Genomic DNA, 230686 nt, shown 5'->3' with positions numbered 1-230686 from the left:
ATTTTACGATGGCTATTAAATAAAGGACGAGCACGTAAACTTGAATCAGTTAAATGACCGACTCGTATAGCCACATCCACTTTACGCTCAATTAAATTAACAAAGGTTTCAGAAGAGACTAATGACAAAATAATATCAGGATATTGTTGGCGAAAAACAGAAATAAAAGGGATCAAAAGATGCAATACCACAGGTGTAGCAGCGTCAATACGCAATAAGCCTTTAGGGGAACGTTGTGTACCATATAACTCATTTTCAGCAGCTTGCATCTCTTGCAATATCACTTTCATCCGCTGAAAATAAAGTTCACCTTCTGCAGTAAGATCAATTTGGCGAGTTGTTCTATTCAGCAAATTAACGCCTAATTTATCTTCTAATTTTTTTACAGTACGACTTACCGCTGAATTAGCGAGATTCAGTTTATCTGCAGCTTTTGTAAAACTTTTATGCTCAACAACTTCAACAAATACTCTCGCTTCTTCTGATGTTGCTTTCATATCATAAACCTCGGTAGTATTAAGTAACGTACTGAAATTTAAGAATACGAGTATCTTTTTATTATTGCAATTAAGTTAATAATAGAGAGGTATAGTGAGTTATTAGCCATAACCCACTATAAGCAATGTATATATCCCAAAAAATAAGCAGATAACCCTTAATGAGATACCTGCTTAACTCACTCACTGTGGAAAAAATAGCATTAAGCTAATTTCTCAATAAATTTAATCTCTAGTGAATCAGTTTTATCCTTTAAATTTTCGATAAATGCTTTCATATGTGCCGTTTCATTATGTTTATCAATGGCACTTTGGTTTTCCCATATTTCAAAGAAAATAAAGGTTCTTGGTTGAGTCGTATCCTTATGAAGTTCATACTGGATACAACCTTCGTCTTGATGACTTGGCTTTATCATCGCCCGACAAGCAGACAATACATCACTCTCATGATTTTCTTTTGCCACAATAGTGGCTATTAATCTGATATTGTTCATATAAAAATCCTATCGCTCGGCTATGAGATTGTTAAGTACATTGCTTCATAAACTCAAATTACTCTAACACAATTCTTATCTCATTCTTCATTCCAATTCTTCACATTTAAGCAAAAGTATTTTGCAGTGGAGCAACTGGATTTGCCTCAAGGAAATGGTGATTAACCGTTATCTCTAAGTAAAATTTTTCAATCAAAGTGGTAAACAAATAATCCCTACTCTGTCACGGGTGTGATTGCCATAGCTTCTATAATGGCATTCGATTTATACATTAATGCGCATTCACCCCAATGAAAAAAACAACCTAGTTCACACTTTTGTTCTTTTTTTTATGTGTAACAACATCGCCAATGAAATGTAAACAATTTTACCAATATCAGACAAACTGTTTGTATTTGCAAAGTTATTTTGACGGTGATGGATAGCGTCAAATGTTAAATCCTAAAACATCGCTAACATAATCACTGGTCTCTGTTATCAAAATAGGGCTATTTAATGATGAGAATAATCTTTTCACTATTAATACTTCCATAATAATCTCAAGATAATGTCACTTATTGTAAGAGAAGCTTATAGCGCTAAAAAATATCCTTCCCCCCCTCTCTCATGCTAAAGAAAACATTTCGCGAGAAATTATTACGTAGTTAAAACAAGAATAATTATCTGCAAACTTACTTTTCAATCATTTTTTTACTTTCAATATTTGTATGACAATTTTCTGGGTAAAATGAATATCTCATCTAAAAATGAGATATTACATCAAAAATATTTCATATCTTATCTTTGCTCTATAACAGTTAACTTAAACACTTCAAATAATGTATAGAAAAACGATTAAATAAATATTTTTCTCTTATTATATAGGATTTTTTTTATGCTTTTTCAGTCATAAAAAATAAGAAAAATAAACTTTTTACTTTTGCCAATACGATCAAGATCACTTTAAACATATCTTTAACTGAAAACAATTAGGAAGAACCATTCTCATTTTATATTTATTTCACTCTTCAACCCTCCATTATCTTCATGATTTGTATTACAATTAAACCCAACATCAAAACCAGTGGTTGCGCGCGTTAAGAGACAAAAAGAAGTCAATCATTGATGAGGAAATCATATTAACATCGACTTAAACAGTTAATATGAAAATATTATTTTTGTATAATTAACATTGTTAAATTTAAAAAAAAAGAAAAAACAAACCATAATAAATTATATTCTTACAATAAAACAAAAATTTCTATAATTAGAATAAAAAAACATCGTAATTTAAAAATAAAAAACAACAAAAAAAACAAACAAGAAATAAAAACAATGTAAAGAAAATAATCAATATAAAAAAACAAAATAAAAAAATAAAAACAAAAAAAAAAAAATAAGAAACCAAAAAAATAAATACAACAATAAAAGCAACCATTGAAAAATAAAATTAACGAAAATTTAAATAATAAAAAAATAAAAACTCATAATAATAAAAAATTAAAATATATAACATTAAAGCTATTTGTTAATAAAATAGTCCCCACAAACAATACATTAATTTAATTTATGATTATTTGCGACATAGATAGCCATTCCTATCCTAAAAAAGAGCATTTTAGACTTAAATTCATCTTTTTATTACATAGCTAAAACCATCAATATCGTTCTTTTTTTCATCAAAAACCAATTTGATAACAACATTAGCAATCCAATTACATTGATGAACATCAAAAAACAAGACAACTAACAAGCAAATAATGAGAAAAAAGGAATTTTTTTATATTTGTCACACAATTGATTTTATTCTATTACATCTCAATAAATATTCCCTACAATAGCCAACCAATCTAACCTAACAATTTCCTAAGTGATAATGTTTTTCATTGTTTAGGTTAGTAACTATCTTTTTTTATTTATGATTTATCGTTTCAGCAAAGTAGAGCATTAATAAAACCTAGTACCCTACACAATTATATGATGACCAATTTATAGGTTTGCCAACGCAGTTATAAACGATAAAAATTGCAAACTTAAGGATAAAAATAATCATGTCCGACTATCTATCATTCTTATTAGGCATTGTGCCTTTAGCGGTTTTGATTTTTATGATCTTAAAAATGAAATCAGCCGTTCACCATGCCGTGCTCGTGTCTTTAGTGATAACTGTTGCGCTGGCTATTTTCCATTGGAACAACACCATTCAATTTGCGTCAGTCTCTGTCCTTTATGGAGCAGTGAAAGGATTATGGCCAATTATCATCGTCATTCTTGCGGCTATTTATAGTTATAACTTGATGCTAAAAACAGGTGGCATGGATGTACTTAAAGATGTACTTGCGGGTATAAGTGATGATAAACGCGTGCAAGTTCTGCTTATCTCATGGTGTTTTGGTGGCTTCCTTGAAGCAGTTGCGGGTTATGGTACTGCGGTTGCCATTCCTATCGGTATTTTAATTGCACTTGGATTTGATCCTTTTAAAGCAGCTGTTGCCTCTTTAGTTGCTAATACTGTTCCTACAGCTTTTGGTGCGGTCGGTATCCCAGTTTCAATTTTGGCACAAAACACTGGGCTTGATGTATTAGTGCTGAGTAAAACAATTATTATTCAGTTGGGATTATTTAATATCGTCTTGCCTTTTGTCATCGTTGCTATTGCTGGTGGCGGAATTAAAGCGATTAAAGGTGTCGGATTTATTACCTTAATGTGTGGTATCAGTACACTGATCCCTCAATATATCGTTGCTGCTAATTTAGGTGCTGAATTACCGGCGTTTGCAGGTAGCTTAATCAGCTTAATTGTGGTTATTTTCCTTGCTAAACGCATGAAAAACGGCGGTGATAAACAAAAAAATATCAAAAAGCACACGGGTAAAGAGTTGTTAGTAGCAAGTTCTATTTATCTGTTTACCTTTATTTTTATTTTAGCGTGCTCACCTTTATTCCCTACGCTTCAAAGCATGGCAGGTTCAATATCCACAAAGATCCCATTTGTATTAAGTGAAACACAAACGGAATATCAAACCATTGCTTGGTTAAGTACTCCGGGTGTATTAATTATTCTCGCCAGCTTTGTAGGGGGCACCATTCAAGGTGCAAGTGTTTCAACACTTATCTCTGTTCTGGTTAAGACAACGATCCAACTGAAAAACTCGATTATTGCCATCACAGCAATTGTAGCGATGGCAACGGTCATGGATTTCAGTGGCATGATTGGCAGTATCGCCGAAACCTTAGTCGATTTCACAGGTGCAGGATTTATCTTTATTGCGCCAGTAATCGGTGCGTTGGGAACCTTCGTAACCGGTAGTGACACCAACTCTAACGTACTGTTTGGTAAGTTACAAACCAGTGCAGCAGCCAAACTCAATATCGATCCATTTATTCTGGCAGCAGCCAATACCTCTGGTGCAACGGGCGGTAAAATGATTTCACCACAAAGTATCGCCATTGCTGTTTCAGCGACCAAAATGGATGGTCAAAGCAGTGCCATCATGCGTGAAACCTTAAAATACTGTATCGCCTATATCATTATTCTTGGGGCGAAGATCGGCATTATTTATCATCTAATGAACTAATTAATAAGGAAAAGGGAGTGTGTTCACCCCGCTCCCTTCTCCTCTTATAACGAAGCAATAAAAGAATTTTATCTTTAGTAAAAATGACAACATCTGAGCGATGTTTTTGGAGTTCGATTAATGAAAGTTAATTTTTATGCGACCTGTCTTGGTGATGTGCTGAAAGCAGATTCAGCTCGAGACACCGTCCTGTTACTTGAAAAATTAGGCTGCGAAGTCTTATTTCAAGAACGCCAAGGTTGCTGTGGTCAGCCAGCGCTTAATAGCGGTTATGTAAATAACGCAAAACCTGCCATGAAATCGTTAATTGAAACATTGGAAGTGAACGACTATCCCATTATTTCACCCGCAGGCTCCTGTACTTATGCCATTAAAGGCTATCCAACTTATCTTGCTGATGAGCCTCAATGGGCATTACGGGCGCAAGGTGTTGCCGATCGCCTGATTGATTTAACCAGCTTTATTGTTAATACGCTTGGTGTTGTTGATGTTGGCGCTCGTCTGCCAGGTAAAGCGGTTTATCACCCATCTTGCAGTTTAACTCGAAAATTAGGTGTCGTAAGTGAGCCTTTAACGTTGTTAAAACATGTTGAAGGTCTTGAAATGTTGCCATTTGCAAACTCAGAAACCTGCTGTGGCTTTGGTGGAACATTCTCCGTGAAGATGTCTGAAATTTCAGGTGAGATGGTGACCGAAAAAGTAAAACATATCATGGATGTGAGCCCTGATTATGTCATTGGTGCCGATACAAGTTGCTTAATCAACATTCAAGGTCGTTTAAGTCGTGAAAAACGTCCGGTAAAAGTGTTGCATATTGCACAAGTTTTAATGAGTCAATAAGGGAGCTTGCTTATGTCTATCAAAACCAGTGATATAGATTTCAGACCTCGCCTCGAACATGAAATGAAAGACACAATCATGCGTAATGCGGTTGTTATGGCGCAAGAACGTATTGGGGCTAACCGTCAAATCATGGTGAAGGAGCTCGGTAATTGGGAAGAGTGGCGTGATCGCGCAGAACAAATCCGTAACCATGTGCTTGAAAATTTAGATGCTTATCTCTATCAATTATCCGAAAAAGTGACTGAAAACGGAGGCCATGTTTATTTTGCTAAAACAGCAGAAGATGCCTCTCGTTATATTTGTGAAGTTGCCAAAAAGAAAAACGCGAAGAAGATTGTAAAATCTAAATCAATGGTCACCGAAGAAATTGGGATGAATAAAGCCTTACAAAATGAAGGCATTGAGATCATCGAAACTGACCTTGGTGAATATATTCTTCAATTAGATAACGATCCACCGTCTCATATCGTGGTTCCAGCGATCCACAAAGATCGCTATCAAATTCGCAAAGTCTTAAATGAAAAACTCAATTATGAAGGCAGTGAAACGCCAGAAGATATGACGCTTTTCATTAGACAACGTATAAGACAAGATTTCCTTTCTGCTGATATTGGTGTCACCGGCTGTAACTTTGCCGTGGCTGAAACAGGTACTGTCTGTTTAGTCACCAATGAAGGTAATGCAAGGATGACCACTACATTACCTAAAACCCATATAGCAGTTATGGGTATGGAACGTGTGGCTCCCACCTTTGAAGAAGTTGATCCGTTGATAACCATGTTATGTCGTAGTGCTGTTGGCTCACGTTTAACCAGTTATAACACTTGGGTGACAGGCCCTCGTGAAGCAGGCAATGTTGATGGTCCTGAAGAATTCCATTTAGTGATTGTGGACAATGGTCGTTCTGAAATTTTAGGCTCACAATTTAAAGATATTTTACGTTGTATTCGTTGTGGTGCTTGCCTCAATACATGTCCGGCTTATCGTAATATTGGTGGTCATGCCTATGGCTCAATTTATCCGGGTCCAATTGGTGCTGTAATTTCCCCGCTATTAGGAGGTTATAAAGATTTCCACGATCTCCCTTATGCATGTTCATTATGTAACGCTTGTAATGTGGTTTGCCCAGTTAAAATTCCTTTAGCACAACTCATTTTAAAACATCGCCGTGTGATGGCAGAAACAGGCCTTACACCAAAAGCTGAACGTCGAGTCACCGGTATGTTTAACTACCTCAATTCACACCCTGCTCTTTGGAAAGTGGGTATGAATGTTGGTGCGAAAATGGCAGGGTTAATGATCAAAAATGGTTCTACACCAATCAAAATCAGTGTTCTTAACGATTGGATGGAATCGCGTGATCTCCCTAAACCGGATGGTTATAGCTTCCGTAGTTGGTTTAAACGCCATAAAGCAGAAGGAAAAAAATAATATGTTAAACGAACAAAACCGTAATGAATTTCTGCAAACTATTGCTGAAAAATTAGGGCGTCCTATCGCTCATAAACCACAGCCACAACCTACACCGGTAAACGATTTAGCGAAAACACGGTTAACTAATTTGACTCAAGATGAACTGTGCAAAGAGTTTACTGACTTTGCACAGACTCAAATGGTGAAATGTGTTGTTAGCAAACCTGATGAAGTTATTAATAGCCTAATTGAGCTCTGTGAAAGTTATGATTGTAAAGGCTCAGTGGTAATAAGTGGTGATGAGCGTTTAGATGCACTTGGCATCACAAAAGCGGTTAGCGAAAAATACGAAACTTATATTTGGGATCCTGCACTTGGACGTGAAAATATCGTTTATGCTGAACGCTCTCAAATCGGGATTGTTTTTGCTGAAGCGGGCTTAACTGAATCTGGTGGGATTGTTTTATTTTCGTCTCCAGAAAAAGGACGTGCCGTTAGCTTACTACCCGAAACCTCAATTGTTATCCTACGTAAAAGCGATATTTTGCCTCGTGTGGCTCAAATTGCTGAGCGTTTGCATAAAATGGCTCAAGAAGGTGTGAGAATGCCGTCTTGTATCAATTTAATTGGTGGTGCAAGTTCTACTGCTGATATTGAGTTGATTAAAGTGTGGGGGGTTCATGGCCCTGTTCATGCGGCTTATTTAATTATTGAAGATTGCTAATTCAAGATAAAATAACGTTAAAACGATAACAAAATAACTAACAGTCTGAGTCAATCATTGACGCCTAAATCAAACCCAAAAGATAAGTTAATGGCTTTTGGGTTTTCTCTATAATTTACCAATTAATTATTCAATAAAGTTTTTGCTCTCCATTGATTCAATTTTATTTCACATGCGAGTAAAACATCTCCTGCCCCCGTTCCCCCCATTAATAATGCGGATTGTCGTTGGCACTCAGCGCTTCTAAATTGAATAAAATGCTGTTGAGAACTCGCTAATGCATCGATAGCACTTTTCGCAGCAACAGAATCACTATCTTCAAGATCACTCTTACTTTTGTCATAAATGACATTCATTTGCTGTTCTGCCAGTTTTAACTCATCCAATAAACAAGCTTGCACTGCTGTTCTCGGCTCGTTCGCAGTCACTTCATAACATTTTGCTAAAGGATCGTATTTGTTTTGTGCCGAAGAAAAAAAACTAACTGTCAGTAAGCTACAAAAGATCATAAATAAACTTATCTTCACACGAACTCCTTATAGATATTTATAATAAAATTTATGCTCAACATAATGTATAAAATAGCCAGTATCACATCTATTCGTGCGAACAGCTTGATTTTAAGATATATCGCATATTACCCGATAACTTTAAACGCCAATCAAGTAATAATAAAAAAACATTATTAATGTCTTTTAAATTTAAACCTGTTTTTTATTCTTTATTAAATAAATATTATTTAACATACAATTGATAGATTAAAAACCAATCAATAATTTAAAAAATAGCCATTTACTGCTTTAACTTTGCTTTTTACTGATAAAATAACAAATTTTCTTATACTGAAAAAATCTGCTATTTCAATTTTCACTATTTTTTTCTTAGTATAGCAATAGAAAATCCACTTTTTTTGCAGTAATCTCATACCACTCTTATTGGCAATTTTTACCTAAAAACGACCAGTGGTATCACCAATATGCTTTATAAATTCACCCCCATTATTCTTCTCATAATTTCCAACGTTTTTATGACATTTGCTTGGTATGGACACCTAAAATATGGCAATAAACCCCTTATTGTTGTCATTGTTTTAAGCTGGTTGATTGCCTTTGTTGAATACTGTTTTGCTGTACCTGCAAATCGCATTGGTCATAATTACTACAGTGCGGCAGAATTAAAAACCATACAAGAAGTGATTACTTTAACTATTTTCGCTATTTTTTCTGTCACTTATTTAGGAGAAAATTTTACATTAAATCACTTTATTGGTTTTCTTTTAATTGGTGCAGGCGCTTTATTTATCTTTAAAGGACCTTTTTAGAAAAACCGAGTAATAGATATTGTTAGCTCATTTTTTCAGCACATTTTCTACGCTTATTTTATTATCGCCTTATCAAAAACTGATAAGGCTTTTTTATTCGAAACTTAACTTTTTGATTACTTTTAATACTATTTATAGTGTGGCTTTTATGGAGGATAAAATAACACCATCACTTACCATTAAGTTATATAGTCTATTTAGATGATTTTTCCAAAACAATAGTCTGTTTTGTAATAAATATCTTCTATATATAGAAACATTTCTCTTGAAAAATATTTTTCATTCAGCGCATAATGATTGCTCTAAGAGAAGCATCGTTTCTCTGTCTTTTTTTTGCCTCTCTTAAACTACCGCACACTTAAAAGGTGCGTTTTGTCACTTTAACGTCAGATAAAATGGTATCTGGTATGAGCAAACATTCTAACGATTTTATTTATATGCAGGATAATCCCTGTATGCATTGTGGTGCTTGTTGCGCCTATTTTAGAGTTTCATTCTATTGGGCTGAAATGGTAAGTGGTGGAGGTGTGGTTCCTGATGAATTAACAGAGCCGTTAACACCTTTTCTCTCTTGCATGAAAGGAACAAACTCTAAAAAACCACGCTGTGACAAACTGATTGGTGAGGTGGGAGAGTGTGTAAGCTGTTCTATCTACGAACAACGCCCTTCTCCTTGCCGTGAATTCCAACAATCTTGGGTAAATGGCATCCATAATGAAGCTTGCGATCGTGCGAGAGCTGCTTATGGTTTACCACCATTAACTCATATCACATTGCCTCACACCGCGTAAGACATCAGAGGGGTTAATCCCCTCCTGATCATTCAATACCATCCAATATGCATTTTTATAAAAAAATAAAATAATACAACAAAAAATCATTATTAAATAACACGTTAGTTTGACTTTATTTTTAAATAACCTAGTATATAAGGTAATTAACTAATAACTCTTATTTAGTGAGGTTTTTTATTTAAAAAAAGTAACAAAATTGGGGGGTATTATGATCAGTAGCTCTTTTTTTATCCTTTTCCTTTCTTTTATCTGTTCTACTGCTGTCGTTAGTATGTTACTCGGTGGCTTAGAGGAATAATTATGAATATTTCTGATGAGAATATTCTTTCCCAGAAATAATGCCCATACTTTACATAAAATTAGTATGGGCATTATTTTTCTTATTGTTTAATTTTTATATTTGTTTTTACTGTTGTTATTTTTATTCTATTTTTTATAAAAAACTAAACATCTCAAATTTTCCTTGCTTACTTATTTAGTAGTTAGTAGGTAAAGTGTCCGGTTATTCTCCATGAAAATAAGACATCCTCGGCAACTTGCCCAAATCCAATATTATGCATAACTAGATAGCGTTGGTTATCCCAGCTTTTCTTATTTACTACAATACCAATATGAGGCCGCCCATTATCTAGGCGCCAACTAATAATATCGCCTGGTACATAATCTTCTGCATTTTTTGTAATCGGCTTTACTTTTCCTTTTCGTGTAAAAAAGACTTCTAAATTGGGAACTCTACGATGATCAATGTTCGTATCAGGCTTATTCAATCCCCACATTCGTTTACTTGGGTAAGCCGAAAAATGTGCTTTAATGTCTTCATGCAATAGTTTTTGTAAATCAATATCAATCCCACGATAACTACGAATGATCACATCACTACATACTCCTTTATAAGCAGGTACGTCCCCCATTGGGTAATCTATTTTACGATAATCAGAATCATAAAATACGGCTCTTGGTAAGTTAGCTGCATACTCCACCAGCTTTTTATTTTGTTCTGAAGTTATCGCTTGTGCACTTGAAAGAGGAATAATGAGTAAGAGTAATACGCTAATTTTCACTGTATGTTCTCCATGAAAACGTTAAATCCATTATTTAAGAAAGAAGTTGCGTTATCTGTTTATACTGATAAAGCACAACATAAAAACATAAGGGAAGTCTTAATTCGTTTTGATAATAGATATAAAAAGCCGAGCCACCTTTACGGTAAGCTCGGCTGATAAATAAGAGAAAAAATAAGAAAGAGAACAGGTAAAAGAAAGTAGTTTAGTTCAGCACAATATGACTTTTACGGCGTAAACTTGCAAAAAGCATATAAATTGCCGTCACTAATAACACCACAAAGAAAAAATTCATAATGCCATTATTGGCTTGAGCCATAAACATCCCCGCCCCTAAAGGTCCAATAGCAGAGCCAATGCTATAACTTAATAGCATCACTTGTGTGATAGCGACAATGTAATTCACATTCACATGATCACACGCCAATGTAATAGCGATAGGATAAAGTGCAAAAGAAGACATTCCCAATAGCGCTAGTGCAATAATAAGCACCATATAATCGCTAGAAAGATAAGTCAGCCCCATGGCAAAAACGCCCACTAAACACATCATCGCTAATAACAGTGTTTTGCTTATCATCACAGACAATTTGCTAATAATAGGCTGAACCACCATTCCACCTAAAATAATTGCTGCCATCAACACACCTATTTGGTCTGTTGTAAATTGCCCTTGATTTAAAGCTAATGGCATCATGCCATAAATACTGCCCATGACAACACCAGACACCATACAGCCCACTAAAGCAGCTTTATTTAATCGACTCATCTGCTTGAGTGACAAACTTTTATGATCATGTCCTTGTGGTTGCCCTTGTTTAAAAAGCAGAGGCGGTAACACGGCGATTAATAACAAAACTAATATCGCCATAAACGGGATAGCGCCTTGTGTACCAATTGCACCAATTGCCAATTGTCCTAATGTCGTGCCACCATAAAGCGAGGTCATATAAAAACCTAAGCGTTTAGCTCGCTCTTTAGGATTATCACCAATTAATAGCCATGACTCGACAACAACAAATATACCTGCGACCGCCATACCACCAATAAAACGGAAAACTATCCATGCTGATAAATAAGGCATGAAAGGCAACACACCGACAGTCACTGCCAGTAATAATAAAAATACAACGAAAGAAAGACGATGCCCTATTCTTGCAATAATAGGTTCTATCATGACGGAACCTATTAACAATCCAATAAAATAAATACTTGCTAACCAACTGGCATAGAGTGTATCCATTCCAAAACTGCTCATAGACAGCGGAATTAAACTCATTAAATAGCCCGATGCAATAGCAAATACCGTTAACCCAGCCACAGGTACTAATGTACTGTCGCCTTTGCGTACCAAAGTAGTGTGCTGTTTCACTACCCTCGTCTCCACAATCAAAACGGTTGATGATGCGCTGTTTTCTCGATGCCAGATAGAGGCGGTTCTTTTATCTAGGAAAGATAAAAGAAACAAAGGTGAAAACAGTGGATGGCGTCCCTAAAATTAGGAGACGCGAATATAACGTTTAAATGATGATAAATAAAATTATAAAATCTAATGTCAGAAGACAATTTTATTTATATCAATCGTAATTATCGCCTTTTCTAGCCAAAATAAATAGCGCTAATCTGATCTTTATTTTTATTAAAAGATAAGTATTTTTACATACATAGTGGCAAGTAAATACGTACCCAATTAAATAGAAATAATAAGAAGATACTGTTGTTTATTCAACAATCTTTTCTAAAGCAATATTAATCGCATCAGGAATTGAACCACCATGACCTTTGCCTTCAAACAGATAAAATTCACACTGTTTTCCTGCTTCTGACAAATATTCACATAACTGACGTTGCGTTAACCAACTACTACGCTCTTGATAATTTTTCTGTTGCTCTTCACTTAATCGGCTTAAGTCTGGTTTTTCTTCTTTTTCACCTAAGGTTATTGTAATAGAAATATCATTAGGAATAGCTTGCCATTGCTCTTTTGTTACCCATTCACCTTTCCCCCACCATAATGATGGACTTGCTGCAATATAATGTTGAAATGTTTCTGGATGATTGAATAAAACATAGAGAGTAAATACACCACCAAAAGAGTGACCAAACAGAGATTGCTGAGTAATCGATATTTTTTCTTCAGCAAGTTGCTCTAACACATAAGGTCTTACTTGCGTTAAAAAGAATTGATAAAAATTCTCTGCATTTCCGCCTCGACTAAATGCATCGCCTTTTACACTCGGCGTATAGTCATGCGTTCTCTCTGTAATAAAATAAGCTTTATCCCCCACATAACCCACACTGATAATTGCGGGTAACGATTTATTTTTCTGCTTTATAGCTTCGTTTATCATCAACGGAAACTGAGCATTTCCATCAACACTATAAATTAATGCTGTCTTTGTGGTGTTTTTAGGGATCGCCAGAAAAAGGCGATACTGTTTTCCTTCATATGCCACTTCTTTATCTGTAATTTGGTAAAAAGAGTGAGCCTGAGACTCAATATCAGGAACCTCTTGGTTAGGTCTAGCTTGAGCAATCGCAGATAACATAATCATTCCACATAACATTAGTATTCGCATAAATCAGATACTCTGTCGGTAATTTAAAAATGAAACCTTAAAATAATAAAGGGACATAAAAAATAAACCCCATATTTAATACGGGGTTTATTCTAATTTAGGCTAGATTAGAAGCTATATTTAATATTCGCCCAATAACGACGACCTTCATCGACAACCCAGTTACCGCCTTTATCATTTACAGCGGGGCCTGTTTCATCTGTAATATTTAATACCGCAAAATTAAACATTGTGTTTTTATTAAAGTTATAGGTCATCCCTAAATCAAAAGTTGTGTACCCACTACGATAACGTGCACCAGTGTAACCATTCCGCTGTGCAGCCCAGATTTGTTTCCCTGTATAGGCGGTATTGGCATAAAAACTGGTTGCTTCATCAAACTGCCAATCAACTCGTGCATTAGCGCTATGCTTTGGTGTCATATCAAGTGGATAGCCTTTTAAAGATTCACCAGATGCTAATTTCTCATCATCACTTCTACGTTCTGAATCAATATAGGTGTAGTTTGCATTCACGTGCCAACTTTCAGCAATAGGGAATCCCACTGCTGTTTCGATCCCTTTAATATTTGCTTTACCCACATTATCGAATTGATACAGTTTTAAACCTGTAATGGGATCTTTTTCACCCGTATCATAGTTTGTTAGCTTATCTTTAAAATCAGTATTAAAGAAAGTCACACTTGCGGTAATACCATCCCCATTATCATAGCCGATACCAATTTCTTGGCTAACTGATGTTTCAGGTTTTAAATCACGATTACCGTACATAATCGCACGGCCTTTTTCAGTTGAAGTACCGTATTGAGGACTGATTTCACGTAAACTTGGCGCTTTAAAGGCTTTCGCTACACCACCTTTTAAAGTCAATTCATCAGTTAAATGATAAACGGCATACGCTCTTGGGCTCCAGTGATTACCGTAATATTCGTGATCATCAAGGCGCACACCACCCGTTAACGCCAAGTTGTCTGTTACACTATATTCATCTTCAAGGAATAACGCTTTTTGATCAGCGGTAATCGTGGATTGCTGAATACCAGAACCCGTGGATGATTCATCTTTTAAACGCGAATATTGATATTGACCACCAAAAGTCATTACGTTATCCGGTAAGAATGCGGTAAATTTCGCATCAAAAACAGTATTGGTAATTTCAGGGCGACGATCTTCGTAATACTCTTCACGCTCCTTCGTCGTTTTATCAATCATTTCTGTTTTGGTAATACGCTTAGTTTGTTCTTGATACACACTTAATTCTGAATGCAGAATATCAAACTGATTTTTATAGGTTAATGCCCAGTGGTTACGGTCATTATTGGTTTCTAACATTTTATTTTCATCAAGACGCCCACCTCGATTGGTAAACTGACTCATGGATTTACCTGGTGTCGTTGTACGCTGTAACGTATTGCGACCCGCTTCTAATAAAATAGTTTGGTTATCAGTTGGTGTGAATGCCAATTTTGCCGTAATATTTTTGTTGTCATTACGACCTTGACCATAAGTAATTTTATCTTCAGCACGTAAATAGGTATTGCCGTAAAGTTGTAAGCCTAATTTATCTTCAATTAGAGGTCCTGAAAGATAAAAATCACCATTAATGGAATCACCAGCATCACGGTTATGTTGCAATGTACCACCAAGTGCAACAGAGCCATGCCACTCTTTTGTTACTGGTTTAGTGATAATATTGATAACACCACCCATCGCATCAGAGCCATACAGAGATGACATTGGTCCACGGATCACTTCTATTCGTTCAATCGCATCTGCTGGTGGAATAAAACCACCTTCATACCCCCCACTTCCATTAGGACGTGACTCACGGCTATTTTGGCGGCGACCATCAACAAGAATAAGAGTGTATTCGCCCGGTAAACCACGCATCGTAATTTCTTGTTTATTAGCATTTCCATTAATGCTAACGCCTTCAACGCCTTTTACAGCGTCAGCTAAATCATGAACGGGTTTCTTGGCGAGTTGTTCTTTGCTGATGACAGTAATACTTGCTGGTGCATTTGTAATTTGTTGAGCAAATCCAGATGCTGATACAACAAGTTTTTCTTCTTTATTTTCTTGTGCATACAGCGGGTAAGAGGCAGATAGAATACAGGCTGTTAAAACGCCCATTTTAAAGTTCATTAGAGATCCCCTGAATATATAACAATTATAATAATGAGAATGATTGATATTATCTTAACCAAATAGTTATGAGAATGATTTTCTTTTCGTATTTATTGTTTTTTTTTAATCTATATCAAAGAAAATTAGTGCCTTTCCTATTAGGTACAAAAAGAACGGATTTTTGAACACAACAAAAAAAAGCAGATGGCATAACCATCTGCTTTGTATCGTTTTGTAGAATATTTTTAGATTTAGAGAATTAGCAAATTACAATCTTGTTATTACCAGAATACGGCATAAAGCACACATAAAATGATCATAATGGTGTAGGAAGCAATATTGAACCCACTTTGTGTTTTAAAGGTTTTATCTGTTAATGCTATCGCCCCTATACTGTCATCAGTTTTAGTCGAACTTAAACTAACTAAAGCAATCACAACAGTAGTAAATATAAAGGTGTACATCATTTGATCAAGGAATGGCATACCTAATGGCATTAATTTTAGGAACAACGCAAACGGTATAGATAAAACCACACCAATGATTGCACCTTTTGCATTCGTTTTTTTCCAGAATAAACCTAATAGGAATACTGCTAAAATTCCTGGGCTCACTAAGCCTGTATATTCCTGAATATATTGGAATGCCTGATCGATACCACCTAATAATGGCGCAATAAAGCAAGCAATAATTAAAGCAACAACGGCACTAATACGCCCCACATTCACTAAACGTGTTTCAGAAGCTTTTGGTCCAATATATTCTTTATAAATATCCATCGTGAAAATAGTCGCGATAGAGTTAAGCATAGAGGCCAAGGATGAAACTATTGCAGCGGCAAGTGCAGCAAAAACAACGCCTTTTGCACCTACTGGTAAGAACTGAGTTAACCAAGGATAAGCTTTATCTGCTTGTGACAACGTTGGAATATGCGCTTGTGCCATTGTCCCTAACCCCGCCATTAATTCAGGGTTAGTTGTAATAACAAATGCAGCAATACCAGGCACAACAACAAGGACAGGCACGATAAGTTTCAAGAATGCAGCAAACACTAGCCCTTTTTGTGCTTCGTTAATAGATTTAGCGGCTAAAGCGCGCTGAATAATATATTGGTTAAAGCCCCAATAATAGAGATTAGCAACCCATAAACCACCAATCAGTACCGCGATACCAGGTAAATTCATAAATTGCGGATTATCTTTCTCTAAGATCATTTTAAAGTGATCAGGTGCGGCTTGTGTCATTTTGCTCAAACCTTCCATGATCCCACCATCTCCACCGATATAGCTGACTGCTAATACAGTGGTAAATAAGCCACCAAGGATAAGGAAGAACACTTGTACTACGTCTGTCCATGCAACAGCAGAAAGTCCACCATAAAGTGAATAGATAACAGCAAATAATGCTAAACCAATGATGGCATACATCATCGGTACACCTAGTATGGTTTCTAGTGCCAATGAACCTAAATAAAGAACCGAGGTTAAGTTAACAAAGATAAATAATGCCAACCAGAATACGGCAAGAATGGTTTTTAAATTACGGCTTTTAAAACGATTCTCAACAAATTCTGGAATGGTATAAATACCTTTTTCGATAAAGACAGGTAAAAAGTATTTAGCAACAATAATTAATGTCAGTGCGGCCATCCATTCATAAGAGGCGATAGCAAGACCAATGGAGAAACCAGATCCTGACATACCAATAAATTGTTCTGCTGAAATATTAGCAGCAATAAGCGAAGAACCAATTGCCCACCAAGGAAGGGTTTTACCTGCTAAAAAATAGTCCTTTGTTCCTTTTTTCTCACCATCCTTTGAACGAGAAACCCATAATCCTAGACTAATAATGATAACAACATAGAGGGCAAAAATTGCATAGTCTATTGTGCTTAACCCAACACCTTCTGTATGCATAATATTTTCCTTTCAGACCCATAGAGAGAATAGGGCTTCAATGTAAACGTTTTCACAATCTTTTTCCGTTACTCTGTTCACAAATTTATCGCTCATGTTACGTAAATGGATCATAAAATAGGAAAACAAACGATTAGCATGATGAGTAAAGTAAGATCTAAGCTTAAAATACGATAATAATTTTATTTAAAAAATCTCAGATAGTTAAATAACCGTTGAAAAAAGATCTAAAAATGATAACGATTACACTAACTGATTAAATATGACCTCTTAATGTTGAAAACCATTAAGAGGATCAGCTAAATAAAAAGTAAATAAGGTAATTAAGCGAGGTGGCTAAGATTAAAAACGGAATTACGTTGAACTAATGTTGGCGAGAAAATACGTTGTTTCTGTTCAAGTATTTCACCTTTAGAAAGCTTGATAGCAAGTGTTGCAGCTTGCTCTGCCATCATTTGTACAGGATAACGTACCGTAGTTAAACGAGGGTGAATATAACGTGCAATTAAGACATCATCAAAACCAATAACTGAGATTTTTTCAGGTACAGGGATTTCATTTTCATCAAGAACAGATAAAGCCCCTGCGGCCATAAAGTCGTTGTAAGTCACTACGGCTGTAAAATCAATTGATTTTGTTAGCAAATGCATCATGGCTTTTTCCCCGCCTTCACCTTCCGGCTCACCATATTCAATATAGCTTTCGGACAATGAGATATTATTAGCTTCTAATGCAGCTTTATAACCAGCAAGGCGCTGAGTTGTATCTTCAATATGATGAGTTGATGAAATATACGCAATTTTAGTATGGCCTTGGCGGATAAGATGCTCTGTTGCCATCCATGCCCCTTTATAATTATCTAAAGCAACACAACGTTCAGCAATTTCAGGAATAAAACGGTTAATCAATACCATGCTTTTAACTTCATGCGCATAAGCCAGCAACTCTTCATCAGAAAGTGCTTTTGAATGGATCACAAGGCCATCACAGCGGCTATTAATCAATAACTCAATAGATTGTCGCTCATCTTGAGCATCATGATAACCATTACAGACCAAGATGTGTTTCCCTGATTGTCTTGCAACGTTATCAACCGCTTTAACGAGTGTGCCAAAAAAGGGATCAGAAACATCATGCACTAAAACCCCCAAAGTTTGCGTACTTTGACTAACCAAAGCCCTTGCTGCCGCATTAGGTCGATAGCCCAGCTTTTGCATCGCTGCATTAACGGTTTCGATAGATGTTTGACTTGCTTTCGGCGAGTTATTTATGACTCTAGATACAGTCGCGACAGAAACACCCGCTTCTTTCGCTACATCTTTGATAGTCGCCATATCCACTCCTTATGGATCACCTTTATTCATGGTTAAGAAATAACGAACCGTTAATCTACAAACAAAGAAAAAAGAGAGTAATAGAATTTAAGTGGCTTGATTATCAGCGAAGAAGTGAAATTTAAAAAGTAAAAAGATCAAATAAATAGTGAAAAGGAAAGCGTTTACACTTTCCTTTTATTATTACGAGTAAAACTTATAGATTGTTTGGCTATTCCACGCTGTATTTGCAGGTAAAATACCTTGATTTTCATGCCATTCAGGATGATTAGGGCCATCTGGAAAATATTGTGTTTCTAATGCCAATCCTGAGTAATTGCCGTAATGGCGGCTCTTTCCTTTTGTTCCTGCCAGAAAGTTACCTGTATAGAACTGGACAGAAGGCATGGTTGTAAAAACATCCATTTTAAGTTCACCTTCGGGGGCAACAACAGTCGCAACGGGCGTTTTATCCTCGTTTGCTTTCTTATCTAAAATAAACGCATGATCATAACCATTCGCGGCTTTTTGGCATTCATCTACCATAAAATCGAGACCAACACGTTTTAATTTACGAAAATCAAACCCCGTTCCTATTACACTTACAAATTCACCCGTAGGAATATTACCTTGACCATTTTTTAAATAATGAGACGCACAAATTTTTAAATCATGCTCAAGTGCAGTACGCTCAGTATGTTCACCTGCAAGATTGAAATAAGCATGATTAGTTAAACTTAGTGGTGTGGCTTTATCACTTATCGCCTGATAATCAATACATACTTCATTATTATCTGTCAGAGTATAGGTCACATTAACTTTCACAGTACCAGGAAAACCTTGATCACCATCTTTTGATATCAGTGAAAAAGTAACAGATTGAGAAGATTGTGCGGTGATCTCCCAGCGAAGATGACTGAAGTTTTGCTTACCACCATGTAAGGTATTTTTACCTTCATTCGCACTAATTTTATATTCTTGCCCGGCTAATACAAACTTAGCCCCAGCAATACGATTAGCAAAACGACCAACCGTTGCACCTAAATACGCTGTTTGTTGTTTATGGGCATTCATATCCGCAGAGCCTAATAACACATCTCGACGATATCCATTAACGGGTACAATACAGGTTAACCAAGTTGCACCAATATCCATTAAAGAAATGGACATACCAAAACGATTTTTAAGCACCACTATTTGCGCAGGTTTTCCATCTGATGCAGGTTGTGCTGTCATTTGTTCAGGTTCAAGAAAGCGAAGCTCATTAGTCGCCATTATTTTGCCTCCGAATAGCCCGCTCCTTGGCTTGCAGAGCAGACATAGATAGTTTCTTTTAATCCCGTTTTAGCTTCGTATTGCGCCTTAACAGAGTCAACGACTTTATCAACTAAATCTGGTGTCACTAATGCTACGACACAACCGCCAAATCCACCACCAGTCATTCTTACACCACCACGATCACCAATCACCGATTTCACGATTTCAACCAATGAATCAACCTCTTTGACTGTGATTTCAAAATCATCGCGCATTGAGTGATGTGATTGCATCATTAACTGGCTCAATGTGGTTAAATCACCATGGCGTAAAGCTTCTGCTGCATCTAATGTACGACCATTTTCAGTGATAACATGACGTGCCCGACGATAAACCACTTCGCTCATTAATGCTTTTTTTGCCACTAAATCCTCTAATGTGGCATCTCTTAATGCAGTCACATTTAGAATACGAGCAGCTTCTTCACACTGTTGACGACGGGTATTGTACTCACTATCCACTAAACCACGCTTTTTATTGGTATTGATAATCATCACGATCATATTTTCGGGCATGGTTACCGCCGACGTTTCTAATGAACGACAATCGATTAATAGTGCATGATTTTCTTCACCACAAGCCGAAATAAGTTGATCCATAATGCCACAATTACAACCGACAAATTGGTTTTCTGCTTTTTGGCCATTTAATGCAATCTCTTTTTGGCTAATAGGTAATTGATAAAGTGTTTTAAGCGTTTGACCAATGGCAACTTCTAACGCAGCAGAAGAACTTAACCCTGCACCTTGAGGAACATTTCCGGATATCGCAATATCCATACCATGAAAAGAGTAGTTATCTTTTTGTAGAAAATGAATAACACCACGAACGTAATTAGCCCACATTTTATTAGGTAAAAATTCAATGGTATTATCGAGGCTAAATTCATCAACATCATTTTGGTAATCAACCGCAATGACACGAATAGTATTATCATCTCGTTTTGCTGCTGCAACGACCATTTGATAATTAATTGCACAAGGTAAAACAAAACCATCATTATAATCAGTATGTTCACCAATAAGGTTTACCCTACCTGGCGCTTGAATAAAATGTGTAGGTGCGTAACCAAATATAGTTGAAAATGAACGAGTCACATTATTAATAAGTGCCTGCATAATAAATCCTTAGCTTAAAATTAAGTAACAGAAACCCCATCACATCATTATGTAAATAATGAGATGTTTGATTTAATTTATTTCGTGCTCAATAAAAAGCAGATTAATTAAAATACCTAGCCATATCGCAGGTCGTTAACGTTGCTCTTTATAATGAATATCACTTACTTGACGTAAATTATTCGCGGCTTGTTCTGGCGTTAGATCTCTTTGCGATTCTGCCAACATTTCATATCCCACCATAAATTTACGCACAGTGGCTGAACGTAATAATGGCGGATAGTAAAGTGCATGTAATTGCCAGTGATCGATATTTCTCTCATCTTTAAAAGAAGGTGCAAAATGCCATCCCATTGAATAAGGGAAAGAACAATGGAATAAATTATCATAACGGCTTGTTAATTTTTTCATTGCAATAGCGAGATCATCTCGCTGAGCACTATTTAATTCACTCATTCTTCGAATGTGCACTTTAGGTAACAACATCGTTTCATAGGGCCAAGAAGCCCAATAAGGAACGACTGCCAGCCAATGTTCTGTTTCAACTACAGTACGAGTTGCATCTTTACATTCAGCATCAACATAATCGATTAATAGATTGCGCCCGTATTTTTCAAAGTAAGCTTTTAATTGCGTATCTTTTCGTGCTAATTCATTAGGCAAGAAATCACTTGCCCAAATTTGCCCATGAGGATGAGGTTGAGAGCATCCCATCGTTTCGCCTTTATTCTCGAAGACTTGAACCCAAAGATATTCTTTGCTGAGTGATTCTATTTGGTTATCCCAAGTATCAACAATTTTACGTAAGCTACTGACGGGCAATTCTGGGATCGTTTTTCCATGATCAGGCGAGAAACAGACAACTCGACTAATTCCTCTTACTGTTTGAGTCTGAAATAACGGGTTTGATGAAGGCTCAACATGATATTCATCTTGCAACAATGCAGAATGATCATTATTAAAGACATACGTTCCTGTGTAATCGGGGTTTTTATCGCCGGAAACACGGGTATTATTGGGACACAAATAGCAGTGGGGATCATAAGAGGGAAGTGTCGCAATCTGAGGCTTTTCATCTTTGCCATTCCAAGGTCGTTTCGCTCTATGTGGTGAAACTAAAATCCACTGACCAGTTAACGGATTGTAACGACGATGAGGATGTTCAACAGGATCAAAAATCAGTTTCGACATAACCTTCTCTCTTATTTATTTAAGATTATCTAAAAACTTTAAATCTTATTTCAGATAACCATTTGGGTTTTGTAACTGCCAACGCCAAGCATCCGCAGCCATATCATCAATTGAACGAATGGCTTTCCAGTGTAAATCTTTCTCTGCTTTTGCAGGGCTTGACCAACATTCTGCAATATCACCAGGTCGGCGAGCTTGTAATTGATAAGGAATAGGCTTACCGCTAGCTTTACGAAATGCTTCAATCATTTCAATCACGCTAGTACCATTACCTGTTCCCAAATTATAAATATGTAAGCCCGCTTTTTTACCTAGTACATTTAATGCTGCGATATGACCATCAGCCAGATCCATAACGTGAATATAATCACGAACACCTGTACCGTCTTTTGTTGGATAATCATTACCAAAAACAGCTACTTGTTCACGACGACCAATTGCCACTTGAGAAATATAAGGAGTTAAGTTATTTGGAATACCTTTAGGATCTTCGCCCATCGTACCTGATGGATGCGCCCCTACTGGATTAAAATAACGTAACAAACTAATAGACCAACTTTCATCAGCAATAAATAAGTCAGATAAAATACGCTCAACCATATATTTACTGGTGCCATAAGGGTTAGTTGTCCCCCCTACTGGCGAATCTTCAGTAATAGGAACCGTTTGAGGATCACCATAAACAGTTGCAGATGAGCTAAAAATAATGCTTTTTACACCCGCATCACGCATACAACGCACTAGCACCAATGTGCCATTAACATTGTTATCGTAATACTCAATTGGCTTCTGAACAGATTCACCGACCGCTTTCAATCCTGCGAAATGAATAACAGACTGAATAGAATGCTTAGCAAAAATTGATGCTAATAGCTGGTCATCACGAATATCACCGTTATAAAACAGAGGGCGTTTACCTGTTAAAGCTTCAACACGATTAAGTACTTCTTCATTCGCATTGCTAAGGTTATCTAAAATAATCGGTGTCATTCCCGCTTCGATCATTTGTACGCAAGTATGACTACCGATATATCCCATACCACCTGTTACTAATATTTCCACATTCACCTCTTTTGATTCAATTCAAAGGAAAAGCGCAAGACGGTTTCTGTTCACTGACACAGAGTTTAACAAGATCAACAAAATCATTTCGTGATCAAACCGACATTTAGTGTAAACGTTTACACACTTTTCGCACATATAACATTTAATAAAAGTATGAGTTTAAAATTGTATTACAGTAAGTTAATGCAATACGTAACACATCCACCTCTTTATCTATAAAAAATGACACCCATTTAAAGTAAACGGTTACATCTGAATTAATCCGTTAATTACATGATAAAACTGACATTCAATACGTTTTATCATACCTTATTAACTTCCCCGCTAATATGTTTAAGCGGAGTAAGAACACTCCCCTCTAAATAATTCGAGGAAAAAACAATCAACAACTATATACAATAAGCACCACCAATAAGTACCCAATAAGCACGTTGAATATATAAGGAAAATGTAATGAAACCGATTGTCGTGCTATATCAAGATCTTCCCGAAAAACTGTACAACAAACTATCTGACTTTGCTGATATCAAACAATTTAAAACACTCTCTTTAGACTCTAATGACTTCCGTTTAGCGCTTGCTAATGCCTCTGGATTACTAGGTGCTGGTGGCAATATCGATGAAAACTTTATTAACCAAGCACCTCATTTAAAAGCCGTTTCAACGGTATCTGTAGGCTATGACAATATTGACGTTAATGCACTCACCAAACGTAATATTAAACTAATGCATACTCCAACGGTATTAACAGATACTGTCGCCGATACCATGATGGGATTAGTCCTTGCCGTAGCAAGACGTATCCCTGAACTTGCTGATAATGTTAAACAAGGTTTATGGGTTAAAGGTATCACAGCTGATTGGTACGGTACTGATGTTCATCATAAAACCATGGGTATTATTGGCATGGGGAGAATAGGTAAAGCCTTAGCACAGCGCGCACACTTTGGTTTTAATATGAATATTCTTTATCACTCACGAACAGAATATACAGAAGTAAACAATAAATTTGCAGCAAAGCATTGCTCTTTAGATACCTTATTACAGCAATCTGATTTCGTCTGTATCACGTTGCCATTAACACCAGAAACATATCATTTAATGGGGAAAAAACAATTTTTAATGATGAAACCTGATGCTTATTTAATTAATGCAGGACGCGGAGCTGTAGTGGACGAATTAGCATTAATCAAAGCATTAGAACAAAAAGAGATCGCGGGCGCTGGACTGGATGTTTTTGAAAAAGAGCCTCTATCTTCATCTTCACCTTTATTAACGATGAAGAATGTCGTTGCTGTTCCACATATCGGCTCTGCAACAAAAGAGACTCGCTATGCAATGGCGGAATGTGCTGTAGATAATCTGATTGCGGCGCTAAGTAATCACGTAAAAGAAAACTGCGTCAATTTCTAAAGCCCTAATTTAAAATATAAAAAAGGTAATGAAAATCTATCATTACCTTTTTTATTAGCTGTTCAATTAAATTTAAGCGGGATCAACGTGAGCCATGACACTCAAGATCTGTTTATTTTGCAAAACATTATTACGTGCATTAACAACAATCTCGTGACTTTCATTGACGGTGAGATCACCTTTGATTTCAAGATGTACATCTACAAGTAAATAATCACCAGAACGACGCGTCTTTAAATCATGAACACCTTGTACACCCGGTGTTGAAACCAGTACCTGTTTGATCTCTTCCAGCGTTTCTTCATCAGCACCTCTGTCCATTAAATCTTGTAGAGCTTGATAAGTAAAACGCCATCCCATTCGCCCAACAAATAATCCGACAATTAATGCGGCTAATGGGTCAAAAAATTTAAATCCAGCCAAACTTCCGATAATACCAATTGCAACAACTAATGAAGAAGCGGCATCAGAGCGTGCATGCCAAGCATTTGCGACTAACATATTTGAGTCGACTTTTTTTGCGACAGCAAGCATATAGCGGAATAAACCTTCTTTAGCCGCTAATGCTAGTAAAGCCACATATAAAGCAACACTATGAACTTCAGGAATAGTAGATGGATCTAAAATTTTATGAATGGCTGAAAACACCATCCCTAAACCCACAATTAATAAAATAACCCCAAGAATAAGTGACGCCACATTTTCATAACGAAAATGCCCATAAGGGTGGTCTGCATCAGGTTTTTTCTGACTCCCTTTATTGGCAATTAAAACAACAAAGTCAGCAATAAGATCAGAAAGTGAGTGAATACCATCAGCAATTAAACCTTGAGAATGTGAGAAAAAGCCCACTGTAATTTGCCAAATGGATAAAATGATATTGACAAAAACACTCACTAAGGTGCTTTTTTTAGCTGCCTTAAATTTTTCAGACTGCTTATTATCAGCCCGATCCAACTCAATATCATCAATGTGATTATGTGTCATAATAATAATCTTATTTGGTTTTAAATAGCCTACTCTATTGCCATAGATAAATAGAGTTCCACAGGTTATTTCAGGTTCCATAACTCATTGGTGAGAATAAAGGACGACTCTGAATAACAATCCAGTTTAGGGACTAAGATTGCTGTCCAGACATCATATTGAGATGTCATTACCTATTAATATGCCATATTTAAATCTTTCTGTCTCTTATTTTTATCAATAAAATCTTATAGATACAAAACAATAATATAATTGATAATCATTCTTTTATGCATTTTCTATTTTTAATGAAAAAAAGAAAATTTAGTTTTTAATACAACATTATTTATTGCTTCCCTGTCAACAAGTTAAGGTGTATAACTTATTTCCATTATATTTCTAATATTATTTTAGACTGTTTTTAATTTTTAATGCTTAATAATATAAAGTAGTAAATAATCATTCTCACTCTTATTTAAAACACAGATCACAGCTATTTTTTACTATTAGGAGATAATAGTAATTATTTTAAACTAACGCTAAGTGAGGTTTGTAATGTATAAGAAAATCCTAGTTCCCATTGATATTTTAGAAGATGAACTTTCTCAGGAACTAATCACTCACATTGAACAAATAGCAAAGGTGGGTAAACCTGAGATCCACTTCCTCACCGTTATACCTAATGCTGAACTTTTCTTTGGTATCGAATTTGCCGCTATTCCTGAAAAATTCAAAGATTCGTCAGAACGTACTCGTCTTGCTTTTGTTGCACTACAAGAAATGATCAAAGATGCAAAAATCCCTGATGAGCAGATTATATGTAATGTTGGTGTTGGTAATGCAAAAGATGAAATTTTAGAATATGCTCGCCACATTGATGCTGATTTAATTGCGATTGCCTCACATAGACCTAATGTTTCCTCTTATCTATTAGGCTCAACAGCATCATCAATTGTACGCCATGCCAAAATGTCAGTTTTAGTTATACGTTAATATTTCGCTTTTAAATCGTAACAAAGCCCTTTGTCTCACCAACAAAGGGCTTTTTAGTAAACTATCATCTATCCTAAATAGGGCTGACTATTATTTTTTAACTGAATCTTGAGTAGTCTCAGCTGCTGACCAAATACGATATTTTACATCAACATCTTTTGGCGCATAAACAACAATAGGTAATTTGCTGTTATAACGGATGAAAGCATCTGATCCTATATTTGCCTGTACAAAGGCATCTTTTTTCGTATTGTCAGCGCATCCCATCATTGTAGACATTGGGCCATTTAAATCACCAACAACATAATAGCTATAACCCCAACCTTCTAAATTCTTTTCATCTAAATCCGCACCAAACCACTGATGATTGCAATCTACTTTAAGTTCTTTACCGATAATTAATTCAACCTGATAATTGCTTTCATTATCTTTTTTCTCTAACTCAATGACATGACGAACTTGATTTTCTTGAGCCTTAGGATAAGGCGCAACTTTATCTAAACTGTCAGTAGCTTGTGCACACGCAGATAAAGACATTGCTGCTACTAAAGATAATATTACTTTGTTCATCACTCTCTCCATTTTTACAGCGAACTCTTCGCCGTTAATAAAATTAGTCAGATGTTTTTATTGCTCGTTATCTGAATACTAATATTTTTAGTGCTTGAATGCTAACATCTTAGTAAATAGTACTATGAGCGGATAATTCTGAATGTTTTAAAAAGAAAAATCACGTTTTTTCATGAAATGTAAATTTGTGATACATCGCCGTGCAGATAAGCTATCTATGATTATACTGAAATAGAGACCCAATTTCTTTTCATAGGAGGTTATATGTTCTCAGATCAGCAATCCCTTGTTTCTCAATTAAGAAATAGTGATCCCCGCTTTGAAGCTCTCTACGATAAACATCATCGACTCGACCAAGAAATTGCTAAATTAGAAGGCCCTAACGGAGCTGGCTATAATGATGAAGTTGCCAAACTAAAAAAAGAAAAGCTTCATCTCAAAGATGAAATGCAAAAAATACTTCAACGAAGTGAAAAATAAGGCTCTTTTTAAGCGATGATTTATTATCATCGCTTTTTATGATTAAAAACAAAGATACCACACCATAAAGATGCATAATTAATATATCTTTTGTTTTTTTAAAGGGCTTAATATGTCATCAATACATGGTCATAAAGTTTTGCAAATGATCCTTTCATCAGAAAATGCATTTACTAAAACAACACTCATTGATGCTATCCATAAACAATTCGGTAATGACTCACGTTTTCATACTTGTTCAGCTGAAAATATGACAGCAGCTGAATTAGTTGATTTCTTAGAAAGGAAAGGTAAATTTATTCCAGCTGAGGGTGGATTTACAACAAGTGAAAATAAGATTTGTCATCATTAATGGATATATCGTGTTAAAGCTCGATTGCCAGTGATTTCCTTTTCTATATCATTGGCTTTTTATATAAACAAATAAAAAGCCAACTCGTTCTGACAATCGTAATTGTTTTACTGCTTTACTTCATTTATTCATCGTCTGTTTGTAACCAACTATCATCTTCCCAAACGCTTTGAATAAGTTCCATTATGTGTTCATGCTTAGTTTCATCTTTTATGCCCGTAACTTGAATCGAGTTCATGCTACTAAAGGCAATACGAAACTGCATATCTGGATATTCTGGAATGATCTTTTTTCTCAGTTCGTGTTCTAAGAGCGGAAATAATGAGTCAGTTACCTTAGATTGTTTATTAAATAAAATTTCCACACGCATTGGTTTCACCATTTAAAGGCAAATAAACTGTATATAAATACAGTAGTATATTCTAAGAAAAAAGAAAAGTCTTTTTGATAAAATTTTTTATCATTATGCATTACATAATATTTTAGCGTCTCTATCGGCTTAATTATAAGATGTATAATAAATACAATATATTACCAAGAGAGAAAGGCATGTCAGGAAAAAGAATAAATCGTGAGAAAAAAACCATTCAAAAAATGATTCACCTCTATGCTCATTCCCATCCTGAAGCTGACGCAGATTATTATCAACAATTAATCAATTATTCCTATAACCGATTAGATAAATGTCGTTATGGTGAAGATAAACCGGCCTGTAAACAATGCCCTATTCATTGCTATCAACCTGCTAAGCGAGAAACAATGAAACAAATCATGCGCTGGGCTGGTCCACGAATGTTAATTTATCATCCAATTTTAGCAATACGTCACCTTATTGACGATAAAAAACCAGTACCTCCACTTCCTGAAAAAAAGCGTACTATTCGTTCAACTGAAAAATAAAATCAGATTTCTTCAAACGGTATAAAACATGCTCGGCTAGAGGATGTGTTTTATCTAATAATGGATGAAAGAAATTATCAGATTGATGCATACCGAGTTTCTTCATTACACCTTGAGATGGAAGGTTTGAAACTGCAGTAAAAGCAACAACCTCTTCTAATCCTAACGTCTCAAAAGCAAATTTAAATACAGCTAAAGCCGCTTCATAGGTATAACCTTTTCGCCAAAACTTTTTTGCTATCCGCCAACCAATTTCTACACAGGGATAAAATGGTAAAGATGCTGATGGTATATTTAACCCAACAAAACCAATAAACTCTTGAGTCTCTTTTAACTCAACCGCCCACATTCCCCATCCATTTTGTTGAATAAATTTTTCACGAATAGTCTCAACCATATTATCACTTTCTAATTGAGATAAAGTGCAAGGGAAATAGCGCATCACTTCAGATGAAGAGTTGATTTTAGAAAAAAATGGCGCTTTATCGCTTTCACGCCATTCTCTTAGATGTAGTCTGGGCGTCTCTAAATTCATCGTTATTCTCTGTTTATATAAAATTAAGACAATAGCGATAAAATAGGATAAGCAACGAACAATGGAAAGAAAAATGGTACTTTATTTTTTGTTTTCTTTTAGTTGATTTTCTACTGAAGCAACAACTTTATCTTTATTTGCATTAGAGCTTTCTTTTATTGAAACAACCCGTTGTTGAGCAACTGATTTTGCTTGATGTTCAACTTGCTCTGATTGCCCAGTAAAAATACCACCACGTTTAATGGACATACTGCCACAACGGCTAGTACCTCGTAATTCACCATGCTCTAAAATATCTAAATTATTTGCAGCGCAGATACCTTTTACAAAACCATCGATAATAATATCAGGTGCTGTTAATTCACCTTCAACTTGTCCCGCATGCATAACACGAATAACGCCATCTTTAACATTAATATTACCGGTTACTTTACCCCAAATTTGGATATCGCCTTCAACATTAATATCACCTTGGAATACCGTTCCTTTTGCAATAATTGTGTATAATTTTTGCTCTGGCATCGGTTTTTTCTCTTCTGTTATTACTGGTGCAACAGGCTCTGCTGCTTTTGGTGTTTCTGTTTTACGACTAAACATAGTGGCTTTTTTTAACCTCAACGTCATAGAATAAATAATAATGCTAAAAATTAGGATTAGAATAATCAAAAATTCGCCAGCTACCTCATAACGCCAAAAAGCAATTAAGGCAAGAGTCCAAATTATCCATATCCCGCTCAATATAATATTTCGCAGTGTTCGCTTATTATCCATAATTAGCTATATCCTTACCTCCCATCCCTGACAATAAATATACTTACACATTCACCATTCTAATAAACAAACGGTAAGCATAATGCCAGCAATAAGCCTATTATTACCTTTTAGTTTTTTGCATTGTTCTTTGATCAAAATAAAATTTAATTTAATTTGATTAAAGAAAAAACTCATTATTTAAATAACCTGCATTTAATGTGAATAAATCGTGATAATTATCAGTTTATTTAGATAAATATTTTTCATTAAAAATTAACATTTTTTTGCTTATCTCAATATACTTACAAAAACTTACTCAAAAAAATTCAGCATATAGAATTGAATTCATCTAAATTTTAGCAAAAAGAAATATGAGAACATTGTCACAATAACAATGAAAATTAAAGGCAAAAACGAGATAAATAGGTAAGTAATAAATTTTTCATGCACTATTTTATGATTTAAAACTTATATCATGTCATATATAAATGGTATATAGTAACATTGGTTAATATAACCAATGGCAACTAAATTTTCTTTTTCAATTTTAATCTTCTTTATATTTATATATAACACTTAATTTCTTTAAATTATCCACAACATCTTATTATCAAGTTTATTACAAAATGGCATTTATAATAAAATTTGTATTTTAAATGCATTTATTATTTTTTTACACTGTAAAGAAAAAAATAAAATCAACTGATTGTTATATATGAGTTTTATCCTCCCCAACATAAAACGTAAATTATTAATTACATTAACACTCATATTATTACTGAACACCTTACAGAAAAAATTTATCCATATTTAATTTCTTTTTGCAATTTATAAAGAATGTCATTAAATTAACAAAATTACTTATCTTAAATTATCAAAACAAAGAACAATGCCTAATATCTAAAAAAAAACCGCATCAAATTAAAGAAAATAGTCTCTTTTTTATTTTTAATAACACTCAATAATAAAGAAGTGTTTTTATAAATATTCAGATATTTACCTTTATAAAAATACAGTGATACTTATATAGTAATTTTGGGCGAAAAATGAATACAATACAGTGTGACAAAACCGATCTATATGATTGTAATATTCAAAAAAGATCTTATTTTTATCCGCAATACCAAATACTCGAAAATGAACAAAAAGCGCTCTTTCTTATCCAAAAGAATGCACTTACATTGCAAAACTGTACTGACACAGTGACAATTAACGAAAACCAAGTTCTTTTTCTACAGCAAGGTAGCTATACAATAAAAACACAAGGTGCAGAACCTACCGATATTATTTATATCCCTCTTTCTGATGACTTCTTAAGAGACTTCATGTCTAAGCACAACGATATCTTGTGCCAAATAGAAAGAGATGACGAATTTTCTAGTGCTTTTATTTGCTTTCAAAACTCCCCTCTTATTCAGTTTTGTAGTAATGGCTTTGAATACCTGACTGCTCAATCTTGCCCTAAAGCTTTCACTCAATTACGTATTGAAGAACTTTTAATTCTATTGCTTTCAACTGAAAATGGCTCTGACTTAATGGCATTATTGCGTCAACTTAGCCATCGTCAAGTCGACCGCTTAAAGATTTTTATGGAAAAAAATCATTTAAAAAATTGGAAGCTCAAACAATTTGCCCGAGAGTTTGGGATGGGATTAACAACGTTCAAAGAACTTTTTAATCATGTTTATGGTACTTCACCAAGAACATGGATCTGTGAAAGACGAATTATTTACGCACATCAACTGCTACTGACCACTGAAATGAGCATTGTCGATATCTCAATGGAATCAGGCTTTTCAAGCCAATCATACTTTACACAAAGTTATCACCGTCGTTTTAATATGACGCCAAGTAAAGCGAGAAATATCAGATCAAAATTATAAAAAATCCAACCGAATATCACAATATAAAAGCCCAATTCACATATAGAATACTCGAAATGTATTTTTAAGAGTGAGTTGTATATCGTGATAATTGAAAATAACTTTAATCCTCAAATCCATTACTACGATTATTTGGATTTATTAAGAAAGATGTTAGCTACTCAAGATAAAGAAACTGTAGATAACTTATTCAATTTACAGTTTTCTTTATTTTTTAATAAAGATATTGTTAGTAAGTATCAAGAAACTAACAATCATCAAATAAAAATTCTTTCACGCTTTATCTATCGTGAGAGCTTAGATAATTTATTACGCTCGACTTGGTTTTTACGTAAAAAGCATTGTTTTGTCCCTATCAGCAAAGAAGATATACGTCATATTATTACGTTAAAGCATATTTCTAATTTAGAAACACCAAATGCTATTTTTAGCGTAAACGACTGGGATGAAAAATTAAAGGCAAAGGTAATACTTTCCTTGCATTTTCGCCTAATTCAAGTTGTCATAAAACCATTATTTATTTGGTGGGTTAAACAGGTGACACCTCAGATATTTCCTCTTTATGAAACAAAAAGGATCTTAGAATTACAAATTAAACAATTTAATAATATTAAGTTATTTGAGAAAAAACAACCATCATATAGTGATGATTCTTTTTTATCTTTAGAACAAATAGACGCAAAGTTAGAATCTGACAAATCTAAACTCTTAGCTATCAATGAGTTATTACAAAAAGAAGGTCAGCTATTGATCGAACACTGGAAAAATGAACCTATCTTTAACGTTGAAATCAATAATACTTTAGATTACATCAGAAAAACGACACCAAATTCTGAATTAATAAAACCGCTATGGAATATTTTAAATAGTATTCCGGAACATCCTGAAAACTGCAAAAAATTAAAGGATTGGCTACTAGAAAGAGAACTTTGCTTAAAGAACGATGAATATTTATGGCAATAATAAAAACACTACTCCTTTCTACATAAAAAAGAAGAGCTAATGTTAGTTTTTATTATTCTATTTAATATCTAAAACCTCAATTGTCACGATAGACATGGATTCTGGTGGTACCTGTCCTGGTACACCATTTTTCCCATAACCGCCACCTGGTTTTATATAAATTTTGGCTTTACCATTGATACCCGCTTTTGCAATAAAGGTATTCAGTGGTAATGGCAGTTGACGGTAAGGTAAGATAAGCGGCTTAGCTTTATCATAATTAATAGTTACAGTACCGTCTGTCAACTCTTCATGCATTGTAAATACAACGGCTTTACCTGCAATTGAAGCCACAGGCTTACCCTGTTTTAATATTTTAAAATAGGTATTATCATCATATTGTACGTAATTTTGTTTTTGGATCTCAGATAAAATGGATTTATTGCGTTGAGCATTATCTTTTCCAATAATCGAATAAGCATAAGCAAGTTGCCCTGCAATCATCTGCCCTTCGCCTGCCATTTTTCCCAGTTGCTCTTTTAGCGTTTTATTCTCTTTTAAAATATTACTAGTATCTGTGTTAACTTTCGCTAACTCAGCATCTTTTGCTTTAATTTGCTCATTTAATTTAGTAATAGATTCTGTTTGCTGTTGCTTTAATTTACTAATTTGTTGGGTGTTTTCTGTGTTTTGTTTTTCTAATTGTGTTTTCGCTTCAGCTAATTGAGCAATCAATTTATCCGTTGTATTTTGCTTTTCAGTAAGTTGTTTTTCTAGCAATACTAAAGCTTTCTCGCTCTCTGTCTTGCTCGTGGTAACTTGAGCTAACGCAATATTATTCTCTTTAAATTGTGTATCTAATGTTTGATATTTATTCGATAACTCATTTTGTGCTTTCTCTAACTTAGCTATCAAATTATTTTTATCAGTAATTAAATTCTCAAATGCTTTTTCACCAGCAGATAAACTTTTCTTCAAGTCCGCTAATTCAGTGACTTTATTATCTAACTGTGATTTTAATTCTGGGATCGCTTTTAATTTCTCATCCACTTGCTCTTTTTGCTGTTGAACAGCTAAAAGCGATTTATTAAGTTGAATTTGCTCCTGATTACTTTTTTCAACTTGTGTTTTTAGTTGTGCTATTTCTTTTCGTTGTTCTTCAACAAGTTTGCTATGAGCGTCTTGCTGCTTTTCTGCATCTGCTACTTTTAATGCAAGTTCTTTAGATAAATCTTCACGCTCTGATGTAATTTTCAATAATGTACTTTGTAATCTATCTATCTATCTCTTTTTTCGCAGAGTCATCTTTCAACAATAGTTGAGCCTGTGTAAGTTGAGTCTGCACATCTTCTTTTTCTTTCTTTATTGTTGCTAATTGATTTTGTACATTGGTGAGTTGGTTAGTTAATTTTTCTTGCTCTGTCGTGATTGTTGACAACGAATTTTCTAATGTTGCTATCTCTTTATTTTTTTCTGTTTCTAAATTAGCTAATTCTTGTTCTTTTTGCTTATTGTTACTGTTTAGCAATTGCTGAGATTCGACATACTGAGCCTGTATTGTTTCTTTTTCTTGTTTAATTTTAGCGAGTAATGCCTGCTTGTCATTTAATTGGCTAATTAACTTCTCTTGCTCTACTTTAATGCTTTCAAGTGAACTTTGTAATTTATCAATCTCTTTTTTGGCGCTGTCATCTTTTAACAGAGCCTGAGCCTGCTGATACTGAGATTGTAATTGCTCTTTTTCTTGCTCAAGCTGAGTATATTTTTCCTCTAAGGCTTTAAGTATTCCCGCTTGTTTTTCAAAATCTTGTTGCTGTTTTGCTAACTCTGTATTTTTTACTGTTGTTGTCTGTAATACGTTCTCTTTTTCAGCTAATTGTTTAACTAATAAGTCTCGCTCTTTTTGTATTGTTTCTAAATCACTTTGTAGCTTGGCAACCGCCTGTTTTAACGTGTCATCAGTAAGTAAGTTGTTCGCTGTAGCTAACTTTTCTTCTGTTTCAGCCAGCGCCAATTCAAGTTGTTTAATTTGGTTATTTGCATTTTGAAGCTTTTCTAAATGCTCTTTTGTTATCGATGCCTGCTCTGTGTATTTTTGATACAGCGATTGGTATTTATTTCTCGTATCTGCTAAACGATTTAATAGCTCTTTATTAAAAAGAGGCTGTTTATGGTCGAGTACAGAACGATTGAACTGATATGCAAAGTGAAAAGGAATGGCCGTTACAGAATAAAATGTTCCTGGAATAATATCTAACAAGAAATTGTCATTACGTTGAGGCTTTGTATAACTCTCTTTTGAATAAAGAGCTAACGGATTATAAACCGTTGCATTATTTCGGTAACTATAACGATTAAGATCCTCTGGTGTAAATTGTGGTTTTATCGGAACAAATGAAAGTAACGGTGTTAAATAACGAGTGTAATCACTCTTTAATTCGGAATAATTAACAGGTAACACAGGGCAATCTTCTGCCAGCGTGATATCAGGGGTCTTAACAGACTCAATTGTCTGATTATCATTTTTAGCTGGCGTAGAAGGTTTGACTCGTTGCTCTGGTTTTGTTTGTTGAGCCACTGTTGTAGTGCGGTTCACGCCACGATTAGCCTGACCAGTTCTCGTTGAAGATGAAATTGTAGCAGATGTTTTTGGCTCAATTTTAATTGGCTCTTGCGTTTCAAAATAACGGTCAAAATCTTCAATAACAGAATTAAACTCATTATTGGCAAACGATAGTGTTGGAAACAGCATAAAAGCGAGACAAACACTCTGCTTTAATTTCATAGTAATTATTCACCTAATTTTTTTAATGTCGAATTAACTGACATAATCGACAAATAGCGAACTTTTGCACATAAAACTTCTGTTTTTGATTCAATACTCATTTTTAATAAATCTAAGCTATCTTTACTTGCTGTACCTTGAACACTACGGTACATCGCATTGATTTCGCTAATTTCTTTAAATGAGCTCATCATAGATTTATAGTCAGATGGAGAAAAAGTTTTCAAAGAATCAAGTTGTTTGATACAAGCACTTTGTGGTGCTAACCCCAATTTCCCTGTATCTACACCACCATCTACAGACTCTGATGTTGGTGCCATAGAAAGTGGTTGTGCAACTGCCACTGGTTGATTTATTGCTACTGGTTGAGTTTGTGCTACTGGCTGTGTAGTTTGTGCTGGAGCAGGCGTTTCAACTGGACGAGAATTATCAGTCCACGCACACCCAGATAATGCGAAGACGCTGGTTGCCATAAAGACAGCGAGGACATTCTTTTTATTTTGTAATAAGGACATCATTTTTCCTTAATTCCGATCAGACTTAAATAAGAGCATATGAGTTGTCGCATTTTAAGCCATTTTATTATAATTTTCTATTACCTACTGCATAACTGCATACTAAATAAATAAACTAGCACCCTTGTTTTCAATGAGTGCTCCTTTCATTTCATTTTTTTTCTTAAAATACTACTTACATCACACTAAATGCATCAATTTTTGAATATCGGATTTATTTAGCAAAAACGTTGTCATATAAACTGTTCGTTTTTATATTAATAAGATAATACCAGATAATTATAAAAATAATAATACGAATTTTATCATTTAGTTACACAATTTACGTGTAAAAATACACTTATATTCTGTTGCCGTTTTTTAATACAAAGATAGAATCAAAAAATGAATATCTAATATAAGAATTGATATTCATTTTATCCTTCCAAATAGGAGAACTAAGATGAGCCATTTTAAAATTGGTATCGTTGTCGGTAGTTTAAGAAACGATTCGTTTAATAAACAAACAGCACATGCCTTAATTAAATTATTTCCTCAAGAATTTACCTGTCAGTTTATTGATATTAGTACTCTTCCTCTCTATAACCAAGATGATGACAGCAATACCCCCTCCTCTGTTATTGATTTCAAACAGCAAATAAAAGCGTGCCAAGGTATCATATTTATCACACCGGAATATAACCGCTCGATACCTGGTGCGCTTAAAAATGCGATTGACCAAGCCTCTCGCCCTTATGGAACAAATGCTTGGAATAAAATTCCAGCTGGTATTATTGGTGTTTCAACGGGTAATATTGGTACCGCAATAGCTCAACAGCATTTACGTAATTCGTTAGCCTTCTTGAATATGCCAACACTAAATCAGCCAGAATGTTATCTAAAATGGTATGACGGAATGGTTGAGAATGGGAAGTTTTCAGAGAAAACAGCAAGTTTTATACAAAACTGGGTTGATGCCTATGTTGTTTTTGTGAAACAAAATAATCAATAATCCCCCCCAAAAGAGCTTTATATAAAAATATAAGCTCTTTTCTTTTTTATCACCAGAGCTAATGTAATTTATTGGATTATAATATCCCTACTGACAAATAAAAAATCTCATCCTTCATTGGCAACAAGTAACTATTCCCTTTGTTCACTTCAATATAAAATAACATAAGACAAAAATAGATTATCTTTAAAAGATATATTCTTATTATTACAACTAAGAATTGTTTACTATACAGCCAACAATAAAGCCATTTAAAGAGAACTGGATTTGAGATCAAATTTAATCATTTATCTGATTCATTATAACGTTAGAGAATATCAATAAAGCTTCAATCTACAGCTACATATAAAATTTACAATTTGATAATTATTTTTAATATTTTATATTAGGTTAAAATATTAGCCATAATGTGCGATATATCTCTAAATAATACGTTTCTATAATTGTGATAAACAAAAAAATTACCTATATTACTCACCCATTAAATACTGGCAGGTAAATCATGGATAAAAATTTAAAAGAAATTGAATGCGAAATTGCCGCTCTAAAAATTGTTATCAAATCTTTACTTTCCACGCTAAGTGATAAACAACGAAGAGATATGTTGGGCAATATATCTGTAGTGCTTGAGGACACATCGAACAAATACCCTCAGCTCAATGAAGTTATTAACTTAACTGAACAATACGTGAAGAAACTTACTCAGCCCTAATGAAAATGATATTTACTATAGCTATAAAATTTACCCCCTAATTTTGTAGGGTATTAATAGCATCCTATTGATTATTTTATATAGGATATTCCGTGATCCCCCCCTATTAATACAATGCTAAGTTAAATTTACTGAACATCTATTTTTCAAATTCCAAATATCCTCACATTTACTGTTTTAATATAAAACGCGATAAAAATGTATATTTTTTTATCAATTTATTTTTTTCTTGGATTTTATTAACTAATTAATTAATATGAGAAATAATTTATCAAACAGCAATAAATTGTCGTTCTTTTGAGGTTCTTATGGAAAAAAAAGTTGTCAATATCGCGTATGAAATTGCGGCAATGAAAGTAATTTTAAAAGCCTTGTTATTGACTTTGACAGATAAACAAAAAGAATTAGTAATCCATGATATAAATAAGACCGTCAATGATGCTTATCTCGAACATCCTCAATATCAAGATGTTATAAGCAAGACAGAACAATATATAAAAAAAATGCTCTAAACATTGATTCTGTGTTCTTTAACAACCTATCTTATTATTTATAATAGAGAGGATTTGATCTGAATATTTAAAAAATTAAATCGCCTCAAGCTATAACATAATCACTGATTGATTATAAGAATTAAAATAGAAAGTACTTTTTTATTAATTGAGTATAAATAAAATAACATTATTATTTATAACTCACTTAATTTGGGCATAACTTTCTGTTTCTCATAAAAGAAATCATAAACTATGCTGTTTTAACACTCAATCAATGATTAATTTAAACTTTATATTTATTATGTTATGCGTCTAACGAGTAAAAACTTACCACCTTAGACACATATTTATACATTTTTTATATCAACGATGAGCAAGATTGAATTTTTGTACCGATAACTGTAATTCTTCAGTTTGCCTTTCTAATGAAATGGCCGCTGCGGAAACTTGTTCAACTAAAGAGGCATTCTGTTGCGTTACACCATCCATTTGGGTAATAGCCACGCTCACTTGACCAATACCTTTACTTTGCTCTTCAGATGCATTCGTGATTTCTTTCATTATTGACGTTACCTGTTTAACTCCCGTCAAAATGTCTTCCATCATTTTTTCCATATCACTCACTAATCTTGCACCTTTTGTTACCCGTGTTGTAGAATCAGCAATAAGGGCTTCAATCTCTTTCGCTGCTTTAGCACTATCTCCTGCTAAATTACGCACTTCATTGGCGACAACCATAAATCCTCGACCATGAGCTCCCGCTCTTGCCGCTTCTACTGACGCATTTAAAGCTAATATATTCGTTTGAAAGGCAATGTTATTAATAACATTGATGATATCAGCAATCTTACTTGAACTATTAGAGATCCCATCCATTGTTGTTACAACAGATTCAGCTAATTCATTACCTTTTTCAACAGTCACTGATGCAACTTCAGCCAATTCTCTCGCTTGATAAGCATGTTCCATATTCTGGTTAACAGCAGCTGTTATCTCTTCCATACTTGCTGCTGTTTGCTCTAATGCCGTTGCTTGCTCTTCAGTACGAGAAGCTAAATCGTTATTCCCTCTTGCAATTTCAGATGCACCACGATAAATATTATCACTTCCCACTCTGATCGTACTTACCGCGTCATGTAAGCTATTTTGCATATCATTTAATAACGGTATTAATCGCCCTGCACAGTTATTACCAAAAGGCTCTAGTGGTTGACTCAGATCACCTGCTGTAATTTTCACAAAATGTTGACGAATGCTTTCGAGTGGTTTTTGTAGCATTAACACTAAATAACGATCAGTGAGAATAAGGATCCCGCCCCCTAAAATAGCGCTAATAATAATAACAATTTGTGTCACTTCAATAAGTCCATCCACCTCTTTAATCGTATTATCAATTTTTATATTTGCGACATTATTAAAGTTTTCACTCACGTTACCTAATTCACGACTCAATACCGGCGTTACATTTTTTGCATGATGTTCATATTGCTCTATGGTGCCATTGAGAGCTAATTCCATCTGCTTTTTTACACCTTGCTCAAAAAGCGCTTGCCATACATCCATTAACTCTTTTGATACTTTTGCATCCATCGGACCAGGAGAAACAGATTTCATATATGCAATCTGTTTTTCCATATTTTCCATCGCCAGCTGTGCTTGCGTAAAATCGACGTCTTTGCCTTTTGCTTTTTCCTCAACGAGGCGGTTTAATCGAGAAGTAAACCGAAAATACTGATCATTTCCCAGGCTGAGCGCAGCCATTTGCTTAATTATTTGATTATCAGATTGATTACCTTCAGATATTTGCGATAGTGACCAAGCGCTATAAAAACTAACACTGCCAAATAACACACATAAAGTCCCCAGTATGATTATCATCATTAGACGAATAGTAATGTTACGAAGTTTCTGCATCGAATTTCTCAACTAACAAGATAAAGTAATCCCAATAGGGTGTAATGTACTCTTATCGACACTTTTTCAATTTATTTTAATTTTTTACTAAAGTTTTTTATAAATTGGTTTTTTATTTTATATACATAAAAAGAGTTAGGTGTGGGAAGCAAAAATGTTACTTATATATCATTTTTTATAATTCTATATGAAAAACAAAAAATCATTTAAAATCATAATGTTGATATAATGATTGCGATAAGAACAAATAAGAATAGTTAAAGAAAAAATATTTGAAGAGAAAATAAATTTTAAGGGGCTATTAGTCTTTTAAAGCAAACTATTTATACACGTAACAGGGGACTTAATGATCCCCAACCATTTATTTCTATACCCAAAAGATCATTGCCAATAGCAACATTCGGCTCTCTTGCAGTGTCATCTTTTTATAGCAATACCTTGATTGTCATTCGTCACTAGGTTGTTTTATTTTAAATCCACCACCAAATTGCATTGATGTCGAGGTTGATACAAAATCAAGCTCTGCATATGAATAGAGTTAAGCAATGCTATATTTTATATGAAAATAATCTGAAACGCTGAAAACTGATACCCTCTAAACAAATCTCCCCATCAGGTTTAAATCCATAACGAGAAACTGTTTTTGCTACCTTTCTTGAATGCGGAAGTAAAATCGTGATACTTTCAATATTCATTTCATCAAATGCTCTACGAATAATTTCAGCATAAATTATTTTACCGACGCCCCAAAATTTGGGATGAAGCACTAATGCAAGATCTGCATCATCATTTTCTTTTTGAAGCCCGCCCCATCCGGCAAACACCCCATCAATAACAAATGCCCAAGGACCATACCCATTATCATGCCATTGAGAGTCTTTATCTTTTGCCCATAGAATACTTTTTTCAATATCAAAATCAGGGCTCCCCAAAGGCATTTGTCGTAAAACCGCAGGATGATTATTGAGTTCTACAATATGTGAGGGATCTATCTGGGAGAGTTTTTTGAACTCTAAATGCATATGATTTCCTAAGTTATATAATATATTAAGTAAAAAACGGCAATACTCTAACCTTATACTTATAAAAATACACTAAATCATATCATCTTGTTATAATTTCTATCCCATTGATAAAAATAAATCGATTTAATTCAATCTATTACATAGATTGAATAAATTTCTAATATAGTCATAATTTGGGGAAATGGTGTATTAACAAACGGGTTGAACTATAAAAAGTTGAGGAGTGAGTTTGCAGATTATTTGGAGCGGGCGAAGGGAATCGAACCCTCGTATAGAGCTTGGGAAGCTCTCGTTCTACCATTGAACTACGCCCGCATTGGATTTTCTTGATTATACGCCTCCTTGATTGAACGACAATCCCTCTTCTTATTCAAATGACTATTTAATCATCAATAAAAATATAACCATTTGTTTTTAAAAATAATAAAGCCACCTTTTGGTGGCTTTATTACTATATTGTCATTCATTGTCATTCGTTAATTAAGAATTAGTTTAGAATAACAATTATTTATTTGGACGCATTGCAGGGAATAAAATAACATCGCGAATAGTATGGCTGTCAGTAAATAACATCACCATACGGTCAATACCAATACCTAAACCTGCGGTTGGCGGCAAGCCATGCTCTAATGCCGTAATATAGTCATGGTCGAAGAACATTGCTTCTGCATCACCGGCTTCTTTTTGGCGAACTTGCTCTTCAAAACGCTCAGCTTGGTCTTGTGCATCATTGAGTTCTGAGAAGCCATTACCAATTTCACGACCACCAATAAAGAATTCGAAGCGATCAGTGATAAATGGATTATCATCGTTACGGCGGGCTAATGGAGAAACTTCAGCAGGATATTCAATGATGAAAGTTGGTTGAATTAAGTGGCTTTCTGCAACCTCCTCAAAAATTTCACACTGAACACGGCCTAAACCCCAGCTTTTTTCAATCTTAATACCAATAGATTGAGCAATAGCAACCGCTTTATCCATATCATCAAGATCAGCCATTACAGTTTCTGGACGATATTTGCAGATAGCCTCTTTCATAGTTAATTTGGCAAATGGTTTACCAAAATCAAACTCTTGATCACCATATTTCACTAATGAAGAACCAAGTACTTTTTCTGTTAATGTACGGAATAATTCTTCAGTTAATTCAATCAGGTCACGATAATCCGCATACGCCATATAGAGTTCCATCATGGTGAACTCAGGATTATGACGTGGTGATACACCTTCGTTACGGAAGTTACGGTTGATTTCGAATACGCGATCAAACCCTCCCACAACTAAACGTTTTAAATATAACTCAGGTGCAATACGCAGATACATATCGATATCTAACGCATTATGATGAGTAATAAACGGACGCGCACTCGCACCACCTGGAATGGTTTGCATCATCGGCGTTTCAACTTCCATAAAGCCTTTGTCCACCATAAATTGACGGATACCCGCCATAACTTGCGAACGAATTTGGAAAGTTTTACGCGATTCTTCATTAGAGATCAGATCTAAATAACGCTGACGATAACGCATTTCTTGGTCAGCTAAACCGTGAAATTTATCTGGTAACGGGCGCAATGCTTTAGTCAATAAGCGCACTTCTGTACAGTGAACACTTAGTTCACCCGTTTTCGTTTTAAAAACACGACCACGAGCACCTAAGATATCGCCCAGATCCCATTTCTTAAATTGCTCGTTATAGATACCTTCTGGTAAATCATCACGAGAAACATAAAGCTGAATACGGCCACCCATGTCTTGCAATGTAGCGAAAGATGCCTTGCCCATAATACGGCGAGTCATCATACGACCTGCAATAGAAACTTCCACATTCGCTGCTTCTAACTCTTCTGCACTCATTGCATCATACTTTTGATGTAATTCGTTAGACAGAGAATCTCTGCGGAAATCATTTGGGAATGCGTTACCATTATCACGTAAAGCGGATAATTTTTCGCGGCGTGTTTGCAGTTCGTTATTTAAATCAGGTGCCTGCTCCGCACCTTGTTGCTGTTGCGACATGTTTTTCCTCACAGGCCCGCTTTTAAGCTAGCTTCAATAAATTTATCAAGATCACCGTCTAATACTGCTTGTGTATTACGCGTTTCCACACCAGTACGTAAATCTTTAATACGTGAATCATCAAGAACATAAGAACGAATTTGACTACCCCAGCCAATATCGGACTTGTTATCTTCCATTACTTGCTTGTCTGCATTTTTTTTCTGCATTTCTAGCTCGTATAACTTCGCTTTCATCTGCTTCATTGCCTGATCTTTGTTCTTATGCTGAGAGCGATCATTTTGGCATTGAGTGACAAGACCTGTTGGAACGTGAGTAATACGAACCGCAGATTCTGTTTTGTTAACGTGCTGTCCACCCGCACCTGAAGCACGATAAACGTCAATACGTAAATCAGCTGGGTTGATTTCAATATCGATATTGTCATCAACTTCAGGATAAATAAAGGCAGAGCTAAATGAGGTATGGCGACGGCCACCTGAGTCAAATGGACTTTTACGAACTAGGCGATGCACACCTGTTTCTGTTCGTAACCAACCATAAGCGTACTCACCAATAATTTTGATAGTCGCTGATTTTAATCCGGCAACATCACCGTCAGATTCTTCAATAATTTCTGTTTTAAAGCCTCTTGATTCAGCCCAACGTAAATACATACGCATCAGCATACTTGCCCAATCTTGCGCTTCTGTACCACCGGAACCGGCTTGTAAATCAAGATAGCAATCCGCACTGTCATATTCACCAGAGAACATACGACGGAATTCTAATTGCTCAAGTTTTTTATTTAAACCATCTAATTCAGCAATAGCTTCGTTAAATGTTTCTTCGTCATCAGCTTCAACTGCTAATTCAAGTAAACCAGAAACGTCTTCTAGTCCTTGCTCTAACTGATCGATTGTTTCTACGATAGCCTCAAGAGATGAACGCTCTTTGCCTAATGCTTGTGCCCTTTCTGGCTCATTCCATACATCAGGTTGCTCTAATTCAGCGTTAACTTCTTCTAAACGCTCTTTCTTGGCATCATAGTCAAAGATACCCCCTGAGAACATTTGTTCTTTCAGAGACTTCTTCTATTTGGTGTTTTACTGGGTTGATTTCAAACATACTTTTTCATCTTTATGTTGTTTTCAAAAAACAATTGGAATAAATTTTGAACCGCATATTGTAACGGATATATCAGCGGGTTTATAGCATTTATATACAATTGCCTATCAGATAGTTGTTACCATAACAACGTTACTCTTTAGATCACAAAAAATTATCTAATTATTCGAGTTAACAAGGCCAAATGTGTTCAACAAGCAGTTGCGCATTACGTTGCCCCCTAAACTCATTTACATCTAATCGATAAGCCAACTCAACCGTTTTAATACTGTTATCAGGCCAAATATTGATATCAACATTAAATGCAATAGCATCAATCATAAGGTGACTATTTACTGGCTGAAGCATCATTTTTAAATGCTTACTGCCCACAATGCGTTGTTGTAACAGCGTAAACTTACCGTCAAATAAAGGTTCAGGAAAAGCTTGTCCCCAAGGACCCGCTTCTCTTAGCATTTCTGCGATAGGCAATGAAAGTTGATTATCGGTTAGTTCACCATCCGATAAAATAACACCTTGCAACTGTTCATCAGAAACCAATTCTGACATTAAAGATGAAAAATGACGTTGAAATAACAGAAATTTATCTTCTTCAAGTGAAAGACCCGCCGCCATTGCGTGTCCACCAAATTTCACCATCAATCCTGGGTTTAATGTATTTAATCGTTCTAAAGCATCACGAAGATGAACGCCACTAATTGAACGACCAGAGCCTTTTAACAGGCCATCACCACTAGGAGCAAAAGCAATAACAGGACGATGTAATTTTTCTTTAATGCGAGAAGCTAAAATACCTACAACACCTTGGTGCCACTCAGGATGATAAATCGCTAAACCATTAGGTAAATCATGTTGTGTTCCCATAAATTGGCGGAAAATAGTTGAAGCTTCTTCTTGCATACCCGCTTCAATTTCACGCCGAGTTTGATTTAATCCGTCAAGTTCATTAGCAATTTCACGTGCAGAGCCAATATTATCAGTTAAAAGTAAAGCGACGCCCACAGACATATCATCAAGACGACCAGCGGCATTTAAGCGAGGCCCTAAAGAGAAACCTAAGTCACTACTAACCAATTGAGATAGCTCTTTACGAGAAACTTCTGTAAGTGCTTTAATCCCGACACAACAACGACCTGCTCTAATTCGACGTAATCCTTCATAAACAAAAATACGGTTATTTTCATCCAGAGGAACAACATCGGCTACAGTACCTAGCGCAACTAAATCAAGAAAATCGGCCATATTGGGGCGAGTCAAGTTTTGTTGCTCAAACCAACCTTGTTTTTCTAATTCAGCTCTTAATGCCGTCATTAAATAAAAAGTAACCCCAACTCCCGCTAATGCTTTAGATAAAAAAGGACAATCCGAAAGATTAGGGTTAATAATCGCATCAGCAGCAGGTAATGTCTGACCAGGTAAATGGTGATCTGTCACTAGGACTCGAATACCATATTCATGAGCGGTGTCCACACCTTCAAAAGAAGAAATTCCATTATCAACAGTGATAATGAGATCAACCCCTTTTTTAGCAACATCATGAACAACTTGGGGACTTAAACCATAACCATCATCAAAGCGATTAGGAATATGATAGCTAACCTGCTTAAAGCCCATTTGACGTAATGCTTTAATTGCAAGTGCTGTACTCGTTGCACCATCAGCATCAAAATCACCGACAATAACAATACGAGACTGCTCTTTTAACGCCTCAATCAATAATGAGATTGCCGTTTCTATTCCAGTTAATGCGTGATAATGAAGTAAGCCTTTTAACGAGCGTTCTAGTTGAACTTCAGATGTTATCCCACGATTAGCATAAATCTGTCTTAATAAAGGATCTAAGTTATCCGGTAGTTGAGTTTCCTGAGCCTTTCGGCGACGCAATGTCGGTTCAATAGTGACCATAAAACGTAATTACTTCTCTTTTTTATTTAATAGTTCAATAAGGTTTTGGGCTGATATATATCCACCATAAATACTAGCGTTAGGCAACACGATAGCGGGAGTTCCTTGAATGCCCATCATTGTGCCTAATTTAAAATGTTCATTTATATTGATTTTTTTGCAATCATCAATCGCAATAATTTTGTCACCTTTAAATGCACTATCTAATGATTTATTAGGGAAACCACTACACCACACCGCATTCATTTCTTTACTCACAATATTATTGCTAACACCGTTACGAGGGAACGCTAAATAACGTACCGTTACCCCTTGTTTATTCAGCTCTGGGACTTCTTGATGAAGTTTTTGGCAATAAGGACAACTAATATCTGTAAAGATAGTGATCACATGGCGTTCATTACGTGCCTTATAGACAATCATTTCATTTTTAAGTGAATCAACTTTTTTCATAATGACTTGATTAGCAATACTAACAGGCTCACCGCTACTGATATTATAAATAGGCCCTGCGGTCAGATATTTACCATCATCTGTAATATAAAAAATGCCCTTATCTGATAATACCGCATTTAATCCAACAATCGGTGTTGGTTGAATGCTTTCTGCTTTAATCTGCATTTTAGCCAATTGCGCTTCAATAGAAGCATTGTCAGCCAGCACTGGCATTGACACCATACTTAATAATATTGGCAACCAAAATAATTTCTTTTTCATTTGAATTCCTATTTAACGCCGGCTTTTTAGCGACTATCCCCTTGGATGATGTTGCTGATGAAGCGCTTTCAAGCGTTCTGTTGCAACATGGGTATAAATCTGTGTTGTAGAGAGGTCACTGTGCCCCAATAACATCTGTACAACACGCAAGTCTGCTCCATGATTTAAGAGATGTGTCGCAAATGCGTGACGCAACACGTGGGGGGATAGTTTTTCAGTATCGATCCCTGCTATCACGGCATAATGCTTTATCCGATGCCAAAACGTTTGTCGTGTCATTTTTTGTCCTCTTAAGCTAGGAAAAACAATATCATCCGTTTTACCTTGCATTAAAGTAGGTCTTCCATATTGCAGATATTGCTCTAGCCAGTAAATAGCTTCTTCACCTAAAGGAACTAACCGTTCTTTATCGCCCTTACCAATAATACGTAACACACCTTGCCGTAAGCTAATATCAGAAAGAGATAATCCCACTAACTCAGAAACACGAAGTCCACATGCATAAAGAACTTCAAGCATTGCTTTATCACGTAATTCAAGCGGCTCATCAATACAAGGGGCATTGAGTAAATCATCAACTTGCTGCTCACTTAAATCTTTTGGTAAACGTTTAGGAAGCTTAGGCGTTGAAAGTAATGCGCTAGGATCATCTAAACGTAATTTTTCACGATATAAATATTGGAATAAACGACGCATTGTACTGAGTAATCGGGCTGCACTGCTGGCTTTATAACCTTCATCTAAACGCGTCGCGAGAAAAGATTGCAAATCCAAAGTAGTGACTGATAACCAATCTAACTGATGATGAGCAAGCCATTGCCCTAATGCTTGTAAGTCTAAGCGATAAGAGCTAAGCGTATTTGCGGATAAGCCTTGCTCTAACCAAATATTGTCGAGAAATTGTTCAATGATAATATCAGTACCTTCATTGATATGAGTTGTCTTTTTTGTCGATAATTTGGTTTGTGACACAGTCTGACTCTCCCTCTCTTTAGCTTATCGCCTTTACATTATGCCTTATAAAAAAATTTTTCTGGTACAATAGTGACCTTTATTAGCAAAAATATCCTAAAAACATTTATGAAAATTGGTCTATTTTACGGTTCCAGCACCTGTTACACCGAAATGGCAGCAGAAAAAATTCGTGATATTCTCGGTGAAGAGTTCGTTGATCTTCATAATGTTCAAGAGTGTGATATCACGCTTATGGAGCAATATGACATCCTTATTTTAGGTATTCCAACTTGGGATTTTGGTGAGATCCAAGAAGATTGGCTCAATATTTGGGATACATTGCCGACATTAAATTTAAAAAATAAACTTATTGCAATGTATGGAATGGGTGATCAAATTGATTACAGCGAATGGTTTCTTGATGCGCTAGGTATGCTCTATCATCACTTATTACCAAGTGGTGTTAAATTTATTGGCTTCTGGCCTATTGATGGATATGAATTTATCAGCCCAAAACCTTTATCAGATGATGGTAAACATTTTGTTGGTCTTGCATTAGATGACGTTAACCAGTTTGAAGAAACTGATGAACGTTTATCACAATGGTGTATGCAAATTCTACGTGAAATAGAAGAAAACTTATAAATTTAATATCCAGATATTAAATATCTGGATATTGCATTAATAACTGAGAGAAGTTGCGCCACTCATTTTCAGTCATACTATCAAATGCAACCCATAACGTGATTTGCTTTTTATTTAGAATAGAAGTCAATGTTATTCGAGTACCAAAACGGCTGATCCAAGGACGTTTTGTTATTTGCCATTCATGTAGTTTCCATTGAATTCGATTGCCATTGAGTAAAATAAAATCCCCTTTGATACGGCTAATACTCTTTTGTGTAAAATACCAACTACTTATCAGGAAAAGTAACAATGGAACCCAAACATAAATAAAATCAGGTGGCCATGGATACAACAGTAAAGCTATCACAAAGGCAACATAAGCAACCGTTGAGAAGAGTTGAGTGAACCATGATACGGTGAGATGCGATTTCCATAAAATCACGAGTTATATTAACTCCTGCTATAATTCTATATAGATAGTAATAAGTTAAAGATAATAAAAATGAACCTATTTATAATGTAACTTCTTCCTTAATCTTGCAAATAGTTTATCTTATATTTTAGCTTGATTATTTATTGTTAATTTTTCTATTTAATATATGTTAAAAAACATAATTTAATAGCAAATAAGCAATTTCTATTATTGCTTAATCGTTGTTTTAATAAAGTCAGCATACCTGATTTATTAAGTATAAAGTGAAATAGATCGAAAAAAGGCGATTTAAGCAAGCATTTTTAGAGGTAGCGCTCAAAATTAACGCAACTATATTTTTTATTTCAGTAAATTTTAGAGTACCATTAATATTATTAATTTTTTATATAAAAAATAAAAACGCCTTTATTTGGTGAGAAAATAAAAGCGTCATTTTTAATCAATCTTAATTATTATTTAATCTATCGCTGATTTGATAATCTATTTTATTAATATTTATCAACGATCTCCGCCATTCTCGCTTTATTGCGATCTTGAATTAATTTCACCATATAATAGAGCTCATCATCATCAGGGCGTCCATGATTCATTAACCAGTTAAATAAATCAGGATCTGCACACTCTAGTAAACGAACAAAAAGTGCTTTATCGTTATCAGATAGCGTATCGTACTCATTCTCGAAAAAAGGCATGATAGAAATATCTAGCTCACGCATTCCACGACGACATGCCCAGTTAATTCGTGCTTTATTCTCTATATCGATAGTCATACTCTGCTCTTTACATTGTTCAAATCAAGAAATACCACTATTTCTTCCTAGCATTGATGATAGTCTTATCACAAAAATTTTAACATCAAAATGATCACAGTTTGCTGGTTTAGTCTCATAGACAACTTATTGAACACGCTTTCATTTGTTATTTATCAAGTTCATTTTCTGTGCGTTAAAAATAATAATGACTTGCATTGTCTTGTCACTCTTTTACCATAACTGATGTATCTGATTAATTTAATAGCTGGTGACATCATGACTCAAAATTCTACTCAGGCTAAACGCCCTCATGCAGCAATCAATTTGCCATTAACACTGGTTTCTTTAGATGAATGGTCACTGATAACAGCAACAGGTGCTGACAGTGAAAAGTATCTACAAGGTCAACTAACAACGGATATTGCAGCACTTCCAACAACAACACATACATTGGCTGCACACTGTGAAGCAAAAGGTAAAATGTGGAGTACACTTCGCTTATTCCACCAGCAAGAAGGTTTTGCTTATATTCTGCGTAAAAATGTCGCACAAAAACAACTTGCCGAATTAAAAAAATATGCCGTATTTTCAAAAGTAACCCTAGCTGAAAATACAGATAGCGTTTTATTAGGATTAGCAGGGCAAGGTGCAGCGCTTGCATTAGCTGATTACTTTCCAAATATCCCTCGTAAAGCGAACGAAGTCGTTAATCACAATAATACTTATATTCTTCAACTGCCTTTACCTACTGAACGCTTTTTAATCGTAACAGATGAAGAAACAGCAAAAAATCTTGTAGCAACATTAAAAGCAGAAATCAGTAATAGTGAGCAATGGTTAGCTTTAGATATTGAAGCGGGATACCCTATTATTGATACTCCAAATATTGAGCAATTCTTACCTCAAGCAACAAATCTGCAAGCATTGCCACTAAGTATCTGCTTTAAGAAAGGCTGTTATACCGGACAAGAGATGGTATCTCGTGCGAAATTTAGAGGCGCCAATAAACGTGCAATGTATCTGTTATCAGGTGGTGGTACTGAATTACCTGAGATCGGAGGTAGCATTGAATGGCAATTAGGTGAAGATAAATGGCGTAAAACAGGAACAGTATTAAGCGCTGTACGTATGGCTGATAATACTATTTTGGCTGAAGTTGTTATGAATAACGATATGGAATTCGATAGTGTATTTCGAGTTCAAGGCGATAACACCAGTCGTTTATCCATTAAACCACTGCCTTATTCTTTAGAAGAAGAGTAATTCTTATTTATCATAACCAATACGGACTTTTATGACACAATTACCTAAAGGCGCATTTGGCCCCTTCTCTGATACGATTAACTTTATTATGGAGTTAGATAAACTAAAACGTGTTTATCGTAAAAATAATGTATTAGACAATAGCCGTTCCGAAAATACCGCAGAACATAGCTGGCATTTTGCCGTTGCAGCAATGAGTTTTCAGCCCTATGCAGGTGACATTGATATGGGACGAGCTATTCAGTTAGCCCTTGTTCACGATATCGTTGAAATAGATGCTGGCGATGTGATGGTTTATGATGTTGCGGCTCGCGAAGCAATTAAAGAACACGAGCAAAAAGCTGCAAAACGCATTTTCTCTTTATTACCTTCCCCACAAAGTGAATATTTCCTCAATTTATGGCTGGAATATGATGCAGCTGAAACACCAGAGTCTCAGTTTGCCAATATTCTTGATCGCACTATGCCAATGCTGATGAATTTACATAATGAAGGTCAAAGCTGGGTTGAAAATAATATCCGCTTAGAGCAAGTATTAGCACGTAATCTGTTTATTGAAAAACAGTGGCCTGAATTTTGGCAATATCTCTACCCTCAATTATTAGAGGCACAGAAAAAAGGCTGGCTGAAGTAATACATTCAGAATTTTTTAAATAAAAAATACCGATGGCTAACTTAACCATCGGTATTAAATTTAAGAATAATATGGTTATATTAAAACTTATTCATAATCACTAATTGGCGCGCATGAACAATGTAAATGACGGTCGCCATATACATCATCTAAACGTTTAACCGCTGGCCAATATTTATTTTGTTTCGTTGCTTCACTTGGGAATACCGCACATTCACGGCTATAACCATGTGTCCACTCTTGCACTAATTCATATTGTGTATGAGGTGCATTAACTAATGGATTATCATCAATTGGCCATATACCTTTATCTACCTGTGCAATTTCAGCACGAATAGAAAGTAGCGCTTCAATAAAGCGATCAATTTCAACTTTACTTTCAGACTCTGTTGGCTCAATCATTAATGTACCCGCAACAGGGAATGACATGGTTGGAGCGTGAAATCCATAATCAATTAAACGCTTCGCCACATCCATTTCACTGATACCGTAATTCGCTTTTAATGGACGGATATCGATAATACATTCATGTGCGACATAACCATCAGCGCCAGCATAAAGAATGTCATAATCATTTTTCAGACGTTGTGCAATATAGTTCGCATTTAGGATTGCCACTTGGCTTGCTTGTTTAAGCCCTTGTGAGCCCATCATACGAATATACATCCAACTAATAGGGAGTATTGAAGCGCTACCAAATTGAGCGGCAGAAACAGCGCCTTGTGTCGTGACATTTTCCATTTCAACAACAGAATGCCCCGGTACAAATGGTGCTAAGTGTGATTTCACACCAATAGGCCCCATTCCTGGGCCACCACCGCCATGAGGAATACAGAAAGTTTTATGTAAGTTTAAGTGAGAAACATCCGAACCAATAAAGCCCGGTGTCGTGATCCCCACTTGCGCATTCATATTGGCACCATCAAGATAAACTTGTCCGCCGTATTGATGAATGATTTCGCAAACTTCACGAATACCTTCTTCATAAACGCCATGTGTTGATGGATATGTCACCATTACACAAGAGAGTTCTGCTTTATGCTTTTCTGCTTTGGCTTTTAAGTCTGCAATATCAATATTGCCATTATCATCACAACCGACAACCACTACTGTCATACCGGCCATATGAGCAGAAGCTGGGTTAGTACCATGTGCTGAACTAGGGATCAAACAGATATGTCGCGCACCTTCACCACGGCTTTGATGATAACGACGAATAGCTAATAAGCCTGCATATTCACCTTGAGCACCCGAATTTGGTTGCATACACATCGCATCATAACCCGTTAATGCAGCAAGCCAATTCGATAGCTGCCCAATCATCACTTGATAGCCTTTCGCTTGATAGGCTGGGCAGAATGGATGTAGCTCTGTAAACTCAGGCCATGTAATCGGGATCATTTCAGCAGCAGCATTAAGTTTCATCGTACATGATCCTAATGGGATCATCGCTTGATTCAATGCCAAGTCTTTATTTTCCAAACGATGCATATAGCGCATCATTTCTGTTTCACTGTGATACTGATGAAAGTTTTCATGTGTCAGCACAGTGTCTTTACGTTGCATAGATGCAGGTATTGATACTGACGAGGAGGCAACTTGTTTATCAAGTGCATCAAGATCACCAGCGAATGCTTTACCGCTGATAATTTCAACAAGCTTTAACACATCTTCACGCGTTGTAATTTCACTTAGCGTTACCCCTACGGCACCCACAATATCAGTGCGCAAGTTAATTTCAGCGTCTTTTGCACGTTGTAATACAGCCGCTTTATCTGCTGTTTCGACTGTTAATGTATCAAACCAAGTTTTGTGGCGTAATGCCATACCATTTTGTTGTAAACCTGCTGCTAAAATATCCGTTAAACGATGAATACGTTGAGCGATGGTTCTTAACCCTTCTGGCCCATGATAAACCGCATACATCGCCGCGATATTGGCAAGTAACACTTGGGATGTACAAATATTAGAGTTCGCTTTTTCGCGACGAATATGTTGTTCACGTGTTTGCATCGCCATACGTAATGCACGATTACCTGCTGCATCTCGAGACACACCAATAATCCGTCCTGGCATCGCACGTTTATATTCATCACGACAAGCAAAGAATGCTGCATGAGGGCCACCATACCCCATAGGAACACCAAAACGTTGTGCAGAACCTAATACGATATCGGCACCTTGGTGACCCGGAGCTGTGAGCACCACTAGCGCCATTAAATCAGCGGCAACACTAGTAATAATTTTACGCTCTTTTAGTGTTGCTAATAACTTACTGTAGTCATGAACTTCACCCGTTGTGCCGACTTGTTGTAATAGCACACCAAAGACACCTTCAAGCTCTAATACTTTTTCAGCTTTATCAACAACAACATCAAAACCGAAGGTATCTGCGCGAGTTCTGACAACATCTAAGGTTTGTGGGTGAATATCATCAGCGACAAAGAAACGATCCGCATTTTTTAATTTGCTTACACGTTTCGCCATTGCCATTGCTTCGGCTGCGGCCGTTGCTTCATCTAGCAACGATGCAGAGGCGAGATCCATTCCGGTGTAATCAATTGTCACCTGTTGGAAATTTAGTAATGATTCTAGACGACCTTGAGATACTTCTGGCTGATAAGGTGTATAAGCAGTATACCAACCCGGATTTTCTAATAAATTACGCAAAATCACCGGAGGTAATACAGAAGGCGCGTACCCCATTCCAATATAAGAAGTAAAGCGTTTATTTTGGCTGGCGATCGCTTTCAATTCAGCTAAGGCTTCTTGCTCTGTTGCCCCTGCACCCACATTCGGTGGTGTTTCTAATTGAATATTATCTGGAACAATTTTTTGAGTTAATTCATTTAATGAGGAGACGCCAACAGCACTGAGCATCTCTTTAATCTGTTCTGGTGATGAACCAATATGGCGACGAATAAACTCATCGCGATACTCTAACTGATTTAAAGTCTGTGTCATTGCAAGTAATTTCCTGAATTCACTATGAATGGATAGGTAAATAGCACTCGGCTTAAAGCACGTTGAGATAGCATTACGATAACCAGCTAACAAATAAAAACGCCCCGACATTGATTTTGACGGGGCGCTTCGTTTTACTCTTCGCTATCTACCAGTTCTTGATAACCAGCAGCATCAAGTAAGTCATCTAATTCGCTTTCATTATTTGCTTTAATGCGAAATAACCAACCTTCTTCGTAAGGTGCACTGTTCACAAGTTCTGGAGAACCATCTAATTCTTCATTTACGGCGATAATTTCACCTGATAATGGTGCATAAATATCTGATGCAGCTTTTACTGATTCCGCTACCGCACAATCATCACCGACGGTAACTTCTCTACCCACTTCTGGTAGATCAACAAACACCATGTCACCTAATAATTCCTGTGCATGTTCAGTAATACCGATAGTGTATTCACCATTGCCTTCTGAACGGACCCACTCATGAGATTGTGCGTATTTTAATTCACTAGGTATTTGACTCATTGACCTTACTCTCCATTTAAAATAATTATGCGTGTTATACCAATGCTTTACCTGAACGAACAAAGCCAGGCTTTACCACTTCTACTGGCATCTCACGATTACGCATTAATACAATTGCGCTATCTTTTATACCTGCAGGAACTCTTGCTAATGCAATACTAAAGCCTAATGTAGGTGAAAAAGTACCACTAGTAATAATACCTTCTCTTAATTCGCCTAAATCATCAGTGAAGTGTACGGCAGTGCCTGCACGCAACACACCTTTCTCTCGCATAACAAGGCCGACAAGTTTATCTGTGCCTGTTGCGCGTAATTTTTCTAATGCTTCACGACCAATAAATTGACGATCTTCCGGTGCCCATGCAATCGTCCATCCCATATTCGCTTCAAGTGGATTAATAGTTTCATCCATCTCTTGGCTATATAAGTTCATTCCCGCTTCTAAACGTAATGTGTCTCTTGCACCTAATCCTGCGGGTTTGACTCCCACAGCTAATAATTTTTTCCAAAAATCGACAGCTTGCTCTTTTGGCATTGCGATTTCATAGCCGGCTTCACCGGTATAGCCCGTTGTTGCAATAAACAAGTCGCCTAGCTCTACACCATAGAAAGGCTTCATGGCAGAAACAACTTGACGTTGCGCTTCGCTTAATAAGCTTTGTACTTTCTCTTGTGCATGAGGGCCTTGAACAGCAATTAATGCTAAGTCGTCACGAACAGTGATATCAACAACATAATCTGAAGCATGTTGTTCAATCCATGCCAGATCTTTTTCACGAGTAGCGGAGTTCACCACAAGGCGATAGAAAGAATCATCAAAGTAATAGACGATAAGATCATCAATTACACCACCTGATGCATTAAGCATACCAGTATAAAGCGCCTTACCTTTTTCGGTGAGTTTAGCGACATCATTCGCTAACAAATAACGTAGAAAATCTTTAACTTGCGAGCCATGTAAGTCAACAATGGTCATATGAGAAACATCAAACATACCTGCATCACGGCGTACATTGTGATGTTCATCTATTTGAGAGCCATAATGCAGTGGCATCATCCAACCATGAAAATCGACCATACGAGCACCGCAGGCTACGTGCTCATCATACAACGGAGTCTGTTTTGCCATTCTTCCCTCTTTCTACTTTTACTTTAGATTATTCAGAGAACGCAATTTGTTAAATATAAAATTAAACTTGATTTGAAATCATAGTGTTAATCTCAAGACTAAGTTTGTTTTTAAACATTGATTTAACAAATACGAGCAATTAACGTACAACGCAAACGATACCATCCCCTTGAACTTAGCATTGTGAGAAAAAATAAACCATAAGTTAAAATAGGGTATTGTGTCTCTTAATCATAATGTAGACATATGGGTATGCAGAACTAATGATTGCAATTATGCGTATCAGCGCTCATTTTTAGCGAAGAATGACTAAAAAAAAGGAATTAGTGCAAAGAATAGACTGAAAAAATAGATTTTTTTAGTTCTATTTCTTCAGTCAGATATAAATAAAAGTAATGTGAAATTATAGAGGAATTAGATTTTTTCAACTGAAGTGAAATTTTTATCACTTAACCATTCAGGTAAATCAGAAAGTCCCATTGCTTGCTCAAGTAACTTAGGTTTTACCCCCGGTAAACTATCTGCTAACGAAAGACCGATATCTCTAACCAGTTTTTTAACCGGGTTGTTGCCGGCAAAAAGTTCACGAAATCCTTGCATGCTTGCCAACATGACAGCTGCAGCATGTTTACGACGACGCTCAAATCGTCTCAAATAGAGATATTCACCAAAATCTTTACCTTCCGCTTTTAAGCGACGGATCTCACCAATTAACTCAGCAACATCCATAAAACCAAGGTTAACACCCTGTCCTGCTAAAGGATGAATAGTATGAGCAGCATCGCCTAATAGCGCTAAGCGAGGAGCTGCAAATTGACGGGCGTAACGACCTGTTAATGGTATGGTCATGCGATCACTTATTAATTCACATTGGCCTAAACGCATATCAAAGGTCACACCTAATGTGCGCTCAAATAGTTTTTTTTCTGCGTTTTTATAACTTTCAGCGAGATTGTTTGGTAAAGACCAAACAATAGAACAAGTATGAGGATCAGAAAGAGGCAGGAATGCCAAAATACCTTCTCCATGAAAGACTTGGCGCGCAACATTCTCATGAGGTTGTTCAGTACGAATAGTCGCAACTAAAGCATGATGTTCATAATCCCAAAAAGTCAGGGGAATATCTGCATGTTTACGTAGCCATGAATTAGCACCATCAGCTCCGACAACTAATCTTGCTGTCAACATATCACCATCATTAAGGGTAATAAATGCATCATTTTCCCCCCACACCACGCGCTCAATCTGCGTTGATGAATAGAAAGTAATATCACTATGGCTTTCACATTTTTGCCAAAGCACTTCACGAATAAGGTTATTTTCGATAATAGACCCTAAGTGACTGAACCCTTCTTTTTGTGCTGAAAACGCAATACGACCAAAACTATCTTGATCCCAAACTTCCATGCCTTGATAAGGTGCAGTTCGTAATGCTTGTAGACTTTCCCAAACACCTAACTTTTTCAGTAACATTTCACTGGCTGTATTAATAGCAGATACCCGTAATGAAAAATCATCTTGTGGGTGAGAAAGTTTCGTTACAGGGTGATTTTCTATTATCGCTATACGTAATCCACACCCGTGTAATCCACTGGCTAATGCAAGCCCAACCATTCCACCACCAGCAATAACAACATCAAATGATTTCATAATAAAAGTATCCTAAAAAGCGACTATATTTCGTCTATCCAGCCAAGTGTTTGGTGTGCCAATTTATCTCTCATCATTGGAAGCAACTCCATCGTCATTAGCCCTAAGTTGCGAGAAACAATCAATGGCACACAACGATTTGCAAACACTTTCACCAACCCATCAGTAATAGAGATAGTTTTTTCTCTATCTTGTTGGCGAAGTTGTTGATATTGAGAGAGCACTCGATAACTACCAATATCAGTATTAGCATTAATCGCTTGGGTGAGCGTATTGGCAAGAGCCATAACATCACGTAAACCGAGGTTAAAACCTTGCCCTGCAATAGGATGAAGCGTTTGCGAGGCATTGCCAACTAACGCTAAACGATGACCAATAATTTGATTGGCTTTTTGTAGTGCTAAAGGGTAGCAATTGCGCTTGCCAATATGCTCTATTTTTCCTAAACGCCAGCCAAAATCACGCTGTAAATGCGCAATCGTTGTTTTATCATCCCACTGTAAAATTTCATCCAATTTTTCAATAGGATGACACCATACTAATGAGCTACGCCCTTCACTCATCGGTAACATGGCTAATGGCCCAAACTCGGTAAAACGCTCAAAAGCTTTACCTTGAGGGTCGATTTGCGTTTTGACATTAGCGATCACTGCAACTTGATGATAAGGCTCTCGTTGCCATTGAATATGGCACTGGCGACCAATAGGTGAATTAGTGCCATCTGCGGCAATCAGTAAATCACCAGATAATCGTGTACCATTATCAAGTGTTACCTCAACAAAATCGATATTACGTTGAACCTGTTCAACTTTGGCTGGGCAATAGAGCGTGATATTAGATTGTTTTTTTAACTTAGTAAAAAGTTGACGCCCTGCATCATGTAATTCAATAACATAACCCAGAGCTGAGATATCATAATCTTGTGCATGAATATTAACAAAACCACAATGACCTTTATCAGAAACATGAACATGATTAATGGGAGTAACAAAAGGTTTTAATGTTGACCAAAGCCCGATTTGCTCTAACCTCTTCGCTGTTCCATGAGCCAATGCGATCGCTCTTGCATCAAACCCTGGGTGCCCATTTTCAGGCTCTTTTGCTTCAATTAACGAAATTGAAATCTTACCTTTATTTAATGCAGAGAGTGCAAGTGCTAATGTCGCACCGGCCATTCCACCACCCACAATAATCACATTCATGCTGATTTTAGCCTTAAATTTTTCCTGCCATCAGAGCTTCAATTTCATCAGGATCTTTAACGACAGATGCCGTTAAATTCTCATTGCCGGTTTCCGTAATAACAATGTCATCTTCAATGCGAATACCTATACCACGATACTCTTGTGGTACATCTGCATCTGGCGCAATATAAAGTCCCGGTTCAATAGTCAGTACCATGCCCGGCTCTAAAATACGGTCACGCTCCGTGCCATAATGCCCAACATCATGAACATCAAGACCTAGCCAATGACTTAAGCTATGCATAAAGAAACGCTGATAGGCTTTTGTCTCAATAAGATGCTCGATTTCACCGTGCATAATGCCCAGTTTAACCAGTCCTTCGACCATGATATACACGACATGCTCTGTGACTTCTTTGATACTTGTGCCAGGTTTGTACAATTCCAAAGAAACATTGATGGATTTTAAGACGATGTCATAAATTTCGCGCTGTTGACGGCTAAATTTACCATTAACTGGGAAAGTTCGGGTGATATCACCTGCATAACCTTCATATTCACATCCTGCATCAATAAGAACTAAATCCCCATCACGCATTTTGGTTTCGTTTTCGGTGTAGTGCAAAATACAACCATTTTCACCGCTGCCGACAATACTGTTATAGGAAGGGAAACGCGCACCATGAGAGACAAACTCATGTTCAATCTCGCCTTGAAGTTGATATTCATACATACCTGGCTGACATTTTTGCATCGCACGTGTATGTGCTAATGCAGTAATTTTTCCAGCTTTACGCAGTAATTCAAGTTCAAAATCGGATTTAAATAGGCGTTGCTCATGAACAATTGGACGCCAATCAATAATAATTTGTGGTGCTTTTAAATTACGACGAGAACCTTTTCTTAAGGTTTCTAATGCATTAAAAACTATCTCATCAGCAAACGCGTATTCACCTTGAGCATGATAAACAACATCTAGCCCGTTTAATAATTGGTAAAGTTGTTCATTAACATCTTCATAAGGTAGCGCCTTATCAACGCCCAATTTTTCAGGTGCAGCTTCTTGCCCAAGGCGACGACCAAACCAAATTTCAGCGGTTAAGTCTCTAACACGATTAAAAAGCACACTATGATTATGTGTTTCATCACTTTTAATCAGCACCAGAATAGCTTCAGGCTCACTGAAACCGGTTAGATAAAGGAAATCACTATGTTGACGATAAGGATACTCACTATCGGCATTACGTTGCGCTGGTGGTGCGGCAAAAAAGATAGCTGCACTCGCAGGCTTCATTTGAGCTAATAAAGCCTGACGACGGGATAAAAATTCTTGCTTATTCATACCCACTCCTGTCTTTCATTTATCTTTATGGTTATCTAATTAATGATGAAATTAATGTAGTACACGTTGCTCATTTTGTTCGTTATTTTCTTTGTCTTTTGGTGCGACAAAAGTGATATAACAAAGTTGAACAGATACTTTTACATATTCACTGACTTCTTCAAGTGCATCTTCAAGTTCTTCTTGGTTTTCGTCTTCTTCGTAACCTAGCGCACCAATATTACGTAAATCCGTAATCACTTCGGTCAATTCTTTATGATCAGACAACTTAGGTTGAGCAACTCCCAGCCCTAAAAGAAAATGATTAACCCAACCCGCAAGCGCATCAGCTCTTGAAAAAACCGATTCAGACTCGTCAGGCACTAGCATAAAGAAGTTGAACACACTGTCATCGAGCTGTTCATAGGTGATGTGATAAAGCTCTTCAAGTGGCTCAGATAGCGTTTTAGGAAAAGCTAAACCTTCATTAGTCAGATCGTGCAATAAGGTTTTCCAACTGCTATCGCGCACTGCACCGCAAATAAATCCTGTAATCAAACCATGCATTTCAGCCGCGGTTAAAGGTACTGTATGTTGCTGTAATAATGCATCAATAGTTTGATAATTCGGTAATGTGTTCTGTTTTGACATAAGAATAAACGTCGCATTTAGGGGAATAGTTCAAGATATGCTACCATCAATAGAAGTCGCTGTACCAGTTAAGCCATGTTAATCATTGGAATTTTTGCAGTAATAGCGTTTAATACAGCGTTATAACCGTATACACTACTAAACACGTAGCACAGATTTTATGTCAGGAAGGAATCATGTCCGCACAACCCGTTGATCTTCAAATTTTTGGGCGTTCATTACGTGTCAATTGCCCACCAGAACAAAGAGATGCTTTACTGGCTTCTGCTGCTGAACTGGAACAACGATTACAAGATCTCAAAGAACGTAGTGGTGTTTCCAATACAGAGCACTTAATTTTTATCGTGGCATTAAATATGAGTCATGAGTTGGCAGAAGAAAAGTTAAAAACCAGAGACTATGCCTACAACATGGAAGAGAAGATAAAAATGCTACAACAATCCATTGAACAAGCTTTACACGATCAAGGCAAGCACCATGATCGCACTTTTTCAACAGCGAAGTAGATTTGTTCAGAAAGCATGCGTACACCACGAAATTCACAGATAATAGGTTGCTTTCTACAATTAAAATAATACAATAGTTCATAGATAAGGTGCTTAACGCACCCACCAAATTTCTCTGAGATGTTTGCCAGCGGGCCAGTCCCCTGAGCCGATATTCGAAACACATAGAACGTGGTGATCTGTTGCTTGTGAGCATACCCGATTCGTTCAGGCAGCCTAATGGTAGCAACACTATGTTCACCTTGGACCATGGGTTCAAGGGTTACAGCTTGCGGCGGCATCTTGGAGACCCCTACTAAAGTTCTAAACATTAGGTATTTTATAACTACTTAGTGTTTAGAACTTTTTTTATGCTTCTATTCTCATATCTTCAACTTCTTCGCTTTCTTACCTCTAAAGTGTGATAAATTGATTAGAATGATGGTTTCAGCTTAATACCAAGCACTTATTGATGGATTAATGAATGACGCATACTTCACTTTTTCAACAAAGAGATGAAATCCGCAAAACTATTCGCCAAAAACGACGTTTACTGACATTAGACGAACAACAACAGGCAGCTGAACAATTATGTAAGCAAGTTCTTTCTCACCCAAAAATCAAACATGCACAAACTATCGCACTGTTTCTTTCTTTTGATGGTGAAATTGATACATCTCCTTTGATCTCTCAGCTATGGGCATTAAATAAACAGATTTGCTTACCTGTATTACATCCATTTCATCGTCATCACCTCCTTTTTTTACGCTACACACCTTCTACTGTATTAGTTAAAAATCGCTTTAATATTTCTGAGCCTCCTTTAAATGTGAATATGGTTATTCCTATCTCTGATATTGATATTATTTTTACGCCGTTAGTGGCTTTTGATGCACTAGGCCAACGATTAGGTATGGGAGGCGGTTTTTACGATAGAACATTAGAAAACTGGCAACAAAAAACATTTTACCCAATGGGGCTTGCTCATACTTGCCAACAAGTTGAATATCTCCCGACCGCTACTTGGGATGTTCCATTGCCTGAAATTATTACACCAACAAAAGTATGGCACTTTTAATTTAAGTTTATATTAATACGTAGTTATATCATCTTTGTTTTTTTATATTTTTTTAAATTGAATTAATATCTAATAACTCTTTTATATAAAATAATTATAAAGGAGTTTAGACGAGAGATGAAATCTAATATAGAAAAAATAATAATAAGCATTAATATAATTCTAGAAATAATGGGAAAAGAAAAAAATACATCAAGCAATCAAAACACTATCAAATCATTAGAAGATAACTATAATTTCAAGTTAAAATCAAAAAAAATAGATGTCTTAATTAACACCCCATTATTACAGCCTGTTATTTTCTTTGATGAAAAAAACGAGCCATTCATTTTATTAAAGAGCAATCAACAAGAATTTCTTATTTTTTCCATAGAAAGAAAGGAAACCGAAATTTTAACTAAAGAAGATTTTATTAAAGTTTGCACGGGTGCAATATATCATCTTGAATTTAAAAACAAAAGTTACTTTAATATTTCTTGGTTTTTCCCTGTTTTTATGAAATATAAAAAAACATTTTATAGTATTTTATTCTATGCATTTACACTTCAACTATTAGCACTATCCTCTCCTCTAGTGATCCAAGTTATTATGGATAAAGTTATTATTCATAAAGCGCTATCTACTTTAGACGTATTAATTATAGGTTTAATTTTCATTGCTATTTCAGAAGGTGTGTTAAAGGGAATAAGAGAATATATATATCAACACATTGCAAATAAGATTGATATATTATTAAGTCTAAAACTGACATCTCATTTATTTAAATTACCACTCAGTTATTTTAAATCTCGTCCAACGGGAACCATTGTTTCTAGAGTTAAAGAGTTAGATATTATTAGAGATTTTATTACAAATATATTATTAATGGCTTTAGTTGATTTTTCGTTTATGTTTATTTTTATTGGTGTTATGGCGATATTATCTCTAAAGTTGACAATTATATTTCTTCTCACTATTCCTCTCTATTTTATTTTTGCAAAACTGCTATCACCAAAAATAGAAAAAAATGTTCAAGAATTATATGAAAAATCAGCGAGTAATGTGTCTTTTTTGACCGAAAGTTTAGGTGGAATAGAAACCATTAAAAGCCTTTCTCTTGAGCCAAGGTTTACCCAGCAATGGCACGAACAAATTCATCAATTAACCAATAAGGGATTAAAATTACAGAACATTGATAATTTCTCCCATTACATTATTTCAATTTTACATAAAATAACCGTAGCCACTATTTTATGGTTAGGTGCTTATGAAGTTATTTCACTATCAATGACTATCGGCCAGCTTATTGCATTTAACATGTTACTTAGTCAATGTTTACAGCCACTAGGAAAATCAATAGATATCTGGGGAAAATATATAAGAACAAAAGCAGCAATTTATAATTTACAAGATATTCTTAACCTTCCCCAAGAACAAGAAAAGGCAACGGTAAAAAATAAACTAAAAGGTGAAATCACGTTCAATCAGGTAAATTTTTACTATAAAGATAAAACTGCGCCTATTTTAAATGATCTCTCAATTCATATTAAACCTAATGAGATCATTGGAATTGTTGGTACATCAGGTTCAGGAAAAAGTACGTTAGCAAAAATGATTGTGGGACTTTATACACCGCAAACAGGTTTAATTACTCTCGATGGGATCCCTATTTCTCAAATTAACCCTATATCATTACGCCAGCAAGTAGGTTACATCCTACAAGATAATTATCTCTTTCATTTAAGTGTATTTAATAACATTCGATTATCTGTTCCAGATGCCTCTTTAGATCAAGTTATCTCCGTCGCTAAATTAGCAGGTGCGCATGATTTTATACTTAAACTTCCTCTTGGTTATGACACCATAATTACTGAAGGTGGAACCTCATTATCTGGTGGGCAACGTCAACGCATTGCTATTGCAAGAGCTCTTTTACCAGAACCAAAAATATTAATCTTCGATGAAGCAACAAGTGCACTTGATGATGAATCTCAGGCAATTATACAACGTCATTTACCTTATATCGCTAGAAATAAAACGGTTATTATTATTGCTCATAGATTATCAACAACAAAAATATGTAATCGTATTTTATTTTTAGAAAAAGGTCATATTGTAGAACAAGGAAGTCATGAAACTCTTATAAAAAAAGAGGGGCACTATAAAAAACTTTTAGCATTTCAACAGGGTAATAAATAATGAAATTTAATCTTAAATCACTTAATCTTTTTTCTTTTAAAAAATTTTTTATAAAAAAAGAAAAAATTAATTATGATTTTTATCCAAACCATATTGCATTAATTGAAAAACCACATACACCTTATAGCCATTATATTGCAATGTTACTTTCATTGAGTGTAGTAATATTACTATTTTGGTCTTATATTGGAAAGCTCGATATTCAAGCACCTGCAATAGGAAAATTAATCGTTTCAGGACATTCTCAGCGCATTCAAGTCTATGAACATAGTCGCTTAATGGAGATCCATGTTGAAAATGGTCAATTTGTTAATCAAGGTGATCCATTATTAACACTTGATGTTTTAGGGGTTGACGAAGAAATTAAAAAACTTCAGAGTCAGATAAAAATAACCTCATTATTAAAAACTCGCTATCAAGCATTAAACCAGAATGTTATACCTCAATCACTTAATCACTATAACTTACTGGATAGTAAAACACAGCAGTCTGTCGTTTTAAGTTATCAAAAAGAAAAAGAAGAGTTTGATTCTATTCTAAAAGGTATCGATACAGAAATAGAAATTTTGCATAAAAACAAAGCATTAATTAAAAAAGATCTTAATTCATTAATTATATTAAAAAATAATATTGAACATCGTTTTAATATTATTAAATCACTTTATGATAAAAAAATAATCAGCAAAATGGAATATTTAGAGAATGAAAAAGAACTTATTGATATTAATAGCAAAATAGCAACAAAAACTTCAGAGTCATCAATTTTATTAAGTCAAGAAAAACACCTTCAAGATAGCCTTGCTCAAACCAAAAAGAAGAAAGCGTTAGAGTGGTATGATAAATACAAACAATATGAAAATGAATTAGTTACTTATACACAAAGTTTAAATCATTTACAAAAAAGACAGCAATTAAAAATCATCAAAGCGCCTGTTTCTGGTACTGTTCAGCAACGAGAAGTTCATACGCTTGGTGCAGTTTTACAACCTTCTCAAAATCTTATGGTAATTGTACCTGAAACCCAAAGGAATATTGCTGAAGTTAATATTTTAAATAAAGATATTGGTTTCATCCGTAAAGATCAAAAAGCAATTGTAAAAATTGATGCCTTTCCTTATACACGATATGGCACCATTAATGGAAAAATTATTAATATTGCGAAAGATTCAGTCCAACATGAGCAATTAGGATTAGTTTATCCTGCTTTTATTGAATTAGATGAACAATTTATCAAAACGGAAAATGAAGAATACCCATTAACTGCAGGAATGTCTTTAGTTGCTGAAATTATTATCGATAAAAGACGAGTCATTGATTATTTATTAACACCAATAGATATTTATCGACATGAAGCATTAAGAGAAAAATAATAACACCATAATCAAAGAAAATACATATGAAAAATAAAACACAATATGATTCATCTATTATTGATAGTCTACTCTATATATCTAAAATAAATCAAAATGATTTAAAAAAAGAACAAATACTTCATTTTTTAGGTGATAGTAAAAAATTAACAAAGTGGAATATTATTGAAGTAGCAAACCTACTCAATTTAAAGTGTAATTTTGATATTATTGATATCAATCACAACAATAATATTGTCGGCGATATATTAATAGAAATAGATAATTTTTGGTTTATTTTAAAAGATAAGAAGAATGATGATTTATTTATTTTCAACCCTAAAGATAACACTTACAAAAAATACACTTTGTGTGTTGATAAAAAAATAAAAATATTGCGTGTCATTCAGTTTGAAAAAACATCTTTACTTGAAAAGTTTAGTTTAAAATGGTTCTTTCCTTCACTATTAAGGCAAAAAAAAATATTATGGTTCATTTTTATTCTCTCTTTTTGTACTCAATTATTCTCTTTAGCTAGCCCTATTATTTTTGAAAACTTTATTGATAAAGTATTAACGGGCAGAAGCTTATCTAATTTACATGTATTTGCATCTATTTTAGTTCTTATTGCGCTTATTGAACCCACTTATCTTTTTTTAAGAGATAAATTATATTCATTTGTCTCTTGTAAATTAGGTGCTGAATTTTCAGGTAAAACGTATCAACATCTAATTCGGCTACCAACTCAATTCTTTAATCAGCGCCAAGCAGGACAAATCATTTCTCGTCTACAAGAGCTCTCTAATATTCGTCAATTTATAGCGGGTTCTGCTTTTATGATGGTACTTGATCTTATCTTTATTACCTTGTTTATCTCTATAATGTTTTATTATTCAACATTATTAACATGGATAACATTAGGTGCGCTTACACTCTATTTTCTAACTTGGATTATTTTAGGCCCCATTATTCGTCATTGGGTTGAAGTGGAATATAAAGCCAATGCGGAAAACACAAGCTTACTAACAGAATCAATCAATGGTATTGATACAATAAAAATTACAGCAACAGAAATTTATTTTCTTAAAAAATGGCAACATAAGCTAACTTATCATATTCTTGCCCGTTTTTCTGGCGCTAAAAAAGCATTATTAGCGCAACAGATAATCATGACGATACACAAAATAGCGACCGCGATTATTTTATGGTATGGCGTGAAACGAGTCATGGACATGCAAATGACAATAGGCGAGCTAATTGCATTTAATATGTTCGCGGCACATATTACTCAACCTATTTTACGCTTAGCACAAATATGGCAAGACTTTCAGCAAACCACCGTGTCATTACAGCGCATTGGTGAAATTTTAAATACACAAACAGAACTCCAGCACCAAGGATTAACCTCTTTACCAAGTATTAGTGGTGAAATTACGTTTTCTCATGTTAATTTTCGCTATGCTGATAATACACCTGAAGTGATTAAAAATATTTCATTATCGATTCCTGCGGGAAAATTCATTGGCATTACAGGGCCTTCAGGCTCAGGAAAAAGTACCTTAACCCGTTTAATTCAACGCTTTTATACACCACAACAAGGACAAATTTATATTGATGGAATGGATATAGCCATTGCAGATCCACTTTCTTTAAGACAGAGTATGGGCATTGTTTTACAAGATAGTTTTTTGTTTAGTGGCACTATTGCAGAAAATATTCGTTTATCAAAACCTTATTGTCATGAAGATGAAATATATGAGGCAGCAAAACTTGCTGGGGCCTTTGATTTCATACAGCAATTACCACAAAAATTTAATACTCAAGTTGGAGAAAGAGGTAGTCATTTATCTGGCGGACAGCGTCAGCGCATTGCATTAGCAAGAGCGCTATTGCCAAATCCACGTATTCTTCTTTTAGATGAGGCGACATCTGCTCTAGATTATGAATCTGAAGCAGAGATTTTAGCCAATTTACCTTTAATTTGTAAGAATAGAACGGTGATCAGTATTGCCCATCGACTTAATACACTGGCTAATTCAGATTATATTTATGTCATTGATAAAGGTAGAATTACAGAAGAAGGCACCCATTCTAATTTATTAGAAAATGGCTCGCTCTATTACCATCTGTGGAAACAACAAACTCAATAATGGACAATTAAATAAAAAGGCTCGATTACCGAGCCTTTGATACATTAATTAATATTATCAGAAAAATTAATACAGCATACGAGCACGAATTGTGCCTGGTAATGCTTTGATTTTTTGTAACACTAATTCAGCTTGAGCCTTAGTTTGAGTTGTAATATCAATCACAACATAACCGACGTTACCTGATGTACGTAAATACTGTGCAGCTACATTGATATTTTCTTCAGTAAACACTTTGTTGATACTATTCATCATACCCGGACGGTTTTCATGAATATGCAGTAAACGGTTTACATCATCACCATGGCTTGGCAGAGAGACTTCAGGGAAGTTAACAGCAGATAGCGTAGAGCCATTATCTGAATATTTCGCTAATTTACCTGCAACTTCATAGCCAATATTTTCTTGAGCTTCTTGAGTTGAACCACCAATATGTGGAGTTAAGATCACATTATCAAATTTGATAAGTTCAGAAACAAACGGATCGTTCGGATCGTTATTTGCTCCCGGCTCCGTAGGGAATACGTCAACTGCAGCACCAGATAAATGCTTTGATTCTAGAGCTTGTGATAACGCAGGAATATCAACCACAGTACCACGAGAAGCATTGATCAGAATTGAGCCTGGTTTCATACGCTGAATTTCTTCATGCCCAATCATATTTTTTGTTGACGGTGTTTCTGGCACATGTAAGCTGACGATGTCACTCATATTCAACAGTTCAGAGAGATGACGAATTTGAGTTGCATTACCTAATGGCAGTTTGTTTTCGATATCATAGAAATAGACATCTAGACCCACACTTTCAGCCAAAATACCTAACTGTGTACCAATGTGACCATAGCCAATAATACCCAGTTTTTTACCGCGAGCTTCAAAACAGCCTTTGGCTTGTTTATCCCAAATTCCACGATGCGCTTTCGCGCTTGCTTCAGGGATACGACGCAATAATAACAGTAATTCACCAAGCACCATCTCAGCCACGGAACGAGTGTTTGAGAAAGGCGCGTTAAAAACAGGAATACCGCGACGAGCAGCAGCATCTAAATCAACTTGATTAGTACCGATACAGAAGCATCCCACAGCGACTAATTTTTCAGCCGCGGCAAAAATTTCTTCTGTTAAATGAGTGCGGGAACGAAGCCCCACAAAACGAGCATCGCGGATAGCTTCTTTTAATTCTTCGTCCGATAATGCGCCTTTGTGATATTCAATATTGGTGTAACCCGCAGCTCTTAAATTTTCTACTGCACTTTGATGCACCCCTTCAAGGAGTAGAAACTTTATCTTTTCTTTTTCCAAAGATACTTTGACCATTTACCCTGCCCTATCGTTATTACATTTAATGAAAACAAAATCCTGTCTCATCAACATAACAAAAATAGATTTTGTGGCAATACAACCGATTGCCATGATGACAGAATAAGCGGTAAATAAAGTGATTTTCTACCGAGTAAAATGATTTTGACTTCGAAAATGGCAGGATTTTAAAGAGAGATATAACTATCGTGTGATATATATCACTGAATTTGCAGTTTCTAAAATAATTTAAAAAAATAGGTAGCCATCGCTACCTATCTTAAAAAAATTACTTAATAGTTTTCACACCTTCAGATGTGCCCATTAAAACAATGTTTGCGCCACGGTTAGCAAATAATCCTACGGTTACAACCCCTGGAATACTGTTAATTTTGTTTTCCAGTTCAATAGGGTTAAGGATCGTTAAGTTATGAACGTCTAAAATAACGTTACCGTTATCTGTTACTACGTTTTCGCGATATTCAGGCAAACCACCCAATTTAACCAATTCACGAGCTACATAAGAGCGCGCCATTGGAATAACTTCAACAGGTAGAGGGAATTTACCTAATACATCAACTTGTTTAGATTCATCAACGATACAGATAAATGTTTTCGCTACACCAGCAATGATTTTTTCACGTGTTAATGCAGCCCCACCACCTTTGATCATTTGCATCTGGTGGTTAATTTCATCAGCACCATCAACATAGATATCTAAAGAATCGACTTCATTACAGTCGAAAACAGGAATGCCGTAACTTTTTAATTTTGCAGTTGATGCCTCTGAACTTGAAACGGTGCCTTCAATTTGACCTTTCATTGTTGCTAATGCATCAATAAAGTGAGAAGCCGTAGAGCCAGTACCAACACCCACAATCGTGCCTGGTTTTACATATTCAAGCGCCGCCCAACCTACTGCTTTTTTCAATTCATCCTGAGTCATTTAAAAAAACCTTATTTATCACATTAATGGATTAAGAATAGCATATTGCATTCAAAACTAGCACGAGACACATCAAAAACTGAGAAGCAACATTTTAACTCATTACAACGAAAAATATGGCATAGTAAGCGATAGAATATAAAATCGAAGAGAGTCTGTTAATGAAACGCCCTGATTATCGAGCATTACAAGCCCTTGATGCCGTCATTCGAGAACGTGGTTTTGAAAGAGCCGCGCAAAAGTTATGTATTACACAATCTGCCGTTTCTCAGCGTATCAAACAGTTAGAAAATTTATTTGGACAACCGCTATTAGTTAGAACTGTTCCACCTCAACCCACAGAGCAAGGACAAAAATTATTAGCGCTATTGCATCAAGTAGAATTACTTGAAGAGCAATGGTTAGGTGATGAAAACAGCGGTTCTACACCTCTTTTACTCTCTTTGGCTGTGAATGCTGACAGTTTAGCGACATGGTTATTACCCGCTTTACATCCAGTCTTAACGCAACTGCCTATTCGTCTCAATATTCAAGTGGAAGATGAAACTCGCACTCAAGAACGATTAAGACGAGGCGAAGTCGTTGGTGCAATCAGTATTCAGCCACAAGCACTACCAAGTTGTCTTGTCGATCAACTAGGCGCGCTCGATTACCTATTCGTTGCTTCTCCTGACTTTGCTCAACGCTACTTTACCAACGGTGTAACAAAATCTTCGTTATTAAAAGCGCCGGCAGTCGCATTTGATCATCTTGATGATATGCATCAGGCATTTTTACAACAGAATTTCGGTTTATCTCCTGGTAGTGTGCCGTGTCATATCGTGAACTCCTCTGAAGCCTTCGTGCAATTAGCTAAACAAGGTTCAACCTGCTGTATGATCCCACATCTACAAATTGCGAATGAACTAAAAAGTGGAGAACTGGTTGATTTAACACCGGGGCTTTGCCAACGACGTATGCTCTATTGGCACCGATTTGCGCCAGAAAGTAGAACCATGAGAAAAGTGACAGATGCACTGATTGATTTTGGTCGTAAAGTTTTAAAACAGGACGAAGAGTAATACACTATTTTATCTTGTTACCATAAAGAATAGGCTTCATATTGAAGCCTATTCTGTTTTATCGTAGTACAATTATTTAGTGCGTTTTAATTCAAAAACCACATCCACATAATCTTTAAATTCAATACTTTGTTGTTGATAAGTTTCTTGTACAGCGGCAGGTGCTTGAGCTTTCAGTGCCATTGCATCCATACGCACCTGTGCAATTGGATAAGGCGTTGCCTCTGGTGCTCGATAACTTACACTATAAACTGCACCTAAATCAGCGCCAAAACCTTTTGCAACTGAACTTGCTTGATCAATCGCATTTTTAATCGCCACTTCACGTGCTTTCGCTTTATATTGCTCTGGATTATTTACACCAAATTCAACGTTATTAATCTCATTTAAACCCGCCGCTAATGCACCATCAAGCAACGTATTAAGCTGTTCTAATTTCTTGATTTTCACATTAACAGTACGTGTTGCGGTATAGCCATTAATCACTGAACGTTCTGCTTTTTTATCATACTCATAGTTTGGTTGAGTACGGATATTTGCAGCATCAATATCTTCCTTTACAACACCATTTTCTTTTAAGAAGGCAAAATATTTCGCAACACGCTCATCAACTTGTTTCTTAGCTTGGGCAGCATCTTTTGCTCTTTCATTAACCTGAATATTTAATGTTGCCATATCAGGAGCGGCTTTAATTGTCGCATTGCCCGATGTTGTAATATGTGGTCCTTCTGGCTCCGATGCTGCGAGTGCAATGGAAGGTAATCCCAGTGTAAACACGGATGCTAATACAATCGCTTTTAATTTCACAAAAACCCCCTGACAAAATAAATTTTAATGTCCTGTTTTTAGGACTAAGAAGAACATTAGCATATATGATGTAAAGTTCTTTAAGATTAAAAGAGAGTTTTCAATCCTTGTGCTGCTAATTGAGCAGCAATAAACCACATGACACATCCTACAAACAGATTAATAATACGCTGAGCGCGTGCTTTGCTTAATATTGGAGAAAACCAAGCAGCGAGTAGTGATAACGCAAAAAACCAGCTTATAGAGGCAAGTATTGCACCACATGTAAACCAAGGACGTAGTTCTGCGGTTAATTGCCCACCAATACTGCCTATCACAACAAAAGTATCTAAATAAACATGAGGATTAAGCCAAGTTACGGCAATTAATGTCACAATCACACGCCAACGGTTTTTTATCTGATTTTCACTTTGTGATAATTCAATATCTTTTGAAAAAGCCGTTTTAAATGCATTCCAACCATACCATAATAAAAACGCCACGCCTCCCCAAGTGATCAGTAGTAAAAGGATTTCTGATTGGCTGAGCAGAGCACTTCCACCAAAGACACCTGCAGTGATCAAAATCACATCACTTAAAGCGCATAATAATGCACTCATTAAATGAAACTGCTTTTTACTTCCTTGTTGTAAAACAAAGGCATTCTGAGCACCTATTGGCAAAATCATTGCTGCACTTAATAAAAACCCCTGAAAAAAAGTTGTGAACATGCAATATATCCTAATAATTATTCGTTTAATATTGGATAAATAATAGGGGGATTTTGATATTAGAGGAAATGAATCATTCTTATTGTTAATAAGAAAAACTAATAGTAATAAAGAAAAAAAGCCACGTTAATCACGTGGCTCTGTGTCATCTATTTATGGTAAAACTACTCGGTTTTAGCCGTTGTATTTTGTGTTTGATGCATATAAACATCCATTTGTGGGAATGGAATACCAATATTATTTGCATCTAATGCACGTTTAAAATCTTCCATTAAATCCCAATAAACCGGCCATGCATCAGCATTCGTTGTCCAAACCCGTACCACAAAATTTAATGAAGACGGAGCCATTTCATGTAAACGGATCGTCACACCTTGTTCATGTTGAATACGTTTGTCTTTTGCAACAACATCACCCAGTACTTGTTTTACTTTATCAATATCAGCATCATAAGCTACACCAACAATAATTTGTGTACGGCGATTAGGCTCACGGCTTAAGTTAATCACATCACTACTGATAATTTTACTATTTGGGATAACGATTATTCTGTCATCAGCAGAACGTAATGTTGTAGAAAAAATTTGCACATCTTTCACTGTACCTTCAACAGCACCAATTATCACATATTCATCTGTACGGATTGGGCGGAAAATAACAATCAGTACACCAGCAGCAAAGTTAGACAGTGAACCTTGTAATGCTAAACCGACGGCTAAACCGGCAGCACCTAGCACAGCGATAACAGACGCTGTTTGAACGCCTAATCGTCCTAATACTGCAATTAAGGTAAAAGCAACAACGGTATAACGAACTAGGACAGACAGAAATGTCACAACAGTAGCATCAATATGGCGCAACGTTAAAACTCTCGCAACGCCTTTACCAATCATTTTTGCCACAAAAAGACCAACAAATAGTATCAAAAATGCTGCAATAATATTCACCGCATACTGAATAAAGAGATCCTGATTTGCGACAAACCAACCTGTTGCTTCATCTAAACTAGCGGGTAATTCATTCATTAGACCACCTTTTAAACTTAAAAACGTAATGAAAAGAATAGTAATTCAATAGTATATTGTGGCAGATTTATTCAAGAAATATATAGGATTTGTTAATTTCTTCTATTTTCCAGAATAAATAACCGATATTTTTGTAGCATGGTAGCAAAATCATCTAAACCACAAAAAGAGATACTCTCATTATCGTAATAGCTCATACCCTCTTCCATTTCATCTGTTTCAAAATGCAAGGTATTCGCTCTTACCATCACCTCTTCGTCATCAATAGAAAGACTGTATTCTTTACCGATAAGTTCCCACTGTCTTTCACTGCCTTTAATACCTTCCATTTCTTCAAGAATTTGATCTATAAGACTAATATCGCCTTGAATTTCATCATTCAACCAATAACCTATTGCTTCATGATCCATCGAAAAACGGGCTAGTATACCGCCAGTGAGATCTCGCTGAAATTCATAATCCATGGTGTACGCCCCTTATAAAGCTCTCGCTTTTTTAATAAAAAATATCTTATTCTTATTATGACAAAAATAACAAAAAACGGGAGGCATTTGCCTCCCGTTTGTTCATATAAAATACTTTAAAGCAATAAATTAACCATTATACCGTTGTTTGGAAAATAACTTGGTCTGCTTTATCTGTATATTGCTCTAGTTGGTCGAAGTTTAAATAACGATAAGTATCTTCTGCGGTTTCATCCACTTTATTTATGAAATCCAGATACTCTTGTGGCTCTGGTAAACGACCGAGTAATGAAGCAACTGCCGCAAGCTCCGCAGAAGCAAGATACACATTTGCACCTGTACCTAAACGATTAGGGAAGTTTCGTGTTGATGTTGAAACAACAGTTGCACCATCAGCAACTCGTGCTTGGTTACCCATACATAGTGAACAACCTGGCACTTCGATACGAGCTCCACTCTTACCAAAAACGCTATAATAGCCTTCTTCCGTTAATTGTGCCGCATCCATTTTTGTTGGTGGAGCAACCCATAAACGTGTTGGTAATTGACCTTTGTGTTGATCAAGCAGTTTACCTGCAGCACGGAAGTGCCCAATGTTGGTCATACAAGAACCAATGAATACTTCATCAATTTTGCTGTTTGCCACTTCGGATAACAGGCGAGCATCATCAGGATCATTCGGCGCACATAAAATTGGCTCTTTGATCTCATTTAAATCAATTTCGATCACTGCCGCATATTCTGCATCGGCATCGGCTTCAAGTAATTGCGGATCTTTCAACCAGCTTTCCATTGAAGTGATACGACGTTCAATGGTACGACGATCACCATAACCTTCAGCAATCATCCATTTCAGTAAGATGATGTTAGATTGTAAATACTCAATAATAGGCGCTTTATCCAGTTTAATGGTACAACCCGCAGCTGAACGTTCTGCTGATGCATCAGCAAGTTCAAATGCTTGTTCTACTTTCAGTTCTGGTAAACCTTCAATCTCAAGAATACGACCAGAGAAAATGTTCTTCTTACCTTTTTTCTCAACTGTCAGTAAACCCTCTTGGATCGCGTAGTAAGGAATAGCATGAACTAAATCACGCAGTGTCACACCCGGTTGCATTTCACCTTTAAAACGTACCAGAACAGATTCTGGCATATCTAATGGCATAACCCCTGTTGCTGCAGCAAAAGCCACGAGGCCAGAACCTGCAGGGAATGAAATACCAATAGGGAAACGAGTATGTGAGTCACCACCTGTCCCTACCGTATCAGGTAATAACATACGGTTTAACCATGAGTGGATAATACCATCACCTGGGCGCAGTGAAACACCACCACGGTTCATAATAAAATCAGGTAAGGTGTGATGCGTTGTAACATCGACTGGCTTTGGATAAGCTGCGGTATGACAGAATGATTGCATCACTAAATCCGCAGAGAAACCAAGACATGCTAAGTCTTTTAACTCATCACGAGTCATTGGACCGGTTGTATCTTGTGAACCTACTGAGGTCATTTTGGGTTCACAATATTCGCCAGGGCGAATACCTGCACGACCACAAGCGCGACCTACCATTTTCTGGGCGAGTGAGAAACCGCGGTTACTTTCTTCAACAGGTTTAGCATGACGGAACAATGTGCTAGCTGGTAAACCTAGTGATTCGCGCGCTTTTGACGTTAATCCACGACCAATAATCAATGGAATACGACCACCAGCGCGAACTTCATCAATTAATACTTCTGTTTTCAGCTCAAAGGTTTCCAGTAACTCATTCGTTTCATGGTTACGAATTTCACCTTTGTATGGGTAAATATCAATGACATCACCCATATTTAATTTAGAAACATCAACTTCAATAGGGAGTGCACCTGCATCTTCCATAGTATTAAAGAAGATAGGCGCAATTTTTCCACCAAGAACAACCCCTCCACCACGTTTATTAGGGACAAACGGAATATCGTCTCCCATAAACCAAAGTACAGAGTTAGTTGCTGATTTACGTGATGAGCCGGTTCCTACAACATCACCAACATAAGCCAGTGGGAAGCCTTTCTTATTTAACGTTTCGATTTGCTTAATTGGACCTACGCTACCCGGCTGATCAGGTTCAATACCTTCGCGTGCATTTTTCAGCATTGCTAAAGCATGTAATGGGATATCAGGACGAGACCAAGCATCTGGTGCAGGTGATAAGTCATCGGTATTGGTTTCACCAGTGACTTTAAATACGGTAACAGTAATTTTTTCTGCTAATTCAGGGCGCTCAGTAAACCACTGTGCATCAGCCCAAGATTGCATAATTTGCTTAGCATAAACATTGCCTGCTTTCGCTTTTTCCTCAACATCATAGAAGTTATCAAACATCAGTAATGTGTGAGAAAGTGCTTTGGCTGCAATTGGGGCTAACTTATCATTTTCCAGAGATTCAATTAAAGCATGGATATTATAGCCACCTTGCATAGTACCTAATAATTCAACAGCTTTTTCTGGTGAGATAAGGGGTGATGTAGTTTCGCCTTTCGCGAGGGCAGTTAAAAAACCCGCCTTAACATAGGCAGCTTCATCAACTCCGGGTGGAACACGGTTAACAATTAAATCAAGAAGAAATTCTTCTTCACCTTTAGGGGGATTTTTTAATAGCTCAACAAGTGCGGCTGTTTGTGTGGCATCGAGAGGTTTTGGAACGACACCTTCAGCTGCACGCTCTGCTACGTGCTTACGGTATTCTTCTAGCACGACTGTCTCCTCGCTTCTTTGTCATTTTGTATAACCCGGCTGTCTGCACCCCGTCTGTTGAAGGATGCCAGGTCAGAGGATCTTTTGCTCGCATAAAACATAAGAGGTTGTAAAATTATGCCCAGCTAAGGGCTATCAGCATAGCAAATCTTCAACACTATGTTAATTCGTTCACATAAAAGTAACATTAATCAGATTCAAATATCCACTTATTCAGATTAAAACACTTAAACAAAATATATAACAGGGACTTTTAACCAAGATTTTGGTTAATAACCACACTTTTTATAGTTTTTTTTATCCTCAAATTAGCACCAAAGCGAAATCATCGATTAAATAAACAACAGAAAGCATAAAAAAAGAGCCAAGTTCTATAAAGAACTTAGCCCTTATCATTTAAACTACTTTAGTAAACTGTTCTCAGCAAAACTATTTTAAGTAAAGCTGGTGCTCAGTAAACAAGTCGCTTATTTTTTCTTTTTCGCTTTTGGATTTGGCAGGTCAGTGATACTACCTTCAAATACTTCCGCAGCCATACCGATTGACTCGTATAACGTTGGGTGAGCGTGGATAGTTAATGCGATATCTTCAGCATCACAACCCATTTCAATTGCAAGACCGATTTCACCTAACAGTTCACCACCGTTAGAACCGACAATAGCACCACCGATAACACGGTTAGTTTCTTTGTCAAAAATCAGTTTAGTCATACCATCAGCACAATCTGATGCGATTGCACGGCCTGATGCGGCCCAAGGGAAAGAAGCCACTTCATAGCTAACACCCTTCTCTTTCGCTTCTTTTTCAGTCATACCAACCCATGCAACTTCTGGTTCAGTATAAGCGATAGATGGAATAACTTTAGGATCGAAGTAATGTTTTTTACCAGAGATAACTTCTGCTGCAACGTGACCTTCATGGACACCTTTGTGAGCCAGCATTGGTTGACCAACGATGTCACCGATAGCAAAGATGTGAGGTACATTAGTACGCATTTGTTTATCAACATGGATAAAGCCACGATCATCAACTTCGATACCAGCTTTACCTGCGTCTAACAGTTTACCGTTAGGCACACGACCGATAGCAACTAATACTGCATCGTAACGTTGTGGTTCTGCTGGGGCTTTTTTGCCTTCCATTGTTACATAGATGCCATCTTCTTTTGCTTCAACAGCAGTGACTTTAGTTTCTAGCATCAGGTTAAATTTCTTGCTGATACGTTTGGTAAATACTTTAACCACGTCTTTATCAGCAGCAGGAATAACCTGATCAAACATTTCAACTACGTCAATCTGAGAACCCAGAGAGTGATAAACCGTTCCCATTTCCAGACCGATGATACCACCACCCATAACCAGTAAACGCTCTGGTACGGTTTTCAGTTGCAGTGCATCTGTTGAGTCCCACACACGTGGATCTTCATGTGGAATGAACGGTAATTCAATTGGACGTGAGCCGGCAGCAACGATTGCATTGTCAAAAGTGATGGTAGTTGTACCTTCAGCACCTTCAACAGACAATGTGTGAGAACCAGTGAATCGAGCTTCGCCATTAACGACGGTCACTTTACGGCCTTTAGCCATGCCCGCTAAGCCACCCGTTAACTGAGAGATAACTTTATCTTTCCAGATGCGAATTTTGTCGATATCTGTTTTTGGTGCATCAAATACAACACCGTGTTCAGATAATGCTTTCGCTTCTTCGATAACTTTAGCAACGTGGAGTAACGCTTTAGAAGGGATACAACCCACGTTCAGACAAACACCACCTAAAGTAGAGTGACGTTCCACTAAAACTGTTTCTAAACCTAAGTCAGCGCAACGGAACGCCGCGGAATAACCCGCAGGGCCTGCACCGAGAACCACTACCTGTGCTTTAATTTCAGTACTCATCGTGACCTCATTATTTATTTGTCCGGCGAGTCAGACGATAATCCATATTTAACACCGAGACTTACATACCGCATGCAGTTTACAGAAATGTTAATAAACTGAAAAGCGCTCTAACATGACGGATCTCACAACCTAAGATGTATGACTGTAAAATCCATCACTGTAATCAGAGAAACCGGTGCTTAGCACCGGTTTTACAATTACATTACCAAACGACGTAAATCACTCATGTACTGATTAATCAGAGTGATGAATCGAGCACCATCAGCACCATCGATCACACGGTGATCGAAAGATAGTGACATTGGTAAAATCAAGCGTGGTACGAATTCTTTACCATTCCATACTGGTTTCATAGAAGAACGGGAAAGTCCCATAATCGCAACTTCTGGTGCGTTAACGATTGGTGCAAAACCGGTAGTACCGATACCACCAAGGCTAGAAATAGTGAAACATCCGCCTTGCATATCTGCAGCTGTCAGTTTACCTGCTCGTGCTTTCTTAGAAACTTCAGCTAACTCATAAGACAGTTCGATAATGCCTTTTTTGTTAACATCTTTGAAAACAGGAACAACAAGACCGTTAGGTGTATCTACTGCAATACCGATATTGATGTATTTTTTCAGGATCAGTTTCTGTCCATCTTCAGAGATAGAGCTGTTAAAGCGAGGCATATCTGCCAGTGCTTTCGCAGCAGCTTTCATGACGAAAACTAACGGAGTGATCTTAACATCCAGTTTTTTCTTCTCAGCTTCTTTATTTTGCTGCTTACGGAATTCTTCAACCTCAGTGATATCTGCTTCATCAAACAGATTAACGTGAGGGATCATCACCCAGTTGCGGCTTAAGTTAGCACCAGAGATTTTCTGGATACGGCTTAATTCAACTTCTTCAATTTCACCAAACTTGCTGAAGTCAACTTTAGGCCAAGGTAACATGCCTGGTAATCCGCCACCTGCATTCGCTGGTGCAGATTCAGCACGTTTAATTAACTCTTTCACATAAGACTGAACGTCTTCACGTAAGATACGACCTTTACGACCAGTACCTTTTACTTTCGCTAAATTCACACCAAATTCGCGAGCTAAACGACGAATGACTGGCGTTGCATGAACGTAAGCGTCGTTTTCAACAAATTCTTCTTTCGCCGCTGGCGCAGTCGCTTGTGCTTTAGCGGGTGCTGCTGGTGCAGAACTTGCTGGAGCTGGCGCAGCTGCCGCTGGTGCTTGAGCAACAGGCGCTGCTCCGGCAACTTCAAAAGTCATGATCAGTGAGCCAGTTTTCACTTTATCGCCCACAGCAATTTTGATCTCTTTAACCACACCGGCAAATGGTGCTGGAACTTCCATTGAAGCTTTATCACCTTCAACAGTGATCAGAGATTGCTCTTCAGAGATGGTATCACCCACTTTCACCATCACTTCAGTCACTTCAACTTCGTCACCACCAATATCTGGAACATTCACGTCTTTCACAGCAGATGCTGCTGGTGCAGATGCGGCAGGAGCTGGCGCTGCTTGAGCAACAGGTGCACTACCTGCAACTTCAAATACCATGATAAGAGAGCCTGTGCTCACTTTATCACCTGTTGCAATTTTAATTTCTTTCACTACGCCAGCAAAAGGTGCTGGAACTTCCATTGAAGCTTTATCACCTTCAACAGTAATCAGTGATTGCTCTTCAGCAATGCTATCACCCACTTTAACCATTACTTCAGTAACTTCAACTTCGTCACCGCCGATATCTGGAACGTGAACTTCTTTTAATTCAGCTGTCGCAGGTGCAGCAGCTGGTGCAGGCGCAACAGCTTGAGCAGGTGCTGCTTGCGCGGCACCTTCTGCTTCGAAAATCATGATAAGAGAACCTGTTTGGACTTTATCGCCCACAGCAATTTTGATCTCTTTAACCACACCCGCTTGTGGTGATGGAACTTCCATAGAAGCTTTATCACCTTCTACGGTAATCAAGGATTGTTCTTCCTCAATACGGTCGCCCACTTTCACCATCACTTCGGTGACTTCAACTTCATCAGCACCGATATCTGGGACTTTAATTTCAATAGACATTCACTTTACCTCTTACGCCAGACGTGGGTTTACTTTTTCAGGGTTGATGTTGTATTTTTTGATTGCTTCTTCAACAACCTTCACATCAATCTCACCACGTTTAGCTAATTCACCTAATGCAGCAACAATCACATAAGAAGTATCAACTTCGAAGTGGTGACGCAGGTTTTCACGGCTATCAGAACGACCGAAACCATCTGTACCTAATACGCGATAATCATCTGCTGGTACATAAGTGCGAACTTGTTCTGCGAACAGTTTCATATAGTCAGTAGATGCAACAGCTGGCGCATCATTCATAATTTGAGCAATGTAAGGTACACGTGGTGCTTCAGATGGGTGTAGCATGTTCCAACGTTCACAATCTTGACCATCACGAGCCAGTTCAGTGAATGAAGTTACGCTATAAACATCAGAACCGATGCCGTATTCAGCAGACAGGATTTGTGCTGCTTCACGAACGTGACGCAGAATAGAACCTGAACCCAGTAACTGAACTTTACCTTTCGCGCCTTCCAGTGATTCCAGTTTGTAGATACCTTTACGGATACCTTCTTCAACACCGGCTGGCATTGCTGGCATATGGTAGTTTTCGTTCAGTGTAGTGATGTAGTAATAAACGTTTTCTTGTTTATCACCATACATACGCTCTAAACCATCTTGCATGATAACAGCAACTTCATAAGCGAATGCTGGATCATAAGAGATACAGTTAGGGATAGTCAGCGATTGAATATGGCTATGACCATCTTCGTGTTGTAGGCCTTCACCGTTAAGTGTTGTACGGCCTGAAGTACCACCCACTAAGAAACCACGAGCTTGTTGGTCACCTGCTGCCCAGCATAGGTCGCCAATACGTTGGAAACCAAACATTGAGTAGTAGATATAGAATGGGATCATTGGCAGATTGTTAGTGCTGTAAGATGTTGCAGCTGCTAACCAAGATGCGCCAGCACCCAGTTCGTTAATACCTTCTTGCAGAATTTGGCCTTTAACGTCTTCTTTATAGTAAGCAACTTGCTCACGATCTTGAGGCGTATATTGTTGGCCATTCGGGCTGTAGATACCGATTTGACGGAACAGACCTTCCATACCGAAAGTACGTGCTTCGTCAGCAATAATTGGAACTAAACGATCTTTGATAGATTTATTTTTCAACATCACGTTCAGTGCACGAACGAATGCGATAGTTGTAGAAATCTCTTTAGATTGTTCTTCCAGTAATTGGCTGAAATCTTCCAGTGTAGGAATATCCAGTTTTTCTTCAAAACGAGGACGACGTGCTGGCAGGTAACCACCTAAATCCTGACGACGTGCGTGCAGGTATTTGTATTCTTCTGACTCTTTGTCAAAAGTAATATAAGGCAGGTCTTTGATTTGCTCATCAGCAACTGGAATATTGAAACGATCACGGAAATGGTGAACGCCATCCATGTTCATTTTTTTAACTTGGTGAGCAATATTTTTACCTTCTGCAGTTTCACCCATACCATAACCTTTAATGGTTTGAGCTAAAATAACAGTTGGTTTGTTTTGAGTGTCTTTTGCTTTTTGGAATGCAGCAAAAACTTTCTTCGGATCGTGACCACCACGGTTTAATGCCCAGATTTCATCATCAGTCATATCTTTAACTAATGCAGCAGTTTCTGGGTAACGATTGAAGAAGTGCTCGCGAACATAAGCGCCATCACGAGATTTAAATGTCTGGTAGTCACCATCCAGAGTTTCATTCATTAATTGAATGAGTTTACCAGAGGTGTCTTTACGCAGAAGCTCATCCCAACGATCGCCCCACATTACTTTGATAACGTTCCAGCCAGCACCTGCGAAGATACCTTCTAATTCGTTAACAATTTTGCCGTTACCAGTAACTGGGCCATCAAGACGTTGTAAGTTACAGTTAACAACGAAGCACAGGTTATCTAATTTTTCGCGAACTGCGATGGTGATAGCACCTTTAGATTCTGGCTCGTCCATCTCACCATCGCCTAAGAACGCATAAACGGTTTGTTTAGTCGTATCTTTTAAGCCACGGTGATTCAAATATTTCAGGAACTTAGCTTGGTAAATTGCAGATAGTGGTCCCAGACCCATAGAAACTGTAGGGAACTGCCAGAACTCAGGCATTAATTTAGGGTGTGGATAAGAAGATAAACCTTTACCACCAATTTCTTGACGGAAGTTGTTTAATTGCTCTTCAGTTAAACGACCTTCTAAGAATGCACGAGCGTAGATACCTGGGGAGATATGACCTTGGAAGTAAACCAAGTCGCCACCATCAGTTTCATTTTGCGCGCGGAAGAAATGGTTAAAGCACACTTCATATAAAGTTGCAGAAGATTGGAATGACGCCATGTGTCCGCCGAGTTCCAAATCTTTTTTGGATGCACGCAGAACCATCATTACTGCGTTCCAGCGAATAGCAGAACGAATACGACGCTCTAATTCCAGATTGCCAGGGTAAGCGGGTTCATCTTCAGCAGGAATGGTATTGATATAATCACTGTGTACAGCACCGCCTAAAGCGATATTAAGACCACCATTACGGGCTTGTTTTAATACCTGATCAATCAGGAACTGTGCACGCTCAACACCTTCTTCACGGATGACCGAGTCGATCGCTTGTAACCAGTCGCGAGTTTCGATCGGATCCACGTCATTTTTCAGCATATCTGACATGGTGTATTCCTTATCTGTTATCTGTTTTTAATGGTTATGGGAGCCTATCTTCCCGTTATACCCATCTGATATGACGGGAAGATAGGCCCTGCTGTTATTACCGCTTCCCCTGAAAATTACAGGGCGATAGGTAGTACAGACTCAGCGGTCAGGATCTGTGCTACTAAAATAAATCAGGATGTTGTTGTAGCCGGCGCAAAGAGCGCTCACGGCGAGTATGTTCACGGCTCATATCCAACAAAACATCTTCAATAAAGGCCAAATGGCGATGTGATGCTTCACGAGCAACTTCTGGCTCTCTATTAATAATAGCCTGATAAATTTGACTACGATGTTCACTTACTGCAGTTAACATCTCTTTACGAGTGTAAAGAAACTCAAAATTCTGGCGGATATTCTGCTCAAGCATTGGCACCATGCATCGTAATAAATGCAATAAAACAACATTATGAGCAGCTTCCGTAACAATTAATTGATATTGCAATACAGCTTCTGACTCAGCGGCTAAATCACCCTTTTCGTGAGCTTTCAAGATGCAATCATGACTAGCTTTGATACGTTCAAGATCTTCATCAGTGCCACGTAATGCCGCATAATATGCAGCAATACCTTCAAGTGCATGACGAGTTTCTAAAAGATCAAATTGAGATTCGGGATGTCCGCTAAGCAGTTGAGCTAAAGGATCACTAAAACTTTGCCAGAGATTGTGCTGAACAAAAGTCCCCCCGCCTTGGCGACGGAGTAAAAAACCTTTAGCTTCTAATTTTTGAATTGCTTCACGCAATGAAGGACGAGATACATCAAATTGCTTCGCCAGTTCACGCTCAGGCAAGAGTTTTTCTCCCGGACGCAGAGTACCTTCTAAAATCAGATGTTCAAGCTGTTGCTCAATAACATCAGAAAGCTTAGGTTGGCGGATTTTTGTATAAGCCATATTGCTGGAAGCCATTATTGGATAACTATTACCTTAGTGATTGAGTTGTCAATTGGTAATACCAATTTAATATAACGGATAATAAAGTAACAAAGTATTCACTAACTGTCCATACAGTTGTTGAGCGAAATCATAAAAACCTGCAAATTTTAACAAATTATTTTAAAAATTCATCAAAAGTGATAACCAGTTCGCATTATTCAGAAACGTCAAAAATAAATTTTTTAACGTTTTTTAAACACATAAACAGTCAAACTGAAGCGTGACAGCAGTATTATCTTGAATTTAAATTCAATAAAAATGACTTTAAATTCATTCGAGTCGGTTATTTTGTTAACAAACTGCGGAAATAAGCCCAATCAAAGTGGGGCCCCGGATCGGTTTTTCTATTTGGTGCAACATCACTATGCCCAGTAATGTTTTCTTCAATGGCAGGATAAAGCGCAATAAGAGATTGAGTTATTTTCACTAATTGTTGGTATTGTTGCTGAGTAAAGTCGCACTCATCAGTGCCTTCAAGCTCAATACCAATTGAGAAATCATTACATTTTTCTCTGCCTTTATATAAAGAAATACCAGCATGCCAAGCTCTCTCGGTAAAAGGCACATATTGCACAATTTCACCATCACGACGAATAAGACAATGAGCTGATACTCTCAACCCCGCTATTTCACTAAAAAAAGGATCATCTTGTTCTGATAATGTATTAGTAAAAAGTTGATCGATATAAGGACCACCAAATTTTCCAGGTGGTAGGCTTATGTTATGAACAATCAATAAAGAGGGAACTTCCCCTTCAGGTCTTTTATCTTGATTAGGCGAAGGAACATGTCTCGCACTAGTAAGCCAACCTTGTTTAATTTCCATATCAACTCTCTTTCAATCAGTTTTCATCATTATCAATAAATTCATTTACTAATATTCGTCAATAAATGCGAATTCTCTCTCAATAATAAAGGCTAATTTTGTATATCACCTTTTTCTTTTCGATATTTTACTCAAACTTTATTTTATCTATTCGCCAATAAAGTCCTTTTTTTTCATACTACTAGCGTCTATTACTCAAGGAGGACGCTAGATGAATGTACTTAATTATCACTCTAATGAAAATGGTTTTACTCTTATGGAGCTTATGATTGTGATTGCTATCATCTCGATTTTAAGTTCTGTTGCTATTCCAGCCTATCAAGGTTATATCCAAAAGGCCGCATTAACCGATGTATTGCAAACACTGTCGCCCTATCGTTCTGCGATAGAATTATGTCGTTATGAAAATGACCCTCAACACTGTAATTCTGATTCAACCTTTATGCCGCAACAATTTCGTAGTCGATATTTGTCCGATATTAATGTGTTAAATGGCGTAATCAGCGCAAGCGGGAAATCACAACTTGATGGTCTAACGATCATAATGTCTTCAGAGAAAGGAGTTAACGACCTTCTTCCTGTATGGAAAACACAATGTTCAACAACAAATCTTGCATTGCAAAAACAGTGTAGTGAGATTCTAAAATCATATTAGTACGTTAGATATAAAGGACACTCATATTGAGTGTTCCTATTGCATGCTTTAAATATTGAAGACAACGTAGGTAAATCAAAAAGTATAAAGAGGTGAAGAATGGATATCACACACTCTGCAACAGAATTTATTGAATATCTATTACGTGAAAGTATTTTAAAACGCGTCTCTGATTTACATATAGAGCCTCAACAAACCAATGTAAGAATTCGTGCCAGAATAGATAATCATTTATATCTATTATCTTCTCCACCAGATGAATTTTCTGAAGAAATAGTAACTCGCTTAAAAGTACTTGCTAACTTAAATATTGCAGAAAAACGGTTACCTCAAGATGGACAATTTAGTTGGTCCTATCATGATAAAAACTATTCTATACGAATCGCGACACTCCCTACACTGTATGGTGAAAAAGTTGTTTTACGACTTATAAATAATTTACAACAACCAGAATTAAATCATCTAGGCTTTCAACTTTCCCATTTAACGCTATTAAAAAAATATTTAAATTTACCTCAGGGAATGATTTTAGTCACAGGGCCAACGGGAAGTGGAAAAACACTCACTTTATATAGTTGTTTACATTATTTAAATAAAGAGAACCTAAATATAAATAGTGTTGAAGATCCAATTGAATTACCTCTGAAGGGGATTAATCAAATTCAAATTTCTGAAAAATCAGGGATCTCATTCACAACAATATTACGAGCATTACTACGTCAAGATCCTGACATTATTATGGTAGGTGAAATACGTGATCAATCTACTGCTGAAATAGCAATAAAAGCAGCACAAACAGGACACCTTGTATTATCAACCTTACATACTAATTCGGCTTCATCTACAATAATGCGTCTACATAACTTAGGGATTGAAAAAGATCTTATCCATTCCTGTGTTAGTTTAATTATTTCACAACGATTAGTTCGTTGTTTATGCCCACACTGTAAAATATGCTTATCCAATAAACAGCATATTAATATAAATAAAGAAATCATCGAATTACCCAATTGGCAAGCTGTTGGTTGTCAACAATGCTGCTCAGGCTATAATGGAAGAACGGCTATCTATGACTGTTTTGAGCCCTCAAAACAAACTCACTCATCCCTTTATCATTTATTCTATTCCGGTTTTTTATTAATAAGACAAGGGATCACAACACTTGAGGAGGTTTATCAAACGCTTGGAGATATTGAATGAAATTACAGCTAATTTATTGCTATGATGCGTTAACTTATCAAGGGGAATTGTGCACAGGGAAAATACTCGCCTCTTCAAATAACGAAGTATTTATTAACTTAACTCAACAACAAAAAATCCCCATAAAGATCCGTTTATATAAGATCGTTTTATTTCAAGATGCTGATAAACAATATCGAATTCAATTATTCGAACAATTAGCTTTATTACTACATTCTGGTTTAGCACTTCTTCCTGCATTAACACTATTAAAAAATGAATGTCGTTATTCACATTGGCAATGTGTATTAGAAGATATTATTTTTAACTTAATGCAAGGAGGTTCTCTTTCTAAACAATTAAATCGCTATCCACTTTATTTTCCTACTTCACTAAATCGTTTTGTTCTTATTGGTGAAGAGAGTGGAAAATTAGATGAAGTGATTACACTACAAATAATACAGTTAAAAAAACAGCGAGAGATTGTAAAAAAAATCAAAAAATCGTTTAAATATCCTCTCTTTTTGCTGACTGTATTAGTTTTTATTACTAGTATTATGTTGCTTTATGTTTTACCTGAATATCAATCCTTATACAGCTCCTTTAATACAGAACTTCCTCATTTAACACTCGTTCTCATTAATTTTTCACAATGGCTTACTGATTATATCAGTATGATAGCGCTTATCTTTATCGGATTAATATTTTTTTATCGTTTAATTCGTTACTCTTTATCACCCTTTTATCTCGCTGAACAAGCTTTTTTTCTTCATATTCCCTATTTAGGTAAACTTTTAAAATATCAACAATTGCATCTTATTTTTCAGATAATCAGTATTACACAACAAGCAGGATTACCTTTATTACAAAGCTTAAAAATAGGAACAGAACAACTTTCACATCCTATTTATAAACAACTCCTTTCTAAAATGAGTGATCACATTATACAAGGTAAATCGTTGAGCTTATTTATGAAAAATGAGCCACTCTTTACGCCTATTTGTTATCAGTTTATTATTTGTGCAGAAAATTCAGGACAATTGCTCTATTTTTGCCAGCAATTAAGTGATTGGTTTTATCATCAACTCGATGAGCAATTAAATACCATTAGTACTTGGTTAGAACCAATACTCATGACAGTCATCGCCTTGATTATTGGTACATTAATCATTGCTATGTATCTTCCTATATTACAGTTAGGTGATACTATACAGTGAATCACAATTTTTATGAGTGAGATGCTGTTATTATGTGTTGCACTAACTTATTGATTGATGGTAATTCTATTACATATTATCAGGTAGAATGTTAGGGTAGCAGAAAATCGCCTATCATAATAACCGAATAAAACCCAAATATTGCGGTTATTATCTTGTGATAAAAACAAAATTAGGCTTTAGAATACCTAGACTAATAGTAAATTTTAATTCATTAAAAACAGATAAACACAAATGGCTTATACGGTTGCTCTTACAGGTGGAATAGGTAGCGGTAAAACTACCGTTGCTAATGCTTTTGCCTCATTAGGTGTACCTCTTGTTGATGCTGATATTATTGCTCGATTAGTGGTAGAGCCACACTCCTTAGGACTAAATGCATTACATCAGCATTTTGGTGACTGCATTTTACTACCCGATGGCTCATTAAACCGAGCGCAGTTGCGCCAGATTATTTTTGAAAATAATGAAGAAAAAGATTGGGTTAACAATCTTCTCCATCCATTGATACAGCAAGAGACTCAAAAACAGATACAGCAAATTAAAGCGCCCTATTTTATTTGGGTTGTTCCATTATTAATTGAAAATAAATTAACGCATCTCGCCTCTCGTGTTCTTGTTGTTGATGTGACACAAGAAGAGCAAATAGAAAGAACAATGAAACGAGATGGCGTAAGTCGGGAGCACGTTCTCAATATTTTAAAAGCTCAAGCTCAAAGACAGGAACGATTAGCCGTCGCTGATGATATTATTGAAAATCACGATAATAGCCAAAATATGATTGAAAAAGTTAAGCAACTCCATCAGCATTACTTAGAATTAGCTCAACAAGCGTTACAGGACAATTGCCATGAGTGATGACATCACAACAATCATCTTCGAACATCCCCTCAATGAAAAAATGCGTTCATGGCTTAGAATTGAAAACTCATTGATTCAAATTAACAGTTTTAGTGCTATTGATTCATTACCCACGGCTCTCTCATTTTTCCGTGCGATATCAGAATTTATTGAAGTACTTGATCGTGGCGAAATCCGCGCTGAATTACTTAAAGAATTAGAAAAAAGACAAAAAAAATTACAGCAATGGCTTTCATTTCCTAATGTTGATAAAGCGATTGTCACTCAAATTATTGATGAATTAGCTGAAAATGCATCTGTATTAAGTAAAGCTCCTCGCATTGGTCAACATTTAAAACAAGATAAAGTCATCAGTTTAGTTAAACAGCGCCTAAGTATTCCTGGTGGATGCTGTAACTTTGATGTGCCGGCATTACATTTATGGTTAAGCCTACCTCAAGCAACTCGTGATGAAAGATTACAAAGCTGGCTGACGGGGTTATTGCCATTACAAAATGCATTAAATAGTTTACTTATGCTTATTCGCCAATCAGATACCTTTAAGCCCGTTCTCAGTCACCGTGGTTTTTATCAAGACAGTGCTGAAGAAGCTGAATTGCTACGTGTGAAGATAGCCATCGATCAGCAAATCTATCCCCAAGTCTCTGGGCATAAAAATCGCTATGCGATCCGCTTTTTACCACTTGATAGTGAGAATGGAACAGTCCCTCTAGATCTACCTTTTGAGATCGCTTGTTGCTAACATTATGTTTATTGATATGAGCATAAATCGCACCAATGAAATCTAGGAGAGATAATGAGCGAAGAATTAGTTGTAAAATGTCCAACCTGTCAAACAGAAGTTGTTTGGAATGAAAGTAGCCCTTATCGCCCTTTTTGTAGTAAGCGTTGCCAACTTATTGATTTAGGTGAATGGGCCGATGAATCAAAGCGTATTCCAAGCCAAAGCGATATTAATGATAGTGATGATTGGAGTGAAGCCCCACTACATGAGCCTAAAGACGTTTAATTTTCTAATCCTAAACATAAAAAATAGCCACTCAATCGAGTGGCTATTTTATTTATAAACGCTTATTTAACACTATTCTACTTTTGCAATAATGCCACGATGGTACGGTTTGCAGGCGGAAAATCATCAGCATTTAACGCTCCAATAGATGTCCATTTAAATTCTTGCCCTTCTTTACCATAGGGCTCGTTATTCCATTGCGTGACTAAGAAAAAGGATAAAGTAATATGTCTATCTGGAAAATCATGCTCTACCGTTTCAAAAAGTGAGCATTGCGTTACATCAATACCAATTTCTTCTTGTAATTCACGGAATAGCGCCTGTTCTGGAGTCTCTTTATCTTCTAATTTTCCGCCCGGAAATTCCCAAAATCCTCCCATATGTGATTTTAGAGGACGTTGGGTGATAAAGACATTATTGTGTTGATCACAAATAATCCCCGCAGCAATATGTAGCTTCTTCTTATCCATTATAGACAACCTATTGAATATTCACGTTATTATAACAACTTACTGTTATTATAACGCATATCCAACGGTGCTACTCTGGTTTTCTTTCCCTGACTATCTCGATTAATTAACGATAAATAGGCAACAAACCAAACTGTGCTAGTGTTTGGCAAATAATTCCTACGGCACCAAAAGCGATAACAGAATAAATTAATCCTTTTCCTCCCCACACTTTAAAGCCTGAATTGGGAAATTCTTCGCGGGCCTTCAGCGCCATAACTGCTGGACAAATAATTGCCCATACACATGCTGCGGTTCCTGCGTAAGCAATCGCAATTAAGAAGCCATTAGGGAAAAGTAAACATAATAGTAAAGGCGGAGTGAAGCATAAAACGCCAGATTTTAAGCGCCCTGTTTTGTTATCTTCGAATTTTAGTGATGCTAAAATATAGTCAAATAGACCAATCGCTACCCCTAAAAATGAACAAAATACAGCACTAATAGAAAACCATAATAAAAAGCCTTCAATATATTTACTATTTAATACGGTGTATAAAGAATCAATAAAGGCATCTAAGTTACCGCCCTTTTGGATTATGGTAATAAATTGATCACGAGGTAAATTCCCCATGGTACCAATCATCCAAAGTAAATAAATCACCAGTGCTAATACACAACCAATAATACAACTTTTTACAACTTTTCTTTCATTTTCATGATAAAGCTTATACAAACTACAGACATTACCATGATAACCAAAAGAAGTTATAGCATAAGGAATGATGATAAAAATAAAAGGATAAAGATATAATTGGCTTTTACCTTCAAAGGTTGCAGTAAATAATAAATCACCTCTCGCTTTAAAGAATAAACCCGAGAATGCTAATACGAATAGAATAATCTTAATAAATAAAAATATAGAGGTTAAACGGCTAGCACAAGCCCCTCCCCACCATATTGTTGCTCCAAGTGCTATGGTAAATACAAAGAATATCACTCTAAGGTTTAGATTTAGCCCATATAATGATGACGCTTCATAAATAACTGAACCCGCAGCAGAAATATAAGCATAAATTAATATATACAATACAAATATCAAAGAGGCATTCGCGAGATAACACGCCCATTTAGGTAATAACTCTTTCGATATATGGAAGTAGTTTGTTCCTGCTCCATATTTAGATATACATTCAAGAATATAAATTCCAGAATGAAACATAAAGAAACAGACAATAAATAATATAAAGAGTGAGTTAATAAACCAAGCACCAGACATTATTGTTGGTAGGCTAAACATTCCTGCGCCAATCATGGCGCCACCCAACACAAATCCCCCTACAATAATTGAGGGTTCTTTCTTTACCGACTTATTTTCCATTTTTTAGTCCTTACTGAAATAAGGATAGGGCTCTCGCATTGCACGAGAGCCATTATTATTGTGGAGTATTATTTATTTGATTGGTTTTAATCTAGCAGTAAAGTGTCTTAATACAGGTGGTTCATATTCGAACTCAAGACCTTTAAGCGTTTTAAACTTCTCTTTTAAGCCGATAAGTGCATCAGCTATATAATCCATATGGTCGTTGGTATAGACGCGACGCGCAATGGTTAGGCGCATAAATTCCATATCTGCATGTTTTTGTTCACCCGTTGCAGGATCACGACCTAATAAGAACGAACCGATTTCAACGGCACGGACACCAGATTCTAAGTAAAGTGCGTTAATTACAGCTTGAGCTGGGAATTGATCACCAGGAATATGTGGCACTAGTTTTTTACAGTCAACGAAAACAGCATGCCCGCCAGTAGGATATTGAATTGGAATACCAGCTTCACGTAAACGATCACCCAGATATTGAACCTGACCAATACGATAGTGTAGATATTCTTCTTCAGTACCTTCCTCTAAACCTTGTACCATTGCAGCCATATCACGACCAGCTAAACCACCATAGGTAACAAAGCCTTCCATTGGCACACAGCGCTGTCTTGCTAATGTGAATACTTCTTCATTATCACGAATAGAGACTAAACCACCGATATTTAACAATGGATCTTTCTTCGCTGACATTGTTAATGCGTCAGCATATTTATACATATCTAAAATAATTTCTTTTATGGTCGCATTTTTATATTTAGGATCACGCTGTTTGATGAAATACGCATTTTCACAATAACGCGCTGAATCCATAACAACAAAAATACCGTGTTGTTTTGCAATTTCGTAAACTTCTCTTAAATTATCCATTGAAACAGGCTGACCACCAGCACTATTACAGGTCACTGTTGAAACAATGGCAACAACATTATCAGCACCATGTTTAGCAATATTTTCTTTTAATTTAGCAATATCAAAATTGCCTTTCCAATCATCATAGGTTTCTGAATCAAATGCTTTTTCAGTCACAATATTAATGGCTTTACAGCCATTTAATTCAACGTGTGCTGCTGTTGTGTCAAAATGGAAATTAGAAATAAATACAGGATTTTTCGCTTTTCCATCTTTTTGTTTATATTTTAATAATACAGGGAAAAGAATATTTTCAGCACCACGCCCTTGGTGAGCTGGAATAATATAATCGTAATTAAATAACTCTTTGGCTTTATCTTTTAAATCATAATAATTTCTTGAACCGGCATAAGCTTCATCACCTGTTAGCATTGCTGCCCATTGGTGATCACTCATTGCATTCGTGCCAGAGTCTGTTAATAAATCGATATAAACAGCATGACTTGGTAATAAAAATGGGTTATATCCAGCTTCTTTTAATGCCGCTTCACGTTCTTCTCTTGAAGGAACTCGGATTTTTTCTACCATTTTAATACGGAATGGTTCTACGATTCTTTTAGCCATGATAATACCTTTAATATAAATTAAATAATAAAATTAGAATAAATAAAATAGTCTTCCCATTTGAATAAAATGGAAAAAGAGAACTAAATTATTTTGGATGGATATAAAAAAGGATTATTTTTCAGGGAAGAAGAAGGCGAGTTCAGAATCAATATTAAACCATTTCTTCAATCTGAAGAAACCTCTTAATATTATCAAAACATTAAATGATGAGAACATACTTAACCCTTATCGTCAGGAAATAGTACAATTTACACCCTAATTTATATAACAGTTAAACGCAATGAGTAATATAACAATCATATATTTTGGATAACAATCACACTATTTATAATAAATTATATATTAACGTGATCACTATCACTTATTTAAATTCTTAATAAACTATTTTTTATAATTTAAACTTTCATTGATAAAACTAAGTGGCAATACATGTATTTATATTTCATTTTTACAGAATAAAAGCGATACTAAAATAACCATAACTTTTATCATGATTAATAATTTAACAATAAAACCCTAACCTTTTAACCCTCCATTTTATTCATTAAAATGAAATAATAGTTTATGAAATATTCATTCCAAAATAAAACATTAATAAACTTATAAACAACAAATGAAAAGCTAATTAGCACTTTGCTTTTTTATATCTTCGAATCTCCTCTCATTATTGATCTTCTCCTCATAAAAAATGGAAAAACTTTAATTAACATAGCTGAATTGATGATAGTTTAAGCAACAAGGAAAATAACACAGAAGATTATAACTATGAAAATCAATACACTAGGTACCATTTAAATGAATCATTTGTTTAAGTAATGTTATTCTGGGTATCAATCATTTTAGTTATGTCGCTATTTAATATCGAAAGAGATAAAAATTTATCTTTATTTCATCTATTTTTAATTTCTTTTCATATTGAGAGTACCCAGTATTTATTATTCTAAAATTAACGATAATATAAAAATATTAATTATTATCTTTCTATATTTAAGCAATATTATTTACATTTGAATTAATACCTTTATATTGAGGTAAAATGAGAAAAAAAGTTATTTTATTAACACTATTAAGTGGATTTTCAACCAGTGGATTAGCTGCAAATGATACCGGTTATTTAGGCTCGATGGGAGAATCGCGGCGCGCATTACAAGATAGCCAGCGTGAAATAAATCAACTTATTGAACAAAATCGCTATCAACAACTTCAAGAAAATACATTAGAGGTTTCACCTTCCCCCACACTTATTACTGAATCAGAACATTGTTTACCTATTAATGGAGTTTATATTCAAGGAATTACTTTACTTGATGGAAAAGATCTTGATTCCTTAACACCATTACCAGAGCAATGTATAAAAAGTGCTGACATTAATCGTTTAGTCAAAGAGTTAACTCAACGTTATCTTCAACATGGTTATATCACTGCCAGAATTCAATTTTTACGCCCGAATCAAGAACAACAACTTGGGTTGTATGTTATTGAAGGTTTTATTGAAAAAATAGAAGGTGGCGATCGAGGCGTTAACACCGCTTTACTTTTTCCTCATGTTGAAGGAGAGCCTCTTAAACTTTCAATATTGGATCAAGGGCTTGATCAAGCAAACCGCTTACAGTCGAATAAAGTTAAACTAGATATATTGCCTGGTACGCTATTAGGCGGCTCCATTATTCAACTCACCAATCAGCGACAAGAACCATGGCACCTAAATATTTCGAGTGATAATTATGGACAAAAAAATTCAGGACGCTGGTTAGTTCGAACGAATGCAAGCTTAGACAGCCCATTAGGGTTATCTGATTTTGTTAGCTTAAACGCTAGCATTACTACGGATAATCCCAATACACGTTTTAATCGTGCTTACACCCTACTCTATTCTTTACCTTACGGCGCATTAACATTCAGTTCTTTTGGTAGCTATTCCGAGTATGAGTTTCATCAAGCATTACAAACACGTACCGTACGTCTATCTGGTGATACCACACAAGTTGGTTTAAGGGGAGATTACGCTTTTTATCGTAGTCAAAAACAGATTGATACCTTAAATATGCAGGTAACACATAAGCGGATACGTAACTATTTCAGCCAGATCCGCCTTGATCTAAGTAGCCCTGCACTTACAACCGTAGAGCTAGGTATCAACCATTTACATATTATTCCAAATGGTGTCATCAGCGTTAATTTAAGTGCTGAGAAAGCTATTAGTTGGTTTGGTGCAGATGAATCACCTCGTGTTGCTAATAGCAATGGTAATGACTATCGCTTTACAAAAGTGAAGCTTTTTGCCAATTGGCAACATCGTTTTGCTATATCGAATTCTACATTTTTATTTAATAGCACCTTCTTTGGTCAATATAGCCCTGACACCTTACCCGGTGTGGAATGGCTTAGTTTAACAGACAAAAATGCAATTCGAGGCTTTGACCAAAGCACACTTTCTGGTGATAACGGTGGCTATTTGCGCAATACACTTTCTTATCCTTATCGGATAAACACATTCTCAATCACCCCTCGAATTGGTCTTGATGCTGGCCGTGTTCAACAACATGGTAACTATGAAGGATGGCATAGTGGCTATGGCCTAAGTTCGGGCTTAAACCTCCAATATAAAAAAGCACAGTTCGATATTGAAATCGCCAAAGGGCATTTTCTTTACAACCAACCGAATTCCAATAAAACCAAAGACCCTACTCAAGTATTAGTTAGATTTTCGTATTTATTTTGATTCAAACTCATAGCAATAAACGGAGAAAACTCTATGAAATCAAAAAACTTTAAGCTATCTCCTTCGGGTAGGCTTGCTGCATCTTTAGCGATTATTTTCGTATCACTAAATGCATATGCTGGCGGTATTGTTCCTGATGCGGGCAATCAAGGACCAAATGTTTCATCAGTTAATGGTGGTACTCAAGTCATTAATATCGTTACACCAAATAACGAAGGTATCTCTCATAACCAATATCAAGACTTTAATGTAGGTAAACCAGGCGCTGTTTTTAACAACGCTTTAGAGGCTGGACAATCACAACTTGCTGGACAGCTAAATGCTAACAGTAACTTAAATGGACAAGCAGCTTCTTTGATTTTAAACGAAGTTGTTAGTCGTAACCCTTCATTCTTATTAGGTCAGCAAGAAGTTTTTGGTATAGCTGCTGAATATGTACTTTCTAACCCAAATGGTATTACCTGTGATGGATGCGGTTTTATCAATACCAGTCGCTCTTCTTTGGTTGTAGGTAATCCACTGTTTGAAAATGGTGAATTAAAAGGTTATAGCACGCTTAATAATACAAATTTACTTTCTATTGGTAAAAATGGATTACATGCCCCTAGTCTTTTAGATTTAATTGCACCTCGCATTGATAGCCGAGGTAAAATAACCGCAGCTGAGATTTCTGCATTAACAGGTCAAAATACGTTCTCTCAACGTTTTGATATTCTTTCATCACAAAAACCCACGTCTGCTTTAGATAGTTATTTCTTTGGAAGTATGCAATCTGGTCGTATCCGTATTATTAATACCGCAGAAGGGAGTGGGGTTAAATTAACAGGTAAATTTGTTGCTGATAACGAATTAAGTGTTAGAGCGGATAATATTCAAACGGATAGCCAAGTTCGTTATGACAGTTACGACAAAGATGGTAGTGAAAACTATCAAAATTACCGTGGCGGTATTGCTGTTAATAACAGTGGTTCTAGCCAGACTCTGACAAAAACAGAGTTAAAAGGTAAAAATATCACTTTGGTCGCTGATAATAAAAACCAAATCAAAGCCTCTGATTTAATGGGTGATGATATTTTATTACAAGGTGCACATTTAACAGTTGATGGCAAACAGTTACAGCAAAAAGAGACAGATACTGACAATCGTTGGTTCTATTCTTGGCAATATGATGTCACTAAAGAAAAAGAACTAGTACAACAAGTTGGTAGCCATATTGATGCCAAAAATAGTGCAACATTAACGGCAACCAAAGGTGATGTAACACTTGAAGGTTCCAAAGTTAATGCAGGTAACACACTAGCAATTAATGCCAATAAAGATATCAATATCAATGGGTTGATTGAGAAAGAAAGTCGCAGTGAAAATGGCTATAAACGTAATCATACCTCTCGTTTAGAGACAGGTAGCTGGAACAATAGTCATCAAACAGAAACTTTAAAAGCGAGTGAATTGACCGCAGGTAAAACGCTGGGATTAAATGCTGAAGGTTCTGTTACTACTCAAGGTGCAAACTTACATTCCAATGAAAATGTTGTCATTAATGCTAAAGAGAATATCAATCTTAATGTGCAAAATACCAACAATGATAAAACCGTCACCGACAATCATGTTGTTTGGGGTGGTATCGGCGGGGGTAATAATAAGAACAATAACAACAAACAAGAAGTCAGCCATTCAACACAATTAACGGCCGATGGACAACTGTTACTTGCAGCAGATAACAGTGTCAAAGTCACAGGTAGCCAAGTCAAAGGCAGCCAAGGTGCTTTTGTTAAAACGACTCAAGGTGATGTTGTTATTGATAATGCGATTAGCGAAACCATCACTAAAACAGATGAACGTACAGGCACTGCATTTAACATCACTAAAAATTCCCACAAGAATGAAACTAATCAACAGCATTCAACTGGTAGTGAATTGGTTTCTGATGCAACGTTAACTGTGGTCAGTGGCAAAGATGTTAATGTAATTGGTAGCTTAATAAAAAGTGCCAACGAGTTAGGTATTGAGTCTTTAGGTGACATCAACGTTAAATCTGCACAACAAACCACAAAAATCAATGATGAAAAAACATCATTAGAGATCACCGGTCACGCTAAAGAAGTTGAAGACAAACAATATAGCGCAGGTTTTCATATTACTCATACATCCAATAAAAATAATAGCACTGAAACTGAACAAGTAGGATCTGCTATTAGTGGTAGTAGTGTTAAAGTTCAAGCGGATAAAGATGTCACTTTTGCCGGCTCTGATTTAAAAACAACCGCAGGTAATGCCACTGTCTCTGGTGACAATGTTGCTTTTGTTTCAACAGAAAACAAAAAAGAAACAGAGAGTACAGATAGAACCATTTCAGGTGGTTTTAGCTATACTGGTGGTGTTGATAAAATCGGTAGTAAAGCTGATTTCCAGTATGACAAACAACATACAACAACTGAGATCACCAAAAATAAAGGTAGCGAAACTCAAGTTGCAGGTGATTTAACCATTACTGCAAACAATGATGTGACGCATCAAGGTGCATCACACAAAGTTGACGGTGCATATAAAGAATCAGGTGAAAATATCAATCACCTTGCTGCAAATGATAGTGCAACATCGAAAACAGATACCTTAAACATCGGTGTCGATGTGGGTGTTAATCTTGATTACAGTGGTGTAACTCAACCAATTAAGAAAGCTGTAGAAGGCGGAATTGATACCACAAAACCAGAGAATAATACGGATTTAGATAAAAAAATCACCGCTAAAGATGCCATTAGTAATCTTGCTAATTTAAGTAACTTAGAATCACCTAATGTAGGTGTTGAGGTTGGTATCAAAGGTGGCGGTAGCCAGAAATCACAAAGCGATAGCCAAGCGGTTTCAACATCAATTACTGCGGGTAAAATTAATACTGACAGTAATAAAACGTTACATGACCAAGGTACGCATTATCAATCGACTCAAGGTGATATTGCACTAACGGCTAACACTCACCGCAGTGAAGCGGCACAAAATAAACACCAAGAGTCCTTCCATGAAACAACGGGGGGTGGTCAAGTTGGAGTCAGCACAAAAACTGGCAACGACATTACTGTTGCAATTAAAGGTGAAGGTAAAACCTCTGATACAAGTCTAACCACAACAAAAGCTAATGGTAGCCAATTTAACTCCACCGGCAATATCAATATTAATGTACATGAAGATGCACATTATGAAGGCACTAAGTTTGATGCACAAGATGGTAAAACTGTCATTAATGCTGGCGGGGATCTAACGCTTGCACAAGCAACAGATACTCATTCTGAAAATCAACATAATGTAAATGGCAGTGCAAACCTGAAAGTAGGTACAACACCAGACAGTAAAGATTATGGTGGTGGCTTTAACGCAGGTGGTGCAAATCATCAAAAAGATCAGACAACAGCGAAAGCTGGTTCAGTAAATGGCTCTCAAGGTATTGAGTTAAATTCAGGTCATAATCTGAGTTTACAAGGAACTCATTTAACCAGTGAAAATGATGTTGTTCTGACTGCAACTAATAAAGTTGATTTCCAAGCAGCAGAATCTCAACGTACTGAAACAGGTAAGAACTTATCCGGTGGATTACAAGCGGGATTCGGTCAAAAAACGGAAGATAAATCATCTTCTATCAATGGGTTAGGTGGCGCTGAGTTTGCTATTGGTAAACAAGATGAGAAAACAGTCTCTCGTGACGGTGGAACCATTGCTAATCAAGGCAATTTAACCATTAACGGTAGCTCAGTTAATCTTCAAGGGACTAAAGTTAATAGCAAAGATACGCAATTAACTTCTCAATCTGGTGACACCACACTGACATCAGCACAATCCACGGATTACAAAAATAATTGGGGTACAGATATCTCTTTAAATGGCAAACAAACTAATACGACGCCAAAAGAAGTGACTGAAGAAAACCCAACGACCTCTATCCATGATATTGGTGGCAAAGTTTTAGTCAACGTTGAAGATCAACAGAAATCCACACACCAAAATGCTTCAGTAAAAACTGGCTCACTAGCAATAAATAGTGACAAAAATCTCGATCTTTCTGGTGCAAATGTTTCTGCAGATAATATAACGGGTAATGTGGGCGGTGACTTTACCGTAACAAGTCAAAAAGACAGCGATCGTCACGTTAATGTTGATGTAAATATTGGTTACAACCACAACAATGATCCTAAATCTAGCCAAGTTAATAAAACAGCCGAAGCAGGTGGATCACTATTAGAAGACACTATCAAAGAAACTATTGATTCAGGTATTAAATCTGCAACTGATGTTATCTCTGATAAATACAATTCACTTTCTTCCACTATCGCAGATAAAACCGGTATCAGTGGAGAAACAAAAGCTAAAATTGATAAAGGCGTTGGTACTGTAGGCAATAGTATCAAAAATATCGTAACAGGCGCTGAAGGCCATACGGCGAACGCGGATATTAAAGTTTCTCATATTGATAATGATGCGGTTAACCAAACCACAACCTTAACAAGCAAAAATGATATTTCATTGAATGTAAATGGTACAACCAAACTGACAGGTTCTGAAATTAAAAGTGAGCAAGGTCAGGTTGATTTAGGCGGTAGCAACGTTCAATTAAACAATATTGAAGGCCATCAATATGAAGCAGGCGCAGATCTTGATCTGAAATCATCTGCGGTTGATTTAGTGAAACAACTTGCAGGTGGTGACCTATCATTAAAATCACCTGTTAAAGTTAATGAAACAGTAAATACAAAATCGTCTATTTCTGAAAAATAATAGCCTCCCATAAAAGAGTAATGCCTATTCTTTTGTAAACCAAACCCGCTTATTATCACAATAAGCGGGTTTTATAGATCAATTTCAAAATGAAAAACAGAATACGTTCTGTAAAACAAAAAAGACCCACTTATGACTAAGTGGATCTTTTTAATCGGTGCATTACACACTTGTTATCAGGATAAATAAATTAACCTAACTGACCATGACAATGCTTAAATTTCTTACCTGATCCACAAGGGCATGGTTCATTACGACCAACTTTTTTACCTGCAGCAACTTGACCATCTACTGCTGACATTTGAGACTCTTTTGTCACTTCATGGCTTAATTGTTGCTGTTTAGCTAAACGCTCTGCTTCTTCACGACGACGGCGTTCTAACTCTTCAACTTCTTCAGGTAAACGAACTTGTACTTTGCTTAATGTGCTAATCACTTCATATTTCAGTGATTCTAACATATTAGCAAACATAGCGAACGATTCACGTTTGTACTCTTGTTTTGGATCTTTTTGTGCGTAACCACGTAAATGGATACCTTGACGTAAATAATCCATTGCTGCTAAGTGCTCTTTCCACAGTGAATCCAGCGTTTGTAACATCACGCCTTTTTCAAAGTTACGCATCATTTCAGCACTGACGATCTCTTCTTTCGCTTTATAGACTTCAATAGATTTTTCTAAAATACGCTCACGTAATGTTTCTTCGTGTAATTCAGGCTCTTTATCTAACCACTCTTTGATTGGTAGATTTAAATCAAAGTCTTTTTGTAGACATGCCGTTAAACCTTCAATATCCCACATTTCTTCCAGTGATTGAGGTGGAATATAGTTATCAATCATTGAAGTGAAGACATCTTGACGAATGCTATCGATAGTTTCGCTTACATCTGCAACATCCAATAATTCATTACGCTGAGTATAAATTGCACGACGTTGGTCATTGGCCACATCATCATATTCGAGTAGTTGTTTACGAATATCAAAGTTGCGGTTTTCTACTTTACGCTGTGCGTTTGCAATTGCTTTGGTTACCCATGGGTGCTCAATCGCTTCTGTTTCATTCATACCTAATTTACGCATCATGCCAGACACTTTATCTGAAGCAAAAATACGCATTAGGGAGTCTTCCATAGATAAATAGAAACGAGATGAACCTTCATCCCCTTGACGCCCCGCACGTCCACGTAACTGGTTATCAATACGACGAGATTCGTGACGTTCAGTACCAATAATATGTAAACCACCTGATGCTAATACTGCATCATGGCGCTCTTTCCATTTAGCTTTGATTTCTTCGATTTGCTCTTCAGTTGGCTCTTCAAGTTTAGCTACTTCAGTTTGCCAACTCCCTCCTAACACGATATCAGTACCACGACCCGCCATGTTAGTTGCGATAGTTACCGCTGAAGGTAAACCTGCATTAGCAATAATATCCGCTTCCATTGCGTGGAATTTCGCATTCAGCACGTTATGGTGAACATTCGCTTTAGTCAGTGCTTTAGAAATCTCTTCTGATTTTTCAATTGAAATAGTACCGACAAGAACAGGTTGACCATTTTTAGTACGTTCACGAATATCTTCAATAATGGCCGCAAATTTACCTTGCTCATTCATATAAACTAAGTCAGGGAGATCTTTACGCACCATTGGACGGTTAGTTGGGATAACAATTGTTTCTAAGCGATAGATAGAGTTAAATTCAAACGCTTCAGTGTCCGCAGTACCCGTCATCCCTGCTAATTTTTCGTATAAGCGGAAATAGTTTTGGAATGTGATTGACGCTAATGTCTGGTTCTCATTTTGGATCTTCACACCTTCTTTAGCTTCAACTGCTTGGTGTAAACCATCAGACCAACGACGGCCTTGCATTGTACGACCCGTATGTTCGTCAACAATGATCACTTCGCCATCTTTAACGATGTAGTCAACATCTTTAGTAAACAGTGCATGAGCACGCAATGCGGCTGTCACATGGTGCATGAGCATAATATTAGCTGGTGAGTATAAAGACTCCCCTTCTTTCATCATACCTGCATCTGCTAATAACCCTTCGATTTTAACCAGGCCGCGTTCAGTGATATTCACTTGACGTGTTTTTTCATCAACAGAATAATCACCTTCACCTTGGAAAGTATCTGAATCTTCTTTTTCTTGAGGAATCAAGTGAGGGATCACTTTATTCATTTGGATATAAAGTTCAGAACTGTCTTCTGCTGGACCTGATATGATCAGTGGTGTACGTGCTTCATCGATTAAGATTGAGTCAACCTCATCCACTAATGCATAGTGTAATTTACGTTGAACACGCTCTTGAGGACTAAATGCCATGTTGTCACGTAGGTAGTCGAAACCGAATTCATTGTTCGTACCATAAGTAATATCAGCATTATAAGCTTCACGTTTTACTGGTGGCGCCATATTTGGCAAGTTGATACCGACGCTTAAACCTAAGAATTCAAACAGAGGACGGTTATTTTCGGCGTCACGCTGTGCCAGATAGTCATTGACGGTAACAACGTGAACCCCTTTACCTGATAGTGCATTTAAGTATGCAGGTAATGTTGCAGTTAATGTTTTACCTTCACCTGTACGCATTTCTGCGATACAACGCTCATTTAGAACCATACCACCAATTAACTGCACATCGAAATGGCGCATACCAAAGACGCGCTTACTTGCTTCACGAACAGTGGCAAATGCTTCAGGTAAAATATCTTCTTCTTTTTCACCGTTTTTTAAACGCTCACGAAATTCATTTGTTTTTGCTTTTAGTTCAACGTCAGTCAGTTTTTCAAACTCAGGCTCTAGTTTATTAATTTCATTAACAACTTTTCGCATACGACGGATTGTACGATCATTACGACTACCAAAAATTTTGGTTACAATTTTACCTAACATAAATCTTTATTCTCATTTATGGCGTGAAACGCCGAAAAAAGCCTCTGTATCTATATAAACAGAGATAATCATAATCTTATTAGATTAAGTGACCCAATTAAGCTGTTAGGTAAGGCCCTGCACGAATACCGCGGATTTGTGCAAGCCATAAGCCGGTATGATAGGAATTTGTATTCTGTACTAAAACATAGCCAGAAAGAGGAAGGTTACTTAATGCAGATGATGGAGTCTCTGTTAATAAGGCATACAGCGTATCAAGCATAACCGCTGCAACATTAGAAACAGGTAACGGTTCATCTTTGGCTTTCACCATCAATTCCGGCGAATTAATGGTGAATGCAAAAGAGAGCTGTTTAATTACATTTTTTACAGCGTGTTGTTGCCAGTAATTAAAGGTGAATGATGATGCAGGATTCTGTACACTTTGGCGTAAGAATAAGTTATCAAACGCAATAAGCGCCTGACTTTGACGGTTTTGAGATGAAGGGGTATCAGTTTGCTGTGGATTCTCGGCATGAGCAGACAACAGCGAAGGTATTCCAATACCTGCTGCTACCATCCCTAAAAGCAGATGCGACCAAAAATATCGCCTGCCAAACTGTCGCCAAAAACTTATAATGCTCATTAACCTTCGTTGCTCATTAATCTTTATTTTGTGGAGTCAAAATCTATGCGGGATAGTTACCCACAATCATTGGAAAAAATCTTCATTGAACTTGAAGGTTCCAACAAGAGTACATTACAACTTATACAACAGCGTGCAACGATTTTACTAAAATTAAATCGCGCCGTCATGGCTCTTTTACCTATTCCTTTACGAGATAAATGCCGTGTCGCCAATTACCGCAATGCTATTTTAATTATTGAAGTTGCAAACGCAAGTTGGTTAACTCGCTTACGTTATGAAAGCCCTTCATTACTTTCCGCATTGAGACAAGAAATTTTACCATCCTTATCTTCAATAGACATCAAAATAAATCCTTCTTTAGGCATAAAACCAGAAAAAAGATCTTTAATATCATCATTAAAAGAGCAAGAGCCGACCAAAAGACGTCACTTAAGTTTAGAAAGCGCGCAATCATTAAAGTATTTAGCAGAGAAAAGCCCGAAGAAATTAAGAGAGAAATTAGAACGGTTGGCTGCACTTGCCGGAGAGAGTACAAGTACAGCCAAAGATGAACATTAATTAGAGATAATTAATGTGCTTTCCTTCACAGGAATTAAGCAAAGACCATTGAGGGAGCTTTGAAGGCTACTGGCATTTGCGCTTCGTCTTCAAATGTAACAAATTCCCATGCAGATTCTTTTGCTAATACAGCTTGAAGCAATTTATTGTTTAGTGCGTGACCTGATTTAAACGCGGTGAATTCACCGATAATGTTATAGCCACACATAAATAAATCACCGATTGCATCCAACATTTTGTGACGAACGAACTCATCTTCAAAACGCAGACCATCATCGTTGAGAACTCGATAGTCATCAACTACGATTGCACAATCGAAGCTTCCGCCTAAACACAATCCTTTAGATTGTAAATATTCGATATCACGCATAAATCCAAAAGTACGAGCACGGCTAATTTGGCTCATAAAAGATTCAGCGGAGAAATCTAATTTATAACGCTGTGTACTTGAATCAATGGCTGGGTGATTAAAATCGATAGTAAAATCTAGTTTAAACCCATTGTATGGGCGCATTTCTGCCCATTTATCACCATCTTCTACACGTACAGTTTCTTTGATGCGAATGAATTTCTTCGCCGTACGAAGTTCTTCGATACCTGCATCAAGTAACAAGAAAACAAAAGGTGCCGCACTTCCATCCATAATTGGGATTTCAGGTGCATTCACTTCAATTACAATATTATCAATGCCTAAACCAGCCAGTGCTGCGTTTAAATGCTCAACGGTTGATATACGCACATCGTCTTCGTTAACTAAGCAAGTACATAACATAGTGTCACGAACTGATTTTGCGTCTGCTGGAAAATCCACCGGTGGATTTAAGTCAGTACGACGGTAGATGACCCCAGTGTTTGCTGGCGCCGGACGCATTGTAAGCGTAACTTTTTTACCCGTGTGAAGTCCCACACCAGTTGCTTGTACAATTCGTTTTAATGTCCGTTGTTTGATCATCATTTTATCTCGCAATGTTATCCGTCCTACCAATCATTATACTTATAATTGGCAGGACAGTTTAGCACAAAAAGCGGAGATGCCAATCTTTTTGGCGATTAATCAGCCTGTTTTCTCAAGAACGCAGGGATATCTAAATAATCCGGTTCTTTGTTTGACTGAGTAGATTGTTCGTTAACGGCTTTAGCAGCAGGCTTACTTTCTTCTACGGAAGAGAAAGAAGACATGCTGTTTTGCATTTGCTGGTAACGATTCTCCATTGCGCTTTGCTGATTCTGTTTATTAGTTACCAAGGTAATTTCTGGACGTTTATCCATGCCAATACCTGTTGCAACAACAGTAACACGCAATTCATCATTCATTTCTGGGTCAAGGGATGTACCGATAACCACAGTCGCATTATCTGATGCAAATGCACGAATGGTATTACCCACTGTTTCAAATTCATCAAGACGTAAATCAAAACCTGCTGTGATGTTGACTAATACACCACGTGCGCCAGATAAGTCGATATCTTCCAATAATGGGCTTGAAATCGCCATCTCTGCGGCTTCTTCAGCACGATCTTCACCTTTCGCAGCACCCGAGCCCATCATGGCATAACCCATTTCAGACATCACAGTTCTTACGTCAGCAAAGTCAACGTTCATTAAACCAGGGCGAGTAATTAGCTCAGCGATACCTTGAACGGCGCCTTTTAATACATCATTAGCTGCGCCGAACGCATCTAATAATGAAATTCCACGACCAAGTACTTTTAATAATTTGTCATTTGGAATAGTGATTAATGAGTCAACGTGTTTTGATAACTCAGTAATACCTTGCTCAGCAAATGCCATGCGTTTTTTGCCTTCAAAATTAAAAGGCTTAGTCACCACAGCAACCGTCAAAATACCTAATTCTTTAGCCACTTCTGCAACAACAGGCGCAGCACCAGTACCAGTACCACCGCCCATACCCGCTGCGATAAAGACCATATCGGCACCTTCAAGTGCTGCACGCAACCCTTCGCGATCTTCCTCAGCAGCATTACGGCCTACTTCAGGATTTGCACCTGCACCTAAGCCTTTCGTAATGGCATTACCAATTTGAATAGTCTGTCCGACCGCTGTTTTACGTAGCGCTTGAGCATCCGTATTGACTGCAAAGAAATCTACGCCTTCAATACGTTCACGAACCATGTGCTCAACCGCATTACCGCCGCCGCCACCAACGCCGATGACTTTGATCACCGCATCGTTGGTTAATTCCATAGGTTCAAACATAATTTCTCTCCGTTTTGTGCCTTCTCAGGGTCGCTTGCTCAAACGACCTCTTTTAAAATTTGTCTGATTATTAAAACTCTCTTTTTAGCCAACCAGTAAGTTTTTTAAATAAACCACTGACAGCAGAGCGTTTCTCGGTTTCAGTTTCCTCACCAAAGTGAGACTCTTTACCGTAATGCAAAAGCCCAACCGCTGTTGAATAGTAGGGATCCTGCGCATAATCTGTTAGCCCGGTAATATTTAACGGTTTACCGATCCGTACTTGCGTGTGGAAAACACGTTGAGCACATTCAACAAGTCCATCAATCTGTGCAGCACCACCTGTTAGCACAATACCTGCGGCTAAATGATGCTTAATCCCTTGCTGGCGTAACTGTTCTTGAACTTTTAAAATCTCTTCATTAACAAGATTGAGCAGTTCGGTATAACGAGGCTCAATCACCTCAGCAAGAGTTTGTCGTTGCAGACTTCTTGGTGGTCTACCTCCGACACTTGGAACTTCGACATTCTCATCTTTACCAACTAAAGAACCTAATGCACAGCCATGGCGAACTTTGATAGCTTCAGCATCATTTGGCGGAGTGCCAAACGCATAGGCGATATCACTGGTTACAACATTGCCTGCATAAGGAATAACGCGGGTATGTCTTAATGCGCCACCGGTATAAATAGCGATATCCATCGTACCGCCACCAATATCAACAACACATACACCTAATTCACGTTCATCTTCTGTTAATACAGCGAAACTTGAAGCGAGTCCTGCAAAAATCAGCTGATCCACCTTTAACCCACAGCGTTCAACTGCTTTTACAATATTCTTTGCCATATCGTTATGGCAGGTAATTAAATGAACTTTAGCCTGCATACGCACGCCCGATAATCCAACTGGGTTCTTGATCCCTTCTTGATAATCAATGGCATACTCTTGCGGTATAACGTGTAAAACACGGTGTTCATCTTTTACTTTGACTGATTTCGCGGTATGAACCACGCTATCAACATCATCTTGAGTCACTTCTTCTTCTGAGATTGGCACCATACCAATCTCATTTTGGCAACTGATGTGTTTGCCTGATAACGCCAAATACACTGAAGATATTTGACAGTCAGCCATCAACTCAGCCTGATCTACCGCCCGTTGCACACATTTTACGACAGATTCGAGATCATTAACGCCACCTTTATCCATGCCCCGAGATGGACAACTTCCCACCCCGATAATATTCACTACACCATCAGGCAGGATCTCACCGACAAGGGTGGCTACTTTGGCCGTACCAATCTCAAGACCAACTACTAATTTTCTGTCCGTCGCTTTGATCATTATTGTTCTGCCTTCGCCGTCATCGTGTCATCTGCCACGTCTTGTTTATTCATTCTCAAGTAATAAAGGAGCCCATCCGACTGCACCACCGCTGTCATAACGCAGATCTACGTAATCAACACGTTTATCTGTTTGTTGTTGCAGTATCGGATACAACTCAATAAAGCGAGCGATCCGTTTTTCGTTATCCTTACGTCCTAACTCCAATCGAACATCATTGTCTAAAACTAATTGCCATCCTTGACGGGCAGACATTGACGCTGCTTTTAAATGCAGGTTATTTGCAAGAAGCTGATCTCTCATTGCTATATAACCTGATAACACCATTTTTTCACTTCCTTGAGGGCCGTATAACAAAGGATAGCTTCCTTTGTTTTCCAACTGAGTTGGCAGACTGAAAACGCGCCCTTCTTTATCAAGAAAGTAAGTATCATTCCAGCGGGTAAAGGGAACATATTCTACCAGATGGATTTTAAGTTCATCAGGCCACTGTTTACGAACAGTGACTAGCCTAATCCATGGCATACGTTCAATTTTTTGCTGAATGATATTCACATCCTGTGTCATAAATGTGCCCGGCTGTCCTAAAGATAAAATGGCCTGACGCACATCATCATTCGTTGTGTAATGCCGTTCACCCGTTAATACAAGTTTTGAAATTGGTAGACGGTCTGCGTCTTTCATCCAATTAACCACTTGTATCCCACCCCAAACGATGGTGGCAATCACACATAAGAAAAAGATTAATCCTGATAAATAAGTACCATTACTCGGTCTGTCAGAATGTTGCTTCTCTTTGTGTTCTTTTATATTTAGCGCTGCTTGTGACATATTAACCCACTAACTCCTGAGCAACGTTTAAACAAGAGAATCGCCCATCCTTTTGTCCGATATTCCAGCGATTAATATTTTTCCCACATATATATACTTTATGAACACTTTTAGGTTTGATAATTAAATCACTAAATTGTTCAATCTGTTGAGAATTATTTACTTTAAAAGAAGAAATTGCGAATTTTTCTTCGTTTTTCTTACTTTTTAACTGAAATTTCTTCTCAACACAGATTTGAGCAAGCGAATTCTCGATCATTTTTTTCGCTAATATCGTGTTATTTTCCTCATAACACACCATCATTACAGCGACTTTATGGACTGTTTCACTATAAATGATGTTCACTTGCTCAAACATCCGCCTTAATCCTCGCTGAAAGATGGCTGTAATTTCGTATCGGCTAAGCGACGCGCTATTTTACCAATATTTCCAGCACCTTGAACTAACACAAGATCATTATCTGTTAATACACCCGCTAATATTGACGAAATATTCGACACATCAGAAACCCATATAGGATCTAGCTTTCCACGTTGGCGAATGGTCCGACAAAGTGAGCGACTATCAGCCCCTGCAATAGGTGCTTCTCCTGCAGAATAAACATCTGTTAATAATAAAATATCAACCTGATTGAGAACAGTGGCAAAGTCTTCATATAAATCACGAGTACGTGTATAGCGATGAGGTTGGAAAATCATCACTAGACGTTTATCTGGCCATCCTGCTCTCGCGGCTTTAATCGTTGCATCAACTTCTGTTGGATGATGACCATAATCATCCACTAGCATCACTTCACCTTCTTGACCATTAACATGCTCAAGCCCATAGTTACCCAAGAAGTCAAAACGACGTCCAGTCCCTTGGAAGTTAAGTAATGCGGCTAAAATATCTTCGTCAGCAATACCTTCTTCTGTTGCTACAGCGACCGCAGCTGTCGCATTCAATGCGTTATGGCGACCAGGTGCATTTAATACAACGTGTAAATCTGGCATACCTTCACGAGAAATCGTGAAAAAGCCCTGAGCACCTTTTTGTTCATAATGCGTAATACGAACATCAGCATCTTCACTAAAGCCATAAGTCGTAATATAGCGACCCACTTTAGGAATAATCGAACGAATGACATCGTCATCCAGACACATCACTGCACGACCATAGAACGGTAGATTGTGCAAAAAGGTAATAAATGTCTCTTTTAGATTGTCAAAATTACCGTGATATGTGTCCATATGGTCTGCTTCGATATTGGTAACGACCGCAACCATAGGTTGTAAATGTAAAAACGATGCATCGCTTTCATCAGCTTCAGCAATTAAATAACGACTGCAACCTAAACGAGCATGTGTGCCAGCCGATTTAACAAGCCCACCATTAACAAAAGTAGGATCTAAACCTGCCTGCGCATAAATATTTGAAATCATTGCTGTTGTTGTGGTTTTACCATGTGTTCCGGCAATCGCTACACCATGACGATAACGCATTAATTCAGCCAACATTTCAGCACGACGAATAACGGGGATACGTGCTTCTCTTGCGGCAATAATCTCAGGGTTTTCAGCACTGATTGCTGTCGAAACCACAACAACACTTGCGCCACGAATATTTTCAGGGCGATGATTAAAATAGACTGTCGCGCCTAAGGCAACGAGCTGTTGTGTGACAACGTTTGGAGCTAAATCAGAACCGCTGATTTCATAGCCTTCGTTAGCCAACACTTCGGCAATTCCCCCCATACCCGCACCACCGATGCCGATAAAGTGAATATGCTTAACTTTTCTCATTTCAGGCACAAACGATCTTAATTTTGCCAGTTGTTGTGTATTCACTATTTACTTCTTCACTCTAAGTTAATGGTTACAAGTTACGTTTATTTTTTTGCCACTTCGATTATTACATTTGCTACACGCTCTGTGGCATCCGTAATCGCAACACTTTTTGCTTTTTCTGCCATCGCTAATAAGGTTTTTCTATCCCAATTTTTCAGGGTTTGAGCAATGACTTCTGGAGTTAAATCATTCTGTTCGATAATTCGAGCGGCACCCGCTTTTTCTAGCGGCAGTGCATTCCAATATTGCTGTCTATCTTTGTGCTGGAAAGGAACAAAAATAGCGGGTAATCCCGCTGCGGCAATTTCGCTAACTGTTAATGCACCGGAACGACATACAACAACATCAGCCCATTGGTAAGCTTGCGCTATATCATCAATAAATTCAGTAACTTTATATTCAGATTTAACTGAATTTTTTGCTAATTCATTCTGATAGCGTGTTTTTGTATCACTTTCGCCACCTTTTCCTGCTTGATGCCAGATTGTAACATGTTCACCTAGTAAACCTGCAACTATGGGTAAGGTGTGATTTAAAATTCTAGCGCCTTGGCTACCACCAATAATCAATACACGGATAGGCCCTGTTCTCTCATTTAATCGAACTGAAGGTGCTTCAAGTGCCAACACATCTTCACGAACAGGGTTTCCAACCACTGGCGCATTAGGAAATGCGCCCGGAAAAGCCTGTAATACGCGTTTCGCAATTTTTGAGAGCCAGCGATTAGTTAATCCAGCGATACCATTTTGTTCATGCAAAATAACAGGTATCCCACACATCCAAGCAGCAACGCCACCGGGACCTGAAACGTACCCTCCCATACCAAGCACAGCATCGGGCTGATAACGTTTCATAATAGAACGAGCTTGAAAAATCGCTTTAATAATACGAATAGGGGCTACGATTAACGCTTTGATACCTTTACCACGTAAACCTGAGATACGAATAAATTCAATTTCAATACCATGTTTAGGTACTAAATCGGCTTCCATTCTATCCGCGGTTCCTAACCATCGGATTTCCCAACCTTGAGATTGTAGATAATGAGCAACAGCCAGTCCTGGGAATACATGTCCTCCAGTACCACCAGCCATAACCATTAGACGGCGTCTACGCTCGCTCATTTCGGGCTCCTTACAAACGCCTGAGCTTGTGCTAGACGTGTTTCATAATCAATTCGTAATAACATCACGATGGCGGTTGACATAATAATCAAGCTCGAACCACCGTAACTAATAAGAGGAAGGGTTAATCCCTTTGTTGGCAACATGCCTGCTGCTGCACCTACATTGACCAATGATTGGAATGTAAACCAGATCCCAATAGAACAAGCTAAAAAGCCTGAAAAACGTTGATCGAGGATCAGCGCACGTCGTCCAATTTGCATCGCGCGAAAAGCGATGAAGAATACCATTAAAAGCACCAAAACCACACCGATATAACCAAGTTCTTCAGCAAGAATAGAGAAAATAAAGTCGGTATGCGCCTCAGGTAAATACTCTAGTTTTTGTACTGAGTTTCCTAAACCTTGTCCAAGTAAATCGCCACGGCCAAATGCCATTAGAGATTGTGTAAGCTGATAACCGCTACCAAATGGATCTTCCCAAGGTTCTAAGAAAGAAGTAATACGTCGAACACGGTAAGGTTCAACAATAATCAACATAACAACAGCTGCAATGCCTGAACCGATAATCGCTAAAAACTGCCAAATTTTAGCACCGGCTAAAAATAGCAGTGCTAATGTTGTTACGAATAAAACCACAACGGTTCCTAAATCTGGCTGTAATAACAATAAGACAGCCAATACTAACATCACCCCCATCGGCTTACAGAAACCCCAAAAGTTATTTCTGACTTCTTCAACTTTTCGGACTAAATAGCTCGATAAATAGCAAAACAGTGCAAGTTTTGATAATTCAGCTGGCTGGAAATTTAATGGCCCCACCGCAATCCAACGTGAAGCACCATTAACTGAACTCCCAACCCCTAATACCATCAATAAAAGGAGTATCGAGCCAAACAGCATTAAGCTGCTATAACGTTGCCAAATTGCCATTGGGATACGCATAGTAACTAGCGCAATAAAAAATGCGACAACGATATAGATACCATCACGTTTAGCAAATAAGAAAGGATCTTCTGCGAGACGTTGACCAACAGGCATTGAAGCCGATGTCACCATAACAAAGCCGACAACCGCTAATCCGAAAGTAAACCAGAGCAAGGTACGATCATACGGCACAAATGCCGTATTCTCAGTTTGATAACTGCCCACTAGCCACTGTTTTAATCTTCGCATTGCGAATATGCTCATCAGCCAAGCTCCCTTGCTAAACGTGCAAATTCATCACCACGCTGCTCAAAACATTTAAACTGATCTAAGCTTGCACATGCTGGAGAGAGCAACACCATATCTCCTGATTTCACAGTAGGCGCTAAGGCTCGCATGGCTTCTTCCATTGTCACTGTTAATAAAGAGACATCAGGTCGTAAATTTGCCAATGCTTGTCCATCTTGTCCAAAACAGTACAGACGAATATTATCTCCACTGATATAAGGCAATAAAGAAGTGAAGTCAGCCGATTTACCATCACCACCTAATAAAAGATGTAATGTCCCTTCAACTTCAAGCCCTCGTAATGCCGCTTCTGTACTTCCTACATTGGTGGCTTTCGAGTCATTTATCCAACGTACATTTTGGTGTGAATAAACTAGTTGAAAACGATGAGCAAGACCGTGATATGTTCTCAGCACCTCTGTTGTAGCTTTACGAGAAATACCCACGGCATCAGCAAGTGCTAATGCCGCTAATGCATTGGTATAATTATGCTGTCCCGAAAGATACATTTCAGCCGTTGAAAGGACTTTTTCACCTTTCACTTTTAACTGGCGATTTATATTATCAAGCTGATAATCACCTTGTCCGACACCAAAGCTAACACAACGATTATCTTTACCCGCTAAAGGTAACGTTAATGCATCATCTTCGTTATAAACACAGGTTTTAGCGTTATCGTAAATACGCAATTTCGCTTCACGATATTGTTCTAATCCTAACGGATAGCGATTCATATGATCTTCGCTAATATTTAATACCGTTGCAGCTGCTGCTTTTAAGCTATAAGTCGTTTCTAGTTGAAAACTCGATAACTCTAATACATATAAATCATGAGGCTCGGTTAATAAGGTCAGAGCTGGGACACCGATATTGCCACCGACGCCAACGCGAATACCATCGGCACTTGCCATTTCCCCCACCAGTGTTGTCACTGTACTTTTACCGTTAGAGCCAGTAATTGCTACAATAGGTGCGTTGGCTTCACGACAAAACAATTCAATATCACCAACAATTTCAACACCATGACTTGCAGCTTCAACAAGTGCAGGTGTCGAAAGTGCAATCCCCGGACTTGAGATAATTAAATCGGCATCGTTAAGCCATGCTTGATGAAAACTACCTGTATGATATTCAACGTCAACAGGAAGCTTATCTAAGCCTCCTGGTTTTTGGCGTGTATCAATAACCTTAGGTGTAATACCTTGGCGGATAAAAAAGTCAACGCAGGAAAGGCCTGTTATTCCAAGCCCAACAACAACCACTTTTTTCCCCTGATAATTTGCCATCTTAACGTACCTTTAATGTCGCCAGACCAATAAGCACTAACATCAATGAGATGATCCAGAAACGGACAATAACACGAGGTTCAGGCCAGCCTTTTAATTCATAATGGTGATGAATTGGAGCCATACGGAAAATTCGTTGACCACGTAACTTAAATGAGCCAACTTGTAAAATTACGGAAAGTGTTTCAACAACAAACACCCCTCCCATAATGACTAATAAGAATTCTTGACGTAATAACACCGCAATCGTTCCTAATGCGCCACCTAATGCAAGAGAACCTACATCGCCCATAAAAACTTGAGCTGGGTAAGTATTAAACCAAAGGAAACCTAACCCCGCACCTACGATAGCAGTACAGACAATCACCAATTCCCCCGCATGCATCAAGTAAGGAATTTTTAAGTAGCTTGCAAAATTAACGTTACCAGTCGCCCATGCAACTAATGCAAAACCAGCGGCAACAAAAACTGTTGGCATAATGGCTAAACCATCTAAACCATCGGTTAAGTTAACAGCATTACTTGTTCCAACAATGACGAAATAAGCCAATAAGATATAAAGCATTCCCAATTGAGGCATGACATCTTTGAAGAATGGCACGACCAGCTGTGTTGCTGGTGTATCTTTACCAATGGCATACATACTAAATGCAACAACAAGCGCTAATACGGATTGCCAGAAATATTTCCAACGTGCGATTAAACCTTTGGTATCTTTACGAACAACTTTACGATAATCATCAACAAAGCCAATCACGCCATAACCAATTAAAACCAGCAATACACACCAAACATAAGGGTTATCTAACCTTGCCCATAATAGTGTAGAGATAGAGATAGAGAGCAGGATCATAATCCCGCCCATTGTTGGAGTACCTCGTTTGCTAAAATGCGACTCTGGACCTTCACTACGAACCACTTGTCCAATTTGCATTTTTTGTAACCATGCGATGAGATGAGGTCCCATCCACAACGCAATAATTAATGCCGTCAATAAACCAACAATTGCCCTGAATGTCAGATAAGAAAACACATTAAAAAATGTATGGTATTTAACCAAATATTCAGCTAGCCAAACTAACATTCAAAGCACTCCTTTAATGCGTTCACAATATCTTCCATCGCGGAGCTTCGTGAACCTTTTACTAAAACTGAAACAACATCATGCTGCTGTAATAATGGAATTAATTGAGCAAGTAAGTCGGCTTTAAATGCAAAATGCTGACCACCTTGATTTTCATCACTAATAAAATGGCTGTAATGCCCAACAGTAAAGACACTATCAATACCTGCATTGTGAGCAAAACGACCAACATCGCGGTGACATTTTTCTGAATCTTTACCTAACTCAGCCATATCCCCTGCAACAAAAATTTTATATCCTGGTAATTGAGAGAGCACTTGTAAGCCCGCAATCATCGAGCCATCGTTCGCATTGTAAGTGTCATCTAACACCATTTTTCCTGAAGTTAATTCAACAGGGTACAATCTTCCTGGTACAGCCTTTAATGTCGATAAACCAAGGCGAATATCTTCAAGTGTTGCTCCTGCAGATAGCGCTAACGCACTTGCAGCTAAAGCATTGGCAATATTATGACGCCCCGGTAATGGCAGCGTGATTTCAACACAACCTTCAGGGGTGTGTAAGGTGAAGTTGGTAGTGAGTTGCTTAACTGATATCTCGCTCGGATAAAAATCAGCATTACGTTGCGCTGATAACGAGAACGACCACTGTGTTTGACGCACATTTAAATGATGTTGCCATAGAGGTAAGTCATTACTATCAAGATTAATAATGGCTGTACCTTGCTCTTTTAAGTGTGTAAATATTTCACCTTTTGCCTGAGCAATTCCTTCCAGTGAGCCGAAACCTTCGATATGTGCAGAAAATAAGTTATTTACCAGCGCACTATCTGGTTTCACCATATTTACGGTATAAGCGATTTCACCAATATGGTTTGCACCTAATTCAATAACCGCAAAACGGTGTTCAGGTGTTAAACGAAACAGTGTTAAAGGCACACCAATATCGTTATTTAAATTGCCATGGGTATATAGAGTTTCGCCACAGTGACGCAAAATAGAAGCCGTCATCTCTTTAACGGAAGTTTTTCCAGAAGAGCCTGTCAGTGCAACAATTTTGGCATGGCTTAGCGAACGAATATGTGTAGCAATCTCACCCATTGCTAGGTGGGTATCTTTCACAATGATTTGCGGACAATCAATATCGACTTCATGATTAACTAAAACCGCAACAGATCCCTTTTCTTTTACATCAGCGATAAAGTCATGAGCATCAAAACGCTCACCCGCTAATGCAATAAACAAACAATCTTCATCAATTTTACGGCTATCTGTTGAAATCGACTTGATAATAAGTTGATCTGCTTGGTTTTGAGCGATATGGCTCAATTTACCTTTGGTAATTTGTACAATATTTCCTAAAGATAGAGGGATCACGCTATCACCCCCAATAACCGAGCAACGGTTAATCTATCTGAATAATCAAGGCGACGTGAGCCAACCAACTGATAATCTTCATGCCCTTTACCTGCGACTAAAATCATATCATTGGTATCTGCTTGCATAATCACGTTAGTGACCGCTTCAGCTCGACCTTCAATAGCTATCGCACGGCCTGGATCCATTAAACCAGAAAGAATATCTTGAATTATCGCCTGAGGCTCTTCACTACGAGGATTGTCATCAGTAATAACAACTTTATCAGCCAGCTCTTCTGCGACTGCCCCCATTAGTGGGCGCTTACCTTTATCTCTATCTCCACCACAACCAAATACACACCACAATTTGCCTGTGCAGTGTAAACGAGCAGCTTGAAGGGCTTTCTCTAAAGCATCTGGAGTATGAGCATAATCGACAATAACTGTAGGGCGATTATCCGCGCTAAATACTTCCATGCGACCGCAAACCGGTGTCAGTGAAGATGAAGCATTTATCACCGCATTTAATGGGTATCCTAATGCTAATAATGTCGCTAAAGCACATAAAAGATTACTAACATTAAAAGCGCCCATAAGTGGGCTTTCAATTACCCCCTCACCCCAGCTAGAACTAAAATGAATCGTTGCCCCCGCATCATGATAATTAACACGGGTTGTTTTAACAAAACGACCTTGCCAGTTTTGTGGCAATGTATTTTCCATTGTCACAGCAACAGCGTCAGGTAAACGCGATAACCATTTTTGACCAACAGCATCATCCGCATTAATGATTTTTTCACCACTATGATGAGTGGAAAATAGTAACCATTTTGCTTCTTCGTAGTTAGCCATATCACCATGATAATCAAGATGGTCACGGCTTAAATTCGTAAATACACTCGCCACAAAAGGCAATGCACTGACACGACCTTGAACTAAACCATGAGAAGAAACTTCCATCGCTGTCAATGTCGCGCCTTGATTTAATAATTGCTGTAACTCTAATTGAATATCAACCGCAGAGCCTGTGGTGTTCATCGCAGGAACAACATGATCTAAAAGACCGTTACCGACAGTTCCCATCACAGCACTTATTTCACCTAAACCTTGCGCCCACTGTGCTAACAATTGTGTTGTTGTCGTTTTTCCGTTAGTCCCAGTAACACCTATCAGCTTCAGCTTTTCCGCAGGTTGATGATAAAAATGTCCCGCTAACTTTGATAGCTCGGCATTAAGATTATCAATATAAATAACAGGAATACCGTGGCTTTCACGGATTTCACCATGTGTTGCAACATCTTGTGCTTCCGCTAATACCGCTGAAACACCTTGAGCAATTGCTTGAGGAATATAGCGTCTACCATCAGTTTCATGACCTTTAATGGCGATAAAAAGATCACCACTCGCCGCTTTTCGACTGTCGAGTGTCATGTCTTTGAGCATCAAAGACGGTGCTTGTATCCCGAGTGCCCTTAATAGGTCACTTAAGTTAGGATCGGCCACTTGTATCCTCTTCTTTTTTAATTACAAATTCATTTTTATCGTCTGGCGTCAATGCATCAGGTTCTACGTTCATTGTTCGTAAAACTGCACCCATAATTGTGCCAAACACCGGTGCGGATACTGCGCCTCCGTAATACTTACCTGCTTTAGGTTCATTGATTATCACAACTAACGCAAAGCGAGGACGACTCGCAGGTGCAACACCCGCCACATAAGAAATATACTGATCGATATATTTACCATCTGGCCCAACTTTTTTCGCTGTCCCTGTTTTAATGGCAACACGATAGCCTTTAATTGCCGCGCTCACACCACCACCACCGGGTAATGCAACGCTTTCCATCATATGTACGACGGTTCTCATTACAGGTTCAGGGAATACTCGAGTTCCAGGCACAGGAGGGTCAACTTTCGTAATAGAAAGAGGTCGGTAAATACCAAAACTACCAATTGTTGCGTAGACACGTGCTAACTGTAACGGCGTTACCATTAGCCCATATCCAAATGAGAAGGTGGCCCTTTCAAGATCGGACCACCGTTGTTTTTTTATTGGAAATATGCCACTACTTTCACCAACTAGCCCCAAGTTAGTTGGTTTCCCGAATCCAAAACGTGAATATACATCCACAAGTTCAGATGCAGGCATCGCTAACGCTAGTCGTGAAACACCAACGTTACTCGATTTTTGTAATATTCCTGTTATCGTTAGCTCATTATATCGCCCTACATCTTTGATTTGATGTCCGCTAATACGATAAGGAACAGTATTAATAACACTATTTTCTTGAATGATATGATTATGAAGTGCACTCATCACAACCATCGGTTTTACCGTGGAACCCGGTTCAAAAATATCGGTAATAGCGCGATTACGCATCGCATCTTTAGGTGTACCCGTTAAATTATTTGGGTTATACGACGGACTATTAGCCATCGCCAACACTTCACCGGTATTCACATCAACTAAAATCGCTGTTCCCGATTCTGCTTTATTCTTAATAACAGCATTGGTTAATTCGCGGTAAACCACAGATTGCAAACGTTCATCAATGCTTAACATCAGATTATGAGCAGCTTGGCTGTCTGTTTGAGCGATATTTTCAATAACACGGTTAAAACCATCTTTACGAACAACACGCTCACCAGGGGCACCTGTCAGCCACTGGTTAAAGCTTTTTTCAACCCCTTCAATACCATCACCATCAATGTTTGTTACACCGATGATGTGAGCGGTTACTTCACCTGATGGATAATAGCGTTTTGATTCTTGGCGCATATTAATCCCAGTGATTTTTAGCTTACTAATATAATCACTAATTTCAGGATTAACTTGCCGAGCTAAATAGATAAAACGAGCGGAAGGTGTGGCAACAATTTTTTGCTCGATCTGATTCACTGGCATCTTCAATGCATCAGCAAGTGCTAACCAACGAGAGTCCGTCATATCAGGATTAGCATCTAATACAACTTTAGGATCCGCCCAAATAGCGAAAACAGGTACGCTAACGGCAAGAGGTCTGCCCATTCTATCGCTGATCATACCTCTTGCTGTTGGGACTTTTTGCACACGTAGAGAACGCATATCCCCTTCACGAATAAGAGGATCAGGATTAATAATCTGTAAATAGGCAACACGGATTAATAGCGCGACTAAAGCGATACCAATACCACTGCAAAGCAACGCAAAACGCCAACTCACAAATCCTGTTTTTTCTTCAGGTTTGCGTAGTTTGGCATTTGACTTTGTCTTTGCTTTCGCTTTTGCCGAACGTGAAAATTTCATACTTGCCTTAATTATTTAGTAACCACGATGTTCTCTTTTGTTGGGTCAACATGGATCATTCCCAAACTATCACTTGAAAAACGTTCAACTCGGCTATGATCTGCCAGCGCGTTTTCTTCAAGAATGAGATTGCGCCATTCGATTTCCAATACGTTTTTTTCCAGCACTAAACGCTCTTTTTCTGCTGTCAATAAACGTGTCTTATGTGCTGTCGTTACGACATAAATCGCAGAAATAATCACAGCGATCAGTAAACACATAGGTAATTTGCCATGACGCAGTAAATCCTGCCCTATAACTCTCGGTAGTGAGTGTCGTTCGGTAGACATTTATTCCTCAATACGTTGTGCTACACGTAATACAGAGCTTCGTGCCCGTGGATTTTCTTCAACTTCTACGCCTGTCGGTTTCATTTTATGAATACTTGATAAGCGAGCACTTCCTAACTCTTTTATCTGCGCTTCTGTAAGAGGAATACCTGCTGGGACAACAGGCCCCTTGCTCTCATCTCGAATAAAACGCTTCACCAATCTGTCTTCTAACGAATGAAAACTAATTACTGACAAACGTCCTTCAGGTGCTAAAACAGAAACTGCACCTTTTAATGCTTTTTCAATTTCATCTAATTCGCTATTAATATAGATGCGAATTGCCTGAAAACTTCGTGTTGCTGGGTGTTTATGTCGCTCTTTTACCGGGCTTGCATCGCTAATTAAATCAGCCAATTGCTTGGTTCTAGTCAAAGGCTCTTCTGTTTTGTTACGTGCAACAATGGCACGAGCGATACGCTTAGCAAAACGCTCTTCACCAAATGTTTTTAATACCCATGTAATGTCGTCTTCTTCTGCTGTCATCAGCCATTGTGCAGCTGATTGCCCTGAAGTTGGATCCATACGCATATCCAGAGGCCCATCACGCATAAAAGAGAATCCACGTTCAGGATCATCGAGTTGAGGAGACGAAACGCCCAAATCCAGTAATACGCCGTCAATCTTTCCAGCTAAACCAAGCTCATTAACATACTGTTCAATATTTGAAAAAGGTCCATGAACAATAGAAAATCGAGCATCATCAATTTCATTAGCAACGGCTATGGCTTGAGGATCTCTGTCTATCGCAATCAAGCGTCCTTGTTCCCCTAATTGCGATAAAATTAGACGAGAGTGACCTCCACGACCAAATGTTCCATCGATATAGATACCTGAAGGCTTAATATTCAGCCCATTCACTGCTTCATCCAGTAATACACTGGTATGACCAAAATTATTTGTTGTCATTATTTAAAGTGATAAATCCAATAGTCGTGTCGATAACGGTTCCTGTGAGGTTTGCTCGGCTACAATGTCTTTTTCGATCTGTTTGTACCAGACCTGTTCATCCCACAATTCAAATTTATTGAATTGACCGACTAACATGACCTCTTTTGTTAACCCCGCATGCTGTCTTAGCGTGCTAGCTAACAAAAGACGTCCTGCGCTATCCATTTGGCATTCGCTGGCGTGACCTAATAACAAACGTTGAACTCGACGTTCCGCAGGGTTCATGGAGGACAAAGCCGCTAATTTTAACTCAATCTTTTCCCATTCTGGAAGGGTATATAGCAATAAACATGGCTGGTTGAGATCAATGGTACAAACCATTTGACCTTCAGAAATCTCACTCAGCGTTGTTCGATAACGGGAAGGAACTGTTATTCGCCCTTTGCTGTCAAGATTAACGAGTGTTGCTCCACGAAACATCCTCATTACCCCCAGCTTTATAATTTACACCACATTATCCCACAAATCCCCACAAATAGAGTTTACGGATGGTATGAAAACGTTGTCAAGCCGGATATAGGAAGCTTTATTTATATTTACAGTAATTTGATAAGCACACAGAAATGTTTAAATGTTCGACAAAAAGAAAAAGGGAAATATTAACACTATGATTAATAGAGGTTATTTTTTAAATTCTATTTTTAATCACGAAAAGTAATTATTTATAGCGATTACAAGCAAGAAAACCAGATAAAGAAATCATAATAAGTAAATCGTGATTTTTATGATAAAAAACTAATTTATTGCAGCTCATTTACCTTTAGCCAACATAATAATTTGGGGACGCTTTTATATAAGCAAAAACAGCAAGATGAGAAAAAATAATTCAATATCATAAAGATAGTTATTTATTTTTATCTTACGTTTCCCAGAATAAAATTAATTACTCATTAAATTTAAGCAGTACCACTTATAGATATGTCAAAATTTGATCAACCAACCTAGTGAAATTCGAAAAACAGTAAAAAAAGGCTTAAGATTAATCTCAAATTTAATATTCTCTAAGCAATTCGACATTCTTAAATCCAATAACTCATCCCCGTTTTAATTTAATAAAACGGGGATGAGTATAAATGTAGATAATTACCAACTGCGTGAGATCAATTAACGTGCACGTCCTAAACTGCCTCGGCGACATAAATCACGGCGAATACGTGTAATTCCTGCTTGTGGTTTTTGTTCTTCTTCAAGACTCGCAAGCACAAGTTCTAATACACGTTCCGCAATATCACGATGTCGCTGAGCAACAGATAAAACAGGACATTCAAGGAAGTCCAATAACTCATGATCACCAAAAGTCGCAATAACCAATTGCGTTGGTAAACGACCACTACGTTGTAATGTCACATCCATCACCCCTTGTAATAAAGCAAAAGAGGTAGTGAATAGCGCATCAGGCATTGGATTGTTATTTAACCATTCAGAAAAAGCAGCCGCAGCAGCTTCTCGTTCATAGCTATTTGCATATAGGTAGGTGACTTCTCTAGGATCATCTTTCCATACATTACGGAAACCTTGTTCACGTAAAAAACTCACAGAGAGTTCAGGAAGTGCGCCTAAATAGAGTACAGATTGCGAAGGAAATGCTTTTAATTCTGTTGCCAACATTTTGGCATCTTCTAAGTCATCGCCAACAACACTGATAAAATGTTCACTTTCTAATGCTCGGTCTAACGCAATAATTGGTAATGAGCGATTTGCCCAACGCTGATAGAAAGGATGCTCTGGTGGCAATGCTGTTGAAACAATAATGGCATCAACTTGACGTTGCAGTAAGTGCTCAACACAACGAATCTCGTTGTCTGGCTGGTCTTCTGAACAGGCAATCAATAATTGATAACCGCGTTGACGCGCTTGCCGTTCTAGGTAATTTGCGATCCTGGTATAACTGGTATTTTCCAAATCAGGAATAACCAAACCGATAGAACGCGTACGACCAGCACGTAATCCCGCGGCAACAGCGTTCGGGTGGTAATTATGCTCTCTGACCACCGCCATCACTTTTTCAACAGTCTTGTCACTTACACGGTACTGTTTCGCTTTACCATTAATGACATAACTTGCTGTTGTTCGTGAAACACCAGCCAAGCGGGCGATTTCATCCAGTTTCACATTAGCCTCTTTTAATTATTAAATGTGTTATTTATTACATATTGCTATAAATTTCAGTCATCATGCTGATCTGAGTTTGCATTTTAACACAATTTACTGATAAAACCGTATGCGTCAACGTTTCCGTTTATGTCTTTTATCAATTATTTCAATCATCGTTATCTATCTATACGTCATTTTAAAAGAAAAAAGCACCAATCAGGTGCTTTTTCATCAATTAAAACTAATCTTGATACATTAATTCGATTTCGTTTCGATAGCGTTCAGAAATAATTTTACGGCGAAGTTTTAATGTTGGTGTTAATTCACCAGATTCCATTGAAAAACCTTCAGCAAGAAGAGTAAAGCGCTTAACTTGATGAAAACTTGAAAAGTTTTTTTGCATTTCACGTAAACGTTCATCAAACAGCTCTTTAATTTTAGTATGACGTAATAACTCTATGCGATCGTGATATTTTAAATTTAATGCACGCGCATGTTCTTCTAATGCATCAAAGCAAGGCACGATAAGGGCAGAAACAAATTTACGTGTATCTGCGATCACCGCAATATGCTCAATAAAGCGGTCTTGCCCTAATGTTCCTTCGATCATTTGTGGTGCTATGTATTTACCATTTGACGTTTTCATTAAATCTTTTAAACGTTCCGTGATAAATAACATACCATCACTATCCAGTGCACCTGCGTCTCCTGTGCGTAACCATCCATCTTCTGTAAAGGCAGCAGCCGTATCTTCCGGTTTATTGAAATACCCTTTCATGACAATGCTACCACGTACTTGGATTTCGTTTTCTGCACCAATTCGCACTTCAACGCCTGGCAATGGAGTACCAATAGAACCTAACTTATATTTGTTCTCTTCCCAGCATGAAACTGTGGCACAAGTCTCTGTCATACCATAGCCATATTTTATATTAATACCGGTGGCCAAGAAAAAGCGGATAACAGCATCATCTAAACGAGCACCAGCTGCAGGTAAAAAGCGAACTCGTCCACCTAAGATTTGTCGCAATGGATTTAACACTTTTTTATCTGCAAAACGATAGCATAAGCGGGAAATAAAGCCCTGTTGGCGCTGATTCAGTTGTGCTTCACGCCGTTTTTCACCCTGCTTTATCGCCCATTTAAAGATAAGTTGACGAAATACTGAAGCTTGAGACACTTTATCTTGAATAGCGCTATACACTTTTTCATAAAAGCGAGGAACAGCACACATCACAGTAGGTTTAACCTCACTCATTGCTTCTCTAACAGCATGAGTGTCCGTTAAATAGACATTAACCGCGCCAGTGTGCATGACATAGAAGCTCCACGCGCGTTCAAAAACGTGAGAAAGAGGTAAAAAACAGAGTGAAACATCTTTATCAGATAATGAGAGACGCTCATCATGTAGATAAAGCTGTGATGCTAAGCTTGTGTAGTCGAGCATCACACCTTTAGGTTCACCTGTGGTTCCTGATGTATAAATCAGAGTAAACAGATCATCTAAACTGCATTCATTAATACGTTGTTTTAACACGTCATCATGCTGAAAATGCGTCTGATTAATTAAATTTTCTAGATAGCACGAAGGTGTATTTGCGTTTAACACAACATCGGAGTTAAACACAATAATATGTTCAAGCTGAGGACATAATGCTAATAATTCAGAAGCAATATCATATTGCTTTTGGTCGCCAACAAAAAGAATGCGAATATTCGCATCATTTAAAATATAAGTGGCTTGTTCAACACTACTTGTTGCATAAAGAGGAACGGTTACTGCACGTAGTTGCAAAGAAGCAATATCAGCTAAAGACCAATCAATGGTATTTTGAGAAAAAATCCCAATGTTTTCTTGAACATCTACACCCATTTCTAACAATGCATTTGAAAGCGCGTGTGTTTTCTTTTCAACCAACGCCCATGACATTTCGATGTTGCGCTTAGCATCCCACTGACGGTAAGCAATTTTATTTCCGCTGTGTAAAAACTGCATCTGCAATCTTCTAATTATATGATAATCATGAAGATTATTATTAGTTATCATAATTTTCCTGCTATTTATGGAAAAGCGCCCCTGTAATGAAACCGAAATGGAGAAAATGCCTCTCTTACAGTTTCAGCTTACACTTGTTCGCTGACTCGAATAAAAGTCTAAGTGATCCGCCAAAATAAAGGAATTCAATTTTACATAAATTTGTAAAATTGTGAGTTATGAAAAGTTTTGTCAAAAAAGGCTATCTCATCATAGTGAGAAAATGAAATATTACGATCTTATTTTTTATGGAAAGATAAAAAGAAAAACTGATAAATAACAATAGGTAATTAGAATAACTTAATCAATGACAATATAAAAAGGGGGATATTATTGCAAAAAAACAAGTTTAATATAGTTATAATACGAATAAGAGTCATTATTACAAAGAAAGGGCAAAAATAGTGACAGCGCTCCAATTGAGTTTACTTAACTGTATAAACGCCATTTTGGTCATCAGCAGATAGCTAATATTATCTGCCACTATTTCTGCATAATTAGTAATAAATACTAATTATGAGTAAAAACACTCTAGTTTTGACAAACTTCGCTTAATAAATTTTTCATCCATAAATGGCCTTTATCACGCGCTGTTGATTCGTGCCAAATCAAGTAACATGGACGTGCTGTTTTTTCCCAAGGTAACGACACTGCTTTAATATCTAATTGTTCAGAATAATTCTCAACTAACCATCTTGGTGCAATAGCGACCAAATAAGTTCTAGATACAATATTTAATACACTATTTAAATCTGTTCCTTGATAAGTGATTAAATCTTCCAATTGAGTATCTTTATAATAAGGCGCACTAAATGAACCAATATCATCTAAAGAAACAATCGAATGTTGCTCATTTAATAACATTTCTTGGGTCACACTCTCTTTAATACGAGGGTGTTTATTAGAAACGGCCAAAACAACTTCGTCATTAAATAGAGGTTGTGAATGAAACTCCGCCTTTTCAAATTCCTTATAGCTAATAAAGAACTCAATCTCTTGATATTTTAATTGGTGTTCTATATTACTATTTAAATAAGACTTAATATTAACGTTAATATTAGGTGTCTCATTTTTAATTTGTTCAACTATTTTGGGTGCTAGCTTTATATCTAGCGGGCTACAAATAGATAAATTAAATATACGTTCACTCTGTTCTGGTTCAAATCCTGCACCAGGAAGTTCGTTATGAACCAATTGTAAAGCTTGTCTGACTGGACCAAAAAGTTGTTTAGCTCTTAATGTAGGTTGAATTCCTCGTCCATAGCGAACAAATAATTCGTCATTAAACATAACCTTAAGGCGAGATACAGCATTACTTACTGCGGGTTGTGACATGCCCAGTACTTGTGCAGCACGGGTAACATTTTGCATTTGCATAACAGCATCAAATACCGTTAATAAATTAAGATCAACATTACGTAAATGCATATCTGCTGATTCTCTGCTGGTAACTGTTGCTGATGTGTAATCCGTCATTTCTTACTCCACTATGTTATCATAATAGGCAAATAAATATTATTAACCGAGAAATTGTTAATAATAGATAGACTTTAACTATTACTTAAACTATTTATTAAAATTTATTATTCATCATCCATGCATACAACTAAACACATAAATTTCATATCAATAAAAAAAGACATTTCATATAAAAATAAAATTGATATTAAAATTACATGTATAGAAAATGATTATATCAATATATATTACAACCTGTTTTACTTTCTGCCTTGCAAATAATAAAACAAAGTATGATAAAAATCATAATAAAATAATGTGTCTTCATTCCTAAAATAGATATCCGATATCTATTTTTTGTCATAATACAATGATTTTTATTCTTACATTCAAAACGTTGCTCACATTTATCAATCATCCCTTCCCTAACACTCTCTTTTTTATCAATCAACCAGCTGATTAAAAAAAAAGCAAACAATTGTTTAATTTTTCATTTCACTCTTTTTCAAACAACATATGGAACATTAACCCAATCAATGAATGCTTAATAGTTATAATCATTAGTAAAAATTTAGATATTAGCCAGAATCACTATGAAAAACTTACAAATAACACTGACAAATGAATTAATAAATTCCAACGCTTGACATCTTTATTGGTATTAGGTATCAATAAATAAAGATTATTGAGAACTTATCTAAGGATGTTTCATGTTAAACGCAATTTTACTATCAAGCCTACTACTACTCGCAACGTTTATGCGCGGTCGGCTTATGGGTAAAAAGTGAAACACACCTGCCCTTAGAGAGAAAACCCGCGCTAGTCGCGGGTTTTTTTATACCTGGGAGAGCGCAAACAGCAAATAAGAAAGAGTAAGGAACAGATTATGAGCAATAACGTGATTATTTTTGATACCACATTGAGAGATGGCGAACAAGCATTGCAGGCGAGCTTAAGCGTAAAAGAGAAGTTACAAATAGCTTACGCTTTAGAACGTTTAGGTGTGGATATCATTGAAGCGGGCTTTCCTGTTTCTTCTCCTGGTGATTTTGAATCCGTACAAACCATTGCGCGCGAAATCAAAAACAGTCGCATTTGTGCATTAGCACGCTGCGTTGATAACGATATTGATGTTGCAGCAGAGTCATTAAAAGTCGCAGAAGCTTTTCGTATCCACGTATTCTTAGCAACCTCGGCATTGCATGCTGAACATAAATTGAAGAAATCGTTCGAAGATATTATTGAAATGGGCGTGAACTCAATAAAACGCGCTCGTCGCTATACCGATGATGTGGAGTTTTCTTGCGAAGATGCAGGTCGTACTCATATCGATAATTTATGTCGAATTGTTGAAAATGCAATTAATGCTGGTGCAACCACCATCAATATTCCAGATACAGTAGGTTATACAACGCCTTATCAGTTTGGAGGCATTATCACCAATTTATTTGAGCGTGTTCCCAATATTGATAAAGCCATTATTTCTGTTCACTGTCATGATGATTTGGGTATGGCTGTCGCTAACTCCATAACTGCTGTACAGGCAGGAGCAAGACAAGTAGAAGGAACTATTAATGGCTTAGGCGAACGTGCAGGTAACTGCGCATTAGAAGAAGTCATTATGGCGATAAAAGTCCGTGAACAAATGATGAATGTTCAGACACGAATTAATCACAAAGAAATTTATCGTACCAGTCAATTAGTCAGCCAATTATGTAACACGCCAATTCATGCTAATAAATCTGTTGTTGGCTCCAATGCATTCGCGCATTCCTCGGGTATTCACCAAGATGGTGTTTTGAAAAACCGTGAAACTTACGAAATCATGACTCCGGAATCTATCGGGTTAAAAGAAGTGCAATTGAATTTAACTTCTCGCTCAGGTCGTGCCGCAGTTAAACATCGAATGGAAGAGATGGGTTATCGCGAAACAGATTATAACTTGGATACTTTATATTCTGCCTTCTTACGTTTGGCAGATAAAAAAGGTCAGATCTTTGATTACGATTTGGAAGCTTTGGCATTTATAGGACAACAACAACAAGAACCTGATGTGTTTGTAATGAATTATTTTAATACCCAATCAGGTTCATCAACCGTTGCTACCGCGAGTGTCAGCATTACTCATGGAAATAAAGAAATTACTGAAGCGGCAACGGGTAATGGTCCCGTCGATGCGGTTTATCAAGCCATCTCTCGCGCAACAGGTTATCCATTAAAGTTAGTTACTTACCAATTAACAGCTAAAGGTGAAGGCAGAGACGCCTTAGGACAAGTTGATATCGTCGTTGAATATCAAGGTCGTAAATTTCATGGAATGGGTTTAGAAACTGACATCGTAGGTTCATCAGCAAATGCCATGATCCACGTTATCAATAGCATTTGGCGCTCAGAGCAAGTCGAAATAGAAAAACGCAAACAACATACAACACAAGAAGCGGTTTAATTATGTCAAAAAATTATCATATTGCAGTATTACCCGGAGATGGTATTGGCCCTGAAGTCATGACTCAAGCACAAAAAGTGATGAAAGCTGTTAGTGAGCGTTTCTCACTCAATATCACAACCAAAGAATACGATATCGGTGGCATTGCCATTGATAATCATGGCACTCCATTACCTGCAGATACCTTAGCCGGTTGTGAACAAGCTGATGCAATTTTATTTGGTTCCGTCGGCGGTCCTAAGTGGGAACATTTACCTGCAAATGAACAGCCAGAACGAGGGGCTTTATTACCTTTACGTAAACATTTTAAATTATTCTGCAATTTACGCCCTGCTCGCTTATATGAAGGTTTAGAAGCTTACTGCCCATTACGTGTTGATATTGCACAACGTGGTTTTGATATTTTATGTGTACGTGAATTAACAGGTGGTATCTACTTCGGACAACCTAAAGGCCGTGAAGGTGAAGGCGCACAAGAGCGCGCTTTTGATACTGAAATTTATCATCGTTATGAAATTGAACGTATTGCACGCTTTGCGTTTGAATCAGCACGTAAACGCCGTTGCAAAGTAACCTCAATTGATAAAGCCAACGTATTACAAAGTTCTATATTATGGCGTGAAGTTGTAACGGAGATCGCAAAAGAGTACCCCGATATAGAAATTCAACATATGTATATCGATAACGCAACAATGCAGTTAATTAAAGATCCTGCCCAGTTTGATGTGTTGCTGTGCTCCAATATTTTTGGCGACATTTTATCTGATGAATGTGCAATGATCACCGGCTCTATGGGAATGTTGCCATCTGCAAGTGTTAACGAAGAACGCTTTGGTTTATATGAGCCTGCTGGAGGCTCTGCTCCTGATATAGCAGGTAAAAATATTGCCAACCCTATTGCACAAATTCTGTCTGCTGCGCTGTTATTACGTTATAGCTTTAATGAAGATAATGCAGCTCAAGCGATTGAAGATGCTATCACTCAAGTATTAGCAAAAGGCTATCGCACCGCCGATTTAGCAGGTGATGGTAACGCAATTACAACGACCGAAATGGGTGATCGTATCGTTCAGTATATTCGAGAAGGGGCATAATATGGGTAAAACATTATATCAAAAAATTTATGATGCACATGTTGTCAGAGAAGTGAATGATGAAACGCCCATTTTATATATTGATCGACATTTAGTGCATGAAGTGACATCGCCCCAAGCCTTTGACGGCTTAAGAACAAAAGGTCGCGCTGTTCGTCAACCAAATAAAACCTTTGCAACAATGGATCACAACGTATCAACACAAACTAAAGATATTAATGCTTGTGGTGATATGGCAAGAATTCAAATGCAAGAGTTGATGAAAAATTGCCAAGAATTTGGTGTCACACTGTATGACTTAAACCATCCTTATCAAGGTATTGTTCACGTAATGGGACCAGAACAAGGGTTAACTTTACCGGGAATGACTATTGTTTGCGGTGATTCACATACCGCAACTCATGGCGCTTTTGGTTCATTAGCTTTTGGGATTGGTACTTCAGAAGTTGAACATGTTTTAGCGACTCAAACCTTAAAACAGTCTCGAGCTAAAACATTAAAAATCGAAGTCCAAGGACAAACCGCGATTGGGATCACGGCAAAAGATATCGTATTAGCCATTATCGGCAAATTAGGTAGTGCAGGTGGTACAGGCTATATTGTTGAATTTGCGGGTGAAGCTATTGAAGCCTTAAGCATGGAAGGTCGAATGACCTTATGTAACATGGCCATTGAGATGGGAGCCAAAGCAGGCTTAGTTGCACCTGATGACACCACTTTTGACTATTTAAAAGGACGTCAATTTGCACCTAAAGGTCAATCATGGGATGAAGCCGTTGCTTACTGGAGAACCTTAAAGTCTGATAATGATGCTACTTTTGATGCTACTGTCACTATTAATGCAGCAGAGATTGCGCCACAAGTCACATGGGGTACTAACCCAGGGCAAGTGATTGCTATTGATCAAATAGTCCCGTTACTAAATAGCTTTAATGATCCCGTAGAGCGTGCGTCTGCCGAAAAGGCCTTGGCTTATATGGGATTAAATGAAGGCGTTAACTTAACAGATATTGCTATCGATAAAGTCTTTATTGGCTCTTGTACAAACTCACGTATTGAAGATTTACGAGCTGCTGCTGAAATTGCCAAAGGCCATAAAGTTGCCTCTCATGTTCAAGCGATTGTCGTTCCGGGATCAGGTCCCGTTAAAGCCCAAGCAGAAGCCGAAGGTTTAGATAAAATCTTTATTGAAGCAGGTTTTGAATGGCGCTTACCGGGCTGTTCAATGTGTTTAGCCATGAATAACGACCGATTAAATCCGGGCGAACGCTGTGCATCCACCAGCAACCGTAACTTTGAAGGCCGACAAGGTCGTGGAGGTCGAACACACTTAGTTAGTCCTGCAATGGCGGCAGCTGCGGCTATTCATGGTCATTTCGCAGATATTCGTACATTTGCAGTGGCATCTTAAAGGAGACATGATGAATAAATTTACTCAACACACGGGTATTGCGGTTCCTTTAGATGCTGCAAATGTGGATACCGACGCCATTATTCCTAAGCAATTTTTGCAGAAAGTGACACGTACAGGCTTTGGTAAACATCTGTTCCATGATTGGCGTTTTTTGGATGATGAAGGCACTCAGCCTGATCCTGCATTTATTTTGAATCAGCCAATTTACCAAGGTGCTTCTATTTTATTAGCACGAGAAAACTTTGGTTGTGGATCATCTCGTGAACACGCACCTTGGGCATTAACTGATTATGGTTTTCACGCCGTTATTGCACCCAGTTTTGCTGATATTTTTTACGGAAATTCATTTAACAATCAATTATTACCAATCAAATTAAGTGATGATGAAGTCTCACAATTATTTGATTGGGTAAAAGAACATGCAGGTACACCAATTACCGTAGATTTAGTGGCACAAGAGGTCAGAGCAGGTAAATTACGTTTCTCTTTTGAAATCGACTCATTTCGACGCCACTGCATGATTGAAGGATTAGACAGCATAGGATTAACGCTGCAACACCAAGACGATATTAGTGCGTACGAGGCAAAACAACCTGCCTTTATGCGCTAATTAAAGGAATTTTTCACCTTCTTCTACTTTCTGTGATGTTTACTTTGTCATTCTTGCCGTAAATTTATTTACGGCTTTTTTTGTCCCAACCAAACTATCTTCTTATAAATAACCAATAAAAAAGCCAGTGACTAATCATCACTGGCCGGTAATCACCGAATGCTCAAATGGGGGAGTCTGTCAGTATTCATAATTTCTGATAACTAACATAAGAGCTAACTTTAAACATAGACATTATCGGTCTAATATAAGGAAATTAAAATTGATCACTTTATTAAGGGATTTCCTCTTTTATGACCTCACCCCGCTTAGAGTTACAATTTATTCGCTTATGGCAAGCCTTTCAGGGAAAGACAACCGAAACAACGCTACAAGAATTAGCGCAAACCCTGCATTGCACACGGCGTCATGTCCGCTCTTTATTAAATAAGATGCAAGAAATAGGTTGGATAAATTGGCAAGCAGAAGTCGGTCGAGGTAAAAAATCTACGCTTATTTTTCATTCTAATGCGCTTGAAATCCAACAAAACCGCGCAGAGAAACTAATAGAAGAGAATGATATTGAAAAGCTTGTCGCACTAATGGGTGATAAAGATTCTGTACGCCAAATGGTGCTCTCACAAATTGAAAAAAGCTTTCATCCTGGTCAACAATTGCTACGTATTATTTACTACCGTTCCTTTAAAAATTTATTACCAGGAACACCATTAAGACGCTCTGAATTACATTTAATGAGCCAAATATTCAACTCATTAGTCCATTTAAAAGAGGAAAATGGGGAAATAGAAGCTGAATTAGCTCATCATTGGCAAATGATCACAGAACAACATTGGCGATTTTATTTACGTCCTTCTATCTATTTCCATCATGGTCGTGAACTCACTCTTGAAGATATCAGCACTTCTTTAATGAGAATGAAACACTGCAATCCTCTTTATGCACATATAGAACAAATTTCTTCGCCTCAACCTTATGTACTCGATATTTTCTTAAGCGAGGCTGATAAACAATTTGCAACGTTATTAGGTAGTCCACAAGCTGTTATTTTGCCACAAGAATGGGCATCTCTTCCCTCTTTTGCACAACACCCTATTGGAACTGGCGCTTATCAAGTTATCGCTAATGATAGGCATAAACTACAAATCAAAGCCTTTAATCGCTATTTTGGCTTACGAGCATTATTAGATGAAATTGATATTTGGGTAGTTCCTGAATTGAATAAAAAGATGGTTTGTTCAACTATTCATTTAACAGATGATGATACCAACAAAGATTCACTAGAAAGCCGCAAAGAAGAAGGGTGTTATTTTCTGCTCTATGATAGTCGCTCAAAGCTATGCCAACAGACTGAAATAAGGGAATGGTTAAGCAGTGTATTAACTCCTGTTAATATGCTGACGCATTGTGATCCTTTCTATCAACGCCATTGGTCTCCTGCTTATGGATTATTACTTCATTGGCATCACAGTAAATTAATACGCCACCATCCTAAACCTACTTCATTAACAAAACTAACCGTCACGCTTTATAAAGAGCATCATGAATACAGCACTATTGCAGATTTAATAGAAAGTATTTTATCTCAATATGATATTGAACTAACCATTCAAGTGCTTGATTACGAACAGTGGTATTACGGTGAAGCTAATAGTGATGTTTGGTTAGCGACCGTGAATTTTTATAAACCTTTAGAGTTCTCAATTTTTGCTGCACTTTATGAATTACCACTCTTTCACCAATGTTTGGGAGCATCGTTTTCACAAGAGCTCACTTTATGGCACCAAAAATCTTTGCCACTTGAAGAGTGGTGTCGCCAGCTAACACAAGATATTTGGCTTTATCCCCTATTTCACCATTTACTAGAGCTACAAGGGCAGAGAACCATACGTGGTGTCAAAATGAATACTTTTGGTTGGTTTGATTTTAAATCAGCGTGGTTTACACCTGATATCGATACTCCTAGGTTAAAATAGGTTATCGTCTCTTTTCAGTATTCAGATTAGCCATGGTTTACATTAATTCACAGAAACCTTGCAAGTTATAAACACCCATATAAACGCCTAGGGGATTTATTCACTTTTTCTGTGGATATCCATGTGAAAAAGAGTGAGATAATCAGGGTATAGTTTTTGTATTGTTAGAAAGGCTGTTGATATAAATTTTAAAATATCACTTATAATTCAAATTAATAGCAACGTTTTAATGCCTATTTCAGCGATTGAATAAAACAATTAAAGGTCCTACCCGCTCAAATCGTACAAAAAACAACCACAGAGCATTTTATCCACAGGTTATGCCGATTAGTTAGACAAAATAGGGTAATTTTGGTAAATAACTGCAAAAGTCAAGGCTGTAAATCAGAACAGTGATCTCACTTTCTGTGAGTTATCCCATAAAGCTGTGGATAACCTAGTGTAAAAGCCTGTTTATGATTTCAGGATAACCGTGCACAACTTGAAATTATAAATATCAATTGGCTAATTAACTCAAAAAAATGATGATATATCATGCTATTATGATTTAAATAAAATAAAGCGAAATACATTATCAACAACCTGCTTTTTCTGTCTATTATTTATACAAGAAGATAATAACTATGTTTACACCACCAGTCACACCCGAAAATGAGCAAGTTTTATTCGAACGAGCAAAAGCGCTTGCGGGTTATACTTTTGGTGAACTAGCCGCTTTTGCACAACTACCTATCCCAATTGATCTTAAAAGAGATAAAGGCTGGGTAGGTATGTTGTTGGAATATTATTTAGGTGCAAGTGCAGGTAGCAAACCTGAGCAAGACTTTAGTGAATTGGGTATTGAACTCAAAACCATTCCAATTGATAGATTAGGCATGCCTTTAGAAACTACGTTTGTCTGTGTCGCAGCATTAACCGGAAACAGCGGTATTACATGGGAAAATAGCCATGTAAAACGTAAACTCTCAAAAGTGTTATGGGTGCCTGTCGAAGGAGAAAGGGAAATACCATTAGCACAACGCCGTGTTGCCTCTCCATTACTTTGGAGCCCTAATAGTACAGAAGAAGAACTATTACGTCATGATTGGGAAGAGCTAATGGATATGATAGTGTTAGGTAAAGTAGAAAGCATTACTGCCCGCCACGGACAAGTCTTACAAATTCGCCCCAAAGCCGCGAACAGTAAAGCATTAACAGAAGCTATTGGTGAAGATGGACAACGTATTATGACATTACCCAGAGGCTTTTATTTAAAAAAGAATTTTACCGCTCCACTGCTTGCTCGTTATTTCCAGCTTTAACATTATCGTATTTAAGATATTTGTTATCTGTAAAACAGCCCCAAAATCTAAATTGGAGCTGTTTTTTTAAGTTATGAGGTCTCAATGATTAAAAAGATCACAACTGTTTTTCCACTAATGCTAAAGGTGACCATGTCGATAATGAAATGGTTTCGTGATTATTCACGGCAGTAAATTGTTGCTGATTGAATATAGCCATCTCTTGGATAATATTAGCCAGCCCTTGTAATGAAAGCTCTGAGGGTGTTTTAGTAATCGAAATAGCAGTTTTCTGTTCTTGTTCATTAATCTCATTTTCCGCCGTTTCTACAATTAACGTAAATTGCTTATCTTGGGTTTGGTATTGTGTATTATTTCCCACTTGAGACGAAAGCAAAGTTTCATTTTCCGCCAATCCAGTCACTAAAATATGGCTGTTTTTTCCTTCATCATAAATCGTCACACGACTTTGCCGTTTTTGCACTACATATACATTGTTACCTTCACCACCACTCAGATAATCATGACCAAATTGAGAAATTAACAGATCGTTGCCTTCACCTCCACTCAAGCGATCATTACCTTCTCCGGCAATTAAAATATGGTGCCCTGTATTGACAAGAATATTGTCATCCCCTTTACCACCATCAATAACTGAGCTCACATTATTATTATTAGCAATAATGTCATTACCATCACTCAATTCAAGAATAGGTAATAAATCAATTAATTCTTTGGGTTTCTCTGCAAGTGTGGCTGACAATAGTGTTGAATTAGACAAATTAACAGCATAGGCAGATAATGCTTCTTTATTTAAAATAAGTGATTCAGGGATCACCAAAAAATCATCACTTTCACTTATAGTTAAATTCAAATTAACCACAGGCATAAGTAAGTTTGAATGACTATCTTTAGTGGGCAATGTAAAAACAATATTATCTTTATCTATTAATTTAATAGTCAGATTTGTATCGACAATTTTATTTAATAGTTCTTGTTCAAAATATAACGTTAAATAATCATTTGGAAGATAGCGATGAGATAAAAGGCCATCTTTAAATGTTAAATCAAAGCCACTTATATCTGTTAAAAAGAAATGGTTTACATCATCTTTAGTAAATTTATCAATATAATCAGAAAATGAAATATTTACCCTTTTATTTTTACTCTTGGTTAAAAATGTCTTTATTTGATAACTGTCATTTCCCTGACTTAATTTAATGTATGAGTTAGCCTCAATACCAAAATAACTATTATTTTTATTATTCCCATGAATACCAAATCGTAAATTTTTTCCAGATGAGAAACCACTGTATTTTAATTCTGGTAATAACTTTATATTTCTACTCTGATCTTTAAAAGCAGTAATAACTAAATTACTATATTCATTAATATAAAAATCCTCAATGACTAGTTTTGATTCATTATATTTTTCTAAATAACTAAACTTGTATAATGTTTTATCTTTAGTATTTTCATCCAAAGTAAGTACAAAGCCATCTTGAGTTATTAATGTATAATGATGTAAAGGCGTATTATTTACAGAATCATCATAAACATTTCTTAATGTTACAGAATGATAAATATGTTTTCCCTCTTGTCTGTCATTATCAATTTTAAAATCAAAAATAATATCTTTTTTATTACGTTTTATTGAAATAATCTCATCAAAACAATAATTAAATCTTACAACACTAGAACCTAATTTACTATTTTCATTAATAATAGTTTCAAACCATTTATTATAACTTTGCTCTAAGAATGATCTCAAAATAATATAACTATCATTTCCCTCACCGCCCTCAGCATAACCTTCATTTAATACCAGTGTATCATTACCGCCTTTACCATATAAAAGATCAACACCACCAGCACCATTTAAATAGTTAGCTTCTTCATTCCCTAAAATATAATCATCCCCAATTTCACTCCCAATAACATTTTCAATACTGTCTAAATAAGCAATAACTTTTTGATCTTGTAACTCAATATTTGGCATAGTATCAATAAGTTTTTTCGAATAAAAGCCACTTTCATTTTGATAAAGATAAAGTTTTGAATGAAAACTTTGGCTATTTGTTTTATCTTCTGAATTTTTAAATTTAACGTAATTATGTTGCAAATTGACTTTATAACCCGTGTATTTACCCGTAGTTTTTATTAGGCGAAGTGTGTCATTTCCTTCTCTACCATAAAAACGACTCGCATAATAAGGTGACTCTGATGTAAATATATTAAATACATCATCTTTTAAACCACCACTTAAGCGTTTAGTACCATTATAAATATCAAATGTATTTTGAGTTATTGAAGGTGCTGCAATAATATCATTACCATTATGTGTATTAAAATAAATTACTGAGTTTTCATGCCAATCTGAAATATAATATTTTTCAATATTATTAGCTTTTATTAATCTATTCTCTAATTTGCTTTCTCCATATTTATTAATCACATACTCTTTAGTTGTTTTACTATTCTTCAAAAAATCCTCGTCCACTATCTCGCCAAAGATAACGTTTGTATCGCCAGAAGCAATTTTTATTGTGTAGCGGTTTAACTCATTAGCATAGAAATCCACATCAAAAATAAGCTTTTCATCTGTGGCAATCGCTTCTTTAGGTAAATAATATTTATATTCTGTTTTTTTTGCAGATAGGTGAGGGTAAAGCGCCGAAATTTCTTCCGCTTCTTGCTGGCTAATATTTTGTGATATACGTTGAGAAATAAAATCTTTTGACGGCATTAAAATAGAATCAACTGTTTCTCCTATTAATATAGGAATAATTTTATAATAATAATACTCTTGATAGATATGTTTTTCATTTGTATAAAAATACCCACTATTTGAACTTTGTTTTTTTATTTCTTCAAAATGAGTTAGTGCTTTTTTATCAACCATCTCTTCAAGTTGATTTTCAGTATCTAAATATGTTAACTTATTTCTCTTATCTGGCGTAATATCTCCCATAAGAAAGACATAAAAACCATTATCTAATTCCTCCATAGACGTAAAACTGACTTGTTTTTTTGCCTCTTCAATTAATCTTACTGCATTATAAATTGAAGTAGCCAATGCTATCAAAGCACCCGCGACAATACCAATAGGTCCTGCAATGGTTGAACCAGCAAGCATAGCAATAGAAATGCCTACAGTAACAAGCCCTGAAACAACAGCGAATGAACCATTAACGATATAGTCAATTTTCTGCTTTTCATCCGTTTCTCCAGAAATACGGCTAAAATTATCATAAGCATTATAGACGTCAAATCCAACTGAAAGAATATTAAGCGCAATCCCTATTCGATTGCTTATTTTACTTATATATTCCAAAGGATTATGTCGATATCGCAATAATCCTTTTGCTATTGCAATTTCAATTATTTCAGAAACTCCATTAAATGCCATTTCAGACCACATTAATGACAAGTTAGTGATGATTTCTTTTCGCTGCTGTAAAGATATATTGGGATTATTAAGTTGTTCCGCCAAAGAAAATGTATTATTAACAGATTGCCACATCGAATAACCAATATTAGCATAACCTACCTTACTCAATATTTTCATATGTCTAGGTATTTTTAATGAAGGTTTTCTGACACTATCCCAATAATATTCATCAAATGGGGCTTTCTCTAATTCTAGAATTTTAACCAATCGCTCATAGCTTGCAAGATAATCAATACGTTCAGCATTAATTGAAATTAATTTTTTTATGTTTTTCTCTTTATTTTTTAATAACTTTTTAATAATAAAAATAGCTTTTTTATCATTATCTGTTCCTGAAGCACTTAAAAAATAATCATTTATCTTATCTGCATCGAATGTAAGATGAGAATAAGCATTATTTTTCTCAAAAACATCAATCTCCTCTATTTTTTTGTTATTAATTCTCGCGCCTAAACTGATAAGCAGTCTTTTGTCCACTTCGATGTTATGGATCTTTATTTTACCCTCTACAATTTTATTGTTATTAATACCTAAACTCAATTCAAATAAATTATCAGTTGATTTCTTCTCATTTAATATTTTTTTACTTAACTCTCGTGCATCTTTTATTCCAACTGATGATAAAATATCTTTATTGCCATTTAATGAGATTAAATAATCAATATCATTAATAGCAATATTATACTCCTGTTCATTTGAAGCAATATTAAATAAATTAATCAACAATTTATTCTTATCAAACTCATTAAAATAATGAGAAAGTAAATTAGTTGATGCATCACTTAAATAGTTAATCGATTTTGGTACATCATGAATACTATTTATTAATAATTTAACTCTATCTATGTTATCAGTTACAGTATCGTTTAAATAATTAGCATTATAACTGTTTTTCCACTCTTCTAAAGTTATCTTTTTATTTACATACTGATTAAAGGATTTATTTATTAATGGATCATAAATAGCAAGAGATACTTTATTATATAATAAGGTACTATTATCACTAGAGAAAACCTTTGAAATTTTTTTAAAATATTTATGTATCGCATATTCAACTGAAATTTTTCTTTCGATAATCTTATCTATTACATTTTTTATAGTTACCGACTGTAGTGATTCACCACGATAAGATTCAAAAATATTATTCAATTTAAAAGAATTTATTTTTCTTTCCGTTTTTTCACTAAATGTCGTTCTATACTTATCAATACCAATACCTTTTAATTCTCCACTATATAAATCAAATACGGGCTCTTGATAAGATATTTCATTAACAACTTCTAATACAACGTAATTCTTATTATTGATAGTTTTATTGTTTATCACACGAAAGTGTGTTCCTGGTACAATAATTGCTTTTTCTGAAGAGCCTGAATGAAAACTTGTTAATGGTTTCGCATTATGTTTTCCAATAATAGAAATATACACATTATCAGAGGATGATTTCTTTACTTTTTCAATATTACTAAAACCATAAAAAATACCATCAAAAGCAAACAACTTTCCTTTTTTATAATTATTCTTTAAAATATTACCACTTTCAATACTAAATGATTTATATATTGGTGTATTAATATCAGGACATTTAGATAATAAAGAAAAAAAACGAATTAATCTATTTTCATTCGTTTTATTCAGAAAAAGTCCATCCGTCTTAATTAATGAGTCAAGTAATTTATGTCCTATTCTTTCAAACCACTTTATATCTATAATTTTAGAGCGTAATTTATTTTTCTCTTTTACAGCTTGAAGGTTATTTTTATTATTTACCGTATTTAAAAGATCATTTTCACTATTATATTCCGATAATAATAAATTTATTTCATTCTCAGCGAGATTATTATTAAGCTCTATTTCCTGTAATGATGCCTTATTTTCAACATAAGAGCCTTTATTAAATTTATTAAGTGAAGTATCATATTCCAATGTATATTTATCTTTTTTATCTATACTTAACTTTCGTCCTATTTCATTTTTTGTATCAACAAATGTGGTAGATAGTTTTCGTCGTTTTGTAAAAAAATTAACATTGTTCCCATCGTTCCATTTTTCATTTAAAGGAGCAATATAACCTAAATCAATCATAAATTGCTGAAACTTTGAAAACTCATCTGGTGATTGTAATACAACGGTGCCATTATTATTAATATAAAACAAATCATCTAACGTTTGATTTTTTGAATTAAGCGGTTTATCAAATAATGATTTAGGAATAAAAAAAGTGGCAGGGAAATTGTCATGAATTACCGCAAAGGGATTAGCATCATCAGCACCATGATGAACTATTTCCATCCCTATTGGTCTTCCTAATGCTGTATTTAATTCATTTTTTAGTTCTTTTATTTGCTGACTAATAAATCCTAATTGATTTCCTTCATTTTTTTCGTATAACAATTTATCATTGTACAGCATTTTTTGCTTATCAGTTAATTCAGCATAATTCACACTTTGTTTCCATTCCTCCCAAGATACAGGTATATTAACGCGAGTATTCGTTCCTAAATGACTATAAGGATAAATCACCGTAAATAGATCATAATCTGCAATCATTGGTTTATTTGATATAGGATCAGCCATCACCAATACAGGCTCTATCCCAAATTGATTATTATATTGAACTAAATAATACTGCTTATTATCTATAATTGTTAATTCTAAAAAAAATTCATATATTTTATTATTATGTATGACTTCAAATTTTAATGATGTATTTTTATCATAAAGACAATTAATCACTTTACTCTCTATCAATTCGTTCACTCTTTCGGCTGAAAGATAAAGCTCTCTCATAGAGGCAACTCCATTCTTTATTGCATCTGCTACTGCTTCATTGTATTTCAATAGATCTTTTTGTGCCGATGCTTTAGCCAGTGATTGATTGACAGGAATAAAACCAGCCATAGGCCCCCAATCAGAACTTTTTGCCTTAATAGCTAAATTCTTACTGCTATATTCTCCCGATGAAATTAATGAAGTTGAATTAGTATCTATAGGTCTTACGCCAATAATAAGTCCTTTTTCTTCTGCTATTTGAGAAAATATTTTTTGATCTTTACTTGGCATACCTACTTTTACTTTATTTATCTCATTTTTCTTATTATTACCTAATGATTTTAGTGTTTTCTTTTTTTCTATTTTATTTAATTCTGAAAAACTATTATATTCTTTCCTATTCGTGAAGCTAAATTTTTTTACTTTTTTATTTTTATTTAATAATTCATTGTAGATGGCATTATTGTTATAATCCTCGTTAGGATTTTCATAAGAAAAATAAATAGTTGTATTTATTTCCAAATCTGATGGAAAAATAAATTCATTTTTGGGTAAATAACTACTTAATATAATACCTTTTATTTCATTATTATTAGCAATGTTATTTTTATATAATAAAAGTGCATTTTCTCTTTGATCGTTATTTCCATGAATAAAAATATTTTGAGGTAATTGTTCTCTATACTGTAACCAAAGATGTTCTAATAAATCTAACCCTGCATTTTTATTTTTTGACACATCTACAATAAATAGATCATATCCAGCCGCATGATATTCATCTACATATCTAAGGTAGTTCTTTTCTATTTCATCCGTTTCACTCAGAAGAATAATGACATTATCATTTTTTTTAATGCTCTTTCTTTTATTACTTAATGCATAATATGCATTAATTTTATCATTACTTACTTTTTTTAAGACATTTCCCTCTATATTTATAAGTGTAAAGCTATATGATTCGTCATTAATTATTAATGATTTATTTTTTTTCATTTTATATTTTCCATTTAAATAATTTATTTATCTGGAAAATAATTACATTCTTTTATTAATATAAATATAAAAAACAACACACATTAAAGTAAAATTCATAATTATAATAAAATAACGGTTTTATTAAAAAAGCAGCTTCATATTATGAAGCTGCTTTTTTTAGTTGAATCTAAATTATTTGTTAATATTAGTGATATTGCGTTCTTGAATAAAAGCGTCTTGGTGCTTAACTAGTTTATTCGCATCAAACAACGTTACTTTTTAGCCGCCTGCAAATAGAGCATATCAAGTGCAATTGTTGCCCCAGCAAGCGCCGTAATGTCTGATTGATCATAAGCCGGAGAAACTTCAACTAAATCCATACCTACAATATTTAACGGTTGTAATGCACGTAAGATCTTCAGTGCTTTATCAGTTGTTAATCCACCGACAACGGGTGTTCCTGTTCCTGGTGCAAACGCAGGATCAAGACAATCAATATCAAAAGTCAGGTAAACAGGTAGATCGCCAACAATACCTTTGATCTGATCAACAATATCAGTCACACCACGATCGTTAACTTGCGCTGCATCCAATACAGTAAAACCATTGTCACTGTCATGATCAGTACGAATACCAATTTGTACTGAGTGGTTAGGATCGATTAATCCTTCATTTGGAGCATGGAAGAACATTGTACCGTGGTCAAATTTACTACCATTACCATAAGTATCGGTATGTGCATCAAAATGAACTAATGCCATTTTACCAAAGTGTTTTGCATGAGCACGTAATAAAGGTAATGTGACAAAATGGTCACCACCAAATGTTAAACATTTTTTACCTGCCGCTAATAACTTCTCTGTATGAGCTTGTAATTTATCGCTCATATCCTGTGCATCACCGAAGTTAAAAACTAAGTCACCGCAATCGACAACGCTTAAACGTTCACGCATATCGAAATTCCACGGCCAGCGGTTACCTTCCCACGCTAAATTTGTTGAAATTTGGCGAATTGCGCCAGGTCCATGACGCGTTCCTGCGCGACCTGATGTTGCCATATCAAAAGGTACACCCGTAATAACCCAATCTGCATCACTGCTGTAAGGCTGAAAATTCAGTGGAAAACGTAAAAAACCAAATGCATTAGAGATCAATGAATTATCAGTCTCATTACCTAACGTACTATTTTTCATGCTATTACCTCTGTTACCTATTTAAAATAAGCAACATACAATCAATATGATAGATAAAGAGTGATGTTTAAAACATCACTCTTGCATTGGGAAGTGAAGAATTACTCTTCTTCTTCCAGATACGTATAACCGTATAAACCACTTTCAAATTCAGTCAGGAATTGCTCTTGTAACGCTTCGTCTAACTGTGCATTTTTTACTTGAATGCGGAAACGTTCTAGTAACACGGCTGGATTTAACTTAACGTATTGAAGCATATCAGCAACCGTGTCACCCTCTTCACTGAGTTGATAAGTCAGATTTCCTTTTTCATCAAGATAAACGTCTACAGCTGCTGTATCACCAAATAAGTTGTGCATATTACCTAAAATTTCTTGATAAGCCCCCACCATAAAGAAGCCAATCATTGGTGGATATTCAGGATCATAAGCTGGCATTGGCATGGTTGTTTCAACACCATCACCATCAACATAGTGATCAATAATACCGTCAGAGTCACAGGTGATATCCAACAATACTGCACGACGATCTAATGGTTTATCTAAACCCTCTATTGGCAAAACAGGGAAGAGCTGATCAATTCCCCATGCATCAGGTAAAGATTGGAAAAGTGAGAAGTTAACATAGAACTTATCTGACATACGTTCTTGTAATTCATCGATAATAGGACGATGAGCTCGATTACTTGGATCAAGATCGTATTGAATACGACGACAGATATTCAAATATAGTTCTTCAGCCCAAGCACGCTCTGTCAGGCTTAACATGCCGTGAACATATTGAGTATGCACATCATGAAGATCTAATTGGCTATCATGTAACCATTCACGTAATGAACGGCTATGCCCTTTAGTTTGCATCTCTTCCCATGTTTCCCAAAGGCTTGCAATAGGTCTTGCAGCATCTTCCTCTGGTGGTGTAATCGCTGTAAATTCATTACGCTCAACACCAATTACATTAGAAATCAGTACAGTATGATGTGCTGTTAATGCGCGTCCTGATTCCGTAATTACCGTTGGATGAGGTAAATCATTTTCATCACATGCGTCACCAATCGCCCAAATAACATTATTCGCATATTCATTGAGGCCATAGTTAACGGAGCAATCAGATTGTGAGCGTGTCCCTTCATAGTCCACACCTAAACCACCGCCCACATCGAAATACTGAATATTTACGCCCAATTTGTGCAGTTCAACATAGAAGCGTGCAGATTCGCGAACACCGGTTGCAATATCACGAATATTTGCCATCTGAGATCCCAGATGGAAATGCAATAACTGTAAGCTATCTATACGACCAGCTTGGCGTAAGGTATCAATGAGTTGCAATACTTGTGTTGCTGCCAAACCAAATTTTGATTTTTCGCCACCACTTGCTTGCCACTTACCTGAACCTTGAGAGGCTAGACGGGCACGAACACCTAAACGAGGAATAACTTCTAAACGCTCAGCTTCTTCTAATACCATTTTTATCTCAGACATTTTCTCAATCACTAAGAAAACTTTATGTCCAAGTTTTTCACCGGTAAGCGCTAAACGAATATATTCACGGTCTTTATAACCATTACACACAATCACTGAACTTGTCATATTGGCATGAGCAAGCACAGCCATCAGTTCTGCTTTTGAACCCGCTTCTAAGCCTAAAGGCTCACCTGCATTAACTAATGACTCAATAACACGACGTTGCTGGTTAACTTTAATTGGATAGACTAAAAAATAGTCACCTTTATAACCATAAGCTTCACGCGCACGATGAAACGCAGCATTAATAGAACGTAAGCGATGTTGTAAAATCTGAGGAAAACAAAAAAGCGCAGGGAGGCGCAAATGTGAATACTCGTCTTGCACTTGCTTAACTAATTCTGTTAAGTCCAAAGTTGCCTCGGGTACATCAGGATTAGGGCAAACACTGATATTTCCTCGATTATTCGCTAAATAGTACCCACCACCCCAATATGTGATGTTATAGGTCTGTTGCATCTTGCGAGCGATGTTATCATTCATGACATTCTCCTTAGGGAGTATGAGTTTATACCTTGCCTGTCACTATAGTAGTCAATTATCTGACAAAAATCTGAAACGACTGATAAATAACAGTTGGAAGTAATGACTCACTATATATTTTTATATGATTATCCAGCTATACGCAGGACATAATAGTAGAAAGTTCTTGAGTTAACCCATAATGAATTAACACAATTACCTATTGGCAAGTAACAGACAACTTCGCTCCAAAGAGAAAGAGCTCAAAGAGGAGATTACTCTAGATATACTACGCGTGTAGTATTGGCGAGTACTGTTTTGGTTTTTGAAAAGACTAACCTGTAGACAATGGATCATTACCCATTCACTCCACACATGACTTAAACCTATAAGCCATTTCCCTAACAGAGAAACAGGATCAGAAATCCTGCGGTTTACACTGTGTTCAGATTTCACAGTAACCGCGAGTTTATACCTTTAGTTAGTTAAAAATGCAAAGCAAAAAGTACAAAAAACTTTTTTTTCTCTATCACCTATTTTCTCAATACAAAAATAGCGGGCAACAAAAAATAAGATCAACTGTTTGATTCTACTTTCTCCCTATATTTGATTAAAAAAAGCTGGAATTAAGGAGAGAAGAGTCGTAAAATAGACGTCTAGATGTTAAAACATCCATCCTTAAACCGCTTGTATTAAGGTAACGAGATATAATGACTACACACCTTTTTACTTCTGAATCAGTTTCAGAAGGCCATCCAGATAAAATTGCAGATCAGATTTCTGATGCTGTTCTGGATGCAATCTTAGAGCAAGATCCAAAAGCACGCGTTGCCTGTGAAACTTACGTCAAGACAGGTATGGTTATGGTAGGCGGAGAAATTACCACCAAAGCTTGGGTCGATATCGAAGAAATTACACGTAACACTGTTCGTGAAATCGGCTACACCAGTTCCGACATGGGCTTTGATGCTAATTCCTGCGCAGTTATCAGTGCGATTGGTAAACAATCTCCTGATATCAACCAAGGTGTTGACCGTGCAAATCCATTAGAACAAGGTGCTGGCGACCAAGGTTTAATGTTTGGTTATGCAACCAACGAAACTGACGTATTAATGCCTGCTCCAATTACTTATGCTCATCGCTTAGTTCAACGCCAAGCACAAGTCCGTAAAAGTGGTGCTTTACCTTGGTTACGCCCTGACGCGAAAAGTCAAATTACCTTCCAATATGACAACAACAAAGTTGTCGGTATTGATGCAGTTGTATTATCAACTCAACATTCTGAAGATATTTCACAAAAAGATCTGCATGAAGCCGTGATGGAAGAGATCATTAAACCAGTTCTCCCCGTAGAATGGTTAAATGAACAAACTAAATATTTCATCAACCCAACAGGTCGTTTTGTTATCGGTGGACCAATGGGTGACTGTGGCTTAACTGGTCGTAAAATCATTGTCGATACTTATGGCGGTATGGCTCGTCACGGCGGTGGGGCTTTCTCTGGTAAAGATCCATCGAAAGTTGACCGTTCAGCCGCTTATGCAGCACGTTACGTTGCTAAAAATATCGTGGCAGCAGGTTTAGCAGATCGTTGTGAAATCCAAGTTTCTTACGCAATCGGTGTGGCAGAGCCAACATCAATTATGGTTGAAACATTTGGTACTGAAAAAGTCCCAACAGCACAACTGATTTTGTTAGTGCGTGAATTTTTTGACTTACGTCCTTATGGATTAATTCAAATGTTAGATTTACTGCACCCCATCTATCAAAAAACAGCTGCTTACGGTCACTTTGGTCGTTCTGAATTCCCTTGGGAAGCAACAGATAAAGCTGAAATCTTACGTGAAGCTGCAGGCTTAAAATAAGCCTTTTGCCAATAACATCACGTTATAATTTTAATCAGACCACATCTTTATTGATGTGGTTTTTTTATAACTTCTATTTATAAAACCCATAAAAAAAGCCCCGCAATCATACGGGGATCTCAAGAAGAGAAAACGAGAAAATTAATTTATGATGAAACGGTTTCCTATAAAAAGTTAGTTAGGATAATTAATCCACTCCCCTTCATTTAACTTGATATAAGACTTACCTTGATAATCAACCACAACCGTAGCTTGGTTTTCCGCAACATTAGCAGTTTGAGGAAGCTCACTAGCTAATGCATCCCAATCAATAACCGATTGGTTAAAGACATCCCCATTTACATTACGAGAAATAAACTCAGAAATAGCTAAATAGCTGCTTGGTTCATCAACAATCACAGGAGGATAAAATTGTGCTCGATCTTTTATTCCAGTGAAACGAATACCGGCAGGTACAGTAGTAATGCTTTGGCTTGGAATATCTCTTAAGCCTGACATTTGCGTCTTATCACCTTGTAAAGCGGCACCATGCTCAGGCACAATCACCACCATCACTTTTCTTCCTTTTTTATCTAGCTCATTCATAAAGCTATCCAAATTATCAAGTAATGTAGAGGCACGTTTACCATAATCAGCAGTGCTATTTTCGCCTACATAACGGTTACCATCATGTAGTGATACCAAGTTCACAAAGGTCACCGTGCGGTTCTCATTAGACAGCTCACGCGCTTTCAACCAACGTTGCAATGTTTCCTTATCGTTGTAAATTTTGGTGCCATCAAATGCAGTAATTTGATGAGAAAGATTTTCTTGATCTTGTAAGGCGATATTAAGATTACCGAGTTGCTGAATTTCTTTGAGGTAATGACCAAACTTCCCGTTATGGTCGAGCACCAATTTCTTGGTAAATCCTAACGATGATAAATTATCCATCAGCAAGCATTGTGTATCAGCAGGATCGTATAAAGCAGAGTGGTGAGTCTGCCCACAACTCGCACGTAATAATCTTAACGATGCTGGGCCACTATAAGAAGATACGGTATTAAAGTGGCTAAATAGCACATCAAAATTACCCCAAATTGGGTGTTCTTGTAGCCCAACAGCAGCCACATCAGCGGTAGAAAGCGAGCAAATATTAATAATTAAGATATCAAAAGGCTGAGCATTAGCTGCTAACTGTGTAGGAAATGGTGTCGTCCGTTTTTTCTCATAATCATAAAATTGAGTAAGCCAATCATCCAATACCTTATTATTGACCTTCTGTTTTTGTGGTGGATAAACTGTATTAGTTGATGCCGTTTGTACCTCTTTAATCGGTACAACTTCAGGGGATACTTGCGGTTCGACTGATGCTGGTAACGCTTCGGGCTCATTGGCGGCTACGGTGCTTTTTTCAGTATTAATGTTACTTTGTTGCATAAAAGTATTCGCTGAAACAGAAGGCAACACACCTTGAGAAAAATGAGTAAACCCTCCCATATTTAACCACAATACACCTGCAATAATAAAAACTGATACCCTTACCCACTGTTCAATAAAAAGGTAACCTACTAACAAAATAAAGGCGACACCGATCATTTTGATATTAATAAAGTTAACAGTTAATTCAATAAGATAATCAAAAGAAAACTGTTTAAGTTGCCCACCTTGAGAAATTACCGTTGAAAAGCTGGGTAACCAAGTATCATGATAAAATAGAATTATCCCTATTGGGATAGCGGCCCAATTACGTATTTTATGCCAACTATTTTTTGGTAATGGGAACAATAAAAAAGCCAGAAAAAGTAAATTGCTAAAAGCATCAAAATTTAAATAACCATACCAAAGCAAAACAAACTTTAGTAAAAAATAGAAATTCCATGCTCCCAACCCATGCCAGTAATGTAAAAAATCGAACTGGGTTGTTTTAGTTTTGTTCATTTTTATTTCCTACTCTTTAGTATAAATAAAGCCAATTCGACAGTTATATGATTACTCATATCTGTCTTCTTATTACCTCTGATATTTAATTAACCACTCAAAAACCATATAAGAGAATATTTATTTAAAACCAAGTGAAAATACTTAAACAAAAGGTGAAAAAATAAAACATCATCAAAAAATAGTTCCCTTATATAAAAAATATACTAGACAACTTATTTAAACTGAGTTTAAAAATAAAAACTCAACATTCTATTTATAGAATAGCGTCTATTTTTAAAAATGATGAATTATTTACATTAAATAATAAAAGACAGAGTTATCTTATTTTTACATTGCGAAATAAACACAATACAAAACACACGTTAACAACATTAAACAACAACTAAAAAACATAGTTAACAACAAGAAAATAAATACATAAAAATAAAAACACAACCAATCCATAAAAGACTAAAATATAATAATTTTTATATAAAAATGATATATATCAATATACAATAACGATCATCGAATTTGAATATTTTAATATATTGTCATAAACAACTAATTTACATTTATTTTTTATTTCTTGATTTTGCTGATGATAACCTTTTAGCAAATATTAAAAAAATAAAAATTAAACTATAAAAGTAAAAATAAAACCAATTACTATCATTTATAAAAATAAGATAAAAATACATATTTTATGTGTTTTTACGTAATTGAAATAATGTGTTTTAAAGCATATTCTAAAATAAATAATTTAATTAAACAGAACACACCATTAATTAACCACTGTTTTTATCAATATTTTAATTTCGATAGAAATTTATTCTTAATTTATCCAGAGGTTATTAAAATGAAAAATGAAATTTTTATTAACTCAAATATAAAAATAGAAAAAAATAATCTAAATAAGGATGTTAATAAACTAAAAAAATTATTTTCATTAAATAACTATCACTATCAGGATATTAATAAAGAAGAAGGAAATAGTGTGCTTATTTATCGCTGGCCATTGCTTAATGCATTTCATTACATAACTAAATGAGGCTAACTATGCCACTTATTGTATTAAAAGGGCTCCGTGGTGGAGTGGGTACAACGTCCACAACAATTGCACTTGCTCGGCAATTTAATCAACAAAATAAAGAAGTGCTTATTATTGATAATTGCACTGAAAATATTTTGTCTTTTTATTTTCCAGAACAACAAAAAACGCTCCCATTAAGTCAGGCATTATTAAAAGAAACACCAATAGAAGAGAGTATTTTTTACTATAGACCACACTACCAAGTATTACCTTTTGGCTTGGTTAATATGAAAGATAATTTGCTCTTACAATTGTCATTTTCAGCAAAACAATCTATTAGCCATTTTTTAACGACATTTATTCAGCTACATCCTAATACCATTATTTTAATGGATTTACAGCATACACAAGACTCTCTTTTCGCACCTTGGATAGAAAAAGCTGATATTTTTTTCACCATAGTAATGGCAGAAAGTAACTGTCATATTCGCCTTAACCAACACACATTTATCGAAAATGAATATGTTCTGATAAACCAATTTCGTGCCACTAGCCAAATTCATCAAGATTTTTATCAATTTTGGCAAACGACACCATTTCCATTATGCCCAGTCATCCTTCATCAAGATGAAGCCTCACTAGAAGCCTGTGCCTCACGTTTACCTTTATATGATTACAGAGCTAATTGCATGTTAGTAGAAGAAATATCGCAACTTACTCAATGGTGTTTTTCGTTATTTGAGAGGAAAGAAGGACAGCCATAATGCCATCACCTTACGATGCTACGAATAAAGCCGAAAAGAATATGACACAACATATTCTTATTCGTTACTACAAGTTTTATCGCCATAACGGTGCATCTCGTAGCGCAGCTATTGTTAGCGAGCTATTTCTGGGGATTATGTGGTTTTTTTTACGGATGGAATCTCCTTTTTGGCGGAAAATTGCCAGAAAACAACGAGAGCTATATCCTCATATTAATCCTCGCTGCCCTAAAGTTTTCGACCCTCTACGCTATTTGTTACAAAGTATTTGGCTAGCTTGCCATTATGTAGCCTATTTACTGATTAAAAAACCGACTCAACTTATTTTCTATATTCGAAAATCATACAAAAAACTCGTTGTTCATGTCTCTCCTATCGCGATTGAACTGATTGAACATAAGAAAAAAACCACACCTTTTTGGCAATATATTCTCTATTCTGTCATCGCTATTTTTGCCATTTTCTTTATTTTACTCAGTATCACTCAACCATTTGATCTTACATTCCAGTTTGTTTTTGTGATTGTTCTTTGGTTAGTTGCTTTAGCTATCCGCGATATTCCAGGGCGTTACTCTTCAATCACAATGATTATGTTGGCACTGACAATTGCATGTCGATACATTTGGTGGCGTTATCAGTCAACCCTTTATTGGATTGATAATTTCAGCCTAATTTGTGGTTTACTGCTTTTACTGGCTGAAACTTACGCATGGTGTGTATTATTCCTTAGTTTTATGCAATGTATTTGGCCACTGCATCGCAAACCTGTTTCTATGCCTAAAGACATTACACAATGGCAAAGCGTAGATATTTTTATCCCTACCTATAACGAAGATCTACAAGTTGTTAAACCCACAATCTATGCCAGCTTAAATTTAGATTGGCCTAAAGATAAACTCACTATTTATCTGCTTGATGATGGCTCCCGCCCTGAATTTAAGGCGTTTGCTCAAGAAGTAGGCATTCGTTACATTGCACGAGAAAAGCATGAATTTGCTAAGGCAGGTAATATCAATCATGCCTTAACACTCGCTTCGGGTGAATTTGTCGCTATCTTTGACTGTGACCATATTCCAACACGTTCATTTCTACAATTTACAATGGGATGGTTTTTAAAAGATGAAAAAATAGCTTTGGTGCAAACACCTCACCATTTTTTCTCACCCGATCCTTTTGAACGTAATTTAGGTAATTTTCGTGAAACGCCCAATGAAGGCACACTCTTCTATGGGTTGGTTCAAGACGGTAATGACACTTGGAATGCAACATTTTTCTGTGGTTCGTGTGCCATTTTACGTCGTACGGCATTGGATGAAATTGGTGGCATTGCCGTTGAAACGGTTACAGAAGATGCACATACCTCATTACGGTTACACCGTCATGGCTGGAGCTCCGCTTATATTCGCATTCCACAAGCTGCGGGGTTAGCGACAGAATCATTATCCGCACATATAGGTCAACGTATTCGCTGGGCGAGAGGGATGGTGCAAATATTCCGACTTGATAATCCACTCTTTGGTAAAGGTTTGAGCGTACCGCAACGCCTTTGTTACTTAAATGCCATGCTACACTTTTTTTCTGGCATTCCACGGATGATTTTCTTACTCGCACCATTAACATTTCTTATTTTCCATGCCTATATCATTTATGCACCAGCGATGGCGATCGCTCTCTATGTTGTGCCGTATTTGATCCATATTTCACTCGCCAGTGCGAAGTTACAAGGCCCCTATCGCCACTCATTTTGGGGGGAGGTTTATGAAACGATTTTAGCGTGGTACACCACTCGTCCCGTGTTAAGCACCCTTTTCTCTCCTCACAAAGGGACTTTCAATGTGACTGGTAAAGGTGGCGTGATGGAAGAAGGTTTTGTTGATTGGAGAATTAATCGCCCTTATTTACTCTTTCTCAACTTAAACTTGCTAGGCATTTTGTTTGCTTTTTGGCGCATTACAACGGGCGATCCCGATGAAGCATGGGCTGTTGTGATGTGTCTATTATGGGTTTGCTATAACCTTATCTTACTGGGTGTTGCGATTGCAGTTTCTGTCGAGACAAAGCAACAACGCCGTTTTCCTCGCGTTCGCGTTAAAATCCCTGCCATGTTGCTGTTAAATAATGGCTCGCTATATCGCTGTTATCTCTATGATTTTTCTGATAATAGCTGTGCAATCTTATTACCTGATAATGTCACGCTTTCACTCTCTCAAAATGAAAGCATCACACTATTACTCAGTCAAAATCAGCGTGAACATGCCTTTAAAGCCAATATCTCTCGTATCGATGGACAAATTATTGGATTACAACTCCTTGAAATGACAACGCAAAAAGCTATCGAATTTACTGCATGTACTTTTGAGCGAGCTGATACGTGGGCAGATTGGCAAAATGAACTGCCAACCGACAGACCTTTAAATAGTCTCAAGAACATTATTTTTATCAGCATGCAAGGTTATAACACCTTGTTAAAGCGCGCTCCTTACTTTATTTACACCACTTTTCACTTACTCGGTCTTTTTTTACTGTGGCTTTCATCGTTACTCCCTCAACGCGTTAATGTTTCACAAATATTTCATCAGTCTTGAAGGAAAAACTCCGTTTTTGGGAATTTATTAATAAACAATAAGATCATGGGTAACAATAATGAAAAAACGTTTTCTCATATTTGCCTTATTTATGCTTACTTCTTCTGTTCATGGAGATGAAACGCAAGAAACGCAAACCAATATTTCAGAGCCATCCGTTACAATAACTGAAGCGCTTCCCGAAGTTATGTCTAAAGTAGCGCCTAGAAATACGCAATTACCTACTACAGATGTCACCTATTCGGCTCGTCAGAAGATATTAAAATTTGCAGAGACAGCACCTAGTTATGGCGCGCTCCATTTGACTGGTGTTAATCCTGATGGCTATCTAGAATTTGGCGTACGCAGTGATGAATATGTTTCAAAAGCAACTCTCGATTTAGAATTTACGCCATCTCCATCACTACTTCCTGTGGAATCTCACCTTAATGTCTATTTAAATGATGAGTTAATGGGAGTGATTACCTTAAAACAGGAAGATTTAGGTAAAAAAAACCAAATTACGATACCGATTGATCCTTTATTTATTCAAGATTTTAACCATATAAAACTCTCTTTTATTGGCCATTATCGTGAAATTTGTGAAAACCAAGCAAACACAACACTTTGGTTTGATGTAAGTAAAAACAGTCAACTCAATCTGACCTTTCAATCACTTCGTTTAGGTAATGAGTTAGCGTACTTCCCAGAACCATTTTTTGATAGTCGCGATTTTGGTGAATTAACACTGCCAATGGTCTTCAGCCAGTCACCGAATTTAGTTCAACAAAAAGCAGCGGCGATCCTCTCTTCTTGGTTTGGAACTCAAGTTGATTGGCGTAAGCAAAATTATCCGGTTTTTTATGATATTTTGCCAAATCAACACAGCATTATTTTTGCAACCAATAAACAAAAGCCCGCCTTTTTAAAACAGCATCCCGATGTGAAAGAGCCAACCATCGAAATGCTGACACATCCAACTAATCCTTATATTAAGTTACTTCTCATTATGGGGCGTGATGATAATGATTTGATCACCGCTGTAAACGGAATAGCTCGTGGACAAGTTATCTTCAGAGGAAATATCGTCACGATTAATGAAGTAGAGAAATTGATCCCGCGTGAACCTTATGATGCGCCAAAATGGGTACAGTTAAATAAACCTATCTACTTTAATACACTGCAAGACTATGAAGGTCAGTTGCAATCTCGCGGATTAAGACCCGCTCCTATTACATTAAATATGACATTACCGCCTGATCTATTTATGTTTAATAATACGGGATTACAAATGCAATTGCGTTATCGCTATACTGCCCCTGCATTTCAAGATGACTCTCGTATGTCTATCTCAGTAAACGACCACTTCATTAAAGCTTATCCTCTTGAGAAAGATAAAAAAGATAATCTCGTCATCGCTTATTTACCACTTATTCAAGGCTGGATTGAGCATAAGAATTTATTGAATATTCCCGCAGTAAAACTAGGAGAAAGAAATCAAATTACATTTGCCTTTGATTACACTAACCCAATTCCGGGCGGCTCAGTAGATCATTGTATTACTTATCAACCTGTTCCAAATGCTGTCGCCATTGATGATTTATCTAGTTTTAATTTTACTGGTGATTATCGACACTATATTGCACTACCTGATCTGCGAGTTTATAGCCATGCAGGCTTTCCATTTAGTCGTTATGCGGATCTATCAGAAACCTTGATTTTTGTTAATCCACAACCGTCTCCAACACAATTATCTACCCTATTAATTTCAACAGGAAATATAGGTGCTCAAACAGGTTATCCTGCGCTAAATGTTTCATTAACAGATTCATTGGATGAAGTGCAAAAAAGGGATGTAGATCTACTACTTATTGGAACAATTCCACCTGCATTCAATAATGATAAACAGATGAACGTACTGATTGATAAAGCACGTAGTGAAATTACTCTACCTTCTCGTGAAATCAGTATCTTTAGCCACACAAGTTATCAACCAAATGATAAACGCCCTGATAGCCGAGTCTCACTGATCTCAAAGGGATCAATGGGGGCAATTATTGGTTTCCAATCTCCATTCTTTTCACAGCGTAGCGTTGTCGCATTATTAGCCGATAGTACACAAGGTTATAAACTGTTAAATGAGGCAATTAGTGACAGCGGTAAACGTGATGCGATGTATGGTTCAGTGGTATTAATTAGAGGATCTGGCGTAAATAGCTTACGTGTGGGTGATACTTATTTCGTCGGTTATTTACCTTGGTGGGAAGAAGTTTGGTATGTGTTTGCCTCTCACCCTATATGGCTTGGTTTAGCGGCAATTATCGGCATTCTTGTTGTCTCTCTTCTTATTTGGCGAGCAATGAAAATAAGAAGCCAACGTCGTTTAGCGACTAAGGACTAAGCTATGTGGCAATTTGGTCACACACATCGCCACTCTGTTATTGCTCTCTTCTTGCTGACAGGCTTTCTGCCTGTCACGCAAGCCAGTGAAGAGACTGCGGAAGCTTTTTTACAAGAGCAAATAAGATTAGGAACATCAACGGGAAATAAAGCTTTAGTGGCTCAATCATTACATCGTTTAGCGTTAATTAAACCTAATGATCCTAATATTTTATTAATGCAAATTCAGCTTGCCACAAAACAGAAAGACAATACAAAAGCACAACAATTATTTAGCCAGTTAGGCGCTCAATTTCCACAATCAGAGCAATATCAGCGTGCAATAAAAACCTTATCACTGACAACAGATGTTAATCGGCAAAAATTACAGCGAGCTCAACTTTATCGTACAGCTGGGCGCTATGATGAGGCGTTAAATTTATACGATGAAATTTATCGCGGAGTACCCCCAGATGAGACTTTAGCATTAGAATATATCCAAGTACTGATGCACTCTTCTCATGATGATAAGATAGATAGACTTAATCATATTTATCACCAATATCCTCAGAATGAGAAAATAGCAAGTCTCTACCAGCAACAATCCACAATAAAATCAGCAGTGACAACAAGCACAGTCAGTACGGTTTCCACGGCAAAACCTAAAACAGATGTTGCTTCATTACCTATTGCAACCTTAAAACAAAAAGTACGACAACAACCTGATAATGCTGATGTTGTAGGGGCTTTGGGTGTACGTTATTCTCGTGAAAATCAACGTGGTGCTGCTATTTTCTATCTGTCTCAAGCACTAAAATTATCACCCAGTCATGATAATAGTGGTCAATGGCAAGCCATGTTGCAAGCAAACCAATATTGGCATCTCCTTTCAAAAGGCGATGAAGCACTATTAAAACAAGATTACCCATTAGCTGAACATTATTTTCGCCAACTCAATAAGTTAGCCCCTTATGAAAGCGAGCCTTATATTGGTTTAGGTAATATTGCAGTTGCACAGCATCAATTAGCGCTTGCTGAAAGCTATTATTTGCAGGCCTTAAAATATCACTCCAACCACTCTGCGACATTACATAGTCTCGCAAAACTTTATCGACAACAGTCACATGATAAAGCGCAACAGTTTATTGATGGTTTAACGCCAAGACAATATAAAAATTTGGCTGAAGATTATGGCTATATTATCTCAGGTATAAGACAAGATTTAGCTGCAGATGATGAACATAAAGAGCGATATCTTAGTGCTATTGAAAAACGTAAAGCGATTGCTAAAGATTATCCTGATGATGTTTGGAATATTTATCACCTTACGGATGATTTACTAATCACCCAACAAGGCTCTGTGGCTGAAGCGTATTTTAATCAACTTAATCGTCGGCTCCCTAATGATCCATCTCGTCTTTATGCCTACGCGCTATATCTCAATAAAACAGAACGAGAAACTCAAGCTCTTGATACATTAAAAACGATCCCTTTATCTCAACGCAGTGAAAGCATGAAAGCGTTAGATAGTCGATTACGTTTTGGTGAAATAGTCGCGCATGCAGAGTCTCTACGCGCCAAAGGACAAGAGCAACACGCTGTTGATTATCTTTTTTCCCATATTCCACCAGAACAAAAAATGCAGATTTATTTGCTATTAGCAAACTGGGCGCAGGAGCGAAATAACCTTGAACAAGCCCTCAGTTATTATCATACCGCTCTAAATCTGGAATCTAATAATGAAACGGCATTACTAGGTGCAACAGAAATTGCCTTAGCACAAGGACAAAAAGCACAGGCAAAATATTATCTTGCAAAAATAGCAACACTTTCACCTAGCCAGTTTAATAACAACGCTATTAGACGCGTCGCCAATGCGGAAAAAGAGGTCGGCAATACAGAAAAAGCACAACACTATTTTGCTTATTTGACACAACAAATTGAAACAGAGCCAGACAGTGCTGATCCTTTAATATTACGCGATATTGCTCGTTTTCATCGTGATGAACGACATCGTCAACAAGCACACTATTATTACCAACACGCTATGCTCAAGGATGGAATAGCAGATAGGTTGCCAAAAGATAATATTGAATACACCAGATTAATGCGCAATAACGAGAACGACAATTGGCTATCTCGAAGTCTACGAGCTGATGCTCACTCTCTCTATCGTCAACAAGAGTGGCGTTTTACTCTTGAACATGATTATTGGGGTTCTAATGGTAGCGAAGGCTATTCCAAACTACGCGCCCACACGACGATGTTACAACTCGATCACCCTGTTTATAATGGCCGTTTCTTCTGGCGAGCAGACTTAGTTAATCTTAATAGTGGCAAGCTGGGTACATCACCTTATGATGCTAAATTTGGGACTTGTTATCGCACAGGATGTTTTCCGCTAGAACAAAAATCCTTTGGTGTTAGCCCTGCAATTGGCTGGGAAAATGTTCAATGGCAATGGGATCTTGGTACAACTCCACTGGGTTTTGAAGTAACTGATTGGGTTGGTAAAATCGCCTATAGCCATGATCTTTTTAATGTAGGCTGGACACTTGATGCTCACCGCCGCCCGGTTAATAGCTCTTTGCTGGCTTTTGGTGGTCAACGAGATATTTGGACAAATCAAATATGGGGCGGTGTTAGAAGAACTGGCGTTCGTTTAAGCGGAAGCTATGACTTAGGTGGAAAAGACGGTTATTGGGGCGAAATTTCTATTGATAAATTGACGGGTAAGAATGTGGAAGATAATAGCAGTGTTCGAGGTATGGGAGGCTATTATTATAAACTTATCAATGAAAATAACCGTCGCGTATCTATCGGATTAAATACTATGCTTTGGCATTATGATAAGGACTTAAGTGGATACACTTTAGGTCAAGGTGGTTATTATAGTCCTCAAAAATATGTCTCTTTAGGGCTCCCCATTAATTATCGTGAACGTACTGAAAATTGGTCTTGGGAATTATCAGGTTCCGTGTCTTGGTCTTACTCTCAAACAGATGACAGAAAACGCTATCCTTTACAATATCTCATTTCTCCCGATAATTTTAATCGCTATATGAATGGACTTAGCCCTGAAGATCGAGAAGATATGATGAGGCTTTATTATCAAGAGCATGATGCTATTGATGAAGGAGGTTCCAGCAATGGTTTTGGTTATACCGCAAGAGCATTAGTTGAACATCGCATAACACCACATTGGTTTATTGGTGCAGCTATCGATATTCAACAAGCAAAAAACTATACCCCAAGCCATGCATTAATGTACTTACGTTATTCATTTGATGGCTGGAATGGTGATTTAGATTTACCACCAAATCCTCTTATTCCTTATGCTGATTTTAAATAATATTCAATGCATTAAATACACAAACGGGAAGCACTAGCTTCCCGTTTAACATTTTCGCTGAAATAGTGATAACAAGTTGCCATTATTACGCTTTACGAAAAAATCCAACAAGCAACCAACCGACAATCATGGCAAGGACAAATAAAATGCCTTGATAAAACCCCGCACCTGCTAATACCAAACCCGGACCAGGACAAATTCCAGCTAGTCCCCAGCCAAGACCGAATAATACACTACCTAGCACTAAGGGTTTATCAATCACTTTATTGGTCGGGATATTTAAAGGACATGCTAATACACTTTGCTGCCTACGGCGCGTTAATTGGTAACCTATCACACTGACAGTCAGCCCTGCTCCCATAATTATCAATAAAGAGGGATCCCAGTTTCCGGTAATATCCAGAAAACCTAGAATTTTTTGTGGATTGCTCATTCCACCAACAATCAATCCTGCACTGAATAGAAGACCACAAAGAAAAGCAACAAACTTAGTCATTCTCTTAGCCTCCTATCACATGGCGCTGAATATAAACAGTAATAAATGCAGTCACCATAAAGACTAAAACGGCTACCATCGAGCGACGCGATAATCTCGCTAATCCACAAATACCATGCCCGCTAGTGCAACCATTGCCTAAACGTGTGCCGGCACCCACTAGTACTCCAGCAATAATTAACATCCAAGGTGAGGCTTCAATCACAGGTGATAAGGGTTTATCAAAAAAATAAAACAGTGTGGGGGCGATTAACATGCCAAGTAAAAAAGCCCAACGCCAACCATTTCCCTGCTGTTTCTTTGATAAAACCCCCCCTAAAATACCGCTTATTCCTGCAATACGGCCATTAAATAACAGTAAAATGGCGGCCGCGGCACCTATCATAAGTCCACCAATTGCCGCACTTAAAGGCGTAAAGTGAACCCAATCTATATTCATAAATTAACCTGCTATAGGGCAATAAAGCTGATAAAGCGTATTGAGTAGCACGAGAACTTTTTCATCAGCAATAGAATAAAAGATACGTTTTCCATCACGACGAGTATTCACTAACCCTTCATTACGCAAAACGGTTAGTTGTTGAGAAAGAGTAGGTTGACGAATACCTAAACTCTCTTCTAATTCACTCACACTTTTTTCGCCCTGACTTAGTTGACACAATAATAAAAGGCGATCGCCATTTCCTAGCGTCTTAAGCATGCTGGACGCTTCATGAGCCGCCAATTTCATTGCATCTAATAAATCAGGTTGAACTCGTTGTGTCATGGTAAACTCCATAATCAATATACTTTTTAATAATATGTTAATTTATATATTGTGCAAGTTTTCTTTTTATTGCGTGTTTGTATAAGGCACTATATGCTCTGTAACATGAAAACGGTAAGAGTCCCCATAGCCTTAGTGCAAAGCGTTATGCAAACACTGCGTGAAAAATTGCAGCAGGCTAATCTTTATCTAAATACAAATTACCCAGAACCTAGTCTACATTATAATCAGAGAGGAACGATTGCAGGCAGTGCCTATTATGCAAATTGGGAAATCCGTATTAATCCTACATTATTGATTGAAAATAAAAAGAATTTTATTGAAGAAGTTATTCCTCATGAATTAGCGCATTTATTAGTTAATCGCCATTTTGGTCGTGTAGCCCCTCATGGAAAAGAGTGGAAATGGATGATGGAAACAGTCTTACAAGTTTCAGCTAAACGAACCCATCATTTTGATATCAGCACGGTTAAAGCTAAAACGTATCCTTATGCTTGCCAATGTGAAGAGAAACATCAGCTCACTATTCGTCGTCATAACAAAGTATTACGCGGAGAAACACAATACCGTTGCCGGCATTGTCAGGCGATATTGAAATTTATAGAAAATTAAAACAAATAGATAAAAATAAAGCCGATACGTAGGTTTACTCGCATCGGCTTTATCTTAAGAATAAATATATGAGATTGTCTTAAGCAAACTCACTCATCACATGAGATGCGATTTCAAAGTAAATAATAAGACCAGTACCATCAATTAACGTCGCGATAAACGGAGCTGAAACAACCGCAGGATCAATACCTAAACGTTTTAATACCATTGGAATAACAGACGAAACAATCGCACTCCAAACTGTAATTGAAATAAGCGTTAAGCCCACAACAATCATCACTTCCATACCCACACCTAAAAACCAAGCACGCACAAAACCGGCAATACCCATAGTCAGTGCAACCATTATGGATGTGGTTATCTCTTTTCTTAATACAGACCAAATATTACGCAGACTGACTTCCCCTAATGCCATCGCACGTACTAATGTTGAAGTGATCTGTGTTCCACTATTTCCGCCTGTACCAATCAACAATGGAATAAAGAAGGCTAATGAAATTGCAGCTTCTAGCCTATCTTCAAAGGCATGCAATACGGTACTGGTATACGCTTCTGCCACAAACAGCATCAACAACCACACAACACGCTTGCGCCATAATGTTACTGGGCTGGTTTCTAAATAGGGTTGCTCTAAAGGTGAAGTTGCCCCTTGCATTTGTGCATCAAGTGTATTCTCATCTTCAATTAATTCAGCAATATCTTGAGGACGTAAAACACCGACTAATTTTCCAAAATGCATCACGGGTACACTGTCTAAACCGCTATGGCTAATCAGTTGATACACATCATGTCGATTCTGTTCTGGTGAGACAGAGAAAAAAGTTTGACGCATCACATCTGACACAAACAGCTCATTAGCAGCGGTTAATAATGATTTAACGGGCAAAATCCCATTTAGATAATTATCTTTATCCACAACATATAAATAGGTTGGAATTAATTCATCTTTTAAATCATTAACCAATTGAGCTTTTACATATTCAATAGAATCAGCGATAGAAACCGCAATATAAGATTGACTCATATAAGCACTAACAGTTGCATCATCTTTTAAACGATTGTATTGGTCTTGCGTTGAGTTGTTTTGTGGTGTGTTTAAGGATGCATCTGCAACTAATACAGCATCCATTTTGTTTTGAGTATTGAATTTCATTTTGTGGTTCCCTATTACTGTTTGTGTTTAGCAAATCAGTTCTCCATAGGGGCGAAACCAGAAGCGAGAATGCAAAAGCTATCTACACGTCTCGGTTTTAGCACTATACAACGTATCCGATGAATACAGGAAGTTACATGGGGATATACCTTCGGTCGATATATCCTGTCCTAATCTTGGGCGTCTCTCGACGTCGTCAGATCAGTAACCTATGTTTGTATAGGAGCCTCGCCTAACGAGATACTGCACTTTTCTTGCGAATGCGGCGCGCATTATAACCACTCACAATATAATGAAAAGCACGATAACGATTTTGTTTAAGTTCTATTGAAAAATAGCTCGCAATATTTATCACACAAATTAAATAATATAATTTCATTCAAAACTAATATATAAAAAAGAGATGATGTTTTCCTACAAAAGCTAAAATCGTATAGTAAAAGATAATCTGTATATTAATTGATTATTTAAATGCTAATTTTTGACCTCTTATTTCTTCTGCTTGCAAAAATATCTCTTTTACCGTTTTACCATCTAATGATTGGCACATTTTACGAGTAATAATATCCGAATTTTTATGACGCCCCGCGCTCACTAAATCATTAAAATTAATATCATTAAGGATAGCTAACTCTATTGCTTCATCAAAACGCGCTTGTTCATCAAGGGGAAGTGAATTGCGCATTTCAACAATTGAGATACGTAGCGACTCTACATTAGAGCCATCAAGGGTTTGTTGAGGTTTTTCACAACCAGATAACATGACACTAAATAAACAAATAACTAACAATTTTTTCATATATCCCCCCTTACCCAATCAATAGTTTAAATAATAGCAGAATGTTTATAAGGAAACTCCCACTAACTAAAATATATTTTTAATTAGTCATCGTTGCCAATATTTTTATTATTCTGAATAAATAAAAACCGTCTTTAATTTAAAATAAAGAGAAGTATTTTCCAGATTATTCGTTTTTTTAATGGGAAGAATAGACATAAAAAACCCTGTTAATAAATTAACAGGGTAAAAAAACAGGAAATTAGCAGGAAATACTTAATAGAAAAAAGAGGTTAAGCGAGCTCAACATCGCCTTTTAAACGACAGCTACATGCTAAGACATAACCTTGAGCTATCTCTTCAGCTGTTAATGTACTGGTACTGCTAACATCATAATCACCACTCACAATACGAGTTTTACAACTACCGCAAACCCCTGAACGACAAGCAGCAAAGACAGGAACTTTATTTTCTTCCATAGCTGATAATAAAGTCACCCCAACAGGAACTTTAATTTTTGATAATGGATGGCGAATAGTCATGGTTAATTGTTCGTTTTCATCGACACAAACAGGCTCATCGCCAAAACGTTCCATAAAGATATTCTCAGCAGGTACCCCAAGATTTCTTGCAAAACGTCTAGTGTCTTCCATATAACTATTTGGACCACAGCACATAACTGTACGACTCGCAATATCAGGTACTAATGCTGCTAATTTTTCTTGAGAAATACGTCCACTAAATATCCCTTTATTATCAGGTAACTTAGGCATCATGATAAAATTAAGGTTGTATGGATATGCATTTGCTAATTCAATCCACTCTTTCTCAAAAATAAACTGGCTTTTCTCACGAATATTAAAAATAACCGTAATATCTGCTTTAGGTTGATTATTTAACAACCAGCGAGTCATCGACATAACAGGTGTCACACCACATCCAGCTGCTAACATTAAATAGCGCTCGCCCTCTTTACCCGCGCAAGTGAATTCCCCCTGAGCATCAGATAACCACAGATAATCACCCGGTTTTACTTGTGAAGTTAACCAATTTGAACCAACACCATTTTCTAAACGGCGAACGGTTAAAGTAATAAATGGGCTTAATCCTGGAGAAGATGAAATAGTATAAGCACGCATTATTTCATCACTATTATTGATACTAACCAGTGCAAATTGACCCGGTTTATAAGAATAAAAGTCATGATTAATTAAGTTTAATGTCCACACTTCAGGTGTTTCCTGATTAATAGAGTGGACTTGCATACGATTAGGACAAAGAGAAGTAGGCATCGTCATGGATATTGAACCCTCACCGAAGCCCTTAGGCTTCGGTAATGATAATGAATTTAAAACATTAAGCAGAAAGAATATCTTTAAGATCTTGTTCTGGTGTAGTAATAGAGCGCATACCAAATTTCTCATTTAGCACCGCCAGCAGATTATCAGTTAAGAACGCTGGTGCTGTTGGGCCGGTATAAATGTTTTTCACGCCTAATGAAAGCAGAGTCAATAAGATAACAATCGCTTTTTGCTCGAACCAAGAGAGAATTAAAGACAATGGTAAGTCATTAACCCCACAACCTAATTTCTCAGCAAGGTTAACCGCTAGCATAATCGCTGAATAAGCATCGTTACACTGACCCACATCAAGTAAGCGTGGTAAGCCTTCTAAAGTGCCGAAATCCAGTTTATTGAAACGGTATTTACCACACGCTAAGGTCATAATTAAACAGTCTTGTGGAATTTCTCTTGCAAGATCGGTGTAGTAACTACGTTCACCACGGCTACCATCACAACCTCCCACTAAGAAAACATGACGCAATTTTTTTTGTGAAACTAAATCAATCACAGTATCAGCAGCATTTAGTAGTGTTTCACGACCGAAACCAACTGTAATTAAATGCTCAATTTCGTTGTATGGGAAACCTTCTAATGATTGTGCTTGTTCAATCATTTCAGAGAAATCATCACCCATAATATGTTTTACACCCGGCCAACCAACAATACTGCGCGTCCAAATACGATCACCATAATTGCCTACATTCGGATCAATAATACAGTTTGAAGTCATTAATACAGGGCCAGGAAATTTTGCAAACTCAATTTGCTGATTCTGCCAACCACTTCCATAATTACCCACTAAATGTTTGTATTTTTTAAGTTCTGGATAACCATGAGCCGGTAACATTTCTCCATGAGTATAAACGTTGATCCCTTTGCCTTCTGTTTGCTCAAGTAACATTTGCAGATCTTTCAGGTCATGACCTGAAATTAAAATAGCTTTACCTGCAACAGGACGCACGTTAACACTCACTGGTATAGGATTGCCGTAAGCTTGAGTTTCACCTTTATCAAGAATAGCCATAATGCGGAAATTCATTTGACCAATACCCATCGCATTTTCTAGCAACTCATTCATATCAGAAGGATCCGTCCCTAACCACGCCATATAACGGTGATATTCTGCATAAATTTCATTGTCATACTGACCTAAAACATGCGCGTGCTCCATATACGCAGCAGCCCCTTTTAAGCCATACAGGCACAGCATACGTAATCCATGAAGATCGTCACCAATTTGTGCTTTATCTGCATTTAAAGCAAAAAGTTGAGCTTGTTTTTGTAAGCTGTCTAAATCGTTACCCGCTAATTGGATTTCAGCTCTTGGATTAGTGACTTGAATTGCTGCATTTTTCGCTAAAGTACGAGATTTCAAACTTTCACGGAAATAGATAGCTTCTTTCGCATAGCCGACAATACGCTCAGAATCAAAATTGACATTAGTTAACGTAGAGAAAAAAGCACGAGGAGCAAAGCTATCTACATCATGATCAATAATACCAACGCTACGCGCTGCTAGAGCCCACGCTGAAAGCCCTTCTAATACTGCAACGAGTAAATCTTGAAGATCAGAAGTTTCTGCTGTTTTACCACACATACCTTGCGCATAGGCACAGCCATTACCTACAGGTGTTTTCATTGTTTGTTCACATTGCACACAATACATATCGTATTCCTTCTAATAAGAGATAACGCTTTATTTTTATAAGTTGCATTCTATATACAACATAAGAATACGCTATTTATATAAGAGAGAAAGTGCAATATTGAACAATTTAAATGTTATTTGATCTAACGCAATTTCCTAGCCAATCTTTTCATATCTCCTTTTTTATCCTTTGATTTTGCTTTAAGCCTCAAAAATTTTCTAAAAAAAAACGTTATTTCATTACGCTGATGATGACTAAATCAGAAAAAATATTTAAGGGTAATTAATGCGTGTTTTTTGTTTAATCATATAAAGAGTGAGAGATGAAGCGATTAAGTTTATTCATTTCTATTAAATCAGTAATACTCATTACTATTTTTTATAGTTAATATCACCTATTGCACCAATAGCTAATCAAATTACTTCAATTGATATATGTTATTAGCAAGAGTATTACGAAATGAAACTATAAATCCGAATGATACTCACCCCTACATTGGAGATTAAAAATGATTAAATTAAATAATGTTCCATCAGAATTTCGCCCTCTAGAAAGCTACAAAATGCTAATTGGAGGAGAATGGGTATCTAGCACATCTCAAAAAACAACGAAAACCTATAGCCCAGCTACTGGTGAATTATTAAGTGAATACCAATCTGGTAGTGCTGAAGATGTTGAACGCGCAGTGAGTGCTGCACGTAATGCATTCAAAACATGGAGTAAAACGTCACCTGCTGAGCGCCAAACCCTTTTATTAAAAATTGCAGATCGCTTAGAACAAGAACAAGAACGCTTCGCTTGGATTGAATCGCTCGATAACGGAAAACCACTCAATGAGTCGAAAAACATAGATTTACCCGCCTCTATTGACCATTTTCGATATTTTGCAGGCGTGATACGCTCTCATACCGATGAAAGTGCCGTCCTAGACGAAAATACCATTAGCCTTGTTATTCGCGAACCTATTGGTGTTGTTGGTCAAATTATTCCATGGAACTTCCCTTTGTTAATGGCAGCATGGAAATTGGCTCCTGCGATTGCAGCTGGTGATACTGTGGTTATTAATCCAGCAACCTTGACTTCCCTTTCATTATTAGAGCTAGGTCGTATTTTAAATGAAATATTACCAGCTGGTGTGGTTAATATTGTTACGGGGCGCGGATCTGTTGTCGGACAAGCTATTTTAGAACACGAAGATATTGATAAACTTGCGTTTACAGGTTCTACCAATGTCGGTTATACCGTAGCCGAAGCTGCTGCGAAAAAAATGGTTCCTGCAACATTGGAATTAGGCGGCAAATCAGCCAATATCGTGTTCCCTGATGCAAACATGAAAAAAGCGGTCAAATATTCAGCATTAGCAATATTGATGAACCAAGGACAAGCTTGTGAATCAGGTTCACGTTTGTTCTTACATAAAGATATTCATGATGAATTTTTGAAAGCATTAAAAACTGAATTTGAAAGTATTCGTGTCGGTGACCCACTTGATCCAAATACGCAAATGGGTACACAAGTTAGTCAAGATCAAATGGATACCATCCTAGGCTACGTTAAGCTCGCGAAAAAAGAAGGCGCAACTGTTTTAACCGGTGGTGAGCGTATTACTGGTGAAGGTTATGATGACGGATTCTTTGTTCGTCCTACTATCATCATCAACGCAACAAACCAAATGCGTGTAGCCCGAGAAGAAATTTTTGGACCTGTATTGTGTGTTATTCCATTTGATAATGAAGATGAAGTGATCGAAATGGCAAATGACTCTGAATATGGCCTTGGTGGTGGTGTTTGGACTCAAGATATTAACCGAGCCTTACGTGTTGCAAAAGCAGTAAGAACTGGTCGTATGTGGGTTAATACTTATCACGAACTTCCTGCACATGCACCATTTGGGGGTTACAAGAAGTCAGGTTTAGGGCGTGAAACACATAAAATGATGTTAGATGCTTATAGCCAAGTGAAAAATATCTTCATCAGTATGAAAGAATAACATTTTCTCTCTTTTCTAAATTCTTATAAATATAATATCTATACTCATCTCTTCGCCTTCTCCCCAGAAGGCTTTTTATTGTCTGTAATTTCTCACACCTCTAGTTATTGCCATAAAAAACCGCATACTTATCATTATAAAGCATGCGGTTTTATATTATATTGTTATCCAATAAGTAAGAACCCGTTACTCTGCTTCGGCTTCTTTTTTACTCACTGAGTGAATTTCTTTATCTAATTCAATATTATCAGCGTTAACATCTTTTATATGATCTCTTGTTAAGCGATAAACAACAGGGCTTAATAAAGCTAATGCGATTAAGTTAGGAATAGCCATCATTGCATTGAGAGTATCGGCTAGCAACCACACAAACTCTAACGATTGTGTGGCACCAACTGGTAACGCAATTAACCATGCAATCCGAAATGGTGTAATCGCTTTGGGTCCAAAAAGATATTGCACACATTTTTCACCGTAAAAACTCCAGCCTAAAATCGTGGTAAATGCAAAAATAGCCAATGCAATTGCCACAATATAGTTGCCACCAGGAATAGCGATAGAGAATGATGCGGCGGTTAATGTTGCTCCACTTTGTCCTGTTAGCCATTGTCCTGTAATAACAATAGTTAATCCTGTAACAGAGCAGACGATGATGGTATCAATAAATGTCCCCAACATCGCAATCAAACCTTGACGAACAGGGTTTTGTGTTTTTGCTGTCGCATGGGCTATAGGCGCACTACCCAATCCCGCTTCATTTGAGAAAACGCCACGCGCAACACCAAAACGGATCGCAGCCCAAACAGCTGCACCAGCAAAACCACCTTGAGCAGCAACAGGTGTAAACGCAGATTTAACAATAAGGACAATAGCATCAGGTATCGCTGTTACATTCATTGCTAAAACAACAATACCCGCACCAAAATAGCCAACAGTCATAATAGGGACTAATTTACCGGCAACATCAGCAATACGCTTAATGCCTCCAATAAGTACGGCACCCACCAAAACAACGAGCACAATAGCGGTGATAGTAGTCGAAATACCAAAGTTACTTTCCAGTACATCAGCCACAGAGTTTGCTTGTACTGTATTACCTATACCAAACCCCGCAAAACTACCAAAAACAGCAAAAACAGTGCCTAGCCAAACCCAATTTTTGCCTAAGCCATTTTTGATATAATACATTGGCCCACCAACATAGTTTCCATATTTATCAACTTCACGGAAACGTACAGCAAGCACGGCTTCTGAATATTTGGTTGCCATTCCCACTAATGCGGTCATCCACATCCAGAACAATGCACCTGGACCACCCAAGACAACAGCCGTTGCAACACCAGCAATATTACCGGTTCCGATAGTGGCAGATAATGCCGTCATCAACGCATTAAATGGCGATATTTGCCCTTCACCTCTTTTATCATTTTTTTCAAATAAAAGCTTAAACCCTGTACCCAATTTTCTAATCGGTAAAAAGCCAAGTCGAAGCTGCATAAAAAGGCCGATACCGAGAATACCGACAAGCATCGGAACTCCCCATACCACGCCATTTATAGCGCTTAATATATTTGTGATGAAATCCATAATTTACCCTTTCTCGTCCAAATGTTATCTAAATATGTATTTTTTGTTATCAAATACACTAAAGATGAAAAAGAGAAAATATGCTAGAAAAAAAAACGACTAATTCTAAAATTGGCTTAGTTATGTGAGAAATATCACTTCATTATTAAATTACGCTATCATTAGGTTCATCGTTACAATACTTCAATCAAAGTTATGCATAATCATAAATCAGCACAAAGTGCCCAAAATGAACGACGTTTTAATCTGTTCAGAAAAACGCAAGAAACTAATCTTGCTCCACTCAAGATCCTACTATTATCCGCTGTAGTCGGCTCTCTAGCTGGATTAGTGGGTGTTTTATTTGAAAAAAGCGTTAGTTGGGTGATTCATTTTCGACAAGAAGAATTTATTAAAACCTTGACTAATCCTTATATTCTAGCAATCTGTACCTTTCTTTTTTCCTCTGTTTTGGCAATGTTGGGATATTATTTAGTTAAGAAATTCTCGCCTGAATCAGGGGGATCAGGAATACCTGAAATTGAAGGTGCCATGATAGATATTCGCCCTGTTCGTTGGTGGCGAGTATTACCTATAAAATTTATTGCCAGTATTGGAACTTTAGGTTCTGGTATGGTACTAGGACGAGAAGGTCCAACAGTTCAATTAGGCGCCAATATCGGTCAGCTAGTAAATGATATCTCTCGAGTAAAAGATAAAGAGTCGAGTCATACACTATTAGCTACGGGAGCTGCAGCAGGATTAACCGCAGCTTTTAATGCACCTCTGGCTGGTATTTTATTTATTATTGAGGAAATGCGGCCTCAGTTTAAATACAGTCTTATTTCAATTAAAGCAGTTTTTATTGGCGTTATTATGTCTTGCATTGTTTTTCGGCTATTTAATGGTGAAGGCGGTGTTATTCATATTGGTAAATTTTCATCCGCACCACTAAATACACTCTGGTTGTATTTAGTGTTAGGTATGTTATTTGGTATTATTGGCGTACTCTTCAGTAAATTACTTTTCTATGTCCAAACCCAATTTCAACATTTCTATCAAGATAAAACATCACGCTTTGTTTTAACCGGTGGCATCATCGGAGGGATTTGTGGCTTATTAGCATTAATTATTCCTGAAATAACAGGTGGTGGATTTAGTATTATTCCTGCACTCAGTACGGGGCAATATTCCCTTATTGCGTTATTACTTTTCTTTATTTTACGAACCATCACATCTATTATCAGTTTTGCCTCTGGTGCTCCTGGCGGTATATTCGCCCCCACTCTAGCATTAGGTACACTATTTGGTAGTGCATTCGGATTAACTGCAACCTTGCTTTTTCCTGATTATCAAATTCAAATTGGTACGTTTGCTATCGCAGGAATGGGCGCTTTATTTGCTGCAACGGTAAGAGCACCTCTAACGGGGATCGTCCTCGTATTAGAAATGACGGATAATTATCAGCTGATCCTACCGATGATCATCACCTGTTTAGGTGCAACTATGTTGGCGCAACTATTGGGTGGTCGCCCTATCTATACGGTTTTATTAGAGCGGATATTGCAAAAATCTGAGGAAAAAGAGCAATCAGGCCAAGTCTCCGACCTTAAAAGTGATAAATCACCACAACAATAAAGCTCACTAGGTCAGATAAAAAATACCCCAATTATTTGGGGTATTTAGAAGAGACGATAGTTTTTAACTATTTTTTACGTGCGATTAAAGTAGCAAAATTTAAGGCGATACGATTACCATTTGCATCTGTTTTATGTAAATGCCCAGGATCTTCATTATATTTAATCAATTCCCAGTCTTTATAATGATCAGCTAATTCATTTGGACGTAAAAAGGTTTTAAATGGGATCTCAGTTGGATCACTATTCGGCGTTTCAACAGGGCAAACAATCACATTAATACCGTTAGAATTGGTACATTCCTGCATATTTTTAATAATATTTTCAATTCGTTCCCGTTGGCAGAACATCAATACAACGGTTGAAAGAATAATATCGTATTTCTCAGTAAGTGAAGCGTCATTAATATCATATAAGCCACTTTTTACTGACAATCCTGTTTTGGTTTTAACTGTTTCAATCGCATCAATATGTGAAGGATTAATATCTAATGCTGTCACATCATAACCCAGAGACGCTAAATAGAAGCTGTTTCGACCACGACCGGCACCTAAATCTAACACCTTACAAGGCTGGGTAAACGTTGCCATATAGCGTACTTCAGAATGTGGTAATGATAAGTCATTTTCTTTAAACAGCTTATCTTCTGGGGCACATAAAAAAGAGAGCTGACAACGGATATCATCACTTGTTTTATCTATTTTATGCCACTGTTGAGGTTGAATTAAAGGTGGCTGATTTTTAGTATCACACTCAACTGAAATTTGAGACCCATCATCATTAAAAACAACAAATGTCATATTACCTTGCAGTACCCGCATTTGGGCGTAAGTGCCTTCTTTTGTATTGTGACGTTCTAATAACGCTAAAGGAATGGATGTGCGAGTCCACTCTGGCATTGTTTTATAATTGACAAGTTCCATCATTCAACCTCACTTAAGATGTATTTTAAATACATCTTATTGCAATCACGATCTTTCGTAAAGAAGGTTTTATCAAGATCATGATTTTAAATATTTGTTTAACAGCAAATTAGTCACATCTGAGGAAGAAATAGATTCACCACACAAAACTTTCATCATAATTTCTTTACCTAATGATGCTAAAGAAAACAACATATCTGGGCGTAACCGGCTGATTTTATCTCTATTTTCATCTTGATTAATAATAGTGATCAATTTGGCATTAACATTAGAACATTCTTGGATAGTCAATAAAATAAAGGTATTTTCTGCATCACTTTCAGATAAAGTCACAACCCAACTCGCTTTCGCAATATTAGCAGATAGCAATGTTTTAAGATTAGTAGGATCACCTTCAATAATATTGGCTTGTACATCATAAGAGGTTCTACTTTTATCGGCACAAATTGCAATCACAGGTTTCCCTTGTTCTCTTAGCCCTTTTTCTAATTGAGAAGCCAATGCTGATGAACCAATAATAATAAAATGATTATGCATTTTAGCGATCCTTTTCTTAACAATATCGCGAGTACCACGCGCAAGAAACCCCATGACATACACTATGGAAGTAGTAAAAACAGTTATTCCCAAGATAACGACGGTGAGAGTAAAAATACGTGCATTCGTACTAATTGGCACAATATCGCCAAATCCTAGTGTCGTCATACAAACAATAGAAAAATAGAATGCATCCATTAATGTTGTAATATGTGGCTTAAATTCATCGCCAATATAAAGACTTCCCAGCATTGAGAATAACAGTAAAGAAAGGGTGCAAATAAAAGCAACAAAGCCTGCACTAGTTAAACTATGATGTGGAAATGCACGCCAGCTTATTAACAACCCAATCGCTAAAATAAAAGAAAAATAGGATTGAAAGTCCATTTGCTGATAAACAGCGACATCTAGAAAAACAATGGTGGCTAATAAAATCAAAGAGACACACCATGCAATTCTGGCACCAAGATACATAAATATTGAAAGCAAAATTAATGCACAACCTAACATTACCTTTGGTATATCGAGCAGTTTTAATACACCTAAGGATTTTAGCCACGCTGAAAAACCATGGATTTCCCAATCCAGATAAATACCACGAGAGAGCAAAATGGAGTAAATAATAAAAATACCATTTAAGGTAAGTAATAAAGACATCATTTTTCTTGTCACTTTAGATGTCTCTATCACATTTAATATTGCGGATAATTTCATATGAGATATTGTGAATACTCGGCTAGTTATTTAAAGGTATATTATCTAACCCTTGAAACTTAAAAGGCTCTGCAGGTTTAAAATGACTCGTAGCATCTGCTGAATAAATTATCGATTGCTCTTCACCTAATGCTAATGTCATTACTTTCCCACTCTCTTTTGAAAAATCAATTTCCTTTAAATTAACCCAAAAGGTATTCGGCGATAATGCTGATTCGAAAAAATATAATTGGTTTTTGTGATCAGCCACCGTTCTCCAGCGTGTGGATGAAATTTCAGGTGATTCAGCCGTACTTAATCCATAAGGCACAGATACATTTCTGATCACACCAAATACGCTAGCGAGCGATTTTTTACTCGATTGAGCTTTAGGAATGGCATTCACATAAAAAGAAGCTCGGGCAAAACGATCTGAAGCACGATTAGTCCCTGGTAACATCACGGTTCCACCAATTTGTTTCCAATAACTATTCAACGCTAACTGTTCTGAAAAAATAGGGGAATTCGTCATCACTTGATACTCTTTACTGTGATGAATCACTTGCTTTCCATCTATATATTCAATAATGGCGCTATCTCCCGTTGCATCTGAAAGCGAAAGATGTAGTGTAGCCATTCTATCTTGCCCAGGAACTTTATCCGTCAATACAATAAAAGGCTCACTCTCTAATGCATTCACGGCCTCTTCGACTGAAGCAAAATTATCTAGTACGTACTGTGCCCATGCAGAAATTGAAATAGCCGGTTTCTCTTTGGTATATGCTGGATAATTGGACTCCGCCAACCACAATAAATTAGCCACTAAACCTTTTTCATTCATACCATCTGTCGTAGAAATATCATAGCCAGATGCAATTACACTTCCATATTTAGATGTCCATTTTATCGAGTTATCACCGGCTTCTCCTGAACGCTGCATTCCCTGTGGAAATATCCATAAATTTGTTCCTATGTCATATTTCCAGTCCATTGAGCGAGCCGTAATAATTTGATTATTGTCTCCTAAATAAACAAGTCGAGTACATGCATCAGCATCTGTAATGCCTACAGTGAAAAGACCAGATACAAGTAGAGTACCCAAAAAAGTATGACGTAATTTTTTCATTATGACTCTTTCCCGTTAAATAAATAGATGGTTTCTTTATCATGGCCTATCTTTACACTAACTAAAAAATCGATAAAGCCTCAGAATAAATATTAGTCCTATCAAAAAATAAAAATTATTACTTAAGTATAAGGTCATTCATCATAATTGTGCATAAAAAAACCGATACGTTAAGGTATCGGTTTATAAATGGTCTAGGCAATAAGAGGGTTTATTACCTTACAAAAAGCATTTAATTACGCCTTCTTTACACCTTCAACAGAGATAATTAACTCTGCTTCTTGTGATTTTGGTCCTAAGTCTGATTTAAAATTAAACTCTTTCAGATTCACTTTCCCCGTTGCTTCAAAACCAGCACGGTAACCTTTCCAAGGATCAGTACCTTCACCAATTAATTTTGCATTTAATGAAACAGGCTTCGTCACACCATTTAATGTTAAATCACCTGTAACAACATAGTTTTCGCCATCACGAGTAACTTTGGTTGAAACAAATCGTGCTTCAGGATATTTACTTGTATTAAAGAAATCAGCACTACGTAAGTGCTTATCGCGTTCTGCGTGATTAGTATCTAAACTTCCGGTTTTAATCACGACATCAACTTTGTCTTTTGATGGATCTTCTTTATCGTAGCTAAATGTACCATCAAAATCTTTAAAAGTGCCATATAACCAGCTATAGCCTAAATGTTGAATACGAAACTGTACAAATGCATGCTGGCCTTGTTTATCAATAGCATAATCTGCTGCTAAAGCAGTACTTGCATTAAATAACAACGCACCTGCTGTTAAACCTAATAAAGCTTTCTTAAACATTGTTATCTCCATAATTTAGTTTTATAAGTTTAATAATTATTTAGTCCGCATTCCTAGCATGCGTTTTAACGTAACATCTTTATCAATAAAATGATGTTTTAAAGCACCAGCAGCATGTAATAGCGATAATAAAACCACTGCCCAGGCTAAATAAAGATGAATATCACCAGCTATATCTGCTTGTTCAGCTTCCCCAGTAAAAATGGCAGGTACAGAAAACCAATCAAATACAGATATAGCTTGTCCATCAGCGGTCGAAATTAAATAACCGCTAATCAGAATAGAAAATAAGATTAAATATAAAAGCATATGTACAATATGAGCACTAATACGTGTCAGTTTGCTGTAACTTGATAAAGCTTTTGGAGGTGGAGAGATCCAACGCCATATCACTCGCACTATCAAAACAATAAATAAAAGAATACCAATGCTCTTATGTATTTCAGGTGCGGAATGGTACCAACTATCATAATACCCTAACGTCACCATCCAAAGCCCTAAAGCAAACATACCATAGACAGCAAGCGCCATCCCCCAGTGTAAAAGGAGTGACAAGTGTCCATAGCGAGACGCATTATTTCGCCATTGCATAATAAAAATCCAATAGTTTCTAATTCATTAAAATAATGTTGTATAGTCTAGTATATTGAGAGTAAATTGTTAGTCCATAGTTCAACAAATAATTTGCTTATCATTATCAATAATAATCAATAAGTAATGAGCTCTTATTAGTCACTCTGTTGATTATCTAATCAGTGACATAGTTGAAATTTTTTTTCAAAATAAGATAGCTATATTGATGGGTATTTATATACATAATAAATATAGGGATAAAATAATAATTGAAATAAGATTAATACAACATTTGCCTAACTATAAAAACAATTGTTCACCTCACTTATCCTAAATTAGAACTTATTAAGCAAAATACAATAATAATTAGAGGGATCGTAAAAAAAACGGATAACCAGCGCATTTCACGTATAACGCCAAAAATAATACCAACAATACAAACAAAAAATATAACTGGCATCATTTCTGAGTAATGATCATGACAATAGTGCATTAATAAATTAATCCACGGGTGATCGTTTTGCATATGAAAATTTCAACCAATAAAAATAAATTTTAATTAAGATAGAGATAAATTACTATCATTAATAAATAAAACAAGCGTTGTATTATAAATATCAATCATCGCGCACAAAGATATTAAAACACTTCACATTTCAAATAGAGATAGCTCTAGCAAATAAAAATAATAATTTAAGTGAAACTTACAATAATATAAAACAAGTAAGGTAAAATAAAACAAAACGCCACAATAAAAGCAATATTATTATTAATATCACCTTAGTCAAATGAAATAATAATTTCATTTAAACCAAAATAAAGAAGATTAATTTCATTGAGTTATTATAAAATTAATAAACAATAAATAAAATAGAGTTTTAAACATCAAATAATTACCTTTAGGTTATTCATTTATTTGGAATTAACTCTATATTTCATTTTAATTACTATTAGCTAAAAACATTCAAATACCATGCAAAAAACACTACAATTACAATAGTATTTTTATTGAGGGCACTATGTCTACTGCAACAAATCTGAATGAACTACAGGAACAAGTTCGCTCCCGCTATAATGGATTAAGTAAAAGGCTACAGCAGGTTGCACATTATCTACTTGATAATAAAAACAGTGTGGCATTTGATACAATTGCAATCCTTGCAGATAAAGCAAATGTTCCTCCATCGACATTAATTCGTTTTGCCAACGCATTTCATTTCAATGGCTTTAATGAAATGAAACAGTTATTTCAAAATCACTTGATGAATGAAATGGTAAATGAAAATGAAAATTTAACTTATAAACAAAAATATAAAGAGGAGCCTCCTAATCTGAATGAGCCTGCCTATATTTTGCAAGAATTTGCACAAGCAAATAGCCATTCATTGCAACAATTGGCAAATCAGACTCACAGAGAAATGTTAAATAAGACATTACAATTGCTCGAACACGCTGACACAATTTATATTTGTGGCTTTCATCACTCATTTAGTGCTGCAAGTTATTTTTTTCATGCTCTCTCGCATATCTCTTGTGAGACTGTTTTTGTCAACAGTCTAGGTGGAATGTACAAAGAGCAATTAAGAAACATTACGCATCGTGATGTACTCTTTGGTATTCACTTCCACCCGTATTCAGATGAAATGCAAAAAATGTGTGAAATGGCAACTTACAAAGAAGCAAAACAGATTATTGTTACTGATAGTCCAATTAGCCCATTGGCGAGTTTAAGCGATGTTTGTTTAACTGTTAAAGAAGCTCAAATAAAAACCTTTCGTTCTCAAACGTCAACCATGTGTTTACTACAAGCAATCTCTGTCGCTTTTGCTTTTAGAAAAAAACATTAATAACTTTTTTATCCTAAACTGTATCTTAATTAAGATGCAGTTTTTTATAAAATAAATATTTGTTAAGTACTATTAATGAACAATAACTATTAAACACATATTAAATAGCTTAGTATTTTATTTGGAACTATTTTTAGGAATAAATACAGATTTTTTTGTTTGTGATGAAAAAATTAATCATTTAGCATTAATTTATACCACCTAAGATCATTAAAGGATTAAATTAAATGTTATTTAAAAAACTATTTTTAATTGTTTTCTTATTTCCAAACTTCTCCTATTCGAACACACATTTAATAAAGGAAAATAAAGAAGATCCAATAGTCGTTAATATTTCTAATATTTCATTAGGTGATAACAGTAACGCATCTGGTAACGGCTCAATTGCAATAGGAACAAATAGCCAAGCTAAAAATACACACTCAGTTGCTATTGGTACTAATTCATTAGCAACTGAAGAAAATACAGTATCGTTTGGAAATATTGAAAATAAACACACATCTCGATTAGTTAATATTAGTGAAGGTAAAAATAACACAGATGCCGTCAATCTTATTCAGACCAAAAAAATGGTAGATAAAAGCAGAATAACAACAAATAATATCGTCAATCAACTAAAGAGAAGTGTCAGTACAGATATCAATAATATCAAAACCTATGTTAATGATTTTGATCATTATTATAAGAAAAGACAGGCTGAAATCACAGATTCAATTGCAAATTTAGACAAAGAAATTATCGCATTAGAAAAAAAAGTATTTGCCAGTATTGCTTCATCTGTTGCAATGACTAGCATTCCTTATCTTACTCATCACACTTTAAGTGGCGGAATTGGTATTAGTAATTATCGAACAGGCACAGCATTTGCTGGAGGTATGCAATATAAACCCAATAATGATATTGCATTTCGATTAAACTCATCCATTAATAGTGAAAAAGAAATTATTATTGGTGGGGGATTAGCTTATGGTTGGTAAACAATTTATTTTCTAGAATAAAATTATAAAAAATAGTTTTATAATAAAAGCAGTAATAAATTAAGTAACATTACTGCTTATTTATAAAAAAGAATATTAATAAATAATAAATAATAAATCCTTTGAAGAACTAATAAATTTAACTTTAGTATTTCTAAAATAATTTTTGTAATATACATTCTTTTTTATATACTAAGATTATAAGCTAGCGCTAAAAGGAATAAAAAATGAATTATATATTTCAAAAAATGACTGCTAAAGATATTAGTTCAGTAGCACTCTTATTACAGAAAAATTCTGAATCTCAACAAGGTGGATTATATGGTGAATACCCTCTAAACAAAGTTGAAGCGATGTATCAAAATAGCACCAATGCCATTGTTGCACTTTACCAAAAAAATGTTGTTGCTGTTGTCTTTAGCTTTCCGGTTACTTCTTTTTCGATCCCTCCAATTGCTCAGGCTATTAACCAATACTTTCCAGAAATAACACAAAATAATTGGTTTTACGGCCCTGTTTGTATTGATAAATCACACCGAGGAAAATCACTCTTAAAAGATCTATACCAACAGATCTGTTCTTTACATGGTGGACACCCCATCGCATTTGTTAATAGCGAAAATATTCGGTCACTAAAAGCCCATCAAAAATTAGGTATGGAGATCGTTAAAAACTTTAAGTTTAAAGGTATATCTTGGTGGATCATCAAAGGACAATGAAAACAAACGAAAGAAAAGTATTTACACTTCTGTTATCCAACTTTCTGGCTAAAACACGTAGCCAAGTTTCAGATGAAGCACTGAGTCTATTAGTTGCGGCTGGAAATGACGATAATAATATTGTTGCATTATCAAATGATTTAGCACCTATCGCTGATGGTAGTGATATTCAAGCGGGATTAATCATGGTTGAAGATATGCGCAATAATATTGCTCATCGCTATTTACGCTATGATAATCAATTACCGATTGAAGAGAGAGAAGCCGGCTGGAATAGTTGGGCTAACATACTGTACGGTTACGGCACACAAAGTAATCAAGGCGGTATTAACGGTTACAACACTTACCGTACAGGTATTCAAATAGGTACTGATTACGAAATCAATCAAGATGCACTTATTGGTGTTTCTTTTGCTTATAACTACGCCAAGGCTGATGCAAAACAACGTAACGCAAGTAAAGAAATTAACCATTTTGAATTTATGCCTTACACCGGTTGGTATAGTGACACATTATTCCTAAACGGTAATTTAAATATTGGTTATTACACTGTCGATAGTGAGCGAGATATCGGTGGCAATACCGGATGGCAAGGAAATACCAAAGCAACCGGTGATTATTCTGGTGTGCAATTAGGTTATCAAATTAATGCTGGAACCTATTTTGATTTTGATTTCATCCATATAAAACCGATGCTGACTTACCAGTATCAATGGCTCAATATTGATTCATGGGAAGAAACAGGTTCTGCATTATCCATGAGAACTAATGGCCAACGTTACGCTGTTAATCAATTAGGTGGTTCAGTTTCCTTATGGAATAGTTATCAAACCTCTTATGGAAAGTTAACCCCCTCTCTTAATCTGCGTTATTTCAAAGATATTGCAGGTGACAATAATATCAATCAACGCCATAGCCTCACCTATTTTAATACAGGGGGAAGTACCTTTGATATTAAAGGCAATCGTGTTGGTGGTGACATTATTAGTGCTGAATTAGGTGCTAATCTCGATATTACCCAGTCGTTGAATTTAGGTACAACAATGGGATATCAGCGTTATGACAAATTCAATGAAGGACGTATTGGCTTCACCTTTAGCCAACGTTTCTAAGGAGAAAAGTAATGCCGATATTTCGTTTTACTGCACTCGCTATAACATTAGGACTATTATCAACTCCTTATAATGCAACTGCGGCTACCAGCAATCCTGCATTCGATCCTAAAAATTTGATGCAATCAGAAATTTATCATTTTGCGCAAAGTAACCCATTAGCAGACTTTTCATCAGATAAAAATTCAACACTGACATTATCTGATAAGCGCAGCATTATGGGAAACCAATCCCTTTTGTGGAAATGGAAAGGTGGAAGTAGCTTTACTTTGCATAAAAAAATCATTGTACCAACAGATAAAGAAGCGTCTAAAGCATGGGGACGCGCATCTACACCCGTTTTATCATTTTGGCTTTATAACGAAAAACCTATTGATGGTTATCTCACTATCGACTTTGGAGAGAAACTCAAGTCAACGAGTGAAGCGCAAGCAGGTTTTAAAGTAAAATTGAATTTCACTGGTTGGCGTGCTGTTGGGATCTCTTTAAATAACGATCTTGAAAATCGAGAGATGCTCTTAAATGCAATGAATACCTCTTCTGATGGAACTCAAGACAGTATTGGTCGATCTTTAGGCGCTAATGTTGATAGTATCCGATTTAAAGCTCCATCTAATGTAGGCCAAGGTGAAATCTATATCGATCGTATTATGTTCTCTATCGATGATGCTCGTTATCAATGGTCTGATTATCAAGTGAAAACACGTTTATCAGAGCCTGAGATCCAATTTAATAACGTACAACCTCAGTTGCCAGTGACGCCCGAAAACTTAGCCGCGATTGATCTTATTCGTCAGCGCCTGATTAATGAATTTGTTGGCGGCGAAAAAGAGACCAATCTCGCACTAGAAGAAAATATTAGTAAATTAAAAAGTGATTTTGATGCACTCAATATTCGCACTTTAGCGGATGGAGGAATGCAAGGGCGACATCTGATCACGGATAAACAAACTATTATTTATCAGCCAGAACACCTTAATTATCAAGATAAATCGCTTTTTGATAATTATGTCATTCTTGGTAACTACACAACATTAATGTTCAATATCAGCCGTGCTTACATTCTTGAAAAAGATCCGATACAAAAAGCCCAGTTAAAACAGATGTACTTATTAATGACAAAGCATTTATTAGATCAAGGCTTTGTTAAAGGGAGTGCATTAGTCACAACCCATCACTGGGGATACAGTTCTCGTTGGTGGTATATTTCTACGCTATTAATGTCTGATGCCTTAAAAGAAGCAAATCTACAAACTCAAGTTTATGATTCATTGCTGTGGTATTCACGGGAATTTAAAAGTAGTTTTGATATGAAGGTAGGGGCTGATAGTTCAGATTTAGACTATTTCAACACCTTATCGCGTCAACACTTAGCTTTATTACTGTTAGAGCCTGATGATCAAAAACGCATCAACTTAGTTAATACCTTCAGTCATTATATTACTGGTGCATTAACTCAAGTCCCTCCAGGTGGTAAAGATGGTTTACGTCCCGATGGTACAGCGTGGCGACATGAAGGTAACTATCCGGGTTATTCTTTCCCTGCCTTTAAAAATGCTTCTCAGCTTATTTATCTATTACGTGCCACCCCCTTTGCTGTTGGTGAAAGTGGTTGGAATAACCTGAAAAAAGCGATGGTATCAGCATGGATTTACAGTAATCCTGAAGTCGGATTACCGCTTGCTGGGCGACACCCTTTTAACTCACCTTCGTTAAAATCCATCGCTCAAGGCTACTATTGGCTTGCAATGTCTGCAAAACCATCTCCTGATAAAAAACTCGCATCTATTTATCTTGCAATTAGTGATAAAACACAAAATGAATCGAGTGCTATTTTTGGAGAAACTATTGCTCCCGCAGCCTTGCCTCAAGGCTTCTATGCCTTTAATGGCGGTGCTTTTGGTATTCATCGCTGGCAAGATAAAATGGTGACACTGAAAGCTTATAACACCAATGTTTGGTCATCTGAAATTTATAACAAAGATAACCGCTATGGCCGTTATCAAAGCCATGGTGTAGCCCAGATAGTCAGTAATGGCTCGCAACTTTCACAAGGCTATCAACAAGAAGGTTGGGATTGGAATAGAATGCCTGGAGCTACCACTATTCATCTTCCTCTTAAAGAGTTAGACAGCCCTAAACCTCATACGTTAATGCAACGTGGAGAGCGTGGATTTAGTGGAACATCAGCCCTTGGTGGTAAATATGGCATGATGGCATTCGATCTTCTTTATCCAGCCAATCTTGAGCGTTTTGATCCTAATTTCACCGCGAAAAAGAGCATATTAGCGGCGGATAATCACTTAATTTTTATTGGTAGCAATATAAATAGTAGTGATAAAAATAAAAATGTTGAAACCACCCTATTCCAGCATGCTATTACACCTGAATTAAACGCTATTTGGATTAATGGGCAAAAAGTTGAAGCTTTTCCTTATCAAGCAACACTTAAACAAGGTGATTGGTTAATTGATAGCAACAGTAATGGTTATTTAATTACTCAAGCTGAAAAAGTGAATGTCAGTCGCCAACACCAGACTTCAGCTGAAAATAAAAATCGCCAGCCAACGGAAGGAAACTTCAGTTCAGCGTGGATTGATCACAGCGTTCAACCTAAAGATTCCAGTTATGAGTATATGGTCTTTTTAGATGCGACTCCTGAAAAAATGAGGGAGATGGCAGAGAAATTCCGTGAAAATAATGGGTTATATCAGGTTCTTCGTAAAGATAAAGATGTTCATATTATTTACGATAAACTCAGCAATGTAACGGGATATGCTTTTTATCAATCGGCTTCTGTTGATGATAAATGGATCAAAAAGGTTGATAAACCCGCGATTGTGATGACTCATCACCAAGGAAATACGCTCACTATCAGTGCTGTTACACCTGATTTAAATATGACACGCCAAAAAGCAGCAACGGCGGTTACTATCAATGTCATCGTCAACGGAAAATGGCAACCTACTGACAAAAATAGCAAAGTAAAATATAACCTTTCAGGTAATAGCACTGAACTCACATTTACCAGTTACTTTGGTATTCCACAAGAAATCAAACTTTCACCTCTCTCTTGATATCACTAAAAGGAACGCATCTGCGTTCCTTTTTTATTTGCAGGAAATCTGATTATGCTAATAAAAAACCCTTTAGCACATGCGATGGCATTAAGCTTATGTTTATCATTACCCACACAGGCCTCCCTCTCTCTTTCTAATGAAACTTTCGGTGATATTTATCTCTTTGAAAGTGAAATGCCCAATACCCTCACCACTTCAGACAATAACCTATTATCACTGAGTAAACAGCACGCTAAAGATGGTGAACAATCGCTCAAGTGGCAATATCAACCCAACTCAACCTTGATATTAAATAATGTAGTTAATTATCAAGATGATAAAAACACAGCGACACCTCTCACTTTTATGATGTGGATTTATAATGAAAAGCCTCAAACTTCCCCATTAACATTGCAATTTAAGCAAAATAACAAAATAGCATTAAGCTTTGATACTCAGCTTAATTTTACAGGATGGCGAGGTATTGCTGTTCCTTTTCGTGATATGCAAGGTTCCGCAACGGGGAAATTGGATCAATTAGTGATAACAGCTCCAGATCAGGCTGGAACGCTCTTTTTTGATCAAATTATTATGAGTGTACCTTTAGACAATCGGTGGACCGTTCCTGACTATCAAACACCGTATGTCAATAATGCAGTAAACACCATGGTCAGTAAAAACTGGAGTGCTTTACTGATGTATGATCAGATGTTTAAAGCTCATTATCCAACTCTAAATTTCAATACTGAGTTTCATGATGATCAAGCTGAAATGGCATCAATTTATCAGCGTTTTGAATATTATCAGGGAATTAATGCTGATAAAAAAATCACCTCAGACATGCTTAATAAAAATTTAGCACTCTGGGAAAAATTAGAATTAACACAACACGCGGATGGTTCAATAACAGGAAAAGCACTCGATCATCCTAACCGACAAAACTTTATGAAAGTTGAAGGTGTATTTAGTGAAGAGACAAAAAAAGCGTTACTTGATGCCAATATGCTAAGAGATGTAGGTAAAACGCTACTTCAAACTGCTATTTACTTGCGTAGTAACTCCTTATCAGTAGCCGATAGAAAAAAATTAGAAGCGCTTTATTTATTAGGCACTCGTTACGTCCTTGAACAAGGTTTTGCACGAGGTAGTGGTTATCAAATTATTACTCATGTTGGATATCAAACCAGAGAGCTTTTTGATGCATGGTTTATTGGTCGTCATATTCTTGCCAAAAATAACCTTTTAGCGCCTACTCAACAAGCCATGATGTGGTACAACGCCACAGGGCGAATTTTTGAAAAAGATAATGAAATCGTTGATGCAAATGTCGATATTCTCAATACTCAATTACAGTGGATGATAAAAAGCTTACTGATGTTGCCAGATTATCAACAACGCCAACAAGCCTTAGCACAACTACAAAACTGGCTAAATAAAACCATCCTAAGTTCAAAAGGTGTTGCCGGTGGTTTCAAACCTGATGGTTCTATTTTTCACCATTCACAACATTATCCTGCTTACGCTAAAGACGCATTTGGTGGTTTAGCACCGAGTGTTTATGCGCTAAGTGACTCCCCTTTCCGGCTTTCACCTGCTGCTCATGAGCGCTTAAAAGATGTGTTATTAAAAATGCGCATCTACACTAAAGAAACACAAATCCCTGTGGTACTAAGTGGTCGTCATCCTACTGGATTACATAAAATAGGAATTGCTCCATTTAAATGGATGGCATTAGCCGGTACACCTGATGGAAAACAAAAAGTAGATGCGACATTGGCTGCGGCCTATGCAAAACTAGATCACAAAGAGAGTTTTGAAGGAATTAACGCTGAAAATGAACCCACTGGTGCATGGGCAATGAACTATGCTTCAATGGCGATACAACGTAGAACCTCTATTCAAGCACCACAGCAAAGCTGGCTTGCGATCGCTCGCGGTTTTAGTCGTTATCTTGTTGGTAATGAAAGTTATGAAAATAACAATCGTTATGGACGTTATTTACAGTATGGTCAATTGGAAATTATTCCTGCTGATTTAGCTCAATCAGGATTTAGCCATGCTGGATGGGATTGGAATCGATACCCAGGAACAACAACAATCCATCTTCCCTATCACGAACTTGAGGCAAAACTTAATCAATTACCTGCAGCTGGTATTGAAGAAATGTTACTTTCAACAGAAAGCTATTCTGGTGCTAATACACTTAATAATAACAGCATGTTTGCTATGAAATTACATGGCCACAGTAAATATCAACAACAAAGCTTAAGGGCTAATAAATCCTATTTCTTATTTGATAATAGAGTCATTGCGTTAGGATCTGGTATTGAAAATGATGATAAACAACATACAACAGAAACGACACTATTCCAGTTTGCTGTTCCTAAATTACAATCAGTGATAATTAATGGTAAAAAAGTGAATCAATTAGGTACTCAATTAACTTTAAATAATGCTGATACCTTAATTGATCCTGCTGGCAATTTATATAAGTTAAGTAAAGGACAAACAGTAGAATTTAGTTATCAAAAACAACATTCTCTGGATGATAGAAATTCGAAACCAACAGAACAACTATTTGCAACAGCTGTGATATCTCATGGTAATGCACCGAGTAATGCAACTTATGAGTATGCGATAGCGATCGAATCACAGGATAAGAAAGCACCTGAATACACGGTATTGCAACATAATAATCAACTTCATGCTGTAAAAGATAAAATAACCCAAGAAGAGGGATACGCTTTCTTTGAAGCTACCGAAATTAATTCTCCTCAAGCTTTATTATTGTCGAGTGACTCACCAACGATGGTTATGGCTAAAATACAGAAACAACAATTAACACTAAGTATTGTTAATCCTGATTTAAATTTATATCAAGGTATAGAAAAAGACCAAATTGATCATAAGGATAATCAAATTGAAGTCAGTGTTTATTCCCGAAATTGGCTTACGGCAGAATCTCAACCAATAAGCAGTACTGTCACCATAAAAGGAATATGGAAATTAGCAACATCTCAATCCGATATTAATATTAAACATCAAAATAATAATACGCTGATTACGACAACAACCACACAAGCAACACCAATAGTTGTTAATTTAGTTAAGTAGTATCCCTAACTTTTAAATTAAAGAGTCTCGATATGTTGATATCGAGACTCTTCTTTTATTAAGAACTAAAATTAACGAATCAATTATTTATTTAAAATAATAAAAACAAATCGAATGGTTTATTATTGAGAATAAATGTGTTGTCTCATTTTAATAGTTTGCTATGCTCTGCGCGGGTGCTTGGATCAATCTGGTTCAAGCATTTTGCCAAATACCAGAAAGAGAAAAGCCCCGGAAAATATATTATATATTAACCGAGGCGGACTCAAACCTGAGAACTTGATTCTGCCTCCTTATAAAGGAGCTGTCAAGAAAATGAACAAATATTCTCTGATTAGTGTGATTGTTATTAGTATAAATATCACTGTATTACTGATAACTTTATTCTATAATAATCCAATCGAGAATTTCACTATTAATAGTGAATATATAAATGTTCAGGTTAAGTTTATCAGTAATAAACACTAACCTTGTGGGGGAGCAATCCCCCACAGTTTTCTCATTAAGTGATTACAGTTGAATCTAAGCACCCTAATTTATAATAAGAGGTAACAGATTTATGTTACCTCTTATTTTATTTACTCACGCAGTTAGCAAATCAATTATTTATTTAAAATAATAAAAACAAATCGAATGGTTTATTATTGATAATAAATGTGTTGTCTCATTTTAATAGTTTGCTATGCTCTGCGCGGGTGCTTGGATCAATCTGGTTCAAGCATTTTGCCAAAGCCAGAAAGAGAAAAGCCCCGGAAAATATATTATATATTAACCGAGGCGGACTCAAACCCTAACAATTTGATTCTGCCTCCTTATAAAGGAGCTGTCAAGAAAATGAACAAATATTCTCTGATTAGTGTGATTGTTATTAGTATAAATATCACTGTATTACTGATAACTTTATTCTATAATAATCCAATCGAGAATTTCACCATTAATAGTGAATATATAAATGTTCAGGTTAAGTTTATCAGTAATAAACACTAACCTTGTGGGGGAGCAATCCCCCACAGTTTTCTCATTAAGTGATTACGGTTTAATCTAAGCACCCTAATTTATAATAAGAGGTAACATAAAAAAGCCGACCCCAAATAGGGTCGGCATCCTAAATAGGAATATATTGTGCGGAAGGCATATAAAGAGCAAAAAAACAAAGCGTCAATATCAAAGCGCTCGCAATTTTATAAAAGATTTAAAACTTCACTTCCTGCTAATAAATAAGCACCAGCACCATAATCCATATTATGTTCGAACTTCACTTCACGAGGGTTAAATGCCGGAAGTTGAACCCAACCTATCATGCCATTGTCATGAATACAGGTTTGTAATGCTGACCATGCTCTGTTTAATGCAGGAAAATACACCTCTTTCTCTAATATTCCCTGATTAATTCCCCATGCTAGCCCATAACAAAATAGCGCTGTTGCTGAACTTTCTGGTGCAGGAAAATTATTAGGATCGAGTAAACTGGTTCGCCAAAAACCATCTTCATGTTGATAATCAAGGATGGATATCGCTAATTCTTTAAACAGTGCAATATAACGTTCACGCCCATGATAATCATCCGGCATATATTTTAAGATACGAGGTATCGAAGATAAAACCCAACCGATACCGCGGCTCCAAAATACTTTTTCACCGTTAGCTTCGCGCAATTCATTACCTTGATTATCAGGAATATAGCGATAATCACGGAAGATAAGCCCTGTTTCAGGATCACGTAAATGGTCAATCGCATCCCAATAAGCTGTGTGCATATAATCTAAATAACGTCGCTCATTGGTGATTTCAGCTAATGCTGAAAATCCTGGAGGTGCCATAAAAAGCGCATCACACCACCACCAATCTTCACGACCCGGTTTAGGATCATCAAGCATAATGTCGAATGCTTTAATGGTTGACTCAAGAATTTCAGATTGTTCAAAAAGTGGGCTTACGGCAAGGTAAGCTTGTACACAAACATGATCATCCGCAAAACGTGCATTAGGCCCCGTTCTAAATCCTGTATGCAATGTGTAATTTAATACACCATTAAGATACTCTTCGTCTTGTGTTGCTTGCCATGCGGCACTTACGCAACTCCATAAAACACCACGTTCCCAATCAGTATCTTTAATAAAACGGATTTTACCACTGCGACGGCGAACACTGCGAACTTGATTAGCCGATTGATAACGATACACTCGCTTCATGTTTTGCAATACAAACTCTCTTTGCAAAGTCTCTGTATTAGCGTATTCCATCCTACCTCTCCATGAAATTAACGAGCTAACCAACCACCATCAACCGCAATGGTGTATCCATTAACATAATCACTGGCTTTAGAAGCTAAAAAAATCGCAGGGCCAGCAACATCTTCAGGTGTTCCCCAACGTCCCGCAGGAATTCGCTCTACAATAGCTGCATTACGAACATCATCAGCACGCAGAGCAGCAGTGTTATCTGTTGCCATATAGCCCGGGGCAATCGCATTTACATTGATATTATATTGAGCGAGTTCAGTCGCTAATGCGCGAGTTAATCCCATTACTGCAGATTTACTTGCGGTGTAAGAAGGAACACGAATACCACCTTGATAAGAGAGCATAGAAGCAATATTAATTATCTTGCCACCCTCACCTTGTTTCACAAATTGGCGAGCGACTTTTTGAGATAAAAAGAACAGTGTTTTCTGATTAATATCAATCACATCATCCCAATCTTTTTCACCAAATTCCAAGAGATCTTCACGACGAATAATTCCAGCATTATTCACTAAAATATCAATGCGCCCCATAACAGAAACGGCTTCATCCACCAGCGTTTGTAATCCATCTTGTTTCATTAAATTTTGTGTAATGTAATGAAAACGACGCCCCAATGCCTCGACTTGTTGGCGAGTTTCAGGCGCATCTTGAATACCCACTCCAACGATATCGGCACCCGCTTGTGCTAAGCCGATCGCCATGCCTTGTCCTAAACCTGTATTGCAACCTGTAACAATGGCAACTTTGCCATTTAAATCGAATAAATTCATGACGAAACCTCTAAGGTGTAGCAATTACTGCCACACCTTTTTATATGTAGGGTAAAAAGAAAATATGACTATTTGTGGTTATTTCAGATCTTTCATTGCCACATGATCCATATCGTGGAATACCTGATTTTCACCAACCATTCCCCAAATAAAGGTATAAGATGCAGAGCCCACGCCAGAATGAATTGACCAGCTAGGGCTTATCACTGCTTGCTCATTACGAACAACTAAATGACGAGTTTCCGTTGGTTCCCCCATATAATGAAAAACCACATTGTCATCTTTCATATCAAAATAGAGATACACTTCCATACGACGCTCATGGGTATGACAAGGCATGGTATTCCATAAGCTACCGGGCTCAAGAACCGTCATCCCCATGGATAATTGGCATGTTGGCAGAACTGAAGGGTGTAAGAATTTATAAATAGTACGAACATTACAGTTTTCTGCACTACCAATTTTTTCTGGTGATGCTTGCTGCTGTGTTATTTTTCGCGTTGGATAAGTATGATGGGCTGGCGCACAATTCATATAAAAACGCGCAGGTGTTTCTACACTGTCACTAGTAAATTCAACACTTTTAGCGCCCATTCCGATATAAATCGCTTCACGAGCACCAATATCAAACACTTCACCATCGACGATCACTTTGCCGGCACCGCCAATATTAATGGCACCTAACTCACGTCTTTCTAAAAAGAAATCAACGCCTAATGCTTTACCTGCCATTAACGCTAAAGGCTGTGTTGTAGGAACAATACCGCCAACAATAATGCGATCTATATGGCTATAAGTGAGATTCATTTCCCCTTCACAGAATAGGTTTTCAATCAGGAACTCCTTGCGAAGTCCTTCTGTATCAAGCCTTTTAGCATGTTCACTATGAATTGGCTGACGAATTTCCATTATAAATACCTCATTTTTACAGATGGGTGCATAACTAAAAAAAGCTATGCATTTTCCCCGGATACAGAGTAAATATGATTTCCTCTGATGAATGTATCGGTGAGATGAAAACACTCATCCACCACAGCAAAACTGGCTTGTCGCCCCGCTTTGATATAACCCAATTTATCGCCGATACCGAGATACTCAGCAGGGATCGCACTTGCCATTTGCACCGCTTCCCACTCAGGGACATGAGCGAGTTGCACCATGTTTCTTAATGCACTATCTAAGCTACAAGTACTTCCCGCCAAAGAGCCATCGGCGGTTTTGGCTTGACCTTGGGTGACGTTAACTGTTTGGGCACCTAGCGTATAATCGCCATCAGGTAATCCCCCCGCACGCATGCAATCTGTAATTAAAGCGAGTTGTTGGTAGCCTTTCATGCGATACGCTAGTTGCATCATAACGGGATGAACATGAATGCCATCTGCGATCAATTCCGCCAATACATCGTGATATAACACCGCGCCACAACATCCCGGCTCGCGATGATGAAGTCCCGTCATACCGTTATACAAGTGCACGCCACAATCTGCGCCATGCAAAAATGCATCTAATGTTTGTTCATAAGTTGCCGCGGTATGCGCCACACTTGGCTTAATACCTCTTTTGACCAGCCAATCAATCGCCTCCATCGAGCCTTGAGCTTCGGGTGCAACAGCAACACGCAATAATGTGTCACCCGCACTTTCAAGCAGTGTTTCTAGCTCTGATATGGTTGGTGCTTTTAGATATTTCACCGGATGCGAACCTCTATGGCGCTCCGTAAAATAAGGTCCTTCTAAAAAGCTACCGAGTAGTAGCGCACCAGACGTTTGTGGCTTTGATAAAAATTCACGTACTTGTGACAATGCTTGGCGAATATCGTCCATCGGTGCTGTTACTGTTGTACCAACCCAAGCAACCACACCTGTTTTCACAAGCGCATCAGCAATGGTTTGTAATCCTTGCTGAGTCGCATCCATTACATCCGCACCTTCACGACCATGAATATGAATATCCACAAAACCAGGTAATAACGATTTCCCTTTTAGGCGAATGATGGGGCAATCTGTTGGCGCTTGTGTGGTGATCGATTCAATAACATCACCTTTAACACGGACATAGCAAAGATAACGAATACCTTCTGGTGTAAAGGTTCTATCTGCCAAAATGGCATATCGCTGACTCATAAACCGTCTTCTTCTTCAACATCATTGCTGTTTATTTGAGCCAATTGCTCGCGAATATCTTGAATACTTTCTTGACCTATTTCGCGTAACGTTTGTACTAACTCTGCCGTTGAACACCCTTCTCGTTCAAAAGTTGCATTAACTATCATCGGTAGATTCACACCCGCTAACACTTCAACAGCTGGGTTTTGCATCATAATTGCCATCGCACGATTACAAGGGGTTCCACCGGGTAAATCTGTTAAAAAGAGGTATTGCTGGCATGACATTGAGTCAATCGCTTCACGCATTTTTTCTTCTAATTCATCGGGGGAAATTGACTCAACAAAATCGATAAACGCAATATCTTCCTGTTCTCCAGCAATCGCTTTTACAGCTGATGCCATACCAGAAGCAAAATTAAGATGCCCTGAAACAATAAGACCTATCATGAGTGACTCCTTGCGGGCAGCAGAACACTCTCCTGCCCGTTTATAACAAGTTAATAATGTATTTCGATTAACAATAATGACGGTGATAAAGGTTCTCTGTTATAAGAATCCTAATACGTGACCGACAACGCCAAAGGCTAAGGTTGAGAAAATCAATACCGGAGGCTTACCCCAAAAACCGGTGCTTTTCACCATTTTGTACATCAGGAAAACTAAGCACAGAGGCAGTAAATTCGGCATAATTTTGTCAAAGAGCGCGGTTTGCAATTCAACCACCTTCCCTCCCAGCTCTAACGAGGCGGTGGTTTGCACCTTGATAAAGGTCGCGGAGAGCGCACCAATGACAAAGATCCCCATAATATTGGCGGCTTTAGCCAGTTTTTCAGTAGCATCACTCATATTGACCATCGCCGCTGTACCTGCGCGATAGCCCATGAACATCAGCCCGAAATACACTAAAAAGTGCACAATTTGGTATAAAAAGAAGAAAACAAAAGGCCCTGCAATTGACCCTTCCATTGCAATGGAAGCACCTAATGCTAATGTCAGTGGCATTAAGGTCATATGGTCAATCGCGTCACCAATACCCCCAGTTGGCCCCATGCCTGCAACTTTCATCACATTAACAGTAGAAGGTTTCTCTTTATTTTCTTCCATTGCAACGGCTGTTCCTAATAGGAAGGTAAACAGCTTTGGACTTGCATTAAAAAACTGTAGATGGTTTTTTAATGATGTTGCATAGTCACGTTTGTTATTTCCGTGGATTTTTTTCAATGCTGGAATAATTGAGAACGCAAACCCGCCACCTTGCATACGCTCAAAGTTGAAGTTACCTTCCATAAACAAGCCACGGAACGCACACTTCCAGAGATCACCTTTAGTGATCACTTTTCTGACTGTGGTATCTTGATACTCGTCAATGCCATCAATCAAAGAACCCGTTTCTGGTTTATCCTGCGTTTTCAATGCGGTGCTGTTATCAGATACCATCTTCGAAATCCTCATTCTGCTGACTTGAATTTTTGTTATTACCACTAAAGAAGAAGTAAAGTGCTGCGGCTGACGCACCTAAAATAGCGACCGCCATAATTGGAAGTTTGAGATAAGTCGTCATCACGAAGCCAATAAAGAACACACCCGCCACTTCTTTTGACCACATAATTTTTAGCAACATGGCGAAACCAATTGCAGGAACCATTTTCGCGCCAATACCTAGGCCTTCCAGCAAGACTTTGGGGGTATTTTCATCAATCCACTGAGCGGCATGTTCACCGAAATAAACCGTAACAAAAGCAACCAAAGCATAAAGTAATGAACGCACCGTAATCGTAATGATCAGAAGTCGTGAAACACCTGCTGCATCGGCTCTTTCTGCATATCTATCGGCTTTTCCCATAGTGAAAGCTGTCATAGCAAAGAAACCAATTACCAACATTTGCATTAACACAGCAATTGGCATACCAATCCCCATAGCAACTTCAGGTGATTGATTTGTCATTACAGCAAAAGCAACAGCAGCAATAGTACCAAGTGTTACATCGGGTGGCTGAGCGCCAGCATTAGGTACAAGCCCTAACCAAGCGAGTTCTAATGTTGCACCTGCAATCAATCCAATTTGCATATCCCCCATAATCAGGCCAACAACAGGCCCTGTAATTAATGGTCTGTGAATATTTAATGCAACGTCATACTTATCTATACCGCAAAAGAAGGCCCATAAAGCCACTAAAGAAGCTTCAAAAATCATAAATAATCCTCAAACCTGCTAACGCAGGTTTTTTGTTCAGGAATTTATCAGGCTGATGCGAGCGCTAACACATCAACAGGTGTCTGATCGGGAGTGTTTTGAATTGTGCAAGTCACACCATTTGCGACAAGGCTTTTAAATGCATCAATATCAGCATCATTGACTGATACAGTTTTCGCAATTTGGCGTTTCCCTTCATGAAAGTGCATATTGCCAACATTACAGTGAGTAATAGGCACACCACCTTCCACTAAACGGGCAACATCTTTCGGGTTATTACACAAAACAAAAATTTTCTGACGAGGAGATGCTTTACTAATGACATCAATCGTTTTTTGAATAGAGAAGAAGCGAACAGCGTATTCACCACCTGCTGACGCTTTCATTCCTGCTTGCATAAATGCGGCATTAGGGCCTTCTGCTGCATCATCATTAGCCACTAAAATCAGGTTTGCTTCTGTATGTTTACCCCATGTAATGCGGATTTGACCGTGGAGTAAACGTTCATCAATGCGGGTCCAGACAATATTTGGTGTGTTCATGATTAGCTCTCTTATTATATTTTATTAATTTAAAGCAGACTGTGTGTCGTCTTTTTGAGTGAGAACGGATAAATTGTGACGCCTTGTACAACGCGGTTGATTTCTCCTGTCGGAGACGGGTTATCAGGCGTATTCCCTAGTGCAATAGAACTGTGAAATGCGAATGATTGTGCCAACATCAAGTAAGGGAACAATAACGCCACATCAGAACAGTTCTCTAACGCTGGAATATAAACAAAACTCTCGGCTGAAAAAGCGTTATCATTTCGTGCGGTGATCGCGATCACCTTGCCTGATGCATTATCGTGAATAACCTCTCGTAATAAGTCTGTCTCATATTGACGTGTATAAGGATCATTAGAGAAAAACATTACCACTAAAGTTTCTTTATTTACGATAGACTTAGGTCCATGTCGAAAGCCTAGTGGAGTATCAAAACTCGCGACCACTTTACCTGCCGTAAGCTCTAACATCTTCAATGCGGCTTCTTGTGCTAAACCTTGCAATCCACCACTTCCTAGATAAATAACCCGTTTAAACTTACCGGCATATTTATCCCTAATAATTTGATTTGCTTTATTAAACTGCGCCTTATAGTGACTAAAAAAGGGGGCGATAGAGTCACTAAAGACGTTATCACCTAAGAAAATAGTCACAGCCGCCATCATCATGGATGAAAAGCTAGAGGTCATTGCTAAAGAACGGTCATTTGATTCTTCTGGCATCAACAATGCCAATGCACTGCTATTATTTTGGCAATACTCATAAAGCTTGCCATTGGCATTACATGTCAGCACTAAGTGATAACATTGAGATAAACATTCAGTTGCAACATCTAATGCCGCCACACTTTCAGGGCTATTACCCGAGCGAGCAAAAGAAATTAATAATGTAGGAATATCTTCCGCTAAATATTCTTGTGGATCAGCCACCAAATCAGTTGTTGCAATCGCATCTACCCGACGTTTTGTATGACCACTTAAAATAGGGGCTAATGCTTTTCCAGCAAATGCTGATGTGCCAGCACCAGTTAAAATAATTCGCGCATGAGGTACTGCGAGCGCTTTATTTAAAAAAGATGCAATATCATCACGTTTTTCCTTCACTGACTGCCATGTTTTCTTCCAACATTCTGGTTGTTGTTCAATTTCTTTCGCAGTCCAAAATGCATTCAATTGCTCTAATTGAGCGGTCTGATAACTTAAATATTCCATGGTTTCCCTCAATTAATGGACATAGCACGCATCGGCATAAACCGATAACACATCACGAATTTTCGCAATAACAAAAGATCTAGGCGATCCGTCAATCATGCCTTCTCTAAATTGGGTAAATTGATAAGGCAGATATTGGCTCAGTAATGGCAATGGAATTGGTTTAACGGATAAGTTATCCATGAGTGTGTCGATGGCGGCATTAATTTCAGCATCAGGCCAGTAATAACGAATGCGATCACTAAAGCTATATACTCGGGCAAAGGCTTGTTGATGCTCATCACCATGATAGTATTTTTGCCAAAAACCTGGCTCACGGCACATCAGTTGCTCCATTTTTTCACGTAATCTAGAGCACTGTTTTTGAGGGAATAATGTTTCTTCAATGGAGCAAAGTGCGTATAAACCTTCACGCATTGCAAAGGTGAGTGCGGGTCCTACTTTTAAAATGGCAAAGTGATCATGGACTAGCTGTTTATAAGCATCTTTAGTTTGATAATCAGTAGAATGAGCTTCGAAAACAAGATGAGAATAATCATTTACCACTTGGCTTAATGCTTGTGCTTCTTCTTGTTGATAATCAATGATACCCGTATGATCAAATTCAACACCGGGTTGAACCACCAAACCAATAACGCGTTCCCAGCAATCACCAACCCCCACATCATGAAAAGCTTGGCGATGACACTCCAATGTTTTACGTGCAGCATCAGGCGAAGTCACTTCAACAGTATCAAGTTCTTCAGCGGCGCCCCCAGGGACGGGGACCTCTGTACCAACAACATAAACAATATCACTTGTACCAAATGTCTCTTTTGCCGTATTTTCTGCAATTACCGCGAGGCGAGCGGCACGAGATGCCACAATTTCATCCGTCAAAGGAATGGGGTCATCAGCACAAGACATACTGCAATCAAGATGGATTTTCTTAAACCCCGCGGCAACATAATGTGCAATCAACACATCTGCATTTGCCATCGCATCTTCAGCATTAAGGTGTTGCCAGCGATTAGGCCCTAAATGATCGCCACCAAGAATAAGCTTCTCGATAGGAAAACTGACATTTTTCGCCTGTTCAATAACATATTGGTAGAAGTCAGCGGGGGTCATTCCCGTATAACCACCAAACTGATCAACCTGATTAGAGGTGGCTTCAATTAGCAGAAAGGAATCATTATCCAGCGCTTGTAATAGAGCTGCTTCTATTACTAAAGGATGGGCAGAACAAACAGAATAAATACCATTCTGTTTGCCTGATTTATGTTGCTGAACAATCTTTTCTAAAGGATGCATTAAATACTAACTCCATAATCAACACCGGCGGTGTTGCTAATGGAGTTAGCAAATTACGATGCCTTATCGTCGACGATAATCACTTCGATTTTATGATCTTTCAGTTCCTGAATATATTCTTCAGGAATACCCGAATCGGTCACTAATATATCAATATCACCAAACTCTCTGATCATATGACAGCTGCGTTTACTGAATTTCGTAGAATCTGCAACCGCAATAATCGTTTCTGAGATATCACACATTAAACGGTTAAGACTAGCTTCCTGTTCATTGTGTGTAGTGATACCAACACGTAAATCGAATCCATCAACACCTAGAAATACCTTATCAAAACGGTAATTTCTAAGACTATTTTCAGCTTGTGAGCCTGAAAAAGACAACGCACTTTTTCGCAATACACCACCGGTCATTAATACTTCTACACCTGAGGTATTTGCTAACTCCATTGCGACATCCAGACCGTTAGTCATGACCACTACATTTTCACGCGACTTTAAATGTGTCGCGATTTCGCGAGTAGTTGTCCCCGAGTCAAGAATGACGGTGTCTCCATCCTTTATCAGCGTTGCGGCAGCTTTCCCGATTAATGTTTTTATGCCCGCGTTTTGCCCACGTTTTTCGTGGATACTCAATTCGGCAATAAATCCTGTATTAGGAATTGCTGCACCATGAGAACGAACGATATAACCATTTTTCTCAAGAAAACTTAGATCGCTGCGGATAGTGACACTTGAGACTTTAAATAATTCAGCGAGATCTTCGACTCTGGCTTTACCCTGTTGGTTTACCATATCGAGGATTTCCATACGCCTCTCAACTGCCGCTTTCACTTTCGTCTCCTTACGAAACCAAAAGAGTATCTTTCGATTGGTTTCGAATGTAGTTTACTACGCCAATTTTTACCGACAATGTAAAAAAACAAAACTTTTGATCTCTTTCACAAAGTTTCGAATCATCATCGATTACTTACGATTATTTTCGTGTAGCTTCAATGATAGCCTTGAGGCCACCAGTTTCCAATAAATAAAATGATATAACGCATCACTATACTTATGATTACACCATATATAGCTAGATGAATCACAATAATATAGATTTAATTTCGTTGTATTTCACAAAATACAGATTAAAACTTCACTACATTGATTTATTTTCGAAAAATAAATAGCTCAAATAGTCAATAGAACATGAAATAGTATCGAATCGAAAGTAATTTTATCGAAAATAACTGTATTTCTCTTTCGCAATTAACTTTCAATTACTTTCGAAATTCTGTATTTGTGATTTTAATCTCTTTTGTTTTGATAAATTTTACGTAATGTAACAGGATAAAAAAGAAACTCAGGAAATGACTAATGACATTAAATCAACCTGTTTATTTTCATATGATGGCAAAACCCACAAGCTACCACTGTAATATTAAATGTGAATATTGTTTTTATCTGGAAAAAGAAAATATTTTTCAAGATAAAACAAAAGAAACAGGCCATACAGTGATGCCAGATGGCGTACTTCGTCGTTATATTAAAGACTATATTCAATCACACAGTGGAGATCAGGTTGATTTTTCTTGGCAAGGTGGTGAGCCAACGCTTGCTGGATTAGCGTTCTTTGAACAAGTCGTCAAATACCAAAAACAATTTGCTAACGGCAAGACAATTACAAATAGTGTACAAACCAATGCAATCGCCATTAATCGCCAATGGGCGCAATTTTTTGCTGATCACCACTTTCTATTAGGCGTTTCAATTGATGGTATTGAAGCGGTTCACGATAAATATCGTATTTCAGTCAATGGTAGCCCTACTTTTGAACGAGTAAAGCGTGCAATTAAGCTACTCAATGAATATGGCGTTGAATTTAACACACTGACTGTCGTTAATGACCAAAATTGGAATAAAGGAAAAGAGACTTATCAAGCCTTAAAAGAGTTAGGTTCAACCTTCTTTCAATTTATTCCTATTGTCGAAGTCGATAGACGCTTTCCTCATACTCACGGCGGGCATTATGCTCCGGGTCCCAATGCACAGTTAGCTCCATTCTCTGTCCCAGCTGAGGGCTACGGACAATTTATAGCAGAAGTATTTGATGAATGGATACGACAAGGCGATATAGGAAAAATATATATTCGCTTATTTGATAGTTTACTGGGTACGTGGATGGGATACCCCGCATCAACCTGTATTCAATCCAAAACTTGTGGTCAAGCATTGATCATTGAAGCTAATGGTGATGTTTATTCTTGCGATCACTATGTCTATCCCGCCAATAATTTAGGAAATATTCATCAAAATAGCCTTGCACATTTAACCACTTCAAAGCAACAGCAGCGTTTTGGTCAAAATAAATATGATAAACAAACGAGTATTTGCAAACAGTGTGAAGTGCAAAGTTTATGTTATGGCGGTTGCCCAAAACATCGCATTGTTGCTATTGAAGGCGAAAAGTATCGTCATAACTATCTATGTCGCTCTTATAAAAAAATATTTCATCATACAGCGATCGGTATGCAACTAATGCAACAAGCCATTTCGCGAGGAGGACTCGCGAGTGATGCGCTTCCTGCAATGAAAAAAAACTATCTAAAGTAATCCTTTTTTTATTTTATTTATTCTGGAGAAAATCCGTGATCTTACCTTCTGTTAAAAAAAGCTTACTCGCTGGGCTGATTGCTACGTCATGTTTAAGCATTCCAATATCTGCCAATGCAGCTGGTACACCTGAAAAGCCGAATATTTTACTGATAGTGATGGATGATTTAGGCACAGGACAACTTGATTTTGTACTGGATACCTTAGATGTTGATGCATTAGCACAACGATCTACACCGCCACGTTATGAAGGCGATATCAACAAAATGGTAGAAGCTGCGCGCATTGCCATGCCAAATGTCAGTGAAATGGCCACAAATGGTGCCAAAATGACCAATGCATTTGTTGCTCATCCTGTTTGTGGCCCTTCTCGAGCTGGGATCTTTACTGGGCGCTCTCCAGCAAGCTTTGGTACTTACAGTAATGATGATGCGATTTTAGGTATTCCTCAAGATATCAAACTATTGCCTTCACTTTTTCAAGAAAATGGTTATGCCACCGCCAGTATCGGTAAATGGCATAATGCAAAAGTGATCCGCAAACCGAAAATTAATGAAAGTAAGCAAACTCGCGATTATCACGACAACATGATCTCAACACCAGAAGCTGGTTATGCTCCTCATGAACGCGGTTTCGATTATGATTTTAGTTACTACGCATCAGGCGTAGCTTTGTGGAATTCGCCTGCATTTTGGCGTAATGGTGTCAATGTTCCAGCTCCGGGTTACACCACACATCTTTTAACGGATGAAACCCTAAAATTTATTGATGAACATAAAGATAAGCCTTTCTTTATCAATCTTTCATATAGCGTTCCCCATATTCCATTAGAACAAGCCTCACCAGCTAAATACATGGAGAAATTTGATACAGGTAATGTTGAAGCAGATAAATACTTTGCTGCCTTAAATGCAGCAGATGAAGGTATAGGTCAAATTATTGCAAAACTAAAAGCAAACGGTGAGCTAGAAAATACACTGATCTTTTTCTTATCGGATAATGGTGCTGTTAATGAGTCACCAATGCCAATGAATGCGATGGATAGAGGCTTTAAAGGGCAAATGTTTAATGGTGGCGTTAGAGTACCTTTTATTGCTTATCAACCTGGCACTATTCCAGCGGGAACAAAAAGTGATGAAATGATCTCCGCACTCGATATTTTACCCACTGCACTACAAACAGCAGGTATTGCGATCCCTGACAATCTAAACGTTGAAGGGAAGAACATCATGCCTTTGCTTAAAGGCGAAACAACAAAGTCTCCTCATAACTATCTTTATTGGGCAGGTCCTGGCACTAAACATTACAGCGAAGAAAACCAAGAGTTTTGGCATGGATATCACCAATGGATAACCTATCAACGTAAAACACCACCGACAAATCCTAATTTAGAAAAACTCTCTAAAGGTGCTTGGGCTGTACGTGACGGTGAATGGGCGCTCTATTTTTATGATGATGGGAAAAATCAGCCTCAACTTTTTAACGATAAAAAAGATCCGGCGGAATCAATCGATCTGGCTAAACAAAATCCACAAAAAGTAACAGAGCTAAAAAATGCATATTACCAGTGGATCAAAGATAAACCCAAGCCCGTTCTTTGGGGACAAGATCACTATCAAATACTCGTGGATTCTGCAAAACCTTAATATTCAACTTCCGTTTTGTTTCGCAAGGATGCGTCTTTTTTCTGAGATACGAAAATGGCTATTGAAATTGCATCTTCAGCACGTCCAAAACTCCCTTATGAGCACCCTAACGTAGAAATCTACCAACGCTTATTTAAGGAAAATATCATTCGACGATTAGTCAGAAAATCGGCTTATCGTCGCTATGATAAAACGATCACCGACTTTTTTAATGATGAAAACCAATCGCTTTTCTCTTTATGCGAAATGCTAACACAATATGTCACACAGGCTTTTCATCATTACCAAGTCTGGGGTTACTCTCATGCTTATTATCCAGGAAGCCCAGGGCAACAAACAGCAAGAACTGATGCTCTTGAAGGGGTTAGCAGAGTACTTCCTCTACTTGCCACATGGGTAGTTAGCAGCAAAAAAAGTACGTTGATAGGATTAAATCATCAAGCTTTCAACTTACCTTCAATGATCAAACAAAGCTTTATTCATGGCACTGATCCACTTCATAAAGGATATTGGGGAAAACTTGAAGATTACGATCAACGAATTTGTGAAGCATCTGATTTAGCGCTTACTCTTTGGATCAGCCGTGAATGGGTGTGGGATACATTAACACCTGCCATACAGCAACAAATTATTACTTGGTTCGAACAAGTTAATCACTGTGAAATTGTTGATAATAACTGGCATTTTTTCCCTCTTACCGTCCAATTTGTTATTAAAGCACTCACAGGAAAAGACACTATTACCCATTGGCGCTATGAACGGTTAAAAGAGTTTTATGTTGGTGATGGATGGTTTCGTGATGGGGCAAAAGGTAATTATGATTACTACAATGCATGGGGTTTTTATTATTCATTATATTGGTTAGCACAGATTGATCCTCAATTTGATACAACATTTATTACTCAATCACTTAATACCTTTAATCAACATTACCTTTATTTTATGACGCCAAAAGGCATTCCTTTCTTTGGTCGAAGTGCCTGCTATCGCCTTGCGGTTTCTGCGCCATTGTTAGCAGGTGTCGATTTACATTGCCCTTCAGTAAAAGTGGGCGAGGCAAAACGCGCCTTTGAAAGTAGTTTGCGTTATTTTATTTCTCAAGGCGCATTAAAAAATGGTGCTCCCACTCAAGGCTTATTTACTCACGATCCTCGTTTAGTTGATAACTACAGTGGGCCGGCCAGTAGTTTTTGGTCATTGCGTGCCGTAATTATTGCACTTTATTGTGCTGATCGTATCAACTTATGGCAAACACCTTCACTTCCCTTACCTATCGAAAAAGATAACTTTCGTTTCGAAATCCCTGCTATTCACGCTTTAGTGACTGGAGTGAAAGCAACACAAGAGGTAAACGTCATTTTTTGCGAAGATTATACAACACAGCAAACACCATTAACCCGTCGTTTAGAAAAACAGACCTTAGTACAAAAAGTCACTGAAACCGTGATAGGACAGTCAAGACGACCAAAAAATAATTTATTACGCAAAGGGATCACCAGTTATAGCTCTAAAATGGCTCATTTTTTCTAATCATCTTTCATTTACTTTCGATGCAAAAGCAATAAAAATGTGATTTAGATCTTTTACCTTTCTATTTCTTTCGTTTATTATTATTCGTAATCAAATGAAAGATGAGAGGCAAACATGTATCTGGTTTCTACTCGTAATATGCTCAATAAAGCACAGCGTGAAAATTATGCTGTGCCTGCTTTTAATATTCATAACTTGGAAACTATTCAGGTTGTGATGGAAACAGCCGCTGAGATGGCATCACCTGTTATCTTGGCGGGCACACCAAGCACGTTTGCTTATGCTGGTAGTGATTATTTGATCTCTATTTGCCAACAAGCTGCAGAGCAATATCGTATCCCGGTTGCCCTACATTTAGATCACCACGAAGAGATCCCTGATATATGTCATAAAGTCATATCAGGTGTACGATCCGCCATGATCGATGCCTCCCATTTTCATTTTGAAGAAAATATTCGCATCGTCAAAGAAGTGGTTAATTTCTGCCACCATTGGGATTGTACGGTAGAGGCTGAGTTGGGTCGCCTTGGTGGGCAAGAAGATGATCTTATCGTTGATACAAAAGATGCCCTATTTACCGATCCTGATTCAGCGGTACAATTTATCAAAGCAACGGGTATTGACTCATTAGCTGTTGCAATCGGTACAGCACATGGTATGTACAAACATGAACCTCATCTCGATTTTGAACGCTTAGAGATTATTCGTCAAAAAACAGATATTCCTTTAGTTCTTCATGGCGCATCAGGTATTCCTGATGCAGATGTACGTCGTTGTATTGATTTAGGAATCTGCAAGGTTAACGTTGCAACTGAGCTAAAAATAGCTTTCTCTAACGCAATCAAACAGTACTTCTTGGATAATCCTGATGCGAGTGATCCTCGTCATTACCTTGTACCAGGCAAATCCGCAATGAAAGCAGTGGTTGCAGATAAAATTCGTGTCTGTAAAAGTGATGGGAAACTGTGAAGACAAATAAAACTGTCGCCATTATTGGCGAATGTATGATCGAACTTAGTGGTCAGCCTTTCTTACCACAACAACAACGTTTTGGCGGTGATACGTTAAATACAGCACTCTATTTATCACGATTAATTCCGTCATTACATCCTCACTATATAACAGGTTTAGGCGCTGATACTTACAGTGTCTTAATGCAAAAAGCATGGGAAAACGAGGGGATCAACTGCCAATCTGTTATTACTATTCCTGAAAAACTTCCCGGTCTATATGCCATTGAAATTGATGCTTGTGGCGAACGTAGTTTCCACTATTGGCGTAATGATGCTGCCGCACGTTATATTGCGACGGATCACCGTTTTGCGGCACACCTCAATGCACTTCCTGATAATAGTGTAATTTATCTTAGTGGTATTTCTCTTGCCATTTTACCCCCTGAAGGAAAAGTAGCATTACTCGCGCAATTAGCTCATCTTAAACAACGAGGGTTCACCTTAATTGTGGATTCAAATTACCGACCACGTTTATGGGATTCAATACCTCATGCACAAGAGTGGTTTGAGAAACTCTATAGTATTAGCGATATCGCTTTAGTCACTGGTGATGATGAACAAATACTTTGGCAAAATCCCGATTTGACAGAACAAGACATAGCAAGACGCCTTCATCAATGGGGTAATCAGAACGTCATAGTCAAATTGGGAGCTAATGGTGCTTACTGGTCTGACGGTAAAAATTCGGGCTATATTTCTCCCAACCCCATCGATTCAGTTATTGATACCACCGCCGCAGGTGACTCTTTTAATGCTGCTTTTATTGCTGCTTGGTTGCAAAATCACAACTTACCTACGTGCTGTTTGTGGGGAAACACCTTAGCTGGACTCGTCATTCAACACCATGGCGCTATCATTCCTCATGAAATAACTGATTCATTCTACACACTAATCAAGGACAACCATGACACAGTCAATTGTTGATACTCTTTCATCACTGAAAGTGATCCCCGTGATCCAAATTAATCGCGCTGAAGATGCAATCTGGCTGGGTGAAATTCTAACCCAAAATCAATTACCTGTTGCCGAAATTACCTTTCGTACACCAGTAGCAGCCAAAGCCATAAAGCTCATGCATGAACACTTCCCTGAGCTAATATTATGCGCAGGAACAGTATTGACTGCACAACAAGCAGATATGGCAAAAGAAGCTGGGGCTCGCTTTGTTATTTCTCCGGGCTACAACCCAAGTACCGTTGATTACTGCCTTAATAATGGCATTGATATTGTGCCGGGTATTAACAATCCAAGCCAAATCGAGATCGCACTTGAAAAAGGCTTAACTTTACTTAAATTTTTCCCTGCAGAAGCCTCTGGCGGTGTAAAAATGCTAAAAGCATTAGCATCACCTTACGCCCAAGTCCAATTTATGCCTACAGGTGGTATTAGTTTAAATAACGTGAGTAATTATCTTGCTATTCCACAAGTTGTTGCTTGCGGAGGAAGCTGGATTGCCACAGCAGATACGATTGATAAACAAGATAAACAGACCATTGTTAATCATATTCAAAGTATCCACTCATTACTAAAAACACATAAGGGATAAATAAAATGAAACAGGTTGCCGTTTTATTAGCTGATGGATTTGAAGAAGGTGAAGCTGTTGTTTTTATTGATATCATGCGTCGTCTTGATATTCATGTTGATGTACTTTCTTGCATGGATAGTTTGGTATTAAATACTTATTTTGAAACTAAAATCAGTGCTGATTTTTTATTAACTGAAAAACTGACACATAGTTATGACGCAATAATGATGCCAGGAGGTCCTAAAGGCACCGATCGTTTATCCGCTAACGAGCAAGTTATTCAATTTATTAAACGCCATATTGCTGAAGATAAATATATTTGTGCACTATGCTCTTCAGGAGCAAAAGTATTAGCGGCACATCATCTTCTTGAAGGTCGTCATTACAGTACTGGCGATAAATTAGCAGATAAATACGATGATGGTCATTATCTTGATCAAGATGTTGTTGTTGATGGAAAGTTTATCAGTGCAAAAGGATTAGGTGTGAGTTTTGAATTTGCCTTTACAGTAGCTCGCCATTTATTAAACGACAATACAGAAAAAGTAGACTGGCAAGCTAATCATATTTATTTCAAACACTGGCCATTAGATTACCTAAAATAGCTAAATTAATTATTATGAACGATATAAAGGGGATTAACTCCCCTTTATATTTTCATTTTAATTATCGTCACAAATAATAACTCCTTTTCGCCCCAATCCCTCCCCAATAATTGCTAGCTCTATTATTGGGGGTATCTCAAAAATAGTTTTATCTACTTTCCTTCTGATTTAATCAACGTATTTATAAGATCACATATTAATTAATCAAAAAAAGAATAAAAAGAAGTTAAATAGATCTTTTTCTACTTAAGAATTAATACTTAAAAAATACAAACATTAAAATCTAAGGTTAAAAACATCATTGTACTATTTCTATTTTCTTATCATTCGTCACATCAACTAATAACAATAAAAAATAATAACTATATGTTATAAATAACAACTCCTACTATGTGTATATACTAACAGAATAGACGTAAATAAATTAATATAGAAACTCGTCATTATAAATTTAAATAATATATAAAATAAACATCATATTATGATATTTATTTGGAATAAACCTCCAATATATTCTAAAGTGTTTTCTTTATATTTCATTTTAACTTTAGAGATACCCCTCAAAAATATTAAGATAAATTGATTTATTTAATTTTATTTAATATAAGGTAAATACTTTAAAATAAATTTCTTGTTAGTGAAATTACTTAATATTCCCCACTCTCAAGAGATCCTTTATTCGTTTAATACAAGGATTTTATTATGTCAGATAGTTTTCAAAATGAAGTTCCTAAAGCGCGGGTAAATATAAAACTCGACTTACATACAGGTGGTGCACAGAAAAAAGTTGAGTTGCCTTTAAAACTATTGGCTATCGGCGACTACAGCAACGGAAAGGATAAACGGGTTCTTTCAGAAAGAGAAAAGGTCAACATTAATAAAAATAACTTCAACAACGTGCTTACTGAATTTTCCCCTTCCGTCAATCTTACTGTAAAAAACACATTAGCTAATGATGGTAGCGAGGAGAACATTAATCTGTCATTTAAAGAGATGGCAGACTTTGAACCAGAACAAGTTGCTCGCCAGATACCTCAACTACGCGCCATGCTAGCAATGCGTAATCTCTTACGTGACTTAAAGTCTAACCTCCTTGATAACATCACTTTTCGTCGTGAACTCGAAAATATCCTTAAAGATCCTGCATTAAGTGATGAACTACGCGAGGAATTATCTCAACTCGCACCGAAAAAAGACTAATTGGGTTTTATCATTACAGGATTATGCTTATGTCAGTTAATAGCGAAAGTATTTCAAAAAGTACAACAACGGTACTTGATGAGTCCGCGAATAGCGGTGTTTATGCCTCACTCTTTGAAAAAATCAACCTCACACCTGTTTCTCAGGTAAGTGATATTAATATCTTCCAAGACAATAGTGCTCTGGCAGATACAACAGCAAATGAGCGCGTTACTGTTGCCGTTCAAGTTTTTCTTGATCGTCTAAAATCCTCAGGCCAAAAAGTCGAACGTTTAGACCGAAACTTACTTGATCACCATATTGCTGATCTAGATAGACAAATTAGCCAACAACTTGATGAAGTTATGCATCATGCTGAATTTCAAAAAATTGAATCAGCATGGCGAGGGTTAAAATTCTTAGTTGATCGCACTGATTTTCGTCAAAACGTAAAAATAGAGTTACTTGATATTGCTAAGGATGATTTACGCCAAGACTTTGAAGATTGTCCGGAAACTATCCAAAGCGGCCTATATCACCATACTTATATCGAAGAATACGATACTCCGGGTGGCGAACCTATTGCCGCTATTATCTCTAACTATGAGTTTGATCGTGGTCCTCAAGATATCGCTTTACTACGTCATATTGCGAAAGTTTCTGCTTCTGCACATATGCCATTCATAGGTTCTGTTGGTCCTGCCTTTTTCGGTAAAGAGTCCATGGAAGAAGTTGCTGCCATTAAAGACATCAGTAACTACTTTGACCGTGCTGAATATATCAAATGGAAATCTTTCCGTGACTCTGATGATGCCCGCTATATTGGCTTAACGATGCCGCGCGTTTTAGGTCGTCTTCCTTATGGCCCTGACACCATTCCTGTACGCAGTTTTAATTATATTGAAGAAGTAAAAGGTCCAGACCATGAAAAATATTTGTGGACAAATGCAACCTTTGCTTTTGCTGCCAATATGGTTAAAAGCTTTATTAACAATGGTTGGTGTGTACAAATTCGTGGCCCACAAGCTGGCGGAGCGGTAAAAGATTTACCTATTCACCTTTATGATTTAGGAACAGGGAGTCAGGTCAAAATTCCATCTGAAGTGATGATCCCTGAAACACGAGAATTTGAATTTGCCAACCTCGGTTTTATTCCATTGTCTTACTATAAAAACCGTGATTATTCTTGTTTCTTCTCTGCAAACTCTGCGCAAAAACCCGCTATTTATGAAACATCTGATGCAACAGCGAATAGCCGTATCAATGCGCGTTTACCTTATATTTTCCTCCTTTCCCGAATTGCTCATTATCTGAAATTAATTCAGCGTGAAAATATTGGTACTACAAAAGATCGTCGTTTATTAGAACTTGAATTAAATAATTGGGTTCGTAGTTTAGTGACCGAAATGACCGATCCAAGTGATGATTTGCAAGCCTCTCACCCGCTTCGTGATGCCAAAGTAGTAGTAGAAGATATTGAAGATAACCCTGGCTTTTTCAGAGTGAAGCTGTATGCCGTTCCACACTTCCAAGTGGAAGGAATGGATGTAGATCTCTCGTTAGTATCTCAAATGCCAAAAGCGAAAGCATAAGGTGAAACACGGATGAAAATATACCGCCCCCTCTGGAGTGATGGGGCCTTTTTGGCTCCTCAGCAATTTCAACAACAAGCAAGATGGGATAGTTATCTCATTAGCACCATCGCCAATATGTCGATTGCATCAGCATGGGGCGTTATTTGTGCCGAATTTGATGAAAGTGCCTTAACTATTTCACGCCTTAGTGCACAAAAACTTATCGTTCGTTTTCCTGACGGCACGCTAATTGATACAACGCTGGCAGACAACTTACCGCCAGTTAATGAACTTAGCCATTACTCGCAACATCAAACACTTGATATCGTTCTCGCATTACCACTATTGCAGGCTAATGGTGGCAATCTTATGCAAGAAGGACGCTCTGATAGGCCACAACCGTTCTATCAAGAGTGGATGAAAGTACAAGATTTAATTGGTCAAGAACAGACGGATATCGCCGTATTAAGGCACAATATTACTTTGCGTTATGCTCATGAAGAAAATAGCGCATACATGACTTGTCCCATAGCTCGATTAATCCGCAATGCCCAAGGTGCATGGGAAATAGATAAACATTTTATTCCCCCATTATTAAGTTGTAGTGCAAGCACTGAATTAACCACATTATTCTCAGAATTCATGCATCGTTTAGTCGCCAAGCGTCGTCGCCTAATGACTATGCGCCGTGAAAATAATGAGCAGATGGCTGATTTTGCTGTCGCTGATGTCTCACTCTTTTGGCTACTAAATGCGATAAACAGTGCTGAGCCTGTATTAAGTGAATTACTCTCATCAATGGGGCGTCATCCAGAGCTTCTTTATCGTGAATTAGTACGCCTAGCGGGTGCACTACTGACATTTTCACTCGACCATGAAAATGGTGATATTCCGCTTTATCAACACTCATTTCCTGAACGGGTTTTTCCACCTTTATTTAGCTTACTGAATACTCTGTTAGAAACGAGTTTACCTTCACGGGTGATTAGTATTGCTCTTGATAAAGAAGGGCCTTTCTGGCGTGGCGAATTGCATGATCCTCGCCTACGCGAAGACGCTGATTTCTATCTTTCAGTACGTTCTGCATTGCCGGCTCATTTGTTGATCACTCAATTTCCATTGCTTTGTAAAGCGGGTAGTAATGACGATGTTGCTAGTGTGGTTAACGTCGCACTTAATGGTATTCCATTACAACCGTTAACACATGTTCCTGCTGCTATCCCGCTGCGTTTAGAAAATCACTATTTTGCACTTGAACTCAATAATTCAGCTGGTCAAGCCATGCTCTCTTCAGGTCACTGTGCTTTTTATGTGCCAGGAACATTAGGTGAAATTCAGCTAGAACTTTTTGCGGTACTTCGCTCATGATAACGAATACAAGAACAGCTAAAAATAACATGATTGATATGCTTTTTGCTGATACTTGGTTAATGGTATGTCAGCTACGTCAAGGTGCTGAAATTACTGATGGCAAAGCTTTCTATCGGCGTGTCTGTGAACATATTGATAAAACACGCCAACAACTCACAGAAAAAGGCTATTCCCAATCCGCCATCGAAAATATGCTTTATGCACAATGCGCGTTAATTGATGAAAGCGTGATGAATCGTACCGAGCGCGATGACGGTTACATACAGTGGATACAATCCCCATTACAAGCCAAGTATTTCAATACATTAGAAGCGGGTGACAAACTATGGGATAGATTGCGTAATCTATTAAATGAGCCAGCCCCAGATCAGGATGTACTTATCTGTTTTCACCGTGTGATCACACTGGGTTTTGTTGGTAAATATCGCCAAACCAATGCACCTGAACGTGAACAAATTATTGAGCTACTCAATACTCAACTTCCCGCCTATGCACTATCAAATGATTTACCTTTAGTGATGAAACCCAAGCCTCGTATGAATCGTCGTCATATTTATTGGTTAGGTTGGTTTGGAGGAATTGTGGTGCTTGCCATGCTGTGGTGGGGTTTTTCTGTGTCATTAGAAAATTTACTTCAACAATGGGTCATACAAGGAAAGTGATGCAAAAAAATAGGATAAAACAGTGTATTACATTGTTTTCAGCAAGCTTATTATTGTGGTTGCTTTGGGGATTTTGGTCTTTTGGTAAAGAGATCTCCTATTTTCTGACGGCCCTTATTTGTATTGTCACACTCACTTTATGCATCTGGTTTTTCCGTCAGCAAAAAAGTCCCCCCTACCTTAAAAATGCGCTTACAAATCTGCTCCCTCCTGATAACTATCAAGGCGCTGTTATTATCGTTTGTGGTCAATCACAAATGCTTTTTCATGAAAACCAGACCTATCGGGAAACAGCGAAAGGTTGGTATATTCGCGCTGCTTCTCCTATTGATTTGATCAACATCACTCAACATATTGTTGATATTGCCCCCTTACAACTACGTCAATTATCACTGTTATACGCTTTATTACCTGAACAGCAATTACAGCAAGAAGAAGTGACTCAAGAAACACTTAATTGGCGTCGTGCTATTCATGAAAGCAATAAAAAAACAGGTAAAACATTACCTTTTTGGGTGACACTTTATCTTAACTCTCCAGTAAATTATCTCAATTCACATTTTGATGACATAACACCGTGGATAACCTATTTAAATGACCAACCAGAGTTACTTGTTATCTCTGATAACCTGGCAACTCAATCTATTTCGACATGGTTATCACAAAATAGAGAGCAAACCGAAAACCAACTCACCATGGCTCTCTGGCTTGATCAATTACTTGCTTGGTTAAAAAGTGAATTTATTCCTCTGCTTACTGTTGCTCAATCAGGTTCCCCGAGTCTCATTCCCGTTGCTTGGGCAATGCAATTTACAACGGTTCCTACCATTTCAAATAATAGTTGGGCTCAATTTATTCACCATAAAACCACGTTATTTCCGGCGATTATCAAAACATCAAATAATAATGACGAATTACCCTTACCAGATATAGTGATCGATAAACTCACTTACGATGTCAATTTATTAAAAATAGAAACTACCTTTGGTGTTGTTGGCATGATTTGTGGATTATTTCTTATTGGTGCACTCTCTGGTAGCTATCACCATAACAAGCAATTAATCTACGATAATAGTAATGATATCAAGCACTTTAAAAGTATTAGCGATGAGAATTTAGAACCTAAAAAAGTGGCTTATCAACAGTTACTTTCAGATGCAACATTTCTCTCTCATTGGCAACGAGAAGGTATTCCTGCTCGCTATTCTTTAGCGTTATATCAAGGAAATAACATCTTACCTTATTTGCATGCCTTGCTCAGTTCATGGGCTCCCCCACAACCACCAGCACCTATCATCGTACAAGACGTTCCTGAAATGGTGACGCTAGATAGTCTGGCTCTCTTCGCTTCAGGTCAATACAAATTAAAAAACGAAGCCACTAAAGTGCTTGTTGATGCGCTTATCAATATAAAAGCCAAACCTGGCTGGTTAATTGTTATTTCAGGGTACACCGACAACACAGGTAATCCCGATTTAAACCAAAAACTTTCTCTTAAACGAGCTGAAGCCGTGCGTGACTGGATGATTAAAACCAGTGATATAGCCCCCTCTTGCTTTGCAGTGCAAGGATATGGCCAACATCAGCCCGTTGCAGATAACTCAACACTAGATGGACGAGCTCGTAATCGTCGAGTTGAAATTCGCCTGATACCTCAAGCTGATGCTTGTCAGGTATTAGCTGATGACCTTACGCCACTGAAGGATGGTGGCAACTAACCCTTAAAAAGGAGATGTAATAATGGCTATTCCTGTATACCTCTGGTTAAAAGATGACGGTAATGCGGATATCAAAGGCTCTGTGAATGTTCAAGATCGTGAAGGGAGTATTGAAGTCGTTGCTCAAGATCACAACTTGTATATTCCAACAGATAACAATACTGGCAAATTAACTGGTACACGTATCCATACCCCATTTATTTTTGTCAAAGAAATTGATGCCTCCAGCCCGTATTTATACAAGGCAGTTACAACTGGACAAACGTTGAAAAAGGCAGAGTTTAAGTGGTATCGCATCGATGACGCAGGCCAAGAAGTTGAATATTTCAATACCACTCTTGAAAACGTCAAGGTAGTCAAAGTAGCGCCTAAGATGCACAACATCAAAGATCCAACCAAAGAGAAACACAATCACCTCGAAGAAGTGGAATTGCGTTACGAAAAAATCACTTGGACTTACAAAGACGGAAATATCATTCATTCCGATTCATGGAATGAACGCGCCACTGCGTAAAGTCGAAACAAACAGGCGGTTAACCGCCTGTTTTTAAAAACATTTAAACTAAAACACTATTAGCCATTTATACCCTAAATAATCAAGATGCTTGATGACCTTATGAGCCTCGGTCTATGGCTAAGGGCGGTAGCGTACCTAAATTCCCTCAATAGGGACTTCATTACTGGGAGAAAACATGGAAAATCAATCTGTCATGCTATTGCGTCGATTAAATCCTTATTGTGCAAAAGCGCTGGAAGCGGCAGCATCATTATGCCAAACTCGCGCCCATGCAGAAGTCACTATTGAACACTGGTTATTAAAAATTCTAGAGCTAGGTGAAAGCGATATCACTGTGTTAGCTCGTCGCTATGAATGGGATTTATCAGCACTCTGGCAAGACTTACTTGACGCAATTGATAAATTACCCCGCTCTGTATATAGCCGACCTCAATTATCCAAGCCTTTATTAGAACTGATTAAGAATGCCTGGGTAATTGCTTCTCTTGATGAAGATATCGAGCAAATTCGTAGTGTCCATTTACTTACGACAATGACTCGCCATCCAACATTAGTACAATTAGATGCACTCTGGCCTTTAATGACATTAGGTGAAACACAACTACAACGATTAAGACCTTTACTTGATGCCCAATCAGATGAAAGACCTGAAGTTCAACAAATTGCAGTGCATAATCATACGACTGAAAATAACCTAGACCACGAAAATAACGATCAACCTTCAACTTCCCCTGACAACGCCATTATTGGTCATACATTAAGTGAAGCGTTACTCACTGTATTAAATAAGTTCACGATTGATGTCACTGAGAAAGCGCGTCTTGGTGAGATTGATCCTGTATTTGGTCGTGACGATGAAATTCGTCAAATGGTCGATATTCTCTCTCGTCGTCGTAAAAACAACCCTATTCTTGTTGGTGAGCCTGGTGTAGGCAAAACAGCACTTGTTGAAGGGCTTGCACTGCGAATTGCTGAAAAAAATGTCCCTATCAGTTTACAAACCACCTCATTACGTACTCTGGATTTAGGCCTCTTACAAGCAGGAGCGGGAGTCAAAGGCGAATTTGAACAACGACTCAAAAATGTTATTGATGCTGTTCAACAATCACCTACACCAATTCTACTTTTTATTGATGAAGCGCATACCATTATTGGTGCCGGTAACCAAGCTGGTGGCGCAGATGCCGCTAACTTATTAAAACCAGCATTAGCACGTGGTGAATTACGCACAATCGCAGCAACCACTTGGTCGGAATACAAACAATTTTTTGAACGTGATGCCGCATTAGAACGCCGTTTTCAAATCGTAAAAGTTGATGAACCCGATGATGAAAAAGCCTTTTTAATGCTACGAGGGCTTAAATCGCGTTATGCAAAATATCATGGTGTACATATTACCGATGATGCCGTAAAAGCTGCTGTAACGTTATCACGTCGTTATTTAACAGGTAGGCAACTTCCCGATAAAGCGGTGGATTTACTTGATACAGCAAGTGCAAGAATTCGCATGAGTTTAGATACATTACCTGAAGAGCTTACCCGAATTAAAGCCAAACGTTATGCGCTAGAACTAGAACAAAAAGCGATACTCGATGACATCACTATTGGTAATTTAACTAATCAAACAAAATTATCTGATTTATCTTCTCAAGATGCCCAATTAGCACTTCAACTCGAAACACTAGAACAACGCTTTGAACAAGAAAAAGAGATTATTTGTCAGTTAATTGACAGCAGACAAAATCCTGAAAATGCAGAGCTTTCAGCACAACTTCAGCAACAACTTATTCAATTACAACAAGACGCTCCATTATTAAATCCCGATGTTGATGTTTGTACGGTAGCAACAGTTATTGCTGATTGGACAGGCGTTCCGCTTTCAAGCCTACTTAAAGATGAGCAAATTGGCTTATTAGAGTTAGAAAGTAACTTATCAAAATACGTTGTAGGACAAGACAACGCATTGTTAGCGTTAGCTCAGCGTTTACGAGCATCAAGAACCGGATTAGTTTCTGAAAATGGACCTCAAGGTGTCTTTTTATTAGTGGGTCCTAGTGGCGTTGGTAAAACAGAAACCGCACTTGCACTGGCGGAATGTCTGTTTGGTGGCCAAAAATCGTTAATCACAATTAACATGTCTGAATATCAAGAAGCCCACACGGTTAGTCAATTAAAAGGTTCTCCTCCAGGTTATGTCGGATACGGTCAAGGTGGTGTATTAACGGAAGCAGTCAGAAAACGCCCTTATAGTATTGTATTACTCGATGAAGTTGAAAAAGCACATCGTGATGTATTAAACCTGTTCTATCAAGTGTTTGATAGAGGCTTTATGCGTGATGGTGAGGGGCGTGAAATTGATTTTCGCAACACAGTTATTTTAATGACCGCAAATTTAGGCAGTGATTATTTAATGCAACAACTTGAAGAGTCGCCATTAAGCACCGATAGCGATTTACAAGAAACGCTTCGCCCTATTTTGCGTGAACATTTCCAACCTGCACTACTGGCACGCTTCCACACATTAATTTACCGTCCTCTCGATGCAACAGCACTACGCATTATTGTTGAGATGAAATTAAAAAATGTGATCAAGCGACTTTATACCCATTATCGATTAACAGGTATTGTCGAAGAAACGCTCTACGATACCATTGTTGATGCTTGTTTATTACCAGACACTGGCGCTCGAAATATCGATAGTCTGCTTAATCAACAAATTCTGCCTATATTGAGTCAACAGTTACTATTACGCCAAGCCAGTGCAGAGAAATCACAGTATGTCATTTTAGGTTTTAATGAAGAAGAAGGTATTACGTTGAGTTTTAGTGATGAGTGGCCAACAAAAAAACAGGTATTAGATAAACAACAGGAGATTGAAGAATGAGCATAATTGATCTCGTAAAAAATACACTGATTGGACAAAATCGCTACCATCTTAATGTGCAAGGTTGTGATGTTTTATTTGATGTTGAACATTTCACGGGTCGTGAAGCAATTAGCGATACCTATCATTATCAAATTACCTTTACTTGCCAAGCTCAGGATTTACAACCGCAACAACTGTTACGTCGTAGTGCAACATTATCCTTTACGCCACCCATCAATAGTATGGTGGATTTAATCGACCAAGAGCCCATCACTAAACAAGTTCATGGCGTTATCACACAATTTCGGCGTCTATCAGGCTCGGTTGATGAAGCCCGTTATCAACTCGTCATTGAGCCTGTTTTTGCCTTATTACGTCATCAGATACGTTCTCATCGTTTTTTCCTTAATCAGTCTGTTCCTGATGTCGTTAATCAAATTTTACGTGAGCATAATTTTAAAGATTGGGAATTTGAATTTACACTTAAAAATGAATATCCCAAACGCGAACAAATCAACCAATATAATGAAAGTGATCGTCAATTTATCGAACGACTATTAAGTGAAGTCGGTATTTTTTATTCGTTCTATTTGCAAGATCAAACCCAAACTGAAGTTATTCGTTTTGCCGATCGTCAAAGTGCTTATACCTTTGATAAAACTCTGCCTTTAAATAGCCCATCAGGCATGAATGATAATCACCAAGAAAGTGTGTGGGGATTATCATTACATCATCAAGTGGTTGAGCAAAATGTACTAACCAAAGATTACAACCATCGGCAAGCTCAAGACACCTTGATTTCAGCAGTAACGGATATGACTCGTGGTGAAGGTGAGGAGATACATTATGGTGAAGTTTATCACTATCAGGCTAGACATCTTTCTCGCGGTGATAAACTCAATCCAGAAGCAGAAACCGCAAACTTTTGGGCTCGGCTTGATCATGAGCGTTTTTTAACTCGTCAAACGCGCTTAAAAGGCGAAAGTAATGCAGATTCTTTATCACCGCTACAAGTGCTTTCTATCACTGATAACGCAATACCTTCATCATTACCGTCTGTGTTTCAATCACCAATTTTAATCACTCGTCTACGTTTTAGTGGTGGTCGAGAAAAAGCGCTTCAAGTCCGATTTAATGCGATTCCTTACAGTGAAACCCTTTGCTGGCGCCCGGCCGTTAAACCTCGCCCAATTATCACAGGTACACTCACTGCACGTATTACCAGAGCTAAAGATAACGATATTTATGCGCATCAAAATGAAGATGGCTTTTATTGGGTAAAATTTGATGCCGACCGTGATGAAAAACCGATGGGTTATGAAAGTATGCCAGTACGTTTGGCAAAACCTTATGCCGGCGATACCTATGGGATGCATTTTCCATTAATTCAAGGCACAGAAGTTGCTATCGCCTTTCATGAAGGCGACCCTGACCGACCTTATATCGCCCATGCGCTTCATGATTCGCGTCGTCCAGACCATGTAACCGACAAAAATAATACCCGAAATATTATTCGTACACCGGCTAATAATAAGCTACGTATGGAAGATAAACGCGGTGAAGAACATATTAAAATCAGCACTGAATATGGCGGTAAATCACAATTAAATTTAGGTCATATTGTCGATGCTAACCGTGATAAACGAGGCGAAGGTTTTGAATTACGCACCGATAGTTGGGGAGCAATAAGAGCAGGTAAAGGGTTATTTATTAGTGCAGATAATCAAGCCAAAGCAGGTGGTGAAGTGCTGGCGATGGAGGAGGCGCAATCACAACTCACGACTGCATTAATAGAAATGCAAACCTTAACCCAAAGTGCAGAACATGCTAGTGCTCTCGCTGCTAATATCCAGCAACAGCAAGAAAGTCTAGAAAAAAAATTAATCCAATTAAAAAAATCAGTGCTATTAGCCACTGCGCCTGACGGAATAGCACTAACTAGTGGTGATAATTTACAACTGTCTGCTGAAGAAAATCTAACACTAACAGCAAACCAGCAAGTTGATATTGGAGCTTTTAAAAAATTCACTTTAGCAGCTGGTGAAATGATGAGCTTCTTTTCCAGAATGGGAGCAAAAATCTTTGCCAAAACAGGTGATATAGAAATTCAGGCACAAGACGGTCGTCTATCAACATGGTCTACACAAGATTCGGTCATAAGTAGTGGTAAAAAAATGGTGTTGTCAGCTCAAGAGGAACTCCTCTTATCTTGTGGTGGCGGATATATACGAATTAAAGATGGAGATGTAGAAATTGGTGGACCTGGAAAGTTATTAATTAAAAATAATGGTATTCAAAAATTAGGCCCACAAAGTATAGAAAGTGCCATGAAATCTTTTTCATCAGAGGAATTTAGTGAATGGTTTGTTATTAAAAACCCACTTTCAGGAGAACCGATAGCTAATCAGCGTTATCAAATTACATTACCGAGTGGAGAAATTATAAAAGGCATTTCTGACTCCGAAGGTAAAACAACTCGTATAAATTCTAATGCAATAAACGACATTTTAATTAAATTATTACCTTATGGAGAAGGTGAATAATGAAATATAAATTACCCTACTTTTTTATTTTACTTTTATCATTTTCATCATTAACCGGCTGTCTATCATTAAAAGAAAAAGCTGCGATTAAAGCGGAGCAAGATAGAGCCGAACAACAACGTTTAATTGACGAAGAAATTAAAAGCTATGGCCCACCCACCGTCATTTATCGTATTGATGACCATCGTTTTTTTACCTTAGAAAAATATAATGAAAGGCGCAGTGGATCGACCTATTACAACAATACTCAAAAAGGAATACATCAAGAATTAATTCGATCCTCGGCTTGTCGTTATCAAGGTCGCTTAATTTGGGCAACCGAACGCGACGATGCTTTTGCTTTTCCGGGGGTATTGAGTCGTGTAACCAGTCGTTGCGCAGGAACAAAAACAGGTTGCGTTAACGCTATTCTTGTCACTTTAGATGGTGGAGAAAACTTTAGGCCCACAAATGGGGGGTTTGGTGGTAATACTGATCATCCCGGTTACTACTCTTCTTTTTTTGATATTATTGTGACCGATGAGGGGTTTTATTTAGGAAAATCAACAGCTTCTCGTTTAAAAAATGATAATCTTGATGACCCTTGGTGGCGAAAGTTTTATTTTGATCCTACCGATTCAAATTATGTTCATAGTAGTCTCGGGGATAAAGAATCCCCCTCTTCAACACTAAAAACCCCTTCAGGGCAAACTCGTTTTGATTGCAGTGCCCCTTCTATTTACCCTATTTCACAGGCAGAAAAATGATGAATACTAACCCCATTGGTTAGCTCCTGATAAAAGATCATCATTAACTTAAAAATAAAACAGCATCATCTTAATAAGGACAACCCATGTTATTACATCGACTTAAATTTCCCTTACTGTTTATTTTGAGTGCCACACTATTAACCGGCTGTTTATCATTAAAAGAAAAAGCTGCGATTAAAGCGGAGCAAGATAGAGCCGAACAACAACGTTTAATTGACGAAGAAATTAAAAGTTATGGCCCTCCCACCGTCATTTACCGTATTGATGACCATCGTTTTTTTACCTTAGAAAAATATAATGAAAGGCGCAGTGGCTCGACTTATTACAACAATACTCAAAAAGGAATACATCAAGAATTAATTCGATCCTCGGCTTGTCGTTATCAAGGCCGCTTAATTTGGGCAACCGAACGCGATGATGCTTTTGCTTTTCCGGGAGTATTGAGTCGTGTAACCAGTCGTTGCGCAGGAACAAAAACAGGTTGCGTTAACGTTATTCTTGTCACCTTGGATGGTGGGAAAAACTTTAGGCCCACAAATGGGGGGTTTGGTATTCATACTGATCATCCCGGTTACTATTCTTCTTTTTTCGATATTATTGTGACCAATGAAGGATTTTATTTGGGTAACTCATCATCTTCTCGCTTAAAAAATGATAGCCTTGATGATCCATGGTGGCAAAAATTTTATTTTGATCCCTCCGATTCTAATTATGTCCATGATGATATAGGTGACGAAGAAATACCTTCAAATAATTTAAAAACCCCCTCAGGGCAAACTCGTTTTGATTGCAGCGCCCCTTCTATTTACCCTATTTCACAGGCAGAAAAATTATGAGCAATAGTAAGCCAACCCGTTGGCTAAAACCCAAGGAATGCCTTGATGGTAGTCAAGAATGGCGTTCTATCACCCATGCTGCCAATATTGGAGCAGAAATCCATGCTAAACCCCACTTACCCGGAATTATTATTTTTGTTCATGGGGTGAACTCAGAAGGAGAGTGGTATGACGATGCTGAACGAGAACTTTGTTCAGGGCTTAATGAACGCTTAAATTTAACCAATACTGCATACAAATTAAAAGAAAATAAATATTATCAACCCAAATTTATCTTAGATAAAAAAAATTATGATAATAGCCATTATATTTATAAAGAACCCATTCGAACCTTAACCAAACTGGGCAATTCCCCGGTGATCCGTTTTTATTGGGGATATCGTGCAACGGATGACGATTTAGGTCAGTATTGTATTCCATTAAAAAATAAAGCCGGAGAAAGCTATCACCGCTTAGTCAGTGAAATACTTAACCCCGAATACAGTCATGAAGATAAAAGATATTGGACCTCCGAAGATATAAAAAAATACAATATCGTACAAGAATACAACTCTCTGCCTTATCGTAAAAAACGCCTCTTTATTAATGAAAAAATTAAACATAAAGGCCCTTTTTTCTGGGGTGGAGGGCCATTTCAAAATGGCTGTAATAATTTAGTCAGTTTATGGAGTAAGAGTGGCTTTAGCAATCTCGCGATGTTATGGACCGTGATCCCAACGCCAATCCCTTTTAATGTACAGACCGTTAACCCTGAATCAGACCGGTTATTAACAAAGTCTCCTCCTCGTCACTATTATGCTCATGCTGTAAAACGGCTAGCCAATTTAGTCAAGAAAATACGTGAATACAATTCCCATGATACCGTTACCATTATTTCACACAGCCAAGGCACGATGATAGCGTTAGCCGCAGCAGCGATTGAAGCTCCTGATAGCCTCTTTGTTTTAAATTCTCCCTATTCTACCGAAGATAAATTCTTAAATAGCTACTCTTATATTTACAGTGAAAATATTGATCAAGCACAGCGTGAAGCCACGCTAAAAGCAATCATTAATAAGATCGCAAAAAACAAAAATAGATTAAAGGGATCGCCTTGTGGATATTCAAGTCTAGTTGTCGGAGAAAGTGAAGATAAAAAAAGTTGGACTCCTGATGTAATTATATATAAAGGGAATAAGCTTGATATTAGAGATAACGAGAATAAAGAAAATAAAAAAAATATCGAAATAAATAAGGAAAAATTCACTAAAGGTGAATTTATTAAAGAAAGAGATAATCACGGGCGGTTCTATATTTATTGTAATCCACACGATCGCGTAATGGGCTCATCACCGTTAGAAAGTATTGGTTGGTGCCCGCTTCCTAATACTAAAGAAAGAGGACAAATACAGCATCATCCATTATTTGACCTTGAGCATCCACCCTATATCAGAATGCTGGCACGTAATACGCCTTGTGGTGGAAAACCTAACCCAAAAACCATATTTACTGATGCAAATAGGCGATTTAGTGATGGTAATACTTTCTGGGACAGTAATACCAAAACATTAGAAGGCTTAGCGTGGCCTGAACCTTCAGCGAATATTTCACTAAATATTAATGCCCCAGAAGTACCTCACCCTATTACACCAGACGAATTGGCAACTTTTGATGAAGATTTTACCGTAATAGAAAAAAAAGAGGAGAAACCAACCCCTGAAATTAATATCAATGCTGATAATCAGAAACAAGAGATACCTTTAGGCCAAGGTTATGGGCAAATTCTTTATGATGATGGATTAGATATCTACACTCCCAAAGATGCCGAATATTACTTCTATAAAGATCTCTATTCTTATCAACATCGTATTTGGGTTGAACTCACCCCAGAAGAGAAGAAAATACTCCAGAATAATCCACTATTAGATCCTCAAGAAAAAAATGCAACTACAAAATATGAAACATTAGAAGAGATGAGAACACGTATTCGCGAATATAATCAACGCCCTACTGATCATGGTACATTACCAAGAAATTCACTGTTTCTTCGTCGTGTAGTCACTTATGATTTACCTATTGGTTATTGTGAAATAGGTAGAAGTCCAGAAAAAATGGATGAGTTAAGAAAATATGCGGATTGGCTAAGTGGCTTAGATAGCTATATGGAGAAAGGTGTATTAGATATACCTGAAATGCCCGAAATAATAAAAAAGCCATAAAAGAAAAAATATTAATTATCTAAAAATCACTTTAAATAAATCAGCACAATTAAAAGGAATAAGCCATGTTATTGCATCGTATTAAGTTCTCATTACTGTTTATTTTTAGTGCCACACTATTAACCGGCTGTTTATCATTAAAAGAAAAAGCCGCCATTAAAGCAGAGCAAGATAGAGCCGAACAACAACGCTTAATCGCCGAAGAAATTAAAAGCTATGGCCCACCCACCGTAATTTATCGTATTGATGACCATCGTTTTTTTACCTTAGAAAAATATAATGAAAGACGTGAAGGGATCACCTATTACAACAATACAAAAAATAATATCCATCAAGAAATATTATATGGCTCAGCCTGTTTATACCAAGGACGCCTAATCTGGGCAACCGAGCGCGATGATGCTTTAGTTTTCCCTGCGGTACTGAGTCGAAAAACCGATCAATGTGCAGGCACTAAATGGGGGTGTGTTAACGCTATTCTTGTCACCTTGGATGGTGGGAAAAACTTTAGGCCCACAAATGGGGGGTTTGGTATTCATACTGATCATCCCGGTTACTACTCTTCTTTTTTCGATATTATTGTGACCAATGAAGGATTTTATTTGGGTAACTCATCATCTTCTCGCTTAAAAAATGATAGCCTTGATGATCCATGGTGGCAAAAATTTTATTTTGATCCCTTCGATTCTAATTATGTCCATGATGATATAGGTGACGAAGAAATACCTTCAAATAATTTAAAAACCCCCTCAGGGCAAACTCGTTTTGATTGCAGCGCCCCTTCTATTTACCCTATTTCACAGGCAGAAAAATTATGAATACTAACCCCATTGGTTAGCTCCTGATAAAAGATCATCATTAACTTAAAAATAAAACAGCATCATCTTAATAAGGACAACCCATGTTATTACATCGACTTAAATTTCCCTTACTGTTTATTTTGAGTGCCACACTATTAACCGGCTGTTTATCATTAAAAGAAAAAGCCGCCATTAAAGCAGAGCAAGATAGAGCCGAACAACAACGCTTAATCGCCGAAGAAATTAAAAGTTATGGCCCTCCCACCGTCATTTACCGTATTGATGACCATCGCTTTTTTACCTTAGAAAAATATAATGAAAGACGTGAAGGGATCACCTATTACAACAATACAAAAAATAATATCCATCAAGAAATATTATATGGCTCAGCCTGTTTATACCAAGGACGCCTAATCTGGGCAACCGAGCGCGATGATGCTTTAGTTTTCCCTGCGGTACTGAGTCGAAAAACCGATCAATGTGCAGGCACTAAATGGGGCTGTGTTAACGCTATTCTTGTCACCTTAGATGGTGGAGAAAACTTTAGGCCCACAAATGCAGGGTTTGGTATTCACACTGATCATCCCGGCTACTACTCTTCTTTTTTCGATATTATTGTAACCGATGAGGGGTTTTATTTGGGAAAATCAACATCAAAGAGAAAAGTTAATGATGACCTATACGATCCTTGGTGGCGTATATTTTACTTTTCACCAACTAAATCAAATTATGTTCATGATAATTGGGGAAAAGAAAAAGACCCAACTAGCGACTATAAAACACCCTCGGGTCAAACTCGTTTTGATTGTAGCGCCCCTTCTATTTACCCTATTTCACAGGCTGAAAAATTATGAATAATAGCAATCCAACCCGTTGGCTAAAACCCAAAGAGTGCCTTGATGGTAGTCAAGAATGACGTTCTATCACCCACGCGGCAAATATTGGGGCAGAAATTCATGCTAAACCTCATTTACCTGAGATTATTATTTTTATTCATGGGGTGAACTCAGAAGGATAATGATATGACGGTGCTGAAGAATATTTATGTGAAGGACTCAATAAACGGTTAAATCTACCTAAAATGCCGGAAATAATAAAAGAATCATTAAAGAAAAAATATTAATTATCTAAAAATCACTTCAAATAAATCAGCACGACTAAAAGGAATAAGCCATGTTATTGCATCGTATTAAGTTCTCCTTACTGTTTATTTTGAGTGCCACCCTATTAACCGGCTGTTTATCATTAAAAGAAAAAGCCGCCATTAAAGCAGAGCAAGATAAAATTGAACAACAACGTCAATTAGCCGAATTGCGGAAAACCTTTAAACCGCCCGTGGTCATTTACCGTATTGACGACCATCGTTTTTTTACCCTTGAAGAATTTAATGAAAAACGAGAAGGCTATACTTTTTATAACAACACGCAAACGCAAGCCCACTTTAAAGTGTATAACGGTTCGGCATGTAACTTTCGTGGCCGTTTAATTTGGGCAGCTACACAGGATGACTATGTTGCTTTTCCTGCTACATCCAGTAATTGGCATGGCTGTGCAGGTCGGCGTGATGGCTGCCAGAGCTCGGTTTTGCGCTACTACAAAGGAAAATTAGTGCCACTCATTACGCCAGTGGGTAGTAAAACACTTAAACCCGTTAATGAAATGAAAAATTTTACTCTTGTAGTAACTGATACTCATTTCTATATTGGAAAAGGTTACAGTGCTTCTCCTCAAAAAGAACCATTAAGTGATTTATATTGGAAAAAATACCCTTACCCAACACCAGAAGAAGTAGAAAACAACACATGGAAACCTCATACACTAGAAACTCCATCTGCTAAATTAAGAACACCTTCAGGACAAACTCAATTTGATTGCAGTGATCCCTCTATTTCCCCCATGTCAAAGCTGGGGGATTATGGTGTGGATTATCGGTTAGTAAAATAGATTTACTTTAATACTCCCGCTTATCTATTCTATTTAAAAGATAAAAATGATGAATCAAGAAAATATCAAAACCTCTAGGTTATTAAAACCTAAAGAATGCCTTGATGGTACCCAAGAATGGAAATCAAGTACTCATGCGTCTGATATCGGTGGAGAAATTCATGTTAAACCCCATTTACCTGGCATTATTATTTTTGTTCATGGAGTTAATTCAGAAGGGGAATGGTATGAAGATGCTGAAAAACATTTATGTGAAGGATTAAATAAACGGTTAAATCTCCCTGAGAAATTTAAATTAAAAGCTAATGAATATTATGAAAATGAATTTAAAGCTAATAAAAACAAAATTGAAGATAGTCGATATTATAATCAATATAACTCTCATGAAATTGAAATATTAAATAACTCCCCAATTGTTCGCTTTTATTGGGGATACCGTTCTAATAAAGATGAAATAAAAAAATACGATATACCATTAAAAAATAAAAAAGGAGATAGTTATCTTCGGCTCGAGAAAGAGATTATTGCGGAAAAATATGATGAATATTCCTCCTTCACTGAAACTAAAGACGATCATTATGATCCTTATTTATTAAGTAGTGATAAAGAAAAAAAGCTATTTATTTCACAAAAACTGAGTAAACAACATGGTATTTTTTATTGGAATGGTGGACCTTTTCAAAATGGCACTAATCAATTAGTCAGCTTATGGAGTGAATTTGGGTTTAATCGTGCGCCACATATAAGAAATAAAGTTCCTTTGCCCCTTGATTTGCAATGGTTCAATCCCGAATCTGACCGTATACTTGCAAGCTGTCCCCCCCGCCATTACTATGCCCATGCAGTCGGAAGACTTGCAAAATTGATCAAGATGAACCGTGAAAATAACCTGTATGATACCGTCAGTGTGATTTCTCACAGCCAAGGCACTATGATCGCTTTAGCCGCTGCCGCCATTGAAGCCCCAGATGCACTTTTTGTATTAAATTCCCCTTATGCTTTACATGATTACAGTTTAAACGCCGTGTCTTATCCGCCGGATGAACAAATTAGTGCAGAACAACGAGAAGCCACACTTCAAGCCATTATTAATAAGGTGGCTAAAAACAAGGATAAGCTTAAAGATCATCCTTGTGGTTATAAAGGCCTTGTAGTAGGGCTAAATGAAGAAGGAAAAAGTTGGTCACCTAAAGATAAAATTCGAAAAGTAAATGATAACAATGCGACCTCACAAGGCAACCCACTTAAATTAACTGAAAATGATTTTATTCAAGAAAGAGACAACCATGGAAGAACCTATATCTATTGTAATCCGCATGATCGTGTAATGGGGGCATCTCCTCTACACAGCATTGGCTGGAACGGTATTCCTAATGTATTTAATTGCAAAACAAAACAATATTCTTTCTCACCCTTTTTTACTAATCAAGCAGAATGTACATTATATGTCCGTATATTAGGTAGAAATATACCTTGTGGAGCACCTCCAGATTCACCAACTGATGCCAATAAAAGTACTATTTTTTGTGATGACAAAAGCCAATATTGTGATGGAACCTCTTTTTGGGAAAATAATACTAAATCCACACATTATATGACATGGCCTAAACCAGACAAAAATACCAAAATTTATATTAATGGTCCCGAAGTACCAAATCCCATCCAAAGCAATGAAATGCTAGAATTTGATGAAACTTATACAAATGGTATTACGGATTTTGATGCAGCAAGACAAAATAAAGGACTTTATGGCTATGGATTTGGTCAAGTTGACCCTATTGAAAATAAACCCATTGATTCTGATTATTATTATTTAATTGATTTTTATGATTATGATCGTATCCAAATTCCTTTTACCGAAGAAGAAAAAAAAGCCCGTAGAAGTGATACTAACCTTACCCCTAATGAAAAAAATGAAACACATCGATTCGAAACACTAGAAGAAAGCAGAGAGAGATTTCGTACTTATATACAACGTGGTACTGACCATAGCTCTTTGCCTAAAAATGAAAACTTTTTAAAACGCGTTGTCGCTTATGACTTACCCATTGGTTATTGTGAAATCGGCAAATGCCCCGAAAAAATGAATGAATTAAGAAAATTTGCAGATTGGCAAAGTGGCTTAGATATCTATATGGAGGAAGGTAAATTAGATCTACCTGAAATGCCAAAAGAAATATCTAACCCTGATTTATCAAAAATTAAATAATCAACTTGGAGAGAATAAAATGAAAAATATTATTCGATTAGGTGATCCTACATCACATGGAGGTAAAGTTATATCATCAAGTGCTACTCTTATTGTTGATGGGAAAAATGCCACTCTTCTTTATGATACTGTTTCATGTCCTCTACACGGAAATAATCAAATTATTGAAAGTAGTTCACATTATAATGAAAATGGTAAAGGGATTGTATTTGATGGTTGTAAAACACAATGTGGTGCTATTGTTTACTCAAGTTGTAATGATATGGAGATATAAATGAAATATTGGATACCTCCATACAATCCTCCACCTTGGAAAAACAAACCATTTCCATTATTAACTTTAAGTACCTTTATAATATTTATAAATTCAGTTTACTTTTTAATTTTAAAATTAACATTAAAGATTGACTTTAAAAATTATATAATGAGTAATGATGGTTTTATATTATCTTCAATTATTTTCCTTTTTTCATTCTTTTTAATATCTGCTTATACCTTATTTTGGGAGATAAAGAAAACACTATATATTTATTGGTGTTTTTGGCAAGCGGATTTATTAACCAAATGGATTAAATCAAAACAAGATAATTTATATTTAATTTATTCAAATATAATATCTAATAATCCATCAATTATTTCTAACTTCAATAACGAAAAATCATTTGAAAAAACAGAGCTAAAAAATAGATTAATAGATTTAGAAAAAGAAGGAGTGGTTGGTGAAGAAAGAGTTTTTTATATAGTGAAACTTTTAATAAATAGTATCAAGGATATAAAAATCAGTAAAAATGAAAACTATTTAATTATAATAAATAGTTTATTTGAACAGAGTGATTTTATAAAAAATAAATTAAAATCATTTTTTGATGACTACTTAAATAATTGTGAGTTCATCTTTCAAAAAAAACCAAACTATAGCAAACAATTAAATTTAATTAGAAAAAAGAAAGCAACTACATTTATTTTCTCAATTAATAACTATTCATTGTCTACTAATGAAGAAAATGAATTTGCAAGTTTAATTATACTATCTCATAACCAAGAAAAGAGATTTTTAAAATTATTTCAACCAATGCCATTTAATATGGATAATATAGATGAAAGCATCAAAACAATGACATTAATTCAACAACAAAGTAATAAGGATATAAAACAGGTTAATTTCATTGGTATTGAAGAAGTAAATTCAAATAATATCATGTTAAAATTAAGAAGCGAAAAGAGTTGTCAGTTATCTTTAGAAAACCACACTCAAGGTTGCTTTTTTAATGAATATATAGATAATTATAAAGAATTATCTATATTTCATTTATTGGCTCTA

The 230686-nt window shown here is 36.9% G+C and carries 181 protein-coding genes, 1 tRNA gene, 1 other RNA gene and 1 riboswitch (2 of these 184 cut by a window edge); of the genes, 80 read left to right on the top strand and 103 right to left on the bottom strand.

Annotation, left to right across the window (positions count from 1 at the left end; all coding sequences use genetic code 11):
- Together yafC and QSH13_RS05575 are read right to left on the bottom strand one after the other, a co-directional pair.
- A protein-coding gene (gene yafC, locus QSH13_RS05580) for a DNA-binding transcriptional regulator YafC (RefSeq protein WP_286038911.1) crosses the window boundary here: on the bottom strand, positions 1–497 show its 5' portion. It extends 403 nt beyond the left edge of the window; the window shows 497 of its 900 coding nt (coding positions 1–497); it begins with the start codon at positions 495–497; the stop codon falls past the left edge of the window.
- Positions 498–700: 203 nt separating this feature from the next.
- Entirely contained in the window at positions 701–991 is a 291-nt protein-coding gene (locus QSH13_RS05575) for a putative quinol monooxygenase (RefSeq protein WP_109396835.1), read from the bottom strand.
- 2030 nt (positions 992–3021) lie between these two features.
- Here QSH13_RS05575 and QSH13_RS05570 point away from each other — a divergent pair.
- The 4 genes from QSH13_RS05570 (at position 3022) to QSH13_RS05555 (ending at position 7528) form a co-directional block, all read left to right on the top strand.
- On the top strand, positions 3022–4548 hold the full coding sequence (locus QSH13_RS05570) for an L-lactate permease (protein ID WP_286038910.1): 1527 nt from the start codon (positions 3022–3024) through the stop codon (positions 4546–4548).
- A gap of 120 nt (positions 4549–4668) precedes the next feature.
- Positions 4669–5388, top strand: a complete 720-nt coding sequence (locus QSH13_RS05565; protein ID WP_099659343.1) for a (Fe-S)-binding protein — start codon at positions 4669–4671, stop codon at positions 5386–5388.
- A gap of 12 nt (positions 5389–5400) precedes the next feature.
- The gene (locus tag QSH13_RS05560) at positions 5401–6822 is read left to right on the top strand and encodes a LutB/LldF family L-lactate oxidation iron-sulfur protein (RefSeq protein WP_075670932.1); all 1422 of its coding nucleotides are present in this window, start codon (positions 5401–5403) and stop codon (positions 6820–6822) included.
- A gap of 1 nt (position 6823) precedes the next feature.
- Positions 6824–7528 (top strand): LutC/YkgG family protein, encoded by a 705-nt coding sequence (locus QSH13_RS05555; protein ID WP_109396837.1) that lies wholly within the window; start codon positions 6824–6826, stop codon positions 7526–7528.
- A 122-nt stretch (positions 7529–7650) separates the two neighbouring features.
- Here the strand turns inward: QSH13_RS05555 and umoC are convergent, their stop codons facing one another.
- A complete protein-coding gene (gene umoC / locus QSH13_RS05550) occupies positions 7651–8055 on the bottom strand; it encodes a lysozyme inhibitor LprI family protein (RefSeq protein WP_109396838.1) in 405 nt (134 codons plus the stop codon).
- A 449-nt stretch (positions 8056–8504) separates the two neighbouring features.
- Here umoC and QSH13_RS05545 point away from each other — a divergent pair, with 449 nt between their 5' ends.
- Both QSH13_RS05545 and QSH13_RS05540 read left to right on the top strand, forming a co-directional pair.
- Positions 8505–8849, top strand: a complete 345-nt coding sequence (locus QSH13_RS05545; protein ID WP_109396839.1) for a DMT family protein — start codon at positions 8505–8507, stop codon at positions 8847–8849.
- Positions 8850–9256: 407 nt separating this feature from the next.
- Complete coding sequence (locus QSH13_RS05540) at positions 9257–9640, top strand: YkgJ family cysteine cluster protein (protein WP_109396980.1); 384 nt, start codon at positions 9257–9259, stop codon at positions 9638–9640.
- A 485-nt stretch (positions 9641–10125) separates the two neighbouring features.
- Here the strand turns inward: QSH13_RS05540 and QSH13_RS05535 are convergent, their stop codons facing one another.
- The 10 genes from QSH13_RS05535 to galE all read right to left on the bottom strand — a co-directional run bounded on the left by QSH13_RS05535 (position 10126) and on the right by galE (position 23326).
- Positions 10126–10704, bottom strand: a complete 579-nt coding sequence (locus QSH13_RS05535) for a DUF1287 domain-containing protein (protein ID WP_185901064.1) — start codon at positions 10702–10704, stop codon at positions 10126–10128.
- A 205-nt stretch (positions 10705–10909) separates the two neighbouring features.
- Positions 10910–12076, bottom strand: coding sequence for an MFS transporter (locus QSH13_RS05530; protein WP_286038909.1), 1167 nt, complete (start codon positions 12074–12076; stop codon positions 10910–10912).
- Between the two features lie 349 nt (positions 12077–12425).
- A complete protein-coding gene (locus QSH13_RS05525; RefSeq protein WP_286038908.1) occupies positions 12426–13283 on the bottom strand; it encodes an alpha/beta hydrolase in 858 nt (285 codons plus the stop codon).
- 107 nt (positions 13284–13390) lie between these two features.
- Positions 13391–15427, bottom strand: a complete 2037-nt coding sequence (locus tag QSH13_RS05520; RefSeq protein WP_109396844.1) for an IreA family TonB-dependent siderophore receptor — start codon at positions 15425–15427, stop codon at positions 13391–13393.
- A gap of 263 nt (positions 15428–15690) precedes the next feature.
- Entirely contained in the window at positions 15691–17325 is a 1635-nt protein-coding gene (locus tag QSH13_RS05515) for a sodium/sugar symporter (protein WP_109396845.1), read from the bottom strand.
- Between the two features lie 323 nt (positions 17326–17648).
- A complete protein-coding gene (locus QSH13_RS05510) occupies positions 17649–18659 on the bottom strand; it encodes a substrate-binding domain-containing protein (RefSeq protein WP_109396846.1) in 1011 nt (336 codons plus the stop codon).
- A 183-nt stretch (positions 18660–18842) separates the two neighbouring features.
- The gene (galM, locus tag QSH13_RS05505; RefSeq protein ID WP_109396847.1) at positions 18843–19913 is read right to left on the bottom strand and encodes a galactose-1-epimerase; all 1071 of its coding nucleotides are present in this window, start codon (positions 19911–19913) and stop codon (positions 18843–18845) included.
- Entirely contained in the window at positions 19913–21073 is a 1161-nt protein-coding gene (gene galK, locus QSH13_RS05500; RefSeq protein ID WP_109396848.1) for a galactokinase, read from the bottom strand. Before galK ends, galM begins: the two co-directional genes overlap by 1 nt.
- Before the next feature lie 135 nt (positions 21074–21208).
- Positions 21209–22264, bottom strand: a complete 1056-nt coding sequence (locus QSH13_RS05495; protein WP_109396849.1) for a UDP-glucose--hexose-1-phosphate uridylyltransferase — start codon at positions 22262–22264, stop codon at positions 21209–21211.
- Positions 22265–22309: 45 nt separating this feature from the next.
- The gene (gene galE / locus QSH13_RS05490; RefSeq protein ID WP_109396850.1) at positions 22310–23326 is read right to left on the bottom strand and encodes a UDP-glucose 4-epimerase GalE; all 1017 of its coding nucleotides are present in this window, start codon (positions 23324–23326) and stop codon (positions 22310–22312) included.
- A 456-nt stretch (positions 23327–23782) separates the two neighbouring features.
- Between galE and ghrB the strand changes: the two genes are divergently transcribed.
- The gene (gene ghrB, locus QSH13_RS05485; RefSeq protein ID WP_109406644.1) at positions 23783–24742 is read left to right on the top strand and encodes a glyoxylate/hydroxypyruvate reductase GhrB; all 960 of its coding nucleotides are present in this window, start codon (positions 23783–23785) and stop codon (positions 24740–24742) included.
- Between the two features lie 72 nt (positions 24743–24814).
- Here ghrB and QSH13_RS05480 read toward each other — a convergent pair whose 3' ends face one another.
- On the bottom strand, positions 24815–25729 hold the full coding sequence (locus tag QSH13_RS05480; protein WP_109406655.1) for a cation diffusion facilitator family transporter: 915 nt from the start codon (positions 25727–25729) through the stop codon (positions 24815–24817).
- 534 nt (positions 25730–26263) lie between these two features.
- Here QSH13_RS05480 and QSH13_RS05475 point away from each other — a divergent pair.
- Positions 26264–26701, top strand: coding sequence for a universal stress protein (locus QSH13_RS05475; RefSeq protein ID WP_006533647.1), 438 nt, complete (start codon positions 26264–26266; stop codon positions 26699–26701).
- A gap of 90 nt (positions 26702–26791) precedes the next feature.
- Here the strand turns inward: QSH13_RS05475 and eco are convergent, their stop codons facing one another.
- Positions 26792–27283: a serine protease inhibitor ecotin gene (eco, locus tag QSH13_RS05470; RefSeq protein WP_255311068.1), complete on the bottom strand. Its 492-nt coding sequence runs from the start codon at positions 27281–27283 to the stop codon at positions 26792–26794.
- A 252-nt stretch (positions 27284–27535) separates the two neighbouring features.
- Between eco and QSH13_RS05465 the strand changes: the two genes are divergently transcribed.
- Both QSH13_RS05465 and QSH13_RS05460 read left to right on the top strand, forming a co-directional pair.
- Entirely contained in the window at positions 27536–27751 is a 216-nt protein-coding gene (locus tag QSH13_RS05465) for a DUF465 domain-containing protein (RefSeq protein WP_006533649.1), read from the top strand.
- 112 nt (positions 27752–27863) lie between these two features.
- Complete coding sequence (locus QSH13_RS05460) at positions 27864–28103, top strand: YecH family metal-binding protein (RefSeq protein ID WP_109396852.1); 240 nt, start codon at positions 27864–27866, stop codon at positions 28101–28103.
- A 124-nt stretch (positions 28104–28227) separates the two neighbouring features.
- On the opposite strand, the gene QSH13_RS05455 is transcribed toward QSH13_RS05460, so the two are convergent.
- Positions 28228–28473: a DinI-like family protein gene (locus QSH13_RS05455; RefSeq protein WP_162556422.1), complete on the bottom strand. Its 246-nt coding sequence runs from the start codon at positions 28471–28473 to the stop codon at positions 28228–28230.
- A 179-nt stretch (positions 28474–28652) separates the two neighbouring features.
- Here QSH13_RS05455 and QSH13_RS05450 point away from each other — a divergent pair, with 179 nt between their 5' ends.
- Positions 28653–29003, top strand: coding sequence for a nitrous oxide-stimulated promoter family protein (locus QSH13_RS05450; protein WP_109406642.1), 351 nt, complete (start codon positions 28653–28655; stop codon positions 29001–29003).
- Here the strand turns inward: QSH13_RS05450 and QSH13_RS05445 are convergent.
- Together QSH13_RS05445 and QSH13_RS05440 are read right to left on the bottom strand one after the other, a co-directional pair.
- Positions 28981–29538 carry a GNAT family N-acetyltransferase gene (locus tag QSH13_RS05445; RefSeq protein ID WP_286038907.1) on the bottom strand — a complete coding sequence of 186 codons (558 nt, stop codon included), beginning with the start codon at positions 29536–29538 and terminating at the stop codon, positions 28981–28983. The two genes, QSH13_RS05450 and QSH13_RS05445, sit on opposite strands and share 23 nt — an antisense overlap.
- 81 nt (positions 29539–29619) lie before the next feature.
- Complete coding sequence (locus tag QSH13_RS05440; protein WP_228407228.1) at positions 29620–30135, bottom strand: bactofilin family protein; 516 nt, start codon at positions 30133–30135, stop codon at positions 29620–29622.
- A 1202-nt stretch (positions 30136–31337) separates the two neighbouring features.
- Between QSH13_RS05440 and QSH13_RS05435 the strand changes: the two genes are divergently transcribed.
- Both QSH13_RS05435 and QSH13_RS05430 read left to right on the top strand, forming a co-directional pair.
- Positions 31338–32174 (top strand): helix-turn-helix transcriptional regulator, encoded by an 837-nt coding sequence (locus QSH13_RS05435; protein WP_109396857.1) that lies wholly within the window; start codon positions 31338–31340, stop codon positions 32172–32174.
- A gap of 150 nt (positions 32175–32324) precedes the next feature.
- Positions 32325–33137, top strand: coding sequence for a T3SS regulon anti-activator ExsD domain-containing protein (locus QSH13_RS05430; protein ID WP_109396858.1), 813 nt, complete (start codon positions 32325–32327; stop codon positions 33135–33137).
- A 57-nt stretch (positions 33138–33194) separates the two neighbouring features.
- Here the strand turns inward: QSH13_RS05430 and QSH13_RS05425 are convergent, their stop codons facing one another.
- From QSH13_RS05425 to QSH13_RS05415, 3 genes are read right to left on the bottom strand one after another with little or no spacing between them, the layout of a single operon-like run.
- Positions 33195–34373, bottom strand: coding sequence for a hypothetical protein (locus tag QSH13_RS05425; protein ID WP_286038906.1), 1179 nt, complete (start codon positions 34371–34373; stop codon positions 33195–33197).
- A gap of 16 nt (positions 34374–34389) precedes the next feature.
- On the bottom strand, positions 34390–35901 hold the full coding sequence (locus tag QSH13_RS05420; RefSeq protein WP_286038905.1) for a coiled-coil domain-containing protein: 1512 nt from the start codon (positions 35899–35901) through the stop codon (positions 34390–34392).
- A gap of 5 nt (positions 35902–35906) precedes the next feature.
- On the bottom strand, positions 35907–36416 hold the full coding sequence (locus QSH13_RS05415; protein ID WP_260619488.1) for a YuaE family lipoprotein: 510 nt from the start codon (positions 36414–36416) through the stop codon (positions 35907–35909).
- A gap of 442 nt (positions 36417–36858) precedes the next feature.
- Here QSH13_RS05415 and QSH13_RS05410 point away from each other — a divergent pair, with 442 nt between their 5' ends.
- The 3 genes from QSH13_RS05410 (at position 36859) to QSH13_RS05400 (ending at position 38631) form a co-directional block, all read left to right on the top strand.
- On the top strand, positions 36859–37407 hold the full coding sequence (locus QSH13_RS05410) for an NADPH-dependent FMN reductase (RefSeq protein WP_196544288.1): 549 nt from the start codon (positions 36859–36861) through the stop codon (positions 37405–37407).
- A gap of 502 nt (positions 37408–37909) precedes the next feature.
- Positions 37910–38119, top strand: coding sequence for a sigma-S stabilization anti-adapter protein IraP (locus tag QSH13_RS05405; protein ID WP_109406637.1), 210 nt, complete (start codon positions 37910–37912; stop codon positions 38117–38119).
- A 308-nt stretch (positions 38120–38427) separates the two neighbouring features.
- Positions 38428–38631: a hypothetical protein gene (locus QSH13_RS05400; protein WP_109396863.1), complete on the top strand. Its 204-nt coding sequence runs from the start codon at positions 38428–38430 to the stop codon at positions 38629–38631.
- A 345-nt stretch (positions 38632–38976) separates the two neighbouring features.
- Here the strand turns inward: QSH13_RS05400 and QSH13_RS05395 are convergent, their stop codons facing one another.
- The 8 genes from QSH13_RS05395 to xerD all read right to left on the bottom strand — a co-directional run bounded on the left by QSH13_RS05395 (position 38977) and on the right by xerD (position 48272).
- Positions 38977–40527 carry a methyl-accepting chemotaxis protein gene (locus tag QSH13_RS05395; protein WP_196544290.1) on the bottom strand — a complete coding sequence of 517 codons (1551 nt, stop codon included), beginning with the start codon at positions 40525–40527 and terminating at the stop codon, positions 38977–38979.
- Between the two features lie 548 nt (positions 40528–41075).
- Entirely contained in the window at positions 41076–41549 is a 474-nt protein-coding gene (locus QSH13_RS05390) for a GNAT family N-acetyltransferase (protein WP_196544291.1), read from the bottom strand.
- A gap of 244 nt (positions 41550–41793) precedes the next feature.
- Positions 41794–41867, bottom strand: a tRNA-Gly gene (locus QSH13_RS05385).
- 189 nt (positions 41868–42056) lie between these two features.
- Complete coding sequence (lysS, locus tag QSH13_RS05380; protein ID WP_109396866.1) at positions 42057–43571, bottom strand: lysine--tRNA ligase; 1515 nt, start codon at positions 43569–43571, stop codon at positions 42057–42059.
- A gap of 8 nt (positions 43572–43579) precedes the next feature.
- A protein-coding gene (gene prfB / locus QSH13_RS05375) for a peptide chain release factor 2 (protein ID WP_109371064.1) occupies positions 43580–44678 on the bottom strand; the annotation gives its coding sequence in 2 pieces (ribosomal slippage) (positions 43580–44602 and positions 44604–44678; 1098 coding nt in all).
- 171 nt (positions 44679–44849) lie between these two features.
- Complete coding sequence (gene recJ / locus QSH13_RS05370) at positions 44850–46583, bottom strand: single-stranded-DNA-specific exonuclease RecJ (RefSeq protein ID WP_286038904.1); 1734 nt, start codon at positions 46581–46583, stop codon at positions 44850–44852.
- 9 nt (positions 46584–46592) lie between these two features.
- A complete protein-coding gene (gene dsbC / locus QSH13_RS05365) occupies positions 46593–47300 on the bottom strand; it encodes a bifunctional protein-disulfide isomerase/oxidoreductase DsbC (protein WP_109396868.1) in 708 nt (235 codons plus the stop codon).
- A gap of 33 nt (positions 47301–47333) precedes the next feature.
- Positions 47334–48272, bottom strand: a complete 939-nt coding sequence (gene xerD, locus QSH13_RS05360; RefSeq protein WP_109396869.1) for a site-specific tyrosine recombinase XerD — start codon at positions 48270–48272, stop codon at positions 47334–47336.
- 108 nt (positions 48273–48380) lie between these two features.
- Here xerD and fldB point away from each other — a divergent pair, with 108 nt between their 5' ends.
- The gene (fldB, locus tag QSH13_RS05355; RefSeq protein ID WP_109396982.1) at positions 48381–48899 is read left to right on the top strand and encodes a flavodoxin FldB; all 519 of its coding nucleotides are present in this window, start codon (positions 48381–48383) and stop codon (positions 48897–48899) included.
- A gap of 16 nt (positions 48900–48915) precedes the next feature.
- Here fldB and QSH13_RS05350 read toward each other — a convergent pair whose 3' ends face one another.
- Together QSH13_RS05350 and sdhE are read right to left on the bottom strand one after the other, a co-directional pair.
- Positions 48916–49323, bottom strand: a complete 408-nt coding sequence (locus QSH13_RS05350; RefSeq protein ID WP_109396870.1) for a protein YgfX — start codon at positions 49321–49323, stop codon at positions 48916–48918.
- Positions 49324–49802: 479 nt separating this feature from the next.
- On the bottom strand, positions 49803–50078 hold the full coding sequence (gene sdhE / locus QSH13_RS05345) for an FAD assembly factor SdhE (RefSeq protein ID WP_072063493.1): 276 nt from the start codon (positions 50076–50078) through the stop codon (positions 49803–49805).
- A 264-nt stretch (positions 50079–50342) separates the two neighbouring features.
- Here sdhE and ygfZ point away from each other — a divergent pair, with 264 nt between their 5' ends.
- Both ygfZ and QSH13_RS05335 read left to right on the top strand, forming a co-directional pair.
- On the top strand, positions 50343–51329 hold the full coding sequence (gene ygfZ / locus QSH13_RS05340; RefSeq protein ID WP_286038903.1) for a tRNA-modifying protein YgfZ: 987 nt from the start codon (positions 50343–50345) through the stop codon (positions 51327–51329).
- A 31-nt stretch (positions 51330–51360) separates the two neighbouring features.
- Entirely contained in the window at positions 51361–51963 is a 603-nt protein-coding gene (locus QSH13_RS05335) for an HD domain-containing protein (protein ID WP_099074840.1), read from the top strand.
- A gap of 87 nt (positions 51964–52050) precedes the next feature.
- Here the strand turns inward: QSH13_RS05335 and gcvP are convergent, their stop codons facing one another.
- From gcvP to QSH13_RS05300, 7 genes are all read right to left on the bottom strand, one after another.
- Positions 52051–54927, bottom strand: coding sequence for an aminomethyl-transferring glycine dehydrogenase (gcvP, locus tag QSH13_RS05330; RefSeq protein ID WP_109406635.1), 2877 nt, complete (start codon positions 54925–54927; stop codon positions 52051–52053).
- Positions 54928–55061: 134 nt separating this feature from the next.
- On the bottom strand, positions 55062–55454 hold the full coding sequence (gcvH, locus tag QSH13_RS05325) for a glycine cleavage system protein GcvH (RefSeq protein WP_109396873.1): 393 nt from the start codon (positions 55452–55454) through the stop codon (positions 55062–55064).
- Positions 55455–55488: 34 nt separating this feature from the next.
- Positions 55489–56583 carry a glycine cleavage system aminomethyltransferase GcvT gene (gene gcvT, locus QSH13_RS05320; RefSeq protein ID WP_109391894.1) on the bottom strand — a complete coding sequence of 365 codons (1095 nt, stop codon included), beginning with the start codon at positions 56581–56583 and terminating at the stop codon, positions 55489–55491.
- Between the two features lie 414 nt (positions 56584–56997).
- Positions 56998–58233: an FAD-dependent 2-octaprenylphenol hydroxylase gene (gene ubiI / locus QSH13_RS05315; protein ID WP_109396875.1), complete on the bottom strand. Its 1236-nt coding sequence runs from the start codon at positions 58231–58233 to the stop codon at positions 56998–57000.
- 23 nt (positions 58234–58256) lie between these two features.
- The gene (gene ubiH / locus QSH13_RS05310) at positions 58257–59435 is read right to left on the bottom strand and encodes a 2-octaprenyl-6-methoxyphenyl hydroxylase (protein WP_196544298.1); all 1179 of its coding nucleotides are present in this window, start codon (positions 59433–59435) and stop codon (positions 58257–58259) included.
- Between the two features lie 13 nt (positions 59436–59448).
- Positions 59449–60759, bottom strand: coding sequence for a Xaa-Pro aminopeptidase (gene pepP / locus QSH13_RS05305; protein WP_109396877.1), 1311 nt, complete (start codon positions 60757–60759; stop codon positions 59449–59451).
- Between the two features lie 51 nt (positions 60760–60810).
- Positions 60811–61389 carry a YecA/YgfB family protein gene (locus QSH13_RS05300; RefSeq protein WP_109396878.1) on the bottom strand — a complete coding sequence of 193 codons (579 nt, stop codon included), beginning with the start codon at positions 61387–61389 and terminating at the stop codon, positions 60811–60813.
- Positions 61390–61565: 176 nt separating this feature from the next.
- Here QSH13_RS05300 and zapA point away from each other — a divergent pair, with 176 nt between their 5' ends.
- The 6 genes from zapA (at position 61566) to QSH13_RS05270 (ending at position 68629) form a co-directional block, all read left to right on the top strand.
- On the top strand, positions 61566–61895 hold the full coding sequence (zapA, locus tag QSH13_RS05295) for a cell division protein ZapA (protein WP_023581530.1): 330 nt from the start codon (positions 61566–61568) through the stop codon (positions 61893–61895).
- A gap of 109 nt (positions 61896–62004) precedes the next feature.
- A non-coding RNA gene (gene ssrS / locus QSH13_RS05290) (6S RNA) lies at positions 62005–62188 on the top strand.
- Between the two features lie 170 nt (positions 62189–62358).
- On the top strand, positions 62359–62952 hold the full coding sequence (locus QSH13_RS05285; protein WP_286038902.1) for a 5-formyltetrahydrofolate cyclo-ligase: 594 nt from the start codon (positions 62359–62361) through the stop codon (positions 62950–62952).
- 117 nt (positions 62953–63069) lie between these two features.
- Positions 63070–65130, top strand: a complete 2061-nt coding sequence (locus QSH13_RS05280; RefSeq protein WP_286038901.1) for a peptidase domain-containing ABC transporter — start codon at positions 63070–63072, stop codon at positions 65128–65130.
- Positions 65130–66500: an HlyD family type I secretion periplasmic adaptor subunit gene (locus QSH13_RS05275; RefSeq protein ID WP_109396881.1), complete on the top strand. Its 1371-nt coding sequence runs from the start codon at positions 65130–65132 to the stop codon at positions 66498–66500. Before QSH13_RS05280 ends, QSH13_RS05275 begins: the two co-directional genes overlap by 1 nt.
- Before the next feature lie 26 nt (positions 66501–66526).
- Positions 66527–68629 carry a type I secretion system permease/ATPase gene (locus tag QSH13_RS05270; protein WP_286038900.1) on the top strand — a complete coding sequence of 701 codons (2103 nt, stop codon included), beginning with the start codon at positions 66527–66529 and terminating at the stop codon, positions 68627–68629.
- Between the two features lie 66 nt (positions 68630–68695).
- On the opposite strand, the gene serA is transcribed toward QSH13_RS05270, so the two are convergent.
- Positions 68696–69946: a phosphoglycerate dehydrogenase gene (gene serA, locus QSH13_RS05265; RefSeq protein ID WP_109396883.1), complete on the bottom strand. Its 1251-nt coding sequence runs from the start codon at positions 69944–69946 to the stop codon at positions 68696–68698.
- Positions 69947–70217: 271 nt separating this feature from the next.
- Positions 70218–70874, bottom strand: coding sequence for a ribose-5-phosphate isomerase RpiA (rpiA, locus tag QSH13_RS05260; RefSeq protein WP_109406629.1), 657 nt, complete (start codon positions 70872–70874; stop codon positions 70218–70220).
- 161 nt (positions 70875–71035) lie between these two features.
- Here rpiA and QSH13_RS05255 point away from each other — a divergent pair, with 161 nt between their 5' ends.
- Complete coding sequence (locus QSH13_RS05255; RefSeq protein ID WP_023581522.1) at positions 71036–71935, top strand: LysR family transcriptional regulator ArgP; 900 nt, start codon at positions 71036–71038, stop codon at positions 71933–71935.
- Positions 71936–72007: 72 nt separating this feature from the next.
- On the opposite strand, the gene QSH13_RS05250 is transcribed toward QSH13_RS05255, so the two are convergent.
- The 10 genes from QSH13_RS05250 to ampD all read right to left on the bottom strand — a co-directional run bounded on the left by QSH13_RS05250 (position 72008) and on the right by ampD (position 86117).
- Positions 72008–72742, bottom strand: a complete 735-nt coding sequence (locus tag QSH13_RS05250) for an oxidative stress defense protein (RefSeq protein WP_109396885.1) — start codon at positions 72740–72742, stop codon at positions 72008–72010.
- A gap of 86 nt (positions 72743–72828) precedes the next feature.
- Positions 72829–73452 carry an arginine exporter ArgO gene (argO, locus tag QSH13_RS05245; protein ID WP_109396886.1) on the bottom strand — a complete coding sequence of 208 codons (624 nt, stop codon included), beginning with the start codon at positions 73450–73452 and terminating at the stop codon, positions 72829–72831.
- A 164-nt stretch (positions 73453–73616) separates the two neighbouring features.
- The gene (mscS, locus tag QSH13_RS05240) at positions 73617–74477 is read right to left on the bottom strand and encodes a small-conductance mechanosensitive channel MscS (RefSeq protein ID WP_109396887.1); all 861 of its coding nucleotides are present in this window, start codon (positions 74475–74477) and stop codon (positions 73617–73619) included.
- 92 nt (positions 74478–74569) lie between these two features.
- Complete coding sequence (locus QSH13_RS05235) at positions 74570–74941, bottom strand: YacL family protein (protein ID WP_023581519.1); 372 nt, start codon at positions 74939–74941, stop codon at positions 74570–74572.
- 136 nt (positions 74942–75077) lie between these two features.
- Entirely contained in the window at positions 75078–77675 is a 2598-nt protein-coding gene (acnB, locus tag QSH13_RS05230; protein ID WP_109396888.1) for a bifunctional aconitate hydratase 2/2-methylisocitrate dehydratase, read from the bottom strand.
- A 467-nt stretch (positions 77676–78142) separates the two neighbouring features.
- On the bottom strand, positions 78143–79570 hold the full coding sequence (gene lpdA / locus QSH13_RS05225) for a dihydrolipoyl dehydrogenase (RefSeq protein ID WP_075670832.1): 1428 nt from the start codon (positions 79568–79570) through the stop codon (positions 78143–78145).
- A gap of 200 nt (positions 79571–79770) precedes the next feature.
- Positions 79771–81636 (bottom strand): pyruvate dehydrogenase complex dihydrolipoyllysine-residue acetyltransferase, encoded by a 1866-nt coding sequence (aceF, locus tag QSH13_RS05220; protein WP_286038899.1) that lies wholly within the window; start codon positions 81634–81636, stop codon positions 79771–79773.
- Between the two features lie 12 nt (positions 81637–81648).
- Positions 81649–84315 (bottom strand): pyruvate dehydrogenase (acetyl-transferring), homodimeric type, encoded by a 2667-nt coding sequence (gene aceE, locus QSH13_RS05215; protein WP_109396890.1) that lies wholly within the window; start codon positions 84313–84315, stop codon positions 81649–81651.
- Positions 84316–84478: 163 nt separating this feature from the next.
- On the bottom strand, positions 84479–85249 hold the full coding sequence (gene pdhR, locus QSH13_RS05210) for a pyruvate dehydrogenase complex transcriptional repressor PdhR (RefSeq protein WP_109396983.1): 771 nt from the start codon (positions 85247–85249) through the stop codon (positions 84479–84481).
- 325 nt (positions 85250–85574) lie between these two features.
- A complete protein-coding gene (gene ampD / locus QSH13_RS05205) occupies positions 85575–86117 on the bottom strand; it encodes a 1,6-anhydro-N-acetylmuramyl-L-alanine amidase AmpD (RefSeq protein WP_109396891.1) in 543 nt (180 codons plus the stop codon).
- Between the two features lie 211 nt (positions 86118–86328).
- On the opposite strand from ampD, the gene ppdD reads away from it, so the two are divergent.
- The 6 genes from ppdD to yacG all read left to right on the top strand — a co-directional run bounded on the left by ppdD (position 86329) and on the right by yacG (position 91038).
- Positions 86329–86772, top strand: coding sequence for a prepilin peptidase-dependent pilin (gene ppdD / locus QSH13_RS05200; RefSeq protein WP_109396892.1), 444 nt, complete (start codon positions 86329–86331; stop codon positions 86770–86772).
- 99 nt (positions 86773–86871) lie between these two features.
- Positions 86872–87972 (top strand): ATPase, T2SS/T4P/T4SS family, encoded by a 1101-nt coding sequence (locus QSH13_RS05195; RefSeq protein ID WP_109396893.1) that lies wholly within the window; start codon positions 86872–86874, stop codon positions 87970–87972.
- Positions 87969–89168 (top strand): type II secretion system F family protein, encoded by a 1200-nt coding sequence (locus QSH13_RS05190; RefSeq protein WP_196544735.1) that lies wholly within the window; start codon positions 87969–87971, stop codon positions 89166–89168. The genes QSH13_RS05195 and QSH13_RS05190 overlap by 4 nt, the downstream gene beginning before the upstream one ends.
- Positions 89169–89402: 234 nt before the next feature.
- Positions 89403–90026, top strand: a complete 624-nt coding sequence (gene coaE, locus QSH13_RS05185) for a dephospho-CoA kinase (RefSeq protein WP_109406624.1) — start codon at positions 89403–89405, stop codon at positions 90024–90026.
- Positions 90019–90771: a cell division protein ZapD gene (zapD, locus tag QSH13_RS05180; protein WP_109396896.1), complete on the top strand. Its 753-nt coding sequence runs from the start codon at positions 90019–90021 to the stop codon at positions 90769–90771. Before coaE ends, zapD begins: the two co-directional genes overlap by 8 nt.
- A gap of 54 nt (positions 90772–90825) precedes the next feature.
- Positions 90826–91038, top strand: a complete 213-nt coding sequence (gene yacG, locus QSH13_RS05175) for a DNA gyrase inhibitor YacG (protein ID WP_109396897.1) — start codon at positions 90826–90828, stop codon at positions 91036–91038.
- A gap of 77 nt (positions 91039–91115) precedes the next feature.
- On the opposite strand, the gene mutT is transcribed toward yacG, so the two are convergent.
- From mutT to tnaC, 4 genes are all read right to left on the bottom strand, one after another.
- On the bottom strand, positions 91116–91508 hold the full coding sequence (gene mutT, locus QSH13_RS05170; protein ID WP_286038898.1) for an 8-oxo-dGTP diphosphatase MutT: 393 nt from the start codon (positions 91506–91508) through the stop codon (positions 91116–91118).
- Between the two features lie 106 nt (positions 91509–91614).
- Positions 91615–92865 carry an aromatic amino acid transporter gene (locus QSH13_RS05165; RefSeq protein WP_286038897.1) on the bottom strand — a complete coding sequence of 417 codons (1251 nt, stop codon included), beginning with the start codon at positions 92863–92865 and terminating at the stop codon, positions 91615–91617.
- A gap of 72 nt (positions 92866–92937) precedes the next feature.
- Positions 92938–94341 carry a tryptophanase gene (locus tag QSH13_RS05160; RefSeq protein ID WP_072063373.1) on the bottom strand — a complete coding sequence of 468 codons (1404 nt, stop codon included), beginning with the start codon at positions 94339–94341 and terminating at the stop codon, positions 92938–92940.
- Between the two features lie 114 nt (positions 94342–94455).
- Positions 94456–94560 carry a tryptophanase leader peptide gene (gene tnaC, locus QSH13_RS18535; RefSeq protein WP_071788547.1) on the bottom strand — a complete coding sequence of 35 codons (105 nt, stop codon included), beginning with the start codon at positions 94558–94560 and terminating at the stop codon, positions 94456–94458.
- A gap of 820 nt (positions 94561–95380) precedes the next feature.
- Here tnaC and QSH13_RS05155 point away from each other — a divergent pair.
- On the top strand, positions 95381–97066 hold the full coding sequence (locus QSH13_RS05155) for a ShlB/FhaC/HecB family hemolysin secretion/activation protein (RefSeq protein WP_286038896.1): 1686 nt from the start codon (positions 95381–95383) through the stop codon (positions 97064–97066).
- 33 nt (positions 97067–97099) lie between these two features.
- Complete coding sequence (hpmA, locus tag QSH13_RS05150) at positions 97100–101833, top strand: calcium-independent hemolysin HpmA (RefSeq protein ID WP_286038895.1); 4734 nt, start codon at positions 97100–97102, stop codon at positions 101831–101833.
- A gap of 190 nt (positions 101834–102023) precedes the next feature.
- Here the strand turns inward: hpmA and secA are convergent, their stop codons facing one another.
- Together secA and secM are read right to left on the bottom strand one after the other, a co-directional pair.
- Positions 102024–104732, bottom strand: coding sequence for a preprotein translocase subunit SecA (gene secA / locus QSH13_RS05145; protein ID WP_109396901.1), 2709 nt, complete (start codon positions 104730–104732; stop codon positions 102024–102026).
- Between the two features lie 97 nt (positions 104733–104829).
- Complete coding sequence (gene secM / locus QSH13_RS05140; protein ID WP_109396902.1) at positions 104830–105357, bottom strand: secA translation cis-regulator SecM; 528 nt, start codon at positions 105355–105357, stop codon at positions 104830–104832.
- Positions 105358–105402: 45 nt separating this feature from the next.
- On the opposite strand from secM, the gene QSH13_RS05135 reads away from it, so the two are divergent.
- On the top strand, positions 105403–105918 hold the full coding sequence (locus QSH13_RS05135; protein ID WP_109396903.1) for a DUF721 domain-containing protein: 516 nt from the start codon (positions 105403–105405) through the stop codon (positions 105916–105918).
- A gap of 34 nt (positions 105919–105952) precedes the next feature.
- Here the strand turns inward: QSH13_RS05135 and lpxC are convergent, their stop codons facing one another.
- From lpxC to leuO, 19 genes are all read right to left on the bottom strand, one after another.
- Complete coding sequence (gene lpxC / locus QSH13_RS05130; RefSeq protein ID WP_072063495.1) at positions 105953–106870, bottom strand: UDP-3-O-acyl-N-acetylglucosamine deacetylase; 918 nt, start codon at positions 106868–106870, stop codon at positions 105953–105955.
- 98 nt (positions 106871–106968) lie between these two features.
- Positions 106969–108135: a cell division protein FtsZ gene (ftsZ, locus tag QSH13_RS05125; protein WP_072063378.1), complete on the bottom strand. Its 1167-nt coding sequence runs from the start codon at positions 108133–108135 to the stop codon at positions 106969–106971.
- A gap of 70 nt (positions 108136–108205) precedes the next feature.
- Positions 108206–109462 (bottom strand): cell division protein FtsA, encoded by a 1257-nt coding sequence (gene ftsA, locus QSH13_RS05120; protein ID WP_006533748.1) that lies wholly within the window; start codon positions 109460–109462, stop codon positions 108206–108208.
- A 45-nt stretch (positions 109463–109507) separates the two neighbouring features.
- Positions 109508–110293 (bottom strand): cell division protein FtsQ, encoded by a 786-nt coding sequence (gene ftsQ / locus QSH13_RS05115; RefSeq protein ID WP_109406621.1) that lies wholly within the window; start codon positions 110291–110293, stop codon positions 109508–109510.
- Between the two features lies 1 nt (position 110294).
- Positions 110295–110651, bottom strand: a complete 357-nt coding sequence (locus QSH13_RS05110; protein ID WP_109396905.1) for a hypothetical protein — start codon at positions 110649–110651, stop codon at positions 110295–110297.
- Positions 110652–110656: 5 nt separating this feature from the next.
- Entirely contained in the window at positions 110657–112120 is a 1464-nt protein-coding gene (gene murC, locus QSH13_RS05105; protein WP_109396906.1) for a UDP-N-acetylmuramate--L-alanine ligase, read from the bottom strand.
- Positions 112121–112161: 41 nt separating this feature from the next.
- Positions 112162–113244: an undecaprenyldiphospho-muramoylpentapeptide beta-N-acetylglucosaminyltransferase gene (murG, locus tag QSH13_RS05100; protein WP_109396907.1), complete on the bottom strand. Its 1083-nt coding sequence runs from the start codon at positions 113242–113244 to the stop codon at positions 112162–112164.
- On the bottom strand, positions 113241–114434 hold the full coding sequence (gene ftsW / locus QSH13_RS05095) for a cell division protein FtsW (RefSeq protein ID WP_109396908.1): 1194 nt from the start codon (positions 114432–114434) through the stop codon (positions 113241–113243). Before ftsW ends, murG begins: the two co-directional genes overlap by 4 nt.
- The gene (gene murD / locus QSH13_RS05090) at positions 114434–115744 is read right to left on the bottom strand and encodes a UDP-N-acetylmuramoyl-L-alanine--D-glutamate ligase (RefSeq protein ID WP_109396909.1); all 1311 of its coding nucleotides are present in this window, start codon (positions 115742–115744) and stop codon (positions 114434–114436) included. The genes ftsW and murD overlap by 1 nt, the downstream gene beginning before the upstream one ends.
- 1 nt (position 115745) lies before the next feature.
- Positions 115746–116828, bottom strand: a complete 1083-nt coding sequence (gene mraY / locus QSH13_RS05085) for a phospho-N-acetylmuramoyl-pentapeptide-transferase (RefSeq protein ID WP_109396910.1) — start codon at positions 116826–116828, stop codon at positions 115746–115748.
- Complete coding sequence (gene murF / locus QSH13_RS05080; protein ID WP_109396911.1) at positions 116822–118204, bottom strand: UDP-N-acetylmuramoyl-tripeptide--D-alanyl-D-alanine ligase; 1383 nt, start codon at positions 118202–118204, stop codon at positions 116822–116824. Before murF ends, mraY begins: the two co-directional genes overlap by 7 nt.
- Entirely contained in the window at positions 118201–119688 is a 1488-nt protein-coding gene (gene murE, locus QSH13_RS05075) for a UDP-N-acetylmuramoyl-L-alanyl-D-glutamate--2,6-diaminopimelate ligase (protein ID WP_109406618.1), read from the bottom strand. Before murE ends, murF begins: the two co-directional genes overlap by 4 nt.
- The gene (ftsI, locus tag QSH13_RS05070; protein WP_109396913.1) at positions 119675–121471 is read right to left on the bottom strand and encodes a peptidoglycan glycosyltransferase FtsI; all 1797 of its coding nucleotides are present in this window, start codon (positions 121469–121471) and stop codon (positions 119675–119677) included. Before ftsI ends, murE begins: the two co-directional genes overlap by 14 nt.
- A gap of 11 nt (positions 121472–121482) precedes the next feature.
- Positions 121483–121800, bottom strand: coding sequence for a cell division protein FtsL (gene ftsL, locus QSH13_RS05065; protein ID WP_109396914.1), 318 nt, complete (start codon positions 121798–121800; stop codon positions 121483–121485).
- Complete coding sequence (gene rsmH / locus QSH13_RS05060; protein WP_109396915.1) at positions 121801–122748, bottom strand: 16S rRNA (cytosine(1402)-N(4))-methyltransferase RsmH; 948 nt, start codon at positions 122746–122748, stop codon at positions 121801–121803. It lies immediately after the preceding gene.
- Between the two features lie 3 nt (positions 122749–122751).
- The gene (mraZ, locus tag QSH13_RS05055) at positions 122752–123210 is read right to left on the bottom strand and encodes a division/cell wall cluster transcriptional repressor MraZ (RefSeq protein WP_075670769.1); all 459 of its coding nucleotides are present in this window, start codon (positions 123208–123210) and stop codon (positions 122752–122754) included.
- 684 nt (positions 123211–123894) lie between these two features.
- Positions 123895–124902: a catabolite repressor/activator gene (cra, locus tag QSH13_RS05050; RefSeq protein WP_075670767.1), complete on the bottom strand. Its 1008-nt coding sequence runs from the start codon at positions 124900–124902 to the stop codon at positions 123895–123897.
- Between the two features lie 223 nt (positions 124903–125125).
- Positions 125126–126931, bottom strand: coding sequence for an AMP-dependent synthetase/ligase (locus QSH13_RS05045; protein WP_109396916.1), 1806 nt, complete (start codon positions 126929–126931; stop codon positions 125126–125128).
- A 519-nt stretch (positions 126932–127450) separates the two neighbouring features.
- A complete protein-coding gene (gene leuO, locus QSH13_RS05040; RefSeq protein WP_109396917.1) occupies positions 127451–128395 on the bottom strand; it encodes a transcriptional regulator LeuO in 945 nt (314 codons plus the stop codon).
- 868 nt (positions 128396–129263) lie between these two features.
- Between leuO and leuA the strand changes: the two genes are divergently transcribed.
- The 6 genes from leuA (at position 129264) to mutH (ending at position 137215) form a co-directional block, all read left to right on the top strand.
- A complete protein-coding gene (gene leuA, locus QSH13_RS05035; protein ID WP_286038894.1) occupies positions 129264–130823 on the top strand; it encodes a 2-isopropylmalate synthase in 1560 nt (519 codons plus the stop codon).
- Between the two features lie 2 nt (positions 130824–130825).
- The gene (gene leuB / locus QSH13_RS05030; protein ID WP_109406616.1) at positions 130826–131917 is read left to right on the top strand and encodes a 3-isopropylmalate dehydrogenase; all 1092 of its coding nucleotides are present in this window, start codon (positions 130826–130828) and stop codon (positions 131915–131917) included.
- A gap of 1 nt (position 131918) precedes the next feature.
- Complete coding sequence (leuC, locus tag QSH13_RS05025) at positions 131919–133328, top strand: 3-isopropylmalate dehydratase large subunit (RefSeq protein WP_109406615.1); 1410 nt, start codon at positions 131919–131921, stop codon at positions 133326–133328.
- Positions 133329–133335: 7 nt separating this feature from the next.
- Positions 133336–133941: a 3-isopropylmalate dehydratase small subunit gene (leuD, locus tag QSH13_RS05020; RefSeq protein WP_109396921.1), complete on the top strand. Its 606-nt coding sequence runs from the start codon at positions 133336–133338 to the stop codon at positions 133939–133941.
- A gap of 293 nt (positions 133942–134234) precedes the next feature.
- Entirely contained in the window at positions 134235–135914 is a 1680-nt protein-coding gene (gene sgrR, locus QSH13_RS05015) for an HTH-type transcriptional regulator SgrR (RefSeq protein ID WP_286038893.1), read from the top strand.
- A 623-nt stretch (positions 135915–136537) separates the two neighbouring features.
- Positions 136538–137215 carry a DNA mismatch repair endonuclease MutH gene (mutH, locus tag QSH13_RS05010; protein WP_109396923.1) on the top strand — a complete coding sequence of 226 codons (678 nt, stop codon included), beginning with the start codon at positions 136538–136540 and terminating at the stop codon, positions 137213–137215.
- A gap of 97 nt (positions 137216–137312) precedes the next feature.
- On the opposite strand, the gene QSH13_RS05005 is transcribed toward mutH, so the two are convergent.
- The 3 genes from QSH13_RS05005 to speA form a co-directional block, all read right to left on the bottom strand.
- Positions 137313–144410: an anthrax toxin-like adenylyl cyclase domain-containing protein gene (locus tag QSH13_RS05005; RefSeq protein ID WP_286038892.1), complete on the bottom strand. Its 7098-nt coding sequence runs from the start codon at positions 144408–144410 to the stop codon at positions 137313–137315.
- A 254-nt stretch (positions 144411–144664) separates the two neighbouring features.
- A complete protein-coding gene (gene speB, locus QSH13_RS05000; RefSeq protein WP_109396925.1) occupies positions 144665–145585 on the bottom strand; it encodes an agmatinase in 921 nt (306 codons plus the stop codon).
- A gap of 101 nt (positions 145586–145686) precedes the next feature.
- Positions 145687–147594, bottom strand: coding sequence for a biosynthetic arginine decarboxylase (gene speA / locus QSH13_RS04995; RefSeq protein ID WP_109396926.1), 1908 nt, complete (start codon positions 147592–147594; stop codon positions 145687–145689).
- 689 nt (positions 147595–148283) lie between these two features.
- Here speA and metK point away from each other — a divergent pair.
- Positions 148284–149438, top strand: a complete 1155-nt coding sequence (gene metK / locus QSH13_RS04990; RefSeq protein ID WP_109396927.1) for a methionine adenosyltransferase — start codon at positions 148284–148286, stop codon at positions 149436–149438.
- 174 nt (positions 149439–149612) lie between these two features.
- Here metK and bcsG read toward each other — a convergent pair whose 3' ends face one another.
- On the bottom strand, positions 149613–151358 hold the full coding sequence (bcsG, locus tag QSH13_RS04985; protein WP_109406612.1) for a cellulose biosynthesis protein BcsG: 1746 nt from the start codon (positions 151356–151358) through the stop codon (positions 149613–149615).
- 841 nt (positions 151359–152199) lie between these two features.
- Here bcsG and bcsR point away from each other — a divergent pair.
- Genes bcsR through bcsC form a run of 5 tightly spaced genes read left to right on the top strand, consistent with a single transcriptional unit; the run spans position 152200 to position 161432 of the window.
- On the top strand, positions 152200–152391 hold the full coding sequence (bcsR, locus tag QSH13_RS04980) for a cellulose biosynthesis protein BcsR (protein WP_109396929.1): 192 nt from the start codon (positions 152200–152202) through the stop codon (positions 152389–152391).
- Positions 152392–152399: 8 nt separating this feature from the next.
- A complete protein-coding gene (locus tag QSH13_RS04975; protein ID WP_109406611.1) occupies positions 152400–153137 on the top strand; it encodes a cellulose synthase operon protein YhjQ/BcsQ in 738 nt (245 codons plus the stop codon).
- Positions 153137–155722 (top strand): UDP-forming cellulose synthase catalytic subunit, encoded by a 2586-nt coding sequence (gene bcsA / locus QSH13_RS04970; RefSeq protein ID WP_196544366.1) that lies wholly within the window; start codon positions 153137–153139, stop codon positions 155720–155722. The genes QSH13_RS04975 and bcsA overlap by 1 nt, the downstream gene beginning before the upstream one ends.
- A gap of 58 nt (positions 155723–155780) precedes the next feature.
- Positions 155781–158102 (top strand): cellulose biosynthesis cyclic di-GMP-binding regulatory protein BcsB, encoded by a 2322-nt coding sequence (gene bcsB / locus QSH13_RS04965; protein WP_109396932.1) that lies wholly within the window; start codon positions 155781–155783, stop codon positions 158100–158102.
- 3 nt (positions 158103–158105) lie between these two features.
- Positions 158106–161432 (top strand): cellulose synthase complex outer membrane protein BcsC, encoded by a 3327-nt coding sequence (bcsC, locus tag QSH13_RS04960; protein ID WP_286038891.1) that lies wholly within the window; start codon positions 158106–158108, stop codon positions 161430–161432.
- Positions 161433–161517: 85 nt separating this feature from the next.
- Here the strand turns inward: bcsC and QSH13_RS04955 are convergent, their stop codons facing one another.
- Genes QSH13_RS04955 through QSH13_RS04945 form a run of 3 tightly spaced genes read right to left on the bottom strand, consistent with a single transcriptional unit; the run spans position 161518 to position 162694 of the window.
- A complete protein-coding gene (locus QSH13_RS04955; protein ID WP_109406607.1) occupies positions 161518–161928 on the bottom strand; it encodes a DUF6691 family protein in 411 nt (136 codons plus the stop codon).
- Between the two features lie 4 nt (positions 161929–161932).
- The gene (locus tag QSH13_RS04950; RefSeq protein ID WP_109396935.1) at positions 161933–162367 is read right to left on the bottom strand and encodes a YeeE/YedE family protein; all 435 of its coding nucleotides are present in this window, start codon (positions 162365–162367) and stop codon (positions 161933–161935) included.
- Between the two features lie 3 nt (positions 162368–162370).
- On the bottom strand, positions 162371–162694 hold the full coding sequence (locus tag QSH13_RS04945; RefSeq protein WP_109396936.1) for an ArsR/SmtB family transcription factor: 324 nt from the start codon (positions 162692–162694) through the stop codon (positions 162371–162373).
- A gap of 105 nt (positions 162695–162799) precedes the next feature.
- Here QSH13_RS04945 and QSH13_RS04940 point away from each other — a divergent pair, with 105 nt between their 5' ends.
- Complete coding sequence (locus tag QSH13_RS04940) at positions 162800–163306, top strand: SprT family zinc-dependent metalloprotease (RefSeq protein WP_162556665.1); 507 nt, start codon at positions 162800–162802, stop codon at positions 163304–163306.
- 79 nt (positions 163307–163385) lie between these two features.
- On the opposite strand, the gene mgtE is transcribed toward QSH13_RS04940, so the two are convergent.
- The 4 genes from mgtE to hcp form a co-directional block, all read right to left on the bottom strand.
- Positions 163386–164459: a magnesium transporter gene (gene mgtE / locus QSH13_RS04935; RefSeq protein ID WP_109396938.1), complete on the bottom strand. Its 1074-nt coding sequence runs from the start codon at positions 164457–164459 to the stop codon at positions 163386–163388.
- A gap of 75 nt (positions 164460–164534) precedes the next feature.
- Positions 164535–164706, bottom strand: a riboswitch (M-box (ykoK) riboswitch).
- Positions 164707–164922: 216 nt separating this feature from the next.
- A complete protein-coding gene (locus QSH13_RS04930; protein ID WP_109396939.1) occupies positions 164923–165258 on the bottom strand; it encodes a DUF6694 family lipoprotein in 336 nt (111 codons plus the stop codon).
- A 272-nt stretch (positions 165259–165530) separates the two neighbouring features.
- Positions 165531–166535, bottom strand: coding sequence for an NADH oxidoreductase (gene hcr, locus QSH13_RS04925; protein ID WP_196544363.1), 1005 nt, complete (start codon positions 166533–166535; stop codon positions 165531–165533).
- Positions 166536–166593: 58 nt separating this feature from the next.
- Entirely contained in the window at positions 166594–168246 is a 1653-nt protein-coding gene (hcp, locus tag QSH13_RS04920; RefSeq protein WP_286038890.1) for a hydroxylamine reductase, read from the bottom strand.
- A 491-nt stretch (positions 168247–168737) separates the two neighbouring features.
- Between hcp and QSH13_RS04915 the strand changes: the two genes are divergently transcribed.
- The gene (locus QSH13_RS04915; protein WP_286038889.1) at positions 168738–170219 is read left to right on the top strand and encodes an aldehyde dehydrogenase family protein; all 1482 of its coding nucleotides are present in this window, start codon (positions 168738–168740) and stop codon (positions 170217–170219) included.
- Positions 170220–170405: 186 nt separating this feature from the next.
- On the opposite strand, the gene QSH13_RS04910 is transcribed toward QSH13_RS04915, so the two are convergent.
- Positions 170406–171806, bottom strand: a complete 1401-nt coding sequence (locus tag QSH13_RS04910; RefSeq protein ID WP_109396943.1) for an alanine/glycine:cation symporter family protein — start codon at positions 171804–171806, stop codon at positions 170406–170408.
- Between the two features lie 195 nt (positions 171807–172001).
- On the opposite strand from QSH13_RS04910, the gene clcA reads away from it, so the two are divergent.
- Positions 172002–173423: a H(+)/Cl(-) exchange transporter ClcA gene (gene clcA, locus QSH13_RS04905; protein WP_109396944.1), complete on the top strand. Its 1422-nt coding sequence runs from the start codon at positions 172002–172004 to the stop codon at positions 173421–173423.
- A 67-nt stretch (positions 173424–173490) separates the two neighbouring features.
- Here the strand turns inward: clcA and tehB are convergent, their stop codons facing one another.
- The 5 genes from tehB to QSH13_RS04880 all read right to left on the bottom strand — a co-directional run bounded on the left by tehB (position 173491) and on the right by QSH13_RS04880 (position 178107).
- A complete protein-coding gene (tehB, locus tag QSH13_RS04900) occupies positions 173491–174345 on the bottom strand; it encodes an SAM-dependent methyltransferase TehB (RefSeq protein WP_109406654.1) in 855 nt (284 codons plus the stop codon).
- Between the two features lie 78 nt (positions 174346–174423).
- The gene (locus QSH13_RS04895; protein WP_286038888.1) at positions 174424–175539 is read right to left on the bottom strand and encodes an NAD-binding protein; all 1116 of its coding nucleotides are present in this window, start codon (positions 175537–175539) and stop codon (positions 174424–174426) included.
- Between the two features lie 79 nt (positions 175540–175618).
- The gene (locus QSH13_RS04890) at positions 175619–176704 is read right to left on the bottom strand and encodes a linear amide C-N hydrolase (protein ID WP_185902307.1); all 1086 of its coding nucleotides are present in this window, start codon (positions 176702–176704) and stop codon (positions 175619–175621) included.
- 233 nt (positions 176705–176937) lie between these two features.
- Positions 176938–177516, bottom strand: a complete 579-nt coding sequence (locus QSH13_RS04885) for a YceI family protein (RefSeq protein WP_109406601.1) — start codon at positions 177514–177516, stop codon at positions 176938–176940.
- 36 nt (positions 177517–177552) lie between these two features.
- Positions 177553–178107 (bottom strand): cytochrome b, encoded by a 555-nt coding sequence (locus QSH13_RS04880; protein ID WP_109396949.1) that lies wholly within the window; start codon positions 178105–178107, stop codon positions 177553–177555.
- Positions 178108–179108: 1001 nt separating this feature from the next.
- Here QSH13_RS04880 and QSH13_RS04875 point away from each other — a divergent pair.
- The 6 genes from QSH13_RS04875 (at position 179109) to QSH13_RS04850 (ending at position 188917) form a co-directional block, all read left to right on the top strand.
- Positions 179109–179936 (top strand): MurR/RpiR family transcriptional regulator, encoded by an 828-nt coding sequence (locus QSH13_RS04875; RefSeq protein ID WP_072063411.1) that lies wholly within the window; start codon positions 179109–179111, stop codon positions 179934–179936.
- A 227-nt stretch (positions 179937–180163) separates the two neighbouring features.
- The gene (locus QSH13_RS04870; protein ID WP_109396951.1) at positions 180164–180913 is read left to right on the top strand and encodes a YadA-like family protein; all 750 of its coding nucleotides are present in this window, start codon (positions 180164–180166) and stop codon (positions 180911–180913) included.
- A 227-nt stretch (positions 180914–181140) separates the two neighbouring features.
- A complete protein-coding gene (locus tag QSH13_RS04865) occupies positions 181141–181632 on the top strand; it encodes an N-acetyltransferase (protein WP_109396952.1) in 492 nt (163 codons plus the stop codon).
- Positions 181629–182744: an autotransporter outer membrane beta-barrel domain-containing protein gene (locus tag QSH13_RS04860; RefSeq protein ID WP_286047521.1), complete on the top strand. Its 1116-nt coding sequence runs from the start codon at positions 181629–181631 to the stop codon at positions 182742–182744. The genes QSH13_RS04865 and QSH13_RS04860 overlap by 4 nt, the downstream gene beginning before the upstream one ends.
- Positions 182745–182755: 11 nt before the next feature.
- Positions 182756–185821 (top strand): chondroitinase family polysaccharide lyase, encoded by a 3066-nt coding sequence (locus QSH13_RS04855; RefSeq protein ID WP_286047520.1) that lies wholly within the window; start codon positions 182756–182758, stop codon positions 185819–185821.
- A gap of 54 nt (positions 185822–185875) precedes the next feature.
- On the top strand, positions 185876–188917 hold the full coding sequence (locus QSH13_RS04850) for a chondroitinase family polysaccharide lyase (RefSeq protein WP_286047519.1): 3042 nt from the start codon (positions 185876–185878) through the stop codon (positions 188915–188917).
- A gap of 1181 nt (positions 188918–190098) precedes the next feature.
- On the opposite strand, the gene QSH13_RS04845 is transcribed toward QSH13_RS04850, so the two are convergent.
- The 11 genes from QSH13_RS04845 to agaR form a co-directional block, all read right to left on the bottom strand.
- A complete protein-coding gene (locus QSH13_RS04845) occupies positions 190099–191160 on the bottom strand; it encodes a glycoside hydrolase family 88/105 protein (RefSeq protein ID WP_286047518.1) in 1062 nt (353 codons plus the stop codon).
- 17 nt (positions 191161–191177) lie between these two features.
- Positions 191178–191933: a 2-dehydro-3-deoxy-D-gluconate 5-dehydrogenase KduD gene (kduD, locus tag QSH13_RS04840; protein WP_109396959.1), complete on the bottom strand. Its 756-nt coding sequence runs from the start codon at positions 191931–191933 to the stop codon at positions 191178–191180.
- A 78-nt stretch (positions 191934–192011) separates the two neighbouring features.
- A complete protein-coding gene (kduI, locus tag QSH13_RS04835) occupies positions 192012–192842 on the bottom strand; it encodes a 5-dehydro-4-deoxy-D-glucuronate isomerase (RefSeq protein ID WP_109396960.1) in 831 nt (276 codons plus the stop codon).
- Positions 192843–192886: 44 nt separating this feature from the next.
- Positions 192887–194056 carry an N-acetylglucosamine-6-phosphate deacetylase gene (gene nagA, locus QSH13_RS04830; RefSeq protein ID WP_286047517.1) on the bottom strand — a complete coding sequence of 390 codons (1170 nt, stop codon included), beginning with the start codon at positions 194054–194056 and terminating at the stop codon, positions 192887–192889.
- The gene (gene agaF, locus QSH13_RS04825; RefSeq protein ID WP_109396962.1) at positions 194053–194487 is read right to left on the bottom strand and encodes a PTS galactosamine/N-acetylgalactosamine transporter subunit IIA; all 435 of its coding nucleotides are present in this window, start codon (positions 194485–194487) and stop codon (positions 194053–194055) included. Before agaF ends, nagA begins: the two co-directional genes overlap by 4 nt.
- A gap of 99 nt (positions 194488–194586) precedes the next feature.
- Complete coding sequence (locus QSH13_RS04820) at positions 194587–195477, bottom strand: PTS system mannose/fructose/sorbose family transporter subunit IID (protein WP_023581442.1); 891 nt, start codon at positions 195475–195477, stop codon at positions 194587–194589.
- Complete coding sequence (agaW, locus tag QSH13_RS04815; RefSeq protein ID WP_109396963.1) at positions 195467–196234, bottom strand: PTS N-acetylgalactosamine transporter subunit IIC; 768 nt, start codon at positions 196232–196234, stop codon at positions 195467–195469. The genes QSH13_RS04820 and agaW overlap by 11 nt, the downstream gene beginning before the upstream one ends.
- 47 nt (positions 196235–196281) lie before the next feature.
- Positions 196282–196776 carry a PTS N-acetylgalactosamine transporter subunit IIB gene (agaV, locus tag QSH13_RS04810; RefSeq protein ID WP_069367636.1) on the bottom strand — a complete coding sequence of 165 codons (495 nt, stop codon included), beginning with the start codon at positions 196774–196776 and terminating at the stop codon, positions 196282–196284.
- A gap of 29 nt (positions 196777–196805) precedes the next feature.
- Positions 196806–197990 carry an SIS domain-containing protein gene (locus tag QSH13_RS04805; RefSeq protein ID WP_109406592.1) on the bottom strand — a complete coding sequence of 395 codons (1185 nt, stop codon included), beginning with the start codon at positions 197988–197990 and terminating at the stop codon, positions 196806–196808.
- Positions 197991–198002: 12 nt separating this feature from the next.
- The gene (kbaZ, locus tag QSH13_RS04800; RefSeq protein WP_286038887.1) at positions 198003–199283 is read right to left on the bottom strand and encodes a tagatose-bisphosphate aldolase subunit KbaZ; all 1281 of its coding nucleotides are present in this window, start codon (positions 199281–199283) and stop codon (positions 198003–198005) included.
- Positions 199284–199336: 53 nt separating this feature from the next.
- On the bottom strand, positions 199337–200116 hold the full coding sequence (gene agaR, locus QSH13_RS04795; RefSeq protein WP_036912386.1) for a transcriptional repressor AgaR: 780 nt from the start codon (positions 200114–200116) through the stop codon (positions 199337–199339).
- A gap of 525 nt (positions 200117–200641) precedes the next feature.
- Here agaR and QSH13_RS04790 point away from each other — a divergent pair.
- The 24 genes from QSH13_RS04790 to QSH13_RS04675 form a co-directional block, all read left to right on the top strand.
- Positions 200642–201877: an anaerobic sulfatase maturase gene (locus QSH13_RS04790; RefSeq protein ID WP_109406590.1), complete on the top strand. Its 1236-nt coding sequence runs from the start codon at positions 200642–200644 to the stop codon at positions 201875–201877.
- 35 nt (positions 201878–201912) lie between these two features.
- On the top strand, positions 201913–203523 hold the full coding sequence (locus tag QSH13_RS04785) for a sulfatase family protein (protein ID WP_109406589.1): 1611 nt from the start codon (positions 201913–201915) through the stop codon (positions 203521–203523).
- Positions 203524–203577: 54 nt separating this feature from the next.
- A complete protein-coding gene (locus QSH13_RS04780) occupies positions 203578–205053 on the top strand; it encodes a DUF2264 domain-containing protein (RefSeq protein ID WP_109396968.1) in 1476 nt (491 codons plus the stop codon).
- A gap of 114 nt (positions 205054–205167) precedes the next feature.
- Complete coding sequence (locus QSH13_RS04775) at positions 205168–206022, top strand: tagatose bisphosphate family class II aldolase (RefSeq protein WP_109396969.1); 855 nt, start codon at positions 205168–205170, stop codon at positions 206020–206022.
- The gene (locus tag QSH13_RS04770) at positions 206019–206990 is read left to right on the top strand and encodes a sugar kinase (protein ID WP_286038886.1); all 972 of its coding nucleotides are present in this window, start codon (positions 206019–206021) and stop codon (positions 206988–206990) included. Before QSH13_RS04775 ends, QSH13_RS04770 begins: the two co-directional genes overlap by 4 nt.
- A complete protein-coding gene (locus tag QSH13_RS04765) occupies positions 206971–207612 on the top strand; it encodes a bifunctional 4-hydroxy-2-oxoglutarate aldolase/2-dehydro-3-deoxy-phosphogluconate aldolase (RefSeq protein ID WP_286038885.1) in 642 nt (213 codons plus the stop codon). The genes QSH13_RS04770 and QSH13_RS04765 overlap by 20 nt, the downstream gene beginning before the upstream one ends.
- 5 nt (positions 207613–207617) lie before the next feature.
- Complete coding sequence (locus QSH13_RS04760; RefSeq protein WP_109396972.1) at positions 207618–208199, top strand: DJ-1/PfpI family protein; 582 nt, start codon at positions 207618–207620, stop codon at positions 208197–208199.
- A gap of 702 nt (positions 208200–208901) precedes the next feature.
- Positions 208902–209399, top strand: a complete 498-nt coding sequence (tssB, locus tag QSH13_RS04755; RefSeq protein ID WP_109396973.1) for a type VI secretion system contractile sheath small subunit — start codon at positions 208902–208904, stop codon at positions 209397–209399.
- A 23-nt stretch (positions 209400–209422) separates the two neighbouring features.
- Complete coding sequence (gene tssC / locus QSH13_RS04750) at positions 209423–210970, top strand: type VI secretion system contractile sheath large subunit (protein WP_109396974.1); 1548 nt, start codon at positions 209423–209425, stop codon at positions 210968–210970.
- 12 nt (positions 210971–210982) lie between these two features.
- Positions 210983–212320: a type VI secretion system baseplate subunit TssK gene (tssK, locus tag QSH13_RS04745; protein ID WP_286038883.1), complete on the top strand. Its 1338-nt coding sequence runs from the start codon at positions 210983–210985 to the stop codon at positions 212318–212320.
- The gene (gene tssL, locus QSH13_RS04740) at positions 212317–212985 is read left to right on the top strand and encodes a type VI secretion system protein TssL, short form (RefSeq protein WP_109396976.1); all 669 of its coding nucleotides are present in this window, start codon (positions 212317–212319) and stop codon (positions 212983–212985) included. Before tssK ends, tssL begins: the two co-directional genes overlap by 4 nt.
- Positions 212985–214703, top strand: coding sequence for an OmpA family protein (locus tag QSH13_RS04735; protein WP_249718602.1), 1719 nt, complete (start codon positions 212985–212987; stop codon positions 214701–214703). Before tssL ends, QSH13_RS04735 begins: the two co-directional genes overlap by 1 nt.
- Before the next feature lie 22 nt (positions 214704–214725).
- A complete protein-coding gene (locus QSH13_RS04730; RefSeq protein WP_023583757.1) occupies positions 214726–215217 on the top strand; it encodes an Hcp family type VI secretion system effector in 492 nt (163 codons plus the stop codon).
- Positions 215218–215395: 178 nt separating this feature from the next.
- Positions 215396–218104 (top strand): type VI secretion system ATPase TssH, encoded by a 2709-nt coding sequence (tssH, locus tag QSH13_RS04725; RefSeq protein ID WP_286038882.1) that lies wholly within the window; start codon positions 215396–215398, stop codon positions 218102–218104.
- A complete protein-coding gene (locus tag QSH13_RS04720; RefSeq protein WP_286038881.1) occupies positions 218101–220629 on the top strand; it encodes a type VI secretion system Vgr family protein in 2529 nt (842 codons plus the stop codon). The genes tssH and QSH13_RS04720 overlap by 4 nt, the downstream gene beginning before the upstream one ends.
- Positions 220629–221375: a T6SS immunity protein Tli3 family protein gene (locus tag QSH13_RS04715; RefSeq protein ID WP_286038880.1), complete on the top strand. Its 747-nt coding sequence runs from the start codon at positions 220629–220631 to the stop codon at positions 221373–221375. The genes QSH13_RS04720 and QSH13_RS04715 overlap by 1 nt, the downstream gene beginning before the upstream one ends.
- Positions 221376–221461: 86 nt before the next feature.
- Complete coding sequence (locus QSH13_RS04710; protein WP_286038879.1) at positions 221462–222214, top strand: T6SS immunity protein Tli3 family protein; 753 nt, start codon at positions 221462–221464, stop codon at positions 222212–222214.
- On the top strand, positions 222211–224412 hold the full coding sequence (locus QSH13_RS04705) for a T6SS effector phospholipase Tle3 domain-containing protein (RefSeq protein ID WP_109406580.1): 2202 nt from the start codon (positions 222211–222213) through the stop codon (positions 224410–224412). The genes QSH13_RS04710 and QSH13_RS04705 overlap by 4 nt, the downstream gene beginning before the upstream one ends.
- A 65-nt stretch (positions 224413–224477) precedes the next feature.
- A complete protein-coding gene (locus QSH13_RS04700) occupies positions 224478–225230 on the top strand; it encodes a T6SS immunity protein Tli3 family protein (RefSeq protein WP_109406579.1) in 753 nt (250 codons plus the stop codon).
- Between the two features lie 83 nt (positions 225231–225313).
- Positions 225314–226066, top strand: coding sequence for a T6SS immunity protein Tli3 family protein (locus QSH13_RS04695; protein WP_196544687.1), 753 nt, complete (start codon positions 225314–225316; stop codon positions 226064–226066).
- A gap of 319 nt (positions 226067–226385) precedes the next feature.
- The gene (locus QSH13_RS04690) at positions 226386–227156 is read left to right on the top strand and encodes a T6SS immunity protein Tli3 family protein (RefSeq protein WP_196544688.1); all 771 of its coding nucleotides are present in this window, start codon (positions 226386–226388) and stop codon (positions 227154–227156) included.
- A gap of 49 nt (positions 227157–227205) precedes the next feature.
- On the top strand, positions 227206–229365 hold the full coding sequence (locus QSH13_RS04685; protein ID WP_286038878.1) for a T6SS effector phospholipase Tle3 domain-containing protein: 2160 nt from the start codon (positions 227206–227208) through the stop codon (positions 229363–229365).
- A gap of 19 nt (positions 229366–229384) precedes the next feature.
- Positions 229385–229639 carry a PAAR domain-containing protein gene (locus QSH13_RS04680; RefSeq protein WP_109395826.1) on the top strand — a complete coding sequence of 85 codons (255 nt, stop codon included), beginning with the start codon at positions 229385–229387 and terminating at the stop codon, positions 229637–229639.
- Positions 229640–230686, top strand: the 5' portion of a protein-coding gene (locus QSH13_RS04675; protein ID WP_185901138.1) for a hypothetical protein. The gene runs 351 nt beyond the window's last position; 1047 of the gene's 1398 nt are visible here — the first part of the coding sequence; it begins with the start codon at positions 229640–229642; the stop codon falls past the right edge of the window.

The organism is Proteus faecis (assembly GCF_030286765.1).
GTDB classification, from domain to species: domain Bacteria; phylum Pseudomonadota; class Gammaproteobacteria; order Enterobacterales; family Enterobacteriaceae; genus Proteus; species Proteus faecis.
Note: the sequence above shows the minus strand (reverse complement) of the source record. Positions and strands in the feature narration are given on the sequence as shown.

Coding starts and splice junctions, on each gene's coding strand:
- hpmA (WP_286038895.1), top strand. CDS start 97,100: ATGAAATCAAAAAACTTTAAGCTATCTCCTTCGGGTAGGCTTGCTGCA.
- QSH13_RS05410 (WP_196544288.1), top strand. CDS start 36,859: ATGAGCCATTTTAAAATTGGTATCGTTGTCGGTAGTTTAAGAAACGAT.
- QSH13_RS05520 (WP_109396844.1), bottom strand. CDS start 15,427: ATGAACTTTAAAATGGGCGTTTTAACAGCCTGTATTCTATCTGCCTCT.
- QSH13_RS04930 (WP_109396939.1), bottom strand. CDS start 165,258: ATGAAAAAATTGTTAGTTATTTGTTTATTTAGTGTCATGTTATCTGGT.
- QSH13_RS04950 (WP_109396935.1), bottom strand. CDS start 162,367: ATGAATATAGATTGGGTTCACTTTACGCCTTTAAGTGCGGCAATTGGT.
- QSH13_RS04805 (WP_109406592.1), bottom strand. CDS start 197,990: ATGGAATATTTAAGTTATCAGACCGCTCAATTAGAGCAATTGAATGCA.
- nagA (WP_286047517.1), bottom strand. CDS start 194,056: ATGAGTCAGCGATATGCCATTTTGGCAGATAGAACCTTTACACCAGAA.
- QSH13_RS04705 (WP_109406580.1), top strand. CDS start 222,211: ATGAGCAATAGTAAGCCAACCCGTTGGCTAAAACCCAAGGAATGCCTT.
- ubiH (WP_196544298.1), bottom strand. CDS start 59,435: ATGAATGTGATTATTGTGGGTGGTGGAATGGCCGGTGCGACATTAGCA.
- QSH13_RS04940 (WP_162556665.1), top strand. CDS start 162,800: ATGAAAACGGTAAGAGTCCCCATAGCCTTAGTGCAAAGCGTTATGCAA.
- QSH13_RS05155 (WP_286038896.1), top strand. CDS start 95,381: ATGAGAAAAAAAGTTATTTTATTAACACTATTAAGTGGATTTTCAACC.
- ampD (WP_109396891.1), bottom strand. CDS start 86,117: ATGGAAATTAAACAAGGTTGGCTTACTAGTGCGAGACATGTTCCTTCG.
- zapD (WP_109396896.1), top strand. CDS start 90,019: ATGAGTGATGACATCACAACAATCATCTTCGAACATCCCCTCAATGAA.
- pdhR (WP_109396983.1), bottom strand. CDS start 85,249: ATGGCTTATACAAAAATCCGCCAACCTAAGCTTTCTGATGTTATTGAG.
- bcsR (WP_109396929.1), top strand. CDS start 152,200: ATGAAAAATGAAATTTTTATTAACTCAAATATAAAAATAGAAAAAAAT.
- QSH13_RS04865 (WP_109396952.1), top strand. CDS start 181,141: ATGAATTATATATTTCAAAAAATGACTGCTAAAGATATTAGTTCAGTA.
- ftsQ (WP_109406621.1), bottom strand. CDS start 110,293: ATGTCACAAGCAGCGCTAAATATAAAAGAACACAAAGAGAAGCAACAT.
- QSH13_RS04895 (WP_286038888.1), bottom strand. CDS start 175,539: ATGTCTTTATTACTTACCTTAAATGGTATTTTTATTATTTACTCCATT.
- QSH13_RS05455 (WP_162556422.1), bottom strand. CDS start 28,473: ATGCGTGTGGAAATTTTATTTAATAAACAATCTAAGGTAACTGACTCA.
- lysS (WP_109396866.1), bottom strand. CDS start 43,571: ATGTCGCAACAGCAACAAGGTGCGGAGCAGGCACCTGATTTAAATAAC.
- QSH13_RS04870 (WP_109396951.1), top strand. CDS start 180,164: ATGTTATTTAAAAAACTATTTTTAATTGTTTTCTTATTTCCAAACTTC.
- ubiI (WP_109396875.1), bottom strand. CDS start 58,233: ATGAAATCATTTGATGTTGTTATTGCTGGTGGTGGAATGGTTGGGCTT.
- bcsC (WP_286038891.1), top strand. CDS start 158,106: ATGTGGCAATTTGGTCACACACATCGCCACTCTGTTATTGCTCTCTTC.
- yacG (WP_109396897.1), top strand. CDS start 90,826: ATGAGCGAAGAATTAGTTGTAAAATGTCCAACCTGTCAAACAGAAGTT.
- QSH13_RS05165 (WP_286038897.1), bottom strand. CDS start 92,865: ATGGAAAATAAGTCGGTAAAGAAAGAACCCTCAATTATTGTAGGGGGA.
- QSH13_RS05110 (WP_109396905.1), bottom strand. CDS start 110,651: ATGTTTGAGCAAGTGAACATCATTTATAGTGAAACAGTCCATAAAGTC.
- bcsB (WP_109396932.1), top strand. CDS start 155,781: ATGAAAAAACGTTTTCTCATATTTGCCTTATTTATGCTTACTTCTTCT.
- QSH13_RS05445 (WP_286038907.1), bottom strand. CDS start 29,538: ATGAATTTAGAGACGCCCAGACTACATCTAAGAGAATGGCGTGAAAGC.
- mraY (WP_109396910.1), bottom strand. CDS start 116,828: ATGTTAGTTTGGCTAGCTGAATATTTGGTTAAATACCATACATTTTTT.
- QSH13_RS05435 (WP_109396857.1), top strand. CDS start 31,338: ATGAATACAATACAGTGTGACAAAACCGATCTATATGATTGTAATATT.
- QSH13_RS04715 (WP_286038880.1), top strand. CDS start 220,629: ATGAAATATAAATTACCCTACTTTTTTATTTTACTTTTATCATTTTCA.
- QSH13_RS05420 (WP_286038905.1), bottom strand. CDS start 35,901: ATGAAATTAAAGCAGAGTGTTTGTCTCGCTTTTATGCTGTTTCCAACA.
- QSH13_RS04720 (WP_286038881.1), top strand. CDS start 218,101: ATGAGCATAATTGATCTCGTAAAAAATACACTGATTGGACAAAATCGC.
- kduD (WP_109396959.1), bottom strand. CDS start 191,933: ATGAATTTATTCGATTTAAATGGCAAAGTTGCCATTGTTACAGGTTGC.
- QSH13_RS05560 (WP_075670932.1), top strand. CDS start 5,401: ATGTCTATCAAAACCAGTGATATAGATTTCAGACCTCGCCTCGAACAT.
- QSH13_RS05515 (WP_109396845.1), bottom strand. CDS start 17,325: ATGCATACAGAAGGTGTTGGGTTAAGCACAATAGACTATGCAATTTTT.
- QSH13_RS04690 (WP_196544688.1), top strand. CDS start 226,386: ATGTTATTGCATCGTATTAAGTTCTCCTTACTGTTTATTTTGAGTGCC.
- QSH13_RS04975 (WP_109406611.1), top strand. CDS start 152,400: ATGCCACTTATTGTATTAAAAGGGCTCCGTGGTGGAGTGGGTACAACG.
- dsbC (WP_109396868.1), bottom strand. CDS start 47,300: ATGAAAAAGAAATTATTTTGGTTGCCAATATTATTAAGTATGGTGTCA.
- QSH13_RS05190 (WP_196544735.1), top strand. CDS start 87,969: ATGAAATTACAGCTAATTTATTGCTATGATGCGTTAACTTATCAAGGG.
- QSH13_RS04710 (WP_286038879.1), top strand. CDS start 221,462: ATGTTATTACATCGACTTAAATTTCCCTTACTGTTTATTTTGAGTGCC.
- QSH13_RS05495 (WP_109396849.1), bottom strand. CDS start 22,264: ATGTCGAAACTGATTTTTGATCCTGTTGAACATCCTCATCGTCGTTAC.
- agaW (WP_109396963.1), bottom strand. CDS start 196,234: ATGATTTTTGAAGCTTCTTTAGTGGCTTTATGGGCCTTCTTTTGCGGT.
- lpdA (WP_075670832.1), bottom strand. CDS start 79,570: ATGAGTACTGAAATTAAAGCACAGGTAGTGGTTCTCGGTGCAGGCCCT.
- secM (WP_109396902.1), bottom strand. CDS start 105,357: ATGAGCATTATAAGTTTTTGGCGACAGTTTGGCAGGCGATATTTTTGG.
- leuB (WP_109406616.1), top strand. CDS start 130,826: ATGTCAAAAAATTATCATATTGCAGTATTACCCGGAGATGGTATTGGC.
- gcvT (WP_109391894.1), bottom strand. CDS start 56,583: ATGGCAAAACAGACTCCGTTGTATGATGAGCACGTAGCCTGCGGTGCT.
- QSH13_RS05235 (WP_023581519.1), bottom strand. CDS start 74,941: ATGGATTATGAATTTCAGCGAGATCTCACTGGCGGTATACTAGCCCGT.
- QSH13_RS05575 (WP_109396835.1), bottom strand. CDS start 991: ATGAACAATATCAGATTAATAGCCACTATTGTGGCAAAAGAAAATCAT.
- QSH13_RS05525 (WP_286038908.1), bottom strand. CDS start 13,283: ATGCGAATACTAATGTTATGTGGAATGATTATGTTATCTGCGATTGCT.
- galK (WP_109396848.1), bottom strand. CDS start 21,073: ATGCAGGCACTTATTAATAATGTGACTCGTTCATTTTCAACTATATTT.
- QSH13_RS05450 (WP_109406642.1), top strand. CDS start 28,653: ATGTCAGGAAAAAGAATAAATCGTGAGAAAAAAACCATTCAAAAAATG.
- QSH13_RS05280 (WP_286038901.1), top strand. CDS start 63,070: ATGAAATCTAATATAGAAAAAATAATAATAAGCATTAATATAATTCTA.
- ftsZ (WP_072063378.1), bottom strand. CDS start 108,135: ATGTTTGAACCTATGGAATTAACCAACGATGCGGTGATCAAAGTCATC.
- QSH13_RS05405 (WP_109406637.1), top strand. CDS start 37,910: ATGGATAAAAATTTAAAAGAAATTGAATGCGAAATTGCCGCTCTAAAA.
- mraZ (WP_075670769.1), bottom strand. CDS start 123,210: ATGTTTCGTGGAGCAACACTCGTTAATCTTGACAGCAAAGGGCGAATA.
- sgrR (WP_286038893.1), top strand. CDS start 134,235: ATGACCTCACCCCGCTTAGAGTTACAATTTATTCGCTTATGGCAAGCC.
- metK (WP_109396927.1), top strand. CDS start 148,284: ATGACTACACACCTTTTTACTTCTGAATCAGTTTCAGAAGGCCATCCA.
- tnaC (WP_071788547.1), bottom strand. CDS start 94,560: ATGTTCTCATCATTTAATGTTTTGATAATATTAAGAGGTTTCTTCAGA.
- tssC (WP_109396974.1), top strand. CDS start 209,423: ATGCTTATGTCAGTTAATAGCGAAAGTATTTCAAAAAGTACAACAACG.
- bcsG (WP_109406612.1), bottom strand. CDS start 151,358: ATGAACAAAACTAAAACAACCCAGTTCGATTTTTTACATTACTGGCAT.
- agaV (WP_069367636.1), bottom strand. CDS start 196,776: ATGAACACACCAAATATTGTCTGGACCCGCATTGATGAACGTTTACTC.
- lpxC (WP_072063495.1), bottom strand. CDS start 106,870: ATGATCAAACAACGGACATTAAAACGAATTGTACAAGCAACTGGTGTG.
- QSH13_RS05160 (WP_072063373.1), bottom strand. CDS start 94,341: ATGGCTAAAAGAATCGTAGAACCATTCCGTATTAAAATGGTAGAAAAA.
- QSH13_RS05255 (WP_023581522.1), top strand. CDS start 71,036: ATGAAACGCCCTGATTATCGAGCATTACAAGCCCTTGATGCCGTCATT.
- QSH13_RS04730 (WP_023583757.1), top strand. CDS start 214,726: ATGGCTATTCCTGTATACCTCTGGTTAAAAGATGACGGTAATGCGGAT.
- speA (WP_109396926.1), bottom strand. CDS start 147,594: ATGAATGATAACATCGCTCGCAAGATGCAACAGACCTATAACATCACA.
- aceE (WP_109396890.1), bottom strand. CDS start 84,315: ATGTCAGATATGCTGAAAAATGACGTGGATCCGATCGAAACTCGCGAC.
- leuO (WP_109396917.1), bottom strand. CDS start 128,395: ATGACGGATTACACATCAGCAACAGTTACCAGCAGAGAATCAGCAGAT.
- tssK (WP_286038883.1), top strand. CDS start 210,983: ATGAAAATATACCGCCCCCTCTGGAGTGATGGGGCCTTTTTGGCTCCT.
- ftsI (WP_109396913.1), bottom strand. CDS start 121,471: ATGAAATTTTCACGTTCGGCAAAAGCGAAAGCAAAGACAAAGTCAAAT.
- pepP (WP_109396877.1), bottom strand. CDS start 60,759: ATGAATAAGCAAGAATTTTTATCCCGTCGTCAGGCTTTATTAGCTCAA.
- tssL (WP_109396976.1), top strand. CDS start 212,317: ATGATAACGAATACAAGAACAGCTAAAAATAACATGATTGATATGCTT.
- QSH13_RS05005 (WP_286038892.1), bottom strand. CDS start 144,410: ATGAAAAAAAATAAATCATTAATAATTAATGACGAATCATATAGCTTT.
- QSH13_RS05275 (WP_109396881.1), top strand. CDS start 65,130: ATGAAATTTAATCTTAAATCACTTAATCTTTTTTCTTTTAAAAAATTT.
- QSH13_RS05270 (WP_286038900.1), top strand. CDS start 66,527: ATGAAAAATAAAACACAATATGATTCATCTATTATTGATAGTCTACTC.
- tssB (WP_109396973.1), top strand. CDS start 208,902: ATGTCAGATAGTTTTCAAAATGAAGTTCCTAAAGCGCGGGTAAATATA.
- QSH13_RS04875 (WP_072063411.1), top strand. CDS start 179,109: ATGTCTACTGCAACAAATCTGAATGAACTACAGGAACAAGTTCGCTCC.
- QSH13_RS05540 (WP_109396980.1), top strand. CDS start 9,257: ATGAGCAAACATTCTAACGATTTTATTTATATGCAGGATAATCCCTGT.
- QSH13_RS04820 (WP_023581442.1), bottom strand. CDS start 195,477: ATGGTATCTGATAACAGCACCGCATTGAAAACGCAGGATAAACCAGAA.
- QSH13_RS04700 (WP_109406579.1), top strand. CDS start 224,478: ATGTTATTGCATCGTATTAAGTTCTCATTACTGTTTATTTTTAGTGCC.
- QSH13_RS04760 (WP_109396972.1), top strand. CDS start 207,618: ATGAAACAGGTTGCCGTTTTATTAGCTGATGGATTTGAAGAAGGTGAA.
- QSH13_RS05285 (WP_286038902.1), top strand. CDS start 62,359: ATGACGCATACTTCACTTTTTCAACAAAGAGATGAAATCCGCAAAACT.
- kbaZ (WP_286038887.1), bottom strand. CDS start 199,283: ATGCATCCTTTAGAAAAGATTGTTCAGCAACATAAATCAGGCAAACAG.
- QSH13_RS04880 (WP_109396949.1), bottom strand. CDS start 178,107: ATGCAATGGCGAAATAATGCGTCTCGCTATGGACACTTGTCACTCCTT.
- kduI (WP_109396960.1), bottom strand. CDS start 192,842: ATGGAAATTCGTCAGCCAATTCATAGTGAACATGCTAAAAGGCTTGAT.
- ftsL (WP_109396914.1), bottom strand. CDS start 121,800: ATGTCTACCGAACGACACTCACTACCGAGAGTTATAGGGCAGGATTTA.
- hcp (WP_286038890.1), bottom strand. CDS start 168,246: ATGTATTGTGTGCAATGTGAACAAACAATGAAAACACCTGTAGGTAAT.
- clcA (WP_109396944.1), top strand. CDS start 172,002: ATGCATAATCATAAATCAGCACAAAGTGCCCAAAATGAACGACGTTTT.
- ftsW (WP_109396908.1), bottom strand. CDS start 114,434: ATGAGCATATTCGCAATGCGAAGATTAAAACAGTGGCTAGTGGGCAGT.
- mutT (WP_286038898.1), bottom strand. CDS start 91,508: ATGGATAAGAAGAAGCTACATATTGCTGCGGGGATTATTTGTGATCAA.
- QSH13_RS05440 (WP_228407228.1), bottom strand. CDS start 30,135: ATGTTTAGTCGTAAAACAGAAACACCAAAAGCAGCAGAGCCTGTTGCA.
- QSH13_RS04775 (WP_109396969.1), top strand. CDS start 205,168: ATGTATCTGGTTTCTACTCGTAATATGCTCAATAAAGCACAGCGTGAA.
- gcvH (WP_109396873.1), bottom strand. CDS start 55,454: ATGAGTCAAATACCTAGTGAATTAAAATACGCACAATCTCATGAGTGG.
- hcr (WP_196544363.1), bottom strand. CDS start 166,535: ATGACGATGCCTACTTCTCTTTGTCCTAATCGTATGCAAGTCCACTCT.
- QSH13_RS04845 (WP_286047518.1), bottom strand. CDS start 191,160: ATGGAATACGCTAATACAGAGACTTTGCAAAGAGAGTTTGTATTGCAA.
- agaF (WP_109396962.1), bottom strand. CDS start 194,487: ATGATAGGTCTTATTGTTTCAGGGCATCTTAATTTTGCTTCTGGTATG.
- QSH13_RS04850 (WP_286047519.1), top strand. CDS start 185,876: ATGCTAATAAAAAACCCTTTAGCACATGCGATGGCATTAAGCTTATGT.
- rpiA (WP_109406629.1), bottom strand. CDS start 70,874: ATGACTCAGGATGAATTGAAAAAAGCAGTAGGTTGGGCGGCGCTTGAA.
- QSH13_RS04915 (WP_286038889.1), top strand. CDS start 168,738: ATGATTAAATTAAATAATGTTCCATCAGAATTTCGCCCTCTAGAAAGC.
- QSH13_RS04860 (WP_286047521.1), top strand. CDS start 181,629: ATGAAAACAAACGAAAGAAAAGTATTTACACTTCTGTTATCCAACTTT.
- QSH13_RS05300 (WP_109396878.1), bottom strand. CDS start 61,389: ATGTCAAAACAGAACACATTACCGAATTATCAAACTATTGATGCATTA.
- mscS (WP_109396887.1), bottom strand. CDS start 74,477: ATGAATGAATTACCCGCTAGTTTAGATGAAGCAACAGGTTGGTTTGTC.
- aceF (WP_286038899.1), bottom strand. CDS start 81,636: ATGTCTATTGAAATTAAAGTCCCAGATATCGGTGCTGATGAAGTTGAA.
- QSH13_RS04685 (WP_286038878.1), top strand. CDS start 227,206: ATGAATCAAGAAAATATCAAAACCTCTAGGTTATTAAAACCTAAAGAA.
- QSH13_RS04955 (WP_109406607.1), bottom strand. CDS start 161,928: ATGACTAAGTTTGTTGCTTTTCTTTGTGGTCTTCTATTCAGTGCAGGA.
- leuA (WP_286038894.1), top strand. CDS start 129,264: ATGAGCAATAACGTGATTATTTTTGATACCACATTGAGAGATGGCGAA.
- secA (WP_109396901.1), bottom strand. CDS start 104,732: ATGTTAGGTAAAATTGTAACCAAAATTTTTGGTAGTCGTAATGATCGT.
- eco (WP_255311068.1), bottom strand. CDS start 27,283: ATGGAGAGAGTGATGAACAAAGTAATATTATCTTTAGTAGCAGCAATG.
- QSH13_RS05335 (WP_099074840.1), top strand. CDS start 51,361: ATGACACAATTACCTAAAGGCGCATTTGGCCCCTTCTCTGATACGATT.
- rsmH (WP_109396915.1), bottom strand. CDS start 122,748: ATGACAACAAATAATTTTGGTCATACCAGTGTATTACTGGATGAAGCA.
- ghrB (WP_109406644.1), top strand. CDS start 23,783: ATGAAACCGATTGTCGTGCTATATCAAGATCTTCCCGAAAAACTGTAC.
- QSH13_RS04765 (WP_286038885.1), top strand. CDS start 206,971: ATGACACAGTCAATTGTTGATACTCTTTCATCACTGAAAGTGATCCCC.
- ppdD (WP_109396892.1), top strand. CDS start 86,329: ATGAATGTACTTAATTATCACTCTAATGAAAATGGTTTTACTCTTATG.
- mutH (WP_109396923.1), top strand. CDS start 136,538: ATGTTTACACCACCAGTCACACCCGAAAATGAGCAAGTTTTATTCGAA.
- mgtE (WP_109396938.1), bottom strand. CDS start 164,459: ATGAAATTCAATACTCAAAACAAAATGGATGCTGTATTAGTTGCAGAT.
- tssH (WP_286038882.1), top strand. CDS start 215,396: ATGGAAAATCAATCTGTCATGCTATTGCGTCGATTAAATCCTTATTGT.
- QSH13_RS04780 (WP_109396968.1), top strand. CDS start 203,578: ATGGCTATTGAAATTGCATCTTCAGCACGTCCAAAACTCCCTTATGAG.
- galM (WP_109396847.1), bottom strand. CDS start 19,913: ATGGCGACTAATGAGCTTCGCTTTCTTGAACCTGAACAAATGACAGCA.
- QSH13_RS04680 (WP_109395826.1), top strand. CDS start 229,385: ATGAAAAATATTATTCGATTAGGTGATCCTACATCACATGGAGGTAAA.
- argO (WP_109396886.1), bottom strand. CDS start 73,452: ATGTTCACAACTTTTTTTCAGGGGTTTTTATTAAGTGCAGCAATGATT.
- QSH13_RS05135 (WP_109396903.1), top strand. CDS start 105,403: ATGCGGGATAGTTACCCACAATCATTGGAAAAAATCTTCATTGAACTT.
- QSH13_RS05415 (WP_260619488.1), bottom strand. CDS start 36,416: ATGTCCTTATTACAAAATAAAAAGAATGTCCTCGCTGTCTTTATGGCA.
- gcvP (WP_109406635.1), bottom strand. CDS start 54,927: ATGACACAGACTTTAAATCAGTTAGAGTATCGCGATGAGTTTATTCGT.
- QSH13_RS04790 (WP_109406590.1), top strand. CDS start 200,642: ATGACATTAAATCAACCTGTTTATTTTCATATGATGGCAAAACCCACA.
- zapA (WP_023581530.1), top strand. CDS start 61,566: ATGTCCGCACAACCCGTTGATCTTCAAATTTTTGGGCGTTCATTACGT.
- QSH13_RS05195 (WP_109396893.1), top strand. CDS start 86,872: ATGGATATCACACACTCTGCAACAGAATTTATTGAATATCTATTACGT.
- QSH13_RS04855 (WP_286047520.1), top strand. CDS start 182,756: ATGCCGATATTTCGTTTTACTGCACTCGCTATAACATTAGGACTATTA.
- QSH13_RS05570 (WP_286038910.1), top strand. CDS start 3,022: ATGTCCGACTATCTATCATTCTTATTAGGCATTGTGCCTTTAGCGGTT.
- QSH13_RS05465 (WP_006533649.1), top strand. CDS start 27,536: ATGTTCTCAGATCAGCAATCCCTTGTTTCTCAATTAAGAAATAGTGAT.
- recJ (WP_286038904.1), bottom strand. CDS start 46,583: ATGGTCACTATTGAACCGACATTGCGTCGCCGAAAGGCTCAGGAAACT.
- QSH13_RS04735 (WP_249718602.1), top strand. CDS start 212,985: ATGCAAAAAAATAGGATAAAACAGTGTATTACATTGTTTTCAGCAAGC.
- ygfZ (WP_286038903.1), top strand. CDS start 50,343: ATGACTCAAAATTCTACTCAGGCTAAACGCCCTCATGCAGCAATCAAT.
- QSH13_RS04885 (WP_109406601.1), bottom strand. CDS start 177,516: ATGTTTAAGAAAGCTTTATTAGGTTTAACAGCAGGTGCGTTGTTATTT.
- murG (WP_109396907.1), bottom strand. CDS start 113,244: ATGAGCGAGCGTAGACGCCGTCTAATGGTTATGGCTGGTGGTACTGGA.
- QSH13_RS05475 (WP_006533647.1), top strand. CDS start 26,264: ATGTATAAGAAAATCCTAGTTCCCATTGATATTTTAGAAGATGAACTT.
- QSH13_RS05545 (WP_109396839.1), top strand. CDS start 8,505: ATGCTTTATAAATTCACCCCCATTATTCTTCTCATAATTTCCAACGTT.
- QSH13_RS05045 (WP_109396916.1), bottom strand. CDS start 126,931: ATGATAACTAATAATAATCTTCATGATTATCATATAATTAGAAGATTG.
- ftsA (WP_006533748.1), bottom strand. CDS start 109,462: ATGATCAAAGCGACGGACAGAAAATTAGTAGTTGGTCTTGAGATTGGT.
- murD (WP_109396909.1), bottom strand. CDS start 115,744: ATGGCAAATTATCAGGGGAAAAAAGTGGTTGTTGTTGGGCTTGGAATA.
- speB (WP_109396925.1), bottom strand. CDS start 145,585: ATGAAAAATAGTACGTTAGGTAATGAGACTGATAATTCATTGATCTCT.
- QSH13_RS05510 (WP_109396846.1), bottom strand. CDS start 18,659: ATGGCGACTATCAAAGATGTAGCGAAAGAAGCGGGTGTTTCTGTCGCG.
- serA (WP_109396883.1), bottom strand. CDS start 69,946: ATGGTCAAAGTATCTTTGGAAAAAGAAAAGATAAAGTTTCTACTCCTT.
- QSH13_RS04910 (WP_109396943.1), bottom strand. CDS start 171,806: ATGGATTTCATCACAAATATATTAAGCGCTATAAATGGCGTGGTATGG.
- QSH13_RS05555 (WP_109396837.1), top strand. CDS start 6,824: ATGTTAAACGAACAAAACCGTAATGAATTTCTGCAAACTATTGCTGAA.
- fldB (WP_109396982.1), top strand. CDS start 48,381: ATGAAAATTGGTCTATTTTACGGTTCCAGCACCTGTTACACCGAAATG.
- QSH13_RS05390 (WP_196544291.1), bottom strand. CDS start 41,549: ATGCATTTAGAGTTCAAAAAACTCTCCCAGATAGATCCCTCACATATT.
- coaE (WP_109406624.1), top strand. CDS start 89,403: ATGGCTTATACGGTTGCTCTTACAGGTGGAATAGGTAGCGGTAAAACT.
- QSH13_RS05460 (WP_109396852.1), top strand. CDS start 27,864: ATGTCATCAATACATGGTCATAAAGTTTTGCAAATGATCCTTTCATCA.
- leuC (WP_109406615.1), top strand. CDS start 131,919: ATGGGTAAAACATTATATCAAAAAATTTATGATGCACATGTTGTCAGA.
- tehB (WP_109406654.1), bottom strand. CDS start 174,345: ATGGAACTTGTCAATTATAAAACAATGCCAGAGTGGACTCGCACATCC.
- QSH13_RS05395 (WP_196544290.1), bottom strand. CDS start 40,527: ATGCAGAAACTTCGTAACATTACTATTCGTCTAATGATGATAATCATA.
- QSH13_RS05400 (WP_109396863.1), top strand. CDS start 38,428: ATGGAAAAAAAAGTTGTCAATATCGCGTATGAAATTGCGGCAATGAAA.
- leuD (WP_109396921.1), top strand. CDS start 133,336: ATGATGAATAAATTTACTCAACACACGGGTATTGCGGTTCCTTTAGAT.
- QSH13_RS05430 (WP_109396858.1), top strand. CDS start 32,325: ATGTTAGCTACTCAAGATAAAGAAACTGTAGATAACTTATTCAATTTA.
- QSH13_RS04945 (WP_109396936.1), bottom strand. CDS start 162,694: ATGACACAACGAGTTCAACCTGATTTATTAGATGCAATGAAATTGGCG.
- QSH13_RS05480 (WP_109406655.1), bottom strand. CDS start 25,729: ATGACACATAATCACATTGATGATATTGAGTTGGATCGGGCTGATAAT.
- bcsA (WP_196544366.1), top strand. CDS start 153,137: ATGCCATCACCTTACGATGCTACGAATAAAGCCGAAAAGAATATGACA.
- QSH13_RS04695 (WP_196544687.1), top strand. CDS start 225,314: ATGTTATTACATCGACTTAAATTTCCCTTACTGTTTATTTTGAGTGCC.
- QSH13_RS05565 (WP_099659343.1), top strand. CDS start 4,669: ATGAAAGTTAATTTTTATGCGACCTGTCTTGGTGATGTGCTGAAAGCA.